Raw genomic sequence first — 226322 nt, 5'->3', positions numbered from 1 at the left:
CGTTGACCGGCTTGCCGCGGCCCATGGCCAGGGCCTTGTTCAGCTTGACGGCCTGCGGCAGGTTGAACGCCGGGACCATCTTCTTCACGTGCTTGACCACGGTGTTGACCAGCAGGCGCTTGAGCGGCGGCAGCAGGTCACCTACCTCGGTAACTATGACGTGCTTGACGCCGGTCTTCGGCAGCACCTCTTCCGCCAAGTGGGCCATGTTGGCCAGGCAGACCAGGGCCTTGGCGCCGGAGTCGTTGAACTGGTGTTCCATTTCCCGCGCGGTGTACAGCGGGTTGGTGTTGACCACGATCATGCCGGCACGCATGGCGCCGAATACCACCACGGGGTATTGCAGGACGTTGGGCAACTGCACGGCGATGCGATCGCCGGCCTTGAGGTCGGTGTGGTTCTGCAGATAGGCGGCGAAGACGCCGGAGAGTTCGTACAGCTCGCCGTAGGTCAGGGTCTTGCCCATGTTGCTGAAAGCAGGCTTATCGGCAAAGCGTTGGCAGGACTCTTTCAGTACGGCCTGGATGTTGGGGTACTGGTCGGCATCGATCTCGGCAGCGATTCCGACAGGGTATTTGTCCTTCCAGAAGTTATCGATCATGGAAGCCTACTCCTGAGCAACAGCTTGTCTACACCGCGCGCAATGGCGGTCATTTGTTGTGATGTGTTGACCTTGACGCGAGGTGGGGACTGGCGCAAAGCGTGCCGAGAGTAGCAGCTTTGCCAGGGAGCGCCTAGCACCAAAGGCAGCCCCAGCGGTCAGAAAAATGACCGATCATCACTGATCGGTCATTTCCTGATGGAGCGGGTGAAAAGCCCTGGGCAGCTGGGCTTCAGGCGATATCGCGCAGCTCGCGGCGAAGGATTTTGCCGACCGGAGTCATCGGCAGGGAGTCCCTCAGCACGATGTGCTTGGGCACCTTGTAGCCGGTGAAGTTTTCGCGGCAATAGGCCTTGATCTCGTCGATGGAGACGCCACCTTCGCGCGGCACCACGAACAGCTTGACCGCCTCGCCGGACTTCTCGTCCGGCACGCCGATCACGGCGCAGCTGGCCACCTTCGGGTGGGCCATGACCACGTCCTCGATCTCGTTCGGGTACACGTTGAAGCCGGAGACGATGATCATGTCCTTCTTGCGGTCGACCACGCGCACATGGCCGTCCGGGTCGATCACCGCGATGTCGCCGGTCTTGAACCAGCCTTCGGCATCCAGCACCTCGGCGGTGGCCTCCTCGCGCTGCCAGTAGCCCTTCATCACCTGCGGGCCCTTGATGCACAGCTCGCCGCGCTCGCCCAGCGGCTGCTCGACGCCGTCGTCGTCGATCACCTTGAGCGTGGTGCCGACCACCGGAATGCCCACCGAGCCCAGGCGCGCCAGCTTGCCATAGCAGTTGGTGGTAGCCACCGGGGAGGTCTCGGTCAGGCCGTAGCCCTCGACGATGCTGCAGCCGGTCATCTGCTGCCAGCGCTCGGCGGTGGCCTTGACCAGCGCGGTGCCGCCGGAGTTGGTGACCTTCAGGCGGGAGAAGTCGAGGTTCTTGAAGTCCGGGTGATCCATCAGCGCGACGAACAGGGTATTGAGGCCGAGCAGCGCGGAGAACTTCCACTTGCTCAGTTCCTTGACGAAGCCGGGGATGTCGCGCGGGTTGGTGATCAGCACGTTGTGGTTGCCGCTGACCATCATGCACATGCAGTTCGCGGTGAAGGCATAGATATGGTAGAGCGGCAGCGGCGCGATCATGATCTCGCCGCCCTCCTTCATCAGCGGCAGACCGTCGTCGCCGAGCTGCTGCAGGCAGTTGTAGACCTGCTGCATGTTGGCCACCAGGTTGCCGTGGGTGAGCATCGCGCCCTTGGCCACGCCGGTGGTGCCGCCGGTGTACTGCAGCACGGCGATATCGTCCAGGCTCAGCTTGGCCGGCTGGAAGGAGTGGCCCTTGCCGGCGCGCAGCACGTCCTTGAAGGCGATTGCCTGGGGCAGTTGGTAGTCCGGCACCATCTTCTTCAGGTGCTTGACCGCGGCGTTGACCAGCATGCCCTTGAGCGGCGGCAGCATGTCGCCCAGGCGAGCCTCGATCAGGTACTCGACCTGGGTGTCGGGCAGCACTTCCTGCACCGACTTGCCGAAGGTGTTGAGGTACACCAGGGCGCGCACGCCGGCGTCGTTGAACTGGTGGCGCATCTCGCGCACGGTGTACAGCGGGTTGGTGTTGACCACGATCAGGCCGGCGCGCATGGCACCGAACACGGCGATCGGGTACTGCAGGATATTGGGCATCTGCACGGCGATGCGGTCGCCGGGCTTGAGATCGGTGTTCTTCTGCAACCAGGAGGCGAAGGCTGCGGAATAGCGCTCCAGCTCGGCGTAGGTCAGCGTCCTGCCGAGGTTGGTGAATGCCGGGCGATCCGCGAATTTCTTGCAGGAGCGCTCGAAGACTTCGACCACTGAGCGGTAGAGATTGAAGTCGAGCTGGTTGGCCACGCCGGCCGGGCGTTTGTCGTCCCAGAAGTCAGGTTGCATTGTTGTTATTCCCCTAGACCTGAATGTGCAAACCGGACGCCTGAGATGCGACCGGACTGGTCCGGAACTTAGCAGCTCGGGGACAACAGGCAAATAGCCGAGGGTCTCCATAGACCCTGTGAATCTTTACCATGCTTTTCGGCGATTCATCCCTGGCTGGGCTATAGCTACTAATCAGCTCACGAATGCCGCCATCCATGCCGCGCAACCTCTACCTCGTCGTACTCGCCCTGCTCTGCCTGCCGCTGGCGGCCCAGCCGCGCCTGGGCACCCTGGAATACCCGCCCTACAGCAGCCAGCAGCTGGCGGACGGCGGCAGCATCGTCGAGCTGACCCGCCGCGCATTCGCCACCCAGGGCTACACCCCGCAGATCGACTTCCTGCCCTGGGCGCGGGTGCGCGCCGAGCTGCGTCAGGGCAGCTACCAGGGCGCGCTGGCGCTGTGGCCACAGGAGATCAAGGAAGAGAACCTCACCGCCTCGCGGCCGCTGTTCTACAGCCAGCTCGGCCTGTTCGTACGGCGTAGCGAGCCCCAGCCGTTCGGTGAGCTGGCCGACCTGCGCGGGCGCCGGGTCGGCATCGTGCGCGGCTATGGCTACCCGCCGCGCATCTTCGAGTCCGGCCTGGTCGCCGAGGAGGCAGTGGACGACATCAGCAACCTGCGCAAGCTGGCGGCCAAGCGCTTCGACCTGGTGCTGCTGGAGCGCATCGTCGGCGAGTATCTGGTGGACGGCGACGACGAGCTGCGCGGCCGCCTGGTGTGGCAGGAACCGGCGCTGGAACGCATCCCGCTGGTGGTCGGCTTCGCGGCCCCGCGCGCCGGCCAGCCGGACTGGGCCGCCATCTTCGAACGCGGCCTGCGCGAGCTGCACGCCAGCGGCGAGTACATGCGCATCCTCAAGCGCCACAACAGCTGGCGCTAGCGGCCCTTTGCCTGGCCGAACAAGCCATGCACAATGCCGCGATTCCCCTGGGCACAAGGACCGCCATGCACCAGCAAGCATTCTGGATCAGCGCCAGCGACGGCACCCCCCTGCACGTATTCCACTGGCACGCCGACACCCCGCCCAAGGCGGTGCTGATGATCGCCCATGGCATGGCCGAGCACTCCCTGCGCTACGCCCGCCTGGCCGAGCGCCTGGTGGCCGACGGTTATGAGGTGTACGCCCTCGACCAGCGCGGCCACGGCGTCACCGCCGAGAAAGGCGTGCTAGGCCTGTACGCCGAGCAGGACGGCTGGAGCAAGGTGGTCGGCGACCTCGCCAGCCTCAATCACCATATCCGCCAGCAGCATCCGCAGGCGCCGATCCTGCTGCTCGGCCACAGCATGGGCAGCTATATCGGCATGGCCTACCTGATGCAGCACAGCTGCAGCCTGCAGGGCGCCATCCTGTCCGGCTCCAACTACCAGCCGCTGCCGCTGTACAAGGCCGCCAGCCTGATCGCCCGCTTCGAGCGCTGGCGCCTCGGCCCCCAGGGCCGCAGCAAGCTGATCGACTTCCTATCCTTCGGCTCGTTCAACAAGGCCTTCAAGCCCAACCGCACCGGCTTCGACTGGCTCAGCCGCGACCCGGCGGAAGTCGACAAGTACGTGACCGATCCGCTGTGCGGCTTCGTCTGTACCACCCAGCTGTGGTGCGACCTGATGGACGGTTTCCAGCAGATCACCCCGGTACGCAACCTGGCGCAGATCGACAGCGACCTGCCGCTGCTGGTGATCGGCGGCGACCGCGACCCGGTCAGCGAAGGCAAGCGCCTCGGCGACCTGGCCGGCGCCCTGCGCACCGCCGGCCTCAGCAATGTGGAATTGAAGATCTACCCCGAGGCCCGCCACGAGCTGCTCAACGAGAGCAACCGCGACGAGGTCACCGACTACCTGCACGGCTGGCTGGAGCGGACCCTGGCCCGCAGCCGCCAGTGCCCTACTCCCAGCAAGGAACCCGTATGACTCAGGTCACCAACATCCCCTACGACGCCCTCGAAGTCGGCCAGCAGGCCAGCCTGGTGAAATCCGTTGAAGAGCGCGACGTGCAGCTGTTCGCCGCCGTCTCCGGCGACAACAACCCGGTGCACCTGGATGCCGCCTTCGCCGCCGAAACCATGTTCAAGGAGCGCATCGCCCACGGCATGTTCAGCGGCGCGCTGATCAGCGCGGCCATCGCCTGCCGGTTGCCCGGCCCGGGCACCATCTACCTCGGCCAGCAGCTCAAGTTCACCCGCCCGGTGAAACTCGGCGACACCCTGACCGTGCAGCTGGAAGTGCTGGAAAAACTGCCCAAGGGCCGCGTACGCCTGGCCACCCGCGTGTTCAACCAGAACCAGGAGCAGGTGGTGGACGGCGAGGCCGAAGTACTGGCCCCACGCGCCGAGCAGACGCTGACTATGCCGGAGATGCCGAAAGTCACGGTTGGCTAAGGCTCGACCTGAAAGCCAGCCGGGCACCCAGCCCGGCTGGCTTTTTTCATACGTGGAACTATAGAGATCGCTGGAAATGGAATTCTGGAAACCGAGTGTTCGTAAGCTGGCAACCACTGCGATTCTTGTCGTGGCGGCCGCTATTCACTCCTGCTCTTCGGGCATGCTCAACGAGTTCTTCAAGAGCAAACTGCTCGAGCCTTACGCACAACTCCTTGAGAAGCGCCAAGGGCTTAAACCCAAAGCACCAGAGCTGACTGAAGAAACACAGCAGGCAGTGCAGGAGCTGATCAAGAGTGCCGAGTACCAGCGACTGCTCAAGATGGGCTATCTCAACATGGCCATTCAGGGCTTTATTGGCATCTTCCTCGCCTACTTTGCCACCTGCCTGATCCATCGCAAAAAGAAGCAGGAACTCCTCGTCCCAGCTCCAGCCGGCAACGCGAAAGACGCTCCTACTCCTGCTCCATAACCCGTACGCTCGCCGTCATCCCCGCACTTAGTGGCAGCTCCTTCGGCACCGCCTCCAGCTCGATCCGCACAGGGATGCGCTGGGCCAGGCGCACCCAGTTGAAGGTCGGTTCGACATCGGCCAGCAGCTGCGCGTCCTGCGCGGCGTTGCGGTCGGTAATGCCGCGGCTGATGCTCTGCACCTTGCCCTGCAGCGGCTCGCCGCCGCTCATCAGGATCACCTCGGCCGCTGCGCCGACACGGATGCCGGGCAGCTTGGTCTCCTCGAAGTAGGCCTGCACGTAGAAGGAATCGTCCGCCACCAGCGCCATCACCGCCTGGCCGCTCTGCACGTAGTTGCCCTGGGCCAGGTGCAGGTTGGTGATCTGGCCGGAGCGCGGCGCACGCACCTCGCTGCGCGTGAGGTTCAGCTCGGCCAGCTTGACCTCGGCCTCAGCCTGCTGCAGTTCGGCGCTGGCGATCTCGGCGTTGATCTGGGCGTTCTCGCGCAACTCGGCGCTGATCGCCTGCGGCCCCAGATGGGCGCGCCGCGAAGCCTCGTGCTGGCGCAGGTTGAGTTGCTGGCGACGGGTCTCGGCCAGGGCGCGGGCCTTGTCCAGGGCCGCCTGGTAGCGCTCGCGGTCGATGCTCATCAGCAGGTCGCCGGCCTTGACCGCCTGGTTGTCGTGGACCTTCAGCTCGACCACCCAGCCGGACACGTCCGGCGCGATGGTGACCACGTCGGCGCGCACCCGCGCGTCGCGGGTCCAGGGCGAGATCATGTAGAAGTGCCACAGCCACCAGCCGGCCAGCAGGGCCAACAGGACCGTCACCAGGGTCACCGCCACACGGGGAAGTGCATTCATCACCAACTCCTTAGAACCTGCTTACCAGGTCGCCAGCACGGCCATCAGCCCCGCCAGCACGCAAACATAGAGGGCGCAGTCGAACAGCGCCTCGTGCCAGATCCAGCGCGCCAGGCCGGCGCGCTGCAGGCCCAGGCGCAGTGCGCCGGTCAGCAGCAGCGCCAGCAGCGCGTACAGCAGCATGGGGCTGAGCAGCACGCCGCCCAGGGTCAACTCACGCAACGCCATGGGGTTCTCCTTGCCGGTCGCACCACTGGCGCCAGCTGTGGGTCAGTTGCAGCAACGCGGCCTCGGCCAGGCGCAGTTCGATGGCCGGCGGCTGATCGTGCAGGGCTCGCGCCAGGGCATCCGCCGGCGCCTGCAGATCGTCACCGCGCGCCTGTGCCGGGCCACGCCGCAGCAGCGCCTGCACCTCGTCGAAGAAGCGCCGCTCGGCCTGGCGCGGCGCAGCGGGTGCCGCCGCCAGGCAGGCGCGCAGGTGCAGCAGTTCGTCGCCCAGGTCGAGGCTGTCGATGCCGTCGTCCCAGCGACTGCGGCCACCTTCCGGCAGCTGCGGATAGAAGCGCGCCAGCTGCAGCAGGCGATCCGCCATGCGCCCGCCGAACCAGTTCTCGGCGCCCTCCAGGGTGCGCGAACAGAGCCGCGCCAGGTCGTCGAGGGTTGCCTTGAGCAGGCGCCGGCCGTGCCATACCGGATTGCGCAGCACGATCAGGCGCAGCGCCAGCACCGCGCAGCCAACGCCGATCAGCATCGCCAGCGCCTCGTTGAGGAACAAGGCGACGTTGTAGGCCATGTCGTTGCGCGGTGCGCAGAGCACGATGAAGTGCAGGCAGAAGGACGTCGCGGCGCCGGCCAGCGCCGGGCGCGACATGGCCAGCAGGCCGAAGAACAGCGGCACGCCGAGGGCCAGGCAGAGCAGCGGAAAGCCGTTCCACTGCGGTAACAGGATCTGGCCGACGAAGAAGGCCACCGGCAACGCGTAGAAGATCCCGCGCAGGAAGGCCATGCCGATCAGGTCGGCGTTTTCGCGGCTGGCGAACAGACTGCACACCACCGCAGCCAGCAGCAGCGCACCGCTGGCGGCGGGCCAGCCGGTAGCCAACCAGAAGGCCGACAGTACCAATAGAGTCAGGCAGCTGCGCAGACCGTAGACGGCGGCCGTCTGCACATCACGGTGCCAGGACAAGGGCGGCGGCGCGCCCTGTGGAGCCTCGCCACGCACCACCGCCTCCAGCGTCGCCTGGGCCCGCGACAGCTGCCGCACCAGCACCGCCATGCGCCCCAGGCAGTACTGCCGCGCCAGGGGCATGGACGTTTCGCGGGACTGTTCCAGCAGGCGCTGGTAGAGCGCCTCCTGGCGCGCCATGTCCGGTTCGGCGAGCAGGGCCTGGACCTCGTTCAGCAGCGGCGTCAGCGCGTGCGCGTCGGCCTCGTCCAGCTGCTGCCACTGGCGCGCCACGCCGCGGGCCAGGCGCAACAGGCCGAGCAGCTCGCGAGTCAGGGCGCGCAGGCCGCGGGCCCGCTGGCGACCCAGCCGACCCTCGAACCAGGCATGCTCGCGCTGGGCATCCACCGCGACGATGCGCCCGAGCGTCTCCAGCAAGCCCTGGCGCCCCGCCGCCCGGCCCTGCAGCGCGGCGGCCGCCGCCTGCGCCCCGCCCTGCCAGGCCGCGCGCGCCTGTTGCACCACCACGCGCTCCACGCGCTGTGGCCAGAGCACAGCGCTGACCGCCATGGAGCAGAGGATGCCGAGGCAGATCTCGGTACAGCGCGCCACCGCCTCGTCGAACACCAGCAGCGGTTTGCCGGTGATCGGCAGGCAGATGATGGCCACCGTGTAGCCGGCCAGCACGAAGGCATAGGCCCAGGCACTGCGCAGCAGGGTCGAGGCCGCCGTGCACAGGCCCAGCCACAGGGCCATCACCAGCAGGAACAGCCAGGGCGCCTGGGCGAACAGCCCCATGAAGAACACCGACAGCGCCGTGCCGATCAGGGTGCCGAGCAGCCGCGCCAGGCCCTTCTGCACCACCATGCCGGCCAGTGGCTGGGCGACGATGAAGGCGGTCATCAGCGCCCACTGCGGCTGGTCGAGATCGAAGCGAAAGGCGCACCACAGCGCCAGACCGCCGCTCAGCAGCGTCTTGCAGGCGAACTGCAGGGCGGCAAGATCGGGAGCGAACAAAGCCGAAAGGGAATCGCGCACGAGGACTACCAGAGAAGGCATTTGAGAAGAAGGTAGATGGCTACGACGAAGCTGACGAAACAACCAGATCTAATTATTAGCCAGCTATCAGTGTTCGTCTACCGCTCCCCGATGGACGAACGGCGCTTGCAATTAATTAATCGCATATTTAATTATTGATGCCATGAGCAAACAGACCAAAACCCCACGCGCCCCCGGGCGCCCCGCCGCCGATGCCACGGTGCAGCGCGAGCTGCTACTGAACGTCGCCACCGACCTGTTCTCCCACCAGGGCATCCAGGCCACCAGCCTGCGCGCCATCGCCGAGCGCGCCGGGGTGACCCCTGCCCTGCTCAACTACTACTTCGGCAACAAGGACAGGCTGGTCGACGCCATGGTCGAGGAGCGCTTCCTGCCGCTGGTGATGACCGCCGCCCAGGGCCTGCAGCAGGCCGGCGACGATCCGTTGGCACTGGTCGAGGCCTTCCTCCGCGACATGAGCCGCAACGTCGCCCAGCACCCGTGGATTTCCCAGCTGTGGGTGCGCGAGATCCTCTGCGAGGGCGGCGTATTGCGCGAACGCCTGATGGACCGCGTGGCCCCGCTGGTGCCGCTGCTGCTGGCGCAGAAATTTGCCGCCGCCCAGGCCCGCGGCGCACTCAACCCCGAGCTCGATCCGCGCCTGCTGGTGGTCTCGCTGATCGGCCTCACCCTTCTCCCCTACGCGGCCGCGCCGATCTGGCGTGGCGTGTTCGCCAACCCGCAGATCGGCGACGACGCGCTGATCGCCCACACGCTCGCCCTGCTCAAGGGCGGCATGGAGCCCTGAGATGTACCGTCTGCCGCTACCTGGCCTGCTGCTGGCCAGCCTGCTCGTCACCAGCCTCACCGGCTGCGACTCCTCCGGCGAACAGTTGCTGGGCACCCTGGAATGGGACCGAGTGGGCGTTCCCGCCGAAGCCTCGGAAACCATCCTCGCCTGGAAGGTCGCCGAGGGTGATCGGGTCGAGGCCGGCCAGCTCCTGCTGGAACTGGACCCGCGCCGCCAAGACGCGCGCATCGCCCAGGCCCGCGGCGAAGTGGACCAGGCCACCGCGCGCCTGGCCGAACTGAGCAACGGCGCGCGCAGCGAGACCATCGACGCGGCCCGCGCCACCCTGGCGCGCAACCGTGCCGAACTGACCGACGCCGAGCGCAACTTCCAGCGCATCGCCGCGCTCTACCAGCGCAAGCAGGTGGCCATCGCCGAACTGGACCGCTCGCGCGCCGCCCGCGACCAGGCCAGCGCCGCCACCCGCAGCGCCGAGGCGCAGCTGCGCGAGCTGACCAACGGCACCCGACCGGAGCAGATCGAACAGGCCGCTGCCGCCCTGGATGCGGCCCGCGGCAACCTGGCCCAGCTGGAAGTCGGCCGCGAACACCTGAGCCTGCGCGCGCCCCGCGCCGGCGTGGTCGACGCCCTGCCGTTCAAGGTCGGCGACCAGCCGTCGGCCGGCGCCGAACTGGTCAGCCTGCTGGTCGGCGAGGCGCCCTATGCCCGCGTGTTCATCCCCGCCAGCATCCGCTCTCAGGTGCAGGTCGGCGATGCCATGCGCATCCATGTCGAAGGCATCGAGCAGACCTTCAATGCCAAAGTGCGCAGCATCCGCAGCGAGGCCAGCTTCACCCCCTACTACGCTCTCACCGGCGACGACGCCAGCCGCCTGATGTACCGCGCCGAGCTGGTGCTCGAAGACGAGGCCGCACGCCAGCTACCGGCCGGTCTGCCGCTGCAGGCGCAACGCATCTCGGGTGAGCGCGATGAACGGCAATGAGCTGGTGATCCGCGCCCGCGGTCTGAGCAAGCGCTTCGGCAAGCTCACCGCGGTCGACCACCTCGATCTCTCCGTGCCGCGCGCCGAGGTGTTCGGCTTCCTCGGCCCCAACGGCTGCGGCAAGTCCACCACCATCCGCATGCTCTGCGGCCTGCTGCAGCCCAGCGAGGGCGAGGTGGAAGTGCTCGGCTGCCAGATCCCCCGCGACGCCGAGGAACTGAAGCGGCGCATCGGCTACATGACCCAGAAGTTCTCGCTCTACGAAGACCTGACGGTGCAGGAGAACCTGGAATTCCTCGCTGCCGTGCAGGGTATCGGCCGCCGCGCAACCCGCCAGCGTATCGACGAACTGCTGGAACGCTACTGGCTCACCGACCGCCGCAAGCAGCTGGCCGGCACCATGAGCGGCGGGCAGAAGCAGCGCCTGGCCCTGGCCGGCGCGGTGCTGCACAAGCCCGACCTGCTGCTGCTCGACGAACCGACCAGCGCCGTCGACCCGCAATCGCGCCGGGAATTCTGGGACTCGCTGTTCGAGCTGGCCGAGGAAGGCACCACCCTGCTGGTGTCCACCCACTACATGGACGAGGCCGAGCGCTGCACCCGCCTGGGGATTCTCGACGCCGGCCGCCTGGTCGCCGACGGTAGCCCGCGCGAGCTGATGGACGCCCTGCCCGGTCACCCGCTGCTGATCGAATGCGCCCAACCGCGCGCGGCCCAGCGCGCCCTGCACGGCCATCGGGAAGTGCTGGCCAGCGCACAGATCGGCGCCACCCTGCGCGTGCTCTGCGCCAGCGAAAACGCCCGCGACGACATCGCCGCCACCCTGCGCCGCGCCGGCGTAGAGGCCGAGCTGCGCGACGGCGAGGCCAACCTGGAAGACGTGTTCGTCGCCGTCACCCGCAAGCCGCTGGAGGCCACGTCATGAACCTGCGTCGCATGGGCGCCGTCGTCCTCAAGGAGCTGCGCCAGCTGCGCCGCGACAAGCTGACCTTCGTCATGATCGCCGGCGTGCCGCTGCTGCAGCTGGTGCTGTTCGGCTACGCCATCAACATGGACGTGCGCGGCATCGAGGCCGCCGTGCTGGACCAGGCCAACACCGCGCAATCACGCGAGGCGGTGGCAGAGATCGCCTCCAGCCAGGTGATCGAGGTGAAGTACCGGCTGGACAACCCGCAGCAGATCGACCAACTGATGCGCCAGGGGCGGATCAGCGCCGCCCTGGTGGTACCCCGCGACTTCGACGCGCGCCTGCAGCGCCACGACCCCAGCCGCGCGCCCCTGCAACTGGTGGTGGACGGCTCCGACCAGAGCGTACAGGCCTCGGCCCGGCAGCTGGCGGCCTTTCCCCTCGCCGGCTGGAGCGGCGTACCGGGCGTGGAGGTAGTCAACTTCTACAACCCCGAACGCCTGGCGCCGCTGAACACCGTACCCGGCCTGCTCGGGGTGATCCTGACCATGACCATGGTGATGTTCACCGCCGTGGCCCTGGTCCGGGAGCGCGAGCATGGCAACCTGGAGCTGCTGATCGCCACGCCGGTGTCGCCCTGGGAGCTGACCATCGGCAAGGTCCTGCCCTTCGTCGGCATTGGCCTGATCCAGGTCTCGGTGATCCTGGTGGTCAGCCACTGGATGTTCGCCGTGCCGGTGCGCGGCTCGCTGCTCGACCTGTACGGCGCCTCGCTGCTGTTCATCATCGCCAGCCTGGCCCTCGGCGTGTGGCTATCCACTCTGGCCAGCACCCAGTTCCAGGCCATGCAGCTGGCCTTCTTCACCTTTCTGCCGCAGATCCTGCTGTCCGGCTTCATGTTCCCCTTCGCCGGCATGCCCAAGGTGGCGCAGTGGATCGCCGAGCTGATGCCGCTGACCCATTACCTGCGCCTGTCGCGCGGCATCATGCTGCGCGAGGCCGGGTTGCTTGAACTGTGGCTGGAGATGCTGATCCTAATAGTGTTCTGCGCGGCTCTGCTGGGCCTGGCGGTATCGCGCATCCACAAACGCCTGGACTGAGGCCCAAGTTTTTTAGCGGATGTGTCGTCGTCATGTTGCGGCCATCCGCACGCACTATGCTCGGCCCAGGCTAATCAAGACGAGGCCTGCCATGCGACGAAGACTCTCTGCCCTGCCCCTGCTCGTGCTGCTGGCCGGCATCACCCTGCTGACCGCCTGCAGCCGCCTCGACCTGGCCTACCGCAACCTCGACTGGTTGCTGACCTGGCGTATCGACAGCTATCTAGACCTCAACGCCGAACAGAAGGCCTGGCTCAAGCCGCGCCTGGACCAGCACCTGGCCTGGCACTGCAGCACCCAGCTGCCGCAGCTGGCCAGCTGGCTGGACCAGGACCGTGCCGACCTGGCCGCCGGCAAGCTGGACGCCGCCCACCTGATGGCCCGTTTCGGCGACCTGCGCGATTCCCTCGGCACGGTGTCCAGCGAGATCAGCCCGACCGCCGCCGGCCTGCTGCAACAGCTCAGCCCGCAGCAGGTGCAGCAGCTGCGCCAGTCGATGGCCAAGGAAAACGAGAAACTGCGCCGCGAGTTCGTCGAGCCGCCACTGGCCAAGCAGATCGCCAAGCGTCGCGAGACCACCGAGGAACGCCTGGAGCCCTGGCTCGGCGAGCTGAACCAGCAGCAAAAGGCCCTGGTGCAGAGCTGGGCCGAGCAACGCGGCGAGCAGAACCGTCTGTGGCTGGATAGCCGCGAGCGCTGGCAGGCAGCGCTGCTGCAGGAACTGGAAGGCCGCCGCAGCGCCGATTTTGCGCAGCGCATCGAGGCGCTGCTGCGTGACCGCCAGAGCTACTGGAGCGAGGACTACCGGCGCTCGTTCGCCGATAGCGAGCGCAGCCTGGCGCAGCTGCTCGACCAGTTGATCGCCAGCGCCAGCCCGGCCCAGCGCCAGCAACTCGGCGAGCGCCTGGGCGCCCTGCGCGAGGATATCGCCGGGCTGGAATGCGCTACGCCTGCAGGGGAGGCAGTCGCCAGTCGATCGGAGTGAGGCCGCACTGCTCCAGGTACTTGTTGGTGCGGCTGAAGTGGCCGTTGCCGAGGAAGCCGCGATAGGCCGACAGCGGTGACGGGTGCGCCGACTTCAGCACCAGGTGGCGAGTGCTGTCGATCAGCTTCTGCTTGCTCTGCGCGTGCGCGCCCCACAACAGGAACACCAGGTTGCCCGGCCGCGCATTGACCACCTCGATCACCTTGTCGGTGAACGGCTGCCAGCCCTTGTCGGCGTGCGAGCCGGCGCTGGCCTGCTGCACGGTCAGCGAGGTGTTGAGCAGCAGCACGCCCTGCTCGGCCCAGCTCTGCAGGTAGCCGTGCTCGGGGATGTCGATGTTCAGGTCACGCTTCAGTTCCTTGAAGATGTTCACCAGCGACGGCGGCGCCGGCACGCCCGGCTGCACCGAGAAGCACAGGCCGTGGGCCTGGCCCGGCCCGTGGTACGGATCCTGGCCGATGATCACCACCTTGACCTGGTCCAGCGGCGTGGAATTCAGTGCATTGAAGATCATCGGCCCCGGCGGGTAGATCACCTTGCCGGCGGCCTTCTCGGCGCGCAGGAACTCGCTCAGCTCGCGCATGTAGGGCTTGTCGAACTCCTCGCGCAGGGCTTCCTTCCAGCCCGGTTCGAGTTTGATGCGGTCGTCGGCGCTCATGCGGCTTTCCTGCTGAAAAACGAAAACGGCACGCTAGGGAAGGCACCGGGGCAAGTCAAGGCTGATGCCAGCTCATCACGCCGCTGGATGCGCGTGGCGGCGCCGCGAAAGCCGACCAAGACTGCAAGCTCCCATTGCCGAGGAGCACGGATCATGAACACCACCGAGACCGGAACCGAGACCGCAACAGGCATCAGCCGCGAACGCCTGGAGCAGGCGCTGCAGCACTCCACCTTCGCCCAGCTGCTGGGCGCCGAACTGCTCGACTTCGCGCCGGGCAAGGTCAGCCTGCAGGTGCCCAGCCGGCCGGACCTGTGCCAGCACCACGGCTACATGCACGGTGCGGTGGTCGGCTTCATGGTTGACAGCGGCTGTGCCTGGGCGGCGGCCTCGATGGTCGGCGACGTGGTCACAAGCGAGTACAAGCTCAACCTGCTGGCCCCGGCCATCGGCGAGCGTCTGGTGTGCCGCAGCGAAGTGCTGAAGGCCGGCCAGCGCCAGGCGGTGTGCCGCGCCGACGTATTCGCCGTGAAGAATGGGGCGGAGAAGCTGATCGCCACCGGCCTGGCGACTATCGCTAGGGTCTAGCTCAGGCCGCTTCCGGCGGTTGGTGCTCGCGGCAGATCAGCTCTATATCGGGCGTGGTCATCGTTTCCCCGGTCAGTCCGCAGAATGGCTGGCCGTCGCGCTGCTGGTGGAAGCGACAGGTGCGGCACAGGCCGAAACCCGGCACGTCCTGGTTGCGCTGGATCTGCCGTAGCAGATCGCCGAGCAATGCCTCCAGTTGCTCCGCGCGTTCGCCCATCTGCGCCAGCGCCGTCACCAGGAAATCCGGCGGCGTGATCGCCGCCACCAGCGCCTGGGCCGGCTCGGTCAGACGCAGGTGCACGCTGCGTCGGTCGCGCGGGTCCTGGCTCTTCTCGATCAGGCCCTTGGCCTCCAGCGCCTTGAGCGACTGCGACACCGTGCCCTTGGTCAGCCCCAGGTACTCGGTCACCGCCAGCGGCGTGTTCGAGTAGCGGTTGCAGCGCGACAGATAGATCAACGCACTGACCTGGATCGACTGCAGCTCCGCCAGCAGCGGGTGCTGGCGATTCCACATACGCATCAGGCTGGTCAGCCGCTCGAGCAGATCGAAGAGAGTTGTGCCGGTCATATATCACTCCTGTCGAAACATAGTATCGACTAAAAACCATATTGACAAAGAGCGGAACGGGAGTAGCCTTCGAATCAGTATCGAATCGATACAAATTCAATCTGAAGGAGACTCGACATGACCAACGCACGCTTCTATCACGCCGGCTGCCCCGTTTGCGTTTCGGCCGAACAGACCCTGCTCAACCTGCTCGACCCACAAGTGAAGGTCGAGGTCGTCCACCTCGGCGACCAGCAGCAGCGCGTCGCCGAGGCCGAACAGGCCGGCGTCAAATCGGTGCCCGCACTGGTGGTCGATGGCCAGGTGCTGCACCTGAACTTCGGCGCCTCCATCGACGACCTCAAATAAGGAGCCGACCATGAAAGCCCCCTTCGCTCTCGCGCTCACCGCGCTCCTCGCCAGCCAGGCGTGGGCCCATGGCCCGGGCGGCATCCACAGCGAGAAGACCGCCAAGGTCGACGCCGCCTTCGACCTGGTCCACACCCGCGTGCTCAAGGACGGCAGCGACCTGGTGTTCGAACAGCTGGTCGACGGCAAGGCCGGTAGCCGCGTGCCTGCCGCCAAGGGCAGCTTCGCCGCCGCCGAGGTGTACAGCTACGTCTGGCCGACCAGCCTGGACGCCGGCAGCGTCGGTTTCGAGCAGGGCTCGGGCATCCTCGCCCTGGCGCTGACCTCGCACCCGGACTTCGACGACACCCCGCAGCTGGATGAAAACCGTGACGGCAAGCAGGACAACGACGGCGGCCTGTGGCACTCCCACTGGGTGGTGCTGACCAAGGACGCCAGCTGCGGTCCTTCCGGCCTCAAGGTGCGCGACATCCCCGAGGGGGCCAAACCCAAACTGCCAGCCACCTGGCCCGGTGCGCCGATCTACATCGACTCGCCCGGCTATGACCTCAGCGTGCAGGACGATGCCGCGCGCATCCGCGTACCGCTGGCCGCCGTCGGCTTCCCGCAGAGCTTCAACTACGACGGCGTGACCGCCGCCCTGCAGGTCAACGCCGACCTGCACAACCCGCTGCTGTGCGTCTCCAGCGTATGGGACGTGGCTTCCGGCGACCTGTCGCTGCCGGCCACCTGGAAAGAGGAGAAATAAGATGAACGTGAAAGTGTTCGACACCCACGTGCGCACGGTGGACGGTGGCTACCTACACTTCGACGTGCTCATCGAAGGCAACGACCGGGCACTCGCCACCCGCTACGCCCGCGAATGGCTCGCCAGCCGCGGCGTGGAGGATGCGGACGTGTCGCAGAGCCGCTGCCAGTTCTGCCACAGCAAACCGGCCCACCCCGAGGTGGCCGCGGCCATCGTCCAGCAGGGCTACTTCATCATCCCGCTGCAGGGTTGCTGAGGGTCAGCACGAAAGTCGCCGAGCGAAGGTCAGGCAAGGCAAAAACAGGCGAAGAAGCGCAGTTTACAACTTGTAAATGAGCATTCTGAGCCTGTTTTTAACGCAGCATCACCGATGCACAGGCACTTTTCGTGCTGAGCCGAGGAGGAACGCCATGAACACGTATCAACCCCTGAACTGCGATCTGCACGACTTCTTGGAGATCGCTTGCATGCATGGCTACCGCCTGCAGGTCGAGCTGGTCGAGGGTCCGAGCTTCGTGGCCAGGGCGCTGGATACGCGCACGGCCCCGAGCAAGGAGGAATTCCTCGTGCTGCAGACCGAAGAAGGCAAGCAGGAAGTACGTCTCGACCAACTGCTGGCCATCACCCCGCTCGACCCCGGCGCCAGTTTCGGCCGGGTGGAACTGGCCGGGATGATCTGCTCGATCTGAACATGCGGCGGCGCCATTGGCGCCGCCGTTTCATGTGCGGAAAATCTCCTCTCCCATCATCACCGCCCTGCTGGTCTGCGCCATCTCGCGCAGGAAGTTCCAGGTCGCCTGCATCCGTGCGATGCCCTTGAGTTCGGTGGGCATCAGCATCCAGAAGGTGCGGATGAATTTCACCTCCTCGCCCAGCACCCGCTGCAGGCGCGAATCGGCGTCGGCGGCGAAGGACGGCAGGATGGCGATGCCGGCACCGGCGGCGGCTGCCTGCTGCTGGATCAGGATGCTGGTACTGCGCAGCGGCACATGGTTGGGCTTGCCGAGCTCGTCCAGGTAGAGCAGCTCCTTGCTGTACAGCAGATCGTCGATGTAGCTGACGAAGCCGTGCTCGCGCAGGTCTTCGCGACTGTGGATCGGCGCATGCCGCGCCAGGTAGTCCGGCGAGGCGTACAGGCGCAGGCAGTAGTCGGTCAGCTTGGTGATGATGAACGGGCCGCGCTCGGGTCGATCCAGGGTGATGACGATATCCGCCTCGCGGCGCGACAGCTGCAGCATGCGCGGCGCCGCCAGCAGGTCGATACCCAGGTTGGGATGGCGGCGGATAAGCTCGGCCAGCTGCGGCGCCAGCATCATCGCGCCATAACCCTCGGTGACACCGATGCGCACCAGGCCGGACAGGCCCTCCTTGGGTGTCTGCCGCGCCCGCTCGATGCCGCTGAAGGCGCTCTCCATGGTTTCCGCCTGGGGCAGCAGGTTGCGGCCGGCCTCGGTCAGGCTGTAGCCGGCGGCGCTGCGCAGGAACAGCTGGGTTTCCAGGCTCTTCTCCAGCGCCTGGATGCGCCGCGCCACCGTGGTGTGGTCGACGCCCAGGCGGCGGGCGGCGACGGTGAGCTTGCCGCCGCGGGACAGCTCGAGGAAATAACGCAGGTTGTCCCAGTCCAAGGTGATGCCCCACTGTGCAAAAACGCAGAATACACTTGCAAATAACCCCGTTGCCACTAGCAAAAATGCACTGCTAGCATCGACTGCAACAGGCTCGCCGAGCCCTTTCCGCACTTGGCAGGAACGCACGATGACAACCCAAGCAAGCGCAGTCCCCACGATCAAGCTGCTGATCGGCGGCGAATTCGTCGAATCCAAGACCAGCCAGTGGCGCGACGTGGTCAACCCGGCCACCCAGGAAGTCCTGGCCCGCGTGCCCTTCGCCACGCCCGAGGAGATGAACGCCGCAATCGCCGCGGCCAAGGGCGCCTTCAAAACCTGGCGCAAGACGCCGATCGGCGCCCGCGCACGGATCTTCCTTAAGTACCAGCAACTGATCCGCGACAACATCAAGGAGCTGGCCGCCATTCTCACCGCCGAGCAGGGCAAGACCCTGGCCGACGCCGAGGGAGATGTGTTCCGCGGCCTGGAGGTGGTCGAGCACGCCGCCAACATCGGCAACCTGCAGATGGGCGAGCTGGCCAACAACGTGGCCGCCGGCGTCGACACCTACACCCTGCAGCAGCCGCTGGGCGTGTGCGCCGGTATCACCCCGTTCAACTTCCCGGCGATGATCCCGCTGTGGATGTTCCCCATGGCCATCGCCTGCGGCAACACCTTCGTCCTCAAGCCGTCCGAGCAGGACCCGATGGTGACCATGCGCCTGGTCGAGCTGGCCATCGAGGCCGGCATTCCGGCCGGCGTGCTCAACGTGATCCACGGCGGCGCCGAGGCGGTGAACCTGCTCTGCGATCACCCGGATATCAAGGCCGTGTCCTTCGTCGGTTCGACCAAGGTCGGCACCCACGTCTACAACCGCGCCACCGCCAACGGCAAACGCGCCCAGTGCATGATGGGGGCGAAGAACCACGCCATCGTCATGCCCGACGCACCGCGCCAGCAGACCCTCAACAACCTGGTCGGCGCCGCCTTCGGTGCCGCCGGCCAGCGCTGCATGGCCCTGTCGGTGGTGATCCTGGTCGGCGAGGCGCAACAGTGGCTGCCCGAGCTGGTGGAAAAGGCCAAGACCCTGAAGATCGGCGCCGGCACCGAGCCGGGCACCGACGTCGGCCCGGTGGTGTCCTGCGCCGCCCTCGACCGCGTCGGCGGGCTGATCGCCAAGGGCGTCGGCGAAGGCGCCAAACTCGAACTGGACGGCCGCAACCCGCAGGTGCCGGGCTACGAGAATGGCAACTTCGTCGGCCCGACCATCTTCTCCGGAGTGACCGCAGCGATGAGCGTGTACCAGGAGGAAATCTTCGGCCCGGCGCTGTGCGTGATGCACGCCGCGACCCTGGACGAGGCTATCGAGATCATCAACGCCAACCCGAACGGCAACGGCACCGCCATCTTCACCCGCTCCGGCGCCGCCGCCCGGCACTTCCAGGAAGAGATCGACGTCGGCCAGGTCGGCATCAACGTGCCGATCCCGGTGCCGGTGCCGCTGTTCTCCTTCAGCGGCTCGCGCGGCTCCAAGCTCGGCGACCTGGGCCCCTACGGCAAGCAGGTGGTGCTGTTCTACACCCAGACCAAGACCGTCACCCAGCGCTGGCTGGACGAGGACGAAGTGGGCCAGGTCAACACCACCATCACCCTGAAGTGACGCGCGAACGGGGGAGCCAGTCTCCCCCGCATCGCTTGCACAACAGCGCGAGGAACCGCAGTGGATTTCGAACTCGACGACGAACAACGCCTGCTGGTCGACAGCGCCCGCGCCTTCGCGACCCGGGAGCTGGCACCGCACGCCGCCGACTGGGACCGCGAGCATCACTTCCCGGTGGAGGTGATCCGCCGCGCCGCCGAGCAGGGCTACCTGGCCCTGTATCTGAAGGAAGAAGACGGCGGCCTCGGCCTGTCGCGCCTAACCAGCTCGCTGATCTTCGAGCAGCTGGCCGCCGGCTGCGTGGCCACCACGGCCTATATCACCATCCACAACATGGCCACCTGGATGCTCGCCAGCTTCGCCGACCAGGCGCTGAAGGATGCCTGGCTGCCGGGGCTGACCGAGGGTCGCCTGCTGGCCTCCTATTGCCTGACCGAGCCGGACGCTGGCTCGGACGCCGCCCATCTGCGCAGCCGTGCCCGCCGCGATGGCGACGACTACGTGCTGGACGGCAGCAAGTGCTTTATCTCCGGCGCCGGCAGCACCGACGTGCTGATCGTCATGGCGCGCACCGGCGAGGACGGCGCCAAGGGCATCTCCTGCTTCCTGGTGCCGGCCAATGCCGAGGGCGTGAAGTACGGGCGCAACGAGGACAAGATGGGTTGGAAGGCCCAGCCGACCCGCACCATCACCTTCGAGGGCGTGCGCATCCCCGCCGGCAACCGTATCGGTCCCGAGGGCCAGGGCTTCGTCTACGCCATGAAGGGCCTGGACGGCGGCCGCCTGAACATCGCCAGCTGCTCGCTGGGCGCGGCCCAGGCGGCGCTGGAGCAGAGCCTGCGCTACGTGGAGGAACGCAAGCAGTTCGGCAAGGCGCTGGCCGAGTTCCAGGCCCTGCAGTTCAAGCTGGCCGATATGCTCACCGACCTGACCGCCAGCCGGCAGATGGTGCGCCTGGCCGCGCACAAGCTCGACCACGGCCACGGCGAGGCCGCGCTGTACTGCGCCATGGCCAAGCGCTTCGCCACCGACCACTGCTTCGCCCTGTGCAACGATGCCCTGCAACTACATGGGGGCTACGGTTATCTGAATGACTATCCGCTGGAGCGCTGGGTGCGCGACAGCCGGGTACACCAGATACTGGAAGGTACCAACGAGATCATGCGGGTGATCATCGCCCGCCGCCTGCTGGACCAGGGCGGCATGCTCGATCGCCTGCTGTAGCTTTTAGTCCCCTCTCCCGCCGGGAGAGGGTTAGGGTGAGGGGACCGAGCTGCCCCGCACACCCTCACCCCCGGCCCCTCTCCCGCGGGGAGAGGGGAGCAATCTGACGAGGACTGTTATGACCACTGCCATCGAACCCTACAACCCCGGCATGTTCGACCTGACCCACAAGCTGACGGTGGAGAAGCACGGCCACACCGCGCTGATCACCATCAACCATCCGCCGGCCAACACCTGGGACCGCGACTCGCTGATCGGCCTCAAGCAGGTGGTCGAGCACCTCAACCGCGACGACGATATCTACGCCCTGGTGGTGACCGGCCAGGGCAGCAAGTTCTTCAGCGCCGGCGCCGACCTCAACCTGTTCGCCGACGGCGACAAGGCCCGCGCCCGCGAGATGGCGCGGCGCTTCGGCGAGGCCTTCGAGACCCTGCGTGACTTCCGTGGCGTGTCCATCGCCGCTATCAACGGCTACGCCATGGGTGGCGGGCTGGAGTGCGCGCTGGCCTGCGATATCCGCATCGCCGAGCGCCAATCCCAGCTGGCCCTGCCGGAGGCCACCGTCGGCCTGCTGCCCTGCGCCGGCGGCACGCAGAACCTGCCCTGGCTGGTGGGCGAAGGCTGGGCCAAGCGCATGATCCTCTGCGGCGAGCGCATCGACGCCGAGACCGCCCTGCGCATCGGCCTGGTCGAGCAGGTGGTGGACAGCGGCGAGGCCCGTGGCACCGCCCTGCTGCTGGCGGCCAAGGTGGCGCGGCAGAGCCCGGTGGCGGTACGCACCATCAAGCCGCTGATCCAGGGTGCCCGCGAACGCGGCCCGAACAGTTGGCTGAGCGAGGAGCGCGAGCGCTTCGTCGACCTGTTCGATGCCGACGACACCCGCGAAGGCGTCAACGCCTTCCTGGAAAAACGCGACGCCCACTGGCGCAACAAATGACACGAAAATTCCGTAGGGCGGGTGCAACCCGCGTGATGGCCACAAGGTAAAAATCGCGGGTTTCACCCGCCCTACCCGAACGGACGAAACGATGAACGTGACCTTCGAAGAACGCCCCGCCCTGCACGGCTACCGCATCGGCATCGCCAGCCTGGACGCGGAGAAGAGCCTCAATGCCCTGACCCTGCCGATGATCGAGGCGCTGGATGCCAAGCTGAAGCAGTGGGCCGAGGATGATGGCATCGCCTGCGTGCTGCTGCGCGGCAACGGCCCCAAGGCCTTCTGCGCCGGTGGCGACGTGGTGCAGCTGGTGCAGCAGTGCCGCGAGCACCCCGGTGAGATTCCCCCGCTGGCCCGGCGCTTCTTCGCCGATGAATACCGCCTCGACCACCGCATCCACACCTACCCGAAGCCGCTGATCTGCTGGGCCCACGGCCATGTGCTGGGCGGCGGCATGGGCCTGATGCAGGGCGCGGCCATCCGCATCGTCACCCCGAGCAGCCGCCTGGGCATGCCGGAGATCAATATCGGCCTGTATCCGGATGTGGGCGGCAGCTGGTTCCTCGCCCGCCTGCCGGGCAAGCTCGGCCTGTTCCTCGGCCTCACTGCCGCCGCCATCAACGCTCGCGACGCCCTGGACCTGGACCTGGCCGACCGCTTCCTGCGTGACGACCAGCAGGACGTGCTGATCGAAGGCCTGGTGCAGATGAACTGGCGCGAGCAGGCTCCCGAGCAGCTCAACAGCCTGCTCCGTGCCCTGGAGCAGGAGTCCCGCTCGGAATTGCCGGAGGCCCAGTGGCTGCCACGCCGCGCACGCATCGACGCCCTGCTCGACCTGGCAGACCTGCCCGCCGCCTGGCACGCCATCACCGCCCTGCATGGCGACGACGACCTGCCGCTGGCCCGAGCCGCCAAGACCCTGGCCGCCGGCTGCCCGCTGACCGCGCACCTGGTCTGGGAGCAGATCCGCCGCGCCCGTCACCTGTCGCTGGCCGAGGTGTTCCGCATGGAATACGCCATGAGCCTGAACTGCTGCCGCCACCCGGAATTCCCGGAAGGCGTGCGCGCCCGCCTGATCGACAAGGACCAGACGCCGAAGTGGCATTGGCCCGACCCGGCCACCATCCCGCCGGCGGTGATCGCCGCGCACTTCGAGCCGGTCTGGGAAGGCGCGCATCCGCTGGCGGATCTGTAACAACGAGCTGTAGCCCGGATGAAATCCGGGAGAGATCCGAAACGCGCCGGATTGCATCCGGGCTACGCACTGTAACTCTCCCTTTCCCCCTGGGAGAGGGCCGGGGTGAGGGAGCGGACCGCAAGTGGCCCCTCAACCCCTCACCCCTCTCCCGCAGGGAGAGGGGAATCACCGGCTACCAAGGAGAACAACAACAATGACCCAGATCGCCTTTATCGGCCTCGGCCACATGGGCCTGCCCATGGCCCGCAACCTGCTGAAGAACGGCTTCGCCGTATGCGCTTTCGACCTGGTCCAGGAGTCGGTCGCCACGCTGGTGCAGGAAGGCGCGCAACCGGCGGCCAGCGCCGCCGACGCGGTCAAGGGCGCCGCCGTGGTGGTCAGCATGCTGCCCGCCAGCCGCCATGTCGAAGGCCTGTACCTGGGCGCCGATGGCCTGCTGGAAAAGATCGCCCCCGGCGCCCTGGTGCTGGAATGCTCGACCATCGCCCCGGACTCGGCGCGCAAGGTGCACGCCGCGGCAACGGCCAAGGGCATCGCCCTGCTCGACGCACCAGTCTCCGGCGGCACCGCCGGCGCCGCGGCCGGCACCCTGACCTTTATGGTCGGCGGTGAAGCCGAGCATCTGGAGAAGGCCCGGCCGATCCTCGCCGCCATGGGCAAGAACATCTTCCACGCCGGCCCCGATGGCGCCGGCCAGGTGGCCAAGGTGTGCAACAACCAGCTGCTCGCCGTGCACATGATCGGCACCGCCGAGGCCATGGCCCTGGGCGTGGCCAGCGGCCTGGACCCGGCGGTGCTGGCGGAGATCATGCGGCAGAGCTCGGGCGGCAACTGGAGCCTGGAGAAGTACAACCCCTGGCCGGGCGTGATGGAGAACGTGCCGGCGTCCAAGGGCTACAGCGGCGGCTTCATGGCCGAGCTGATGACCAAGGACCTGGGCCTGGCCCAGGAGGCGGCGCAGGCCACCGGCAGCAGCACGCCGATGGGCTCGCTGGCGCTACAACTGTACCGCCTGCTGCTCAAGCAGGGCGACGGCAAGCTGGACTTCTCGGCGGTGCAGAAGCTGTTCGTCGAGTAGATCCTGAGGGCGTTATGGAAACAGCGGCGGGCCCTGAGGCCCGCCGCTGTTTTTTCAGTTGGAAAGGCGCCAGCCGCTCGTCCCTTCGCCTCGCTGTGAGTGGCGATTGCGATCGCGGTCATGGTCACGCCCTCGATCACGATCATGGCGCCGGTCACGATCCTGGCCGCGGTCGCGCGGGTAGCCGTCATAGCGCTGCCCACCATGGCGCTGCCAGGACGACTGGTCGCGCCGATCATGATCGCGGTAGCGCTGGTCCCAGCCATTGCGCGGCGGCTGGTAGCCATGCACCCGCTGACGATCCCGGTCGCGGTGACCGTCATGCCGATCGTTGCGGCGACGGTCGTCATGCCACTGGTAACGGCCGTCGTATCCCGGCGCGTAGTGCGAGTGGCGGCGATCCTGGTAGCGGTCGCGATGCCAGCGGTAGTTGTTGCGGTCATCGTCGTAGTAATAGACGCGGTGGGACGGATAGCTTTCGTAGTACTGCACGCTGTAGCCGGGACGGTAATAATCGTCGCCGTACACGGCACAACCGCTGAGACTGATAGCGAGCACTGCAAGGACAAGGGCTAGACGTGACATGGCGGCCTCCTTCGACCGCTGGGAAGGGGCCGGCGATTGCCGGCACCCGGGACTGCTCCCACTGGCTTTGATCACGGCGCCTGAACGAAGTGCAGCGGCGGCTGCTCCCGAAAGTTGTATCCGCGCATTTCGCACCACGCCGAAACACGAGCGCACCAGCATGGCGCGCACAAACAACGACAGCGTCCGGTCAGCCTGCGATATTCATCACGAAACGCTCTAAATAGAGCGATCTGGCACGCCATTCGCTATTAATCTGGGTGCAGGATGTGCCGGCCCGCTTGGGTCGGCAGTTGGACAACGTAATGGCCGACTAGGGTTCCGACTCGCCAAAGGTGAGTGGCTGGTCCGAGAGTGGGCAACCTCGTTCGAGGTCACACGGAGGGATAAAAGCCCGGGAGAAACGCGCGACGCGGCCGCCGCCATCCTGTCTCCGTCCATTGTCCCGAGGTTGTCATGCTGACTCGCCTGCTGTCCTGTTCGCTGCTCGTCCTGCTGCTCCTGCAGCCCGCCCACGCCGCCCCCGAGAAACGCCCATTCAAGGTCTGCTGGTCGATCTACGCCGGCTGGATGCTGTGGGGCTACATGGCCGAGCAGGGCATCATCGACAAATGGGCGGACAAGTACGGCATCGAGATCCAGGTCCAGCAGGTGCCGGACTACGTCGCCTCCATCGAGCAATACACCGCCAACCAGTTCGACGCCTGCGCCATGACCAATATGGATGCCCTGACCATTCCCGCCGCGGCCGGGCTGGACAGCACCGCGCTGATCGTCGGCGACTTCTCCGCCGGCGCCGACGGCATCCTGTTGCGCGGCGGCAGCAAGGACCTGAAGGACCTCAAGGGCAAGACCATCCTGCTGGTGGAAAACTCGGTGTCCCACTACCTGCTCAGCCGCGCCTTGGAATGGGCGCACCTGACGCCAAGCGACGTGACCATCGAGAACGTCTCGGACACCGAGCTGGCCCAGGCCTGGCGCAGCGGCCGGGGCGACGCGGTGGTGACCTGGAACCCGATCCTCTCCGATTTGCGCCAGGACGGCGACAGCGTGCAGGTGTTCAGCTCGCGCCACGTGCCCGGCGAGATCCTCGACCTGCTGGTGATCAACAGCCAGACCCTGGCCCAACACCCGGAACTGGGCCGCGCCCTGACGGGTGCCTGGTTCGAGGGCATGCGCCTGATGGGCCTGCCAACCCCCGCCGGCGCGGCGGCACGCGCGCAGATGGCAGGCGCGGCAGACGCCACTCCGGCGGACTTCGACGAGCAGTTGAAGACCATTCGCTCCTTCTATGCACCGCGCTCGGCAGCCGCCTTCGCTCGCGGCGAGAAGATGCCCGACATGATGCAGCGCGTGGCCGATTTCGCCGACGCCCAGCAGCTGCTCGGCGAGGGCAAGGGCCTGCAACGCCTGGGCATCTCCTTCGGCGACGACCGCGTGCTGGGCAACAAGGCGCAAATCATGCTGCGCTTCAACTCGACCTATATGCAGCTGGCCGCCGACAACCAGCTCTAGAACCAGCCTCGAGTCTCTTGATCGTCGGCCATGCTGCGTTGAAATTGGGTCGGGACGCGCAGTCTCGGGCTGCTCATTTACACCTCGTAAAGTCGCCCGCGACTCCGGCCCTCACCCAATTTATTCGCTAGCGCTCACCCTTCGGGCCAGCCTGCGGCTGTTACTCCCACTGGTCGTTGCGCCTTACTTGGCTCTAGCTCAAAAGACTCGAAACAGGTTCTAAGCACCAACAGCGAACATCGCGCACCGCTTTCGTGCGCGATGTTCGCCGTCACCACACCGAAGCCAGCCGGCGCACCAGCAAATCCGCAACAGGGCGCAACTGGCACGATGTTCGCTTGAGCCCAGACATGCAGAAGCACTCCGCAAGGGGCGCGGCACTACAACTTGCAATGGCCGACTAGGGTTCCGGCCCGTCCACCACGACGGGTGACTGGTCCGAGAGTTGGCGACCTCGACAGGGGTTACACGGCGGGACAAAAGCCCGGGAGAACGCGCCACCTGATCCGTCAGGCCAGTGCCGCGCCGCTCCTGCCCGCATTCCCTAGAACTGGAGGTCTACCCATGCGCAAGTCCCTGCTGTCCTCGCTGATCGCCGCCGGCCTCGCTGCCACCCTGAGCATCCCCGCTCACGCCGAGAAGAAAGACCAATTCAACGTCTGCTGGACCATCTACGCCGGCTGGATGCCATGGGAATACGGCGCCGCGCAGGGCATCGTCGACAAGTGGGCGAAGAAGTACGACATCGCCATCGAAGTGACCCAGCTCAACGACTACGTCGAGTCGATCAACCAGTACACCGCCGGCCAGTTCGACGGCTGCACCATGACCAATATGGACGCCCTCACTATTCCGGCGGCCGGTGGCGTGGACAGCACCGCCCTGGTGATCGGCGACTTCTCCAACGGCAACGACGGCATCGTGCTCAAGGGCGAGAAGAAGACCCTGGGCGACCTCAAGGGCCTGGACGTCAACCTGGTCGAGCTCTCCGTCTCCCACTACTTGCTCGCCCGCGGCCTGGAAAAGGCCGACCTCAGCGAGAAAGACCTGAAAGTGGTGAACACCTCCGACGCCGACCTGGTCGCCGCCTTCGCCACCGACGACGTCAAGGCCGTGGCCACCTGGAACCCGCTGCTGGCCGAGATCGAAGCCACCCCGGCGGTGACCAAGGTATTCGACTCCAGCCAGATCCCCGGCGAGATCATCGACCTGATGGTGGTCAACAGCGAGACGCTGAAGGACAACCCGGCCCTGGGCAAGGCTCTGACCGGCGCCTGGTACGAAATTATGGCGACCATGAGCGCCGATTCGGCCGCCGGCAAGGCCGCCCGCGAGCATATGGCCAAGGCCTCCGGTACCGATCTCGCCGGCTACGAAGCCCAGCTTGCCGCGACCAAGATGTTCTACAGCGCCAAGGACGCCGTGGCCTTCGCCAACAGCCCGAAACTGCCGGCGACCATGACCAAGGTGGCCGAGTTTTCCTTCAGCCACGGCCTGCTCGGCGAGGGTGCGCAAAGCGCCGACGCCATCGGCATGAGCTTCGCCCGCGACGTGACCACCGGCGACAAGGGCAACGTCAAGCTGCGCTTCGACCCGTCGTTCATGCAGCTGGCGGCCGACGGCAAGCTGTAAGGCGCTCGATCGTTCCCACGTTGCGGCGCCGAACCGTCCGCGTGCGAATGCATTCCGTAGGGCGGGTAAAACCCGCGTTTAGAGAGCTCGCGGGTTGCACCCGCCCTACTCCGAATTCAAGGAGCGCCATGCGCCTGATCAACCGACACCCGGACCGCGGCGGCCGCCTGCTGCTGATCCTGCTGCCGTTCGCCCTGCTGCTGTTCGCCTATCTCACCGGCTCGGCGGCGCGGCTGACGGAGAACCCCAACGACAAGCTGTTGCCCAGCGCCGGCCAGATGGTCAGCGCGATCGACCGCCTGGCCTTCACCGAGGACAAGCGCAGCGGCAACTACCTGTTCTGGCAGGACAGCGCGGCCAGCCTCAAGCGCCTCGGCATGGGCATCGGCATCGCCGCCCTGCTCGGCCTGTGCCTGGGCATCGCGGCCGGCATTCTGCCGCTGTTCCGCGCACCGCTGTCGCCGCTGCTGACCGTGCTGTCGATGGTGCCGCCGCTGGCGATCCTGCCGATCCTGTTCATCGTCTTCGGCCTGGGCGAGTTATCCAAGGTGATGCTGATCGTGATCGGCATCACCCCGGTGCTGGCCCGCGATCTGGAGCAGCGCGCCCGCGAGATTCCCATCGAGATCCTGATCAAGGCGCAGACCCTCGGCGCCAGCACCTGGACTCTGATCCTGCGCGTGGTGCTGCCGCAACTGCTGCCGCGCCTGCTGATCGCCCTGCGCCTGGTGCTGGGTTCTGCCTGGCTGTTCCTGATCGCCGCCGAAGCCATCGCCAGCACCGACGGCCTCGGCTACCGGATATTTCTGGTGAGGCGCTATATGGCGATGGACGTGATCCTGCCGTACGTGGTGTGGATCACGCTGCTCGCCTGGCTGATGGACCTGGGCCTGCGCCAACTCACCCGCCTGTGCTTCCCCTGGTATGAAGGAGCCAAGGCATGAGCTTCATTCAGGTCAATAACGTATGGCAGCAGTACGGCGACCAGGTCGTGCTGGAACGCCTCAACCTGATCATCCGCGAGGGCGAGTTCTGCACGCTGGTCGGCGCCTCCGGCTGCGGCAAGTCGACTTTCCTGCGCCTGCTGCTGGGCCAGGAGCGACCGAGCAAGGGCGAGATCCTGCTGGCCGGCCAGCCGCTGGCCGCCGAGCCGGATAGCAGCCGTGGCGTGGTGTTCCAGCGCTACTCGGTGTTCCCGCACCTCTCCGTGCTGGACAACGTCGCCATCGGCCTGGAGCTGCCGCGTTCGCCGCTACTCGGCCGCCTGTTCGGCGCCGCCAAGCGCGACGCCCGCGCCCAGGCCGAGGTGATCCTCAAGAAGGTCGGCCTCGGCCACGCCCTGGACAAGTACCCGAGCCAGCTCTCCGGCGGCATGCAGCAGCGCCTGGCCATCGCCCAGGCGCTGATCATGAAGCCGCGCGTGCTGCTGCTCGACGAGCCTTTCGGGGCGCTGGACCCGGGCATTCGCAAGGACATGCACGCCCTGCTGCTGGAGCTGTGGCACGAGACCAAGCTGACCGTGTTTATGGTCACGCACGATCTGAGTGAGGGCTTCAGCCTCGGCACCCGCCTGCTGGTGTTCGACAAGACCCGCATCGACCCCCACGCGCCGAACGCCTTCGGCGCGCGCATCACCTACGACATTCCGCTGAACAGCGAACGCCGCGCGACTCTGCCGGCGCATCTCGCCGTGAGCCTGCAACCCGCTATCCAAGGAGCCTGAGCATGACTGCCTCTCTCGCCCTGCGCCCGACCCTGTACGAAGAGTTCGTACCCGGCGGCGGCCACACTTCCTTCGTCCTCAAGCGCGGCCAGGTGCTGCGCATCACCGATCTCGAAGGCGACGCCAACGTCAGCCTGCTGCTGCTCTCCGCCGCCGAGAAAAGCGAACGCCTGAACCTGCCGGACACCCTCAAGTGCCAGCACACCGCCAAGCTCACCGCCGGCCACTGCCTGTACTCGGATATGGGCCGCGTGCTCGCCGCCATCACCGCCGACACCTGCGGTTGGCATGACAGCTTCGGCGGCGTGCTGAACGCCGAAGAAGTCACCGAGAAGTACGGCACCGGGCGCTATCAGGAACTGCGCAACGGCTACTTCCGCAATGGCGTGGACAACCTGCTGGTGGAAATGGGCAAGTGGAACCTGAACCTGCAGGACCTGCTAATGGCGCTCAACCTGTTCAGCAAGGTAACGGTCGATGGCGACGGCCGCTTCCACTTCGAGCCGGGCAACTCCAAGGCCGGAGACTACATCGAGCTGTACGCGCCGATGGACACTCTGGTGGTACTCACCGCTCTGCAGCACCCCATGGACCCCAACCCGCAGTACGCGCCCAAGCCGGTGCAGCTGAGCTGGAGCAAGGTCGAGAGCGACGGCATCAGCGTGCTCTGCCGCACCTCGCGCCCGGAAAACGGCCGCGGCTTCCACAATACCGAACGCCTGTACATCTGAGGACGCCGACATGAGCCTTACCGCCAGCGACAAGCACGCCGCCACCGCCGCCTACCGTCACGAGATCCCGGCCGGTGAACCGTTCCTCTGCGAAGTCAAAGCCGGGCAGACCGTGCGCCTGCTCGACCTCGAAGGCAACCAGGCGGTCGACACGCTTTTCTTCAGTGCCAAGAACCCGCGCGAGCGCTACGACCCGCAACGCACCCTGCGCAAACAGAACAGCGTGTACCTGACCACCGGCACCGTCCTCTACTCCAACCTGGGCAACCCGCTGCTGACCATCAGCGCCGACACCTGCGGCCGCCACGACACCCTCGGCGGCGCCTGCGCCCAGGAGAGCAACACGGTCCGCTACGCGCTGGACAAGCGCTATATGCACAGCTGCCGCGACAACTTCCTGCGCGCCAGCCTGCACGACGGCCGCCTGGAGAAGCGCGACATCGGCGCCAACATCAACTTCTTTATGAACGTGCCCGTCACCCCAGAGGGCGGCCTGACCTTCGAGGACGGCATCTCCGCGCCGGGCAAGTACGTCGAGTTGGTCGCGCATATGGACGTGATCGTGCTGATCTCCAACTGCCCGCAACTGAACAACCCGTGCAACGGCTGGAACCCGACCCCGGCCGAGGTGCTGATATGGGACTGAAGCAGCTTCGCGAATGGCTGTTCCGCCTGTGCCAGAGCCGCTCGGGGCAGTGCCTGGACGCTTCCTCCCCTCTCCCTCCGGGAGAGGGGCCGGGGGTGAGGGATGCCCGAGCAAACGCTGAAAGCCCCTCACCCTAACCCTCTCCCAGAGGGAGAGGGGACTTAAGAGCAGCGCGGACTCCAACTCCGCAAATCACCCCGGACGACCGTGGTGCAGACCGAATAGCGGCGGGACGGCCCGCCAACCCTTTCGAGGGCAAGCAGATGTTCGACAAACTCCTGATCGCCAACCGCGGCGCCATTGCCTGCCGCATCCTGCGCACCCTGCGCCAGCTCGACGTCAAGGGCGTGGCTGTGTACTCCGAGGCCGACGCCGCCAGCCTGCATATCCAGCAGGCCGACGAGGCCTTCAGCCTCGGCGAAGGCCCGGCCTCCCAGACCTATCTGGTGGTGGAGAACATTCTAGGGATCGCCAAGCGCAGCGGCGCCCGAGCCATTCACCCCGGCTACGGCTTCCTCTCCGAGAACGCCGCCTTTGCCGAAGCCTGCGAAGCCGCCGGCATCGCCTTTGTCGGCCCGACGCCCGAACAGCTGCGCGTCTTCGGCCTCAAGCACACCGCCAGGGCTCTCGCGAAACAGCACGGAGTACCGATGCTGGAAGGCACCGAGCTGCTGGAAAACCTCGAGGCCGCGCTGGTAGCAGGCGAGGCAGTCGGCTACCCGGTGATGCTGAAAAGCACCGCCGGCGGCGGCGGCATCGGCATGCGCGTGTGCAACAGCGCCGCCGAGCTCGCCGACGCCTTCGACGCGGTCAAACGTCTAGGACAGAACAACTTCAGCGACAGCGGCGTATTTATCGAGAAGTACATCCAGCGCGCCCGCCATCTGGAAGTGCAGGTGTTTGGTGATGGCGCCGGCGAAGTCCTTGCTCTCGGCGTGCGCGACTGCTCGGTGCAGCGGCGTAACCAGAAAGTGCTGGAAGAAACCCCGGCACCCAACCTGCCGGCCGGCATGGCCGACGAACTGTGCGCGGCAGCTATCAAGCTGGCCAAGGCGGTCAGCTACCGCAGCGCCGGCACAGTCGAGTTCGTCTACGACAGCGAGGCCGAGCGTTTCTACTTCCTCGAAGTGAACACCCGCCTGCAGGTCGAACACGGCGTCACCGAACAGGTGTGGGGCGTCGACCTGGTGCGCTGGATGATCGAGCTGGCGGCCGGTGATCTAGCACCGCTGAGTGAACTGGCGAAGCACCTGAAGCCCAGCGGCCACGCCATCCAGGCGCGCCTGTACGCCGAAGACCCGGGCCGCGACTTCCAGCCCAGCCCCGGTCTGCTTACCGCCGTCAGCTTCCCAGAAGCCGATGGCAAAGCCCTGCGCATCGATACCTGGGTCGAAGCCGGCTGCGAGATTCCGCCCTACTTCGACCCGATGATCGCCAAGGTCATCACCTGGCAGCCGACTCGCGAGCAGGCCAGCGCCGCGCTGAACCAGGCCCTGGCCGATACCCTGCTGTACGGCGTGGAAACCAACAGCCAGTACCTGCGGCAGATCCTGGTCGATGCGCCGTTCGCCAGCGGCTCGCCCTGGACCCGCTGCCTGGAAGGCCTGACCTACCAGGCACATACCTTCGAGGTGCTCTCCGCCGGCACCCAGACCACCGTGCAGGACTTCCCCGGCCGCCTCGGCTACTGGGCGGTCGGCGTGCCACCGTCGGGGCCGATGGACGACCGCGCGCTGCGCCTGGGCAACCGCCTGCTGGGTAACGCCGAAGGCGCCGCCGGCCTGGAAATCACCATGAGTGGCCCGCTGCTGCGCTTCAACACCGATGCGGTGGTGGCGGTGACCGGCGCGGCGATTCCGCTGAGTGTGGATGGCAGCGAACAGCCGATGAACACCGCACTGCTGATCAAGGCCGGCAGCACCCTGAGCCTCGGCACCATCGCCGGTAGCGGCGCACGGTCTTATCTGACTCTGCGCGGCGGCCTGCAGGTGCCGGAATACCTGGGCTCGAAAAGCACTTTCACCCTCGGTCAGTTCGGCGGCCACGGCGGCCGCGCCCTGCGCGCCGGCGATGTGCTGCATATCCCAGCCTTGAGCGATGCGGACAACGGCGCTCAACTACCCGCCGCCCTGTGCACCACCCTGCCGGCCGTGCGCGAGCTGCGGGTGATCTACGGCCCGCACGGCGCGCCGGAATATTTCACCCCGGCCTATATCGACACCTTCCTCGCCACCGACTGGGAAGTGCACTTCAACTCCAGCCGCACCGGCGTGCGCCTGATCGGCCCGAAACCCGAGTGGGTACGCGACAGCGGCGGTGAAGCCGGCCTGCACCCGTCGAATATCCACGACAACCCGTATGCGATTGGAGCCGTCGACTTTACCGGCGATATGCCGGTGATCCTCGGCCCGGATGGCCCGAGCCTGGGCGGCTTCGTCTGCCCGGTGACCATTATCGAGGCCGACCTGTGGCAGCTCGGCCAGCTCAAGGCCGGCGACAAGCTGCGCTTCGTGCCGGTCAACATCGACACCGCGCGCCAGCTGGCCAAGGCGCGTAAGGCCGAAGTCGCCGGACTGGAAGCCGTTGCCGTCAACTGGCAGCCGATCCCGCTGGAGCCGCCGGTGATCCTCGACATCGGCAGCCAGGACAAGCGCCTGGTCGCCCGCCTCTCCGGCGACACCCGCCTGTTGCTGGAAATCGGCCAGGCCGAGCTGGACCTGGTGCTGCGCTTCCGCGGCCATGCGCTGATGCAGGCGCTGGAAGCCAAGAACCTCAACGGCGTGATCGACCTGACGCCGGGCATCCGTTCGCTGCAGGTGCACTACCAGCCGGAAACCCTGTCGCTGGCCAATCTGCTGGCAGTGGTGATCGGCGAGTGGGACGCGGTGTGTAACGCCCAGGACCTCAAGGTGCCGTCGCGCATCGTGCATCTGCCGTTGTCCTGGGACGATCCGGCCTGCCAGCTGGCCATCGACAAGTACATGACCACGGTGCGAAAAGACGCGCCCTGGTGCCCGAGCAACCTGGAATTTATCCGCCGCATCAACGACCTGCCCAACCTGGACGAGGTCTACAAAACCGTCTTCGACGCCAGCTACCTGGTGATGGGCCTGGGCGACGTCTACCTCGGCGCACCGGTGGCCACGCCGCTGGACCCGCGGCATCGTCTGGTGACCACCAAGTACAACCCGGCGCGCACCTGGACCGCCGAGAACTCGGTAGGCATCGGCGGCGCCTACATGTGCGTGTACGGCATGGAAGGCCCCGGCGGCTACCAGTTCGTCGGCCGCACCCTGCAGATGTGGAACCGCTACCGCGAGGTCGCCGCCTTCCACGGCAAGCCCTGGCTGCTGCGCTTCTTCGACCAGATCCGCTTCTACCCGGTGGGTGCCGAGGAACTGCTGCAGATCCGCCGCGACTTCCCGCTCGGCCGCTATGAGCTAAGCATCGAGGACAGCGAACTGGCCCTGGCCGACTACCAGGACTTCCTCGCCGAAGAAGCCGAGGGCATCGACGCCTTCCGCAGCCAGCAACGTGCCGCCTTCGACGCCGAACGCCAGCGCTGGATCGCCTCCGGCCAGGCGCATTTCGAGGTGGACGAAACGGTGGTCGAACTGGGCGACGACGCGCCGCTGGCGGCCGGCCAGCACAGCATCGACAGCCACATCGCCGGCAACCTCTGGCAGGTGCAGGTCGAGGCAGGCCACTCGGTGAAGGCCGGCGATGTGCTGGTGATCCTCGAGTCGATGAAGATGGAAATCCCCCTCACCGCCCCGCGCGACGGCGTGGTGCGCGAAGTGCGCGTGCAACCCGGCTCGCCGGTGCGCGCCGGGCAACGGGTGGTGGTGCTGGAGGAGGCATAAGGGATACAGTCGCGGGCAGCGCATTCACAGGGAAGAACCATGCCGCTGACCCGCGACCAGGCCCAGCAACGGGCCGACGATATCCAGGCGTTCCGCCGCGAGACCCAGCGCCTGCGCGCCGAGGACGCCCTGGCCCTGGGCGACGAACCGCTCGCCCGCATCGCCAGTCACCACGATCAGCTGCTGGCGCAGTACCGGGCCAGCTTCGATATCGACCACGACCAGCAGACCAAGCGCTTGTCCCTGAGCATGCGCGTAGTCTCGCTGCTCGGCGCCCTGGCCCTGGCGGCCAGCCTGCTGTTCTTCTTCTACCAGTTCTGGGGCCTGTTCGGCGAAACGCTGCAGGTCGGCATCCTGGTCGGCTTCTCGCTCGGCAGCCTGCTGCTGACCTTCGCCCTGCAGAAGCGCGACGCTTCCGGCTACTTCGCCAAGCTATCGGCCGTGCTGGCGCTGGCCTGCTTCATGCTGAACATCCACATGCTCGGGCAGATATTCAACATCACGCCCACCGACAAGGCCCTGCTGCCCTGGGCCGCCTATGCCCTGCTGCTGGCCTACACCTGCAACGCACGCCTGCTGCTGGCCGCCGGCCTGATCTGCCTGCTGGCCTACAGCGGCACGCGCATCAGCGAATGGTGCGGCTGGCTGTGGCTGGAAGCGGCCGAACGGCCGGAGCATTTCCTGCCGGGCGGTCTGCTGGTGTTCGTGCTGCCGGCACTGCTGTCCCAGGCGCGCCTCAGCGGCTTCGCCGCCACCTACCGCATCGTCGGAATGCTGGCCCTGCTGGTGCCGATGCTGGTCCTGGCCAACTGGGGCCGCGGCAGCTACCTGCCGTTCGAGTACGCCAGCATCGAGAAGCTCTACCAGCTGCTCGGTTTCGCCGCCTCGGCCCTGTTCATCTGGCTCGGCATCCGCCGCGACTGGTCGGAAGTCACACTAATCGGCCAGTTGTCGTTCCTGCTGTTCCTGTTCATCAAGATGGTCGACTGGTGGTGGGACGTGCTGCCCAAGTACCTGTTCTTCCTGATCCTCGGCCTGACCGCGATCCTCGCCCTGCTGGTGCTCGGTCGCCTGCGTCGCGACCACAAGGGAGGTGAGCGCGCATGATCACTCTCAAGCCCCGCCACGGCCTGCTGGCCGGTCTGGCGCTGATACTGCTGAGCAACGCCGTGGCACTTGCTGGCGCGTGGTACAACCGTCAGGGCGAGCCGGAGAGTCGTCTGTTGTTGTCCGAGCGCGAACTGCACCGCGACTGGGACGGCCCGAGTCAGGAGAACAGCGGCCTGGTCATGCGCCTGGACTGGCGCATGCCGCGCCACGATGCACCCGATGCAGACACCTGCTACAGCGGCCACGGTCTCAGCGATGCCCAACTGCGCGCGCTCGGCCTGCCCAGTAGCGGCCCGGCGCCGCGCCGCGACACCCGTCTGGCCTGGGCCATGCTGGAGCTGGATGGCCCCGCTTATCAGCAGTCGCTGCAACTGGCCGAGCGCCACCTGCAGAAGACCAGCGAGCGCTTGCAACAGCTACCAGACGACAAGGAGCTGCAAGCCCAGGAAAAGGCCGCACGTGACGCCCTGAACAACGAGCGCAGCAAGGAGAGTCGTCTGTTCCTGGTCGATGTCGGCCTGGATCCCGAGACGCTGCGCCAGCGCTACCCGGACCGCAGCCGTTATGCGCTGCTACGCGGCACCGTGCAGGTCTGGCAAAGCTGCTACAGCGAGAGCGCTAGCACTCTCAGCGGCGCCTTCGACCCCAGCAATGATCGCATCAACGTACCTCACGCCTGGCGCCAGCTGCTGACCGAACGACTGCCAGAGTACTACGGCAACACCGACCAGCCATTCACCGCCGAAATCAGCATCGGTCAGCGCTTCGAGCCCTGGCTCAGCGCCGTGCAGATCACGCAAACCAGCAAGCGCGATGACGAAAACGGCGCACCGCGCTAGCATTGGCGCCACTTCTTCAAGGCTCAGCCCCATGCCGCTCAGCACGTCCCGCAAGGCCCAGGTTTCTCTTCTGCTACTCCTGACCACTCTGCTGCTGGGTGGCTTCCTCGCCACCAGCCTGGTCAGCTACTACAGCTCGCGCGACAGCATCCGCCACAACATCGTCAACACCGAGCTGCCGCTGACCTCCGACAACATCTATTCGGAGATCCAGAAGGACCTGATCCGCCCGACCCAGATCGCCTCGATGATGTCGCGCGACACCTTCCTGCGCGACTGGGTGATCGCCGGCGAGCGCGACGCCCTGCCGATGACCCGCTACCTGCGCGAAGTGCAGGAGCACTACGGCACCTTCACCAGCTTCTTTATCTCCGAGAAGAGCCGCGTCTACTACCAGGCCAAGGGCGTGCTGAAGAAGATCGACCAGAACGAGCCGCGCGACATCTGGTACTTTCGCGTACGCAACATGGCCGAGCCCTACGAGATCAGCGTCGACCCGGACATGGCCAACAGCGACCGGCTGACCTTCTTCATCAACTTCAAGGTGTTCGACTACCAGAACAACTTCATCGGCGTGGCCGGCGTGGGCCTGACCGTGGACGCCGTGGTCAAGCTGGTGGACGACTACCAGCAGCGCTACGACCGCAGCATCTACTTCACCGACCGCAACGGCCACCTGGTACTCACCGGTGCCGATGGCGGCCCCCTGGGTGCCAAGCGCGGCCAGGCGCTGAGCCAGATTCCGGGCATGGAGCCGCTGCTGGCCAAGCTGCCGCAGCCCAAGAGCGGCAACTTCAGCTATCAGGAACAGGGCCGCGGCCACTTCCTCAACGTGCGCTACATCCCCGAGCTGGACTGGTACCTGTTCGTCGACAAGCACGAGGAAGGCGCCCTCGCCGGTGTGCGCCACACGCTGTACCTCAACCTGCTGATCTGCGTGCTGATCAGCGCCGTGGTGCTGTTCCTGGTCTACCTGGCCACCCGCCGCTACCAGCAGCGCATCGCCGCCCTGGCCACCACCGACGTGCTCACCGCCCTGCCCAACCGCCGTGGCTTCGACCTGCTGGCCGCCCAGGCGCTGCAGGAGGCCATTCGCGACAAGAGCCCGTTGAGCGCCATGCTGCTCGACCTGGACCACTTCAAGCAGCTCAACGACACCCACGGCCACCTGGCCGGCGACCATGTGCTGCGTGGCTTCGCCCAGAGCCTGCAGAGCAACCTGCGCCAGTCCGACATCATCTGCCGCTGGGGCGGCGAGGAGTTCATCCTGCTGCTCAAGGACACCGGCAGCAGCACGGCGCGCCAACTGGGCGAGAAGATCCGCCAGCAGACCGAGGAGCAGATGTTCCCCTTCAATGGCGTCAACCTGCGCATCACCACCAGCATCGGCATCACCGAGCTGCACGGCGACGACAGCCTGGACCGCCTGATCGCCCGCGCCGACCGCGCCCTGTACCGGGCCAAGCAGTCCGGGCGCAACCGCGTGTGCGAAGACGTCAGCGGCCTGCAGCAGTGAACGACGCCGAGCGCTGCCCACGCTGCGGCCAACCCAACCGCTGCGCCCAGGCCGGGCAGACGCAGGCGGTGGAGGACTGCTGGTGTTTCCACACACCCATCGATCGCAGCCTGATCGACGAGCTGCCCGCCGAACACCTCGACAAGACCTGCCTCTGCCCCAACTGCGCCCGCGCCCTGAGTGGCGAACCCAGCGCCGAATAGCCATGCGCCTGGACCGTTTCCTCAGCAACCTGCCGCGCTTCAATCGCGCCGACGCCCGCCTGCTGCTGGCCGCCGGGCGCCTGCGCGTGGATGGAGCAGTCGTGCGCGACGCTCGCTTCGAGGTCCGCGAGTTCAGCCGCATCGAGCTGGACGACGAGCTGCTGCAGGCCGGCAAGCCGGCGCGCTATTTCATGCTCAACAAGCCGGTCGGCGTGGTCAGCGCCACCGAACATGCCGAACACCGCACCGTGCTCGACCTGCTCGACGAACCGGACAAGCACGAACTGCACATCGGCGGGCGCCTGGACCTGACCACCACCGGCCTGCTGATCGTCACCAACGACGGCCTCTGGTCGCGCCTCCTCACCGAGCCACGCAGCCGCCTGGGCAAGGTCTACCGGGTGCGCACCGAACAGCCGATCACCGCCGAATACATCGAGGTGTTCGCCCAGGGCCTGTACTTCGCCTACGAGAACCTCACCACCCTGCCCGCCGAGCTGCAGATACTCGGCAGCCACGAAGCCCTGCTGACCCTGCACGAGGGCCGCTACCACCAGGTCAAGCGCATGTTCGGCCACTTCCAGAACAAGGTCATCGGCCTGCACCGCGAACGCATGGGGCCGCTGCAACTGGACCCGCAGCTGGCACCGGGGCAGTACCGCGCGCTGAGCCCCGCCGAGATCGCCCTGGTGTGAGCGACCGTCGGGCAGAAGCTGCGACCCAGGTCACTCAAGTGACTTGCACCTGCAACACAAGCCTGCTTGAATCAGAACCGTGGTCCGAACGTGACCAATTAGTCGCAACAACACTCTAAGAAAATTCTTCCGGTCGAGTGCCTCAGGCACCACCAACGGGTCTGCCCTCGTCGCGCCGCAAGGCCGATGCCCGTTCCGGAAAGTACCCGCCACTAACAACAATCGTCGGCCAGCCTTTCGAGCCGATCAGGCCCCGTTTCCCAGGCACATGCCTACCTGTCCTGAAGCTCGCGCAGCCGGTTGTCGCTGCGCGTCCGTAGCACCGTGCGTCAGGGGCATGACCATGAAAGCAGAAACCGCTGTGCTGGATATCCAGGGGCAATATCGGGTTTACACGGAGTTCTACCGCGCCGACGGCGCCGAGCAGACCATCATCCTGGTCAACGGCTCGCTGTCGACCACCGCCTCCTTCGCGCAGACGGTCCGTTACCTCCACCCCCACTTCAACGTGGTGCTGTTCGACCTGCCCTACGCCGGGCACTCACGCGAATACAACAGCCACGACCAGTTCCTCACCCGCGAGGACGAGGCCGACATCCTGCTGGCGCTGGTCGAACATTTCGCCTGCGACACCGTGCTGTCCTTCTCCTGGGGCGGCATCGCCACCCTCCAGGCCCTGGCCCGCAAACCGCCGAGGATAGAGCGCGCGGTGATCAACTCGTTCTCGCCGGTGGTCAACAGCGCCATGCTCGGCTACCTGCGCGCCGGCCTGGCGGTGATGCGCGACTGCGACCGCGAGAGCATCGGCATGGTGCTCAACGGCACCATCGGCAAGCACCTGCCGTCGCTGTTCAAGCGCTACAACCATCGCCACGTCACCAGCCTGGAACGCTACGAATACGAGCAGATGAGCTTCCACGTGGAAACCGTGCTGAACAACGGCGGCCGCTCCTGCGTCAGCTTCGCCGGTCAGATCGACATACCGCTGCTGTTCGTCAACGGCGAGTGGGACGAATACACCACCCCGGAAGACGCGCGCCTGTTCACCCAGTACGTGCGCCATGGCGAATTCCGCACCATCCCCCAGGCCGGGCATTTCCTCGACATGGAACACAAGGCCGCCTGGATGCAGACCCGCGACGCGCTGCTGGCCTTCCTGCTACCGCCAACCACCAGCCGCGCCCGCAGCCAGACGGCGGATAACCATGCCCTGGCCGTTTGAGAGCGATTGTGAGCAAAACGGGCGCCGCCCCTGCGCCCAAGCTTCACCTGGGCAGGCGATTCTGGTACAAAGTCAGCCGCCCGAGCGGGCGTCGTATAATGGCATTACCTGAGCTTCCCAAGCTCATGACGAGGGTTCGATTCCCTTCGCCCGCTCCAGAATCTCTACGTTGAAGCCCTGCTCTGCAGGGCTTTTTCGTTTCTACCTTGATAGGTCAGAGTTCACTGGAGAAAGCTGTATGAGCACGCGAGTAGTTACTAGCTACTACGATTCCGGCGAAAAGGCATCCGAACACGAAGAAGCCAACGGCATTCTGTCTGGGCATGTACGGCGCTGGCATCAGAATGGACAACTGTTTGTAGAAGCAGAGTACAAAGACGGTCTGGCTCACGGAGTTTCGCAACAGTGGACGGAGTCTGGCATTCAGACTCTATTTTGCATTCGCAAGAAAGGTAACTTGCATGGCAAATATCAGTCTTGGTGGGACGATGGAGTACCAAAGGAAGAAGGTATTTTTCTTGATGGTGTCCGACAGCCTGGCTACCGCTGGTACAAAACAGACGGCACGCTTTGGAAAGAGCTTCAAACTGAAAGCTGATTGACGAACCAATGCCGTAGATTAGGGGCCACAGCTACCGAAGGGCCAGCGACAGAAGTCATCCGGCCACTTTTCTCGATATAGGCTCCCGCGTGACCACTTCACCCAGAGAGCTATAGGTAAGCCGTGTGTCTAGTTCTCCGTCGTCATCGGAGTCGATATCCGCCGACACCAGTTTCCCTAGCCGGAAATGCTCCACCCGCTGTGGCAACCCTGTCGTGGGCTTTACGTATTCCAAGCGTATGTCCACGCTTCATCGAGATGGCCATCTCGATCATGGTCGACACCGTCCACCGTTCCAGGGGCCTTATATATCGCATACAAGCCCCCAACTCCGACAACCAAGCCAAGCAGAAAACCTGCAAAACCGCTGTACTTGGGAGACTCTTTCCGAGCGGCAGAAGCCGGGGTCACCTCGGTGGCCTCCCACCGCTCGATTATGGCTCTAGCATTTGAGAAGTCCTTATCCTCGACCACCAAACGGACTAGACCAATAGCCGGAAGACCACCGACCGCTCCCTGAAGGTATTCGCCCTGAATGTGACTTGAAATGCCTTGCTGCCTGAGCAGCTCGAGCAACATGTGCGCTTCAGCAGAGTTTGATGCTTCGTAGAGTGTCTTCATGACTAGTCCTTTGGTCATTGCCGGGACATGGCTGTCGCATTCGCCCGCGCCGCATGCAGCTTCTTGTAGCTCTCCACCAACCGCAGATGCTTGTCGAGGCCCTCCAGCTGCATGCTGGTCGGCGTCAGGCCATGGAAGCGCACGCTGCCGTCCACCGAGCCCAGCGCTGCGTCCATGCGCTCGTTACCGAACATGCGGCGGAAGTTGGCCTCGTAGTCGGCCATGTCCAGATCGTCGTCCAGCTGCACTTCCAGCACCACGTTGAGCGCCTGGTAGAACAGGCCGCGCTCGACGGTGTTGTCGTTGTACTGCAGGAAGGCCTCGACCAGCCCCTTGGCCTGCTCGAACTTCTTCAGCGCCACGTAGATCAGCAGCTTCAGCTCGAGGATGGTCAGCTGGCCCCACACGGTGTTGTCGTCGAACTCGATGCCGATCAGCGTGGTGATGTCGGTGTAGTCGTCGACCTCGCAGTTCTCCAGGCTCTTGAGCAGGGACTTGAGGCGCAGGTCGCTGAGGCTGTGCAGGTTGAGGATGTCGGAGCGGAAGATCAGCGCCTTGTTGGTGTTGTCCCAGATCAGGTCTTCCACCGGGTAGATTTCCGAATAGCCCGGCACCAGGATGCGGCAGGCGTTGGCGCCAAGGTCGTCGTACACGGCCATGTACACCTCCTTGCCCAGGTCTTCGAGGATGCCGAACAGGGTCGCGGCCTCCTGAGCATTGGAGTCCTCGCCTTCACCGGAGAAGTCCCACTCGACGAACTCGTAGTCGGCCTTGGCGCTGAAGAAGCGCCAGGACACCACGCCGCTGGAATCGATGAAGTGCTCGACGAAGTTGTTCGGCTCGGTGAGCGCCTGGCTCTCGAAGGTCGGCTGCGGCAGATCGTTGAGGCCCTCGAAGCTGCGGCCCTGGAGCAGTTCGGTGAGGCTGCGCTCCAGCGCCACCTCGAAGCTCGGGTGGGCGCCGAACGAGGCGAACACACCGCCGGTGCGCGGGTTCATCAGGGTCACGCACATCACCGGGAATTCACCACCCAGGGAGGCGTCCTTGACCAGCACGGGGAAGCCCTGCTCCTCCAGGCCCTTGATGCCGGCGACGATGCCCGGGTACTTGGCTAGCACTTCCTGCGGCACGTCGGGCAGGGCCAGTTCTTCTTCGAGGATTTCGCGCTTGACCGCACGCTCGAAGATTTCCGACAGGCACTGCACCTGCGCCTCGGCCAGGGTGTTGCCGGCGCTCATGCCGTTGGAGAGATACAGGTTCTCGATCAGGTTGGACGGGAAGTACACCACCTCGCCGTCCGACTGGCGCACGAAGGGCAGCGAGCAGATGCCACGGGCCTTGTTGCCGGAGTTGGTGTCGTACAGGTGCGAGCCGCGCAGCTCGCCGTCCGGGTTGTAGATCTCCAGGCAGTACTCGTCGAGGATCTCCTCCGGCAGCGCGTCTTTCGGCCCCGGTTTGAACCACTGCTCGTTCGGGTAATGCACGAAGGGTGCATTGGCGATCTCCTCGCTCCAGAACTGGTCGTTGTAGAAGAAGTTGCAGTTCAGGCGCTCGATGAACTCGCCCAGCGCCGAGGCCAGCGCACTTTCCTTGGTCGCGCCCTTGCCGTTGGTGAAGCACAGCGGCGACTGCGCATCACGAATATGCAGCGACCAGACGTTGGGCACGATGTTGCGCCAGGAGGCGATCTCGATCTTCATGCCCAGGCCGGCGAGGATGGCCGACATGTTGGCGATGGTCTGCTCCAGTGGCAGGTCCTTGCCGAGGATGCGCGTGCCCTCGCCCTCGGTCAGTGCCGGGATCAGCAGGGCCTGGGCGTCGGCGTCGAGGTTGTCGACTTCCTCGATGATGAAGTCGGGGCCGGTCTGCACCACCTTCTTCACGGTGCAGCGGTCGATGGAGCGCAGGATGCCGACACGGTCCTTCGCGGAGATGTCCGCCGGCAGCTCGACCTGGATCTTGAAGATCTGCTTGTAGCGATCTTCCGGGTCGACGATGTTGTTCTGCGACAGGCGAATGTTTTCCGTGGGGATGTTGCGCGTCTGGCAGTACAGCTTGACGAAGTAGGCCGCGCACAGCGCCGAGGACGCCAGGAAGTAGTCGAACGGCCCCGGCGCCGAGCCGTCGCCCTTGTAGCGAATGGGCTGGTCGGCGATCACCGTGAAGTCATCGAATTTGGCTTCGAGACGAAGGTTGTCGAGAAAGTTGACCTTGATTTCCATGCGGGATTACCAGACTAGCGAGCCAAACGATGTGTGGCCGGCATTATCCGTTATTCCGCCCTCTCCGGGTGCGCAGGCATTGAGCCATCACGAAATGTGATGCATGGCACATTTTTAATCAGCCTGAAATGTCGACAACGTCACAAAGCTTGGTAGGCTCTCGGCGAACCCCACACAGGAGTTTTCCGATGAAGGAACAACGGAAGTACCTCGCGTTGCGTGCTCATATCGAAAGCCTGCTCCAGGACGGAGCGCAGATCGTCAGCCGTGTACCTTTCACCCTGCGCATCAGCGGACACCTGTTCCGCGTGCAGCACGGCATGTTGATCGGTAACTCGGCAGCAGCCTGACGGCGAGTCAGGAGTGCACGCACCAGCTCACCGACTCGGCCGGCATGCCTAGGCAATCCACCGAGTGGATCAGGCCTGAGGCGAAGGCATCCTGCGCATTGATGATGCGCGGTGCCGCCGTCAGGCAATCGAGCACATCCAGCGGCACCTGGGCACCACGGGTACGCTCCTCGACGATGCTGACGTACAGCTGCAGGTCATAGTCCAGACTCATGGCATATTCCGACATGCGCGCATGGTCGACCGCGCCATTCAGCGTCCAGTGAAAGGGATGAAAGAGAAACTTGCTGTGGTGGCAGGCCGTGCGCTGCTCGCCAGCCAGGAAGATGATGTTGCCCATGGACTCGACCGTGCCGAGGTTGTGGGTCTTCACCGGCACTGGCAGGGAAATGAGGAAGTTGTAGAGGGAGAAGCCGTAGCTGCATTCGCCGCCCATGGTGGCGATCTTGATGACCAGCTCGTCGGCGCCCTGCTGGATGGCCTGTGAGCACTTGTCGATCAGTTGGCCGCAGGTGGTCGAGTTGATCGGTGCGGTGAAATGAATCACATGGCTGCGCATGCCCGCTCTCCAGGACAAACGATGAGCGGAAGCCGAAGCTTCCGCTCGTTTGCATCAGCGGTCGCGACCGCCTCCGCCGCTGTTTTGGCCGCCTTTGCGGCCGGCTTCGGACGCCTTCTGGCGATCGTTGGCGAAGTTGCCTCCGCCACTCTGACCACCTTGGCGGCCACTTTCCTGGCGGGACTGCTGGTTGTTGCCAGAGCCCGATTTGCTCTTGTCTCCGGTCATGATGACCTCCATCTCTTCAGTCGTTGGATGTGAGACACACATCTTTCATACGGTTTCGATGGCGCCTCAGAGTGACTGAGTGGGCAGGCCGCCGTGCGGTTTCATGTTTTTTCCGCCGCTGCGGACGAATGGCCGCGTGCCCCGCTGCGCTTCAGCTGCCGGCGATGCCGGTGATGGTGATGCCGTAGTGACGCAGCAGCAGCACCGCCGGTTCGCTGCTGCGCTTGTCCTGGCCATCGCCGAAATCGCCCTGCTCCAGGTTCTCTCTGGCCCAGGCCAACAGATGCTCCACGGCCTCCTCCATTTCCGGCCTGTGACCGGCCTGCATATCCAGCGTGCTGGTGTTGTTGTCCTTGCTGTAAGTGATGGTCCATTGCGCCATGCTGATCTCCTGCGTAGTGCGTGCCTGACCACCGGGCCAGACGCGTGCGTACAGAATTCGAGTGGTCAGCGGGAACAAGGGTTCAGCCAATAAGCCAAGCGGCAGTGCAGACGGTCGGGCCGGGGTTGCATGAACAGACCGCGTCGCGCACCCTTACCTGTATATAAAGCCAGTACAGCACCATGCTCGCGCCGCTCGACTTCCCCCTCTACTACCTCAGCAACTTCCGCACGGCGCTGGCCTGGATCGAGCAGCGCTATGCCGACCTGCTGGACGCGGACGAGCAAGCCTTTGTGGCGCATTTCCGCACGCTGCCGGAAGCCTCCCAGGCGCTGCTGGTGCGCCTGGTCATGCGCAAGGGCCCGCATTTCCGCGCGGGCAAGCTGGCCTATGCGGAGATCGGCGATATCGCTGCGGCGGCCGCCCCGCTGCTGAGCCTGGGCTGGCTGATCGAGGATGCCGAGCTGGAGCTGGACACGCTGTTCGCCCTGCTGCGCAAGGACGAGCTGCTCGCCACCTTCGCCGAGGCCCGGGCGCTGCGCAGCCTGAAGAAGAGCGCGCTGCTGGAGGCGCTGCGCGAATCGCACCCGACGGCGCGCACCTTCGCCCAGTGGAGCGCAGGGCTGGACCTGCTCTACAGCCTGACCGTCGGCCCGCTGTGCGATCGCCTGCGCCTGCTGTTCTTCGGCAACCTGGCGCAGGACTGGTCCGAGTTCGTGCTGGCCGAGCTGGGCATCTACCGCTACGAGAGCGTGGCCATCGGCAACGACTCGCGCGGCTTCCGCAGCCGACTCGATGTCGACCGTTACCTGCACCTGCAGCACTGCCGCGAGCTGTTCGAGGCGGGCCTGCCGGTTGCCGAGGTGCTGCTCGAACTGGGCGACTTTGCCAGCGACAACCCCCACCTGGTGCGGCGCCACGCCAAGCTGCTGTTCCACCTCGGCCAGCAGCTGGAGCGCGAGGGCGAGCTGGCCGAGGCCGCCGCCCTGTACACCATCAGCAGCCATGGCGAGGCACGCCAGCGCCGGGTGCGCGTGCTGGAAAAGCTCGGCGAGTTCCGGCAGGCCCACGACCTGGCGACTGCTGCCCTGCTCTCCCCGCACAACGATGCCGAAACCCAGGCGCTGGAGCGCGCCCTGCCGCGCCTGCAGCGCCAGCTCGGCCTGCCCAAGCAGCCACGCAGGCCCCCGGCCGAGGCCGGGCTGCTCGAACTGGAGCTGCCGCAGCCGCTGGAACTGAGCGTGGAATGGGCGGTGCAGCAGCACCTGCACGACGAGCAGGCGCCGGCCTTCTACGTGGAAAACACCCTGGTCTGCAGCCTGTTCGGCCTGCTGTGCTGGGAGGCGATCTTCGCCCCGCTGCCCGGTGCATTCTTCCACCCCTTCCACGCCGGGCCGGTGGACCTGCACGACGGCGACTTCCGCAGCCGCCGCCATGGGCTGTTCGAACGCTGCCTGGCGCTGCTCGATGACGGCAGCCACGCCGAGGCGATTCGTGCCACCTACGCGGCCAAGCACGGCATCGTCTCGCCCTTCGTGCACTGGGCGGTGCTCACCCCCGAGCTGCTGGAGACCGCCCTGCACTGCCTGCCACCGGCGCACCTGCGCGCCTGGTTCGAACGCCTGCTCGGCGACATCCGCGCCAACCGTGCCGGCATGCCGGACCTGATCCAATTCTGGCCGGCCGAACGGCGCTACCGGATGATCGAGGTGAAGGGCCCCGGCGACCGCCTGCAGGACAACCAGAAGCGCTGGCTGGCCTTCTGCGCCCAGCACGGCATGCCGGTGGACGTCTGCTACGTGCGCTGGAGCGCGCCCGCGTGAGCTATGCCGTGGCCGTGCGCGCGCTGTGCGAGTTCACCGCCAAGCAGGGCGACCTCGACCTGCGCTTCACTCCCGCACCCACCGCCGCCGAGGGCATGGCCGGGCACAGCACGGTGGTCGATCGGCGCGGCGCCGGCTACCTCGCCGAACTGCCGCTGGCCGGCGAGTATCCGGGCCTGCGGGTCAGCGGTCGCGCCGACGGCTACGACCCGGCGCAGAACCTGCTGGAGGAGATCAAGACCCACCGCGGCGACGTGGCGCGCATACCGGACAACCACCGGGTGCTGCACTGGGCCCAGGTCAAGGTCTACGGCTGGCTGCTGTGCGACGCGCTGGAGCTGCCGCACATCGACCTGGCGGTGGTGTATTTCAACGTGCTGTCGCAGAAGGAGACGGTGTTTCGCGAGCGTTTCGACGCCGCCGAGCTGAAGACTTTCTTCGAGCTGCAGTGCGCACGCTTCGTCGCCTGGGCCGAGCAGGAGACCGCACACCGCGAGGCGCGCAACGCCAGCCTGGAGACGCTGCGCTTCCCCTACCCGAGTTTCCGCCGCGGCCAGCGCCAGCTCGCCGAATCCGTGTACCGCGCCGCCCGCGATGGCGACTTCCTGCTGGCCCAGGCCACGACCGGCATCGGCAAGACCCTGGCCACCCTGTTCCCGCAGCTCAAGGCGTTTCCCGGCCAGGATCTGGACCGCCTGTTCTTCCTCACCGCCAAGACCCCGGGCCGGCGCCTGGCGCTGGACGCCCTGGCCAGCCTGCGCGCGCAAGAGGAAAACATGCCGCTGCGGGTGCTGGAGCACGTGGCCCGTGACAAGGCCTGCGAACACCTGGACAAGGCCTGTCACGGCGACTCCTGCCCGCTGGCCAAGGGCTTCTACGACCGCCTGCCGGCCGCCCGCGCCGCCGCCCTCGAACGCCGCTGGCTGACCCAGGAGGCCGTGCGCGAGATCGCCCTGGCGCACCAGGTCTGCCCCTACTACCTGTCCCAGGAGCTATGCCGCTGGAGCGATGTGGTGGTCGGCGACTACAACTACTACTTCGACATGACCGCCCTGCTCCACGGCCTGACCGTGCTCAATGGCTGGAAGGTCACCCTGCTGGTGGACGAGGCGCACAACCTGATCGACCGCGCCCGCGGCATGTACAGCGCCGAGCTGGACCAGGCCGAGTTCAACGCCCTGCGCAAGGTCGCCCCGGCCGGCCTCAAGGGCGTGCTGGAGCGCGTCGGCCGGCACTGGAACCAGCTGCACCGCGATCAGGAAGTGCCGTACCAGATCTATCCGGCCATCTCCGACCTGTTCATCGTCGCCCTGCACAAGGCGGTGAGCGCCATTACCGACCACCTCACCGACCAGCCCGAGGGCAACCAGGCCGCGTTGCTGCGCTTCTACCTCGACGCCATGCTGTTCTGCCGCCTGGCCGAGGCCTTCGGCCCGCACTCGCTGTTCGACATCACCCGCCACGACTCCCGCAGCAGCCGCAGCCTGTCGACCCTGTGCCTGCGCAACATCGTGCCGGCGCGCTTCCTCGCCGAGCGCTTCGCCAACGCCCACAGCGCCACGCTGTTCTCCGCCACCCTCAGCCCCGGCCACTATCACGCCGACCTGCTCGGCCTGCCGCGCGACTGGCAGTGGCTGGAGGTGCAGTCGCCGTTCAGCGCCGAGCAGCTCAGGGTCCAGGCGCTGGCCAACCTGTCGACCCGCTACCAGCATCGCGAGACCAGCCTGGCGCCCATCACCGACCTGGTGGCCCGCCAGTTCCGCGAACAGCCGGGCAACTACCTGGCCTTCTTCAGCAGCTACGCCTACCTGGAGCAGGCCCTGGACAACTTCCGCCGCGCTCACCCGGACATCCCGGTGTGGGCACAGTCGCGCAGCATGAACGAGGCCGAGCGCCAGGCCTTTCTCGAACGCTTCAGTGAGGGCTCCCGGGGCATCGGCTTCGCCGTGCTCGGCGGCGCCTTCGGCGAGGGTATCGACCTGCCCGGCAAGCGTCTGATCGGCGCCTTTATCGCCACCCTCGGCCTGCCGCAGGTCAACCCGGTCAACGAGGAAGTGAAGGCGCGCATGCAGCAGATGTTTGGCAACGGCTACGACTACGCCTATCTCTACCCGGGCCTGCAGAAGGTGGTGCAGGCCGCCGGTCGGGTGATCCGCACCACCGAGGACCAGGGCGTGGTCTACCTGCTGGACGACCGTTTCACCCGTGGCGAAGTGCGCCAGCTGCTGCCCAGCTGGTGGCAGGTCGAGCGCAGCCGCTACCAGGCGAGCCTGGAACCGGTCGATCCCTAGGGGCCGTACACACTTTGCAAACACCCGCTGCTTGAGGCTCGGCGGAATTTCCTTATCCTCCGCAGCCGTGACACCGGGCCCCTCTGACGGCTAGCCGCCGCCATGTCGGAGTCATAGTTGGTACAACTACGACTTAAAGGAGGGGCTCATGACTGCCCTAGATTCGTTTCTCTTCGCCGACCTGCTCGGCACCGCCACCTGGCTGTGGCTGACCTTCTTCGCCCTGGTAGCCGCCCTGCTGGCCTTCGACCTCGGCATCCTGCACCGCGACAACCGCGACATCGGCGTCAAGGAGAGCCTGCTGCTGTCCGCCGGCTACATCTCCATGGGCCTGCTGTTCGCCGTCTGGGTGTTCTTCCAGAAGGGCGGCGATGCCAGCATGGACTACCTCACCGGCTTCCTCATCGAGAAGTCGCTGTCGATGGACAACGTGTTCGTCATGGCGCTGATCTTCAGCTTCCTGGCCATCCCGCGGCAGTACCAGCACAAGGTGCTGTTCTGGGGAATCATGGGCGTGATCGTGCTGCGCGCCATCATGATCGGCCTGGGCGCCGCGCTGATCAGCGAGTTCGACTGGATCCTCTACGTGTTCGGCGCCTTCCTGCTGCTGACCGGCGTGAAGATGCTGTTCTCCAAGGTCGACGACGAGCCGGACCTGTCGAAGAACCGCTTCGTCAACTGGCTGCGTAACCACCTGCCGGTGACCGACCGCCTGCACGAGCAGAAATTCTTCGTGCGCCAGGAAGACGCCAGCGGCAAGCTCAAGCTGTGGATCACCCCGCTGTTCCTGGCCCTGATCCTGATCGAGCTGGCCGACCTGGTGTTCGCCGTGGACAGCGTGCCGGCGATCTTCGCCATCACCCAGGATCCGTTCATCGTCTACACCTCGAACATCTTCGCCATCCTCGGCCTGCGCGCCCTGTACTTCGCCCTGGCCGCGATGATCCACCGCTTCGCCTACCTGAAGTACGCCCTGGCCCTGGTGCTGGTGTTCATCGGCGGCAAGATCTTCCTGCACGGCATCATCGGTAAGGTACCGGCCGTGATCTCGCTCAGCGTGACCGTGGGCCTGCTGGCCGGTGGCGTGCTGCTGTCGCTGTGGAAGACCCGCAACCAGCCCGCCCACAAGCTCGAATCCTGATTGCAGAGGAGTTTCATCATGTCCCCCATCAAACCACTGCTGCTCGGCCTGGGCCTGTTCGCCCTGGCCGGCTGCGACACCGCCGAACAGGCTGCCGAGAGCTTCGCCGAGAAAGTCGAACAGGCCGCCGTCGATCAGGTGAAAGAGAGCCTGGGCGAAACCCTCAAGGGGCTCGATGAACAGGTCGAGCAGCTCAACGACAAGGTCGATCAGGCCCAGGAAGGCACCCGCGAATGGCTGGACCAGGCGCAGCCGAAAGCCGAGCAGGACACACCTGAGCAAGAGGCCGAACAACAGCCGCAACAGGACATGATCGAGACCTGATCAGTCGGTGAAGGCCGCCTGCAGCAGCTGCGGCAGCACCACCCCGGCGGCGCCCGGCAGGCTGTATTCGCGCGGCCCGCCAGGCGCCACCGGCTGTGGGTTGATGTGCACCACGCAGGCGCCATGGCGCGCGGCGATCTGCGGCACCTGAGCCGCCGGATAGACCAGCCCCGAGGTGCCGATCGACAACAGCAGGTCGCACTCGGCGGCCGCCGCGAAGGCCTGCTGCAGAGCGGCCTCAGGCATCGATTCGCCGAACCACACCACGCCCGGGCGCACCGGCCCGCCACAACGCTCGCAGCGTGGCGGCGGCAGGCGCCTGCCCTCCTCCGGCTCGTCCAGCTCGCGGGCAAGGCCGCTGTAGGGCGCGGCGCAATCGAAACAGCGCGGCGCCTGCAGGCTGCCGTGCAGATGGATCACCTCCGCGCTGCCGGCACGCTCGTGCAGGTCGTCGACGTTCTGTGTCACCAGGGTCAGGCGCGGCACCCGGCCCGCCAGCTCGGCGATGGCCCGGTGCGCCGGGTTGGGCATGGCGCGCAGCACCCGCTGGCGACGCCATTCGTACCAGCCCCAGACCAGGTCCGGGTCGGCCGCGAACGCCTCGGGCGTGGCCAGCCGCGCGGGATCGAAGCGTGCCCACAGACCGGTCAGCGCATCGCGAAAGGTGGGAATGCCGCTCTCCGCCGACACCCCGGCGCCGGTGAACACCAGCAGGTGGCGACTGTCGCGCAGGGCCTGAACTATCGCAGCAAGCATGTCGGGCACTCCCAGACCAAGAGCCGCCATTCTGGCCAAGCCCGGACACCTGCGCCACTCATCACGGCGATGGAACGGGCCGGAGCACGGCCGGTCGCACACTAACCCATCAGGAGAAACGCCATGCACAACGTCCAAGGTTACGAACGCGCACTGTCCATCGGTTTCGGTCTGGCCGGCCTCGCCTGCGGTCTGCATCGCGGCGGCATAGGTGGCATCGGCCTGGCCACCGCGGGCGGTCTCGGCCTGCTACGCGGCCTGACCGGCCACTGCGTGATGAAAGGCTATCTGCAGGATCCGCATCACGAGATCCACTACCTCAAGGGTGAACTGCTGCGCCTGCGCGAGGCCTTGGCCCGGCTGGGCCCGCAGGACCCGGCGATCGAACCGCCCCTGGGCGCGGACACCATGGTCTCCGGCTTCGATCGTTCGCTGCTCAACAGCCGCTGACCTAGGCCGAGCAGAGATTGCGGATGGCCCGCGAGGCACTGCTGGACGAAGCCCGGCGCAGCTTGAGGTAGGCCTCACGGGCATTGGCGGCGCAGCGACTCAGGTATTCGCACTCGGCCTGCTGCTCTGCGGTGTAGGGCAGCGCCGTCTCGTTCATGAATTGGATCAGCGCCTGGTGCGCCTCGGCGGACAGCCGGGCCAGCCGGCTCTCTTCCCGGGTGATTCGGGCCTGGTCCATAGAGTTCTTCTCCTGGCGTGAACATTGGTCTCGGCTTTTTGACGCCAGAAAGCCCCAATGTTCCGCAAGAATCGACAACCGGTAACCGATCAGCCGCCGCGCTGGCTGGGCTGGGCGCTGCGCTCCGCATGCTCGGCAGTGCCGACGGCGCGCTCGGCTCCCCGGTGCTCACGTTCGGGCGGGCGCCGCTGGTCGTTGCCCGGGGCGGGCTGGTGCTCGGGGTTCAGGTCCACCTGTCCCGGGCTGAGCGGGTCGGGCTTCCCCGGCAGGGGCGAATGAGGATTCTGATCCTCGGTGGGGTGGTACGGATCGATGGACATGCTCGTCTCCTCGGCCAGGCAGGGGCTGGCCCATGCCGATTGGAGCCGAGCAGGGCTTGAGGGTTCGAGCTATTTAAATGCAGCGGGCTCAGCCGGCCAGCGCCACCGAGCCGGTCTGCGCACGGGCCGGCAGCAGGCGGTACAGGCCCTGTTCGTCACGTTCCACCAGGCCACAGGCGCAGAGGCGGCTGAGCACCTGGCGCACGCTGAGTACGGAAATCTGCTCGTCGGCCAGCAGCAGGAAGCCATGCAGCTCCCGCGAGCGCAGGCCCTTGTCGTTGCGTTGCAACACTTCGAGGATTTTCAGCCGAACCAGGCTGACCTTGAGTCCGGCTCCCTGCAGCATCGCCTTCAATTGCTGACGTTCATCGTTGGCGGTCATGGCACTCTCCCTGTGCGTGTGTGATCCACGTCTTGTTAGTCTGGGGGAAAAACTGTCGAGATGAACAGCTCCTAATCATTAAGACGTACGAGAAGTGAAAAACCTGCAGCGAAACTGCAACTTTTTTGTCTCGCCTGCGACCCTTTCTTTGTGCTATTTCTCGACCCGCTCCGGCTTCGCTGCCAGACAGGGCGCAAGCAGCAACTCGACACCAAGAGCTGCGTCGCCGCCGGGGCCATTGCAAGGGTGGCGGCTGTGCCGCCAGATACAGACAAGCCCGCTGGGGAAAGAAATGAGAAGGCTTGTACTGCTGCTTGTCACGCTGGCGCTGGTCGCCGGCTGCTCCGCAACCGCCAAGACATATGAAAAGAAGGGCCGCAAAGGCCTCAACATCAATTGCTCCGGGCTCACTTCCAGCTGGGAGCAATGCGAACAGAAAGCCACCCGCGCCTGCGGCCCCAAGGGTTACAAGGTGGTGGCCAAGGCCGGCGCCGACCAGGGTAGCGAAGACGATCCGGCCGACTTCGTGTTCGGCATCAATCCCGCCGGCTTCTCCAGCCGCAGCATGATCGTGATCTGCAAATAGACGGGACGTTCGCTTGCCGCCCCGACAAAGGCCCGCCATCGCGGGCCTTTTCCATGGCCTGAAAAAATGCGCGGCGGCCCCGCCTCTCCGCCCACCTACACCTGGCCGGGTATAGTGGCGCCCGTCGCCACCACGAGACGCTACGCATGTACCACGGGGAAAGATTCAACGCCTGGACCCACCTGATCGGCGCGGTGCTGGCCTGCATCGGCGCGATCTGGCTGCTGGTCCTGGCCAGCCTCACGGGCGAGCCGCTGAAGATCGTCGGCGTGGCCGTCTATGGCGTCGCCCTGGTCATGCTGTACAGCATCTCCACGCTCTATCACAGCCTGCGCGGGCGGGCGAAGCTGATCATGCGCAAGCTCGATCACCTGTCGATCTACCTGCTGATCGCCGGCAGCTACACGCCGTTCTGCCTGGTCACGCTCGAGGGCGCCTGGGGCTGGACGCTGTTCGGCATCGTCTGGACCCTGGGCATCATCGGCATGCTGCAGGAGATCAAGCCGCGTTCGGAAGCCCGCGTGCTGTCGCTGGTCATCTACGCGGTGATGGGCTGGATCGTGCTGGTCGCCATCGAGCCGCTGCTCGCCGCCCTGGGTCGCGCCGGCTTCACCTGGCTGGCCGCCGGCGGCGTGCTGTACACGGTGGGCATCCTGTTCTTCGCCTACGACAGCCGCTTCCGCCACTGGCATGGCATCTGGCACCTGTTCGTCATGGCCGGCAGCCTGCTGCACTTCATCGCCATCCTGCGCTACGTGATCTGAGCGCCACTCATCGTCGCAACTGAACACCACCGCGTACCCCCAGTCGGTTACTGAACACTGTCCCTGGAGAAACGCCATGGTTGCATTCGATCCCCAGTCGCGCCACGCGGCTCAGCACGCCTATCAGCGGCACAACATTTCCCACCGGGAGCGGGCATTGTCCACCGCCGCCGGCATCGTCCTCACCGGCGCAGGCCTGCATCGCGGCGGCATCCTGGGCCTGGCCGGGCTCACCCTCGGCGGCCTGCTGCTGGCTCGCGGCGGCACCGGGCACTGCAACCTCAAGGGCCTGCTGGAAGACCCGCAAGCCGAGATCCGCCACCTGCGCGCACGCATACGCCAGCTCAGCGCGACCCTCGCCCACGCCTCCGCCGAGCACAGCGGAACCGACGTGCGCAGCACCGAGGCCTTCGATACCGAGCAGATTCCCGGCGGCAGCTACGCCGTCGATCCCGCATCGGCCAATCGCCTGAGCGGCCACTTCTGACCCTGGCTGCAGCCCTCCCTGGCCATCCAGGCCATGGAGGGCGCGGCGCTTCAGCGCGCCCTGCGCAGCGGCACATTCCACCCTAACCTTTTATCCTGCCCATCGGTCTTAACCGACAACGCGACTCGCGCCCGCAGCAGGACTATCGACACTCATGGACCTGGTCATCGCCCGCCCCGAGGGGCTCTACTGTCCGCCCGGCGACTTCTATATCGACCCCTGGCGCCCGGTCGAGCGCGCCGTGATCACCCACGGCCACGGCGACCATGCCCGCGGCGGCAGTCGCCACTACCTGGCCGCCGCACCCGGCGCCGGCATCCTGCGCACGCGCCTGGGCGCCGATATCAACCTGCAGACCCTGGACTACGGCGAGCGCCTCGATCACCACGGCGTGACGCTGAGCCTGCACCCCGCCGGTCATGTGCTCGGCTCGGCGCAGGTGCGCCTGGAACATCGCGGCGAGGTGTGGGTCGCGTCCGGCGACTACAAGGTCGAACCAGACGGCACCTGCACGCCGTTCGAGCCGGTGCGCTGCCACACCTTCATCACCGAATCGACCTTCGGCCTGCCGATCTACCGCTGGCAGCCGCAGGCGCAGATCTTCGCCGGCATCGACACCTGGTGGCGGCAGAACCAGGCCGCCGGCCGCGCCAGCGTGCTGTTCTGCTACGCCTTCGGCAAGGCGCAACGCATCCTCCACGGCATCGACGCAAGCATCGGGCCAATCCTCGGCCACGGCTCGATGGAGCCGCTCAACCAGGTCTACCGCGACGCCGGCGTGCACCTACCGCCCACCCTGTACGCCGGCGACTTCAAGAAGAGCGACCCGCTGCTGCGCCAGGCGCTGATCCTCGCCCCGCCCTCGGCCGGCGGCAGCACCTGGATGCGCCGCTTCGGCGAGTACAGCGACGCCTTCGCCAGCGGCTGGATGATGCTGCGCGGCACGCGCCGGCGCCGTGGTGTGGACCGCGGTTTCGTGCTCTCCGACCATGCCGACTGGCCGGGCCTGCTGTGGGCCATCGAGCAGACCGGTGCCGAGCGGGTGTTCGTCACCCACGGCTCGGTCAGCGTGCTGGTGCGCTACCTGCGCGAACAGGGCCTGGACGCCCAGGGCTTCGATACCGAATACGGCGACGAGGACGAAGCGGCGCCCGCCGCGGCAGCGGAGCCGAGCCCATGAAGGCCTTCGCCGATCTCTACGGGCGCCTCGACGCCACCACTTCGAGCAACGCCAAGCTCGCCGCCCTGCAGGATTACTTCCGCACGGCCAGCGCCGAGGACGCCGCCTGGGCCGTGTACTTCCTCGCCGGCGGCCGTCCGCGCCAGCTGGTGCCGGCCAAGCAGCTGCGCGAACTGGCGATGCAGGCCGCCAACCTGCCGGAATGGCTGTTCGAGGAAAGCTATTCGGCGGTCGGCGACCTGGCCGAGACCATCGCCCTCCTGCTGCCCGAATCCAGCCACGAATCCGGCGATGGCCTGGCCCTGTGGGTCGAGGACAAACTCCTGCCCCTGCGCGGCCTGCCACCGGAAGAACTGGCCGCGCGCCTGCCGCTGTTCTGGGCGCAGCTCGACCGCCAGGCGCTGATGGTGTGCATCAAGCTGATCACCGGTGCCTTCCGCGTCGGCGTATCCAAGCTGCTGGTGACCCGCGCCCTGGCCAGCCTCGCCAACCTCGATGCCAAGCGCGTGGCCCAGCGCCTGGTCGGCTACACCGACCTGTCGCACCGGCCCAGCGCCGAGAGCTACCGCCGGCTGATCGCCGCCGAATCGGACGACGAGCACGCCCAGCGCGGCGGCCAGTCCTACCCGTTCTTTCTCGCCCACGCCCTGCAACTGCCGGTGGAGAAGTTCGAGGAAAGCCTCGGCCCGGTGGAGGCCTGGCAAGTGGAGTGGAAGTGGGACGGCATCCGCGCCCAGCTGGTCAAGCGCGACGGCCGCCTGTGGCTGTGGTCGCGCGGCGAGGAGCTGATCAGCGAACGCTTTCCCGAGCTGGACGAACTGGCTGCGCGCCTGCCCGACGGCACGGTGATCGACGGCGAGCTGGTGGTCTGGCGTCACCCGCCGGCCAACGCCGAACAGGCCAGCCTGATGGAGGTCGACAGCGCCGCGCTGGAAGCGGACGTGGAGGACACGGTCGAGCGCTACGGCATCCAGCCCTTTGCATTGCTGCAGCAGCGCATCGGCCGCAAGACCCTGGGCAAGAAGATCCTCGAAGAAGTGCCGGTGGCCGTGCTCGGCTACGACCTGCTGGAGTGGCAGGGCCACGACTGGCGCAGCCGCCCACAGCACCAGCGACGCGCGCAGCTGGAGCAGGTGATCGCCGCCTGCGCCAGCCCCAGGCTGATGCCCTCGCCGCTGCTGCACGGCGACAGCTGGCAGGCGCTGGCCGAGCAGCGCGAAGCGTCGCGCCGCCTCGGCGTCGAGGGCATGATGCTCAAGGCCCGCGACGCCCTGTATGGCGTGGGCCGGACCAAGGACATGGGCGTGTGGTGGAAGTGGAAGGTCGACCCGTTCAGCGTCGACGCCGTGCTGATCTACGCCCAGCGTGGCCACGGCCGCCGCGCCAGTCTCTACAGCGACTACACCTTTGCCGTGTGGGACGGCCCGCCGGGCGCCAGCGAGCGCAGCCTGGTGCCGTTCGCCAAGGCCTATTCCGGGCTGACCGACGAGGAGATGCGCAAGGTCGACGCCATCGTGCGCAAGACCACCGTGGAGAAGTTCGGCCCGGTGCGCAGCGTCACCCCGACCCTGGTCTTCGAGCTGGGCTTCGAGGGTATCGCCCTGTCCAAGCGCCACAAGAGCGGCATCGCCGTGCGCTTCCCGCGCATGCTGCGCTGGCGCCAGGACAAGACTGTTGAGGAAGCCGACACCCTGGCCATCCTCCAGGATCTGTTGCAATGAGCCTGGCCGGCACCTGGTTCGCCCAGCGCGGGTGGAAGGCCTTCGCCTTCCAGAAGGAGGTCTGGCAGGCCGTGGCCAAGGGCGAGTCCGGCGTGCTACACGCCACCACCGGCTCGGGCAAGACCTATGCGGTGTGGCTGGCCGCGCTCGAGCGCTTTGCCAAGGCCACGCCGGCCACCACCGCCAGCGGCCAGCCGCGCAAACGCCAGCCCGCCGCCGCGCCGCTCGGCGTGCTGTGGATCACCCCGATGCGCGCCTTGGCGGCCGACACCCAGCGCGCCCTGCAGGCGCCGCTGGACGACCTGAACATCGCCTGGAGCGTCGGCCTGCGCACCGGCGACACCGGCAGCAGCGAACGCGCGCGCCAGGGGCGCAAGCTGCCCAGCGCGCTGATCACCACCCCGGAGAGCCTGACCCTGCTGCTGACCCGCAGCGATGCCGAGGCGCAGTTCGCCGGCCTGCGCATGCTGGTGGTGGACGAGTGGCACGAGCTGCTCGGCAACAAGCGCGGCGTGCAGCTGCAACTGGCGCTGGCACGGCTGCGCCGGTGGAATCCGGGGCTGATCGTCTGGGGCCTGTCGGCGACCCTGGGCAACCAGCAGCACGCGCTGCAGGTGTTGCTCGGCGACACCCTGGGGCGCCTGGTGCAGGGCAAGCAGGACAAGAGCCTGCGCATCGACACCCTGCTGCCGCCGGGCATCGAGCGTTTTCCCTGGGCCGGCCACCTGGGCCTGCGCATGCTGCCGCAGGTGGTCGAGGAGGTCGAAGCCAGCAGCACCAGCCTGCTGTTCACCAACACCCGCTCGCAGGCGGAGATCTGGTACCAGGCGCTGCTCGACGCCCGGCCGGACTGGGCCGGGCTGATCGCCCTGCACCACGGTTCGCTGTCGCGCGAGGTGCGCGACTGGGTCGAACTGGGCCTCAAGGACGGCCGGCTGAAGGCTGTGGTGTGCACGTCCAGCCTGGATCTGGGCGTGGACTTCCTGCCGGTGGAGCGGGTGCTGCAGATCGGTTCGGCCAAGGGCGTGGCGCGCCTGCTGCAACGGGCCGGGCGCTCCGGCCACGCACCGGGGCGCGCCTCGCGCATCAGCCTGGTGCCGACCCACGCGCTGGAACTGATCGAAGCCGCCGCCGTGCAGGACGCCGCCGCCGCCGGGCGCATCGAGGCCCGGCAATCACCGCAGAAACCCCTCGACGTGCTGGTCCAGCACCTGGTCAGCATGGCCCTCGGCGGCGGCTTTCGTCCCGACGAGCTGCGCGAGGAAGTGCGCAGCGCCTGGGCCTACCTCGAGCTGAGCGACGAGGAGTGGCAATGGGCGCTGGCCTTCGTCCGCCACGGCGGCAACTCGCTCACCGCCTACCCCGACTACCAGCGCGTGGAGCCCGACGAGCACGGCATCTGGCGCGTACCCAATGCGGCCCTGGCCAGGCGCCACCGCATGAGCGTGGGCACCATCGTCAGCGACGCCAGCATCGCCGTGAAGTTCTGGGCCAAGGGCGGCAGCGGCCGCTCGCTGGGCAGCGTCGAGGAAGGCTTCATCGCCCGTCTGCGCCCCGGAGACTGTTTCCTCTTCGCCGGGCGCCTGCTGGAACTGGTGCGGGTGGAAAACATGACCGCCTACGTCAACCGCGCCACGTCGCGCAAGGCCGCGGTGCCGCGCTGGAATGGCGGGCGCATGCCGCTCTCCAGCGAGCTGGCCGACGCCGTGGTGGCGCGCTTCGGCGAAGCGGCGCAGGGCCAGTTTCGCGGCCCGGAGATGCAGCTGCTGCGCCCGCTGCTGGATGTGCAGCAGGCCTGGTCGGCGCTGCCCACCTCCGACTCGCTGCTGGCGGAAACCCTGCACTCGCGCGAGGGCTGGCACCTGTTCCTCTACCCCTTCGCCGGGCGCAGCGTGCACCTGGGGCTGGCCAGCCTGCTGGCCTGGCGCCTCGGCCAGTTGCAGCCGGCGACCTTCTCCATCGCCGTCAACGACTACGGCCTGGAGCTGCTCTGCGCCAGCCCGGTGGATTGGCCGCGCTGGCTGAACAACGCACTGCTGCGCAGCGACGATCTGCTGCACGACGTGCTCGCCAGCCTGAATGCCGGCGAGCTGGCCCGGCGGCGCTTTCGCGAGATCGCGCGCATCGCCGGGCTGGTGTTCGGCGGCTATCCCGGGGCGGCAAAAAGCGCGCGCCAGTTGCAGGCGTCCAGCGGGCTGTTCTTCGACGTGTTCCAGCAATACGACCCAGGCAACCTGCTGCTGACCCAGGCCCAGGAGGAGGTGCTGCGCCAGGAGCTGGACGTGCAGCACCTGCAGCACACCTTGCAACGCCTGCGCGGGTTGCGCCTGGACCTGCGCGAGGTACAGCGCCCGCCACCGCTGGCCTTTCCCTTGCTGGTGGAACGCTTTCGCGAGAGCCTCAGCTCGGAGAAGCTCGCCGACCGCATCGCCCGCCTGCTCGCCGACCTGGAGAAGGCCGCAGGCCCCGGCGCCTACCAGGCCGAGAGCGCGCCCGAAGTGGAGCGCGAACGACCGCGGGCGCGCACACCGCGGCAGAGCAAGAACGGGCTGCCGCGGGTGAAGAAGCGTACCGGCTAAGCGAAAACGAGGAGCATCGCTATCGACCCGACCCACGCGCCCACGCCTACCCTGCCGGTGCAGCTTGCCGGCGAGGAAGTCTGGCTGCTGGCCGACAAGGCGCTGTACTGGCCGGCCGGCGAGGCCCTGCTGATCGCCGATATCCACTTCGGCAAGGCCGCGGCCTATCGCGCCCTCGGCCAGCCAGTGCCGCAGGGCACCACGACGAACAACCTGCAGCGCCTGGATGCGCTGCTGGCGCAGTACCCGTGCCGCCAGCTGATCTTCCTCGGCGACTTCCTGCACGCGCGCGGATCCCACGCACCGGCCATCCTGGCGGCGCTGCATGCCTGGCGTGAGCGCAACAGTGAACTGGCGATCCTGCTGATCCGCGGCAACCACGATCGCAGCGCCGGCGACCCGCCGGCGACGCTGAATATCCGGGTGGTCGCCGAGCCCTATCTGCTCGGCCCGTTCGCCCTGCAGCACGAGCCCGATCCGCACCCCAGCCACCAGGTGCTGGCCGGCCATGTGCATCCGGTGTGCGTGCTGCGCGGGCGCGGTCGGCAGCGCCTGCGCCTGCCCTGCTTCAGCCTGGATGACGGGGTGTGCCTGCTGCCGGCCTTCGGCGCCTTCACCGGCGGCATGCTGGTCGACCCGCAGCCGGGGCGGCGGCTGTATGCGGTCGGTGATGGCGGGGTATGGCCGCTGGCTAGCGGCGACGGTCCAGCAGGTTGACCGCCAGCCGATCGAGCCAGCCCCACAGACGTTGCTGGATGCGCTTGAGCAGCGGGCGGCGATGCCAGTCTTCCAGGGTGATTTCGCGGCTCTGCCCGAAGTCGACGAGGAAGCTGCCCTCGGCGGCCGCGGTCAGCTGCGGGTCGAGGGCCTCCAGATTGGCCTCCAGGTTGAAGCGCAGGTTCCAGTGGTCGAAGTTGCACGAGCCGACGCTGACCCAGTCGTCCACCAGCACCAGCTTCAGGTGCAGGAAGCGCGGCTGGTACTCGAAGATGCGCACCCCGGCCTTGAGCAGCCGCGGGTAGTAGCGCTGGCCGGCGAAGCGCACCGGCGGATGATCGGTGTTGCGGCTGGTCAGCAGCAGGCGCACGTCCACCCCACGGTCGGCGGCGCGGATCAGGAAGCGGCGTACCTTGCGACTGGGCAGGAAGTACGGCGTGGCCAGCCATACCCGGCGCTTGGCGTGGCCGATGCTGCGCAACAGCGACTGGACGATGTCCAGGTGCTGGCTGGAGTCGGCGTAGGCCACCCGGCCCATGCCGCGCCCGGCTGGTGGGCAGGGCGGCAGATGCGCCAGCCCCGGCGCCTGCCCTGGGCGCCAGGGACTGCGACCCTCGCAGGCCAGCCACTGGTACTCGAACAGCGACCGCCAGTGCGCCACCAGTGGCCCCTCGATGCGCACCATGGCCTCGTGCCAGTAGTCGTCCTGGGCCTGGGTGCTCCAGAACTCGTCGGTGGCGCCGGTGCCGCCGACGTAGACGCAGCGCTCGTCCACCACCAGCATCTTGCGGTGGTCGCGGTACAGATTGCGCAGGCCACGGCGCCAGCGCAGCGGGTTGTACTGGCGCAGCTGGATGCCGGCACTGGTGAGGCGCTCCCGCGAGGCCTGGCCGAAGCCCAGGCAGCCGAAGCCGTCGAACAGGCAGTACACCCGCACGCCACGCCCGGCGGCGGCGCACAGCGCCTCCACCAGCGCCGCGCTGCAATGGCCGTCTTCCACCAGATAGAGTTCCAGCAGCACCAGCTCCCGGGCCGAGGCGATGTCGGCGAGCATGGCCGGCATGAAGGCCGGGCCGTCGATCATCAGCTCGAAGCGGTTGGCGGATTTCCAGGGGAAGATGGCGCCTGTCATCGCGAGGTGAAAATCATCACCGCGCCGACCGGTACCGACAGGCTGATATTGGACAACCGGGCCACCTTGGCCAGGGCCTCGACGCCCCCCTCCAGGCCGAAGTGCTCGGCGTGCAACACCAGCGGCGCCAGGGTCACCACCTGGAAGCGCTGGTCGTCCAGGCGGGTGGCCAGCAGCTCGGCCATGTAGGCGTGCTTGCGCCCGCGAATCTCCACCTGCACCGGCAGGCTCAGCTCCAGCTGGGCGCCGGAGGCCAAGTCGGTGATCGGCGCCAGGTTGAGCTGGGCCATGATGTGCGCATCGGGGAATTCCTCGGTGGCGAACAGCAGGCTGCGCAGGCGCTCGTCGCGGACCGGGATGCCGGTGCTCACCGAATCCATCTCGACGCGCAGACGGGCCGCGCCCTTGTTGTCGATCTTGCCGTGCAGGGTGAGGAAGCGATGCACCTCGGAGAGGTTGCCGGCCTTGGTGGAGATGAAGGACAGGCGCGAGGACTCGTTGTCCAGGTACCAGGCGGCCTGCGCCGGCAGGGCCAGGCAAGTGGCGAGAACAGCGCCGGTCAGAATGCGAAGGGGCTTGGCCATGGGCTCACTTGTGTTGCGGTTTGAGCGCAACGATAGCGGCCCGGGGCGGCCTTGCCAAACGCCGGGCCGTTGCAAGCTGTGGCAGAGCGCCGAGCAGCCGGCAGCGGCCGGCGTGCTCAGAGCGGATCGGCCTCGACCTGCAGCTGGCAGCCCTGGCGCTGGTCCAGCCAGGCGGCGGTCTGCGTGCTGCCCAGGCCGCGGGCAGTCACCCGCTTGCGCTCGGCGTCGTCGCGCAGCTGGCTCAGGGGCATATACAGCTTGACGTAGCTGACGCAGTAGTCGGCCGGGTTGCCGCTGACGTAGCGGCAGGAGCAGTACTCCTTGGCCGAGTAGGCGCCGACTATGCCGGGGAAGGACGCCAGGTGCACGCGGTTGACCCAGGCCAGCAGGCCCAGGCCGACCAGCAGCAGGAGGAATACGGAGAGGAAGGGGCGACGGCGGATCATGGCTGTTCTCCGAAGGCGGCCTGCACCCGCTTGAGCAGTTCGTTATGGCTGTAGCTGCCGTCGCGGTCGTCGGCGTAGCGCACTACCACCAGCTTCTGCGCCGGCAGCACGTAGAGCCCCTGGCCCCAGTGGCCGAGGGCGGCGAAGGTGGCTTCCGGCACGTCCGGCCAGGGCTTGGCCTTGCCCTCCAGCGCCACGTTCAGCCACCACTGGCCACCGGGCACCGCGTCGTGCGGCTTCTCCGGGTTGGGCTGGTAGTTGGCGAAGGGCGTGCGGTTGAACGCCACCCAGCTCTGCGGCAGCAGCTGGCGCTCGCCCCAGCGGCCGTCGCGCTGCATCAGCAGGCCGACGCGGGCCAGGTCGCGGGCGGTCATGTAGGCATAGGACGAGGCGACGAAGGTGCCGCTGGCATCGCGCTCCCACACGGCCGAGCGGATGCCCAGCGGCTCGAACAGCGCGGTCCAGGGATAGTCGGCGTAGGCCTGCTCGCCGACCATCGACTTGAGGCTGGCACCGAGCACGTTGCTGTCGCCGCTGGAGTAGCGGAAGCGCGTGCCCGGCACGGCGCCCAGGCCGTGCGCGGCGGTGAACGCGGCCATGTCGCCGCGGCCACGGGTGTAGAGCATGGCCACCACCGAGGACTTCAGCGGCGCGTACTCGTAGTCCTCCTGCCAGGCCAGGCCGGAGGCCCAGTTGAGCAGGTGGCCCATCTTCACATCGGGGTGCGCGGTGAACGGCGGGTAGTGCTTGGCCACCGCATCGTCGAGCTTGAAGCGCCCCTCGCCGTAGGCGGTGCCGAGCACGCTGGCGAACAAGCTCTTGCTGATCGACCAGGTCAGGTGCGGGGTCTGCTGGGTGGTCGGCGCGGCGTAGCGCTCGTAGACGATCACGCCGTCCCTGATCACCAGCAGCGCATCGCTGCGCACACCCGTGCGGGCGGCTTCATCACGACTGGGAAAGGCATAGTCGTTGAGGGCCTGGATGGCCGGAGTGACGGCAGCCGGCTGGCTGCTCCAGTCCTCGGCCGGCCAGGTTTCCGCGGCCAGGGGACCGGCGGCCAGCAGGCAGCCGGCCAGGGCGGTGCGACGCAACAGGGCAAGGGGCATCGGGCTCGCTCGCAAATTGGGGAGGAGCCGACGCTAGCACGGCGAAGGTGAAGGAAAACAGCGCCAATCGCACCAGAGCACGGGACGGATCAGTCCGGCAGGCGATAGTCCTGCTGGGTCATCAGGTCGAGGCCGCACTCCAGCTGCTCGATCCAGTCGAGGAAGGCGCCGATCATCTGCGCGCCGACGAAGGGCCGGCCGTGCTGCGGCACGATCATCGCCACGTCCATCTCGCGCACCATCTGCGCCCAGAAGCGGCAGGCCTTGTTGCTGGCCATGTAGCGGCGGTGGAAGCCGGCCATGTGGGGGATGTGCGCGGCGAAGTCGCGCACCGGGCTGGCGTCGTCGACCATGGAGGCGCCCATGTCGCCGGAGAAGAGAATCTTGCTCACCGGGTCGTACAGCTGGAAGTTGCCCACCGAATGCAGGAAGTGCGCGGGCATTGCCTTGAGGTTGCACTGGCCCAGCGGAATCGCCTGGCCGCGGTCCGGCAAGGCGATGATGCGGTCGTAAGTGCAGATGCCGTGGCTCAGGGCCAGGTAGCTGGCGGTCAGGTGCGGCAGGAAGCGCGCCCACAGCTTGGAGCAGATCACCCGCGCGCGGGTGTGCAGCAGCCACTTGTCCAGGGAGGCGATGATGTCCGGGTCCTGGTGCGAGGCGAAGATGTAGGTCAGCGCCTGCACCGGGATGTGCTTGGACAGCTCCAGCGACAGCGGGGTGTAGGTCAGGTCGCCGCCCGGATCGAGCAGCAGGTACTGCTCGTGGTCGGTGATCAGGAACTGGTTGGACTGCACACCCTCGCCGCTGACCAGGTCATCGAACATCAGGCATTGATGGGTGCCGTTATCGAACAGCACGATTGGCTCGCGGCGCATGGAGACCTCGTAGAAAGAACGCGGCCGCGATTCTAGAGAGCCTGCGCCCACACACTACTGACCTGGATCAAGTCGAGGCGGCTGCCGATCGCCCCTATTCCATATCGGCATGGCCCGCATCGTACTGTTGTATTAGTTCCGCCCGAATGGCCGCGGATAGCATCGGCGCACTTGTCCTGCCGATGAGAACAATAAGGTGAACCTAGGAAAGATCATCAGCCGCAGCGCGTTGTACTGGCCCGAACACGAGGCCCTGGTCGACGCCCGGCAACGCATTACCTTCGCTCAACTCGAGCGGCGCACCAACCGCCTGGCCTCCGGCCTGCAGGCCCTTGGTCTGGCAACGGGCGCCCACGTAGCGATCCTCGCCCTCAACCGCGTCGAACTGGTGGAAGCGGAGATCGCCTTCTACAAGTCCGCCATGGTCAAGGTGCCGATCAACGCGCGGCTGTCCCTGGACGAGATCATCCAGGTGCTGGGCGACTCGCACAGCCAGGCGGTGATCGCCGATGGCCGCTTCGCCGCCGCGCTGGCCGCAAGGCGCGGCGAGGTGCCGCGCCTGCGCCATATCATCTCTCTCGACGACGAGGCCGGCGACAGCCATTACTCCGCCGTGCTGGCGCAGGGCAGCGAAGCGCCGGTGCATTGCGATCCGCAGGACGACGACCTGGCGGTGCTGCACTACACCTCCGGCAGCTCCGGCGTGCTCAAGGCGGCCATGCTCAGCTTCGGCAACCGCAAGGCGCTGGTGCGCAAGAGCATCGCCAGCCCGACCCGCCGCTCCGCCCCCGGTGACGTGATGGCGCATGTCGGCCCGATCACCCATGCCAGCGGCATGCAGATCATGCCGCTGCTGGCCGTCGGCGCCTGCAACCTGCTGCTGGAGCGCTACGACGATCGCCTGCTGCTGGAAACCATCGAGCGCGAGCGCGTCACCCGCCTGTTCCTGGTCCCGGCGATGATCAACCGTCTGGTGAACTTCCCCGAGGTGGAGCGCTTCGACCTCTCCAGCCTGCGCGTGGTGATGTACGGCGCCGCACCGATGGCGCCGGCGCTGGTCAAGCGCGCCATCGACCTGTTCGGGCCGATCCTGGTGCAAGGCTACGGCGCCGGCGAGACCTGCTCGCTGGTCACCGTGCTGACCGAAGAGGATCACCTGGTCGAGGGCGATGACGCTCGCCGCCTGGCCTCCTGCGGTCGCTGCTATTTCGAGACCGACCTGCGCGTGGTCAACGAACAGTTCGTGGACGTGCAGCCCGGCGAGATCGGCGAGATCGTGGTCAAGGGGCCGGACATCATGAAGGGCTACTGGCAGGCGCCGGAGCTCACCGCCGAGGTGATGCGCGACGGCTACTACCTGACCGGCGATCTGGCCACGGTCGACGAGCATGGCTACGTGTTCATCGTCGACCGCAAGAAGGAAATGATCATCTCCGGCGGCTTCAACGTCTACCCGACCGAGGTCGAGCAGGTGCTCTACAGCCTGCCGCAGGTGTTCGAGGCGGCGGTGGTCGGCGTGCCCGACGAGCAATGGGGCGAGGCGATCCGCGCGGTAGTGGTACTGAAGCCGGGCCAGAGCCTGAGCGCCGAGGAAATCATCGAGCACTGCGGTCGCTCCCTGGCCGGCTTCAAGAAGCCGCGTGCGGTGGACTTCGTCCAGGAGCTGCCGAAGAACCCCAATGGCAAGGTCGTGCGCCGCCTGATCCGCGAAGCGTATTGGCAGAACAGCGAACGCCGGATCTGAGCGGAGGCAACAGATGATCAAGCCAAGTGAAAAAGCCGCCCACCTGATCGAAGGCATCAACGCCTTCGCCCGCGACGAACTCGCCCCGCTGGTGGAGCGCGAAGGCATCCGCTGGGGCGAGCCGGTCGCCAAGCCGCTGCTGCGCGATATCTGGCGCCGCTCCTGCGAGCTGGGCTTCTACAACGCCATGCTGCCCGAAGCCCTGGGCGGCGCCGGGCTGAGCGTCACCGAGCTGTGCGCGCTGAAGGAGGCTGCGGTGCTCACCGGCTCGCCGCTGGCCCCGCACATCCTCGGCGAGCTGTCCGGCCCGCCGCGCGTCGGGCACCTGTTCAAGGTCGCCAACGAGCACCAGATCGAAACCATCCTGCGACCGATCTGCCGCGCCGAGAAGGCCGTGTGCTTCGCCCTCACCGAGGCCGAGGCCGGCTCCGACGCCACCGCGCTAGGCACCGAGGCGCGCCTGGAGGGTGACCACTACGTGCTGCGCGGCGCCAAACGCTACATCTCCGGCGCGCCCTATGCCGACATCGCCGTGCTGCTCGCGGTGACCACGCCGGGGCGCGGTCCGCAGGGCATCTCGGCGTTCTTCGTCGACCTGCATGCCGAAGGCGTGAGCGTCGACAGCGACTACTCGGTGATGTCCGGCGGCGGTGCCCACGGCAATATCCTCCTCGAGGACGTGCGCGTGCCGGTGGCCAACCGCATCGGCGAGGAAGGCCAGGGCTTCAAGCTGGCGATGGGGCGCATCACCCTCAACCGCCTGCTGCACTGCCCGACCATGCTCGGCATGGCCGGCCTGGCGCTGAACCTGTCGCTGGACTACGCCCGTACCCGCAAGCAGTTCGGCCAGCCGATCGCCATGTTCCAATCGATCAACCATATGCTCGCCGACATGGCCACCGAGCTGTATGCCGCGCGCAGCATGATGTACGCCACCGCGGCCAACAACGACGCCGGCGGCGATATCAAGGTGCAGGCATCGATGTGCAAGCTGTATGCCTCGGAAACCGCCTTCCGTATCGCCGACAAGGCAGTGCAGATCCACGGCGGCGCCGGTCTGATCAAGGGTCATCCGGTCGAATGGTTCTTCCGTGCGACGCGGATGATGCGCATCCTGACCGGTACCAGCGAGATCCAGCGCAACACCATCGCCAAGGGCATTCTGCTGCCGAGCTGAGTGCCACCCGCAGCTCCGTGACCAGGCGGGTGCTGCCGCACCGCTAGCAGGGCCGCCGCCAGGGAAGTCGGCCGGCCCCACAACAACAAAAGAGAATTCCCATGTCCGTACAAGACTCTGCCTTCCGTCCGCGCCAGGCCTGGACGATCGCCTTCCTGCTGGCCTTCATGATGCTGGTCAACTTCCTCGACAAGGTGGTGATCGGCCTGGTCGGCGTGCCGATGACTCAGGAACTGAACCTCAGCCCGACCGAGTTCGGCCTGATCGGCGGCGCCCTGCACTGGCTGTTCGCGATATCGGCGGTGGTCGGCGGCTTCCTCGCCAACCGTCGGCCGACCCGCAGCCTGCTGCTCGGCATGGGCCTGTTCTGGGCGCTGATTCAGCTGCCGATGCTGTTCGCCAACTCGCTGTGGATGATCGTCGCCTGCCGCGTGCTGCTCGGCATCGGTGAGGGTCCGGCCTCGCCGGTCGCCACCCACGCCCTGTACAAGTGGTTCCCCGATGACCGCCGCAGCCTGCCGGTGGCCCTGCTGCATTCCGGCAGCGCCATGGGTCTGCTGGTGGCTGGCGCGATGATCCCGTGGATCAGTCTGAACTACGGCTGGCGCACCAACTTCGCCGTGCTCGCGGTGATCGGCCTGGTCTGGTGCGGGCTGTGGCTGTTGCTCGGCCGCGAAGGCACCCTCGATACCCTGCGCCGCGGCCAACCCAACGCCGCGCAGAACGAGCCGCGCGTGCCCTACCGCCGCCTGCTGAGCGACAGCAGCGTGCTCGGCAACTACGCCTGCCACTTCGCCGCCAACTGGTCGCTGGCACTGACCCTGACCTGGGTGCCCAGCTATCTGGAGATCGGCCTCGGCATCGACCCGCTGAAGACCGGGCACATGTTCGTCATGTTCGTCGTCGTCACCACGCCGCTGAGCCTGCTGATGGCTTGGCTGTCGCAGCGCTTGATGCGCCGTGGCGTGTCGTCGCGCCTGGCGCGCGGCGCCTTCGTCTCGCTGTGCCTGATCGCCGGCGGGCTGTTCTCCTCGGCGCTGATGCTCACCGACCTATCGGTGACTACGCGGATCATCGCCCTGACCCTGAGCGGCGGCCTGGCCCTGGTGATGTATTCGGTGGGGCCGGCTATGCTCGCCGAATTCACCCCGAGCAGCCAGCGCGGCGGCATCCTCGCCATCGGCAACGCCGTGGCCTCGCTGGCCGGACTGTCGGCGCCGGTGGTCACCGGCCTGCTGGTGCACGGCGCGGGGGCCGGGCACCCGCAAGGCTATGCCCAGGGCTTCTTCGTCTGCGGTGGTGTGATGATCGTGGCAGGCCTGATCGGCCTGGTGACGATGAACCCGCAGCGCTCGCGCGAGCGCCTGGCTCAGGAAGAGATGTCGGGCGCCTGCTCGCGGGCCTGAGCCTGATCATCGGCGCTGCGCTCGATCAGACTGCCGCGCCAGCGGCCGTCGCGCACCGCCTCCACCAGCAGGCCGCGCACCAGGTCACGCATGCATGAGGCGGCGAACGACAGCGGCTTGTGCACCGAGTAGGCGATGGACACGGTGCGAGTGATGCGCGGCTCGACGATCTGCCGCGCCTCGGTCGGCTCGAACAGGTCGGCCAGCGGCGGCCAGTTGCTGATGGTCGCCGCCAGGCCACTGCGCACCAGACTGGCGATGCCCGGCGCGGACTGCTGTTCATAGGCGACGTTGAGCACCACCCCCGCCTCCATCGCCGCCTGCTCGATGCGCCGGCGCAGGTGCAGCGCCCGCGGCGCCATCACCAACCTTGTGGCACCAGCCTCGGCCAGGGTGATCGGGTCGCCGTGCAGACCCTGGCTGCCCATCCCGACCCAATACAGGTCCTCGATGAAGATCGGCTCGGCAGCGACATGCTCGAGCTCCTCGGCATTCGGCACCACACCGAAATCGACCTTGCCCAGCTCGATGGCCTGGCCACCCTCGCGGGTCAGGCCGTCGCAGATGGTCAGGGTGATGCTGGGAAACTTCTCCGCAGCTCGCGCGATGATCGCCGGCAGCAGCAGCGCCGAGGCGGTAGCTGGGATCGAGATGGCCACCTGGCCCTTGGGATCGCCACGGGTCGAGGCCAGCTCATCCTTCACCGAATCGAGCTTCTGCACCACCGACCGCGCCACCTCGTACAGGCGCCGGCCGGCGTCGGTGAGAGCCACACCGTCGTGCTGGCGCTCCAGCAACTGCATCTCCAGTTCGCTCTCCAGCAGGCCGATCTGCCGGCTCAATGCCGGCTGGGCGATATAGGCCCGCCGCGCGGCGGCGGAGAAGCTGCCGGCCTCGGCGATGGCGATCAGATAACGGAGCTGCTTGAGGGTCATGCGGTTCTCTCTATGGCCATGCCAAAGCGTTATGGCATCTATCCGAAGACACTATTTGTGGGGCTTTTCGAGGCTCCCTAGTATCCCCGAAACACTAAAGCGAAGGGAGTATCCGCCACTCGACGTTACAGTGCAGAACAATAAGTAGCGCCAATAAAAGCCCGCTCCGCAAGAACTGCCATTCTGCCGAAGAATATAGTCTCGCCCCAGGCGGGACGCGGCTTTCATTGCCTGTGTGTTTCGCAACTTGTTGTTCTCTGCGCGTGAATTCCAATTCTCACTCGACAACAAAGAGGACAATGAGTGATGCGATTCAAACTGCACGGCTTATTTAAACCGCCCTATCTTCTGCTGCCCCTGAGTTGCATGATCGGCAGCGTCCAGGCGGTCGATTTCCAGCTCGGTGAGATCGAGGGACAACTGGATTCGGCGCTGTCCATCGGCACCAGCATCTCTACCGCCAATCCCGACCCGAAGCAGCTGAACAGCGCCACGGGTGACGACGGCCGGCGCAACTTCCGCTCCGGTGACGCCTTCTCCGGCCTCTTCAAGGGCAACCATGACCTGGAGCTGCGCCATGGCGACATGGGCCTGTTCCTGCGCGGCAGCTACTGGTACGACTACGTGCTGCGCGACCAGGACCAGCGCTTCAAGAACGTCGAGGACAACAACCGCAAGCGCTCGGCAAAGTCTGCCGGCACCGAGTTGCTCGACGCCTTCGTCTACTACAACTACGCCCTCGCCGAACAACCGGGCTCGGCACGCCTCGGCAAGCAGGTGGTGAACTGGGGCGAGAGCACCTTCATCCAAGGTGGCCTCAACGTGGTCAATCCGTTCAACCTGTCGGCGCTGCGCCGGCCGGGCTCGGAGGTGAAGGAAGGCCTGGTGCCGGTGAACATGTTCTACGTCTCGCAGAACCTCACCGAAGCCCTCTCCACCGACTTCTTCTACCAGCTCGACTGGGAGCAGACCCAGCTCGACAACTGCGGCACCTTCTTCTCCAGCAACGACTTCCTCGCCGATGGCTGTGATGGCCTGGACGTGGGCAGCGTGCTGACCGGCGTGCCGGCAGCAGTGGCGGCGCTGACGCCCTATGGCGTCAACCTCACCGACGAGGGCATCCGCATTCCCCGGGCCAAGGACCAGGACGCCCGCAACAGCGGCCAGTGGGGCCTGTCGCTGCGCTGGTTCGCCGCCGACCTGGACACCGAGTTCGGCGCCTATGTGGCCAATTACCACAGCCGCCTGCCCTACATGGGCACCATCAGCAGCCCGTACTACAACAGCACGGTATTCGGTAACGCCCTCAATAATGCCCTGCGCCTGGGCACCTCGCGGTACGTCGCGCAGTACCCCGAAGACATTCGCCTGTACGGCCTGTCGTTCTCCACCAACCTGGACACCGGCACTGCGCTGCAGGGCGAGATCAGCTATCGGCCGAACATGCCGATCCAGCTCAACGGCACCGACGTCATCCAGTCGCTGCTCAATGATCCGAACCGTTCGCCATTGGTCGCCGAAGGCATCCGCTCGCCGGCGGCGAACACCCTGTTCAACGGCTACCTGCGCAAGGAAGTCACCCAGGCCCAGGTCACCGCGACCCACTCGTTCGCCCAGGTACTCGGCGCCGATCAGTTGATGCTCGTGGGCGAGGCCGCGGGCACCTGGGTCGGCGGCCTGGAAGGCACCTATGGCGCGCGTTATGGACGCAACGGCACCTATGGCAACGGCGTGCTGACGGGCGGCAACTGCGCGGCGATATCGCGCACGCCGGAGTACTGCAACGACGATGGCTTCCTCACCCGCTTCTCCTGGGGCTACCGCCTGCGCGCCAGCCTGAGCTACCCGAACGCCGTGGCCGGCATCGACCTGCGCCCCAACCTGTCCTGGCAGCACGACGTGGACGGCAACGGTCCGGGCGAGGGCTCGGCCTTCAGCGAGGGTTCCAAGGCCATCAGCGTCGGCCTCGATGCCTCGCTGAACAACACCTACAACGCCAGCCTGGCGTTCACCGACTTCATCGACGGCGACTACGGCACCCGCGGCGACCGCGACTACGTGTCGATCAGCCTCGGCGTCAACTTCTAAGCGGAGCCCACCCATGAATCAGACTCATCGCCTCATACGCGGCGGCGCACTGTGCTGCGCCCTTCTGCTGGCCGGCAACGCCGTGGCGGCCGTAGCGGCCGAGGAAGCCGCACAGCTGCAGACCAGCCTGACCCCGGTCGGCGCCGAACGCGGCGCCAGTGCCGACGGCAAGATCCCCGCCTGGGACGGCGGCCTGAAGACCCAGCTGCAGTTCGCCGCCAACGGCACGCCGCTCGACCCGTTCAAGGATGAACAGCCGCTGTTCAGCATCGATGCGAGCAACTTCGAGCAGTACCGCGACCAGCTGAGCCCGGGGCAGATCGCCCTGCTGCAGCGCTTCCCGGACAGCCTGCGCCTGCCGGTGTATCCGAGCCACCGCACGGTCGTGGTGACGGACGCGGTGGCCGAGTCGGCCGCGCGCAACGCCACAGGCACTCGTCTGATCAACGACGGCAATGGCCTGGAGGGTTTCGCCGGCGTGGTCGCCTTCCCCATTCCCAAGAATGGTCTGGAAGTGCTGTGGAACCACCTGACACGCAACCGCAACGCCAGCTCCAGCCTGACCAACGACAGCGCCGCGCCGCAGAAGGACGGCAGCTACAGCATCATGACCACCCAGCAGTACTTCACTCGCCGCGACGCGGTGCAAGGACTGGCGGCGGACGAGGCGCGCAACATCCTCTACTTCTACAGCCACAAGATCACCGCGCCATCACGCATGGTGGGTGAAGTGGTGCTGGTGCACGAGACCCTCGACCAGGTGGCCGAGCCGCGCCTGTCCTGGCTGTATAGCGCCGGCCAACGCCGCGTACGGCGCGCGCCGAGCATCGCCTACGACACTGCCGGCCCGACCACTGCCGGCCTGCGCACCGCCGACAGCCGCGACATGTTCAACGGCGCGCCGGACCGCTACGACTGGCAGCTGGTGGGCAAGAAGACCCTCTACGTGCCGTACAACAGTTACCGCCTGGCCTCGCCCGAGCTGAGCTACGAGACGCTGATCCAGCCCGGCCATGTCCGCCCCGACGCCACCCGCTACGAACTGCACCGGGTCTGGGAAGTGGTCGCCACGCTGAAGCCGGGCATGCGCCACATCTACAGCAAGCGCCACTACTTCATCGACGAGGACACCTGGGCCATCGTCGAGGCCGATCACTACGACAGCCGTGGTGAACTGTGGCGAGTCGGCGAGGCTCACAGCTTCTACCACCCCACCGGCAACGCCGCGGTCAACGCCATGGAAATCACCTACGACCTCAACAACGGCCGCTACATCGCCTCCGGGCTGACCAACGAACAGCGCCAGCCGTTCGATTTCAGCTACCGCGCCAGCGTCTCCGACTACTCGCCCGGCGCCTTGCGCAGCAAGGGCCTGCGCTGAACCCAACCACCGACGGTCAGTCATGAGCACTCCCGCAACCCCGCCGCCACGCAAGCCACTCTCGCAGTCCCTGCTGGGCGGCGAGGAGCCGGACCCGCGCTTCACCCTGGCCAACGAGCGCACCTTCCTGGCCTGGGTGCGCACGGCCCTGGCCCTGCTCGGCGGCGGCATCGCCGTCGAGACATTCGCAGGCGAGGCATTCGGGCCGCAGCTGCGCCTGATCATCACCCTCAGCCTGCTGTCACTGAGCATCCTGGTCAGCGTCGGCGCCTGCCTGCGCTGGCTGGCGGTGGAACGTGCGCTGCGCCACCGCCGCGCCCTGCCCCTGCCGGTGCTGGTGCCGCTGCTGGCACTAGGCTGCTGCCTTGCCGCGCTGGTGCTGGCCGGCCTGTTCTGGCCGCGCTGGCATGGCTGACAGGCCGGTCGACGCCGGGCTGCAGGCCGAGCGTACCGAACTGGCCTGGCGCCGCACGCAGATCTCGCTGCTGGTGATCGCCTGCCTGGCGCTGCGCGGGCAGGACCCGCCGCTGGTGCTGATCGCCCTCGCCACGGCCGGCATCCTCTGGCTGCGCCAGGGCAGGCGCTACCAGCGCAGCCTGGCGATGCTGCGCGACGAATGCGGCCGCGCGCGCCTGCGCACCGTGCTCGGTACCAGCCTGGCGCTGCTGGCAATGGCCCTGCTGGCGATGCTCAAGGCCGTCTCCACCCTTCACTTCTGACCTTGCCTGCCGGACCAGAGCACCCGGCACACGGAGAACCCAAGCATGATCACGCCATTGGAGCGGCACGCCCGCGCCTTGCCTTTTCCCCACCCGACGGGAGCGCACAGCCATGCACATCGGTAAGAAAAGCCGCCGGGCCCTGGGCCTCGCCGGCATAGTGCTGCTGGGCGGCGGCCTGGCCACCTACAGCGTGCTGCAGCAGGCGCGGGAGACCGCCCAGGCCTACCTGTTCGGCTACCCGCTGGTACTGATGGAGCTGACCAAGCAGCACCAGCAGCTGCTCGGCACCACGGCCATCAACGGCTTCCGCCACAGCCGGCGCTTCCCCGACGCCAGTTTCAACAGCGTGGTGTCGCCGAACGTCGACACCCTCTACAGCATCGTCCACTTCGACCTGCGCCGTGAGCCGGTGGTGATGAGCATCCCCGACACCAGCGGGCACTACTACATGATGCCGATCATGGATGCCTGGACCAACGTGGTGAGCAGCCCTGGCACCCGCACCATCGGCACCGGCGCAAAGGACTTCCTGGTTGTCGGCCCGACCTGGCAGGGCGAGGTACCGGCCGGCATGCAGCCGATCCGCATACCCACGCAGATGGCCTGGATGATCGGCCGCATCAAGAGTGCCGGGCCGCGGGACTACGCCGAGGTGCATGCGCTGCAGCAGCGCTTCAAGCTGATGCCGCTGAGCGCCTGGCAGGGACAGGCGGCTGCCGTAGCCCCGGCGACGATGGTCGAGCTGCCACCGCTGGAGCGCAGCAAGGGCCCCGACCGCCAGCTGGCCGGGTGGGACCGCGAGACCTTCTTCCGCACCTTCTGCCAGCTGCTGGCCGACAACCCACCGCGCGCCGAGGATGCGCCGATGCTCGAGCGCATCCGCGCCACCGGCCTGCTCACCGACGACTGCCAGCCGCAACAGTCGCCGCTGCAGCGACTAGGCAGCGCGCTCGGCTACCGCAAGGTGGTCGCCCAGCTCGACGACAGCCAGCAACTGCTCGACAAGCGCCCCACCTTCAACGGCTGGCGCATCGGCTATGAACTCGGTGAATACGGCACCCGTTACCAGCAGCGCGCGCTGGTGGCCAAGCTCGGCCTCGGCGCCAACAGCCCCGAGGATGCCATCTACCCGAACCTGCACAGCGACGCGCAGGGCCGCCCGCTGAGCGGCGAGAACCGCTACGTGCTGCACTTCGCCAAGGATCAGCTTCCGCCGGTGCGGGCGTTCTGGTCGCTGACGCTGTACAACGCCGCGCAATTCCTCTCGGCCAACCCGCTGAACCGCTATGCCCTGGGTGACCGTGACGACCTGCACTACAACGCCGACGGCTCGCTGGACCTGTACATCCAGAAGGATCAGCCGGCCGCTGCCGACCAGCGCCGCAACTGGCTGCCGGCCCCCGAGGGCCGCTTCAACCTGTTCCTGCGCCTGTATTGGCCGCAGCCCGAGGTGCTCGAACGGCGCTGGTTGCCGCCGGCCATTCAGCTCGCACAATGAACAACGCCCCGCACGACGACTGTCGTGCGGGGCGTTTTTTCCCAGCAGGTCTCAGGGGGTGACGAGGTTGAACTGCGGGTTGGCTTCGTCGAGGCCGCCGAGCAGCTTGAGCAGCTTGAGGCGACCGCTCTCGAACTCGATACCACCGATGGTGGCTTCCTTCAGGAAGCCGGTTTCCTTCAGGGCGATGCGGTCGAGCAGCGCCTTGGTCATGCTCAGGTCGACGTCCGCCTGGGCGTGGCGCGCGCCCTTGCGCTGGGTCAGCACGCCGTTGCGCAGGGTCAGTGCGTAATCCTCGTCGAGGTCGCTGAAGCGCCAGTTGATCAACAGATCCTCGTCGGCCGCCTTCATCGCGTCGATGCGCACCGCCAGGTAGTCGAAGAACATGCTCGGCGTCAGGGCCCGGATCATGTCCGGCGCGCCGTTGCGTGCACGCGCCTCGGCCACGCCCTGGCGCAGCTCCAGGGCACCGCTCAGGTAGACGTTGCGCCAGGTGGCGTTCTCACTCTGGTAGCCGAGCTGCTCCAGGGTGTCGGCCTGCAGCTCGCGCGCCGCCGCGTTGTCCGGCTCGGCGAACACCAGGTGATTGAGCAGCTGCGCTGCCCAGCGGTAGTCGCCGGCGCCGAAGGCCTGGCGCGCGTTCTGCAGTACTGCGTCGGCGCCGCCCATGGCCGCCACATAACGCTGGCCGGCGTCCTCCGGCGGCAGCGGGTCGAGATTGGCCGGGTTGCCGTCGTAGAAACCCATGTAGCGCTGGTACACCGCGCGCACGTTGTGGCTCAGCGAGCCGTAGTAGTCGCGGCTGTACCACTTGCTGGCCAGGCGCGGCGGCAGCGACTGCAGCCGGGCGGCGATCTCGGTCGGGGTCAGGCCCTGGTTGATCAGGCGCAGCGTCTGGCTGTCGAGGAAGGCGTACATGTCGCGCTGGTCGGCCAGGTAGTCGCGGATCTCGTTGCCACCCCAGGTCGGCCAGTGGTGCTGGGCGAACAGCACCTCGGCCTTGTCGCCGTAGCGCACCAGGGCGTCGTCCAGGTAGTGCGCCCAGACCTTGGAGTCGCGTACCAGGGCGCCGCGCAGGGTCAGCACGTTGTGCTGGGTGTGGGTGGCGTTCTCGGCCATGCACAGGGTCTTGAACTGCGGGAAGTACATGTTCATCTCGGCCGGCGCCTCGGTGCCGGGGGTGAGCTGGAACTCGATCTCAACGCCATCGATGTTGCGCGTCTCCAGCGCTTCGGCGATCAGCACGTTCGGCGCGATCAGGGTCACCGTGGCATTGCTCGGCGTGCCCTTGCCGAGGCCGGCGTCGACCTGGCCGCGCTCGTCGCGCGGCAGCAGCGAGCCGTACATGTATTGGGCGCGGCGCATCATCGCCGGGCCGGCCAGCACGTTCTCGCTGACCGCGTGTTCGTAGAAGCCCCCGGGAGCGATGACCTGGACCTTGCCGGCCTTGACGTCGGCCTCGTCGATCACCCCACGCACACCGCCGAAGTGGTCGACATGCGAATGGCTGTAGATCACCGCCAGCACCGGCTTGCGTGGACGATGCTTGTAGTACAGCTCGAGGCCGGCCCGGGCGGTCTCGGTGCTGATCAGCGGGTCGATCAGGATCAGACCGCTGTCGCCCTCGATGATGGTCATGTTCGACAGGTCCATGCCGCGCACCTGGTACACCCGCTCGCGCACCTCGAACAGGCCGGAGATGTTGTTCAGCTGGGCGATACGCCACAGGCTCGGGTTGACGCTGGCCGGGGCGTCGTTGCCGTCGAGGAAGTTGTAGGCCATGCGGTTCCACACCGGCTGGCCCTCGGCGTTCTCGACCACGCCGCCGAACGGCTCGATCAGCCCGCGGCGGGCATTGTCGAAGTCGGCGCGGTCACTGAACGGCAGACGCTGCAGCCAGGCCTGGTTGCGCTCGCGGGTGATCTCGCTGGCAGGTTTGGCCGGCGTGGCCTGTTCGGCATAGGCCGGCGAAAGGATGAGCGCCAGGGCAAGGGCGCTGAGGCGGAAGCTGGGCATGAAAGGACTCGTTCTGCTCTTGTAGGTATGGACGGACGCGTCGAAGCCGCTCGACTCTAAAGAGCACGCTTCCGCGCCGCCAATATCAGAGGTGCATGCCCGCCATAACGCCAGGGAATGCCCTAGACGAACACCGCCCAGGCCTTCTCCAGGCGTTTTTCGCGGGCCGTGCGCGCCACTTCCAGCAGATTGCAGTCACGCGCCCACAGCGCCGCCCATTCCTGGGGGCCGGCAGCGATGGCGGCGTCCAGCTCTGGACGCAGGGTCTTGAACTGGGCGAACAGCCCGGCCAGCAGAACATGGGTGAGCGGATCGCTGGGGTTGTGCCGCGCCACTTCGGCGCAGCCGCTGAGCAGCGCCAGCAGACGCAGGGACAGCTCCTGCGGCCAGGCGCTGTCGCGACCGACGCCGTACAGCCAGGCGCTCAGCGCGGCCAGCACGTGCAGGTCCTCGATGCTGCGGAAGGGTTTCACGTAACTGTCCCAGCCATCGCCGGGCAGCAGTTCGCACAGGCTGTTGTCCAGGTGCAGGCGGGCGTGGCCGATATCCGGCATCAGCGGCAGCGCCGGCAGCGGCTCGATCCGTGCCCCCGGCGCGCCGCTGCGCACCACGCCCACGGCCAGGCGCGGCGCGCCCTCCTCCTCCACCCGCGCCGCCACCAGCAACCAGTCGGCGGCATCGGCGGCGGTGACGAAGTCCTTGCGCCCCGAGAGGTGCAGGCCGCTCAGACGAGTCTGCAGGTCCGCCGGGCGGGTGCTTCTGTTCTCGGTCACGCACAGCGCGCCCAGGCTCAGCGGCGCCGCCGGCCACAGCGCACGCAGCGCGCCCTGGTAGCCGGCGAGAAAGGCCAGGCCGGGCGTGGCCGCCAGGCGCCCGCCGAGCACGGCCAGGGCGAAGGGAGAGGTGTCGCCGGCGCGCTCCAGCAGCGCGGCGTACCAGTCGTCCAGGTTGCTCGCGCTCAGGCGGTCACGGGTTTCCAGCAGGGGTTGCCAGGGCATCACATAAATCCTCGTCGTCTGTCACACAAGCATCACCGAATCTTCATGGAGGTGACACCGGGTCTTCCTAGCCTGAGCTTGCCCAACAACATCGACCGGCCGCAACCCATCGCAGGCTGGCTCACGGAGGCTAATCGATGACCCAGATCGCCCGAACTGCCGAACGCCGCCTGCACGCCGAACGTCTGATCGGCCCGGATGCGCTGCGCGAAGCCCAGACCCTGCGCTACGCCGTGTTCAGCCGCGAGTTCGATGCCAAGCTGAAAGGCGCCGAGCTGGGCCTCGACATGGATGACTACGACCCGCACTGCCAGCATATCGGCGTGCGCGATCTGAACAGCGGCCGCCTGGTCGCCACCACCCGCCTGCTCGACCATCGCGCCGCCGCCAGCCTGGGGCGCTTCTACAGCGAGGAAGAGTTCAGCCTGCACGGCCTGGCCCACCTCGAAGGCCCGGTGCTGGAGATCGGCCGCACCTGCGTCGACCCGGCCTACCGCAACGGCGGCACCATCGCCGTGCTGTGGAGCGAGCTGGCCGAAGTGCTCAACGAGGGCGGCTACCGCTACCTGATGGGCTGCGCCAGCATCCCCATGCAGGATGGCGGCATCCAGGCACAGGCGATCATGCAGCGCCTGCGCGAACGCCACCTGTGCACCGAGCACCTGCGCGCCGAACCGCGCAACCCGCTGCCGGCCATGGACCTGCCGGGCAACGTCATCGCCGAGATGCCGCCACTGCTCAAGGCCTACATGCGCCTGGGTGCCAAGGTCTGTGGCGAGCCGTGCTGGGACCAGGATTTCCAGGTCGCCGACGTGTTCATCCTGCTCAAGCGCGACGAGCTGTGCCCGCGCTATGCCCGCCACTTCAAAGCTGCCGTCTAGCCGCCGAGCGTGGGGGCGACCCCACCGCTCTCCCGCTGCCCGAGTGTCACGATGATCAAACTTCGCCTTTACCTGCGTCTCATCCGTCTGGCCGCCGTGCTGCTGCTCGGCATGCTGCTGGCCAGCGGCGTCGCCCTGGCCGAGCGGGTGCGCCGCGGCGACCTGATGGGCCTGCGCCAGCGCCTCACCGCCTGGTTCATGCGCCGCCTGAGCGCCGCGCTGCCGTTCGAGGTCGAGGTACGGGGCGAGCTACCGCAAGGCCCGCACCTGTGGTTGAGCAACCATGTGTCGTGGACCGACATTCCGCTGCTCGGCCAGTTGCTGCCGCTGTCCTTTCTGTCCAAGGCCGAGGTGCGTACCTGGCCGCTGGCCGGCTGGCTGGCGCACAAGGCCGGCACCCTGTTTATCCGTCGTGGTTCCGGGGACAGCGCCCTGCTCGCCCGCCAGCTGCACCGTCACCTGAGCGCCGGACGCCAGTTGCTGATCTTCCCCGAAGGCACCACCACCGACGGCCAGCAGATACGCACCTTCCACGGTCGCCTGTTGACCAGTGCCATCGACACCGGCACGCCGCTGCAACCGGTGGCGATCCGTTACCTGCGCGATGGCGAGACCGACCTGGTCGCGCCCTTTATCGGCGACGACGACCTGCCCTCGCACCTGCTGCGCCTGTTCGCCGCGGATCGCGCCAAGGTGCAGATCCAGCTGCTCACGCCCATCGCCAGTGCCGGCCAGGAACGCAACGTGCTGGCGCGCCAGGCGCAACGGGCGGTGCAAGTAGCATTGTTCGGTGAAGACGCGCAGCAGGCTCAGCGCGCCGCCTGACAGGCGAAGCGCTGCAGCTCGGGATAGAACTCACGGAAGTCCGCGCTCAGCGGCTCGTACAGCCGCTCCAGCTCGCCCATGGCGCCGGCCAGCATCTGCGGCCGTGACAGCCGTCGGCTCATGCCCAATAGCACCTGCTCCAGCACGGCAAAATCCCTGTAGCTGCCCAGCCAGTCCTGCGCCGCCATGCGCGGGGCGATATAGGCCAGGCGCTCGGGCAACTCGGGCTGGGCGGCCAGCACCCGATAGACACGGCCGGTGAACTGCGCCAGCGGCTCGTCGGCGAACTCGGCCCAGTCGCGGGCCAGGCAATGGTCGAAGAACAGGTCGAGGAGAATCCCCGAAGTACGCCGCCGCTCGGCGGGGAAGCGCGAGCGCGCCTGCTCGATCAGCGGGTGGCGATCGGTGAAGGCGTCGATGCGCCGGTGCAGCTGGATGGCCGCCTCGATCTCGGCCGGAAAGCGCCCCGCCAGCGGCCCCTTGACGAAGTCGCCGTACAGGCTGCCGAGCAGCTGCTGCGGCGCGTCACCGCCCAGGTGCAGGTGAGCCAGGTAGTTCACGCCGCCCCCTTGCGCCAGGCATTGGGCGTCATGCCCAGCCAGCGGCGGAAGGTGCGGCTGAAGTTGCTGGTGTCGCGATAACCCAGGCGCTCGGCCACCGCCTCCACGCTCAGCGGCGTGCTCTGCAGCAGCCAGCAGGCCAGCTCCTGGCGCACCTCGTCGAGCAGTTGCTGGTAGTGCACGCCCTCGTCGCGCAGGCGGCGGATCAGGGTGCGTTCGGACAGGTGGAATTCGTCCGCCAGCTGCTCCAGCGTCGGGTAGCTGCCCTCGCAGGCCACCAGGCGCAGCTGCACCCGGCTGGTCCAGTCGCCGCCGGGGCTGGCGCCCTGCAGCTGGTGCTCGCAATCACGCAGGGCGATGCGCGCGGCCTGGGGGTCGGCGCTCAGGCTGGGGCGATCCAGCCACTCCAGCGGTAGGCTGACGCTGAAGCGCTCGGCACCGAAGCTGACGCCGGGCCCGAGCAGCTCGCGATAGCGCGCCGACCAGGGCGGCTCGGCGAAGGGGAAGGCGAACGCCAGGCAGTCGTCCGGCAGCACGCCGCACACCGCCTCCAGCAGGCGCAGGCAGACACCGGCCAGGCTGGTGAAGATGTGCTCGCGCACGTTGCCCAGGTCGAACAGCTCCTCGACGCAGATGCGGTAGCGCTCGTCTTCGATCTCGCCACCGAGGCGCAGGCTGGACAGGCGCAGCACGCTGAAGCGCTCGAGCACCGCCAGCACGCCGCGCAGGTCCGGGCACAGGGCGGCGGCGTAGCCCACCGGGCCGTGGGCCGATACCGGCATAGCGCAGCCGACTTCCAGGCCCAGCCAGGGGCAGTCGGTGAGCTGGATGCCGCGACGGATCAGGCGCTGCACCTGGGCGAAGTTGAGCGGGCGGTTGTCGCGGTGCAGGTGCGCCCAGTCCAGCCCGGTGCCGTGCAGGATCTCGGCCTCGCCGAAGCCGCGCTGGCGCAACGCCGCGCACAACAGGCGGGCGTAGATGGGGTGCAGGCAGGGTTGCAGCGGGGCGAGATTCGGGTCCATGGCGGCGGTCCACGCGCGGAGCGAGCTGTCACCATATGACGATTTTCTGCCCAGCTCAACGGTTATGCCACTGGCCGCGCCAGCGCATGCTGGACCCAGGTCGAAGAACCGTGGAGAGAACAACAATGCCCGCCACCCTGCCCTACCGTGATCGCAAACGCCCACTGTGGCTGCTGTCGCTGCTCGTGCCCTGTCTGGGACTGATCGGCCCCGCCCTGTACCTGCTGGTATCGCCGCACGACGCCTGGCTCTGGCTGCCGCCGGTGTTCTTCTACTTCGGCGTGCCGCTGCTCGATGCGCTGATCGGCGAGGACCCGAGCAACCCGCCCGAGTCCGAGGTGCCGGCGCTGGAGGCCGACCCCTACTACCGCTGGATCACCTACCTGCTGGTGCCAGTACTGTGGGCGGCCTTCATCGCCACCACCGCCTTCGTCGCCACCCAGCCGCTGGCCTGGCATGGCGTGCTGGCGATGATCATCAGCACCGGCGGTGGCCTCGGCTTCGCCATCAACCTCGGCCACGAGATGGGCCACAAGAAAAGCACGCTGGAGCGCTGGCTGGGCAAGCTCGCGTTGGCCGTGGCCTGCTACGGGCACTTCTACATCGAGCACAACCGCGGTCACCACCGCGACGTGGCCACGCCGGTAGACCCGGCCTCGTCGCGCATGGGCGAGTCGATCTACCGCTTCGTCCTGCGCGAGATGCCCGGCGGCTTCCACCGCGCCTGGCAGCTGGAAAAGGAACGCCTGGCGCGCTGTGGCAAGCGCACCTGGAGCCTGGACAACGAGGTGCTGCAGCCGGCGCTGGCCAGCCTGGCGCTGTATGGCGGGCTGACCCTGGCGTTCGGCATCGCCATCCTGCCGTACCTGCTGCTGACCGCCCTGTGGGGCGCCTTCCAGCTGACCTCGGCCAACTACCTGGAACACTACGGCCTGCTGCGCCGCAAGCTGGACAGCGGCCGTTATGAGATATGCCAGCCGCACCACTCGTGGAACAGCAACCACCTGTTCTCCAACTGGGCGCTGTTCCACCTGCAACGACATTCCGATCACCACGCCCACCCGACGCGGCGCTACCAGTCGCTGCGCAACTTCCCCGACCTGCCGCGCCTGCCCAGCGGCTACTTCGGCATGTACCTGGTGGCCTACGTGCCGCCGCTGTGGTTCCAGGTGATGAATCCACGGCTGATCACCGCCGTGCACGGCGACGCGGCGCGGATCAACTTCCAGCCCGGCCACCGCGAGCGCCTGATGCGCCGCTACGGCCTCGGCGAGCACAGCGCATGAGCCGCCATCGCTGCCCGGAATGCGGCTATTGCTACGACGAGGCCATGGGCGAGCCGCACCATGGCTACCCACCGGGCACACCCTGGGAGGAACTGCCGGACGACTTCGCCTGCCCGGACTGCGCCATCCGGGTGAAGGACGAGTTCGAAGCGCTGGCGGAATAATCCCCTCGTAGGAGCGAGCTCTGCTCGCGAACCACTGCGCGCTGAACACTTCGCGAGCAGAGCTCGCCTACCGACTGCCCACCCCATCAGCTGCACTGATAGTCAGTATCGGCACAAACGATCCCCATATCGGTCCAACCCGATATAGAGTTCGCCTCAACCCGATATGCGACAGCACCAGCATGAGCAGCCCGATCGACATCGACGAAATCATCAAGGCCCTGGCCCATCCGGTCCGCCGCGAGATCCTGCAATGGCTCAAGGAGCCGGAGAAGCATTTCGCCGACCAGGACCACCCGCTGGAGCTCGGCGTCTGCGCCGGCAAGTTCGAGCGTTGCGGCCTGTCCCAGTCGAGCGTGTCGGTGCATCTGGCAACCCTGCAGCGTGCCGGTCTGGTGACCTGTCGCAAGGTCGGCCAATGGAGTTTCTTCAAGCGTAACGAGGAGGTCATCCAGGCCTTCCTCAAGGACCTTGACGCCCAGCTCTGAGTGGATGCCTGCCCGCAGCAGGCCACCTCTTCCAACCGAATTTCCAGGAGCCGGCCCCATGCCGTTACCGCTTCTCGTCCTCGCTCTGTCCGCGTTTGCCATCGGCACCACGGAATTCGTCATCATGGGCCTGCTGCCCGAGGTGGCCACCGACCTCGGCGTGTCCATCCCCGGCGCCGGCTGGCTGGTCACCGGCTATGCCCTCGGCGTGGCGCTCGGCGCACCGTTCATGGCCCTGGTCACCGCCAACTGGCCACGCAAGCTGGCCCTGCTGGCGCTGATGGGCATCTTCGCGCTGGGCAACCTGCTGTGCGCCACCGCCGCCGACTACGAGCTGCTGATGGTGGCGCGGGTGGTCACCGCGCTGTGCCACGGCGCCTTCTTCGGCATCGGCTCGGTGGTCGCCGCCAGCCTGGTGCCGGAGAACCGCAAAGCCTCGGCCGTGGCCCTGATGTTCACCGGCCTGACCCTGGCCAACGTGCTCGGCGTACCGCTGGGTACCGCGCTCGGCCAATACGCCGGCTGGCGCTCGACCTTCTGGGCCGTGACCGCCATCGGCATCGTCGCCTTTATCGGTCTGTGGCGCGTGCTGCCGAGTAGTCGCGAACAGGAGCCGACCGACCTGCGTGGCGAACTCAAAGCCATGCGCGGTGCCGGGCTGTGGCTGGCGCTGTCCACCACCGTGCTGTTCTCCGCCGCCGTGTTCGCCCTGTTCACCTATATCGCGCCGCTGCTCGGCGAGGTCACCGGAGTGTCGCCACGTGGCATCACCTGGACCCTGCTGCTGATCGGCGTGGGCCTGACCCTCGGCAACCTGATCGGTGGGCGACTCGCCGACTGGAACCTGGCCAAGGCCCTGGCCGCCATCCTGCTGACCCTGGCGCTGTTCTCCACCCTGGTGCGCTGGACCAGCCCGCTGCTGGTGCCGTTGGAGATCAACCTGCTGCTCTGGGCCATGGCCGCCTTCGCCGCCGTGCCGGCCCTGCAGGTCAACGTGATGAACTTCGGCCAGGCCGCACCGAATCTGGTGGCCACCCTCAACATCGGCGCGTTCAACCTGGGCAACGCCCTGGGTGCCTGGGTCGGCGGCCTGGTCATCAGCCAGGGCCTGGGGCTGACCAGCGTGCCGCTGGCCGCCGCCGTGCTGGCCGCGCTGGCGCTGGTCGCCGCCCTGCTCACTTTCTCCTTCGGCAGTAGCGCAAGCCCTGCCGAAGCCCTGCTCGACTGACCCACTGGAGGCTGCACCATGACTACCCTGTTCGACCCCATCAAGCTCGGCAGCCTGGAGCTGCCCAACCGCATCATCATGGCCCCGCTGACCCGCTGCCGCGCCGACGAAGGCCGCGTGCCCAACGCGCTGATGGCCGAGTACTACGTGCAGCGCGCCTCGGCCGGCCTGATCCTCAGCGAGGCCACCTCGGTCACTCCGATGGGCGTCGGCTACCCGGACACCCCCGGCATCTGGTCGGAAGACCAGGTACGCGGCTGGCACAATGTCACCCGCGCCGTGCATGCCAACGGCGGGCGCATCTTCCTGCAGCTGTGGCACGTCGGCCGCATCTCCGACCCGATCTACCTGAACGGCGAGCTGCCGGTCGCCCCCAGCGCCATCGCGCCGGCCGGCCACGTCAGCCTGGTCCGTCCGATGAAGGGCTTCGAGACCCCGCGCGCCCTGGAGACCGAGGAGATCGCCGACATCGTCGAGGCCTACCGCCACGGCGCGGAAAACGCCAAGGCCGCCGGCTTCGACGGCGTGGAGATCCACGGCGCCAACGGCTACCTGCTCGACCAGTTCCTGCAGAGCAGCACCAACCAGCGCGGCGACCAATACGGTGGCTCCATCGAGAACCGCGCGCGCCTGCTGCTGGAAGTCACCGACGCGGCGATCTCGGTGTGGGGTGCCGATCGCGTCGGCGTGCACCTGTCGCCACGCCGCGACCTCCACGACATGGGCGATGCCGACCCGCGCGAAACCTTCGGCTATGTGGCCCGCGAGCTGGGTAAGCGTGGCGTGGCCTTTATCTGCACCCGCGAGAGGGAGGCCGACGACAGCCTGACTCCCTTTATCAAGGAGCAGTTCGGCGGCCTGGTCATCGCCAACGAGCGCTTCACCAAGGATCAGGCCAACGCCTGGCTGGCGGACGGCAAGGCCGACGCCGTCGCCTTCGGCGTACCCTTCATCGCCAACCCGGACCTGGTCGAGCGCCTGTCCAAGGACGCCCCGCTCAACGAGGCGCGCCCGGAGCTGTTCTACGCCCAGGGCCCGGTCGGCTATATCGACTATCCGCGCCTGTAACCGCATCGCCCCGGATGCACCAAGCCCCGCTCAGGCGGGGCTTTTTCATGGACGTATGAAATTCGCGCGGTGGCGCGGGCCACCTGAACACCGGTCGCAGTGGCCGACGGGAGGTCGGCACGCCCGCTGGGCAAGCACGAAGCGGGCTGGCTATGATCGACACCCATGTCATCCCCACCCCAGCTCCGCCAACCCTGCCCACCCGGTGCCTGCGACTGCGAGCGCGAGCGGCTGCTGGACAGCTCCGGCAGCGACATGCGCATCCTGCTGCTGACCCGCAACGAGGAGCAGCGCCTGCTGGAGCGCCTGGAGAATCTGAAGAGCCTGGACGACCTGCGGCACATGCAGCAGCGCATGTACGAACAGCTCGGCATCCGCGTGGAAGTGGCGCCAGGCTTGAACGAGGTGCGCAGCATGCGCGGCATCGCCATCACCATCGCCCCATTGCCGGGCCTGTGCCGCAAGACCCGCCAGGCGATCCCCGCCGCCATCCGCCGCGGCCTGGAGCGCCAGCCGGAAATCGCCTACCGCCTGCTGGACTCCCACGACCTCCTGGGCGGCTAGTCCTTCGCACCCAGGCCACCCACAGCAATCGCTCCGGCGCGCCACGTGCCGAACATGAGCGGGGGTGAAAGGCGGCGAGTGGACCGGTGAGAACGAAAAAGCCCCGCATCGCGGGGCTTTTTCATGGCCAGACAGAACTCAGATCGAGTCGAGATAACGCTCCACATCCAGCGCCGCCATGCAGCCGGCGCCAGCCGAGGTGATGGCCTGGCGGTACACCGAGTCGGCCACGTCGCCGGCGGCGAACACACCGGGGATGCTGGTCGCGGTGGCATTGCCGTCGCGCCCGCCGTTGACCACCAGATAGCCATCCTTCAGCACCAGTTGGCCGTCGAACAGCGAGGTGTTGGGCGTGTGGCCGATGGCGACGAACAGGCCGTCGACGCGCAGCTCGCTGCTGGCCCCGTCGTTGTGCCTCAGGCGCACGCCGGTTACCCCGCTGGCGTCGCCCAGCACCTCGTCCACCGCGGCGTTCAGGCGCAGCTCGATCTTGCCTTCGGCGATGCGCGCACGCAGCTTGTCCTGCAGGATCTTCTCGGCGCGGAAGGTCTCGCGGCGATGCACCAGGGTCACCTTGCTGGCGATATTGGCCAGGTACAGCGCCTCCTCCACGGCGGTGTTGCCGCCGCCAACCACCGCCACCTCGCGGTTGCGGTAGAAGAAGCCATCGCAGGTGGCGCAGGCGGACACGCCGCGGCCCATGAACGCCTCCTCCGAGGGCAGGCCCAGGTAACGGGCGCTGGCGCCGGTGGCGATGATCAGCGCGTCGGCGGTGTAGGTGGCGCTGTCGCCGACCAGGGTGAAGGGCTTGCCGGCCAGGTCCACGGCGTTGATATGGTCGAAGACGATCTCGGTCTCGAAGCGCTCGGCGTGCTCCTGCATGCGCTGCATCAGCGCCGGGCCGGTGAGGCCATGGGGATCGCCGGGCCAGTTGTCGACCTCGGTGGTGGTGGTCAGCTGGCCACCGGCCTGGATGCCGGTGATCAGCAGCGGCTTGAGGTTGGCGCGCGCCGCGTACACGGCGGCGCTGTAGCCGGCGGGGCCGGAGCCGAGAATGATCACGCGGGCGTGGCGGGTAGCGGACATGGCCAACTCCTGAAGAAAAAGGGACCGGCCCGCAGCACTTGGGGAAGGCTTGAGATGGGCACGGCCCCGACAAGGGCAATTGCCGGCAAGGCTACCCAGGCGGCGCAATCGGGGAAAATGCCCATTCTCAATACGGCCAATAGGCCGAGGCTATGCGCCAGGGGCCGGCGGCCCCCTTGGCTATACTCGGTTCACCCCCACCCAGGCTGCCCGGCATGACTCTGCGCAAACGTCTGTTCTGGCTGTTCGCCCCGCTGCTGCTACTCGCGCTGGGCTTCGCCTACCTGCTGTCGCAGAGCCTGATCCTCAGCCGCTTCGACCGCCAGGACGCGGCCCTGCTGAACGCCGAGGCCAAGCGCCTGCAGGCGCTGCTCGACAACAATCTCAAGCGCAACCTCGACCTGGTGCTCAGCTACGCCAAGTGGGACGACAGCTACGAATTCATGCTCGGCCAGCGTCCGGACTTCATGCGCCGCAACATGGACCCGGAAGCGCTGCGGCAGATGAACTTCGACTTCATGCTGCTGCTCGACCTGCAGGACGAAGTGCATGCCGAGCAATGGCTGCCGCCGGACCTGCCGGACATGCTCACCCTGGGCACGGAGCGGCCACGCAGCTATGCGGGGCTGCGCGACGCCATCCTCGAACAGATCAGACACCTGCGCCAACCGGACAAACGCGAGGACCTGCGCGGCCAGATCGTGGTGATCCAGGGCGTGCCGCTGGTGCTGGCCATGGGCGGCATCAGCAACAACCAGGACAGCCTGCCGAGCCTGGGCACCCTGGTGGCCGGGCACTTCATCGACGGTGAGCGCGCCGAGCTGCTGCAGACCCAGGTCAACGGCTCCCTGCGCCTGTTGCCGCCCATGGGGCAGAACGATGGCTGGCGCGCGCTGCCCATGCTCGGCAATACCAACCTCAACCAGATCGAGATCAGCCCGCGCCGGGTGCTGGACGAGGAGCGCCAGCAGCTCGACCTGCTGTTCCGCAACAGCCTGGGCGAGCCGCAGCTGCGCATGGAGCTGACCCGCGAGCGCCGTCTGTACCAGGAGGGGCACAAGGCCATCGCCATCTTCCTGGCCGAGGCCACCGCCGTCGGCCTGGTGGCCTGGGTGCTGATCTACCTGGGCCTGGATTTCGGCATCCTGCGCCGGGTGCTGCGCATGAACCGGGAGATCGCCGCCATCGGCCCGGACTCGGCCCATCAGCGCATCGGCGACCGCGGCAACGACGAGCTGGGCCAGCTGGCCCAGGAGGTCAACCGCATGCTCGAACGCCTGGAGCAGAGCGAAGCCCGCGACCGCGAGATTCTCGATGCCATCCACGACGGCTACTTCGAGCTGACCCCGGAGGGCCGGATAGTCGCCGTCAACCGCGCCCTGTGCAGCATGCTCGGCTACCCCAGCGAGGCGCTGCTGGAGAAATCCTTCGAGGAGGTACTGGAAGAGGCGGACATCGAGCGCGCCCGCCAGCTGTTCGGGCGTGCCCGCGAGAGTGGCGAGAACACCCGTTTCGCCGCGCCGCTGCGCCGCCTCGACGGTAGCCAGGGCTACTACGAGACACGCTTCTCGCTGATCAGCGACAGCCAGGGCGGCTTCGCCGGCTACCGCGGCATCCTGCGCGACATCAGCGACCAGGTGGCCTACCAGAACCAGCTGCTGGACATGGCCTACCGCGACCCGCTGACCGGCCTGGGCAACCGCAAGGCCTTCACCGAACACCTCAAGCAGGCCATCGATCAGGCCCAGCGCAGCGACAACCACCTGGCCCTGCTGTATCTGGACCTGGACCGTTTCAAGGAGGTCAACGACCGCTTCGGCCATGACGTCGGCGATGCCCTGCTGGTGAGCATCGCCGAGCGCATACGCGGCACCATGCGCCAGCCGGACCGGGTCTACCGCCTGGGCGGCGACGAGTTCACCCTGCTGATGCCCGGCGGCAACGTCGAGGCCGCCTACAAGCTGGCTGGGCGCATCCTCGGCGTCCTGCAGAATCCGGCCCGCCTCGACGGGCACATCATCGACTTTGTTACGCCGAGTATCGGCATCGCCCTCTATCCGGACCACGCTGGCGACCCGGAAAGTCTGGTCAAGGCCGCCGACAGCGCGATGTACGAGGCCAAGCGCGAGCGCAACCGCGCCTGCCTGTATCACCCGCGGCTGCTTTCCTCCTCCAGGCAAAGTGGTTAAGGTCGGCGCGATTCCATTCTCGCGGAGCTCGTCATGCTCAATCCCGCCCTCTCCGGCCCGCAATACCTGAGCGAAGGTCTGAAGCTGGTCCTCAGCCCCGGCCTGCGCCTGTTCGTGCTGCTGCCGCTGGCCGTCAACACCCTGCTGTTCCTCGGCCTGATCGTGCTGGCCATGCAGCAGTTCGGCATCTGGATGGACAGCCTGATGCCCAACCTGCCGGACTGGCTGAGCTTCCTCACCTACGTGCTCACCCCGCTGTTCTTCCTGCTGGTGCTGGTGATCATGTTCTTCACCTTCACCCTGCTGGCCAACATTATCGCCGCGCCCTTCAACGGCTTCCTCGCCGAGAAGGTGGAAGTGGTGCTGCGCGGCCGCGACGACTTCCCACCCTTCAGCTGGGCCGAGCTGATGGCCATGATGCCGCGCACCATCGGCCGCGAGATGCGCAAGCTGGCGTATTTCCTGCCGCGCGCCATCCCGCTGCTGATCCTCACCTTCGTGCCGGTGCTCAACCTGGTGGCCGCACCGCTGTGGATACTGTTCGGCATCTGGATGATGGCGGTGCAGTACATCGACTACCCGGCGGACAACAACAAGCTGGGCTGGAACGAGATGCTCGCCTGGCTGCGCGAGAAGCGCTGGCAGAGCCTGGGCTTCGGCGGCACGGTGTACCTGGCGCTGCTGATCCCCTTCGTCAACATCCTGGTGATGCCCGCCGCCGTGGCCGGTGCCACGCTGTTCTGGGTGCGTGAACGCAGCGAGGCGGTGCCGGCGCCACAGTGAACGCAGGGCTGGCAAGTTTTCTGGCCAGCCGCTCGCACCCCGGAGCTGCTCCCCGTCCCTTGCGGGACGGGCTTCGTGCGCCAGCCAATGGCCACTCGCCAGTACATAAAACTGTGCCGGACCGCTCTATCTCGATATTTTTACCGATGAAAGGGGCAGCGTTGCAGATACCCAACTGCTATGGTCAGGCTTCTACACCACGCTGCACCAACGCCAGGGGGGCCAAGAGATGGGACAGTCGCTGACCAATGTGGAGCTCTGCAGGAACGTCGAGAGTGCCTTCCTCCCGCTTCGCTGTGTGTGCAGCATTCCCGATGGCCGCTTTATGACGATCCAGATCCTGGCCGAAGGTTCCGACAATGTGGAGCTCACCGTGGTCGGCATCGATATCGGCAACCTGGGCGATGACGACCAGATCAGCCAGCTGGTGAGCGATATCTGCTTCGATTACGAGCTGGCGGGAGACGGCGGCGACTCCAGCCCGACCCGCTACCGCCCCGACCTGCTGCACCGCTGATCCCCCGAGCCGGGCGCACTCGCCGCCCGGTCATTCCGAACCAGAGTGTTACCGGCCGGTGCGGCCCTGCTGCACCGGCCTTTTCATTTGTGCAGCACGCCGCCGCCAGCGCCCTCCGCCCGCCCTCTCACTACAAAGAGTGAATCGGAAGATCACTCCTTCATCCGTTACCCGCCCCGCGCCGATTGATTAGCTTGGCCGCCGATCAACCACCACACAGGGGTAGCGCATGACTACAACAACAAGGCGCGCGAACTTCCGGCCGCATGCACTGGCAGCCGCAATCGCAATAGGGCTGCCGGTCGGCGCCCAGGCCGTGAGTTTCAACATCGGCGAGATCGAAGGCCAGGTCGACTCTTCCCTCTCGGTAGGCGCCAGCTGGTCCATGCGCGGCGCCGATCCGGATCTGGTAGGCGTGCGCAACGGCGGCGAAGCCTCCTCGCAAACCACCGACGACGGCCGCCTGAACTTCAAGAAGGGCGAGACCTTCTCGAAGATCTTCAAGGGCATCCACGACCTCGAGCTGAAATACGGCGACACCGGCGTCTTCGTGCGCGGTAAGTACTGGTACGACTTCGAGCTGAAGGACGAGAGCCGCCTGCTCTACGACATCGACGACTCCAACCGCAAGCAGGCCGCGCAGTCTTCCGGCGCGCAGATCCTCGACGCCTTCGTCTACCACAACTACAGCATCGCCGAGCAGCCGGGCTCCGTGCGCCTGGGCAAGCAAGTGGTGAGCTGGGGCGAAAGCACCTTCATCTTCAACTCGATCAACGCCATCAACCCAGTCGACGCCGCCGCGTTCCGTCGTCCCGGAGCCGAGATCAAGGAGGGCCTGATCCCGGTCAACATGTTCTACGTCTCGCAGAGCCTGACCGACAACCTCGCGGTCGAGGCGTTCTACCAGATCGAGTGGGACCAGACCGTCGCCGACAACTGCGGCACCTTCTTCGCCGTGGACGTCGTGCAGGACGGCTGCAGCAACCGCCTCGCCGCCCAGGGCAGCGATTTCGACACGCGCGGTGCCGCCGGCTATCGCTACCTCGGCCGCCTGGGCGACCAGGACGCCAGGGACAGCGGCCAGTGGGGCGTGGCCCTGCGTTGGATGGCGCCGGAGCTGAACGACACCGAGTTCGGCTTCTACAGCATGAACTACCACAGCCGCAGCCCGATCCTCTCCTACGTCGCCGGTGATCCCGGCCTGTACGACGTGGAGGATCCGGTCACCGGGGAGCTGAGCGGCAAGTACTTCCTCGACTACCCGGAAGACATCCGCCTGCACGGCGTGAGCTTCGCCACCAACGTCGGCTCGACCGCCGTGGCCGGTGAGCTGAGCTACCGCCCGAACATGCCGATGCAGCTCAACACCACCGACCTGACCGTGGCCGCAGTGGCCCAGGCCGGCCCGCTGATCTGGAACAACAGCCCCATCTATACCAGCGGCCACGCCGCCCGTGGCGCCGGAGAGACCATCGACGGCTACGTGCGCAAGCCGATGACCCAGGCCCAGATGACCGTCACCCAGTTCTTCGATCAGGTCATGGGGGCCGAGCGTCTGACTCTGGTTGGCGAGGTGGGCTACACCCACGTCAGCGACCTCAACCAGAACGAGCTGCGCTATGGCCGCGGCCCGGAGTTCGGCAACGGCGAGATCCCGACCAACTCCCTGTGCGAGGGCCTACTCAACTCGGCCAACCCGCAGAACTGCGACAACAAGGGATTCTTCACCAACACCTCATGGGGATACCGCGCCCGCGCCATCCTCGACTACAGCGATGTGTTCGCCGGCATCAACCTCAAGCCGAACCTGTCCTGGTCGCATGACGTGGATGGCTACAGTCCAACCTTCACCGAAGGCAACAAGGCCATCAGCATCGGTCTGGATGCCGATTACCAGAACACCTACACCGCCAGCATCGCCTACACCGACTTCTTCGGCGGCGAATACAACACCAGCATCGACCGGGATTTCCTGGCCGTCAGCGTCGGCATGAGCTTCTGAGCCAGCCATAGAACAAGAAAGGTGAAGACATGATGAAACGTACCCTTCTGCACACCGGTGCCCTGGCGCTATCCCTGCTGGCCACCAGCGTGATGGCCAAAGTCAGCCCGGACGAAGCCGCAAAACTGGGCACCAGCCTGACGCCGATCGGCGCCGAGAAAGCCGGCAATGCCGATGGCAGCATCCCTGAGTGGACTGGCGGCCTGCCGACCAATGCCGGCGCGGTGGACGCCAAGGGCTTCCTCGCCGACCCGTTCGCCAGCGAGCAGCCGCTGCTGACCATCACCGCCGCCAATGCCGAGCAGTACAAGGACAAGCTGTCCGCCGGCCAGCTGGCGATGTTCAAGCGCTACCCAGAGACCTACAAGATCCCGGTGTACCCCAGCCACCGCAGCGCCGCCGTGCCGGACAGCATCTACGCCGCCGCCAAGACCAGCGCGCTGAACACCGAGGGCATCGACGGCGGCAACGGCCTGGCCGGCTTCAGCGACAGCCGCTATTACGCCTTCCCGCTGCCCAAGAGCGGCGTCGAGGTGGTGTGGAACCACAGCACCCGCTACCGCGGCGGCAACGTCAAGCGCTACATGACCCGCGTGCAACCGCAGGCCAATGGCGCGTTCAGCATGGTCCAGTTCACCGACGAGGTGTCCTACCCCAGCAACCTACCGGACCTGGACAAGAGCAAGGCCGACAACATCCTGTTCTACTTCATCCAAAACGTGACCGCCCCGGCGCGCCTGGCCGGCAACGTGCTGCTGGTCCACGAGACCATCGACCAAGTCAAGGAACCGCGCATGGCCTGGCTCTACAACGCCGGCCAGCGCCGCGTGCGCCGCGCCCCGCAGGTGGCCTACGACGGCCCGGCCACCGCCGCCGACGGCCTGGCCACCTCGGACAACTACGACATGTTCAACGGCGCCCCGGATCGCTACACCTGGGAGCTGGTCGGCAAGAAGGAGATGTACATCCCCTACAACAGCTACAAGCTGGATTCGCCGAGCCTGAAGTACAAGGACATCCTCAAGGCCGGCCACATCAACCAGGACCTGACCCGCTACGAGCTGCACCGCGTGTGGGAAGTGGTGGCCAAGGTCAAGCCGGGCGAGCGCCACATCTACGCTACCCGCCACATGTACTTCGACGAGGACAGCTGGCAGCTGGCGCTGGTCGATCACTACGACGGTCGCGGCCAGCTGTGGCGCGTGGGCGAAGGCCACATCCAGCAGTACTACCACAAGCAGGTACCCGGCTATACCGCCGAGACCCTGTATGACCTGATCTCCGGCCGTTACTCGGTGCTCGGCCTGAAGAACGAGGAGAAACAGGGCATCGAGTTCGGCGCCAAGGCCAGCGCTTCCAGCTACACCCCGGCGGCCCTGCGCCAGGCCGGCGTGCGCTGACCCCGGCAACACCAGGCAACTCCGTGATTTGGCGGCCCTTTCGGGCCGCTTTTTTTATGGCCGCGCATTTGCGCACTCCCGCCAGGCTCTGCAAGGATGAATCACGCCAACCCGTATTCGAGTGAGTCCATGGCCACGTTGTCTCAGGCCGACCTGCCCCGGCTGCCGCCCAGCCACCTGCCCCGCCCGCGCCTGCGCGACGCACTGCTGCAGGCCGACTGCCGCCTGCGCCTGCTCTGCGCCCCGGCCGGCAGCGGCAAGAGCGTGCTGCTCGGCGAATGCGTGCGGCAGCGGCCGAGCGGCACCAAGTTCGTCCATCTCGACCTGCGCGGCCGTCCCCTCGGCGCCAGCGAGCTGTTGCGCCGCCTGAGCGCCGCACTCGGCCTGAGCGAAGCCCGCCTGGAGGCCATCGAAGAACACCTGCAACAACTGCAGCAACCCCTGTGGCTGTTGCTCGACGACTACCCGCGCAGCCCCGATGCAGCGCTGGACCAGACCCTCAACAGCCTGCTGCTCGCCACCCCGGCCCAGGTATGCTGGTGGATCGCCAGCCGGCGCCGACCACAGCTGCAGCTGGCCCGTCTGCTGCTGGACGGCGACCTGTTCGAGCTGGGCAGCCGCGAGCTGGCCTTCTCCGAAAGCGAGCTGGGCGAACTGCTGCAACGCGCCGGCCACCAGTGGCTGCGCCCCAGCGTGCTGGAGCTGCTGGAACAGACCCAGGGCTGGTGCGCCGGCCTGCGCCTGCGTCTGCTCGGCAGCAAGCCCGGCCAGGCGCTGCCGGCCGACGGCGGCGGGCTGCTGCTGGACTACCTCAAGCGCGAGGTGCTGGACGAGCTGCCCGGCGACTGGCAGCTGGCCCTCTACACCCTGGCCCAGTTCCCCTCCTTCGACAGTGAGCTGTGCGAGCAACTGCTCGGCGTCGGCGAAGGCGCGCAGCTGCTGCAGCAACTGCGCGAGTGCGGCCTGTTCATCGAGACGGTGGACCAGGACGGCCGCCTGCTGCGCATACAACCGGCCCTGGCGCCGACCCTGGCCGGCCAGCTGCCGAGCAGCATGGCCAAGGCCCTGTTCCGCAAGGCCTGCCAGTGGTACGTGAGCCGCGAGCAGATCCGCCCGGCGCTGGAATACGCGCTCAAGGCCGACCAGCAGGAAGTGGCCGCCAGCCTGATGCAGCACTTCACCGAGGATCGCCTGCTGCAGGGCCGCGACCTGGCTCTGTTGCTGGAATGGTGCCGCGAACTGCCGATGACGCTGCGCACCAGCACGCCACGCCTGGCCCTGCTCAACGCCTGGGCCCTGCTGCTCAGCGGCCACCTCGACGAGGGCGAGCAGTACCTGACGGCGCTGGAGCGCTTCCTGCCGCAGACCAATGCGCTGCGCCAACGGGAGCTGATCGCCCAGTGGAAGGCCCTGGCCGGCAAGCTGGCGTTCCACCGCGGCGACGCCGAGCGGGCGCGGCAGATGGTGGCCGAGGCCATCGACGAGCTGCCCGAGCGGGCCTGGAGCCAGCGCCTGCTGTGCCGCCTGCTGCAGATCGAACAGGCGCTGACCGAGGGCGAATTCGAACGCGCCCAGGAGCTCAACCGGGTGGCCATCCGCCAGGCCCGCGAGTACGGCAGCCTGGCCTTCGAGAGCCTGCTGGCCCTGGAGCACGCCAAGCTCCTGGAAATCCGTGGCGAGCTGCTGCGCGCCGAGAGCCTGCTCAGCCGCCTGCACACCGAGCTGGGCAGTGCCTGGGGCAACGAGCCCAGTCCTATGCGCGGGCGCGGACAACTGCTGCGCGCCAGCCTGCTGCTGCAGCGCGGCAGCTACCAGGAGGCCGAGGCCGTGTTCAACGCCGGCGTGCAGGAATGCCAGGCCTGCGCCGACCCCGCCGCGGCCTGGGGTCTGCTGGGGCTGGCCGAGATCGACGCCCTGCACGGCGATATCGCCGGCGCCTTCGCGCGCATCGCCGACATCGAGCGTCTGATGCAGTACGGCCATATCAGCGCCCAGCTGTATCAGGGCCTGCTGCTGGCGAGCAAGGCGCGCCTGTGGCTGGCCCAGGGCCGCCACAGCCAGGCCGAGAAGGCACTGCGCGGGATACTGGCGGGGCCACCGCAGCTGCCGCCGTTCGGCACCCCGGACCTCAACATGCGCCTGCAGCTGCTGCTGGCCCAGGCGCAACTGGCCGGGGAAGAAGTGCAAGTGAGCGAAGCGCTGGACAGCCTGACGCGCATGCATGCCCAGGCCCTGGCGGAAGGCCGCCGGCCACTGGCCTGCGAGATCGGCTTCAGCCTTGCCGAAGGCCTGTATGCCAGCAACCGCCAGGCGCAGGCCAAGCAGACCCTGCTGGATGCCATGGCCATGGCCCGGCAGATCGGCCTGGCCAGCGTCGAGCGCGCCTTCGCCCAGCGCAACCCGGCACTCATGCGCTGGACCGGCAAGGCCGGCGGCAGCGGCGAAAGCAGCGAGCCCGCCGCCCTGCTCAGCCGCCGCGAACTGGACGTGCTGCGCCTGATCGTCCAGGGCCTGTCCAACCAGCAGATCGCCGAGAGCCTGTTCATCTCCCTGCACACGGTGAAGACCCACGCTCAGCGCATCAACTTCAAGCTCGGCGTGGAGCGGCGCACCCAGGCGGTGGCGCGGGCCAAGGAACTGGGCCTGGCCGGCTAGCCGCGACGCTGCTCCAGCAACAGGCGGCGGCGCTCGCCCGGGGTCGAGGCGAACCAGCGCCGGCAGGCGCGGTTGAACACGCTCTGCTCGCTGTAGCCGAGCATGCCGGCGATCTGCGACATGGGAATGTCGCGCTCGGCCAGATAGAGATCGGCGCGGTCGCGGCGAATGCTCTCCAGCAGCTCATCGAAACGCCGACCCTGCTCGGCCAGCTGACGTTGCAGGGCGCGCTCGTGCAGGCCGAGCTGCTCGGCGATCAGCGGCAGGCGGCATTGCTGGGTCGGCAGCAGGCGCAGCACCAGGCGTCGCACCTGGTCGACCAGGTCCGAGGCGCTCTGCCCATGCACCTGGCTGAGGTACTGGCCGAGCATGCGGTGCAGGTTGGCGTCCTGCTGCTCGATGCGCTGGCTCAGTTGCTGCTGGGTCAGCACCAGCGCGTTGCAGGCCTGGCCGCCATACACCTCGGTGTGGAAATAGCGCCGGTAGCGCGCCAGCGGCAGCGGACTGACCCCGCACAGCAGGATGCTCTGCGCGCTGAAGCCGGCCCCGCACAGCAGCTTCATGGTGTTGTGCCCCACGCCCATGGCCAGCTCCACCATCTGCCGCTGCGGCACCGGGCCGGGCAACAGCAGGTCGATCACCAGGCGCGGCGCCTGCGGCTCGCTGCGGTCCAGGTCGAGGCGCACGCCGGAGCTGTGGTAGCCGATGAAGCGCACGATCTCCGCCAGCGCGTGGCCGACGCTGGTCGAGCTGCGCGCCATCACCGCGATCGGGCCGAGCACGTGCAGGTTCTGGTACTCGGCCATGCGCAGGCCGAAGTCGGCGCAGTCCAGCTCCTGGGCGGCGCATTCCAGCAGGCCGACCAGCGAGCGCAGCGGTACCCGGGCGTCCTCGTCGTCGAGCAGTTCCGGCTTGATCCGAAAGCGCTGCAGCAGCGGCCAGGGATCGCCGCCGAGCTTGGCGACCAGCTCGCGGAAACCGGCGAATGAGGTGGTTCTGATGAAGGGTTCCATGTCGGCAAAGATCAAATATTCGTCGGCAAAGATCAATCTTTAGCCGCCGACTCCACGAAGAATTCCTGCGTCCCCTCCCGCTCCCGGAGCTGCCATGGAATTCGACTACATCATCATTGGTGCCGGCTCGGCCGGTTGCGTGCTGGCCAACCGTCTCAGTGCCGATCCGGCGGTTTCCGTGTGCCTGCTCGAGGCCGGCCCGCACGACTGGTCGCCACTGGTGCACGCTCCTGCCGGCATCGCCGCCATCCTGCCGACCCGCCACGTCAACTGGGCCTTCGATACCGTGCCGCAACCCGGCCTGGGCGGGCGCGTCGGCTACCAGCCGCGCGGCAAGGTGCTCGGCGGCAGCAGCTCGATCAACGGCATGATCTACATCCGCGGCCACCACAGCGACTTCGACGACTGGGCCGCCCTGGGCAACCCCGGCTGGTCGTTCGCCGAGGTGCTGCCGTACTTCCGCCAGAGCGAGATGAACCACCGCGGCGCCTGCGAGCTGCACGGCGAGCAGGGCGAGCTGTACGTCGGCCAGATCGAGGCGCACGCCGCCACCCACGCCTTCATCGAGGCCGGGCAGAAGGCCGGGCACCGTTACAACGCCGACTTCAACGGCATGGACCAGGAAGGCGTCGGCCAGTACGACGTGACCATCCGCGATGGCCGCCGCTGGAGTACCGCCACCGCCTTCCTCAAGCCGATTCGCGAGGCGCGGCGCAACCTCACCGTGCTCACCGGCGCCCACGCCGAGCGCATCCTCCTGCAGGGCCAGCAGGCCACCGGCGTGCAGGTGCGCATCAAGGGCCGCTCCACTACGCTCAAGGCACGCAAGGAAGTACTGCTCAGCGCCGGCGCCTTCGGCAGCCCGCAGCTGCTGATGCTCTCCGGCATCGGCGCGGAGGCCGAGCTCAAGCCCCATGGCATCGCCGTGCAGCACGAGCTGCCCGGGGTCGGCCAGAACCTGCAGGACCACCCCGACGTGGTGCAGTGCTACAAGAGCCACGACAACTCGCTGCTCGGCTACTCGCTCGGTGGCAGCCTGAAGATGGGTTCGGCGCTGGCCCGCTACCTGGCGCGCAAGCGCGGCCCGCTGGCCAGCAACTTCGCCGAGGGCGGTGCCTTCCTCAAGACCGACGCGGCCCTGGCCCGTCCGGACGTGCAGTTGCACTCGGTGGTCAGCATGCTCGACGACCATAACCGCAAGATGCACTGGGGCCATGGCTTCAGCTGCCACGTCTGCGTGCTGCGGCCGAAGAGCATCGGCAGCGTCGGCCTGCAGTCGGCCGACCCCAGCGCGCCGCCACGCATCGACCCCAACTTCCTCGGCCATGACGACGACGTGCAGACCCTGCTCAAGGGCTACCGCATGACTCAGGAGATCGTTGCGCAGGCGCCCATGGCGCGCTTCGGCCTGCAGGACATCCACAACGCCGGCCAGCTCGGCGACGAGCAACTGATCGAGCTGCTGCGCCGCCGTACCGACTCCATCTATCACCCGGTCGGCACCTGCCGCATGGGCAACGACGAGGGCGCGGTGGTCGACAGCCAGCTGCGCGTGCACGGCATCCAGGGCCTGCGCGTGGTGGATGCCTCGATCATGCCGACCCTGGTCGGCGGTAACACCAACGCGGCGTCGATCATGATCGGCGAGCGTGCCGCGCAATGGATCGCCCAGGCCTGATGGCCACGGGTCATCACCATCTACCAATAACAATGAGGACGCACAGCATGCACCACTCCCTGAAATGCCTGACTTCCGCCGGGCTGGCCTGCGCCCTGCTGGCCAGCGCCATCGCCCAGGCCGCCCCCGCCACCACCAAGCCGGCGACCGAGGCCACCAAAGTGGCCCAGCAGGCAGTACTGGCGGCACTGCCGTTCAACGACAAGCGCGAATTCGAGGATGCCCAGCGCGGCTTCATCGCCAAGCCGGACAGCCTGACCATCAAGGATGCCAACGGCAAAGTGGTGTGGGACCTGGAGAGCTACAAGCAGTACATCGGCCTCGACCAGCCGGCGCCGGATAGCGTCAACCCCAGCCTGTGGCGCAACGCCCAGCTGAACCTGCAGTACGGCCTGTTCAAGGTCACCGATGGCATCTATCAGGTACGCGGCTACGACGTCTCCAACATCACCTTCGTCGAGGGCAAGAGCGGCTGGATCGTCTTCGACCCGCTGATCAGCACGGAACCCGCCAGGGCCGCCTACGAGCTGGTGAGCCAGCACCTGGGCCAGAAACCCGTGGTCGCCGTGGTCTACAGCCACTCGCACATCGACCACTTCGGTGGCGTGCGCGGCATAGTCGACGAGGCCGACGTCAAGGCAGGCAAGGTGCGCATCATCGCGCCCGAGGGCTTCAGCGAGCATGCGGTCAGCGAGAACGTGATCGCCGGCAATGCCATGGCCCGCCGCGCGGTGTATCAGTTCGGTGCGTTGCTGCCGCGCAACGCCCAAGGCGGCGTAAGCGCCGGCCTGGGCATGACCACCTCGAGTGGCACGGTCACCCTGATCCAGCCCACCGAGTTCGTCAGCAAGACTGGCCAGGAACTGACCGTCGACGGCGTGCGCATGGTCTTCCAGATGACCCCCGGCACCGAGGCACCGGTGGAAATGAATACCTACTTCCCGGACACCAAGGCCATGTGGATGGCCGAGAACACCACTAGCAACATGCACAACGTGCTCACCCCGCGCGGCGCGCAGGTGCGCGATGCCCTGCAGTGGTCCAAATACATCGGCGAGACCCTCGCCCTGTTCGGCGACAAGACCGAAGTGCGCTTCCAGAGCCACCACTGGCCGCAGTGGGGCCAGGCGCAGATCGGCGATTACCTGAAGAAGCAGCGCGCCCTCTACAAATATACCCACGACCAGTCGGTGCGCATGCTCAACCTGGGCATGAACGCCGAGGAGATCGCCGAGGCCATCAAGCTGCCGCCTGAGCTGGAAGCCTTCTGGGCCGGGCGCGGCAACTACGGCACCCTCAAGCACAACGCCAAGGCCGTGTACCAGCGCTACCTGGGCTGGTACGACGCCAACCCGGCCAACCTCGACAAGCTGCCGCCGCAACCGGCGGCGAAGAAGTACGTCGAGTACATGGGTGGCGCGGCGGCCGTGCTGGAGAAGGCCAGGGGCGACTTCGCCAAGGGTGAGTACCGCTGGGTGGCCGAGGTCGCCAAACAGGTGGTGTTCGCCGAGCCGGACAATGTCGAGGCGAAGCACCTGCTGGCCGACACCTTCGAGCAGCTGGGCTACCAGGCCGAGTCCGGCCCGTGGCGCTCCATGTACCTGCAGGGCGCCTTCGAGCTGCGCAACGGCAAGCCGGCCGCCGGCGGCGCCGTCACCGCCAGCCCGGACGTGATCCGCGCCATGACCCCGGAAATGCTCTTCGACTACCTGGCCGTGCGCCTCAACGGCGAGCGCGCCGCCGGCAAGAAGCTGGTGCTCAACTACAACTTCACCGACCTGGACAAGAGCTACGCCCTGACCGTGGAGAACGGCGTGCTGACCTACGAGGACAAGGCCGCGGCCGACGCCGATGTGGGCCTGACCATGAGCAAGACCGCGCTGGAAGACATCCAGCTGGGCAAGGCGACCCTGGAGCAGAAAGTGGCTTCCGGCGAGCTGAAGTTCGATGGTCGTCCGCAGGCCTTCGGCGAGTTCATGGGCCTGCTCGACAAGTTCGACTTCTGGTTCGACATCGTCACCCCATGAGAGCCTCGTCGATAACGGCCATAGGGCTGGTGCTGCTGCTCGGCAGCGCCAGCCCGGCGAGCCACGCCTGCGGCTACGACGGCATGGCCGCGGACCTGGCCATCGCCCACCCGGCCTCGCTGCCGGTGGCGCTGGCCATCCACGACGCCTACCAGGCCAAGCTGCTGGCCAAGCCGGTGGCCCTGCCCGGCGGCTTCGGCATGCGCCGGGTGTTGATCATGCTGGAGAAGCTGCGCGTGGCCCTCGCCCCGCTTGCCCAGGGCGAGAGCTTCAGCCTGCTGCTGGTCGAGCCGGGCCTGTGGGCGCATTTCGACGGCACCGGCACGCAGCTGCAGGTGACCCTGCACGTCGCCGCCCCCGGCGCCGACGGCAACGCCATCGTCACCGGCGAAGGCGTGCTGCTGGCCCTGGAGCAAGGCAAGCTGAGCGCCGAACAGGCGCTGCAGGCCGGGCTGATCCAGGTGCAGGCGGCGCAGCCACAGCACCTCACCGCCAGCCTGCGCCAGGCGTTTCCCCTGTCCACATCGGTTGCGGCTCGCTAGAGCCGCACGCCATTCCACGCAGACGCCGGTCACGATTCGTTCACGCCGGCGTCACGAGCGCGACACGGCGCCCTTCCAGACTGGTGCCATGAATGTCACAAGCCTGCATATCGCCCTGGTCAGCGAGACCTATCCCCCCGAAGTCAATGGCGTGGCCAATACCCTCGGCCGTTTGTGCCAGGGCCTGCGTGAGCGCGGCCATCGCCTGCAGCTGGTGCGCCCGCGCCAGGCCGACGAGCCGAACCGCAGCGACGAGGAACTGCTGCTGACCCGCGGCTGGCCGCTGCCCGGCTACGCCGGCCTGCAGTGGGGCCACTCCTCGCTGCACAAGCTGCTGCGGCGCTGGAAGCGCAATCGCCCGGACGTGCTGTATATCGCCACCGAGGGCCCGCTCGGCCTGTCCGCCTTGCGGGCGGCGCGGCGCCTGGGCATCCCGGTGGTCAGCGGCTTCCACACCAACTTCCAGCAGTACAGCGACCTCTACGGCTTCGGCCTGCTCACCCGCCTACTGACCGGCTACCTGCGCTGGTTCCACAACCGCTCGCGGCTGACCCTGGTGCCCAGCCCCAGCCAGCGCCTGGAGCTGCAACGCCGCGGTTTCGAGCGCCTGGAGCTGCTGGCACGCGGCGTCGACGGCCAGCTGTTCCATCCGGCGCGCCGTTCGAGCGAGCTGCGCGCCGCCTGGGGCATGGCCGAGGACGAGATCGCGGTGGTCCACGTCGGCCGCCTGGCCGCGGAGAAGAACCTGCAGCTGCTGGTCCGCGCCTTCCGCGCATTGCAGCGCAGCCTGCCGCAACGACGCCTGCGCCTGGTGCTGGTAGGCGACGGCCCGCTGCGTGCGCAGCTGCAGGAGCAGCTGCCGGATGCACTGTTCTGCGGCGTGCAGCGCGGCGAGGCGCTGGCCGCGCACTATGCCAGCGGCGATTTGTTCCTCTTCCCCAGCCTGTCCGAGACCTTCGGCAATGTGGTGCTGGAGGCCCTGGCCTCGGGCCTGGCGGTGGTCGCCTTCGACCAGGCCGCGGCGGCCCAGCACATCCGCCACGGGCATAACGGCGCCCTCGCCATTCCGGGCGACGAACAGGCCTTCATCAAGGCCGCGCGCTGGTTGCTGGAGGACGGTGAGATATTCCGCCGGGTGCGTCTGAATGCTCGCCAGCACGCCGGCAAACAGGGCTGGCCGGCCATCGTCGAGCAGTTCGAGGAACACCTGCTGCAGGCCCGCCAGACATAAAAAAGCCCCGGTGTGCCGGGGCTTGGAGGGGCGCGTCAACGACGCGCCGGGGTAAAGCGAATGATCAGACCAGCTGCTTCAGGGCCTCGCGGCTGAACGGCAGGATGTCGCCTTCGCGGCCATCGCGGACCTTCACCGCCCAGTCCGGGTCGACCAGCAGGGCGCGGCCCACGGCCACCAGGTCGAACTCCTGCTTGTTCAGGCGTTCCAGCAGCTTCTCCAGGCTGGCCGGCTCGGCGACCTTGTCGGTGTTGACCATGAACTGCAGGAACTCGCCGTCCAGGCCGACGCTGCCCACGGTGATGGTCGGCTTGCCGGTCAGCTGGCGGGTCCAGCCGGCCAGGTTGAGGTCGGAGCCTTCGAACTCCGGCTCCCAGAAGCGGCGGGTCGAGCAGTGGAAGATGTCCACGCCGGCATCGGCCAGCGGCTTGAGGAAGGCACCCAGTTCCTCGGCGGTCTGTACCAGGCGCGCGGTGTAGTCCTGCTGCTTCCACTGGGAGAAGCGGAAGATGATCGGGAAGTCCGGGCCGACGGCGGCGCGCACGGCCTGGATCAGCTCGATGGCGAAGCGCGAACGCTGGGCCAGGTCGCCACCGTATTCGTCGGTGCGCTTGTTGCTGCCTTCCCAGAAGAACTGGTCGATCAGGTAGCCGTGGGCGCCGTGGATCTCCACGCCGTCCATGCCGATGGTCTTGGCGTCCAGGGCGGCCTGGGCGAAGGCGGCGATGACTTCGGCGATGTCCTGCTTGGTCATGCCGTGGACCACCACGTTGCCTTCCTTGACCTTCTCGCTCGGGCCGTAGCCCGGCACGCTGGCGTCCGGCTCGGTGCCGGCCTTGCGCACGTTGCCCACATGCCACAGTTGCGGGACGATCTTGCCGCCTTCGGCATGCACCGCGTCGACCACCTGCTTCCAGCCGGCCAGGGCGTCTTCACCGTAGAAGCGCGGCACGTGCGGGTAGCCGTTGGAGGCCTTGTGGCCGACGGTGGTGCCCTCGGTGACGATCAGGCCGACGCCGGCGGCGGCGCGGCGACGGTAGTACTCGACCACCTTGGCATTGGGCACGCCGCCCGGAGAGAAGGAACGGGTCATCGGCGCCATGACCACGCGGGTCGGCAGTTCCAGGTTGCCCAGGCGGAAGGGCTCGAACAGGGCTTTAGCGGTCATGGGGACTCCTTGGTGCCGGCCAGCTGACCGGTCGTCTCGTCAATGGGCAAAAAAACAGTCAGGGCCGCAGCAGCAGCTCCAGACGGTGAATGAAGGCTTCCAGCGGTTGCAGGCTGCGGCCGACCTTGAGGCGCGCCAGCACGCCCTGCCAGGCGTTGGCGATGAAGGTCGCCAGGTTCTCGCAATCCTCGTGCACGGCCAGCTCGCCGGCCGCCTTGGCCTGCTCCAGGCAGCCCTGCAGGATCTCCACCGAGGCCTGCTGGATGCGCTCGACCTCGGCGCCGATGGCCGGCAGCACTTCGCTCATCTCGAAGCTCAGGCTGCCGATGAAGCAGTGGTACTCGGGTTGCTCCTGGCGGCTGAAGTGCGCCAGCAGCTCGCTGTAATAGCCGATGATGCGTGCCCGCGGGCTCAGCGCCGGGTTGCTCAGCGCCTCGGTGTAGCGCGTCAGGCGTGGTCCGTAGACGAACTCCAGCGCCTGCAGGGCGAAGTCTTCCTTGCTGGCGAAGTAGTGATAGAAGCTGCCCTTTGGAATGCCGGCGGCCTGGACGATCTCCATCACGCCGGTGCCGTGGTAGCCACGGCGCGTCATCACCTCCGAGCCCTTGGCCAGGATCAGGTCGCGCTTGTCGAGTCGGACTGTGTTGTTCATGGCGGCGAGCATATGACCGGTCGTCTCGCCCCGCCCAGCACTATTGATCTCGGTGATTAAGGGCCAGAAACCGGACGGCTACAGCCAGGTGACATGCTGCTCCAGGGGAAAGCGCAGGCGCGGGTTGTACACGCCCTTCTCGCCCTGGCGCCCGACGGCCAGGAGCATGATCGGGATGGCCTGGCGCGGGATGTCCAGCACCCGGCGCAGACGCACCTCGTCGAAGCCTTCCATCGGGCAGCTGGCGTAGCCGTGGCTCTGGAAGGCCAGCATCAGGTTCTCCGCCGCCAGCGCGGTGGATTTGACCGCCCAGATGCGCATATCGGCGCGGCTGTTGGGCTTGCGCATCAACGGCTTGCGCAGCGCGGCCAGGCGCACCAGCTGGCGCTTGACCAGGCCGAGCAGACCCAGCGGCCCCTGGTTGTACTGGAAAGGCGCGGTCTTGGCGTAGAAGCTGCGAACGCGCGGCGGCACCTCGGGCTCCGGCCAGTACTCCACCACATTGGCACAGGCCTGCTTCCAGGTATCCGGCCGGGCCAGCACGGCGATCAGCAGCGGCGCCTTGGCCGCGTTCTGGCTCATGCACACCGGGTGCAGGCGCGCCAGCAGCGCCGGATCGCGCACCACCTGAAAGCTCCAGGGCTGCAGGTTGCAGGAGTTGGGCGCGAGCACGGCCAGTTCCAGGCAGTCGCGAATCACCTCGTCCGGCACCGCTTCGGCAGTGAAACGGCGCACCGAGCGACGGCTCTCGATCAGCGCACGCAATGCCGCGGGCGAGGCCGTGGGGCTGAGATCGTCAGGGGAGAAACTGGTCATCGCGGGCCTCCTCGGCAGATGCCCCGATTAGGCAATCGGGGTGCCGAGAGGGCAAGACAGCCGGGAGAGATCGGCCGGATGAATGGCGCAATCAGCCTAGGGCTTTCTCGATGGCCTGGATCAGCGCCGGATCGTCCGGCGTAGTGCGTGGCGAGAAGCGCGCCAGCACGCGGCCGTCGCGGCCGACCAGGAACTTCTCGAAGTTCCAGGTGATGTCGCCGGGGAACTCGGCGCCCTCGCCCGCCAGCAGGCGGTACAGCGGGTGGCGGCCGGGGCCGTTGACCTCCAGCTTGCTGCCCAGCGGGAAGGTCACCCCATAGTTGAGGCTGCAGAACTCGCGGATCTCGTCTTCGCTGCCCGGCTCCTGGCCGGCGAACTGGTTGCACGGCAGGCCCAGCACGGTGAAGCCGCGCTCGTGGTATTGCTGGTGCAGCGCTTCGAGGCCGGCGTACTGCGGAGTCAGGCCGCACTTGGAGGCGACATTGACCACCAGCACCAGCTGGCCCTTGTACGGCGCCAGTGGCAGATCCTGGCCATCCAGCGCGCGCAGATTGAGATCGTGAAAGGCACTCATGGCTGACTCCTTGAGCATGCGCAGGGACAAAAAAGGCGCCCGTGGGCGCCTTTTCGGTTAACTCAGCTTAGCAGCCGGGGCCTGGCTGGGAACGACCATAAGTCGTATTGCTGGGCCCGATCACAGATCAGTGATGGTGGCCGCCTTCGCCATGGATGTGGCCATGGGCGACTTCTTCGGCGCTGGCTTCGCGCACGTTGATCACCTTGACCTGGAAGTTCAGGCGCTGGCCGGCCAGCGGGTGGTTGCCGTCGACGACCACGTCGTCGCCGTCGATGTCACGCACGGTGACGATCTGCATGCCGCCGTCCGGACCGGAGGCGTGGAACTGCATGCCCACTTCCAGCTCGTCGACACCCTCGAACATGCTGCGGTTCAGGGTGGCGACCAGTTCGGCGCTGTATTCGCCGTAGGCTTCGGCCGGCTCGATGGCCACGCTCAGCTCGTCGCCGACCTGCTTGCCCTCGAGGGCCTTTTCCAGGCCGACGATGATGTTGCCCGCACCCTGCAGATACACCAGCGGGGCGCCGCCGGCGGAGCTGTCGATCACCTCACCGGCATCGTTGGTCAGGGTATAGTCGATGGAGACAGCCTTGTTGGCGGCGATCAGCATGGAGGGGAAACCTTTTGCTAGAGATTGGAAAGGGAGCAAGTCTACCCGCCATACCGGCCGAAAGCGACCGCGCGCCTGACGGACGGGGCGCGCCGGCCATCCTGCTGCTGGGCTTTCATCAGGACGAGGACGGCCACTGGGTGGCCGACCTGTCCTGCGGCCATACGCAGCATCTGCGGCATCAGCCGCCGTGGCAGAATCGGGCCTGGGTCATCGACCCCGTGCAGCGCCAGCGTCATCTGGGTCAGCCCTTCGCCTGTGGCTGGTGCGCGCAATCGAATAGGGAATAGTCATGCCGGCACGCAATATTCTGGTCATCAACTGCGGCAGCTCGTCGATCAAGTTCGCTCTGGTCAACGAGGCCCACTCGCAATTCACCCTCAGCGGCCTGGCCGAGCGCCTGGGCAGCCCGGACGCGGTGCTGCACTGGCAGCGCGGCGGCGAGAAGGACAGCCTGATGCTGCCGGGCGGCGACCACCGCACCGCGCTGCACCAATTGCTGCCACTGGTGCAGGGCGCCGCCGGCGGCAAGCTGCACGGCATCGGCCACCGGGTGGTGCATGGTGGCGAGCAGTTCACCGCCGCCTGCCGCATCGATCCCCACAGCCTGCAGGCAATCCGCGCCACCGCGCCGCTGGCACCGCTGCACAACCCGGCCAATCTGCTGGGCATCGAGGCGGCGCTCAAGCTGTTCCCCAACCTCACCCAGGTCGCGGTGTTCGACACCGCCTTCCACCAGAGCCTGCCCGAGCACGCCTACCGCTACGCCGTGCCGGAGCACCTGTACCGTGAGCACGGCGTGCGTCGCTACGGCTTCCACGGCACCAGCCACCGCTTCGTCAGCCGCCGTGCGGCGGAGATGGCCGGGCTGTCCAGCGGTGACAGCAGCTGGCTGTCCGCCCACCTGGGCAACGGCTGTTCCACCTGCGCCATAGTCGATGGCAAGAGCCGCGACACCAGCATGGGCCTGACCCCGCTGGAAGGCTTGGTGATGGGCACCCGCAGCGGCGACATCGACCCCAACCTGCACGGCCACCTGTCCCGCACCCTGGGCTGGAGCCTGGAGCAGATCGACAACATGCTGAACAAGGACAGCGGGCTGCTCGGCCTGTCCGCCCTGTCCAACGACATGCGCACGCTCGAGCAGGCCCGCGAGCAGGGCCACCCCGGCGCCACCCTGGCCATCGAGGTGTTCTGCTACCGCCTGGCCAAGTCCCTGGCCGCCATGAGCTGCGCCCTGCCGCAGCTGGATGGATTGATTTTCACCGGCGGCATCGGCGAGAACTCGCCGTTGATCCGCAGCAAGACGGTGGCCCACCTGAAACTGTTGAATCTCGCCCTCGACAAGGAGGCCAACGCTCGCTGCATCCGCGGCGTCGCCGGCGCCATCCAGGCCCACGGCCACCCACGGGTGCTGGTGGTGCCGACCAACGAGGAACGGCAGATCGCCCTCGACACCCTGGCCCTGCTCACCGCCTGACGGTGAGCGGTACGCACCAAGGAACGCCCATGCATACCTTCTTCATCGCCCCCACCGGTTTCGGCGTCGGCCTCACCTCTATCAGCCTCGGCCTGGTTCGCGCCCTGCAGCGCGCCGGGCTGAAGGTCGGCTTCTTCAAGCCGATCGCCCAGCCACACCCCGGCGACGCCGGCCCGGAACGCTCCAGCGAACTGATCGCCCGCACCCACGGGTTGCTGCCGCCCAAGTCGCTGCCGCTGGCCCAGGTCGAGCGCATGCTCGGCGATGGCCACCTGGACGAGTTGCTGGAGGAGATCGTCAGCCTGCACCAGCAGGCCGCCCAGGGCATGGACGTGCTGATCGTCGAGGGGATGGTGCCGACCCGCCACGCCAGCTACGCGGCACGGGTCAACGTGCACCTGGCCAAGAGCCTGGACGCCGAGATCATCCTGGTCTCGGCGCCGGAGGGCGAGGAGCCGGAGAACCTCACCGAGCTGTCCGACCGCATCGAGATCCAGGCCCAGCTGTTCGGCGGACCGAAGGACCCGAAAGTGATCGGCGTGATCCTCAACAAGGTGCGCCACCCGCAAGGCGTGGAGGCCTTCACCGAGCAGCTCGGTCAGCTCTCGCCCCTGCTGCGCGGCGGCGACTTCCACCTGCTCGGCTGCATTCCCTGGCAGGACGAGCTGAACGCCCCGCGCACCCGCGACGTGGCCGAGCTGCTCGGCGCGCAGATTCTCAACGCCGGCGACTACGAACAGCGCCGCGTGCAGAAGATCGTGCTGTGCGCCCGCGCCGTGCCCAACACGGTGCAGCTGCTCAAGCCCGGCGTGCTGGTGGTCACCCCCGGCGACCGCGACGACATCATCCTCGCCGCCAGCCTGGCCTCGATGAACGGCGTGCCGCTGGCCGGCCTGATGCTGTGCAGCGATTTCCCGCCGGACCCGCGCATCCTCGAGCTGTGCCAGGGCGCCCTGCAGGGTGGCCTGCCGGTGATGAGCGTGAGCACCGGCTCCTACGACACGGCCACCAACCTCAACCGCATGAACAAGGAAATCCCGGTGGACGACCGCGAGCGTGCGGAGAAGGTCACCGAGTTCGTCGCCGGGCACATCGATCACGACTGGCTCAAGCAGCGCTGCGGCACCCCGCGCGAGCTGCGCCTGTCGCCACCGGCGTTCCGCTACCAGCTGGTGCGCCGCGCCCAGGCGGCGAACAAGCGCATCGTCCTGCCGGAGGGCAGCGAGCCGCGCACCGTGCAGGCCGCCGCCATCTGCCAGGCACGCGGCATCGCCCGCTGCGTGCTGCTGGCCAAGCCGGAAGACGTGCACAACGTGGCCAGGGCCCAGGGCATCGAGCTGCCCGAAGGCCTGGAAATCCTCGACCCGGAGCTGATCCGCGAGCGCTACGTGCAGCCCATGGTCGAGCTGCGCAAGGGCAAGGGCCTCAACGCGCCGATGGCCCTGGCCCAACTAGAGGACAGCGTGGTGCTGGGCACCATGATGCTGGCCCTGGACGAGGTAGACGGCCTGGTCTCCGGCGCCATCCACACCACCGCCAACACCATCCGCCCGGCCCTGCAGCTGATCAAGACGGCGCCCGGCTACAACCTGGTGTCCTCGGTGTTCTTCATGCTGCTGCCGGACCAGGTGCTGGTGTATGGCGACTGCGCGGTGAACCCCGACCCCAACGCCGCCGAGCTGGCCGAGATCGCCCTGCAGAGCGCCGCCTCCGCCGAGGCCTTTGGCGTGCCGGCGCGGGTGGCGATGATCAGCTATTCCACCGGCGACTCCGGCAGTGGCGCCGAGGTGGAGAAGGTGCGCGACGCCACCCGTCTGGCCCGTGAAAGCAATCCCGCCCTGCTGATCGATGGCCCCCTGCAATATGATGCCGCGGCCATCGCCAGCGTCGGCCGGCAGAAGGCGCCGGACAGCCCGGTGGCCGGCCGCGCCACGGTGTTCATGTTCCCCGACCTGAATACCGGCAATACCACCTACAAGGCCGTGCAGCGCAGCGCCGACTGCGTCAGCGTCGGCCCCATGTTGCAGGGCCTGCGCAAGCCGGTGAACGACCTGTCGCGCGGCGCCCTGGTGGACGACATCGTCTACACCATCGCCCTCACCGCGATCCAGGCGGTACGCGAGGGCTGAGGCACTGCGTGGGGCGGCTAGAACCGACACGGGCTCACCCGCCCCACGAGATGCTGCGCTAGAATCCGCTCGCCCGGCGCGGCTGGCCGACAACGTCGGGCTGACCACAAGGTCAGCCGCAGCACTTGCCGTTCAGTGTACAAGCGTTAACCTTGGCGCCGGACCGACTTGCCGCAAGGAGTGCTGCAGGTATCTCGACCGCATCGGGGCGCACAGAAAGCCCCCTGACAGGAGCCCTTCGAGCCCATGCTGCAATTCCTGCCCGCCCCTCTGCGCGGTGTCATCAGCGCGCTGCTGTTGGCCCTCAATACCCTGATCTGCTGCTGGCCGCTGTTCGCCGTGGCGCTGCTCAAGCTGCTGTTGCCGATCCCGCCGATCCAGCGCGGCCTGCGCTTCGTGATGCACGGCATCGCCGAGTTCTGGATCAGCGTCAACAAGTTCTGGATGAACCTGGTGCGCGACACCCGCTGGGATGTCGAGGGCATCCAGGGCATGGACATGCGCCACTCCTACCTGGTCACCAGCAACCACCAGAGCTGGGTGGACATCCTGGTGCTGCAGTACCTGCTCAACCGGCGCATGCCGCTGCTGAAGTTCTTCCTCAAGCAGGAGCTGATCTGGGTGCCGGTGATCGGCCTGTGCTGGTGGGCGCTCGAGTTCCCGTTCATGAAGCGCTACAGCAAGGAATACCTGGCCAAATACCCGGAGAAGCGCGGCCAGGACCTGGCCACCACCCGCAAGGCCTGCGCCCGCTACAAGAGCAATCCGGTGTCGGTGTTCAACTTCCTCGAAGGCACGCGCCTGACTCCGCAGAAGCACAGCCAGCAACAATCGCCCTTCAAGTACCTGCTCAAGCCCAAGGCCGGCGGCATCGCCTTCGTGCTGGATGCCATGGGCGAGCAGCTGGACGCCATCGTCAACGTCACCATCCACTACCCGTCCGGCAACCCGGGCTTCTGGGACCTGCTCTGCGGCCGCCTGGACCAGGTGGTGGTGCGCTTCGACAAGCTGGCCATTCCCGCCGAGTTCATCGGTCGCAACTACGACCAGGACGAGGAATACCGCCTGCAGTTCCAGCAGTGGGTCAACCAGCTGTGGCAGGCCAAGGATGCGCAGTTGGGTGAGCTGCACCAGCAGTTCCCCGGCCGCAACTGAACCTCAGCGCACCACCAGCGGCGGCTCGTCGGGCCGCCAGCTGCTCCAGTCCAGACGCGGCGGGAACGCGCCGGCGCGCTCCACCGGCAGTCCCGGCGCCACTAGGAAGCCCTGCATGGTGGTGCAGCGGTGAGCGATCAGCCAGTCGCGCTGTTCCAGGGTTTCCACCCCTTCGGCGACCACTTCCAGGCCCAGGTGGTGGCCCAGGTCGATGATGGTGCTGACGATCGCCGCGTCCTTGGGTGAGTCGAGCATGTTGGCGACGAACAGGCGGTCGATCTTCAGGGTGTCCAGTTCGAAGTGGCGCAGGTAGGCCAGCGACGAGTAGCCGGTGCCGAAGTCGTCGATGGCGATGCGCACACCCAGCTCGCGCAGCTGACGCAGCTGTTCGCGGGTGGTGTCGAGGTCCTGCATCAGCGCGCTCTCGGTGACCTCCACCTCCAGTTGTGACGGCTTGAGCTGGTGCACTTCCAGCATCCGCCGCAGATCGTCCACCAGTTGCGGCATGCCGAACTGCACGGGGCTGACGTTAAGGCTGAGCAGCAGCTTTTCTCCGAACCGAGCACGCCAGGCCCGGCACTGGCGGATGCCCTGGTTGAAGATCCAGTCGCCCAGGCGATTGATCAGGCGGGTCTCCTCCAGCAGCGGGATAAACACCCCAGGAGAGATGGTCCCAGCGACCCGGTGCTCCCAGCGCAGCAGCGCCTCGAAACCACGCAGGCAACCGCTGGCCAGGTCGATCTGCGGCTGGTAGACCAGCACGAAGTCGTCCTGCTCGATGGCCGTGCGCAGGCTCTCCTCCAGCATCAGCCGCGAGCGGGCGCGGCCGTTCATTTCCGGCGAGAAGAAGCGGTACTGCTGGCGGCCGGCGCGCTTGGCCTCGTACATGGCCATGTCGGCCGAGCGCAGCAGGCCGTCCACCGTCTGCCCGCATTCCGGGAAACAGGCGATGCCGATACTGGCGCCCAGGGTGAACTCCACGCCGTCCAGCTGGTGCCGCACCGAGATCAGCTCGATCAGTTTCTCCGCCACCCGCGCCGCGTCCTCGGGATGGTCGAGGGTATCGAGCAACGCGGTGAACTCGTCGCCACCCATGCGCGCCACGATGTCGTAGGGGCGCAGGCAGGTCTTCAGCTGCTCGGCGACCTTGCGCAGTATCTCGTCGCCGGCATCGTGACCAAGGGAGTCGTTGATGCGCTTGAAACCGTCCAGGTCCAGGTACAGCACGGCCATGCGCTTGCCGCTGCGATCGACGCGCGACAGCGCGCTATCCAGCGCCTGGTGGAAGCCACGGCGGTTGTACAGGCCGGTCAGCGCGTCGGTGACCGCCTGGGATTCGAGCTGGGCGTGCAGGTTGCGCACCACCGACATGTCCAGGGCGATCAGCACCATGGAGTTCTGGTACTGCGGCAATGGCGAGCAGGACAGCGCGGCCGGCAGATAGCCGCCGGTCAGGGTGCCGAGCACCGCGTCATGGATGCGGTAGGTCTGGCCGGAGCGCCAGTGCTGGTAGAACTCGCTGTCCTTCCATTCGCCGGGCATCTCCGGCGCCTTGAGGTAGGACAGCAGCGCACTGCCGTGCAGATCGGCCACCTCACCCTGGAGCATCTGCGCCATGGCCGGATTGGCGAAGCGGATGAAGCCATCCTTGTCGATCACCAGGATGCCTTCGGAGGCGTTGTCCAGCACCGAGGCGTTGAAGGCGCGCTCGCGGTCCAGCTGCTGGGTCAGCTGCAACAGCTCGTGGCGATGGCGCTCCTGCTCCAGCAGGGAGCCGATCTTGTGCTTGAGCACCTTGGGGTCGAAGGGCTTGAGGATGAAGTCCACCGCGCCGATGGCGTAGCCCTGCAGCACCGACTCTTCGGTATGGGCAATGGCGGAGAGGAAGATGATCGGCGTGTAGCGGGTATGCGGGCTGCCGCGCATCAGGCGGGCCACCTCGAAGCCATCCATCTTCGGCATCTGCACGTCGAGCAGGACCAGGCCGACATCCTCGTCCATCATGCAGCGCAACGCCGCCTCGCCGGAATCGACGGTGCGCACGTTCCAATCCTCATCGCCGAGCAGCGCCTCCATGGCCACCAGATTCTCCTCGCGGTCGTCGACCACCAGCAGAATCTGCTGCTCCGCTAACGCCTCAAGTTGCAACTGCGCCATGCAGCCCTCCTCTCTTCGGCATCCCTTTCATCCTCTCAGCCCCGCGCCTGGCGTCGCGGCTGCGCCGATGCCGCCAGCCAGCGATGGAGCATTTCCAGCAGTTCCTGACGCCCCACCGGCTTGGCCAGGTAGTCGTCGCAGCCCGCGGTGATGCACTTCTCGCGGTCGCCCTTCATGGCATGTGCCGTGAGGGCTATGACCGGGACGCCGCAGCCACGTTCATCTTTAAGGATGCGGGTGGCGGTGTAGCCGTCCATGTTGGGCATGGCCATGTCCATCAGCACCAGGTCGAAGGGCTCTCGATCGAACGCCACCAGGGCTTCTTCGCCATCCTTGGCCGGCACCACCGCCAGGCCCAGCTCGTCGAGCAGGGCGGTCATCGCGTAGATGTTGCGGATGTCGTCGTCCACCAGCAGCACGCGCTTGCCGGCCAGCTCCGAGCCATCGGCCGGTGGCTCGCGTACGGTGGAGAGGAAGCCCTGCAGCGCAGCACCGAGCGGGCGGAGGTCGTCACCGCTCTTGCGCACCACCACCGCCGAGTAGCGGCGCAGGCGCTGCAGGTCCTGGCGGGTGATGTCCACGCCGGTATTGATCACCACCTGGGTGTCCCGCAGGGCGCGTTCGCGCTGCAGCGTCTCGAGCAAGTCGAAGCCATCCTGATCGGGCAGGTCGAGGTCGATCACCAGGGCGTCGAACGACTGTGCCGCGTAGGCCTGGCGCGCCTGCTCGGCGCTGGCCACGGCGGTGACCCGGAAGCCCATCTGAACCAGGTGCTCGCGATAATGCTCGCGCTCCACCTCCACGTCTTCCACCAGCAGCAGGTCGCGGCTCGGCGCGCTGAGCACGACGATATCCTCGAACACCCGCTCCAGGTCCTGACGCGCCACCGGCTTGACCAGGTAGCGCGTGCCGTCGCTGTGCCAGTCCTGCGGCTGCGGTACACAGGAGACGATATGCACCGGCACGTCGCGGTACTGCATCAGCCCGCGCAGGCGCCGGTAGATCTGCCAGCCGCTGATGTCCGGCAGCAGGATGTCGAGGATCACCGCGACGAAACGCTCACTCTGCAACAGGCCGATGGCCTGCTTGCCGTTGCGACAATGCACGCTGGAAAAGCCGTGAGCCTGGGCCTCCTCGGCGATCACCGCGGCGAAGTTGGGGTCGTCCTCGACGATCAGCACCGCCGGCCCGCTGCCGCTGCGCTGCGGCGTGGCAGTGAGCGATTCGTCTTCCTTCTCCTGCGGATTCAGCGCCACCACCGGCAGCCGCACGATAAAGCGCGAGCCCTGCCCAGGCGTGCTTTCCAGACTGATCTGACCACCCAGCACCTCCACCAGTTGGCGGGTGATGGCCAGCCCCAGGCCGGTACCGCCGAAACGGCGACTGGTGGAGCCGTCGATCTGCTGGAAGGCCTGGAAGATGCGCTCGTGCTGCGCCGGGTCGATGCCGATGCCGCTGTCGCGCACGACGAACTGCAGGGTCTCGCGCTCGTCGTCGAGGGACACCGGCGAGAGGCCGATGCTCAGCTCCACCTCGCCGTGTTCGGTGAACTTGAGGGCATTGGACAGCAGGTTGCGCAGGATCTGCTGCAGGCGCCCACGGTCGCTGTGGATCATCCGCGCTACGCCCGGCTCCAGGTGAGTGAGCAGGCGCAGCCCCTTGATCTCGGCCATCGGCCGCAGGCTGGAATCCAGCTCCACCAGCAGGTCGTGGATGTTCAGCGGTTCGAGCTTGAGCTGCACGCGTCCGGCCTCGATCTTGGCCAGGTCGAGGACATCATTGATCAGCTGCAGCAGGTCGTTGCCGGCCTTGTAGACGATGTCCGCATGCTTGACCTGTTTCTCGGTCAGGTTGCCGGCCACGTTGTGACGCAGCTGCTCGCTGAGGATCAGGATACTGTTGAGCGGCGTGCGCAGCTCGTGGGACATGTTGGCGAGGAACTCCGACTTGTAGCGGTTGGCCAGGGCCAGCTGCTCGGCCTGCTCACGCAGGCGCTGCTCGGCGGCCTTGCGTTCGCTGATGTCGATGATCACCGCCTGCACCAGGCGCTCGCCGTCGGCGCGGATCGGCGACAGGCCGACTTCCAGGGGAATCAGGCGGCCATCGCGGTGCTGGCCGAACAACTCGCGGTTGCCACCCATGCGCCGCGGTGACGGGTCTTTGATAAAGCCGTCGCGCAGGCTCGGGTGCTGGGCACGGGTGGCTTCCGGCAGGAGCATCTCCACCGGCTGGCCGAGCATCTCGGCGCGCTCGTAGCCGAACATCTGTTCGGTCTGGCGGTTGACCATGCTCAGCCGGCCCTTGCCGTCGACCAGCACGATGGCGTTGGGCGAGGCCTCCACCACCAGGCGGAAGCGCTCTTCGGCAGACTTGCGCTCGCTGATGTCGATGATCACCGCCTGCACCAGCATCTCCTCGCCGACGCGGATCGGCGCCAGGCCGACCTCCAGGGGAATCAGGCGACCATCGCGGTGCTGGCCGAACAGCTCGCGGTTGCCGCCCATGCGCCGTTGTTCCGGGGCGTTCTGGTAGGCCTGGCGCATGGCCGGGTGGCCTTGGCGCAGTTGCTCCGGCAGCAGGCGCTCCACCGGCTGGCCCAGCAGTTCGTCACGCTCGTAGCCGAACATCAGCTCGACCTGGCGGTTGACCATGACCACCTTGCCGCTGCCGTCGACCAGCACGATGGCATTGGGCGAGGCCTCGACCACCAGGCGGAAGCGACCTTCGCTCTCGCGCAACTGCTGGCGCTGCCGCTCGCTGTCGCCCAGGGCACGGTCGCGCAGGAACAGGAAGCCGCCGACCAGCAGCGACAGCAACAGCGCAGCCAGCAGGCCGGTGCCCAGGCTGATCGGTAGGTCGCCGTCACCCAGAGCGGCCTCGTAGGCGGCAGTGCTACCCACGTTGAGTTGCCACTCCCGGCCATAGATGCTCAGTGTGCGCTGCGCACGGAAACGCGGGTTGTGGGATTGCATGCCGCTCCTGCTGAGCAGCGGCTGGGCGGGATCGGCCAGATCGAGCAGCTCTATCTCGAATTGGCTGCCGCCACTACCGAGAATGCCGTGCATCAGGTCGGCCAGACGGAAGGTGCCGGCAACCATGCCTTGCAGCGCTTCGCGACGCTCGTCGGTGGTGCTCAGCGGGGCATTGGGGCGGAACACCGGCAGGTACAGCAGCATGCCGGTCTGCGCGTCCTTCTCGGTTTCCTGACGCAGGCGCAACGGACCGGTGAGTACGGCCTCGCCGCTGTCGCGGGCCTGCTCTATGGCAGTACGGCGGGTAGCCTCGCTGTACATGTCGAAGCCCAGCGCGCGACGGTTGCGCCAGTCCAGGGGATTGATGAACTCGACCATCAGGTAAGCCTCTCGCTCACCCGATGGATAGGCCTGGAAGTCGCTGCGCCCTGCCATGCGGGCCTGCTCGACGAAGGCGCTCAGCTCGCCGGCACGCAGGTAACGGCTCCAGGACAGGGCCTGGATGCCCGGGTACTGCTCTTGCAGCTGCAGCTGATCGGTAGCGCGCTGCCACTCCTCGTTGGAGACCTGGTCGCTGCCGGCCATCAGTCCGGCCATGCCACGCAGCACCATCTCGTAGGCGCGCATGCGCTCGCGCACGCTGAGCTCGACGCCGTCCACCGCCAGGGCGAAACGCTGCTCCTGGGCCTGACGGTTGCTCTGTTCGAGGGTGCGCCATTGCCAGAACACCAGGGCGCCGAGGCCGATCAGCAGAACCAGGCTGATCAGCAGGGGGATCCAGGGTTTGCGGGAGTGGAAGATGGGAGCGGTGCCGTCCATGAAGTCTCCTGATCTTGCCCCGGCACGCCTCGCTCACCTGAGGCACACCAGCTCATACGCGGCTGAGCGCGTTGTCTGCTGAGAGTGTAGTCAGGAATTTACCTAGGTAGACGAGCGCGACGGACGGCATTTGGCCATCACTCAGAAACGCAAAAGGCCCCTCGCGGGGCCTTCTGTGCAGTGCTGTCAGTACTGGGCGCCGGGCAACGGACGCAGGGTGACTTCGACGCGGCGGTTCTGTGCGCGGCCATCGGCCGAGGCGTTGCTGGCGATCGGCTGATCCGGGCCGGCACCACGGGTGCTAAGACGCGAGGCGTCCACGCCCTGGGCCATCAGGTAGTTGGCCACACTCTGCGCGCGGCGCTGCGACAGGCTCATGTTGTAGGCATGGTTGCCGGTGCTGTCGGTGTGGCCGACGATCTCGATGCTGTTCTGGTTGTACTGGCGGAAGGACGTGGCCAGGTTGTTCAGCGGGCTGTAGAAGCTGCTGGCGATGTCCGCCGAGTCGGTGGCGAAGGTGATGTTGCCGGGCATGATCAGCTGGATGGTGTCGCCCTGGCGCTGCACCTCGACGCCGGTGCCTTCCATGCTGCGGCGCAGTTCTTCTTCCTGCTTGTCGGCGTAGTAGCCGTAGCCGGCACCGGCCGCGCCGGCCACCGCGGCGCCGATCAGCGCGCCTTTGCCACGGTTGTCGTGGTTGATCGCGGCACCAGCCACGGCGCCGGCCAGCGCGCCCAGGCCGCCGTATTTGGCGGTCTTGCTCATGCCCCCGGAGCTCTGCTGGGGCTGATTTTCATAGGGATTCTGCGAGGCACAGCCAGTCAGCAGCGCCAACAGCAGGGCGGCGAGAGTCAGGCGTGAGGGGGTAGACATGGGAGTACTCCTGGAACGGCGGTTGACGGTCGAAAGGGCCGACAACGGATTAGAGCGAAGCGGCAGACAAAGATTCCCGGTCAGGCGCGAATGAACGGATTCTCGCGCATCTCGTCACCCAGGCGGGTATCCGGACCATGGCCGGTGACCACGGTGGCGTCCTCATCCAGAGTGTAGAGGCGCTTGATCGAACGCTCGATGGTGGCGTAGTCGCCGCCCCACAGATCGGTGCGGCCGATGCCACGGCGGAACAGGGTATCGCCGGCGATCAGCAGCTTGGCTTCGGGGAACCAGAAGCTGGTGGAGCCCGGTGTGTGTCCCGGCGTGTGCAGGGCCACGCCGCAGCCGCAGGCCAGCTCCTCGTCGTCGGCCAGCCACTGGTCCGGCGCCGGCACCGGGGTATAGGGCACGCCGAACATCTGGCACTGCATCTCCAGGTTGTCCCAGAGGAACTGGTCTTCCTTGTGCAGGTGCAGGCTGGCGCCGGTCTTCTCCTTCATCTGCCCGGAGGCGAGGAAGTGATCTAGATGCGCATGGGTGTGGATGATGCTGACCACCTTGAGGCCATGGGCCTCCAGACGCGCCATGATCAGGTCCGGGTTGCCGCCCGGGTCGACCACGATGGCCTTTTTGCTCACCGGGTCGCCGATGATGGTGCAGTTGCACTGCAGCGGGCCGACCGGAAAGGTCTCGCGGATCAGGCTGGGTGGCGGGGCGGCGGTCATCTGGAGCTCTCCTCGGCTGGCACGGGCCGCGCACGATAATCCTTCGGCGCCCTCCCCGTCCATTTGCGGAAGGCCCGGCGGAAGTTGGACGGATCGTTGAAGCCCAGCAGCAGGGCGATCTCGAACAGCGGCAGGTGGGTGGTCTCCAGGTACTGCAGGGCCAGGCGCTTGCGCACCTCGTCGAGCACCTGCTGGTAGCTGGTGCCGGCGGCTGACAAGTGCCGGCGCAGGCTGCGCCCGCTGGTGTGCAGGGCACTGGCGGCGCTGTCGAGATTGGGAAAGTCGCCGGGACGGGCCAGCAGCAGACGGCGCAGGCGACTGAGCAGCCCCTCCTGCACGTCCAGGGTGGCCAGCAGGGCTTCGCACTGCTGCTCGCACATCTGCATGGTGGCCGGGTTAGCCAGGGCCATGGGGCGATCCAGGTAGTGGCGCGGCAGGCGGAACCAGTGCCAGGGCTGATCGAACTGGGCCGGCACGCCGAAGGCCTCGTCGTAGCGCGCGGCATGCTCGGGCGCGGGATAGGCGAAGCCGACCTCCACTCCCTGCGGGCGCTCGCCGAGGAGGAACTGGGCGATGCCGTACAGGCTGCCGAACAGGCCCTCGGCGGCGAAGCGACCGAGCACGCCCAGGGGAATCGATTCGCTGGCACGCAGCTCCAGCGAGTCCGGGTTGTCCACCAGCTCCAGCTCGAAGGTCAGGCCCAGCACCCGGTAGTACCTGAGCGCGAACTGCACGGCGCGCCCGAGGTTGGCGCTGGACAGCAGGGCGTAGCCGAGAATGCCGTGGGCCGAGGCGCTCAGGCGCAGGCCCAGCAGCAGGCCCAAGGCCGGCTCATCGCACAACAGCAAGGCGGCGCCGGCCAGCTGGTGGAAGTCGGACAGGGACAGCCGGCCCGTGGGGTTGAGCAGCAGCTCCGCACGCAAACCGGCGGCGCCGAGCAGGCGCTCCCGCGCGACACCGAACTCTCCGGCCAGCTGCAGCAGGGCCTCGACATAGGTGATCGGCACCAGTTCGGAATGCAGGTTCAGGGGTCTGCTCATCAGCGTTCGCCGTATTCGCCAGTGGCCGGATATGACCTGAATATTGGCTGAAGATAACCTTGTCCGCGAAAAGCCGGCAAGCCCATAGTCCGACCACGTCATAACAACAAGATGGGAGGCCGCATGCATAGCCCCACCCCGCACGACCTGCAGATCACGCCGCGTCAGCCCGAGTTCAACTTCCCTATGCCCTGGGCTCGCCACTGGCACGGCGGCGACGCGTTCAAGAGCCATTTCTTCGATGCCATGTCGCTGCTGTTCCCCGAGGGCGAGCGCTTCTTCATCGACTCGGTGCGCGCCTATCGCGACCAGGTGACCGATCCGCAGCAGCTGGCGCAGATCCGCGGCTTCATCGGGCAGGAGGCGCATCACAGTCGCGAACACCAGCACTACAGCGACGCCCTGCGCGCAACCGGCTATGACCTCGACTACCTGGAACGGCGCCTGAAACGACGCCTGGGCTTCGTGCGCAAGCACCTGCCGCCCAAGGTACACCTGGCAGCCACCACGGCAGTGGAACACCTGACCGCGATCATGGCCGACGCCATCCTGCAGAACCCCGACTGGCTGGACGGCGCCGACCCGGACATGGCCCGCCTGTGGCGCTGGCACGCGCTGGAGGAGAGCGAGCACAAGGCGGTGGCCTTCGACCTCTACCAGCAGGTCTGCGGCCAGCTGTGGATGCGTCGCCGCGCCATGCTGCAGAGCACCTTCTTCTTCACCCTGGACACAATCAAGGGGCTAGTGCACATGCTGCGCCGCGACGGCCTGCTGGCGAGCTGGCGAATCTGGCGCGACGGCCTGGTCTGGCTGTGGGGTAGCCGCGGCATCCTGCGCCCGCTGGTACGGGCCTACTTTGACTTCTACCGGGCCGACTTCCATCCCTGGCAGCACGACAATCTGCAGCTGATCTTGGAGAAACGCCGCGAATTCGACGCGGTGGCCGAAGTCAGCTGAGCAGGCCCAGGCCCTTGGCCCTGGCTACCGCCTGGGTACGCCGCTCGACGCCGAGCTTGCTGTTGATGTGGCGGGCGTGGGTCTTGACCGTGTGCAGGGAGATGAACAGGCGCTCGCTGATCTCCTGGTTGGAGCAACCCAGGGCGATCAGGCGCAGCACCGCCAACTCGCGAGTGCTGAGCGCTTCGGTCGCGCCGCTGGGCAACGGCTCGACCTCGACCTCCGCAGGCAGGCGCTGGCGCAGGGCCTCGCTCAGCGGGCTCGCTGGCGCTGTCTGCAACTGTGCCCGCAGCCAGGTCGGCTGGTGCGCGAGCAGCTCATAGAACGGCAGTAGCGTACCACCCCGAGCCGTCTCGAAACTGGTCAGCAACTGCTGCTGGGCATCGCGCTCGCGGCCACCGGCAAACAGCAGCAGACTCAACTGCACCTGGGCGAATACACCCAGCAACTGTCCGCCCTGGGCCTGGGCTCGCAGCACCAGTGCACGCAGACGCCGCTCGGCGGCCTCGGGCTGGCCCTGGCGGCGCTCCAGGGCCGCGCGCTGCAGCTCGATATGCAGCGGCAACTGTGGATGGAACTCCGGCGCGGCGGCCGCCTGCTCGCCGCCATAGGTCTCGGCCAGGCGCAGCAGCCAGGCGTTGGCCAGGTCGACCTGCCCCTGGCTGAGCCAAAGCTCGCACTTGGTCACGGTGATCATCGCCAGGTAATACACCGGCGGCACGTCCCAGATGTGCATCAGGCGCTCTGCCTCGGCCAGCTGGGCGAAGGCTTCGTTGAAGCGCCCCGCCCTGCCCTCCTGGCTGGCCAGGATGCAGTAGCCGATCAGCAGGCTGATGTCGCGGCAGCTGCGCGCCTCGGCGATGCCGGCCTGCAGGCGGCGGCTGGCCTCCTCCGGCTGCAGACGCAGGGCGAGCAGGAAACCTTCATAGAGAGTCAGACGCGCGCGCACCGCGTAGACCCGCTGCAGCGACAGACCACGCAGGCGTTCCAGCCCCGCACGCACCTCTTCCAGCGCCCGCAGTATCTCGCCGCGGGCCAGCAGGACCCGGCCACGATCGTAATGACAGAAGGCCTCGAACAACGGGTTGTCCTGCCGTTGCGCCAGCTCCAGAGCCTCGCGGTTGAGCCCACGCGCACGCCACAGATCGCCACGCACCACCGCCAGGTTGGCCAGGGTGGAGAGGCACAGCAGGCGCGAGCCGTAGTGTTGCGCCGGCATGCCGGCCAGGGCCTCGGCGCAATAGAGTTCGGCATTCTGGCTGTCGCCACGACCACGGGCGATCACTCCGCTGACGGCCAGCCACTGGGCCAGCAGCGACTGCTGCTCGGCCGCGGTGGGCGCGGGCAGGAAGCGCACCAGGTGATTGGCCAGATCCTCCGCCGCATCCAGCTGGCAGGCCAATGCCAGGGCCCAGCTGTACAGCAGGATCAGGCGCGGCGTGCTGGTCAGCAGGCTGTCCGGCAGGTCCATCTTCCAGCGCAGCAGCATGGCCACGTTCTGCTCGGCGAGCAGGTGTTCTTCGGAGAAGTTCTGCACCAGGCTGGCCGCCACATCCGGCTGCCCGGCGCGCAACGCCTGCTCGACCGCCTCGTCCAGCTGGCCCTGACTGCTGAACCAACGGCAGGCACGCAAGTGCAGGCGCGCCGGCGGTTGCGACAGCTGGCTGGCCGGATTGGCGCGCAGCAGGTCGGAGAATAGATGGTGATAGCGGAACCAGCGCCCCTGATCGTCCAGCGGCACCAGGAACACCTGGTGGGCCTGCAGGTGCTGGAGGATGGCGGTGCTGTCGTGACTGTCGCGCACCGCATCGCACAGCTCCGCGCAGAAGCGCTCGAGGCAGGCGGTGTCATAGAGAAAGGCCTGCAGCTCCGGAGGCTGACGCTCGATGACTTCCTCCAGCAGATAGTCGCGAATCATGCCCTGGGCGCCATGCAGATCGCGCTCGCCCTCGCTGGCGGCCAGCAGCCACAGGCGCAGGCCAGCAACCCAGCCCTCGCTGCGCTGCAGAAGACTGTCCAGCGCCTCACCGGGCAATTCGGCGCCCTGGGCGCAGAACAGCTCGCGGGTCTCGTCCAGGGTCAGGCGCAGGTCCTGTTCCTGCAGCTCCAGCAGTTGCCGCGACAGGCGCAGACGCGCCAGATGCCAGTCCGGGCGCTGGCGGCTGGTGACCAGCACCAGCATGCCGGCCGGCAGGTGGTTGAGGAAGAACTGCAGGCAGCGATCCAGCACCGCGCCCTGAGCCAGGTGATAGTCATCCAGCACCAGCAGCAAGGGGTTATGCGGATCGAGGTGCTCGCCCAGTTCGTCGAGCAGGCCGTCGAGCCATTCCTCGAAGGCGAAGGGTTGATGGCGCTGGCGCATCTTCAGCATGCCCAGGGCCTCGTCACCGATCCGCGGAAAATGCTGGCGCAGCCCTTCCAGCAGACGTTCGAGGAAGCGCCCGGGATCGCTGTCGCGACGATTCAGGCTCAGCCACAGGCTGTGCCACTGGGCAGGCAGACGCTCGCAGAACTCCACGGCCAATGAACTCTTGCCGAATCCGGCCGGTGCGCAAACCAGCAGCAGGCGCCCGTCCATGCCTTGTTCCAGACGCTCGCACAGGCGCGGCCGACGTACATGGCCGGCAGGTAGCGGAGGTCTGAAGAAGCGCGGCTCGCCGGTGGAAACCGGAACGCTGACGAGGCCGGGCGAGCTGGAAAGATCGGTCACAAGGGCGGTCTGGGCTGGACGTGAAATGCCCGCAGCCTATCCCCTTGCGCCGTGCATTTGAAGCCCAGCCGGTCCGTCAGAAAAGAAAAAGCCGGCGCAAGGCCGGCTTTTTCAGGGGTGGAGCGAGGATTAACGCACGCCGGCCTGACGCAGAGCTGCCGGGGTGTAATCGGTGGTAGCGGCCTTGTAGTTGAAGTCGTAGGACTGTTTCTCCTCGTTCTTCATGCCCAGGGCCAGGTAGCGACCGGAGATGATGTCGTGCAGGGTTTCCACGGTGTACCACGGCACTTGCTTGTCGTAGTAGTACTGGGAATGAGCCTCGGCGACACGCCACAGGGCGCCACGACCGTCGTAATGGTCGATGACCGCGGCCTGCCAGCTGTCCTCGTCGATGAACACATCACGCTTGGCGTAGATGTGACGCTCGCCGGCCTTCAGGGTACCGGTCACGTGCCAGACGCGGTGCAGCTCGTAGCGAGTGTGCTCCGGGTTCAGGTGGCCGGCCTTGATGATGTCGGCGTACTTCAGCTTCGGCGAGTCCAGCTTGTAGGAGTTGTACGGAATGTAGATCTCCTTCTTGCCGTTCAGCTTCCAGTCGTAACGGTCAGGAGCACCGTTGTACATGTCGAAGTTGTCGGAAGTACGCAGACCGTCGGCGGCGGTACCTGGACCGTCATAGGACACCTGCGGAGCGCGGCGCACGCGGCGCTGACCGGCATTGTACAGCCAGGCCAGACGCGGCTCCTTCACCTGGTTCAGGGTCTCGTGGACCAGCAGAACGTTACCGGCCAGACGAGCCGGAGCGGTTACGCGCTGCTTGAAGTAGAACAGGATGTTGCTCGGCTTGCTCGGATCGTAGTCGGTCAGGCTGGTCGGGAAGGTGAACTCATCCTGGAAGTAAACCAGGCTGTAGGAACCGTTGGCCTGCGGAGTAGCCTGGGTCACCAGACGACGCACGCTGCCACCGCGATAGCGGGTGATCTGGTTCCAGATCGCTTCCAGGCCGTTCTGCGGGATCGGGAAGGGATAAGCGGTCTTGAAGCCTTCCAGACCGTTACCGCCCTCGACCAGCTTGGTGGTGGTGGCGTTGGCCTTCACGTCGTCCAGCACGCTCTGCGGTGCAGTTGCGGAACGATGGGTCGGGTACACCGGGATCTTGAAGCTGTCCGGGTAGCGCTTGAACATGGCCTGCTGACCGGGGGTCAGCTTGTCCTTGTACTGATCGACATTCTGCGCAGTGATGGTGAACAGCGGCTGTTCACTGGCGAAGGGATCGGACAGGAAGCCGCGACCATCGGCACTGCCGGCGTTCTGCGGCAGACCACCGGTCCACTCGGGAATGGAACCATCGGCATTACCGGCCTTCTCGGCGCCCAGCGGAGTCAGGGTGGTGCCGAGCTTGGCAGCTTCATCGGCAGAAACAGCAGCCATTACGCTGGTGGCCAGCATGGAAAGAGCCAGGACACCGGATTGCAGCATGTACTTTGTTGTTTTCATTTGCATGTGTTTCCTCAAAGGATCCTGGTCGCTTAGAAGCTGGCGCCGACGCTAAAGGCTACGAAGTCGCGGTCAATCAAGGTGTTGTACTCGCCACCGAAGAAATCGGTGTAGGACAGGTTGGCCGTGTAGGTGTTCTGGTACTCGGCTTCGAGGCCCAAGCTCACAGCCTTAGCACCTTCGGTGAACAAGCCATTCGGACCATAACCGTTCACATCATGCGACCACGCAACACTCGGGCGCAGGTTCACGCCAGCAAACACATCCGGGTAATCCCAGATAGCACGAGCGCGATAGCCCCAGGCGGTAGTAGTTACAAAACCATCGTCTTCGCAATACTTGCTGGCATTTTCTGCATTCGGGTTACCACCCAGAGTGGAGACGTTCAAACCGGTACACGCGGCGAGTACACCTCCTGGAGCAGCTCCATTTGAGTCGTAGGTGCCAGGCAGCGGCCCCGGTCCGTAGATGGGATCACGTCCATAGCGAGCCTCGCTTGTACTTTCCAAACCACCTACATGCACGACACCAACTTCGCCTACTAATGTTAGGCGGCTGGCCCCCATCACCTGATCGAAGAAGTGGGTAAGCGTGGTCTGGAACTGCGTTATCTCTTTACGACGGTAGCCATGAAGATCTTGGCCGGGAGTACCATTAAGAACCGAAATATTACCGATACCTTGCGCTGCAAAAATAGGTGCAGCAAGTGGGTTGTAAGCAGCATTACCAAGTGGCTTCAGGCCTGCATACAGCACATCAGTTGTATTGAGCTGTACAGGTGCGTTAGGACGGTAGCTCAGCTCCCCAGCCCAAGCAGTGCCAGTGGGCAGAGTAGTGGAGAAACTCAGACCGTAAAGACGGATATCTTCCGGATATTCCATGAAATATTGCGAATTGCCAGCCACACGCAGCGGCGCAAAAGCAGCACTAGCCGGGAAACCAGGAATAGTAGCGGCGTTATAGAAGGCAGGCGCTGCACCGGTGGCACTAAAATTCGGCGTGCGGCTGTGATAGTTAATGAAATACGCACCGAATTCAGTATCCAGCGGCTCGAAGAAATAGCGCAGGTTGGCGCCCCACTGGCCGCCGTCACGTGCATCTCGATCCCCACCACGCGGGACTAATACGCCCTCTTGGTTTACATCAACTCCGAGCCCTTGCAGCAACGCTAACTGACCAGCAGTAAAACTCGAACGTTGACGAAGCACACGCAAGTTGTCGTCGCAACCATCGGCAACGATGTCGGGTTGCGCAAAGAAAGTGCCACAATTGTCAGCTACGGTCTGATCCCATTCCAGCTGATAGAAGGCTTCAGCAGAGAGATTGTCGGTCAAGCTCTGCGAGACATAGAACATGTTGACCGGAATCAGGCCTTCTTTAACCTCGGCGCCCGGACGACGGAACGCAGAGACATCCACGGGGTTGATCGAGTTGATGCTGTTCTGAATGAAGGTGCTTTCACCCCAGCTCACCACTTGTTTACCTAAGCGTACCGAGCCCGGCTGATCGGCAATCGCATAGTTGTGATAAACAAAGGCATCGAGGATCTCGGCGCCGGAAGCCTGAGCGCCCTGCTTGCGGTTCGAGTCATCGATATCCTTGAACAGGCGGCTCTCGTCCTTCAGCTCGAAGTCATACCAGTACTTGCCGCGGACAAATACGCCGGTATCGCCGTACTTCAATTCGAGATCGTGGATGCCCTTGAAGATCTTCGAGAAAGTTTCACCTTTCTTGAAATTCATATGACTGTCATCGGAGGTCTGGGAAAGTCCATCACCACCGTTGTTAAAACCGATCAGGTCTGGGTCTGCGCCCTCAACCGACCAGCTAGCACCGACAGACAGAGAAGAGTCGAGCTGACCTTCGATCTCACCGATATTGAACGTGACGCCGAATGCTGGGGCGGCGAGGGTGGAAGCGAGGCTCACTGCCAGAGGCAGCTTGGCCATACGCCAGAAAGGTTTATTGATTGTCATCGACGCTACTCCATGTGTTTTTTGTTATGGATGCCGCGGACTATAGCTACCACCCCCCTAGGCTTGATCCCCCTAAAGTGTGATTTCCAGCCCCCAACCCCTCTAGACCGGCGGGTCACAAACTCCCCACCACGCCGGCATCGCCCTGCAACAGCAATTTACAAGCCAAACGCTCGTTTTAAGTCAGCCCTTTTTGCCGACATCTCACTCAAAACGCCTCATAGCGTGGATAAAAAGGCACTTCCTGCTGCTTGCCACTGAGCGATATCAAGACGAATTCGCTTCTTATCCAGCTTACCCACACTGGTTTTGGGAATATCGGTAACAAGTGCGATCTGACTGGGTATCGCCCACTTATTGATGCAGCCCTGTTCCACGAACGGTTTAAGGTGTTCCTTGAGGCCCTTGGCATCCAGGCTCTGGCCCTCGCGCAGCACCAGTAGGGCGAAGGGGCGCTCGCCCCACTGCGGATCGGGAACGCCGACCACCGCGACTTCGCGCACAGCCGGATGACGGCTGATCAGATCCTCCAGCTCCAGGGACGACAGCCACTCGCCGCCGGTCTTGATCACGTCCTTGATACGGTCGCGGATATCGATGTAACCGAGATCATCCAAGGTGGCGACGTCACCGGTGTGCAGCCAGCCGTGCTCCCACAGCTCTGCGCTCTTCTGCGGCTCGTTGAAGTAGCCCATGGTCAGCCAGGGAGCGCGTAGCACCAGCTCGCCCTGAGTCTCGCCGTCCGCCGGAAGCAGCTGGCCGTCGGGCCCCATCAGCGCGGTCTCCACCAGCGGCACCGGCACGCCGGCCTTGATGCGGTAGGTGATCTGCTCGCTCTCGCTGCCGGCCTTGAGCTCTTCGTTGATGTGGGCGCAGGAGATCAGCGGGCAGGTCTCGGACATGCCATAAGCCGCGGTGAGCTGGATGCCACGCGCCTTGGCCGCCTCGTACAGGGCGCGGTTGAGTGCGCTGCCGCCGATGATGATCTTCCAGCCGCCAAAGTCCTGGCCCTGCCCCGCCTTGGCGTTGAGCACCATCTGCAGGATGGTCGGCACGCAGTGGGAGAAGGTGACCTTCTCCTTCCGCCACAGCTGCACCAGCAGCTCGGGATCGTAGCGCCCCGGATAGACCTGCTTGATGCCAAGCATGGTGGCCGCGTAGGGAATGCCCCAGGCGTGCACATGGAACATCGGCGTGATCGGCATGTACACGTCATTGGTACCCAGCAGGCGCACGCTATCCACGCTGCCTAGCACGCTGGCCTCGGCCAGGGTGTGCAGCACCAGCTGGCGATGGGTGAAGTACACGCCCTTGGGGTTACCGGTGGTGCCGGTGGTGTAGAAGGTGGTAGCCACCGAGTTCTCGTCGAAGTCCTGGAAGTCGTACTTCGGACTGGCAGCAGCCAGCAGATTCTCGTACTCGCCCACCAGGTTGGGCAGCTCGGCGGTCTTCTCGGCGCCATCGGTGAGCAGAATGGTCTTCTCCACCGTGGTCAGCTGGTTCTCGATGCCCTTGTACAGCGGCACGAACTCGCTGTTGACCAGCACGAACTTATCCTCGGCGTGGTTCATGGTGTAGAGGATCTGATCCGCCGACAGGCGAATGTTGATGGTGTGCAGCACCGCTCCGATCATCGGGATGGCGAACATGCACTCCAGGTAACGGTGGCTGTCCCAGTCCATCACCGCCACGGTATCACCGGCTTTCACCCCGGCATCGCTCAGCACATTGGCCAGGCGCGCCACGCGCTCGTTGAAGGTGGCGTAGCTGTAGCGCAGCTGGTCGCGGTAGACGATCTCGCGGGTCTTCTCGTAGCGGCTGCCGGACAGCAGCAGGCGCTTGATCAGCAGCGGGGCCAGGTTGGCGTTTTCTGTCGGGGGGATGACACGGGTCTGCAGCATGGCGGTAACCTGTCGTTCTGCGTTTTTTGTTGGTCGACAATCTAGAACCGCTCTGCCACTGGCTTAATCCACCCAAAGGATGATTTTGCCGGTGACTCTTTGGCCATCTTTGGTCACCCAGTAGAATTGGCTCGTACCTGCCGTTCCGGCTTCACTCTTCAGAGGTAATACCGATGTCCGATATCGTCATCGTCAGCGGCGCCCGCACCCCCATGGGTGGCTTCCAGGGCAGCCTGTCCAGCATCCCCGCCGTGGATCTGGGGGCCGCCGCCATTCGCGAGGCCGTGGCCCGTGCCGGTATCCAGCCCGCCGATGTGCAGGAAGTGATCATGGGCTGCGTACTGCCCGCCGGCCTCAAGCAGGGCCCGGCCCGCCAGGCCTCGCTGAACGCCGGCCTGCCGTCCGCCACCGGCTGCACCACCATCAACAAGCTGTGCGGCTCCGGCATGAAGGCCGTGATGCAGGCCTTCGACGCGCTCAAGGCCGGCAGCAACCAAGTGATGGTCGCCGGCGGCATGGAGAGCATGTCCAACGCCCCCTACATCATCGAGAAGGCCCGCAGCGGCCTGCGCATGGGCCATGGCGAGATCAAGGACCACATGTTCTTCGACGGCCTGGAGGACGCCCGCACCGGCCGCCTGATGGGCTCCTTCGCCCAGGAGACCGCCGACAAATACGGCATCACCCGCGAGGAGATGGACGCCTACGCCATCGAGTCGCTGAAACGCGCCCAGGCCGCCATCCAGAGCGGCGAGCTGGCCAACGAGATCGTCCCGTTCACCGTCACCAGCCGCAAGGGCGAGGTGGTGGTGAAGGACGACGAGCAGCCGCTGACCGCCAACCTGGACAAGATCCCCGGCCTCAAGCCGGCGTTCCGCAAGGACGGCACCATCACCGCCGCCAACGCCAGCTCGATCTCCGACGGCGCCAGCGCCCTGGTGCTCATGACCGCCGAGGAAGCGGCCAAGCGCGGCCTCAAGCCGCTGGCCAGGATCGTCGCCCACGCCACCCAGAGCCAGGACCCGAGCGAGTTCACCATCGCGCCGATCGGCGCCATGAGCAACCTGTTCAAGAAGACCGGCTGGAGCAAGGACAGCGTCGACCTGTACGAGATCAACGAAGCCTTCGCCATGGTCACCATGCTGGCCATGCGTGAGCACGGCCTGGACCACGCCAAGGTCAACGTCTACGGCGGCGCCTGCGCCCAGGGCCACCCGGTCGGCTCCACCGGCTCGCGCCTGATCGTTACCCTGATCAACGCCCTGCGCAACAAAGGCGGCAAGCGCGGCGTGGCCTCGCTGTGCATCGGCGGCGGCGAAGCCACTGCCGTGGCCATCGAGCTGCTGTAAGCGCTCCGCAACGAAAAAGCCCCGCCTAGGCGGGGCTTTTTTATGGGCGGCTAATTAACGCAGTTCGGTAAAGGCCAGCTTGATCCCCAACCCCACCAGCACCGCGCCCATCAGCCGGTCGAACCAGTGGCCCATGCGGGCGAAACCGGCGCGCACCCGGCGCTGGCTGAACAACAAGGCCACCAGGCAGAACCAGATCGCCGTGGCGAACGCCAGGTACACGCCGTAACCGGCCTGCACCGCCAGCGGCGTGTGCGGGTTGATCACCACGGTGAACAGCGAGAGGAAGAACAGCGTGGCCTTGGGGTTCAGGCCATTGGTGACGAAGCCGGTCATGAAGGCGCCGCGCGGCGAACGCTCGACATCCTCCGCAGCCACTTCCAGGCTACCCGGCGCAGCCGGCTTGGCGCGCAGGGCCTTGATACCGATGTAGAACAGATAGGCCGCCGCCAGCCACTTCAGCGCGTTGAACAGAACGATGGACTGCGACACGATTAGGCCGATGCCCAGCAGCGAATAGGCCACATGCACGAAGATGCCGGTGCCCACGCCCAGGGCCGTCCAGGTGCCGGCGCGACGGCCGTGGGCCACGCTCTCGCGCACGACGATGGCGAAATCCGGCCCCGGGCTGGCCACGGCCAGCAGGTGGATCAGCGCCACGGTCAAAAACTCCGCCCAGTACATGCGACCTCCGAATAGTGGGAATCAGGACAACGGGCTGGCAACCTTACGCCAGTCCTTCGTATTAGCAACAGGTACAGCCGATGACCAACAGCCCTCGCGCGGTCTTTCTCGACCATGCCTCCCTCGATCTCGGCGATCTCGACCTGGCGCCGCTGCGCCAGGTATTCGGCGAGCTGGTCCTGCACGACGCCTCCACCGGCGAACAGGCCGCCGAACGACTGCAGGGCGCCCAGGTCGCGATCAGCAACAAGGTGCGCCTGGATGCCAATACCCTGGCCGCCTGCCCCGAACTCAGGCTGATCCTGGTTTCCGCCACCGGCACCAACAACGTCGACCTTGGCGCCGCCCGCGCCCGTGGCATCACGGTCGCCAACTGCCAGGGCTACGGCACCGCCTCGGTGGCGCAGCACACCCTGATGCTGCTGCTCGCCCTGGCCACCCGCCTGCCGGATTACCAGGCCGCGATCCGTGACGGCGCCTGGCAGCTCGCCAGCCAGTTCTGCCTGCTCGACTTCCCGATCATCGAGCTGGAGGGCAAGACCCTCGGCATCCTCGGCCACGGCGAGCTGGGCGGTGCCTTCGCCCGTCTGGCCGAGGCCCTGGGCATGCACGTGCTGTACGGCGCCCTGCCCGGCCGGCCGGCCCGCGCCGACCGCCTGCCGCTCGATGAGTTGCTGCCACAGGTCGATGCCCTGAGCCTGCATTGCCCGCTGACCGAGCAGACCCGCCACCTGATCGGTGCCGCCGAGCTGGCGCTGATGAAGCCACAGGCACTGCTGCTCAATACCGCCCGCGGCGGCCTGGTCGACGAGCAGGCCCTGGCCGACGCCCTGCGCGCCGGCCACCTGGGTGGCGCTGCGTTCGATGTGCTCAGCGAGGAGCCGCCACGTACCGGCAACCCGCTGCTGGCGGCGGACATCCCGCGCCTGATCCTCACCCCGCACAATGCCTGGGGCAGCCGTGAGGCGCGCCAGCGCATCGTCGGTCAGCTGTCGGAGAACGCCAGCGCCTTCTTCGCCGGTACGCCCAAGCAGGTGGTCAGCGGGTAAACTACGCGCCCTTTTCTACCCGGAGATCGCCATGGACCCACGAAGCGAGGTGCTGTTGCGCCAGGCGGAACTGTTCCAGGGCGATCTGCTGCTGGCCGGCCTGCCGGCCGACGACCTGCTCGGCCAGCTGCCGCACGCCCATGGCTGGAGCTGGCATGCCGGCGAGCAAAACATCCTCAACGCACGCTTCGCCGGGCGCAGCCAGTTCGACACCGGCGTGCCCGAGCGCTCCTTCGAGGGCGCCGTGCTGTTCCTGCCGAAGTCCCGAGAGCTTGCCGACTACCTGCTGCAGGCCCTGGCCGCGCGCCTGGCCGGCTGCGAGCTGTATCTGGTCGGTGAGAAGCGCGGCGGCATCGAGCGCGCCGCCAAGCAATTGGCCGCGTATGGCAAGCCGCGCAAGCTGGACAGCGCGCGCCACTGCCAGCTGTGGCAGGTGACGGTGGACAACGCCCCGGCCGCGCCCGATCTGCAGGCCCTGGCCCAGCGCTTCGAGCTGCCCCTGGCGGACGGCCCGCTGCAGGTGCTGAGCCTGCCTGGCGTGTTCAGCCATGGTCGCCTGGATCGCGGCAGCGCGCTGCTGCTGGAGCAGTTAGACGACCTGCCCAGCGGCCATCTGCTCGACTTCGGCTGCGGCGCCGGCGTGCTCGGAGCCACGCTCAAGCGCCGCTACCCGCAGAGCCAAGTGAGCATGCTCGACGTGGATGCCTTCGCCATCGAAAGCAGCCGCCTGACCCTGGCCGCCAACGGCCTGGAGGCCGAGGTGATCGCCGGTGACGGCATCGACGCGGCGCCCGCCGGCCTTGCGGCCATCGTCAGCAACCCGCCCTTCCACACCGGTGTGCACACCGACTACCAGGCCAGCGAGCACCTGCTGCGCCAGGCTGCTCGGCACCTGGACAAGGGTGGCGAGCTGCGCCTGGTGGCCAACAGCTTTCTCAAATACCCGCCACTGATCGAACAGCACCTGGGCCTCTGCAAGACGCTGAGCGAGGCCGACGGCTTCCGCATCTACAGCGCCCGCCGCCACTGACACCTTTTCTCCCTCACTCGAGCGTCCGCCCCTGGCCGACGCTCCGGAGCTATTTTTCGTGACCGACAGCAGTACCCAGCAACCGCACCTGCAGCGCGTGCTCAAACCCCGCCACCTGAACATGATCGCCATCGGCGGCTCCATCGGCACCGGCCTGTTCGTCGCCTCCGGCGCCACGGTGGCCAGCGCCGGCCCGGGCGGCGCGCTGCTGGCCTATGCGCTGATCGGGGTGATGGTGTACTTCCTGATGACCAGCCTCGGCGAGATGGCCGCGCACATGCCGGTATCCGGCTCGTTCAGCACCTATGGCGGCCGCTTCGTCGACGAAGGCTTCGGTTTCGCCCAGGGCTGGAACTACTGGTACAACTGGGCGGTGACTATCGCCGCGGAGCTGGTCGCGGCGCAGCTGATCATGAGCTTCTGGCTGCCGGAGGTGCCGGGCATCTACTGGAGCGGCCTGTTCCTCGGCCTGATGTTCCTGCTCAACGTCGTCTCGGTGAAGGGCTTCGGCGAGAGCGAGTTCTGGTTCGCCCTGATCAAAGTGGTGGCCGTCGTGGTGTTCATCGGCATCGGTCTGGCCAGCATCCTCGGCATCATGGCCGGCATCGAATCCCCCGGCTTCAGCAACTTCACCAGCGGCGACGCGCCCTTCGTCGGCGGCCTGCAGGCCATGGTCGGGGTGGCGATGATCGCTGGCTTCTCGTTCCAGGGCACCGAGCTGATCGGCATCGCCGCCGGCGAGTCGGAGAACCCGCGCAAGAACATCCCCATCGCCATCCGCCAGGTGTTCTGGCGCATCTTGATGTTCTACATCCTGGCGATCTTCGTGATCGGCATGCTGATTCCCTACACCGACCCCAGCCTGCTGCAGAACGATGCCAGCGACATCAGCGTGTCGCCCTTCACCCTGCTGTTCGAGCGTGCCGGCTTCGCCGCCGCGGCCAGCGTGATGAACGCGGTGATCCTCACCGCCATTCTCTCGGCCGGTAACTCCGGCATGTACGCCTCGACCCGCATGCTCTACAACCTGGCCAGGCAGGGCAAGGCGCCGCGCCTGTTCGCCCGCCTGTCCAGCAGCGGCGTGCCGCGCAACGCGCTGTACGCCACCACCCTGGTCGGCGCGCTGTGCTTCTTCACCTCCATCGTCGGCGACAGCACCCTGTACACCTGGCTGCTGAATACCTCCGGGATGTGCGGCTTTATCGCCTGGCTGGGCATCGCCGTATCGCACTACCGCTTCCGCAAGGGCTACCTGGCCCAGGGCGGGCGCCTGGAAGACCTGCCCTACCGGGCCAAGCTGTTCCCCTTCGGCCCGCTATTCGCCTTCGCCCTGTGCCTGGTCATCACCCTGGGGCAGAACTACCAGGCCTTCATCGCCCATGAGATCGACTGGGCCGGCCTGGTCGCCACCTACATCAGCCTGCCGCTGTTCCTCGCCATCTGGTTCGGCTACCGCCTGAAACACGGCAGCCGGCTGGTGCGCTACAGCGAGATGAATGTACGCGGCGACGACGACTGAGCTTGCCCCGCGCGGGCGGCTTGGGCACAATGCGCGCCGTCCTAGGGGAGTAGTCTCCCGTGAGCGCCCTGCTCACCCGGCATGCGTCAACATACTTGCTCCACAGAGCATGGCGCATGCGACCCGCGGCCTGTACAGGCCTGGGTTTGACAAGACCTATGACACGCACACCTCACCCGGGGCGGGGAGGTAGTACGTGTCATAGAACAGTCGAACCCGCCCCTTAGGAATGCCTGATGTTGGAATCACTGCTCGTCCCCACCGGAATCGTTGCCCTCGCCGAAATCGGCGACAAGACGCAGCTGCTCGCCCTGTTGCTGGCCTGCCGCTTCCGTCGCCCCTGGCCGATCATCTGGGGCATCGTCCTCGCCACCCTGGCCAACCACTTCGCCGCAGGTGCCGTGGGCAACTGGGTCGCCGGTTTCTTCTCGCCGACCGCCCTGAGCTGGGTACTCGCCGCCTGCTTCGCCGCCGTGGCCCTGTGGACGCTGATTCCGGACAAGCTGGACGATGACGAGGAGTCCCACCTCAAGCGCTACGGCCCCTTCCTCACCACGCTGATCGCCTTCTTCCTCGCCGAGATGGGCGACAAGACCCAGATCGCCACCGTGATGCTGGCGGCGCAGTACCCGGACTTCCTCATGGTGGTGATCGGCACCACCCTGGGCATGCTGATCGCCAACGTGCCGGTAGTGCTTATGGGCAACTTCGCCGCCGATCGTCTGCCGCTGGCGCTCATTCGTCGCCTGGCGGCACTCGCCTTCGCCGCCCTGGCCATCTATGCAGCCTGTCAGGCACTAGGGTTCGTCGGCGGTCTGTGATCACCGGTCACGAGAACTGGCACACAAACGGGGCGTGTATGGCGTCGCAGTACTGGGTAATCTGAGCAACGAATTGCGCAGTCCGGTGCTGAAGGAGCAGTACATGTCCCTGGATGAAATGAAGAAACGCGTGCGCCAGCACATCGATCTGACCTGGAACCGCGGGCGCATGGCACTTGCCGAGCAGATGCACAGCCCGGACTTCCTCTACAAAAGCTCGTTCATCGGCCGCCCGCTGAGCAGCGCCGCCTTCGCCCAGATGGTGCAGGACATCCGTAGCGCCATGCCGGACATGGAAGTGGTGATCGAGGACTGCATCGCCGAAGGCAACAAGGTGGTGACCTGGAGCACGCTGATCGGCACCATCGAGAAGCCGGCCCTGGGCTACCCGCCCAGCGACAAGGTGCTGAGCATCTCGGCCATGGCCTTCTGGACCCTGGCGCCGAACGGCGATATCCGCGAGATCTGCACCATGTTCGACATGGAGAGCTTCCGCGCCCAGCTCGGCCTGGAAACCCGGTCCTTCGCCGAGAAGGCCCTGCCCTGATAGGAAAACGGCGCCCTCGGGCGCCGTTTTCGTTACTTCCTGGCCTGCTCGTAGAGCGGCATCACCTTGGGAATCGCCGCCTGCAGCGCGGCGATGCGGCTGCCCGACGACGGGTGGGTGCTCATGAACTCCGGCGGCGCCCCGCCGCCGGCCTTGCTCATCTTCTGCCACAGGCTGATCGCCGCGTTCGGGTCGTAGCCGGCGCGCGCCGACAGCTCCAGACCGATGATGTCCGCCTCGTTCTCGTTGGAGCGGCTGTTGGGCAGGGTCATCAGGTATTCCACGCCGGTATCGGCCACCTGCTTGCCGGCCTCGCCCAGGCCCAGCAGAGCCGCCCCGACCTGGGTCGCCATCTGCGTGCCATAGGCCTTGGACATGGCCTCACGGCTGTGCTCGCGCAGGGCGTGGGCGATCTCGTGGCCCATCACCGCCGCCAGCTCGGCATCGGTCAACTGCAGCTGCTCGATCAGGCCGCTGTAGACGATGATCTTGCCGCCCGGGCCGCAGTTGGCATTGAGCTCCTCACTGTCGATCAGGTTGACCTGCCAGTCCCACTGCGCGGCATCGGCGCGGAATACCGGGGCCTGGGCGATCAGGCGGCGGGCGATGCTCTGGACCCGCTGCGCATTCCTGCTGCTCTTGTCCAGCGCGCCCTGGCTGGAGGCCTCGCTGAGGGTCTGCTGGTAGGCCTGGGAATACATGCTGTCCACCTCCTGGGCGGACAACATGCTGAACATGTACTGCTTGCGCTCCACGCCCACGGCGCCGCCGCTGGTGGTATTCACGGCCTGGCAGGACGCCAGCAGGGAAAGGCTGGCCAGGGCAGTCAGGCGAAACAGGCTGTGCATATCGAATCTCCGGGTAATACAGGCGCCGTATGCTAGGCCGCCAGACGCAGTGGGACAATGCTCCCGCTTGCACTCTGACCGCTGGCGATCTTTGCTAGTTGCAGAGGCGGCTAATGCTTTTGTGCGGCGCGGCCGATAAGCCAGGGACAGGCACAACCCGATGATGTGGAGTCCCTATGCGCTTCAAGTCCATCCAGTTTTCCGTGGTCGTCCTGGCGGGCGCCAGCGTACTGGCCGTTGTCGTGGCACTGGTGCTGTACGCCCTGTTCGCCAGCTCACGCACCCAGACCCTGGTGCATGAACGCACCCAGGGGCTGCTGGAGCAGGTCATCGATCAACGCCTGGTCGCCCTGGCCGAAGCCCAGGTGGGCAAGCTGCAGCGCCAGTTCGAAGCGCCCATGACCCTCTCGAAGTCGCTCGCCACGCTGAACAGCCAGATGGCGCCAGGCGCGGACGGTGCCGCCAAGGTCAGCCTGAGCCGCGACGAGCTGTCGACGCTGGTAGGCGTCTACCTGAAAAAGAATCCGGAGCTGATCGACCTGTACATCGGCTGGGAGCCCAACGCCTTCGATCAGGACGATGACCTCTACGCCGGCCAGGAAGCCGCCGGCTACGACGCCACCGGGCGCTTCATGCCCTGGTGGTACCGCGATGGCGGACAATTCAAGGTCGCCCCGCTGACCGCCGTGCAGATGGAGAGCGAGAAGCTGCTGCCCACCGGCGTGCGCGAGGGCGAGTACTACCTGTGCCCCAAGGCCAGCAAGCAGCCCTGCGTGGTCGACCCGGCCTCATATGACTTCGGCGGCAAGCAGGTGCTGGTCTCCTCGTTCAACGCGCCGATTCTGGTCGACGGCCAGTTCAAGGGCGTGGTTGGCAACGACCTGGCCCTGGACTTCATCCAGGGACTGCTCACCAGCGCCAACGGCGAACTCTACGAAGGCGCCGGCGAGCTGGCGCTGATTGCCGCCAACGGCACCCTCATTGCCGCCACCAAGGACGCCTCGCTGGTCGGCCAGCCCGCTGCCAAGGCCCTCGACGCGGAGCTGCTGGAGCGCCTCAAGCAGAGCAGCGGTACCGAGCCGATTCTCAAGCTGGACGAGGAGCAACAGCTGTTCCAGCTGCTGCTGCCGTTCCAGGTGGCCGGCACTTCCACCCGCTGGACCCTGGCCATCACCCTGCCGACCTCGGCGGTGTTCGCCGATCTGCAGCAGCTGCAGGCCGGCCTGGCCGAACAGGCCAACGAGGACACCTTCGGCATGGCCCTGGTCGGCCTGCTGATCGCCGCCCTGGGTCTGCTGGTGATCTGGTTCGTCGGCTACGGCATCGCCCGTCCGCTGAAGGACATGGCGGCCATGCTCGACGATATCGCCAAGGGCGACGGCGACCTCACCGTGCGCCTACAGGTGGACCGCGCCGACGAGCTGGGGCAGATCGCCAGCGGCTTCAACACCTTCCTCAACAAGCTGCAGAACATGATCCGCGACGTGGTCACCTCGGTGCAGAAGGTCAGCGACTCCTCAGAGCACACCGCCGACATCGCCATCCGCACCAACCAGGGCGTGCAGCGGCAGATGGCCGAGATCGACCAGGTCGCCACCGCCGTGCACGAGATGACCGCCACCGCCCAGGACGTGGCGCGCAACGCCACCCAGGCGGCGGAAGCTGCCAGCCACGCCGACCGCTCGGCCAACGACGGCAAGCGCATCGTCGAGGGCACCGCCAAGGCGATTTCCGCCCTGGCCGGCGAGATCGGCCGCGCCGTGGGCGTGGTGCAGACCCTGGCCAAGGACAGCGAGAACATCAACGCCATCCTGGTGGCGATTCGCGGCATCGCCGAGCAGACCAACCTGCTGGCGCTCAACGCCGCCATCGAGGCGGCTCGGGCCGGCGAGCAGGGCCGCGGCTTCGCCGTGGTGGCCGACGAGGTGCGCAACCTGGCGCAGAAGACCCAGCAGGCCACCGAAGAGATCCAGAGCATGATCCAGCAGCTGCAGCACGGCACCCGCGAGGTGGTGACCGTGATGGAGCAGAGCCAGGCGCGCACCGACGACAGCGTGCAGCAGGCGCAGATCGCCGCCTCGGCGCTGGAGAACATCACCCAGGCGGTATCGGTGATCAACGACATGAACACCCAGATCGCCAGCGCCGCCGAGGAACAGAGCGCAGTGGCCGAGGACATCAACCGCAACGTCACCAACATCGGCCAGGTGGCCGCCGAAGTGGCGGGCGGCGCCGACGAGGCCAGCGGTGCCAGTGCCGAGCTGACCAAGCTGGCCGAGCAGCAGCGGCGGTTGATCAATCAGTTCCGGGTGTAAGACGGGAAATGGCGGGATTATTAACCCCGCCTTCCATTGCATCAGACGGTAGCCCGGACTTCAGTCCGGGACTGGCGACAGACCCCGGACTGAAGTCCGGGCTACACCGCTGTCAGACCTTGTGCGCCCAGCGCTGGCGCAGCCACTCCAAGTCTTCCGGTCGGGTGATCTTCAGATTGTCCGCCCGTCCCTCCACCAGCTTCGGCGCCTGCCCGGCCCACTCCAGGGCCGAGGCCTCGTCGGTGATGGCCACGCCGGCCACCAGCGCATCGGCCAGGGCCCGATGCAGGGCGGCAAAGCGGAACATCTGCGGCGTATAGGCTTGCCAGATCAGGCTGCGGTCCACCGTCTCGGCCACCCGGCCATCGGCACCCGCGCGCTTGAGCGTGTCGCGGGCCGGCACGGCCAGCAGGCCGCCGACCGGATCGTTCGCCAGCTCGCCCAGCAGACCGTCGAGGTCGCTGCGCGCCAAATTGGGCCGCGCGGCGTCGTGCACCAGCACCCAATCATCGGCTTCGGCGCCCAGTTCCAGCAGCTGCAGCAGGCCGGCCAGCACCGAGTCGGCGCGCTCGGTGCCGCCTGCAGCGCGACAGATGCGCGGATCATTGGCACAGGCCAGGGTCGGCCAGAAGGGATCGTCCGCCGCCAGGCTGAGCACCAGACCCTTGAGCCGCGGATGATCGAGGAAACAATTGAGGCTGTGCTCGAGGATGGTCCGCCCGGCCAGCTGCAGATACTGCTTGGGGCGGTCGGCACGCATGCGCGAGCCGATGCCGGCGGCGGGAATCACCACCCAGAAAGCGGGAAGTTCGGGGTTGTTCATTCGGCCAGCTGGTAGAGGGTCTCACCCTCTTTGACCATGCCCAGCTCATGGCGGGCGCGCTCTTCCACGGTCTCGGTGCCTTTCTTCAGCTCCAGCACTTCGGCCTCGAGGATGCGGTTGCGCTCGAGCAAGCGCTCGTTCTCGCCCTGCTGATCGGCGATCTGGCGCTTGAGCTCAGTGACCTGAGCCAGGCTGCCCTCACCCACCCACAGGCGATACTGCAGACCGGCCAGCACCAGCACGAGGGCGACGAACAGCCAGTAGGGAGCTTTCGACATCGGTACAGAAATATCCATATGAAAAGGGCAGCTTGCGCTGCCCCTTTTACCATTCCCGGCTTAGCCGCGGAACTCGGCGCGGCCTTTATAAGGCGCTTTCCCGCCGAGCTGCTCTTCGATACGCAGCAGCTGGTTGTACTTGGAGACGCGATCCGAACGGCACAGGGAGCCGGTCTTGATCTGGCCGGCGGCGGTGCCCACGGCCAGGTCGGCGATGGTGCTGTCCTCGGTCTCACCGGAGCGGTGCGAGATCACGGCGGTGAAGCCGGCGGCCTTGGCCATCTGGATGGCTTCCAGGGTCTCGGTCAGCGAGCCGATCTGGTTGAACTTGATCAGGATCGAGTTGCCGATCTTCTCGTCGATGCCGCGCTTGAGGATCTTGGTGTTGGTCACGAATAGATCGTCACCAACCAGCTGCACCTTGTCGCCGATCTTGTCGGTCAGGACTTTCCAGCCAGCCCAGTCGGACTCGTCCATGCCGTCTTCGATGGAGATGATCGGGTAGCGCTGGGTCAGGCCGGCCAGGTAGTCGGCGAAGCCTTCGGCGCTGAATACCTTGCCTTCGCCTTCGAGGTCGTACTGGCCGTCCTTGAAGAACTCGGACGACGCGCAGTCCAGGGCCAGGGTGATGTCCTCGCCCAGCTTATAGCCGGCATTGGCCACGGCCTCGGCAATGGCGGCCAGGGCGTCTTCGTTGGAGGCCAGGTTCGGCGCGAAGCCGCCCTCGTCACCCACGGCGGTGTTCAGGCCACGGGCCTTCAGCACGGCTTTGAGGTGATGGAAGATCTCGGCACCCATGCGCAGGGCGTCGGCGAAGTTCTTGGCGCCAACCGGCTGAACCATGAACTCCTGGATGTCGACGTTGTTATCGGCGTGCTCGCCGCCGTTGATGATGTTCATCATCGGTACCGGCATGGAGTAGACGCCCGGGGTGCCGTTGAGGTCGGCGATGTGCGCATACAGCGGCACGCCCTTGGCCTGAGCGGCGGCCTTGGCGGCAGCCAGGGACACGGCGAGGATGGCGTTGGCACCCAGCTTGCCTTTGTTCTCGGTACCGTCCAGTTCGATCATGGCCAGGTCGAGGGTCTTCTGCTCACGGGCGTCTTTGCCCAGCAGCAGGTCGCGGATCGGGCCGTTGATGTTGGCCACGGCCTTCAGCACGCCCTTGCCCAGGTAACGGCTCTTGTCGCCATCGCGCAGTTCCAGCGCTTCACGGGAACCGGTGGAGGCACCGGACGGCGCGCAGGCGCTGCCGATGATGCCGCCTTCGAGGATCACATCGGCTTCTACGGTGGGGTTGCCACGGGAGTCGAGAACCTCACGGCCCTTGATGTCGACGATCTTTGCCATTCTTGCTAGCTCCAACAGTTGAAAGATGCGTGAACGAGAGGCTTATGCCGTCTCGATCGGGGCAAAACTTTTGACCAGATCATCCAGCTGCTTGAGCTGGGTGAGGAAGGGTTCCAGCTTGTCCAGACGCAGGGCGCAAGGACCATCGCACTTGGCGTTGTTCGGGTCCGGGTGGGCCTCGAGGAACAGGCCGGCCAGGCCCTGGCTCATGCCGGCCTTGGCCAGGTCGGTGACCTGGGCGCGACGACCACCGGCCGAATCGGCGCGGCCGCCCGGCATCTGCAGGGCATGGGTGACGTCGAAGAACACCGGGTAGTTGAACTGCTTCATGATGCCGAAGCCGAGCATGTCCACCACCAGGTTGTTGTAACCGAAGGAGGAACCGCGCTCGCAGAGGATCAGTCGGTCGTTACCGGCCTCTTCGCACTTGGTCAGGATGTGCTTCATCTCCTGGGGCGCGAGGAACTGGGCCTTTTTGATGTTGATCACGGCGTTGGTCTTGGCCATGGCCACCACCAGGTCGGTCTGCCGCGAGAGGAAAGCCGGCAGCTGGATGATGTCGCACACCTCGGCCACCGGGGCAGCCTGGTAGGGCTCGTGCACGTCGGTGATCACCGGCACGCCGAAGGTCTTCTTCACTTCCTCGAAGATCTTCATGCCCTTTTCCAGGCCCGGGCCGCGGAAGGAGGTGACGGAGGAGCGGTTGGCCTTGTCGAAGCTGGCCTTGAACACGTAGGGGATGCCGAGCTTCTCGGTGACGCGCACGTATTCTTCGCAGGCCTGCATGGCCAGGTCGCGCGACTCGAGGACGTTGATGCCGCCGAACAGCACGAACGGCTTGTCGTTGGCGATCTCGATATCGCCGACCTTGATGATCTTCTGGGTCATGTCCTTTGCCTTATGCCTTGCCGGCCTGCTTCAGCGCGGCCTTGACGAAGCCGCTGAACAGCGGGTGGCCGTCACGCGGGGTGGAAGTGAATTCCGGGTGGAACTGGCAGGCGACGAACCACGGATGATCCGGAGCCTCGACCACTTCGACCAGCGCGCCGTCGGCGGAGCGACCGGTGATCTTCAGGCCGGCCTGCTCCAGTTGCGGCAGCAGGTTGTTGTTCACTTCGTAGCGGTGGCGATGGCGCTCGACGATCACGTCCTTGCCATAGCACTCGCGCACGTTGGAGCCGCCGATCAGCTGGCAGTCCTGGGCGCCCAGGCGCATGGTGCCGCCCAGGTCGGAGGCGTCGGTACGGGTCTCGGTAGCGCCGGTGGCGTCCTGCCACTCGGTGATCAGGCCGACCACCGGATGGCCGCTGTTCTGGTCGAACTCGGTGGAGTTGGCGTCCTTCCAGCCCAGCACATTGCGGGCGTACTCGATCACCGCCACCTGCATGCCGAGGCAGATGCCCAGGTAGGGAATCTTGTTCTCGCGGGCGTACTGCACAGTCTTGATCTTGCCTTCCACGCCACGCAGACCGAAGCCGCCCGGCACCAGGATGGCGTCGACGCCTTCCAGCTTGGCGGTGCCTTCGTTCTCGATCTCCTCGGAGTCGATGTAGCGCAGCTTGACCTTGGTGCGGTTCTCGATGCCGGCATGGCCCATCGCCTCGATCAGCGACTTGTAGGCATCCAGCAGCTCCATGTACTTGCCGACCATGGCGATGGTGACTTCCTTCTCCGGGTTCAGCTTGGCATCCACCACGCGGTCCCACTCGGAGAGGTCGGCCGGATTGCACTGCAGGCCGAAACGCTCGACGACGATGTCGTCCAGGCCCTGGGCATGCAGCACCGACGGAATCTTGTAGATGGTATCGACGTCTTCCAGAGCGATGACCGCACGCTCCTCGACGTTGGTGAACAGGGCGATCTTGCGACGCGAGGCCAGGTCGATCTCGTGGTCGGAGCGGCACACCAGCACGTCCGGCTGCACGCCGATGGAGCGCAGTTCCTTGACCGAATGCTGGGTCGGCTTGGTCTTGGTCTCGCCGGCGGTAGCGATGTATGGCACCAGGGTCAGGTGCATGAACATGGCGCGCTTGGCACCCAGCTCCACGCGCAGCTGGCGCGCGGCCTCGAGGAACGGCTGGGACTCGATGTCGCCCACGGTGCCGCCGATCTCGACCATGGCCACGTCGGCATCACCGGCGCCCTTGATCACGCGGCGCTTGATCTCGTCGGTGATATGCGGGATCACCTGGATGGTGGCGCCCAGGTAGTCACCACGGCGCTCCTTGCGCAGCACGTCTTCGTAGACGCGGCCGGTGGTGAAGTTGTTGTTCTTGGTCATCGTGGTGCGGATGAACCGCTCGTAGTGACCCAGGTCGAGGTCGGTCTCGGCGCCGTCGTGGGTGACGAACACCTCGCCGTGCTGGAACGGGCTCATGGTGCCCGGATCGACGTTGATGTACGGGTCCAGCTTGAGCATCGTGACCTTCAGGCCCCGCGCCTCCAGGATGGCCGCCAAAGAAGCCGAGGCGATGCCTTTCCCCAAAGAAGAAACAACACCGCCCGTGACGAAGATGTAGCGCGTCATGAAAAATCCTAGAAGTCAGCGTTCAAGCGGTCAGCGCCGCCGGGGTAAAAGCGCAGGCGGTCCTTGACCAACCTGAAATAAGCATGCCACTGCGGGTTCCGAGGGAGCCCACAGAAGCAGTAACAAGACGGGAGCGTAGTCTACCGGAAAGGCCCTTTCAGCTCAAACCTTGTGCGTTGGTCGGCGGCAACCAGTGCAGCCGCCACTCTCCCGATGGGGGACCATCCAGGCCCGGCAGGTTGGCCACGGCCAGCAGCTCGTCGCCGCGATACAGCAGCGGCAGGCGCCCGCGCACGAATGCCGGCACACCGCGCTCGTTGAGCAGACGCTTGAGATCGCGATGGCCACGCCCCGCCAGCGCCATGACCTCGCCGCCCTGCCGATAACGCACTTGCAGCGGGGCGGCAGGCCCCTCTCCTTCTATCCGCACCCGACCATTGTCGGGCAAGCGCAGCGGCTGCGCCGAATCGGCCCAGACCGCGGGCTGCGGCGGCTGTTGCAACCACTCGCCGGAGAGCCACCACAACCGCCCGTCGGAGCGTCTCAGCTCGCCGCCATCCAGACGCCAAAGCGCAGCGGCATCCGCCGCCGCATCGCGCAGATCGCGCCAACCGGCCCAATGCTCGCTATCCGGCATTTGGGTATGCGGTGCAAGCCAATGACGCAGCGCGTTGCGCTGACGCGCCTCGGACAACGCGATCAGGGGCTGCAGCTGCACGGACGGCAGGCCCAGCCAATCGAACGCACCTAAGCGATGTGCTGCGGCCAGATCCTGCTCGGCCAGTTCGGCGAGCAATTGCGCGGCCTCGCGCATATGTTCGGCGGTTCGCGCCAGGCTGGCGCCGGCCTGCGGCCAGTGACGCGCCAGCGCGGGCAACACCTCGCGACGCAGGAAGTTGCGCGCCAGCCCGGTATCGGCATTGGAGGGGTCTTCCACCCAGCGCAGGTCATGCTGGCGGGCATAGGCCTCGAGCTGTGCACGCGGCACCTGCAATAGCGGGCGTACCAGCCATCCCTCGCCGAGACGGCGAGCCGTCGGCATGCCGGCCAGGCCACGCACGCCGGCGCCACGCAGCAGGCGGAACAACAGGGTCTCGGCCTGATCGTCACGATGCTGGCCGGTCAACAGGATTTCGCCCTGCCCTAACTGGCGCTCAAAGGCGGCATAGCGCGCCTCGCGCGCCGCCCGCTCCAGACTGGCGCCACTATCCACCTGCACCCGCTCGATGCGCAGCGGCACGCCCAGCTCGTCACAGAACGACTGGCAATGGGCCGGCCAGGTATCGGCGATGGCCTGCAAACCATGGTGAACATGCACGGCGGACAGCGGCGGCAGCGCCTCGCACTCGCGCAGGCGTGCCAGCAGGTGCAGCAGCACGGTCGAATCCAGCCCGCCAGACAGCGCGACGCTCCAACCCGGCGCGCTACGCCAGGGAGCCAGTGAATTGAGCAGGGAAGTTTCGAGCGCGGTCATGCCGCCAGCTTAAACAACAACGGGCCCGAAGGCCCGTGGTTGATGCATGACGCCAATCAGGCGATGCCGTAGCTCATCAGACGTTCGTAGCGGCGCTCCAGCAGCTTGGCGCTGTCCAGCTTGCGCAGCATGTCGAGCTGCTCGGCCAGTTCCACGCGAATCGACTGGGCAGTGGTGGCCGGATCGCGATGGGCGCCGCCCAGCGGCTCGGCGATCACCTTGTCGACGATGCCCAGGCCCTTCAGGCGCTCGGCGGTGATGCCCATGGCCTCGGCCGCGTCCGGCGCCTTCTCGGCGGTCTTCCACAGGATGGAGGCGCAACCTTCCGGCGAGATCACCGAGTAGGTGGAGTACTGCAGCATGTTCAGCTGATCGCAGACGCCGATGGCCAGCGCGCCGCCGGAGCCGCCCTCGCCGATCACGGTAGCGATGATCGGGGTCTTCAGACGCGCCATCACGCGCAGGTTCCAGGCGATTGCCTCGCTCTGGTTGCGCTCCTCGGCGTCGATGCCCGGGTAGGCACCCGGCGTGTCGATGAAGGTCAGGATCGGCAGCTTGAAGCGCTCGGCCATCTCCATCAGGCGGCAGGCCTTTCGATAGCCCTCGGGGCGCGGCATGCCGAAGTTGCGGCGCACCTTCTCGCGCACTTCGCGACCCTTCTGGTGGCCGATGACCATCACCGGCTGGCCATCCAGGCGCGCGGTACCACCAACGATGGCGGCGTCATCGGAGAAGTGACGGTCACCGTGCAACTCGTCGAACTCGGTGAAGAGGTGCTCGATGTAGTCGAGGGTGTAGGGGCGGCGCGGATGGCGCGACAGCTGGGAAATCTGCCAGCTGCTGAGGTTGCCGAAGATGGTCTCGGTCAGCGCGCTGCTCTTGTCCTGCAGGCGGGAAATCTCGTCGCTGATGTTCAGCGCGTTGTCGTTGCCCACCAGGCGCAGCTCTTCGATCTTGGCTTGCAGGTCGGCAATCGGCTGTTCGAAGTCGAGGAAGTTCGGGTTCATAAGCGTCCGTCTAGCATCGGCGGCCCAGGGGCCGGGCGGTGTTCCATGTGGCGCCTACCTTAAGGGATAGTGCGCCCGTGGTCGAGGCCGAACGCGGCAGGCCCGAGGCCTGCCGTTCAGCGGTATTGGAGGAAGACGTTGTCTTTGCCGAACTGGTCACGCAGGGCCTGGATCAGGTTGTCTGCCGGGTCGATGCGCCATTGCTCGCCGAACTGCAGCACCGCCTTGGCCTCGCTGCCGCTGTAGTCCAGGGTCAGCGGGCAGGCGCCCTTGTGCTTGCCGAACAGCTCGCCCAGCCAGCGCAGACGATCGCCCTGCAGCGCCTCGCGCGGGGCGCGAATACGCAGGCTCTCGGCCAGGCCGGTGCGCGCCTCTTCCAGGCTCATCACCCGCTTGGCGCGCAGGCGCAGGCCACCGGAGAACTCGTCATTGCTCACCTCGCCCTCGACCACCACCAGGGCGTCGGTCTGCAGCAGCGCCTGGGCGCTGGCGAAGGCATCGGCGAACAGCGAGGCCTCGATCCGCCCGGAGCGGTCGTCGAGAGTGATGAAGCCCATCTTGTCGCCCTTCTTGTTCTTCATCACCCGCAGGGCCACGATCAGCCCGGCGATGGTCTGGGTATCGCGGGCGGCACGCAGCTCGACGATGCGCTGGCGCGCGAAGCGGCGCACCTCGCCCTCGTATTCGTCGATCGGGTGGCCGGTGAGGTACAGACCCAGGGTGTCCTTCTCGCCCTTCAGGCGCTCCTTGATCGACAGCTCGCGAGCATTGCGGTGATTGACGTAAAGGTCCGCCTCAGGCTCGGCGAACACGCCGCCGAACAGGTCCATATGGCCGCTGTCGTGACTGCGCGCGGTCTGTTCGGCGGCCTGTACCGCCTCCTCCATGGCCGCCAGCAGTACGGCGCGGTTGCGGTCGACGCTGGCCTGGTAGGCCTTGAGCTCATCCTGGTAGTACGGACCGAGGCGATCCAGCGCGCCGGAACGCACCAGCGCCTCCAGGGTGCGTTTGTTGATGCGTTTGAGGTCGACGCGGTTGCAGAAGTCGAACAGATCCTTGAACGGACCGCCCTCGGCACGGCACTCGACGATGGCCTCCACCGGCCCCTCGCCCACACCCTTGACCGCGCCCAGGCCGTAGACGATGCGCCCGTCCTCGTTGACGGTGAACTTGAACTCCGAGGTATTCACGTCCGGCGCATCGAGGCGCAGCTTCATGCTGCGGCACTCCTCGATGAGGATCACCACCTTGTCGGTGTTGTGCATATCCGCCGACAGCACTGCGGCCATGAAGGGCGCCGGGTAGTGAGCCTTGAGCCAGGCGGTCTGGTAGGAGACCAGGCCGTACGCGGCCGAGTGGGATTTGTTGAAGCCGTAGCCGGCGAACTTTTCCACCAGGTCGAAGATGTTGCCCGCCAGGTTGGCATCGATGCCGTTGCCCGCGCAGCCCTCGATGAAGCCGCCGCGCTGCTTGGCCATCTCCTCAGGCTTCTTCTTGCCCATGGCGCGGCGCAGCATGTCCGCGCCACCGAGGGTGTAGCCCGCCATCACCTGGGCGATCTGCATCACCTGTTCCTGGTACAGGATGATGCCGTAGGTGGGCTTGAGCACGGGCTCCAGGCCGGCGTACTGGTAGTCGGGGTGCGGGTAGGAGAGCTGCTCGCGACCGTGCTTGCGGTTGATGAAGTCGTCCACCATGCCCGACTGCAGCGGGCCGGGGCGGAACAGCGCCACCAGTGCGATCATGTCTTCCAGGCAGTCGGGCTTGAGCTTCTTGATCAGCTCCTTCATGCCGCGTGATTCGAGCTGGAACACGGCCGTGGTTTCGGCCTTCTGCAGCATCGCGTAGGTCGGCTTGTCGTCCAGCGGGATGAAGTCGATGTTGATCAGCTCTTCATCCGACGCGCCCTCGCGCTTCTGGATGCGATGGATGGTCTCCATCGCCCACTTGATGATGGTCAGGGTACGCAGGCCGAGGAAGTCGAACTTCACCAGGCCGGCCGCCTCCACGTCGTCCTTGTCGAACTGGGTGACCAGGCCGCCGCCCTCTTCATCGCAGGAAGTCGGCGCGAAGTCGGTCAGCTTGGTCGGCGCGATCACCACACCACCGGCGTGCTTGCCGGTGCCGCGCACCACACCCTCGAGCTTCAGGGCCATGTCCCAGATTTCCTGGGCTTCCTCGTCGGCCTTGAGGAAGTCGCGCAGCACCTCTTCCTGCTCGTAGGCCGCCTCCAGGGTCATGCCGACCTCGAAGGGGATCATCTTCGACAGGCGGTCGGCCAGGCCGTAGGACTTGCCCTGCACCCGCGCCACGTCGCGCACCACCGCCTTGGCCGCCATGGAACCGAAGGTGATGATCTGGCTCACCGCGTTACGGCCATACTTCTCGGCCACGTAATCGATCACCCGGTCGCGACCGTCCATGCAGAAGTCGACGTCGAAGTCGGGCATGGAAATACGTTCGGGGTTGAGGAAGCGCTCGAACAGCAGGTCATAGGCCAGCGGGTCGAGGTCGGTGATCTTCAGCACGTAGGCCACCAGCGAGCCGGCGCCCGAACCCCGGCCCGGACCGACCGGCACGCCGTTGTTCTTCGCCCACTTGATGAAGTCCATCACGATGAGGAAGTAACCGGGGAAGCCCATCTGGATGATGATGTCGAGCTCGAAGTTCAGGCGGTCGACGTAGACCTGGCGCTTCTCCTCGTAGTTGGGCGTGGTGTCCTTCGGCCACAGCACGGCCAGACGCTCCTCCAGGCCCTCGAAGGAGGCGTGGCGCAGGTAGTCGTCGATACCCATGCCGTTGGGCGTGGGGAAATCGGGGAGGAAGTACTTGCCCAGCTGCACGTCGATGTTGCAGCGCTTGGCGATCTCGACCGTGTTTTCCAGCGCCTCGGGCAGGTCGGCGAACAGCTCGGCCATCTCCTCCGGCGACTTGAGGTACTGCTCCTCGGAGTAGTTGCGCGGGCGGCGCGGGTCATCCAGGGTGCGGCCCTCGCCGATGCACACGCGGGTCTCGTGGGCCTCGAAGTCGCCCGGCTTGAGGAAGCGCACGTCGTTGGTCGCCACCAGCGGCACGCCAGTGCGAGCGGCCAGCGCTACCGCGGCATGCAGATGCTCTTCGTCGTTGACCCTATTGGTGCGTTGTACCTCCAGGTAGAAGCGCTCCGGGAACACCGCCAGCCACTCATCGAGCAGCGCCTCGGCGCGCCCCGGCTCGCCGGACAGCAGGGCCATGCCGACCTCGCCCTCACGAGCGCCGGACAGCGCAATCACGCCTTCGGCAGCCTCCTTGACCCAGTCGCGCTGGATGATCACCAGGCCATTGTCCTGCCCCTCGGCCCAGCCGCGGGAGATCAGTTCGGTGAGGTTGCGATAGCCCTGGGCGTTCATCGCCAGCAGGGTCAGACGCGACAGCGGCCCATCCTCGTCCGGGCTGGCCAGCCAGATATCGGCGCCGCAGATCGGCTTGATGCCGGCGCCCATGGCGGTCTTGTAGAACTTCACCAGCGAGCACATGTTGCTCATGTCGGTGACGGCCACCGCCGGCATGCCTGCCCCGGCGACGGCCTTGACCAGCGGTTTGACCCGTACCAGCCCGTCGACCAGGGAAAACTCGGTATGCAGGCGCAGATGGACGAAGGTAGCGGTCATGACAATCCCGTTGGTGACACAGAAACGATAAGGCCCGGATTGTACCGGGCCTCGACTTAAACAACAGCTTGCGAACCAGCCGTGCGGCGCTTATTCGATCCCTTCCAGCACATTGCGTACCGGGGCAAACGAGCGCCGATGAATGGGCGTGGCACCCAGGCGCTTGAGGGCTTCCAGATGGACGGGCGTCGGATAGCCCTTGTGCCCACCGATGCCGTAGCCCGGGTAGAGTTTCTCCATCTCGGCCATCTCGCGATCACGACTGACCTTGGCCAGGATCGACGCCGCCGCGATGGCCGGCACCTGGGCATCGCCACCCACCACCGGCGCGCTGGGCACCGCCAGTTTGGGGCAGCGGTTGCCATCGATCAGCGCCAGCTTCGGGGTAACGCTCAAGCCCTCCACCGCGCGCTGCATGGCCAGCATGGTGGCATGCAGGATGTTGAGCTGGTCGATCTCCTCCACCTCGGCGCGGGCGATGCACCAAGCCAGGGCCTTTTCGCGGATCTCGTCGAACAGCTTTTCGCGGCGTGCCTCGGTGAGCTTCTTCGAATCGTTGAGGCCGGCAATCGGCCGAGCCGGATCGAGGATCACCGCGGCGGTGACCACCGGCCCGCACAGCGGACCGCGGCCGACTTCGTCGACACCGGCGACCAGCTCCTCGACCAGGGCGAAATCCAGTCCGAGCTGCATCAGGCCTGCCCCACCAGCTTGAGCACGGCGTCGGCGGCCTGCTCCGAGGCATCCTGGCGCAGGGCGCGATGAATCACGTCGAAGCCCAGGGTCTGCACCGCGCCATCCTCCAGCAGCGGCGCCAGGGTCTGGGCCAGAGCGTCGGGAGTCGCGGCATCCTGGATCAGCTCGGGCACCAGCATGCGCTCGGCCAGCAGGTTCGGCAGCGAAATGTAGGGGCTCTTCACCAGACGCTTGAGGATGCGGTAGGTCAGCGGCGCCACCTTGTAGGCCACCACCATCGGCCGCTTGTGCAGCAGGGCTTCCAGGGTCGCGGTGCCGGAGGCGATCAGCACCGCGTCGCAGGCTGCCAGGGCTTCGTGGGAGCGACCATCGAGCAGGCGCAGCGGCAGGTTGCGCCCGGCGAGCATGGCTTCCAGCTGGGCGCGGCGCTCGGCGTTGGCGCAGGGCAGCACGAACTGCACACCCGGCCGCAAGGCGCGCAGCCGCTCGGCGGCATCGAGGAACAGCTCACCGAGACGCGCCACCTCGCCGCCACGGCTGCCCGGCAACAGCGCAACCACGCTGTCGTCCGGCGTCAGGCCCAAGGCTTCGCGCGCACCATCGCGATCGGCCTGCAGGGGAATGGTGTTGGCCAACGGATGGCCGACGAAACGCACCGGCACCTGGTGACCCAGGTAGAAGCGCGCCTCGAAGGGGAACAGCGTCAGCATCAGGTCGCAGGCTTCGCGGATCTTCAGCACGCGCTTCTGCCGCCAGGCCCAGACGGATGGGCTTACGTAGTGCACGGTCCTGATCCCGGCCTGGCGCAGCTTGAGCTCTAGGGTCAGGTTGAAATCCGGCGCATCGATGCCGATGAACACGTCCGGCTTGGCGGCGATCAGTTCCTTGATCAGGCGCTTGCGGCGGCCCAGCAGCTCACGCAGGCGACCGAGCACCTCGACCAGGCCCATGACCGCCAGACGCTCCATGGGGAAGCTCGACACCAGGCCTTCGGCCTCCATGCGCGGACCGCCGACGCCGATGAACTCGATCTGCGGATGTTTCTGCTTGAGCGCCTGCATCAGGCCGGCACCGAGGATGTCGCCGGAGGCCTCTCCGGCCACCAGCGCAACGAGAAGGGGGCGGCTCATGATCAGCGGGTGATGCCGCGGGTCGACGCCTGGACGGAATCGCGGAACACCGCCACCTCCGGGAACTGCGCCGCGGACTCGGCCAGTTCGGCCAGCGCCTGCTCGACGGTCAGGCCCTGGCGATACACCACCTTGTAGGCGCGGCGCAGGGCGGCAATGGCCTCGGCACTGAAGCCACGACGGCGCATGCCCTCGAAGTTCATGCTGCGCGCCTCGGCCGGGTTGCCGAACACGGTGACGTAGGCCGGCACGTCCTTGCCGATGGCGGTGCCCATGCCGGAGAAGCTGTGGGCGCCGATGCGGCAGAACTGATGGACCAGGGTGAAGCCGGAGAGGATCGCCCAGTCGTCCATGTGTACATGGCCGGCCAGCGCGGTGTTGTTGACCAGGATGCAGTGGTTGCCGATCACGCTGTCGTGGCCGATGTGGACGTAGGCCATCAGCAGGTTGTGGTCGCCGATGGTGGTCTCGGAGCGATCCTGCACGGTGCCACGGTGAATGGTCACGCCTTCGCGAATCACATTGTGATCGCCGATCACCAGCCGGGTCGGCTCGCCGTTGTACTTCAGGTCCGGAGTATCTTCACCGACCGAAGAGAACTGGTAGATCTTGTTGTGCTTGCCGATGACGGTCGGGCCCTTGAGGACCACATGCGGGCCGACCACCGTACCCTCGCCGATTTCCACATCCGGTCCGATGATCGACCAGGGGCCGACCTGAACGTCATCCGCCAGCTTGGCCGACGGATCGATGATGGCGCGAGGGTCGATCAAACTCATAGCTTGCGTTCCGCACAGATGATTTCGGCCGAGCAGACTTCCTTGCCATCGACGCTGGCCTGACAGGCAAACTTCCAGATGCTGCGCTTGACGCTGAGGAACTTGGCCTCAAGCACCAGCTGATCGCCCGGCAGGACCGGCTGGCGGAAGCGCAGCTTGTCGGAGCCGACGAAGTAATACAGGGTGCCATCGGCCGGCTTCACGTCGAGCATCTTGAAGCCGAGAATGCCGGCCGCCTGGGCCATGGCCTCGATGATGAGCACACCCGGCATGATCGGATGTTCGGGGAAATGACCGTTGAAGAATGGCTCGTTGATGCTGACATTCTTGTAGGCGCGAATGGTCTTGCCTTCGATATCCAGCTCGGCGACACGATCTACCAGCAGAAACGGGTAGCGGTGCGGCAGATATTCGCGAATCTCGTTGATGTCCATCATTTGCAGAAAGCCTGTACTAAAAAAAAGGGCGTGCCTGGGCAAGATCAGGCATCAGATGAGGCCTGGTCGTCCGGGGTCACGGCGGCGAGGCGCTTTTCCAGCTCGCGCAGGCGCCGCGCCATGTCGTCCAGTTGACGGATGCGGGCAGCGCTCTTCTTCCAGTCACCCGCAGTCTGCATGGCAGTACCGGAAGAATAGGCGCCCGGCTCGGTGATCGAGCGGGTGACCATGGTCATGCCGGTCACGAACACGTTGTCACACACTTCGATATGACCAACCATGCCGACGCCACCGGCGATCATGCAGTGCTTGCCGATCTTGGTGCTGCCGGAAATACCGACGCAGCCGGCCATGGCAGTGTGATCGCCGATCTGCACGTTATGCGCGATCATGATCTGGTTATCCAGCTTCACGCCGTTGCCGATCACCGTATCGGCCAGGGCGCCGCGATCAATGGTGGTATTGGCGCCGACTTCCACGTCGTCACCCAGCACCACGCCGCCAATCTGCGCGATCTTCAGCCATACGCCCTTTTCGTTGGCGAAGCCGAAGCCCTCGCCGCCGAGCACCGCGCCGGACTGAATGACCACGCGCTTGCCGATCCTCACATCGTGATAGAGGGTGACGCGCGGCGCCAGCCAGCCGCCCTCGCCCACCACGCTGCGCGCACCGATCACACAGTGCGCACCAATGGTGACGGCCGCGCCGATCTGCGCACCGCTCTCGATCACCGCATAGGCACCGATGCTGGCACTCGGATCGACCTGGGCATCGGCAGCGACCAGCGCAGTCGGGTGCACACCGGCAGCCGCGACGGGCTTGCTATCGAACAGATGGGAAAGCTGGGCGAAGGCCAGATAGGGGCTGGCCACCACCAGAGCGTCGCCGGCATAGCCTTCGGCATCGGCGACGGTCAGCAGCACCACGCCGGCACGAGTCTCGGCGAGGAACTTGCGGTACTGCGCATTGGCGAGAAAACTCAGCTGATCGGGGCCGGCGTCCTGCAGGGTCGCCAGACCGCGAATCGGCTTGTCCGCGGCGCCACGCAAGGTGGCGCCGAGACGCTCGGCCAGCTGACCGAGGGTGAAGACCACTGCGCTCATGCTCAGCGCTGCGAGTTCATGCGCTGGATGACCTGACGGGTGATCTCGTACTGCGGCTTGACGTCTACCACGGCACCACGCTCCAGGACCAGGTCATAGTTGCCCTGCTTGATCACTTCCTCGACGGCCTTGTCCAGCTTCGGCTTGAGTTGCTTGAGCATGTCACGGTCGGAGATCGCCTTGGCCTCGTTCAGCTCCTTGGACTGGAACTGGAAATCGCGAGCCTTCTGCTTGAATTCCAGCTCCAGGCGCTCACGCTCGGCCTGCTGCATCTTCTCGGCATCCTTGACCAGACGGTCCTGGATACGCTTGGCGTCGGCTTCCAGCTGCTTGAGCTTGTTCAGCTGCGGACCGAACTTCTTCTCGGCATCCACGGCATATTTCTTGGCGGCATCGGACTCGAGCAGGGCCATCTGATAGTTCATCACCGCGATTTTCATCTCGGCGAAGGCCGGGGTTGCCATCAGGGTGGCGGCAACCAGAACCAGTTGAGTCAACTTACGCACGATGCACTCCTGCAACAAAACACTGTTGTCTAGCAAATTAGAAAGTTTGGCCCAGGGAGAACTGGAATATCTGAGTATCCGCCTCTTCCGGCTTCTTGATCGGAGCCGCCAGGCTGAAACTCAGCGGCCCCATAGCGGTGACCCAGGTCACCCCGACACCCACGGAGCTCGCCAGGTCGCCGAAGTCGATGTTGTTGCAGCTCGGCGACGAGGAAGCACAGGAGGTGTCGTACACGTTACCCACATCCCAGAACAGGACGGTACGCAGGGAGCGCTGATCCTTGACGAACGGCAGGGGGAACAGCAGTTCCGCACCACCCTGGATCAACACGTTGCCACCGAAGGGCAGCGGGTCCTGATCCGGATCCGTATAGCGGCCGTACTTGTCTTGCGCGTTGTATACCAAGTTGCCACTGGCGTCGCGCACCGCGCTCGGGGTGCTGCGCGGACCTAGGCTGCTGTCCTCGAAGCCACGCACCGAGTTGAAGCCGCCCGCGAAGTAGTGCTCGTAGAACGGCAGCTCCGAGGTGGAACCATAGGCGTCACCGAAGCCCAGCTCGGTGTGGAAGCGCAGGGTGTACTTGTCGTTGATCGGCGTGAACAGCTGACCGCGGTAGTCGAGCTTGAAGAACGACAGGTCGCTGCCTGGCACGGTGCTTTCCAGCACCAGGCTCTGGGAATGGCCACGGTTGGCCAGCACGCCGCGGTTCAGGGTCGACTCGGACCAGCCGATGGAAGCCTTCAGGTTCAGGTAGTCGTCGCCTTCCTGCTCGATGAAGTCGATGATCTCGTCAACGGTGTAGTCGCCGGTATCGATGCTGTCCTGTTGGATGGTCAGGCCGTAGGTCAGGCGCGAGGTCTCGCTGATCGGGTAGCCGATGCTCATGCCGGCACCCAGGCTGTCTACCGAGTAGCTGGACACGTCGACGTCGAGGTCATCGTAGTCGGTGGTGCGGTAGAAGGCGTTGTAACCCAGGCTGACGCCGTCGACCGTCCAGTAGGGGTCGACGAAGCCAAAGTTGTAGCGGGTCTGGTATTCGGAGCGGGTCAGGCCGACGCTGACCTTGTTACCGCTACCCAGGAAGTTGTTCTGGCTGATCGAGCCACCGAGGATCAGACCGGCGTTCTGGGCGAAGCCGACGCTGGCGGTTATAGAGCCGGATGCCTGCTCTTCCACGCTGTAGTTGACGTCGACCTGGTCGTCGGTGCCCGGCACCTGCGGGGTTTCTACGTTGACTTCCTTGAAGTAGCCCAGGCGCTCCAGACGGGTCTTGGACTGGTCGATCAGGTAGGTCGAGGCCCAGCCGCCTTCCATCTGGCGCATCTCGCGGCGCAGCACCTCGTCTTCGGTCTTGGTGTTGCCACGGAAGTTGATGCGGTTGACGTAGGCGCGCTTGCCCGGGTCGACCACGAAGGTGATGGCGACGGTCTTGTCCGCATCGTTGGGCTGCGGCACGCCATTGACGTTGGCGAAGGTGTAGCCTTCGTTACCCAGGCGGCGGGTGATCAGCTCGGAGGTGGTGGTCATCACCTTGCGCGAGAAGACCTGTCCTTCCTTGACCAGCAGCAGCTTCTTCACTTCTTCTTCCGGCACCTTCAAGTCGCCGGAGAGTTTGACTTCGCTGACGCTGTACTTCTCGCCTTCTTCGACGTTGACGGTGATGTAGACGTGCTTCTTGTCCGGGGTGATGGATACCTGGGTGGAGGAGATATCCATATTGATGTAGCCGCGGTCCAGGTAGTAGGAGCGCAGGCGTTCCAGGTCACCGGACAGTTTCTCGCGGGCATACTTGTCGTCGTTCTTGAAGAAGGACAGCCAGTTGGTGGTCTTCAGCTCGAACAGGGCGGTCAGGTCTTCGTCCGGGAAGACGCTGTTGCCGACCACGTTGATGTGCTGGATGGCGGCGACCGAACCCTCGTTGATGGTGATCTTCAGCGCCACGCGGTTACGCGGCTGGGGAATCACCTCGGCCTCGATCTCGGCGGAGTAGCGGCCCTGGGCCACGTACTGGCGCAGGAGCTCGTTGCGCACGCCTTCCAGCGTGGCGCGCTGGAAGATCTCGCCCTCGGCCAGGCCGGACTGCTGCAGGCCCTTCATCAGGTCTTCGGTGGTGATCGCCTTGTTGCCTTCGATCTCGACGGTGGAGATCGACGGACGTTCGACCACACTGATCACCAGCACGTCGCCTTCGCGGCCGAGCTGGATGTCCTGGAAGAAACCGGTCTTGAACAGGGAGCGGGTAGCGTCCACCAGACGGCGGTCGTCGACCTGGTCACCGACATTGAGCGGGAGAGCGCCGAACAGGCTGCCGGCGGAGACCCGCTGCAGGCCATTGACGCGGATGTCTGTGATGGTGAAGGACTCGGCGTGAACTTCGGCGATCATCAGGGCGGCGAGGACCGCAGGTAGCAGCAGACGTTTCATGAAGTCCTTTCTTATTCCAACTGATAATAAAGAAACTGCCGCGATACGCGGCAGATTCGGAATTCAGCTATTCGTTACAGACGACTCAAGTCATTGACCAGGGCCAGCAACATCACCCCAAGCACCAGACTGATACCGATCTGAATGCCCCAACCCTGCACCCGCTCGGACAGCGGACGACCACGCGCCCACTCGACCAGGTAGAACAGCAAATGCCCCCCATCCAGAACGGGAATGGGCAGCAAATTGAGAACCCCCAAGCTAATGCTCAGATAGGCGAGGAAATTGAGGAAATCCGCCACGCCGGACTGAGCCGAAGCGCCCGCCACTTTAGCAATGGTTATCGGCCCACTCAAGTTTTTTACCGACAGCTCGCCGAACAGCATTTTCTTCAGCGAATCAAGGGTTAGCGCGGTCATGCTCCAGGTACGGCGCAGGCTCTCGCTGACTGCATCGAGCGGGCCAAAGCTGACCTCGCGCAACATATCCGCAGGCCAAGGCCCAGTTGAAATCACCGCACCAAGGTAGCCGGCTTTCTTAACAAGCTCTGGATCCGAAGGAATAGACAGCTCAACACGCTCTTCTACCCCCTCACGCACATAGATCAGGATCACTGACTTTCCAGACAGGCTTTTGGCTAACTTGACCACCTGATCTGGCGACGCCAGAGCATCTCCAGACAAGGAAATAAGCTGATCCTTTTCCCGCAGCCCTGCCTTTTCCGCCACGCTCCCAGGGAGAACGCTCTCGATTCTGGGCGGCCCATCGGGGATCCAACGCTTGATACCTAACCCCGACAGAGGCTCGGGATCATCGGCACCACGTAGCCAGCCGTCCAGCTTGACCACATGAGTAGTTTCCAGGCGCGAATCACGGTCACGGGCTTTCAGCTCGAGAGTTCCCGTCTCACCGAGACGCCGCACCAACTGCAGAGTCACGGCATGCCAGCCGGGCGTGCTCTCGCCATCCACCGCCACGATTTCCTGACCGGCACGCAGCCCCGCCGCCGACGCGAGACTTTCCGGCTCGACCTGACCGATCACGGGGCGCACCTGCTGCGAGCCCAGCATGGCGATGATCCAGAAGAACAGGATGGCGAGCAGGAAATTGGCGATCGGGCCAGCCGCGACTATGGCGATGCGCTGTTTGACCGACTTGCGATTGAAGGCCTGATCGAGTTGCTCGAGCGGCACATCCCCCTCGCGCTCGTCGAGCATCTTCACGTAACCGCCCAGAGGAATGGCCGCGACCATGAACTCGGTGCCATGACGGTCGTACCAACGCACCAGCGGCGTGCCGAAGCCCACTGAGAAGCGCAGCACCTTGACGCCGCAGCGCCGCGCCACCCAGAAATGGCCGAACTCGTGGAAGGTGACCAGCACCCCGAGCGCGATCAGGGTGCCGAAGATCATGTACAACCCGCTCATTCCGTCTTCCTCCGGGCCTCAGCGCCCGTGGCGATTCAACCAGTCGACTGCCAGGGTTCTGGCCCGGGCATCCGCCGCCAGCACCGCATCCAGGTCCGCGACCGCGGCCGATGCCTGACGACTCAGGGTGTCCTCGATGATACGCGCGATCTCCGGGAAGCGGATGCGCCGTTCGAGAAACGCCGCCACCGCCACCTCGTTCGCCGCATTGAGCATCGCCGGCGCACTGCCGCCGGCCTCCGCAGCCTGGCGCGCCAGGCGCAGACAGGGGAAACGCTGCTCGTCGGGATGCTGGAAATCCAGGCGGGCAACGGCAAACAGGTCCAGCGGCGCCACGCCGGAGTCGATCCGCTCCGGCCAGGCCAGGGCATTGGCGATGGGCGTACGCATATCCGGGTTGCCCAGTTGAGCCAGCACCGAACCATCCACGTAATCGACCAGGGAATGGATCACGCTTTGCGGGTGGATCACCACCTCGACCTGGGACGGGCGCGCATCGAACAGCCAGCAAGCCTCGATCAGCTCCAGCCCCTTGTTCATCATGCTCGCCGAGTCCACGGAGATCTTGCGTCCCATGGACCAGTTCGGGTGGGCACAGGCCTGCTCCGGCGAAACAAGCTCCAGTTCACTTAGCGGCGTTTCGCGGAACGGACCGCCGGAGGCAGTCAGCAGAATCCGCCGCACCCCGACCGCACCGAGGCCGCGGGCGTAATCGCCGGGCAGGCACTGGAAGATCGCGTTGTGTTCGCTGTCGATCGGCAGCAGCGTGGCGCCATGCTCGCGCACCGCCTGCATGAAGAGGTCGCCGGACATCACCAGCGCTTCCTTGTTGGCCAGCAGCACCCTCTTGCCCGCGCACACGGCAGCCAGGGTCGGCTTGAGGCCGGCGGCACCGACGATGGCGGCCATCACCGCATCCACTTCCGGATGGGCAGCCACCTCGCACAGACCGCCCTCCCCCACCAGCACCCGCGTCGACAGGCCCGCGGCCTGCAGGGAGTCCTGCAGCCTTCGCGCACTGCCCTCATCGGCGGTCACGGCAAACTGCGGGCGATGCTTGAGGCACAGCTGTTCGAGTTCGACCAGACGGGAGAAGCCACTGAGGGCAAAGGCCTGGTAGCGCTGCGGGTGGCGTGCGATCACATCCAGGGTGCTGAGGCCGATCGAACCGGTTGCCCCCAGTACGACGATGCGTTGCGGCTGACTCACTGCACGCCCCAGCCCGCTAGCCACAGCAGCACGGCAAACAGCGGAATGGCGGCGGTCAGGCTGTCGATGCGATCCAGCACACCGCCATGACCGGGCAAGAGATTGCTGCTGTCCTTGATCCCGGACTGACGCTTGAACATGCTCTCGGTCAGGTCACCGATCACCGACCCTGCCACCACCAGCGCGGCACCCGCCAGCGCCAGCAGCAGCCCGGGGGGCTGCCAGCCCTGCTGCAGACCTACCGCCAGGGTGATCAGCAAACTGGCAGCCAGGCCACCGAAGAAACCTTCCCAGCTCTTGCCGGGACTGACGCGCGGCGCCAGCTTGCGCTTGCCAAACGCCTTGCCGGCGAAATAGGCGCCGATATCGGCGCCCCACACCAGCACCATCACCGCGATGATCAGGCCGTTGGCCTGTGGCCACTGCTTGAGCTGCACCAGCCCCTGCCAGGCCGGCAGCAGGATCAGCAGGCCGATCAGCAGCTTGCCGGGCAAGCCGCCCCAGTAGCGACTGCTATCCGGGTAATTCAGCACCAGCAGGGTCGCCAGCAGCCACCAGAGCACCGCGGCACCCAGCAACCAGGGCGCCAGAGCCGGAACCAGGTATGCGCTGTAGAGTGATGCCGCCACGACCAGTGCATAGGCCACGCGCTGCGGCTGGGCTGCGAGACCCGCCAGGCGCGCCCACTCCCAGGCACCCAAGGTGACGACGGCACCGATGAACAGGGCGAACGCCCAGCCATCGAGCAGGAAGAAACCACCCAGGGCGATGGGCAACAGGATCAGGGCAGTAATGATGCGCTGCTTCAGCATTGGCGAGCCTCGGCTTCCACCTGCTCGCTGGTCTTGCCGAAGCGACGCTGGCGGGTAGCGAAATCGGCCAGCGCCTTGCGCATGGCCTCGTGCTTGAAATCCGGCCAGAACAGGTCGGAGAAGTACAGCTCGGAATAGGCCAGCTGCCAGAGCAGGAAGTTGCTGATGCGATGCTCGCCGCCAGTGCGGATGCACAGGTCCGGCAACGGCAGATCGCCGGTGGCCAGGCAGCTCTGCAACAGCTCGGGGGTGATGTCTTCGCTCTGCAGGTGACCGGCCTGGACTTCCCGCGCGAGACGCTGGGCAGCCTGAGCGATGTCCCACTGGCCGCCATAGTTGGCGGCGATCTGCAGGACGAAGCGGTTCTCGCCGGCGGTCTGCAACTCGGCGTCGCGCATGGCCGCCTGCAGCTCCGGATGGAAGCGCGAGCGATCACCGATGATGCGCAAGCTGATGGCATTGTCCTTGAGCTTACGCGCCTCGCGACGCAGGGCACCGAGGAACAGCTCCATCAGCGCGCCGACCTCTTCGGCCGGGCGCTGCCAGTTCTCGCTGGAGAAGGCGAACAGGGTCAGCACCTCGACGCCGGCCTCGGCACACACCTCGATGACCGCACGCACCGCATCGACGCCGGCCTTGTGCCCGGCCACGCCGGGCAACAGGCGTTTCTTCGCCCAGCGGTTGTTGCCATCCATGATGATGGCGACATGACGCGGTATCGCCGGCGGCGCTTCCTGCTTGGCCTTGCTCACATCACACCGCCATCAGGTCGGCTTCTTTGGCTTCCAGGGCCTTGTCGACCTCGGCAACGAACTTGTCGGTGAGCTTCTGCACTTCGTCGGCGGCGCGACGCTCTTCGTCTTCACTGATTTCCTTGTCCTTAGACAGCTTCTTCAGCTCGGCCAGGGCATCGCGGCGCACGTTGCGCACGGCCACCTTGGCATCTTCGGCAACGCCGCGCGCCTGCTTGGTGTAGCCCTTGCGGGTCTCCTCGGTCAGGGCGGGCATCGGCACACGAATGGTGGTGCCGGCGCTGCTCGGGTTCAGGCCGAGATCGGAGGTCATGATGGCCTTCTCGATTGCAGCGCTGAGGGTCTTGTCGTGAGCGACGATCTTCAGGGTACGGGCATCTTCCACGCTGATCGCAGCAACCTGGTTCAGTGGCATGTCGCTGCCGTAGGCCGGGACCTTGACGCTGTCCAGAATGCTGGGATGCGCGCGACCGGTACGAATGGAGGCCAGGTTGCGCCCCAGCGACTCCAGGGACTTGACCATGCGCTCTTGGGCGTCTTTCTTGATCTCGTTGATCATTGTGCATCCTCCTCGATCAGGGTTCCTTCGGCGCCACCCACCACGATGTTCAGCAGGGCGCCAGGCTTGTTCATATTGAAGACCCGCAGCGGCATCTTGTGATCGCGCACCAGGCAGATGGCCGTCAGGTCCATCACGCCGAGCTTGCGGTCGAGCACCTCGTCATAGGTCAGGCGCTCGAACTTCTCCGCATTGGGGTCCTTGAAAGGATCGGCAGTGTACACGCCATCGACCTTGGTGGCTTTCAGCACCAGGTCGGCATCGATCTCGATGGCGCGCAGGCAGGCCGCCGAGTCGGTGGTGAAGAACGGGTTGCCGGTGCCGGCGGCGAAGATCACCACTTCACCGGTGCCCAGGTGGCGCATGGCCTTACGGCGATCGTAGTGATCGGTCACGCCGACCATGGAGATGGCCGACATCACCAGCGCCGGGATATTCGAGCGCTCCAGGGCGTCGCGCATGGCCAGGGCGTTCATCACGGTGGCCAGCATGCCCATGTGGTCGCCAGTGACGCGATCCATGCCGGCGGCGGAGAGGGCCGCACCGCGGAACAGGTTGCCGCCGCCGATCACCAGACCGACCTGTACGCCGATACCGACCAGTTGGCCGACTTCCAGCGCCATGCGGTCCAGCACCTTGGGGTCGATACCGAACTCTTCCGAACCCACCAGGGCTTCGCCGCTTAGTTTGAGCAGAATGCGTTTATAGCGAGGTTGACGACCACTCACCTGCTGAGCCATTGCGAGTCTCTCCTGCGGCGTTGTTTGGCTACTTATCTTACCCGGCAGTCAGACTGCTGCCCGGTGAATTCGTGCGGGATGCCCCCGCGCTTTGCAAAAGAGGCTGCACGCGTGAGCGGGCAGCCTCTTCTGTTCAACAGTGCGAAACCGTCTTACTGCTTGGCAGCGGCTACCTGAGCAGCAACTTCGGCAGCGAAGTCAGCCTCGACCTTCTCGATGCCCTCGCCCACTTCGAAGCGGGTGAAGGAGACGATTTCGGCGCCGGCTTTCTTGACCAGGTCACCGACCTTGACTTCCGGATCCATGACGAAGGCTTGCTCGACCAGGCTGGCTTCGGCCAGGAACTTGGCGATACGGCCCTTGACCATGTTCTCGACGATGTTCTCCGGCTTGCCGGCGATCTTCTCGGCGTTCAGCTGCAGGAAGATTTCCTTTTCCTTGGCGATCAGCTCTTCGGAAACATCCGACGGGCTCAGAACGGCAGGGTTGGAAGCAGCGACGTGCATGGCAACGTGCTTGGCCAGTTCTTCGTTGCCGCCTTTCAGGACAACCAGAACACCGATGCGGTGGCCGTGCAGGTAGGAACCCACGACATCGCCCTCAACGGCAGCCAGACGACGGATGTTGACGTTCTCGCCGCACTTGGCAACCAGGGCCTCACGAGCGGATTCGCGGGAAGCGATCAGCGGAGCGGCGTCGGTCAGCTTCTGAGCGAAGGCTTCGTCCAGGCTTTCTTTGACGAAGGCCTTGAAGTCGTCCTGCAGGGCCAGGAAGTCGGTCTGCGAGTTGACTTCGATCAGCAGGCCACGACCACCTTCGACACGAGCAGCGATGGCGCCTTCGGCAGCGACGTTACCGGCCTTCTTGGCGGCCTTGATGGCACCGGAGGCGCGCATGTCGTCGATGGCCTTCTCGATGTCGCCTTCAGCGGCAACCAGAGCCTTCTTGCACTCCATCATGCCTTGGCCGGTACGCTCGCGCAGTTCTTTAACCAGGGCTGCAGTGATTTCTGCCATGTTCCTAATCCTCTTGAAGTGGTGTTTCAACCATTCAACCCGGCCACGCCGGGCACAAAATTCGTAAGTGGCAAAAAGGGGGCCTAGCCCCCTTCTCGCGCAACGGGATGCTTTATCCCGTTATCAGCCTTCGCTGGCCTCGGAGGCAGCTTCTTCGACGAACTCGTCGGTGCCGCCAGCGGAGTTGCCACGACCACGGATCACGGCGTCGGCCATGGCACCCATGTACAGCTGGATGGCGCGGATGGCGTCGTCGTTACCCGGGATGATGTAGTCAACGCCTTCCGGGCTGCTGTTGGTATCGACAATGCCGATGACCGGAATGCCCAGCTTGTTGGCTTCGGTGATGGCAATGCGCTCGTGGTCAACGTCGATCACGAACAGAGCGTCCGGCAGACCACCCATGTCCTTGATGCCGCCCAGGCTGCGATCCAGTTTTTCCAGGTCGCGGGAGCGCATCAGGGCTTCTTTCTTGGTCAGCTTGGCGAAGGTGCCGTCCTGGGACTGGGTTTCCAGCTCGCGCAGGCGCTTGATCGAAGCACGGATGGTCTTGAAGTTGGTCAGCATGCCGCCGAGCCAGCGGTGATCGACGTACGGGGAACCGCAACGTGCGGCTTCTTCAGCGACGATCTTGCCAGCGGAACGCTTGGTGCCGACGAACAGAATCTTGTTTTTACCCGAAGCCAGCTTCTCGACGAACGACAGGGCGTCGTTGAACATCGGCAGGGTCTTTTCGAGGTTGATGATGTGGATCTTGTTACGCGCGCCGAAAATGAACTTGCCCATTTTCGGGTTCCAGTAACGGGTCTGGTGGCCGAAGTGCACACCGGCCTTCAGCATATCGCGCATGTTGACTTGGGACATGATAGTTCCTTGATAAGTCGGGTTAGGCCTCCACGCATCCCAATCTCCAACCCTTGCGGGCACCCAGGAAATCGTGTCGATACGTGTGCGGGTTAGTGCTTCACGAGCCCACTGGCCGTAAAGCGGCGCGTTTTATACCACACAAAGCCCGGACAGGCTAGCCAAACCCCACTTTAGCGCCATGCCGCCGCCGGGCGGCTTTCTGCTAGAATCGCCGTCTTCCCCGATTTACCTAGCGCCGCCGGCGCCGAGAGAGACCGCATGACCGTCACCATCAAGACTCCTGCCGAAATCGAAAAGATGCGCGTGGCCGGCCGCCTGGCCGCCGAAGTGCTGGAGATGATCGGCGAACACGTCAAACCCGGCGTCACTACCGAGGAAATCGACCGCATCTGCCACGACTATATCGTCAACGTGCAGAAGGCCATTCCCGCCCCGCTCAACTACGGCGCCGCTCCGGGCCGCCCGGGCTTCCCCAAGTCGGTCTGCACCTCGATCAACCACGTGGTCTGCCACGGCATTCCCAACGACAAGCCGCTCAAGGATGGCGATGTGCTGAACATCGACGTCACCGTGATCAAGGACGGCTACCACGGCGACACCAGCAAGATGTTCATGGTCGGCAAGGTGCCGGAGTGGGCCCAGCGCCTGGCGCAGGTCACCCAGGAATGCATGTACAAGGGCATCCAGCTGGTCAAGCCGGGCGCACGCCTGGGCGACATCGGCGAAGTGATCCAGAAGCACGCCGAGAAGCAGGGCTTCTCCGTGGTGCGTGAGTACTGCGGTCATGGCATCGGCGCGGTGTTCCACGAGGAGCCGCAGGTCCTGCACTATGGCCGCGCCGGCACCGGCATGGAGCTCCGGGAAGGCATGACCTTCACCATCGAACCGATGATCAACCAGGGCCGCCCGGAAACCCGCCTGCTCGGCGACGGCTGGACCGCCATCACCAAGGATCGCAAGCTCTCCGCCCAGTGGGAACACACCGTGCTGGTCACCGCCGACGGCTACGAGATCCTCACCCTGCGCAGCGACGACACCCTGCCGCGCACCTCGGCCTGAGCCCATACATATAGATAGAAGGTAGGCACGCATGCCGCAGATGGACCCGGAGTTGTTTGACCGCGGCCAGTTCCAGGCGGAACTGGCGCTCAAGTCCAGTCCCATCGCGGCCTTCAAGAAGGCCATCAAGCAGGCTCGCGAGGTGCTCGACGGGCGCTTCCGCGAGGGCCGCGACATTCGCCGCCTGGTCGAGGACCGCGCCTGGTTCGTCGACCAGATCCTGCAGGAAGCCTGGAAGCGCTTCGCCTGGAGCGAAGACGCCGACATCGCCCTGCTGGCCGTCGGTGGCTACGGCCGCGGCGAGCTGCACCCCAACTCCGACATCGACCTGCTGATCCTGCTCGACAGCGCCGACCACGAGATCTTCCGCGACGCCATCGAGGGCTTCCTCACCCTGCTCTGGGACATCGGCCTGGAAGTCGGCCAGAGCGTGCGCAGCGTCGACGAATGCGCCGAGGAGGCCCGCGCCGACCTGACGGTGGTCACCAACCTGATGGAAAGCCGCACCATCGCCGGCCCCGAACGCCTGCGCCAGCGCATGCAGCAGGTCACCAGCACCGAGCAGATGTGGCCGAGCAAGCACTTCTTCCTGGCCAAGCGCAAGGAAGCCAAGGCGCGCCACGCCAAGTACAACGACACTGAATACAACCTCGAACCCAATGTGAAGGGCTCGCCCGGCGGCCTGCGCGATATCCAGACCATCCTCTGGGTCGCCCGCCGCCAGTTCGGCAGCCTGAATCTGCACTCCCTGGTGCAAGAGGGTTTCCTGGTCGACAGCGAGTACAGCATGCTGGCCTCGGCCCAGGAGTTCCTGTGGAAGGTGCGCTACGCCCTGCATATGCTGGCCGGCCGCGCCGAGGACCGCCTGCTGTTCGACCACCAGCGCAAGATCGCCGGCCTGCTCGGCTTCGAGGACGGCGATGGCAAGCTTGCCGTCGAGCGCTTCATGCAGAAGTACTACCGGGTGGTGATGGGCGTCGCCGAACTGTCCGAGCTGATCAACCAGCACTTCGAGGACGTGCTGCTGCGCGAGGGCGAGCGCGGTCAGGCGCAGCCGCTGAACAGCCGTTTCCAGGTGCGCGATGGCTATATCGAGGTGACCAGCCCCGGCGTGTTCAGGCGCACTCCGTTCGCCATCCTCGAAGTCTTCGTGCTGATGGCCCAGCACCCCGAGATCAAGGGCGTGCGCGCCGACACCATCCGCCTGCTGCGCGACAGCCGCGGCCTGATCGACGACGAATTCCGTCGCGACATCCGCAACACCAGCCTGTTCATCGAGCTGTTCAAGTCGCCCCAGGGCATCCACCGCAACCTGCGGCGGATGAACCGCTACGGCATCCTCGGCCGCTACCTGCCGGAGTTCGGCCACATAGTCGGGCAGATGCAGCACGACCTGTTCCACATCTATACCGTGGACGCCCACACGCTCAACCTGATCAAGCACCTGCGCAAGCTGAAGTGGCCGGAGCTGGCGGAGAAGTTCCCGCTGGCCAGCAAGGTTATCGACAAGCTGCCCAAGCCCGAGCTGATCTACCTCGCCGGCCTCTACCACGACATCGGCAAGGGCCGCGGCGGCGACCACTCCGAGCTCGGCGCGGTGGACGCCGAAGCCTTCTGCGCGCGCCATCAGCTGCCGCTGTGGGATAGCCGCCTGATTGTCTGGCTGGTGCAGAACCACCTGGTGATGTCGACCACCGCCCAGCGCAAGGACCTGTCCGACCCGCAGGTGATCTTCGACTTCGCCCAACTGGTCGGCGACCAGACCCGCCTGGACTACCTCTACGTGCTGACCGTGGCCGACATCAACGCCACCAACCCCAGCCTGTGGAACTCCTGGCGTGCCAGCCTGCTGCGTCAGCTCTATACCGAGACCAAGCGCGCCCTGCGCCGCGGCCTGGAGAACCCGCTGGATCGCGAAGAGCAGATTCGCCAGACCCAGACCTCGGCCATCGACATCCTGGTGCGCAACGGCACCGACCAGGACGACGCCGAGCAGCTATGGAGCCAGCTCGGCGACGACTATTTCCTGCGCCATGCCGCGGCCGACGTGGCCTGGCACACCGAGGCGATCCTCCAGCACCCGGCCGGCAAGAACCCCCTGGTGCTGATCAAGGAAACCGCCCAGCGCGAGTTCGAGGGCGCTACCCAGATCTTCATCTACGCCCCGGACCAGCACGACTTCTTCGCCGTGACCGTGGCCGCCATGGACCAGCTCAACCTGAACATCCATGACGCCCGGGTGATCACCTCCACCAGCCAGTTCACCCTCGACACCTACATCGTCCTGGACGCCGACGGAGGCCGTATCGGCGAAAACCCGGCGCGCATCAAGGAGATCCGCGACGGCCTGGTGGAAGCGCTGAAGAATCCGGACGACTACCCGAACATCATCCAGCGGCGGGTGCCGCGCCAGCTCAAGCACTTCGCCTTCGCCCCGCAGGTGACCATCCATAACGACGCCCAGCGCCCGGTCACCGTGCTGGAGATCACCGCGCCGGACCGCCCCGGCCTGCTGGCGCGGATCGGCAAGATCTTCCTCGACTTCGACCTGTCGCTGCAGAACGCCAAGATCGCCACCCTCGGCGAGCGCGTGGAGGACGTGTTCTTCATCACCGACGCGCACAACCAGCCGTTGTCCGACCCGGAGCTGTGCGCACGCCTGCAGGACGCCATCGTCCAGCAGCTGTCGCAGGCCAACGGCGAGACCGTCAACCTCGGCTCGATCAGTATCTGAACCGGGCCCCGGCACAGCCGGTGGCCCGCCCCGCAAGAAAGAGACGCTATGAACCACGCCCTGACCCAGCTGCAGCCCTACCCCTTCGAGAAGCTGCGCGCCCTGCTCGCCGGCGCCACCCCGCCGGCGGACAAGCGCCCGATCGCCCTGTCCATCGGCGAGCCCAAGCACAAGTCGCCGGACTTCGTGGCCAAGGCCCTGGCGGACAATCTCGATCAGCTGGCCGTGTACCCGACCACCCTGGGCATCCCGGCGCTGCGCGAAGCCATCGCCGCCTGGTGCGAGCGCCGCTTCGGCGTCCCAAACGGCTGGCTGGACGCCGCCCGCCACGTGCTGCCGGTCAACGGTACCCGCGAGGCACTGTTCGCCTTTACCCAGACCGTGGTGCAGCGCGCCGAGCCTTCACAAGAGCGCGGCCTGGTGGTCAGTCCCAACCCCTTCTATCAGATCTACGAAGGCGCAGCCCTGCTCGCCGGCGCCGAGCCGCACTACCTGCCATGCCTGGAAGACAACGGCTTCAACCCGGACTTCGACGCCGTGCCGGCCGAAGTCTGGCAGCGCTGCCAGATCCTCTTCCTCTGCTCACCGGGCAATCCCACCGGCGCCCTGGTGCCGATGGAGCAGCTGAAGAAACTGATCGCCCTGGCCGATGAGCACGACTTCGTGATCGCCGCCGACGAGTGCTACAGCGAGCTGTATTTCGACGAGGAAAACCCGCCGCCCGGCCTGCTGACCGCCTGCGCCGAGCTGGGCCGCAGCGACTTCAAGCGCTGCGTGGTGTTCCACAGCCTGTCCAAGCGCTCCAACCTGCCGGGCCTGCGTTCCGGCTTCGTGGCCGGCGACGCCGACATCCTCAAGGCCTTCCTGCTCTATCGCACCTACCATGGCTGCGCCATGCCGGTGCAGACACAGCTGGCCAGCGTCGCCGCCTGGCAGGACGAGGCCCACGTGCGTGCCAACCGCGACCAGTACCGCGCCAAGTACGACGCCGTGCTGGAGATCCTGCAGCCGGTGCTGGACGTACAGCGCCCGGATGGCAGCTTCTACCTGTGGGCCAGGACCCCGGGTGACGACACCACTTTCACCCGCGAGCTGTTCGCCCGCGAGCATGTCACCGTGGTGCCGGGCTCGTACCTGTCGCGTGAAGTGAATGGCGAGAATCCGGGGGCCGGGCGCGTGCGCCTGGCCCTGGTCGCGCCGCTGGCCGAGTGCATCGAAGCCGCCGAACGCATTCGCCGCTTCGTGCAAGGCTGATAGCCGGAAAAAAGAAGCCCGGCACGAGGGCCGGGCAGTAGGAGCGTCACGCTCACCCTGCCCGGCCACGCGTGAAAGGATCGTGAAATGATCTTCCGGCAGCATGCCGGGCTGTCGCTCGCCCGACATGGCATAATCGCCACCCCTGTTTTACGCAATGCAAGCGCAGTGGGCCGACCGCCCCCGCGAGGAACCCCGATGTCCTACACCCTCTACGGCATAAAAGCGTGCGACACCATGAAGAAGGCCCGCACCTGGCTCGACGAGCAGGGTGTGAGCTATGCCTTCCACGACTACAAGACTGCCGCCATCGACCGCGCCAACCTGCAGAAGTGGTGCGCCGAACATGGCTGGGAAACCGTGCTGAACCGTGCCGGCACCACCTTCCGCAAGCTGGACGACGCGCAGAAGGCCGACCTGAACCAGGACAAGGCCATCGAACTGATGCTGGCCCAGCCGTCGATGATCAAGCGTCCGGTACTGGACCTGGGCGGCAAGACCCTGGTCGGCTTCAAGCCGGATCTCTACGCCGCAGCATTCAAGTGAACGGGCGCGCCGCCTGATTTCCACCCTATTTCGAGTTACGAGGAACACACCATGTCGCAATCCCTGTTCAGCCTGGCCTTCGGCGTCGGCACCCAGAACCGCCAGGGCGCCTGGCTGGAAGTCTTCTACGCCCAGCCGCTGTTGAACCCGGCCGCCGAGCTGGTCGCAGCCGTTGCCGAGAAGCTGGGCTATGCCGGTGGCAACCAGGCCATCGCCATCACCACCAACCAGGCCGGCGAGCTGTCCAACGCCCTCAAGGCCATCGACGCCACCCAGGCCGCCCTGCTCACTCGCCTGGCCGAGAGCCAGCGTCCGCTGGTGGTCACCCTGCTGGCCGAAGACGCCGCGCTGACCTCCACCCCCGAGGCCTACCTCAAGCTGCACCTGCTGTCGCACCGCCTGGCCAAGCCCCACGGCCTGAACCTGACCGGTATCTTCCCGCTGCTGCCGAACGTGGCCTGGACCAGCCAGGGCGCCGTCGATCTGGGCGAGCTGGCCGAGCGCCAGCTGGAAGCGCGCCTGAAGGGCGAGCTGCTGGAAGTGTTCTCGGTGGACAAGTTCCCCAAGATGACCGACTACGTGGTGCCTGCCGGCGTGCGCATCGCCGACAGCGCCCGTGTGCGCCTGGGCGCCTACATCGGTGAAGGCACCACCGTGATGCACGAAGGCTTTGTCAACTTCAACGGCGGTACCGCCGGCCCCGGCATGATCGAAGGCCGCGTTTCCGCCGGCGTATTCGTCGGCAAGGGCTCGGACCTGGGCGGCGGCTGCTCGACCATGGGTACCCTGTCCGGCGGTGGCAACATCGTCATCAGCGTCGGCGAAGGCTGCCTGATCGGCGCCAACGCCGGTATCGGCATCCCGCTGGGCGACCGCAACACCGTGGAATCCGGCCTGTACATCACCGCCGGCACCAAGGTGGCCCTGCTCGACGAGCAGAACAACCTGGTCAAGGTACTCAAGGCCCGCGACCTGGCCGGCCAGCCGGACCTGCTGTTCCGCCGCAACTCGCAGACCGGTGCGGTGGAGTGCAAGACCAACAAGACTGCCATCGAGCTGAACGAGGCGCTGCACGCGCATAACTGAAAATCGGAGCTGAAGCGTCGCGAGCGACGGCCAGGCAAGGCGAAATCAGGCGAGGGCGCGCAGTTTACTGAGTGTAAATGAGCAGCCTGAGCCTGATTTCAACGCCGCATGGCCTAGCGCAGCAGCTTCAGACCGATTTTCGGCCGTGTGATGGTGAACAGGCCGGGCTAATGCCCGGCCTGTCTATTTATACTCAGCACATCTTTTCGCAGTGCCGAAGCCCATGTCCCTGACCTCTCCCTGGCGCGCCGACTTCCCCGGCATCCTGGCCCTCGACGCCGAAGGCCAGACCTACCTGGACAGCGCCGCCACCGCACAGAAGCCCCAGGCCATGCTGGACAGCCTGTTCGGCTACCTGGCCAGCGGCGCGGCCAACGTGCACCGCGCCCAACACCTGCCCGGCGAGCGCGCCACCCGCGCCTTCGAGGCGACCCGGGACAAGGCCGCGGCCTGGCTGAACGCCGCCAGCCGCGAGGAGATCGTCTTCACCCGTGGCACCAGCGAATCGCTGAACCTCTTGGCCTACGGCCTGGAACACCTGTTCCGGCCCGGAGAGCAGATAGTCGTCAGCGCCCTCGAACACCACGCCAACCTGCTGCCCTGGCAGCAGCTGGCACTGCGCCGCGGCCTGGAGCTGGTGGTCCTGCAGCTGGACGCCAGCGGCAGCGTCGACCTGCAGCAGGCAGCCACGCTGATCGGCCCGCGCACCCGCCTGCTGGCGGTGTCGCAGCTGTCCAACGTGCTCGGTCGCTGGCAGCCGGTGCATGAGCTGATCGCCCTGGCCCGCGCCCAAGGCGCGCTGACCGTGGTCGACGGCGCACAGGGCGCGGTGCACGGCCGCCACGATATCCAGGCGCTGGGCTGTGACTTCTACGTCTGCTCCAGTCACAAGCTGTACGGCCCCGATGGCGTCGGCCTGCTGCATGGCCGCCGCGAGGCCCTCGAACAGCTGCGCCACTGGCAGTTCGGCGGCGAGATGGTGCTGCAGGCCGACTACCGGGAATCGCGCTTCCGCCCCGCTCCGCTGGGCTTCGAGGCCGGCACGCCGCCGATCTCCGGCGTCATCGCCCTGGGCGCGACGCTGGACTACCTGAGCGGCCTGGACGCCGCTGCCGTGGCCGGCCACGAGGCCGCGCTGCACGCCAAGCTGCTCGCCGGCCTGGCCGTGCGCGACGGCGTGCGCCTGCTCGGCGAACCACAGCTGGCCCTGGCCAGCTTCACCGTGGACGGCATGCACAGCGCCGACCTGGCCCATCTGCTGACCGACCAGGGCATCGCCGTGCGCACCGGCCATCACTGCGCCATGCCGCTGATGAAACACCTAGGCCTGCCCGGCGCGATCCGCGTCTCCCTCGGCCTGTACAACGACGGTGCTGATCTGGAGCGCTTCTTCGCCGCCTTGGACAAAGCCCTGGAGCTGCTGCGATGAATGCCTACACCTGTGGGAGCGAGCTCTGCTCGCGAAGCTTTTTCCGTAGCCGCCATTCGCGAGTAGAACTCGCTCCTACAGAAATGGCACCGACATGATCCTCCCCCGCCCGGCCCAAGAGGCACTGGACGCCTTCTCCGCCTGCCCCGGCTGGGAACAGCGGGCGCGCCTGCTGATGCAGTGGGGCGAGCGCCTGCAGCCATTGAGCGAGGACGAACGCAGCGAGGCCAATCGGGTCAGCGGCTGCGAGAGCCAGGTCTGGCTGGTCGGCGCGCGCAACGGCGAGGCCTGGCAGTTCCGCGCCGCCAGCGACGCCCGCCTGATCCGCGGCCTGCTGGCCGTGCTGCTGGCGCGGGTCGACGGCCTGCAGGGCGCCGAACTGCAACAGCTGGATCTACCCGACTGGTTCAACCAGCTGGGCCTGGCCCGCCAGCTCTCCCCCTCGCGCAGCAACGGCCTCAACGCCGTGCTACAGCGCATGCGCGAACTGGCGGTGGGCTGATCAACGGCGCATCGCCTCGAACAGGGCGAACTCCCAGCGCCGCATCGCCAGCACCAGGGTGTATCCCTCGCGCTCGGTCTCGGCCAGCTTCTGGTCGGCCAGGTGCTGCTGGGCGAATTCCTGGGCCACCCGCTGCAGGCGCTCGACGAAGGAAGGCGCCAGCGCCCGGCTGATGCGCCCATGCACCAGCAGCAGGCCCTCGTCGCTGCCGGCGAAGTCACCGGCGTAGTAATCCTGCAGCGCCTGCTTGCGGAAGTAGCGCATCACCGGCCCGTCCGGCTGCCAGCGGAAGGTCTTGGCCAGTTTCAGGCGGTAGCGATTGAGCGGCTTCAGCTCGATCACCCCGAGCCGGTCCAGGCGGATCAGCGCACGCACCGCCTCGGCATCGCTCAGGCGGTAGGCCGCCACCATCTGCTCGAAGGTCCACTGGCTGAGCACGCAGATGGCCACCAGCAGCAGCTTCTCGTCGCCCACCACGGCCTGCTCCTGCTCCAGGCTCAGGGTCGCGAGCAGCGGCTGGGCGTCCGCCACCTGGCGGGCCAGATCGGCGAACTCCAGCTGCAGTACCCGGCAGATCGCATCTACCCGTGACAGTGGCATATCCGCCTTGGCCAGCATGCGCTTGACGTTGGATTCGGACATGCCCAGCTCGCGCGCCAGGTCGGCGTAGGTAAGCTGCTGCGCCTTCAGCTCGCGCTTGATGATGTCGATCAGATCCGTGGTCGCGCCCATGAGTATCGCCCTGATGAACCAGACAGGCAGTTATACGCTACCGAGCACACCAGGAAGAGACTTTTATCGTAAGCAAAACCAGACTGCCGCCACAGCAACGACCTGAAGGAGCAGGCCATGCACAGCACCTCGGCACTACCACCCAGTAACGGCAGCACTGCCATCCTCGGCCTGTTCGGCCTCTGTCTGGCGCTTATCGCCGCCTTCGGCCCGGCGGTGCAGCAGCCGGCCCTGTACCACGCCTTCGCCGACCAGCGCGCCCTGCTCGGCATCCCCCACGCCTTCGACGTGCTCAGCAACCTGCCATTCCTGCTGCTCGGCCTGTTCGGCCTGAGCCGCCTGCGGCATGTCGCCGACCCGCGCTGGAAAGGCCTGTATCTATTGCTATGTCTGGGGCTGCTGCTGACCTTCCTCGGCTCCAGCGTCTACCACCTGGCACCCGCGGACGCCGGCCTGCTCTATGACCGGCTCGGCATGCTGGTGCTGTTCGCCGCCATCCTCGGCCTGGCCGCGGCGGATCGCCTGGGCTTCGGCGCGGCTCGCATGACCGTGCTCGGCGTGGCACTGGGCGGCGCTGCGGCGCTCTGGGCCTGGCGCGCCGGCGACAACCTGCTGCCCTGGATAGTGCTGCAGGCCGGCGGCATGCTCCTGCTGGCCATGCTCGCCTGCTGCCGGTCGCGGCGCGATGCCCATGGTTTGCGGCTGGGCCTGTGCGTGGCCTGGTATGCCCTGGCCAAGCTGTGCGAGCTCAACGACGGTGGCCTGTTCCAGCTGAGTGGTGAATGGCTGTCCGGCCACAGCATCAAGCACCTGCTGTCCGGCCTAGCCGTGCTGCCGCTGCTGCTACCGCTGTTCGCCAGCCGTGTGGCGCGCTAGGGGCGCGGCCGCCAGCTGTCGGCATCGCCGGAGTACAACGCCTCCTGCAGGCGCTTGAGCTCGCCGCGCTCGGCGAAGCGCGCCAGCTCCTGGTTGAAGCTGCGCAGCAGCTCTTCGGCCTCCGGGTCGTCCTTGCGGAACAGCAGGCGCAGCGGCTCGGTGTTGAGATAGCGCGGGTGGTGGGTGATGCCCTGCTCCCCGGGGAACAGGCGGCGCAGCATGGAGTAGCCCACGGCGCGGTCCTGGGGATGCAGGTCGATGCGTTTGAGTTCGAGCAGGCGGAAGGCGGTGTCTTCCTTGCTGTTCTGCTCGATGCGCAGCAGGCTCTTCTGCAGGGCGGCGTCGAACTGCGGCCCGTAGGAATAGCCGAGGGTGGTGCCGATGCGGTAGTTCTTCAGGTCTTCGACGCGGGTCCAGTCGAACGCCAGGTCCTTGCGGTGGAACAGCACCACCTCGCCACGCACCAGCGGCTCGCTGCACACCCCGTAGTCCAGGCGCATGGGGCTGCAGCTGTAGGGCATGATCGCGTCCAGCACGCCCTGCTGCAGCATCAGCACGTTGCGATCCCAGGGATAGAAGACGAACTCCACCTGGTGGCCGGCGGCGGCGAACACGGCCTTGACCAGACGCGCCAGAGCTCCGGCATCCGCGCGGTGCTGGTCGACGTAGGGTACCCAGTCACCGGTGCCGATGCGTACCACGCGCTCGGCCTGGGCCAGTGGGGCGAGCGCTAGCAGCATGCCGAGCAGCAGCCATCGCAGCAGCGGCAAGCGTGACAACCTGTGGCAGGGGCAGACAGACGACTGAAACACTGGGCACCTCACGACACACGTCCCGCTGCAGGAGTGGCCAGGCCACCCCATACCCAGTAGAGCTTAGCCGAGCCGCACGGACGGGCGGCCCCACCCGTCAGCCGCGCAGGCGCTGGGTCAGGCCCCGCAGGAAGTTGCGCAACAGCTGGTCGCCACAGGCGCGGTAGTTCTTGTGCTCGGGGCTGCGAAACAGGGCGCTGAGCTCGGCCTTGGTCATCGGCAGGTCGGCGGAGCGCAGGATCTCGTGCATGTCGTCGTCACGCAGCTCGAAGGCCACCCGCAGCTTCTTCAGGATGATGTTGTTGGTCAGGCGCTTCTCCACCGGCAGCGGCGGGCGGCTCTCGTCGCGACCGCGCTTGTGCAGCACCAGGCCGGCGAGGAAATGCCCCAGCACCGCATCGGTGCAGGGCTGGAAGCCCTCTTCGTCGTCCTTCTTCAGCAGCGGCGCAACGGCCTCCGCCTCCAGCGGGTAATCGGCCAGGCGGCAGATATCGGCCAGCTGGGCGTCGCTGATATCCAGCAGGTAGCGCAGGCTGCGCAGCACGTCATTGTTGTTCATGGGAACTCTCAGGGGCGCCATGGGGCGCGGAAAAAGGCTAGTCGGGCTTGCCCGCACGCTCGGCCGGGCGCCGTGCACCGGCCACCAGCTTCTCGATGATGCGCGCCGCCGCGGCCATGCCGAAGCTGGCGGTGACCATCATCACCGCGCCGAAACCGCCGGCGCAGTCGAGCTTGACGCCCTCGCCGACGAAGCCCTTGGCCTGGCACACGGTGCCGTCCGGCTTGGGGTAGCGCAGCTGCTCGGTGGAGAACACGCAGGGCACGCTGTAGGTGCGTCCCGGCGTGCGGGAAAAGTTGTAGTCGCGGCGCAGGGTGCTGCGCACCTTGGCGGCGAGTGGGTCGTTGAAGGTCTTGTTGAGGTCGGCGACCTGGATCTGCGTTGGGTCGACCTGGCCGCCGGCGCCGCCGGTAGTGACGATCTGGATCTTGCGCCGCTTGCACCAGGCGATCAGCGCGGCCTTGGCCGCCACGCTGTCGATGCAGTCGATCACCGCATCGAGCTGCTCGGTGATGTACTCGGCCATGGTCTCGCGGGTGACGAAGTCGGCCACCGCGTGCACCTTGCAGGCCGGGTTGATGGCACGGATGCGCGCGGCCATCTCGTCGACCTTGGCCTTGCCCACGGCGCCGTCGATGGCATGAACCTGGCGGTTGGTGTTGGTGATGCACACGTCGTCCAGGTCGAACAGCGAGATCTCGCCGACCCCGGAGCGGGCCAGGGCCTCGGCCGCCCAGGAACCGACGCCGCCGATGCCGACCACCGCCACATGCGCCGCCGCCAGGCGTTCCAGCCCCTCGCGCCCGTAGAGCCGGGCTATGCCGCCGAAGCGCTGTTCATCTGCCATCTCGTCGCACCCTCGAAATTCGGCCGGCATTATAAGGCGGCGCCGGCCGCCGCGGGGCCTTGTCTATAGTGCAAGGATGCATGCGGAGAGCTCGCCATGCGCAACTTCAACTATTACAACCCGACGCGCATCCTGTTCGGCGCCGGGCAGATCGCCGGCCTGGCCCAGCAGATCCCCGCCGACAGCCGGGTGCTGGTCACCCACGGCGGCGGCAGCATCCTGCAGAACGGCGTGTGGCAGGAGGTCGAGCAGGCCCTGGCCGGCCATTGGGTCAGCCGTTTCGCCGGCATCGAAGCCAACCCGCAGTACGACACCCTGTTGCGCGCGGTGGAGCAGGCCCGCCACGAGCACTGCGACTTCATCCTGGCGGTCGGCGGCGGCTCGGTCATCGACGGCAGCAAGTTCATCGCCGCCGCCCTCGCCTACCCCGGCGAGCCGTTCGACCTGCTCAGCGGTACGCCGATCCGCCGCGCCCTGCCCCTGGGCTGCGTGCCAACCCTGGCTGCCACCGGCTCGGAGAGCAACCCCCACGGCGTGCTCTGCCACGCCGGCCTGCAGGCGCGCCTGCCGTTCTCCAGCCCCTGCCTGTACCCGCGCTTCGCCGTGCTCGACCCCTGCGCCACCTTCAGCCTGCCGCCCCGGCAGATCGGCAATGGCGTGGTCGCCACCTTCGTCCATACCCTACAGCAGTACCTCACCCTGCCCGGCGACACGCCGCTGCAGGACCGCCAGGCCGAGGGCCTGCTGCTGACCCTGCTGGAGGAAGGCCCCAAGGCCCTGGCCAACCCGCTGGACTACGCCAGCCGGGCCAACCTGATGTGGTGCGCCAGCCAGGCGCGCAGCGGCCTGCTCGGCTGCGGCGCGACGCAGGACGACGGCCTGGACGTGCTGGGCCGCCAGCTCAGCCTGCTCTACCACCTCGATCACGCGCAGAGCATGGCCCTGCTGCTGCCGGCGCTGCTCGGCGAGCGCGAGCCGGCGCACCTGGCCAAGCAGCTGCAGTACGCCGAACGGGTGTGGGGCCTGCAGGGCGGCTCGGAACAGCGCATCGCCGCCGCCATCGCCGCCACCGAGGGCTTCTTCCGCCGCATGGGCGTGGCCACCCGCCTGTCCGCCCACGGCCTGGATGCCGAGGCCGTGGAAGAAGTGCTGACCCAGCTGCAGCGCCGCGACGCCATTGGCGAGTCCCCGGCGATCGACCTGCCGGCCTGCGAGCGCATCCTTCTGCGCGCCCTGTGACTATGCGCGATGGAACTCCACGGCGGCTGCGCCTGCCCAAGCCGGACAGGTGCGCCTGTCGCAGGTCCGGCGGTGCTATACAGGCCAGTGGCTGCGGGGTAGCATGCGCGCCGACCGGCGTCCGCCGGCCCTTTCCCTGTTCCTTTCTGCGGAACCTCTAAGCAGCCATGCCAACGCGCAAACTCGGTATCAATCTGGTGGTCATCGTGGCGGTCGCCGCCCTGTTCACCGGCCTCTGGGCACTCTACAACCGTCCGGTCAGTGCCCCGGACTGGCCGGAGCAGATCTCCGGTTTCTCCTTCTCGCCGTTCCGTGTCGGGCAGAGCCCGCAGACCGGCGTCTACCCGAGCGACGCGCAGATCCGCTCCGACCTGGAGCTGCTGAGCAAGCAGACCGACAGCATCCGCACCTACTCGGTGGACGGCAAGCTGGCGGACATCCCGCGCCTGGCCGAGGAATTCGGCCTGCGCGTGACCCTCGGCGTGTGGATCGGCAACGACCTGGAGCGCAACGAGCGCGAGATCGCCAAGGCCATCGAACTGGCCAACGAGTCGCGCAGCGTGGTGCGCGTCACCGTGGGCAACGAGGCGCTGTTCCGCCAGGAGATCGAGGTCAAGGACCTGATCGCCTACATCGACCGGGTGCGCGCCGCGGTCAAGGTGCCGGTGAGTACCTCCGAGCAGTGGCACATCTGGCAGGAAAACCCCGAGCTGGCCAAGCACGTCGACCTGATCGCCGCCCACGTGCTGCCTTACTGGGAGTTCGTGCCGATGGAGGACTCCACCGAGTTCGTCCTCGAACGCGCCAAGGACATGAAGCGCCTGTTCCCGAAGAAGCCGCTGCTGCTCTCCGAAGTGGGCTGGCCGAGCAATGGCCGCACCCGTGGCGGCGCCGAGGCCGACCAGGCCGAGCAGGCGGTGTACCTGCGCACCCTGGTCAACGCACTGAACGCCAAGGGCTACAACTACTTCGTCATCGAGGCCTTCGACCAGCCGTGGAAGGCCAGCGAAGAGGGCTCGGTGGGCGCCTACTGGGGCGTGTACAACCTCGACCGCCAGGCCAAGTTCGCCTTCGAAGGCCCGGTGGTGGCCATCCCGCAATGGCGCATGCTGGCCGTAGCCTCGGTGGTGATGGGCCTGCTGGCCCTGGCCCTGATGTTGATCGACGGCTCGGCCCTGCGTCAGCGCGGCCGCACCTTCCTCACCTTCGTCGCCTTCGTCGGCGGCTCCGCCCTGGTGTGGATCGCCTACGACTACAGCCAGCAGTACAGCACCTGGTTCAGCCTGACCGTGGGCGGCCTGCTCGGCATCGGCGCACTGGGCGTGTTCATCGTCCTGCTCACCGAGGCCCACGAGCTGGCCGAGACCGCCTGGACCCGCACCCGCCGCCGGCCGTTCCTGCCGGTGCTGGCCGACACCGCCTACCGGCCCAAGGTGTCGATCCACGTGCCCTGCTACAACGAGCCGCCGGAGATGGTGAAGCAGACCCTGGACGCCCTGGCTGCCCTGGACTACCCGGACTACGAAGTCATCATCATCGACAACAACACCAAGGACCCGAAGGTCTGGGAGCCGGTCGAGGCCTACTGCCAGCAGTTGGGCCCGAGCTTCCGCTTCTTCCACGTGGCACCGATCGAAGGCTTCAAGGGCGGCGCGCTGAACTACATCCTGCCGCACACCGCGCCGGATGCCGAAGTGATCGCGGTGATCGACTCCGACTACTGCGTCAACAAGAACTGGCTCAAGCACATGGTGCCGCACTTCAGCGATCCGCAGATCGCCGTGGTGCAGTCGCCGCAGGACTACCGCGACGGTGACGAGAGCACCTTCAAGAAGCTCTGCTACGCCGAGTACAAGGGCTTCTTCCACATCGGTATGGTCACCCGCAACGACCGCGACGCGATCATCCAGCACGGCACCATGACCATGATCCGCCGTAGCGTGATGGACGAGCTGAAGTGGGCCGACTGGACCATCTGCGAAGATGCCGAGCTGGGCCTGCGCGTGTTCGAGAAGGGCTACTCGGCTGCCTACGCCCACGAGAGCTTCGGTCGCGGCCTGATGCCGGACACCTTCATCGACTACAAGAAGCAGCGCTTCCGCTGGGCCTACGGCGCCATCCAGATCATGAAGGGCCATGCGCGCAGCCTGTTCCGCGGCGAGGGCTCGGAGCTGACCCGCGGCCAGCGCTACCACTTCATCGCCGGCTGGCTGCCGTGGATCGCCGATGGCCTTAACATCTTCTTCACCGTCGGCGCCCTGCTCTGGTCGGCCGCGATGATCATCGTGCCGAATCGGGTCGACCCGCCGCTGATGATCTTCGCCATCCCGCCGCTGGCGCTGTTCTTCTTCAAGTTCGGCAAGATCATGTTCCTCTACCGCAAAGCGGTGGGCGTGGACCTGGCGCGCTCGTTCCAGGCCGCCATCGCCGGCCTGGCGCTGTCGCACACCATCGCCAAGGCCGTGCTGTACGGGACCTTCACCAAGACCATCCCGTTCTTCCGTACGCCGAAGATGGCCAGCAACCACGGCATCATGGTGGCCCTGGCCGAGGCCCGCGAAGAGGTGTTCGTCATGCTCCTGCTGTGGGGTGCGGCGATCGGCATCAGCTTCGCCCAGGACATCGGCAACGCCGACGTGAAGTTCTGGGTCGCCACCCTGCTGGTGCAGTCGCTGCCGTACCTGGCGGCGCTGCTGATGGCCCTGCTCTCCTCGCTGCCCAAGCCGGCGGCCGAGGACGCCGGCGAGCCGGCTGGCGCGGCCTGATAGGGCGACCTGTCTGTCGAAACGGCGGCCTTGAGGCCGCCGTTTTGCTTTAAGATGGCGGCCTTTCTGAATTCCGCTGTCCCGGAGCCGCAATGACCGCCCTCACCCCCACCCTGGAGCTCGCCTTCGACCTGATCCGCCGCCCCTCCGTGACCCCGGTCGACGAGGGCTGCCAGGAGCTGATGATGCGCCGCCTGGCCGCTGCCGGCTTCGCGGTGGAGCGCATGCGCATCGAGGAAGTGGAGAACTTCTGGGCCAAGCGTGGTGGTGAAGGCCCCGTGCTGTGCTTCGCCGGCCACACCGACGTGGTGCCGACCGGCCCGCTGGAGGCCTGGCAGTACCAGCCGTTCGACGTGCGCGTGGATGACGAAGGAATGCTCTGCGGCCGTGGCGCGGCGGACATGAAGGGCAGCCTGGCGTCGATGATCATCGCCGTGGAGCGCTTCGTCGCCGACCATCCGAACCACAAGGGCGCCATCGCCTTCCTCATCACCAGCGACGAGGAAGGCCCGGCCCACCACGGCACCAAGGCCGTAGTCGAGCGTCTGCGCGAGCGCGGCGAGCGCCTGGACTGGTGCATCGTCGGCGAACCCTCCAGCACCACCCTGCTCGGTGACGTGGTGAAGAACGGCCGCCGCGGCTCCCTCGGCGCCACCCTCACCGTGTACGGCAAGCAGGGCCACGTGGCCTATCCGCACCTGGCCAAGAACCCCATCCACCTGGCCGCCGGCGCCCTGGCCGAACTGGCCACCGAGCACTGGGACGACGGCAACGCCTACTTCCCGCCGACCAGCTTCCAGGTGTCCAACCTCAACTCCGGCACCGGCGCCACCAACGTGATCCCCGGCGAGTTGAAAGCGGTGTTCAACTTCCGCTTCTCCACCGAATCGACCGTGGAAGGCCTGCAGCAGCGAGTGAATGCCATCCTCGACAAGCACGGTCTGGACTACCACATCGACTGGGCCCTCTCCGGCCTGCCGTTCCTCACCCAGCCGGGCGAGTTGCTGGATGCCGTGGCCGCCAGCATCAAGTCCGTCACCGGTCGCGAGACCACGCCGTCGACCTCCGGCGGTACCTCGGACGGGCGCTTCATCGCCACCCTGGGTACGCAGGTGGTCGAGCTGGGCCCGGTCAACGCCACCATCCACCAGATCAACGAGCGCGTGCTGGCCAGCGACCTCGACCTGCTCACCGAGGTCTACTACCAGACCCTGGTGAAACTGTTGGCATGAGTCTGATCTGCCCGATCTGCCAGGCGCCGCTGAGCCCGGTCGACAACGGCCTGGCCTGCCCGGCCAACCATCGCTTCGACCGCGCCCGGCAGGGCTACTACAACCTGCTGCCGGTGCAACACAAGAACAGCCGCGACCCCGGCGACAACCAGGCCATGGTCGAGGCGCGCCGACGCTTCCTCGACGGCGGTCATTACGCGCCGCTGGCCAAGCGCCTGGCCGAGCTGGCCGCCGACCGCGGCCCGCGCACCTGGCTGGATATCGGTTGTGGCGAGGGCTATTACACCGCACAGCTCGCCGAGCTGCTGCCGGATGCCGACGGCTATGCCCTGGACATCTCCCGCGAGGCAGTGAAGCGTGCCTGCAAGCGCGCGCCGCAGCTGAGCTGGCTGGTGGCGAGCATGGCCCGCGTGCCCCTAGCCGATGCCAGCTGCGACCTGCTGGCCAGCGTGTTCAGCCCGCTGGACTGGCAGGAGGCCCTGCGCCTGCTCAGGCCCGGCGGCGGCCTGCTGCGCATGGGCCCGACCCGCGTACACCTGATGCAGCTGCGCCAGAAGCTGTACGACGAGGTGCGCGACTATGACGATCAGAAGCACCTGGAACTGATCCCCGCGGACATGCACCTGGCCCATAGCGAGACCATCAGTTTCCCGCTGCTACTGGCCGATGCCCAGGCCCGCGCCGACCTGCTGGCCATGACCCCGCACGGCTGGCGCGCCAGCGCCGAACGCCGCGCGGCGGTGATTGCCGAAGACTTCGAAGTGACCGTATCCATTCGCTACGATTGGATCGAGAAAATCTAGAGAGCCCGCCATGCGCCAACCCGATATCGAGATCTACCTCAAGGACGCCAGCCAGGACGCCATCACTGCCTGGCTGAGCGAGGTCTTCGGCTCCTGCAGCGAGTGGCAGCAGCGCGGCCAGACCTTCAAATGCCAGGCCGGTGCGATTCCGGTGGTGTTCCTGCCCAAGGCCGTGGGCAAGTGGCACAGCCTGATGCTGGAGAGCGACGCCACGCCCTGGGCCGACGACGTCGCCTGCGCCCATGCCGCCTTCGCCGCACTCGGCGTGGAGATCCGCTGCTCCACCGGCGGCTGGAGCGAGGAACAGGGCGAGGAAGACGCCGACCGCTGGATCAAGGTCAACGCCGAGGGCGAGCAGGAATTTATCTGGCGAACGGAGTGAATCCCCTCTCCCCCTGAGAGAGGAGCCGGGGCGGCCCGCGCAGGGGTGAGGGGCTTGTAGGCAGCCCGCAGCCCCTCCCTCACCCCAACCCTCTCCCGAAGGGAGAGGGAGCAAGAGCCAGCACCACATACCAAAAGCAAAAGGCCCGTCGATGACGGGCCTTTTGTTGTGCAGCGGGTCTTCTGTCAGACCTTGGATACGTCTTCCGCTTGCAGGCCTTTCTGGCCCTGGATCACGGAGAACTCGACCTGCTGGCCTTCAACCAGAGAACGGTGACCCTCGCCACGGATGGCGCGGTAGTGGACGAATACGTCCGGACCGCTTTCGCGTTGAATGAAGCCATACCCCTTGGAATCATTGAACCACTTGACGGTTCCGACCTCACGATCAGCCATTACCACTTCCCTCGATTCTCGATTTTGTTGTTGCCCTGATGGGCTTCGACGGTTCGGCGCAAACGTTCTTCTTCTTCTTTCCGACCCCGGCCAACACGAGCGTGGAGTGGTATTCCGAAAGGCGTCCTGATGCGACCGCCTCGCGAGTATAAAACAAGCGTTCGTCTTGCCAAGGGATTTTTTCGGCCGTCTGCAGGCCCCGTGAAACCTGGCCTGCAGCGCTTTTTCGATCAATCCGCGGCGAGCAGATCGGTCAGCTTTCTGGCCAGGCTCTGGTACTGGTAAGTCTCCAGCCGATAGGCCCAGTCGCTACGTCCGAACAGTTCCTCGGGCGCGAGGTCGCTACCCTTTTCCAGTAACAGCCAGTGTTGATCGGCCTTGCCGTACAGGCGGCCCTTGAGGGTCTTGCCGGCGAAGGTGGTGAGGCTGAATTGCAGCGTCGGCTTGCCCTCGAAGGTCAGCTGCGCCAGCGGCGCGGCATCGGCGAAACGCAGGTCGGCGAAGAACTGGCCCATGCCGTTGGCGGCACCCTCGAAGGCCAGACGCTTGCCCTTGGGCAGTTCGCGCGGCTGCAGACTGCCATCCTCGGGCTTGTCGCGAACCAGGCTCAGGCGCTCGCCAGAGGCATGTTGCAGATCCAGTTCACGCACCGCACTGAACGGCACTGCGGTGACGCGGCGATCCAGCCACTCCAGCTCGGTGGCCGGCAGCTCGATGCGCTGGCTGACCAGCCAGCTCTGCGCCTCGTCGGCGCGGCGCACCAGTTGCCCGGACTGCTGACCGGGCTTGCCGATCAGCAACGGCAGCGGCGGCTGGCCCGCCGCCTGCAGGGTGATGCGCACGCCCTGCTGCTCGGGGTCGCCCTTGTCGGCCAGACCGAGACGCCCGTACAGCTCGGGGTTGGCCGTGCGCGGCTCGACCTTGCGCGCCTCGGTCAGCGCCTTGAGGAAGGTACCGGCGGCTGCCTGATCGGCCGGGTAATCGGCCTTGTCCGGTAACACCCAGCCCGACTCGCGACGCTGCAGACGCACCAGCGGCTGGCCAACGCGCTGGATCTCGATGGCTTCGACCTGCGGTGCCTGCAGGCCCGGCAACCAGACCTCGGCCTGCACGGACGCACGGGGTTTCTGTACCTGGCTGGTGAAGTACCAGCCGGCTACCAGGGCGAGCGCCAGCACGCCCAGCACGAACAGGGTTTTGCGACTCATAGGCTGTTCTCCTCGATCAAGGAGTCGGTGAATGGGAAAGGGAGAGCGAAGGGGAAAGGGCCAGGCCCTCTCCCCTTCCACGGGTCACGCGGCCTTGCGCCGGCGCCACAGCCACAGGGCCAGCACGCCGAGGGTCAGCAGCAGCGGCACGGCGAGGATGTTGACCAGCTTGAGGGTGCGGCCGAGGTCCTCGATCTGCGCGTTCAGCTGGAAGCGCACCTCACGCAGTTCCTTGCGGATGCGCAGCTTCTCGGCGATGAACTGCTGCACCGTGGCCTGCTGCTCGGGGGTCAGTTCCAGAGGCTTGCTCGGGTCCTGCTGCTGCAGCGAGGCGAGCTTCTGGTCGGTCTCGGCCAGGCGCTTCTGCAGGTCCTCTTCCTTGACCCGGAACTGCGCCTCGGCGTCGCGCTGCAGGGCCTCGACCACCTCGAACGGACGGCTGAAGCGACCACGCGAACGCACGCTGATCAGCGCATCGCTGCCGGACAGGTTGTCCAAGGCGTTGATGGCGAAGCCGGCGTTATCGGCGAACGGCTGCGGCACGCGCTGACCGAAGAAGTCCTGCACCTGCACCCACATGCGGTCGGTGAGCAGGTCGGTGTCGGCCACGGCGATCACGTTGATGTTGTCGGCGGACTTCAGGCCGTCCTTCTGCCCCTCGATACCCTCAGGGAAGGCGGACTGCGCCGGGCCGCTGATACGTGCGGCGATGGCGTAGCGCTCACCGGTCGGCTCCAGGTCGCGGATCAGCTCCTCCGGGTTGGCCAGGGTGGCGAAGCGCGCGGCATCGAAGGGCATGGCGTACTCGGAGCTCTGCAGCAGCGGCACGAATTGGGTCTTGGCGCCTTCGACCGGCTCGATAATGCCGGCGGTGGCGATGTTCAAGCTCTCCAGGCTGGAGGTAGCCACGTCGTCCTGGTTCATCGCCCGCTTCGGCAGCGCCAGCCAGGCGGCATGGCGCGCCGGGCGCTGGCCCTGGCCCATGCTCACGGACAGCGCGTAGGAGCCGTCGCCGAGCACCTTGCCCGGCACCATGCGCAGGCCCCAGGCCTTGAACAGCGGCTCCAGGTCGGAGGCCTTGCCTTCGTCATCACCCGGCATCATCGGCGGCGCGTTGTCCGCCTCGCTGAGCGGGTCGACGAACACCAGCAGTTTGCCGCCGCGCAGGACGAACTGGTCGATGGCGTACAGGGTCGGCTGCGGCAGGTTCTTCGGGTGCACCAGCAGCAGCACCGAGACCTGGTCCGGGATCTTGTCGATGCCGGCCTTGAGGCTGTCGATCTTGAACAGCTGGCGCACTTCCTCCATCACCATCCAGGGCGCCATCGGCTGGCGCGCCATCATGTCGAAGCCACCGTTGAGCTGCAGCCCGGAAAGCAGGCCGACCACCGGCCGCTCCGGCTTGGCCAGGCCCTGCACCAGCTGGCTCAGCTGGTATTCGAGGAATTCCTCCTGATCCAGCGGGAAGAACGGGATGATCTGCTTGTCGTCCACCGCGTTGGTGCCGGCCAGGCCGAAGTAGATCTGCTCGCCGCTCTGGTTCGCCGGCACGGCCTGCAGACCGAAGCCGGCGGCCTTGTCCTCGTCCTCGGAGAACGGCTCGGGGTCGATGATGTGCAGCTTGATCTTGCCATTCGCCGCACGCTCGTAGGCCTTGAGCATCTCCTCCACGCGCACCGCATAGTTGCGCAGCACGGCCAGGTCGCGGGCGGACTTGTCGGAGTAGAAGAAGTACAGGTTGATCGGCTCGTCCAGCTCGCCAAGGATGCGCTCGGTGCCTTCGGAGATGGTGTAGAGCTTCTGCTCGGTCAGGTCCAGGCGCACATTGCCCAGGCCCAGGGCAGAGAGCATGTTGAAGGCCAGGAAGGCCACGGCGATCAGCAGCAGGCCGGCGCCGGAATACATCAGTTTCTTCATGGTCAGTCAGCCTTCTTCAGATCGACCACGATGGCGGTGGCAGCCAGCCAGGCGCCCATCAGGGTGATGAAATAGAGCAGGTCGCGCAGGTCGATCACGCCCTTGCTGATCGCGTCGAAGCGGGTCAGGAAGGACAGCGAGGCGACCGCGTCGACGGCCCACTGCGGCGACCAGGCCAGTGCATCGAGCACCATCGGGAAACCGCTGACGATGAACAGGAAGCAGGCGCTGACGGCGAGGATGAAGGCGATCACCTGATTCTTGGCCAGCGCCGACATGCACGAACCGATGGCCAGGTACGAGCCCGCCAGCAGCCAGCTGCCGAAGTAGCCGGTGAAGATCGCGCCGTTGTCCGGCTCGCCCAGGTAGTTGACCGTGATGATCATCGGGAAGGTCAGCAGCAAGGCGATGCCAGCGAACACCCAGGCGGCGAGGAACTTGCCCAGCACCGCCTCGGCGCGGGTGATCGGCAGGGTCATCAGCAGCTCGATGGAGCCGGACTTGCGCTCCTCGGCCCACAGGCGCATGGCAATGGCCGGCACCAGGAACAGGTACAGCCAGGGGTGGAAGTTGAAGAACGGCAACAGGTCCGCCTGGCCGCTCTCGTAGAAGCCGCCGAGGTAGAAGGTGAAGACCCCGGACAGCACCAGGAAGATCAGGATGAACACATAGGCGAGCGGCGTGGCGAAATAGCTGGCCAGCTCGCGCTTGAAGATCACGGGCAACTGCTTCATGCCGCCTCTCCCCGGGTCAGGCTGCGGAACACTTCATCGAGCCGGCCGCGTTCCACGTCCAGCTCCGTCACTTGCCAGCCGCGCTGGCGAATCAGTTCATTGATCTGCGGGAAGATCACCTGGCCAGGCGCGGCCACCAGGGTCAGGCTGCCCTCGGCGTTGTCTTCCACGGCGATCACCCCCGGCAGCGCGGCCAGGGCCTGGCGGTCCAGCTCGCCGGCGGCGACCAGGGTCACCGCCTGGTGGTAGCGCGAACGGCTCTCCAGTTCCAGCGGAGTGCCGTCGGCCACCACCTTGCCGGCGGCGATCACCACGGCGCGGGTGCACACCGCCGACACCTCTTCGAGGATGTGGGTGGAGATGATCACGATCTTGTCCTTGGCCAGGCTCTGGATCAGCTGGCGCACCTGGTGCTTCTGGTTGGGGTCGAGGCCGTCGGTCGGCTCGTCGAGGATCAGCACCTTGGGATCATGGAGGATCGCCTGGGCCAGGCCGACACGGCGCTTGAAGCCCTTGGACAGGGTCTCGATGCTCTGCTCTAGCACCTTGTCCAGCTCCACCTGGGCCACCGCGCGCAGCACCCGCTGCTTCTTCTCGGCGCCACGGAAGCCGCGGACCTCCGCGATGAATTCGAGGAAGCCACGCACCGTCATGTCGCCATAGCAGGGCGCACCTTCGGGCAGGTAGCCGATCTGCTGCTGGGCCTTGAGGGTGTCGCTCTGGATGTCGAAACCGAGAATGCTGGCCGTGCCGGAGGTCGGCGCCAGGAACCCGGTGAGCATCTTCATAGTGGTGGATTTACCGGCGCCGTTGGGGCCGAGAAAGCCCAGCACTTCCCCCTGCTGGACCTGAAAGCTGAGGCCATCGACGGCCGTATGTTGGGCAAAACGTTTGGTTAGATTTTTTATTTCGATCATGGCTCTTGTCCCTACGGGATAAGCCCCGGGCCATGCTGACCTCGGGGGCCTTTGCAAACGCTGGCGGACTATAAAAGTCGACCCGCGGCAAGGCAAGACAGCGGCCATTAGGAAAAGTTGCAGGGCGGCCTGTAGGCCAGGAAATCCGCGGCCCCGGTGAACACTTGTACCTGCAGGGCTTTTTGCCGCCGCCCACCGAATACGGCACACTAGCCGCCCCGAGCGCTTGCTCGTTTTCACAGTCGCCCTCGTATGACCCGCTCCCCGCTTCACCGCCTCGCCTTTGGTGCCCTGCGTCGCCTGCTGTACCTCTGGGTACGCTCGGAAACCATCAACCAGTCGTCCTTCAACCTGCGCCTGGATCGCAGCAAGCCGGTGTTCTACGTGCTGCAGCAGCCCTCGGCAGCAGACCTGGCGGTGGTGGATACGGAATGCAGCAAGGCCGGCCTGCCGCGCCCGGTATTGCCGGTGACGCTCGGCGACCAGCTGGAGCCGGCCGGATTCTTCTACCTGACCCGCTCGCCCAGCTGGTTCGGCGGCCACGACAAGCGCGGTACCCCGCCGACCCTTCAGCGCATCCTCGCCGGCCTCGACAGCAATGCCCTGGATGACGCGCAGATCGTTCCGGTCAGCGTGTTCTGGGGCCAGTCGCCGGACCGCGAGACCAGCCCGTGGAAGCTGCTGTTCGCCGACACTTGGGCCGTCACCGGGCGCCTGCGCAAGCTGGTCAGCATCCTGATCCTCGGCCGCAAGACCCGCGTGCAGTTCTCCGCCCCCATCCACCTGCGCGAATTGCTCGACCAGAACAAGGGCCGCGAACGCACCCAGCGCATGGTCCAGCGCATCCTGCGCGTGCACTTCCGCAACCTGAAGACCACGGTGATCGGCCCGGACGTATCGCATCGGCGCAACCTGGTGAAAGGCCTGATCCACGGCCCGCTGGTACGCCAGGCGATCCGCGAGGAGATGGAGCGCGAGAAGATCAGCCAGGAGAAGGCCGAGGCCCAGGCCCTGCGCTACGGCAACGAGATCGCCTCGGACTACACCTACACCGCCATCCGCTTCCTGGAGACGGTGCTCAGCTGGTTCTGGAACAAGCTGTACGAGGGCATCCAGGTCAACCACCTGGAGGCGGTGCGCGACATCGCCCACGGTCACGAGATCATCTACGTGCCCTGCCACCGCAGCCATATCGACTACCTGCTGCTGTCCTACCTGCTGTTCCGCAACGGCCTGACGCCGCCGCATATCGCCGCCGGCATCAACCTCAATATGCCGGTGGTGGGCGGCATCCTGCGCCGTGGCGGCGCCTTCTTCATGCGCCGCACCTTCAAGGGCAACCCGCTGTACACCGCGGTGTTCAACGAATACCTGCACACCCTGTTCAGCAAGGGCTTCCCGGTCGAGTACTTCGTCGAGGGCGGCCGTTCGCGTACCGGCCGCACCCTGCAACCGAAGACCGGCATGCTGGCCATCACCCTGCGCAGCTTCCTGCGCTCGTCGCGCCTGCCGATCGCCTTCGTGCCGGTCTATATCGGCTACGAGCGCGTGCTCGAAGGCCGTACCTACCTGGGCGAGCTGCGCGGCGCGGTGAAGAAGAAGGAATCGATCTTCGACATCTTCAAGGTCATCGGCGCCATTCGCCGCCAGCGCTTCGGCAGCGTGCGGGTCAACTTCGGCGAGCCGATCAAGCTGGCCGAATTCCTCGACCACGAGCAGCCGGACTGGCGCACCCAGGACTATGGCGACCAATACCGCCCCGAGTGGCTGAACCGCACCACCAATCGCCTCGGCGAGCGCGTGGCGCAGCACCTCAACGAGGCGGCGGCGATCAACCCGGTCAACCTGGTCGGCCTGGCCCTGCTCTCCACCAGCAAGCTGGCGCTGGACGAGAAGGCCCTGGCCCGCGTGCTCGACCTGTACCTGGCGCTGCTGCGCAAGGTGCCCTACTCGCCCCACGCCACCCTGCCCGAAGGCGATGGCCAGGACCTGATCCGCTACGTGCAGAGCATGGACCTGCTGGCCGAGCAGAAGGATGCCCTGGGCAAGATTCTCTATCTGGACGAGCAGAACGCCGTCCTGATGACCTACTACCGCAACAACGTGCTGCACGTGTTCGCCCTGCCCGCCCTGCTGGCCAGCTTCTTCCTCAGCAGCTCGCGCATGAGCCGCGAGCAGATCCTGCGCTACTGCACCGCGCTGTATCCGTACCTGCAGTCGGAGCTGTTCATCCGGTGGTCCGTGGACGAGCTGGAAGGCGTGGTCGACCAGTGGCTGGAGGCCTTCGTCGAACAGGGCCTGCTGCGCCGCGAGGACGACATGTTCATCCGTCCGGCACCCAGCTCGCGCCAGTTCGTCCTGCTCACCCTGCTGGCCCGCGCCATCGTGCAGACCCTGCAGCGCTTCTACATGGCCACTGCCCTGCTGCTCAACGCCGGCCAGTACGCCCTGAGCGCCGAGGAGCTGGAGAACCTCTGCGTGGTCATGGCCCAGCGCCTGTCGATCCTGCATGGCCTCAACGCCCCGGAGTTCTTCGACAAGAGCCTGTTCCGCCACTTCATCCAGACCCTGCTCGACCAGGGCGTGCTGCGTCAGAACGGCGAAGGCAAGCTCAGCCACCATCCGCAGCTGGCGGAACTGGTGGAAGGTGCGGCCAAGCGCGTGCTGCCGGCGGAGATCCGCCTGTCCATCCGCCAGGTGGCGCTGGAGCGCGGCGAGGAAACGCAGGAGCCGGTCTGAGGCTGACAGCACCAATGAAGGGGCCGCTTATGCGGCCCTTTTGCTTTCCGTGGCACGTCATTTCTCATGGCCACAAGCGCATGCCACCGAGCGGATCGGCAGCACCTTCAGTCCGAGGCAGGCACCCCAAGGGAATTCTTCGGCGGCCGGCGTAGTCAGCTGTTTAACCCACTCGTCACTCACGTGCCGGCAGAAGCCAGAATCAGGCAAGCCGTCCGGGGACAGGTCTACATTTGCAGGGTCACGCCTGGATGCGAGCACAGGGAGAACAATCGATGAGGCGGAACACGCCCGGCTGGCACCGGACACTCGGCATTCTCCTGCTGAGCCTCTGGTCCCTCTGTACCTCGGCCTATGCCGCCGAGGAGATCGTCCTGTTCAGCTACCAGCAGAAGCCGCCCTACATCATCGACAGCAAGCGCCGCGAGGGCCTGTACTTCGATCTGGCCGAACGGCTGAACGCCGAGCTGCCGCAATACCATTTCGTCATCCGCCAGATTCCACGCAAGCGTCTGGACTACCTGCTGGCCAAGGATCGACTGGACGGCATCGTGCTGGGCACCAATCCCGCCTGGTTTACCGACGCGCAGCGCCATCTGTGGAGCGAGGCGTTCATCGATGACGCCAACCTGCTGGTCTCGCGCAACGAGGGCCAGGTGAGCAAGCTCTCCGCGGAGAACCTGGACGGTCGTCGCCTGGGCGTGATCAGCGGCCATCGCTACCCGGAGCTGGCCGAGCTGTTCGAGCGCAAGCGGATTCAGCGGGAGGACGGCGTCAGCGAGAGCGTCAACCTGCTCAGGCTGCAACGCAACTGGATAGATGCCGCGGTGATCGGCAGGCGCACCCTGGAGTTTTATCTGCATGAGCAGCAAGGTCTGCGCCGCCAGCTGTACATCGACCAGCGGCCGCTGCGCAGCTACCAGCGCTACCTCCTGGTTCCGGCGAGCCATGCCAGGCTGCTGCCGGAGCTGAACCGGATTATCGGCCAGCTGCAGCAGGCGCCGGACTGGCAAGCCAGGCTGGCGCATTACCGCTAGCGCCCTCTTGCGGCCCGCTAGAGCCGCGCGAAGCGCTGGCGATATTCGGCTGGCGTCAGCCCGGTCAGCTCTTTGAACATGCGCCGCATGTTGGAATCGCTGCTGAAGCCCAGCTCCGCGCTGATGGTGCTGGCGGACGCCGCCGTCAGCATGAGGCGCTCGCTGACCTGGTTCAGCTTAATCCGCCGGGCGTAGCTCGCCACCGCCTCACCGGTCTCGACCAGCACCTTGCGCGCCAGCGTGCGCTCCGACATGCCCAGCCTGCTCGCCAGCACCGCCACGGTGATCTGCTCGGCCGGCAGCTGTTCGACCAGGGCATGCAGCTGGCGCAGCAGCTTGCCGGCCTGCTCCATCAGGCTCATGCCCTGAAAAGCAGGATGCGGCACCACCGGGCGCGGCAGCACCATGAGCCTGGTGAGATCGCGGACGACCTCGGCGCTCACGCTGCGCTCGATCAGCGCCTGGGCAATCGGCAGATGGCCATTCACTCCCGACGCGGTGGCGGTATTCGCGTTGAACACGCAGTTCTGCTCGCTCTGCCATTGCACCTTGGAGAAACGCTGGCGCAGCGTCTCCGCCAGCCACCAGGTCACCGTTGCCGGCTGGCCATCCAGACGGCCGCTGGCTGCCAGCAGGCCGACGCCCGTGCAATAGCTCCACAGCTGCAGGCGCCGGCTGCCCATGGACAGCGCGCGCACCAGCGGCGCATGCCCGGCCAGCACCTCGTCCACCTGCTGCGCCGATTCCGCCCAGAAGCCGGGGATCAGCACGGCATCGAGCTCCCGCTCGGCCAGGGACGCGGTCGCCTGCAGGGTGACGCCATGGGCACACTCGACCGGCCCCGCCTGCAACGCCACATAGCTGGCCTCGAACAACTCGCGCCCGGTCCGCCGGTTGGCCGCATGCAGAAGATCGGCAAAGGCGAACAGCCCGGCGGGCATGCAGCGGGGAAACAGCAGGAGGCCGATGCGCATGGTTGGTTCCGGAGAAGAGGAAATGGCTTGAAAGGAACTAAATATGTCTGTTCCTGCCATTATGGCGATGCGCCCCGCTCGGCACCATAGAGCCCACCATCCAGAGGGGCACATGATGAATATCCAGCAGATCCGCAACGCCACCATCATTCTTCAACTCGGCCCGCACCGCGTCCTCGTCGACCCCATGCTGGCCGCCAAGGACGCGCTGCCGCCGCTGCGCCTGTTCGGTGCCCGGCAACGCAACCCGCTGGTCGAGTTGCCGGCCGGCACCAGCGACGCGCTCGACTCGGTCACTCACTGCCTGATCACCCACTGCCAGCGCGGCCACTTCGACCACCTGGATCGCGCCGGCACGCGCTGGCTGCGCGAGCGGCAGATTCCGGTGATCTGCACGCCGCACGACGCGCCGCATCTCGCGCGACGGGGCCTGAATGTCCAGCCGCTGCCGCCGCAGCACGCCCAGCCGAGCCCCTTCCTCGGTGGCAGCATCCGCACGGTCGCCTGCACCCACGGCCTGGGACTGGTGGGCAAGCTCATGGAGCACGGCGTCGGCTACCTAATCGAGCTGCTCGACGAGCCCAGCCTCTACCTGGCCGGCGACACCATCCTGACGCCGAGCGTACGTGAGTTCGTCCTGCGCCATCAGCCCCAGATCAGCGTGGTTCCCGCGGGCGGCGCGCGCTTCGATCTCGGGGGCGACATCATCATGGGGCTGGAGGAGGTCATCGAGTTCGCCCGGCTGGCCGAGGGCACGGTGGTAGCCAACCATCTGGAAGCCATCAGCCACTGCCCGGTCAGCAGAACGGCTCTGGCCGGCGCGGCGCGCAGTGCGGGGGTGGACGACAGACTGCTGATTCCCGAGGACGGCCAGACCCTGGCGTTCGACCCGGTGCAGCCCATGCCGCTTCGCGCCTGAGCCCCGGACATGACCGCCCCGCCGATTGCCTGAACCGCGCGCCGCACGGCGTCATCGAAACCCTACAGGCCATCCCGGCCTGGGAGGTGAATCATGACCCAGATCCACTACGCCAACCCCATGGGCGCCGACGACCCACAGGACCCTGTGCCACCCATCGAGCCGGGGATCTACCCCGACGAAGGCGCGGAGCAATCACCGGACGAGCGGCGCCCCGAAGATTGGCGAGACCCGAACGACCCTGGCATCGAGCAACCCAGCCAGCCCGATGAAGGCGACCCGCTCAACGCGCCCAACTGAGCCCGCTGCCCTCTTCCACGGAGAAGTGGCAGCGCTGTCGCCTCGGGATGGCTAGTGCAGGGGCAAGCCCGAGCGCGCAGAAGCTGCCAGCTCGCCGATCTTCTCCAAACGAGCACGCACGATATTGCGACTGATCCCGAGCAGGCGGCCGGTCTGCAACTGGTTGCCTTGGCAGAAATGGTAGGCGCTGCGGAAGATCGCCTCCTCGATGTGTTCGTAAAGGTCCGGCAGGTTCTTCTCGTATAGCGCGTACAGCGCGGCTTCCAGGCTCGCCTCGGCCACCGCACCGGAAGCAGCCGGCAATTCGTGGCGCTCGATAGAGGGACGCAGCTCGACCAGTTGCAGATCGTTCGGCTGCACCTGCTGATTCCGGCATACCAGCAACGCGTGATGAATCGCGTTCTCCAGCTCGCGGATGTTGCCCGGCCAGCTGTGCAGCAGCAGCTTGCGCTCGGCCTCAGGGCTCAGCGAGGCGCGCTGGTAGCCCAGACGCTGGCAATGCTCGTTCACGAAGAACTCGGCCAGCGGCAGGATATCGCCCGGCCGCTCGCGCAGCGGCGGCAGGCGGATGGTCGCCACGTGCAGACGGTAGAACAGGTCCTCGCGAAAGTGCCCGGCCACCACGGCATCCGCCAGATTGACGTTGGTCGCCGCGACCAGACGCACGTTGATCGGGATCGGGGTACGCGAGCCCAGCCGCACCACCTCGCGTTCCTGCAGGACACGCAGCAGCTTGACCTGCATGTTCAACGGCAGATCGCCGATCTCGTCGAGAAACAGGGTGCCGCCGTTGGCGGCCTCGAACCAGCCGGCCTTGCTGGTCGCAGCGCCGGTGAACGCACCCTTCTCGTGGCCGAACAGCTCGCTTTCCACCAGGGTCTCCGGAAAGGCCCCGCAATTCACCGCCACGAATGGTGCCTTGCCGCGCCGACTCAGGTGATGAATGTGGCGTGCCACCAGCTCCTTGCCAGTCCCCGTCTCGCCGATGATCAGTGCGTTGGCCTCGCTAGGTGCCAGGCGCTCGATACGGTTGAGCAACTCCTGCGAACGAGGGTCCTTGAACACCAGCACGGTGGCGCGAACCGACTTGGTCAGTTCGCGAGCCTGGGGGTGAGTGAGCAGCGACATGGCGGCGAATCCGTTGATGGCCAGAGCGCCGATAGTGCAGGAATTCATTTATGCACAAATAATCATAAATATTCATTTGATTATTCTTTTATCGAATATATGAAGAATTGCTGCTGGGGCAGCAACCCAGCAGCAGCGGTTGCTGGCCAGGCAGTAGGAAAAAACCGCTGCTTTGCCACCGGCACATTCAAATAAATTCTTATTAATTAACAAATTAAGATCAAAAAACATATCTCGGTACGGTTGTTGCGATAGGGGCAATGCGGCCTGCACAAGCCGCCGGATGCCTAGCCACCACCGCAAAAGAGCATGGGCACCGCCAACACCTGATCGCCCGGCATCGCCATCGCGATGCCGGAAACAAGCCAGTCACTGGGGGCAACATGTTCAAGCGCACCACTCTTTCCACTGCCATCGCCTGGGCCTTGGGGGGCTTGGCCGGCCTTCATCTGGTCGCGGCCCATGCTGCCGAGACCACGCAGCAGCCACAAGCGCCTGCCGAGCAGCAGGCCGACAGCGCCCCGACGCTGGCCAAGGTCACCGTCACCGCGCAGAAGCGCGAAGAGACCGTGCAGGAGGTGCCCTCCTCCATCTCCGTGCTCAACGGCGACAAGGTGCGCGACACCTCGTTGCAGTCGGCCAACGAAGTCACCCGTTTCATTCCCAACGCCTCGGCGGGCACCACCGAAGGCCACGGTCGTCCGCGCTGGTGGATTCGCGGCCTGGGTACTGGCGACCAGGGAGCCAATACCGTCAGCCCGGTGGGCATCTACGTCGACGACGTGTACATCGCCAACATCAGCGCCAGCGGCTTCCCGCTGTTTGACCAGGAGCGGGTGGAGGTGCTGCGCGGCCCGCAAGGCACGCTGTGGGGCAAGAACACCACGGCCGGCGCTATCAACTTCATCTCGCGCAAGCCCACCTTCGATCCGTCCGGCTACTTCAAGGTCGGCGTCGGCGATTACGCCGATCGCGTGGTGGAAGGCGCGGTCAGCGACGCGCTGGTCGATGACCGCCTGGCCGCCCGCCTGTCGCTGCGCCATCAGGGCCGCGACGGCTACAACGAGAATCTCGCCAACGACGACGATCAGGGCGGCCTGGAAGACGATGCCGCACGCCTGCAGTTCCTCGCGCGCATCAACGACGACCTGGAAGCCAACCTGAATCTGCACGCGCGCAGCTACCACGATACCGGCGGCTACAGCACTGTCAGCTACGGCACCCGCGCCAACGGCACCAACCAGTTCGGCTATTCGATCGACCCGAAGAAGGGCGAGGTCAACTACAACGCCGACTACAAGGTTAACATCGACCAGGCCGGCGCCAACCTCAACCTGGTCTGGCAGCTGGGCAGCCTCGAGCTCACCTCCATCACCGCCTTCGAGCATTTCGAGCGCGAAGGCCTGAGCGACAGCGACAACACGCCGCTGGAACTGCAGCGCGGATACAGCTATGCCGACAGCAAGCAGTGGTCGCAGGAATTCCGCCTCGCCTCGCCGCGCGAGGACCGCCTGAACTGGGTCCTGGGCTTCCACTACTTCGACGAGGATCTGGACTCGGAAAGCGCCAACGCCTCGCTGAGCAATCGCTACATCCCGCGCTTCTACAACAACACCGCCTTCAACCAGGGCACCGAGAGCTACGCCCTGTTCGGCAGCACCACCTACAACTTCACCGAGGACTTCAACCTCACCGCGGGCCTGCGCTGGACTCGCGAGACCAAGGACATCGACCTGCAGCGCCTGCAGAACCAGGGCCAGGCCGGCTTCAAAAACGAAGACTGGTGGCACGTCGGCAGCGTCAGCACGCCGCTGGTGGTCAACGCCGTGCAGGACGAGAGCAACACCTGGAGCGACTGGACCTACGACCTGACCCCGGAATATCGCCTGTCCGACAACGCCCGGGTGTACTTCCGCTACGCCTATGGCTTCCGCTCCGGCGGCTACAACGCCGGGGTCACCAACCAGGCCACCGTCGCCACGGTCGACCCGGAATACCTGACCTCCTACGAGCTGGGCCTGAAGTCCGAGTGGTTCGACGGCCGCCTCAACGCCAACGCCGCGCTGTTCTACTACGACTACGAGGACATCCAGCTCAACATCGTGACCGCGGTGAACAACCAGACCGTCTCGCGCCTGGCCAACGGCGCCCAGGGCGAGGCCTACGGTGCTGAGTTCGAGCTGGAAGCGATTCCGGTCGAGAACCTGCACATCAACTTCGCCCTCGGCCTGCTGCACACCGAGTTCACCGACTACACCTCGGGCAACGACGACTTCTCCGGCAACAAGTTCGTCCGTGCACCCAACGTGTCGGCCGTGCTCGGCGCCGACTACCGCATCCCGCTGAATGCCGGCGGCGCGATCATCCTCGGCACCGACTGGAACACCCGCAGCCGCCAGTACTTCTTCTCCAACGACCAGAGCGCCAACATGCGCGCCGACGGCTACACCCTGGGCAATGCCCGGGTGACCTACGAGCTGCCGGGCGAGACCACCCGCGTCACCGCCTACGTCAACAACCTCACCGACAAGGAGTACCGCAACCACACCTTGCCGGGCGGCTTCCAGACCGCCGCGGTGATGTTCGGCGACCCGCGCACCGTTGGTGTCTCGGTGACCAGCGACTTCTGACCCACCCCGCCCGCGGCCTGACCGGCCGCGGGCCTTCGCGAGGATTTCGCCATGCAAGCATTCACCCTCACCCGCCTGTTGCGCCGCCTGGCCCTGCTGCCGGCTGCCCTGCTGGCCAGCCAGGCCATCGCGGCGGAGCCGCCGCAGAGCGTGCGCATCGCCACCGTGGCCTACGCCAACGCCGGCAAGGTCACCTTCAACGGCCCGGCCTACGTGATGGATCGCGACCAGTGGCTGCAGCAGGAACTGGCCAAGCGCAACATCAAGCTGGAATGGGTCCCGGCGGCCACCGCCTCGGTGGGCACCTTCGTCAACGAGGAGTTCGCCAACAAACGTATCGACTTCGCCTTCTATGGCGACCTGCCATCGATCATCGCCAATGCCTCCGGCGTCTCCACCAAGCTGATCGCCCCCGGCGGCAGCGGCAACAATGTCTATCTGGTGGTGCCCAGCGGTTCCAGCGCCACCTCGATCAAGGATCTCAAGGGCAAGCGCGTCGCCCTGCACCGCGGCCGCCCCTGGGAGCTGTCGTTCGCCAAGCTGCTGGAGGCCAACGGCCTCGGCTTCGCCGACTTCCGCATCTTCAACCTCAACCCCCAGGCCGGCGCCGCTGCGCTGAGCGCCGGGCGGGTGGATGCGTTCTTCACCCTCAGCGACGCCTTCCTGCTGGAAGACAAGCAGGTCGGCAAGATCGTCTGGTCCAGCAAACAGGCACCACGCGACTGGAAGATGCGCGCCGAGCTGTGGGGCGCCAGTGAATTCGTGACCGAGCAGCCGGAGCTGACCCAACTGGTGGTCACCGCCTACCTGAAGGCCGCCCACTGGACCGCCCAGGACGCCAACCGCGCGACCTACCAGGGCTATCTGTCGCAGTCCGGCCAGCCACTCAGCGTGCTGCAGCGCGAAGTTGAGGGCGAGTCCTGGGTCGGCCAGTTCACCCCGCTGTATGACCAGGCCCTGCGCCAGCACTACGCCGACGCCATCGCCTACAGCCAGAAGGCCAAGCTGATTCGCGGCGAGGTCGACGTCAACACGCTGCTCGAACCCAAGTTCGTCGCCCAGGGGCTGAAGGAACTGCAGCTGGAGAACTACTGGCAGGAAGACCAGGCCGACCTGGCCAGTCGCCCCTGAGGAGAGCCCCATGAGCATCGAATTCATCTGGGAGTTGCCCAACTGGCGCGACTCGCGCTATGCCGACGCCCTCTCCCATCTGCGCGGCGAGCGCGAGGACCAGGCCGCGTTCGGCCCCGGTGTCAGCGACCCGCGCGGCGAACGTTTCAACTACCTCGACTACCTGCAGCAGATCGCCCGCGCCGCCGACCTGACCGGCTTCGATGGCATCCGCATCGGCAACCATCCCGAGGGTGACGAGCCCTGGATCATCGCCGGCTACGTCGCCCGCAGCACGCGCCACCTGCGCCTGCTCACCGAGTTCGACGCGGCGCGCGGCTCGGCGGTGTATGCGGCGAAGAACGCGGTCAGCTACCAGCGTTTCACGGGCGGGCGCTTCGCCTGGCAGCTCAGTACCCCGGTCGATGCCGCCGCTCGTAGGCGCCAGGGCGACTTCGTCGCGGATGCCGACCTGCTGCCACGCATCGAGGAATTCATCGGCGTGGCGCGTGGCGTCATCACCCAGGCGCCGTTCAGCTTCAAGGGGCGCTTCTTCGAGGTGCTCGATGGTGGTTTCCAGGGCCCGCTGTCGGGCCAGCGCGTGCCGCCCATCTACCTCGCCGGCGACGCTGCCGAGGCGCTGCAACTGTCCGCCTGCCAGGCCGATGTCCATGTGTTTTCCGCACGACCGCCCAGCGAACTGGCGCCCCTGCTCGACGAACTGGCCCGCATCGCCCGCGGCCATGGTCGCGCCCTGCAGGCAGGTCTGCGCCTCGACCTGCTGGCCCGCGAGGACACCGCCGAGGCCCTGGCCGATGCCCAGCGCCTGGCCGCGCAGACCGGCCTGCAGGCACCTGGCGGCAGCGGCTTGTGGCAACCCGGCGAAGGCGCCATCGCCACCCTGGTCGGCAGCTACGCCGAGGTCGTCGAGCAACTGGCCGAATACGCCGCTGCCGGCATCGGCAGCTTCCTGATTGGCGCCGCGCCGCATCTGGAGGAAGCCTACCGGGTCGGCGAGAACGTCCTGCCTGCCCTGCGCGCCCGCCTTGCCGGCGCCACCGCCCACACCGCCTGACGAGAACCCACAGCATGGCCATCGATGTCTTCTGGCGCCTGCCCACCCATGGCGAGCCCAGCACCCACCGCAACCGCGAGCCGTTTCGCGGCGACTGGTTCTTCGGCAACGGCAGCCCCAGCAGTAGCGGGCTGAGCACCCGCGACGACGGTTTCACCTATATCGACTACCTCGCCGAGATCGCCCGCGCCGCCGAGATCTCCGGCTTCCAGGGCGGGCTGATCCCGTCCTTCCCGATGACCGACGAGCCCTGGGCCATCTCCGCCTTCCTGGCCCGCGAGACGCGCACCTTCCGCTTTATGATCGCCTTCCAGCCGGGCTTCCTGAACCCGCTGACCGCCGCGCGCATGACCGCCAGCCTGCAACGCGCCACCGGCGGCCGCGCGCTGTTCAACGTGATCACCGGCGGCGGCGGCCCGGCCCAGCTGTGGTGGGGCGACAGCGCCGGCCACGATGCCCGCTACGACCGCACCAGCGAGTTCCTCGACGTGCTGCGCGGGGTGTGGAACGGCGGCCCGTTCAGCTACCAGGGCCGCTACTACCAGGTCGAGGATGGTGGGCTGGCCCTGCCGCTGGCGCAGCAGGAATTTCCCGAGATCTACTTCTCCGGTTCTTCGGACGCGGCACTCGCTACTGCATCGAAACACGCCGAGTACTACCTGACCTGGCTCGAACCCTTCGCCCAGCTGCGCGAGAAGTTCGCCCGCGTGCGCGAGCGCACCGAGGCTCTGGGCCGCAAGATCAAGTGTGCGGTGCGCGTCGACATCATCGCCCGCGCCACCGAGGAAGAAGCCTGGCGCGAAGTGCGCAAGGGCTTCGAGCGGCTATCGCCGGCGGAACTGGCGCGCGCCGCCCAGCGTCCCGGCGGCGACTCGGTGGGTGCCAGCCGGCAGGCCGGCAATCGCCCCGAGACCGTCAGCCGTTTCGACGACCTGATCCTCGAGCCGAACGTCTGGTCCGGCTTCAACCTGCTGCGCGGCGGGCAGACCAACGGCATTGTCGGCAGCTACCAGCAGGTCGCCGAACGCCTGGACGAACTGGTCCAGCTCGGCGCCGACGCCTTCATTCTGGCCAGCACACCGCACCTGGAAGAAGCCTACCGGGTCGGCGAAGAAGTCCTGCCGCTGCTGCGCGGCCACCGCTAATCCCACCGCGGCCGCCGGGCCCCGGCGCGCCGCCCAGCTTCTGGAGCCGCCCATGCCACAGTCTTCGCCTCGCCCAACGCCCAGCCTCGACAGGCTCTGGTTCACCCGCTGCCCGGTGCCGACCGCCACCGGCCTGGCGTACAGACTCGGCTGGCTGCAGCAGGCCTTCGCCGACGACGGTATCGCCATCGAGACCCTGCAGGACAACCCCGACCTCGGCCAGCACCACTACGACCATCAGCTGCCGGAGCTGATTCGCGAAGGCGGCAACATCCTCGCCTTCGCCGCCCGCGCCCAAGGCGCGCCGACCCGTCTGATCGGCCTGACCTGGATCGACGAGTGGCAGGTGATCCTGGTGCGCCCGGAGTCCGGCATCCGCAGCGCCGCCGACCTCGCCGGCAAGCGCCTGGCGCTGCCGCAGTGGATCGACCATCCGCTGCCCAGCCACGCCCGCGGCTCCAGTATCGCCCGCGGCATGTCGCTGCAGGGCTATCGCGGCGCGCTGGCCAGCGCCGGGCTCGGCCTGCACGACGTGACCCTGGTCGAGGTGCCCTCCGGCCACGGCCAGCGCGGGCAGAACGGGCCGCGCCAGCTGTGGGCCGGCATCGAGCAGCTGGCCGCCGGCCGGGTCGATGCGGTCTATGTCAAAGGCGCTGCGGCGGTGGATGCGGCGCGTGCCGCCGGGGTGGTGGTCGGCATCGATCTGGATGCCCTGCCCTCTGCCCATCTGCGCACCAACAACGGCACGCCGCGACCGATCACCGTGCACCAGAGCCTGATCGACCAGCACTACGACCTGCTGGTGCGCTTCCTCGCCGAGACCCTGCGCGCCGCCGACTGGGCCGCCGACAACCCCGACGCCGTGCGCGCCGTTCTGCAGGGCGAGACCGTCGGCAGCGCCGCGGGAGTAGCCACCGCCTATCGCAACGACTTCCACCGCAGCCTGCACCCGGACCTCTCCGCCGAGCGCCTGGCACTGTTCGCCGAGCAGAAGCAGGCGCTCTGGCTATACGGCTTCCTCGAACGCGACTTCGACCTGCACGACTGGGTCGACCGCCGTCCCCTGGAGGCCGCCCTGGCCCTGCGCGAACGCCAGCGGCAGGCCGGCCTGTAGATATCCACCCGTACGAGACAACGATATGAGCACATCCCGCCAGACCGAATACGCCATCCATCTGCAGTTCCTCGAACGCTGGTCGCCACGCGCCTTCACCGGCGAGGCGATCGCCGAGCAGGAGCTGTTCGCCCTCTTCGAGGCCGCGCGCTGGGCGCCCTCGGCCAACAACGCCCAACCCTGGCGCTTCGTCTATGCGCTCAACGGTTCGCCCAGCTGGGCGAGCCTGTTCGGCCTGCTCGGCGAGAACAACCGGCGCTGGGCGGCCAAGGCGGCCGCGCTGGTGATCCTGATCTCGCGCACCCACCACCGCCGCCCCGGCGCCAGCGAGGACAGCCTGCTGCTCAGCCATTCCCTGGACAGCGGCGCGGCCTGGGCCAGCCTGGCCCTGCAGGCCCAGCACAGCGGCTGGAGCAGCCATGCCATCGGCGGTTTCGACCGCGAGCGGGCGCGCAGCGAACTGGGCGTGCCGGACGGCTACCAGGTCGAGCTGGCCATCGCCATCGGCCGCCGCGGCGATGCCGCCGAGCTGCCCGACGACCTGCGCGCCCGCGAACAACCGACCCAGCGCCAGCCGCTGGCAAGCCTGGTGGCCGAGGGCCGCTTCAGCTTCGCCAGCGCCTGAAACGATCGAGCCCGAATGCGCCACGCATTCGGGCTCGTCACTTGCGCAGACCGCCGTGGCGGCCTGCCATCTCGGCTCAGGCCACCGCTTCGAGCAGCTTCTGTCCCTGGGCCCACAGGCCGGTCATCTTCCACTGCTGCTCCAGCACACCGGGGCCGAACTCCTTGGAGCCGCCGAACAGTTCGGCGAGGCCCTGGAAGTAGGCGCCCTCTTCGATCAGCAGGATCAGCTTGGACGCCTGCAGCACGCTCTCACCCCAGAAGGTGGCGCCACCATTGGCCTCGAGAATCGCCGGGGTATGCGGGTTCTCCTCGATCTTCTCGACGATGAAGGCGTGTTCCGGCTGACGGCGGTCGATGTAGATCGGCAGCTCGCGGGCCAGGGTCACTCGCTGGGAGGCCGCATAGCGGATCGGCAGCACCCGGTGGGCACTGGCCCAACCGCCTAGGTACGGCGTGTGCACGTGGATCACCACATTGACCTCGGGGCGCTTCTGGAACACCCCGGCATAGCGCTGGCCGTTGCCGCCGGCCTTGCTGCCGCTGAGCGGCGAGCTGCCTGCGGCGGTCTCGTCCAGCACCACCTGGCCGCTGTAGCTGGCAACCACGGCGCGGATCTCCTGGTCATCGGCCCAGGGGCCTGGAGCGTGCAGGGCGATCACCAGATCGCTGTCGGGCACTCGCACATAGGCCTGGTAGGTGTTGGTGGCGGTCAGCGTGCGGGTCTCCTTGAGCACGCGGAAGGCCTTGGCGAAATCACGCTTGGCCTGTTCGAGCTGGCTGAGTTGGGTGGCGGTGAGGCTGGCGGTCATGGCTGAAGCTCCTGGGGGTCGATGATGGCGACCGCGCGTTCTCGGCACGGCACTGACCTCTCCTCAGCAGGACTTGTGCCACCATAAAAATCCATTGATTTTCAATGAGTTAATCATCACACCAAGCACTTTCCAGCCCTTCTCCAGCGGAATCTGCTGCACCCCCAGCAGCCAGTGCTGGGCAAGTGTTGCTGCACCAGCAATCACCTCCAGCAAGACCCACCAAAAATCGCTGCAGGCCCTGCCACCACTGGATTTCAGCCTTTCGGCACAGGCCTTGCTCAAGCCCCTGCAACCCCGGTCGCAGCATGCGGCGGGCTTCCTCGACGCAGCCAATGGAACACTGCCATGAGCACCGAATTTTTCTGGCGTTTACCGCTGGGTAGCGATGGTCCCTACCTGGCCACCGACAAGAACAACCGCGGCGCCGCCGTGCACCGCCCGGGCAACATCGCCCCGGGGCGCCTGCCCAACGGCGAGCCGGACGGCTTCACTTACATCGACTATGTCGCCCAGGTGGCCAAGGCCGCCGAACTCGCCGGCTTCGAGGGCGCCTTGCTGCCGACCGGCCCCGAGCCGTGGATCGCCGCCGCCGCCCTCGCTCGTGAGACCCGCAGGATCAAGTTCCTGATCGCCTTCCAGGCCACCTGGACCCTGCCGGCCTATGCCGCGCAGCAGGCAGCGATCCTGCAGAACCTCAGCCGTGGCCGCCTGGAGTGGAACATCATCACCGGCGGCAACCCGGCCAGCCAGCGCGCCAACGGCGACTTCCTCGAGCACGACAAGCGCTACCAGCGCACCGGCGAATTCCTCGACATCATCGATGGCCTGTGGAGCAACGAGCAGTTCAGCTACCAGGGCGACATCTACCAGCTGGAGAACGGCGCGCTGCCGCTCGGCCTGAAGCATGAGCGCAAGCCCGGCGTGTACTTCTCCGGCTTCTCCGATGCCGCCCTGGACGTAGCGGCGAAGCATGCCGACGTCTACCTGAACTGGGCCGAGCCGATCGACAAGCTCAAGCCGCACCTCGAACGCGTGCGCGAGCTGGCCGACAAGCAGGGCCGCAGCGTGCGCTTCGGCATCCGCATCGACCTGTTCGCCCGCGAAACCGAAGAGGCCGCCTGGAGCGAACTGCGCCGCCAGTACGAACGCATCGACGCGCGCACCAGCGCCGCCATAAAGCACTTCGCCACCGGCTCCGACTCGGTGGGTGCGGCGCGGCAGAACGCCTACCACCAGAACAGCGACCGCTTCGAAGACCTGGTCCTCGGCCCGAACCTCTGGGCCGGTTTCGGCAAGGCCAAGCCGGGACCGACCGTGGGCCTGGTCGGCAGCCACGAGAACATCGCCGAGCGCCTCGCCGAATACCGCGATGCCGGCTTCTCGACCTTCATCCTGGCCGGCAATCCGCACCTCGAAGAAGCCCTGCGCATCGGCCAGGAAGTCCTGCCGCTGGTGCACGCCAAACCGGCACAGAGCCAAGCCCCCACCGCCGCGCTGCAAGCCAGCGCCTGACTGCAAGGAACCGCACCATGAGTCAACCACTCGATACCCTCTGGTACACCCGCTGCCCGGTACCGACCGGCCTCGGCATTGCCGTGCAGAAAGGCTGGCTGGAAGAAACCCTGGGCGCCCAGGGCACCGCCATCAAGTCGCTGCGCGAGTCGGCCAACCAGGCGGTGCGTGAATCGCACTTCGACCATACCCTGCAGAACTCGGTACGCCACGGCGGCAACATCCCGGCCATCTGGGCCCGTGCCAGTGGCCGCGACACCCGGGTGATCGGCCTGTCCTGGGCCGACGAGGTACAGCTGATCCTCAGCCTGCCGGACAGTGGTATCAAATCCGCCAAGGATCTCAAGGGGCGCAAGTTCGGCTTGCCGAACTGGGCCAACGCGCAGATCGACTTCACCCGCGCCCAGGCCATCCGTGGCCTGGAAAACGCCCTCAAGCTGGACGGTCTGGAGGTCAAGGACGTCGAGTTGGTCGACTACACCCACGGCGGCACCTTCAGTGACGAAGCGGCAGAGACGGTCAGCGGCACCTCCACCTTCGGCGGCCGCCGCCGTGGCGGGCAGAACGCCGAGCTGGTCGGCCTGCTGCGCGGCGAAGTCGACGCGATCTTCCTCAAGGGCGCCCATGCCGCACAGCTGGCACAGCAGTTCGGCCTGCACACGGTGATCGATACCGGCTCGCATCCGGAACCGCTGATCCGCGCCAACAACGGCACGCCGCGCACCCTGAGCGTCGACTCCAACCTGCTGGAGCAGCACTACGATGCCGCGGTCGGCATTCTCGGCTCGGTGCTGCGCGCCGAGGAATGGGCCTGGACCCACCCAGACGACACCCGCCGCTACCTGGCCCGCGAGACCAACAGCAGCGAATACTGGGTAACCCAGGCCTACGGCGAGGACGCTCACCAGCGCCTGCGTACCAACCTCGACGAGCGCTCGATCGTGGCCCTGCAGGACTTCACCGACTTCCTCCAGCGCTGGGCCTTCATCCCGCAGAGCTTCTCGGTCCAGGACTGGATCGACCCACGCCCTCTGGAAACCCTGCGCAGCACAGTGGCACAGCGCGCCGGCTGAGTCGTGGTTCCGCACGGGCGAACACTGCGCCCGTGCGGAGCACATCCGAACAAGCGTTTCGTGGACATTTCATGAGCACACCCCTCGATACCCTCTGGTACACCCATAGTCCGGTACCCACAGGGCTCGGCATCGCCGTTGAATCCGGTCGTCTGGCCCAGGCCTTCCGACCGCTGGGCACCCGCATTCAGGCACTGCGCGAGTCCTCGGACCGCGAAGTGCGCGAGGCACACTTCGACCAGCACCTGCACAACTCGGTCCGCCATGGCGGCAACATTCCGGCCATCTGGGCCCGCGCCCGTGGCAGCGAGACCCGGGTAATCGGCCTGTCCTGGGCCGACGAGGTGCAGCTGATCGTCACCACCCACGACAGCCAGATCCGCGACATCCGCGACCTGCGCAACCGCCGCTTCGGCGTGCCCAAGTGGGCCAACGTGCAGATCGACTTCACCCGCTCCCAGGCCATTCGCGGTCTGGAAAACGCCCTCAAGCTGGAAGGCCTGCGGGTCGCCGACGTGGAGCTGGTCGACTACCCCTATGGCGGCACCTACAGCGATGAGCCGGTGCACCATGTGCATGGCGCCCAGGTCACCCTCGGCCGCAACCGCCCGCAGCGCAACAACGAGCTGATCGGCCTGCTGCGCGGCGACATCGATGCGATCTTCGTCAAGGGCGCCCATGGCCTGCAGCTGGCCAACGAGTTCGGTTTGCGCGTGGTGGTGGATGTCGGCTCGCACCCGGACCCGCTGATCCGCGCCAATATCGGCACGCCACGCACCCTGACCGTCGACCAGCACCTGTTCGATGAACACTTCGAGGCGGCCGTGCTGATCCTCGATACCGTGCTGCGCGCCGAGCAGTGGGCCTGGGCCCATCCCGAGGAGACCCGCCGTTTCCTCGCCCGCGAGCTCAACACCAGCGAGTACTGGGTAGCCCGCGCCTATGGCGAGGATGCCCATCTGCGCCTGCAGACCAACCTGGCCGAACGCTCCGTCGGCGCGCTGCAGGACCTCACCGATTTCCTCCAGCGCTGGGACTTCATCCCGCACGGTTTCGACGTGCGCCAATGGATAGCCGCCGAGCCGCTGGAACAACTGCTGGAGAAGGTCAATGTCGCGATCTGAAGCCAGCGGGCGCCCCGGCGCCTTCCTGGCCAACTTCATGCTGCTGGCCGCCTTCAGTGGCGCCACCATCGGCATGGCCAAGATCATCACCACCCTGTACGCCATCGAGATAGGCGCCAATTCCCTGCAACTCGGCATCATCTCGGCCATGGAATCGCTGGGCATGGTGCTGCTGACCCTGCCGGCCGGCTTCGTCATCGCCCGCTTCGGCGCGCGCCGGGTGTACTTCCTCGCCAGCCTGGGGCCCATGCTGCTGAACCTGGCCATCCCGCTGTTCGGCGGCTGGATCTACCTGGCCGCGGCGCGCCTGCTGATCGGCCTGTGCATCCCCTTCCGCATCGTCGCCATGAACAGCGCGTTTCTGCGCCAGCTCAAGCGCATCGGCAACGACAAGGCCGGCTGGTACCGCGGCTCGCTGACCCTGGGCATGGGCCTGCTCGGCCCGCTGCTGGGCAACTGGCTCAGCGGCAGCACCGGCTTCACCCTCGGTTTCGTGGTGATCGGCCTGTGCTTCGGCCTCATGGCGGTCTACAGCCTGGGCTTCTGGGAAGCCGAACAGGTGGAGCCGAGTAGCCTCGATGTCGGTGCCGAAAGCGGCAGCATGTTCAGCCAGGTACTGGCCATGCTGCAGAACCTGGAAATAGCCGAGAGCTGCCTGATCGAGATGCTCTCTGGCGCCACCGGCGCGCTGTTCGGCACCTTCATCATTCTGCTGGCGATGGACGTTGCCGGGCTCTCGCAGAGCCAGGCGGTCAGCCTGGTGATGGTGCAAGGCCTGGCCGCCGTGCTTGGCCTGTTCGGCCTCGGCTATCTGGTAGAGCGTATCGGCCGCCGCTTCGCCTATGTCGCCGGGCTGAGCGCCGCGGTGCTCGGCCTGCTGCTGCTCGGCCGCGCACATGGCTACGCGTTGCTGGCCATCGGCGGCGTGCTGTTGAGCACCGCAGCCTCGCTGGTGCACCTGGTCAACATGGCCCAGCTCGGTGAGCACGCCGCCGACAAGAGCAAGATTTCCGGCCTGTTCAACCTGGCCGGCATGCTCGGCAGCTTTTCCGGCGCGCTGCTCGGCGGCGTGATCAGCCAGCTGGTCGGCCTGAGCAACCTGTTCCTCGCCTGGATTCCACTGCTGTTGTTGGTGGCCGGCTTCTGCTGGCTGCGCAAGCTACGTCGCGTCCCCGCGGCTGGCATATTGGAGGGATGACATGCTGAGCGCCTCACTCAACCGCCTGAGCTGGTTCGCCTCGCCACTGGCCTTGCTGATCGCCTGGGCCCTGGTGGCACAGGCCGGCTGGTATCCGACCCAGCTGCTGGTGCCGCCGCTGCATGTTTACGAAGCCTTCGTCGAGCTGCTGGGCAGCGGCGAGCTGCGCGAACACCTGCAGAACAGCCTGTCACGCCTGGCCATAGGCTTTTCCCTAGGTGCGCTCGGCGGCCTGTTGTTCGGCACCGCCATGGCCCTGTCGAAGCAGGTGGAGGCTTACTGCGCCCCACTGTTCCACACCCTGCGGCAGATCCCCTCCATCGCCCTGATCCCGATGTTCATTCTGTTCTTTGGCGTCGAGGAGACCTTCAAGATCCTCATCGTGGTCAAGGCGGCGTTCTTCCCGGTAGCCCTGGCCACCAGCGAGGGCGTGAAGGGCATTCCGCGCAGCTACTTCGATGTGGCTGCGGTGTATCGCCTGCCGCTGTGGAGCCTGCTCAAGGACGTGGCCTTCCCCGCCGCGGCACCACCCATAGTCACCGGCCTGCGCATCAGCCTCAGCCGCTCCTGGATGGTCCTGGTCGCTGCCGAGTTGCTGGCCGCCGACAGCGGCCTCGGCCAGTTGATCGAGCTGAGCCGGCAGATGATGCGCATCGACATCGTAATGGTCGGCGTGGTGGTGACCGGGCTGGTCGGTTTCACCCTCGATTACGGCTTCCGCCTCCTGGAAAAACACCTCTTCCGCTGGAAACCACGCGCATGAAGATTCTGATCCGCTTTCTCGCGTCATTGCGCGGCCTGCTCCTGCCACTGCTGCTGATTGCCGCCTGGGAATACATGTCGCGCCAGGGCGCCAGCCAGGCTTACGCCTTCGTGCCGCTGAGCAAGATCGGCGCAGGTCTCGACGAGCTGCTGGCCAGTGGCGAGCTGTGGCTGAGCGTGGCGGCCAGCCTCGAACGTACCTGCCTCGGCCTGCTCTATGGCGTACTCGCCGGCTTCGCCGTGGGCGCGCTGATGGCCCACTCGCGTATCGCCGAACGCCTGCTCGCGCCGCTCTACCACACGCTGCGCCAGGTACCCATTCTCGGCCTGATCCCGCTGCTGGCCCTGTGGTTCGGTAGCGGCGAGTTCTCCAAGGTACTGATCGTTTCCCTGGCCGCCTTCTACCCCATGGTGCTGAACAGCTTCGAGGGCTTCAGCCATGTCGAGAAGAGCTATCAGGAGGTAGGCCGCATCTACACCCTGACGCCGCTGCAGCAGTTCACCCAGGTACAACTGCCGAGCGCCCTGCCCAGCCTGTCCAACGGTGTGCTGCATGCGCTGGCCTTCGCCTGGGTCAGCTCGGTGGGCTGCGAGCTCTTCCTCTCCACCGGCATGGGCCTCGGCAACCTGATGATGAACGCCGAGACCGGATCACGCATGGAGGTCGTGGTGATCGGCGTGCTGTGCATCGGCCTGCTTGGCTACACCATGAACCAACTGTTTACACACCTCAGCCGCCACCTGCTGCGCTGGCGCAACCTTCGCGATAGGTAACCTCATGACAGCCATTCTCGATCCACAACTGCTCGGCAACGACCTGCGCCAGCCCGGCGCGCTGGAGATCCGCGGCCTGAACAAGGCCTACCAGATCGACGGCAAGGCCCTGCCAGTGCTGCACAACATCGACCTGCAGGTACTGCCCGGAGAATTCGTCAGCATCGTCGGGGCCAGCGGTTGCGGTAAGTCATCGCTGCTGCGACTGATCGTTGGCCTGGAGAACGACTACCAGGGCCAGATCCGGCTGGATGGCGAGTCCGTGTCGGGCACCAGCCTAGACCGCGGCATCGTGTTCCAGGACCACCGCCTATTCCCCTGGAAGACCGTCGAACAGAACATCGCCCTGGCCCTCAGGAACCAACGCCTGAGCAAGCAGGAAAAGGCCGAGCGGGTGGCCGAGCACATCGCCTTGGTCGGCCTGAACGGTTTCGAGCAGGCCTACCCGCACCAGCTCTCCGGCGGCATGGCCCAGCGCGCCGCCATCGCCCGGGCGCTGATCACCCGGCCCAAGGTGCTGCTGCTCGACGAGCCCTTCGGCGCCCTCGATGCACTCACCCGCGTGCACCTGCAGCACGAACTGCAACGCATCTGGGTGCAACAACGCAGCACCATGATCATGGTCACCCATGACGTGGAAGAGGCGCTGTATCTGGGCGATCGCGTGATCGTCATGGATGCCCGCCCGGGACGCATCCGCCACGAGGTCAAGGTCGACCTGCCGCATCCACGCGAACGCAATTCGCCGGAGCTGCAAAGGCTGCGCGAGGGAATCCTCGCCGAGCTGACTGGCGACCACTGAGGGCTGGGTGATTCTGGATAGCGACGCACCACCACCCATGTCGCCGATAGCGCCCCACAGCTCGGCACCGGAGGCGTACATGTAATCCCTCTGAGCAGCGCGCCGGCCCTCCATTCGGCTCGGCCTGCTCTCCGAGCCCGTGTCGAAGTTCCTCATCTCGGCGCGATTGCAGCACCAACTAATCCAAAGCCTCATCCAGATGGAACGCAACAGGCCACTCTGCTTTCATAGTGGGTGACTGGGCTCACTCGAGTTCAGCCTCCTGCCTTGCTGAGCAAACACATGGAACTGCTCTTCTATATCGGCCCCGATCGAGGCCCCCTGGAACACTCCGACCAGCCGCTGGATAGCGGAAGCATCGGCGCCTTGCTGCAGAGCCACGACTGGTGCGAATCGCCCCTGGGACCACCCATCGGCTGGTCATCCAGCCTCAAGACCCTGATGGCCACCGTGCTGCCGGCCAAGGCGCAGATCGTGCTGTTCTGGGGGCCGCAGTTCGTCGCCCTGTACAACGACGCCTACGCGCCCAGCATCGGCGCCAAGCACCCGCGGGCGCTGGGTCGTCCGGCCGTGGAAAACTGGACCGAGCTTTGGGACGACCTCGAACCGCTGCTGCGCGGCGTGCGCGAGACGGGCGAGACCTTCTCGGCCAAGGACCGCCCCTTCTACATCGAGCGCCACGGCCAGGGCGAAACCGTCTACTTCGACGTGTCCTACTCGGCGGTGCGCGAGACCGATGGCACGGTCGGCGGCGTGCTGTGCATCGTCACCGAGACCACCGAGCGCGTGCAGTTCGAGCGCCGCCAGGCGTTCCTGCTGTCCCTCGGCCAGGCGTTGCCCGCCAGCCACGAACCGGAGCAGATCGAGGCCAGCGTCCTGCGCCGGCTCGGCGAGGCATTGGGCGCCGCACGCGTGTTCTACGGCGAGGACAATGGCGATGGCGTGAGCTTCGTCGTGCATCAGGATCACGTACAGGGTGTGCGCTCCGCCGCCGGGGTGCACCGCTACCGGGACTTCGGCACCGGCCTGCTGGCGGCGCTGCGCGCCGGGCAGACCGTAGCCCGCGCCAATATCGCCGGCGAGGCCGGGCTGAGTGTCGGCGAAGCGGCACTGTGCGCCGAGCTCGATCTGGCCGCCGCCCTCTACATACCGGTCATTCGCCTCGGCGCACTGGAGGCAACGCTGGTCATCCACTATCGCCAGCCCCACGTCTTCGCCGAGCACGAGCTGCGCCTGGCCCAGGAGGCCGCCCAACAGGCCTGGGCCTCGATCAGCCACGCGCGGGCAGAGGCGGCGCTGCGCGCCAGCTCGGCACAACTGTCGGCAATGTTCGACCAGGCCAGCGCCGGCATCGCCGTGTGCGACCGTCACTGGCAATTCACCCGAGTCAACGACCGCTACTGCGAGATCATCGGCCGGCCGCGCGAGGCTCTGCTCGGGTTGCGCATGCAGGACATCATCCACCCGGACGACCTCACCAGCCGCGAGCCCCAAGGCGATGACGGCGCGCCCTTCGAGGTCATCAGGCGCTACACGCGCCCGGACGGCACGCCGGTCTGGGTGCAGAACCAGATCACTCCACTGCTGGACGAACAGCACAACGCCAGCGGCGTGCTCTGCGTGTGCATGGACATCAGCGCCCGGGTACGCGCCGAGGCCGAGCTGCGTGAACTAAACGAGGGCCTGGAGGAACGCGTCGCGTCGATGGTCACGCAGCGCGAGACCGCGATTGCGCAGCTGCACGAAGCACGCAAGATGGAGACCATCGGCCAGCTCACCGGCGGCATCGCCCACGACTTCAACAATCTGCTGACACCGATCATGGGCACCCTGGAGCTGATCCGCCGGCGCCTGGACGACGAGCGCTCCCGGGACCTGGTCGACGGCGCGCTGCAGGCCGCGGATCGCGCGCGCATCCTGGTCGGACGCCTGCTGACCTTCGCCCGCCGGCAGACGCTCAAGCCCCAGGCGGTAGAGCTGAAGACCCTGGTCAACGGCATGCGCGAACTGATGGAGCGCTCGATCGGCCCGATGATCGCGGTGACCGTCGAGATTCCGGAGCGGCTGCCGGCGGTGGTGGTCGACCCGCATCAGCTGGAGCTGGCGATTCTCAACCTGGCGGTGAACGCCCGCGACGCCATGAGTGACGGTGGCCGGCTGGAGATCAGTGCGACCCTGGACCAGGTCGCGGCCGACCAGGTCAGCGGTCTGCCCGCCGGGCGCTACGTCTGCCTCAAAGTGGCCGACAGTGGCAGCGGCATGAACGAGGAAACCCTGCGGCGCTGCGCGGAGCCCTTCTTCTCCACCAAGGGCGTGGGCAAGGGCACCGGTCTCGGCCTGTCGATGGTGCAGGGCCTGGCCGCCCAGTCCGGCGGCGGTCTCGCCATCGCCTCGCAAGCGGGCCTGGGCACCCAGGTCAGCATCTGGCTGCCCATCACCGAAGGGGCGGCGACGGGCGAAGGCAGCGAGCCGACCGATGCCCCGCTGGCGCCGCGGCCGACTCGGGTACTGCTGGTGGAAGACGAGGAGATGGTTCGCCAGACCACCAGCCTGCAACTGCAAGATCTGGGCTACGAGATCATCGAAGCCGCCTCGGCAACGGCGGCCCTGCAGCTGATCGACGCGGGGCTGGCGCCCGACGTGCTGGTCACCGATCACATCATGCCGGACAAGACCGGCGCCCAGCTGGCCCAGGAACTGCGCCTGCGCCTCCCAGACCTGCCGGTGCTGATCATCACCGGCTACTCGAACCTGTCGCCGGCGCAGATGCATGGCTTCGAGGTGCTCGCCAAACCCTTCCGCCGCGCCGAACTGGCCGTGCGGCTCTCGCAACTGGCACACGGCAAGGGGTGAATCGGCCCGGGGCCGGATATTCTTGCCGCCCTGCCGGGCGGCATTGCCTGCTCGCCTGGCCAGATCGCGAACGGGCGCCCCAGGGTTTGGCTCCCCCGCTCCACTCCGCTAAGCTCGCCGGAACCTCATCGTAGTAAGGAAGCCTCCCATGCTCCGCCTCACCACTCTCGCCGCCGGCCTGCTGCTGTCCGCTGGCGCCTATGCCCTGTCCCTTTCCGACCTGAGCCAGAGCGACGCCAGCGGCGGCCTCAAGGATGCGCTGACCCAGGGTGCGCAAGTCGCGGTGAAACAGCTCGGCAAGCCCGGCGGCTTCAGCAATAACGACGAGGTGCGCATCGAGCTGCCCGGCAAGCTGGGCAAGGCCGCACAGACCATGAAGATGATGGGCATGGGCGAGCAGGTGGAAGAGCTGGAGGCGAGCATGAACAAGGCCGCCGAAGCCGCCGTGCCGCAGGCCCAGGCGATCCTGGTGGATGCGGTGAAGAAGATGACCGTGAGCGATGCCAAGGCCATCCTCGCCGGCGGCGAAGACTCCGCCACCCAGTACCTGAACAAGAGCAGCCGCGAACAGATCCGCGCCAAGTTCCTGCCCATCGTCAAGCAGGCCACCGACAAGGTCGGCGTGGCCCAGCAGTACAACAGCTTCGCCGGCCAGGCCGCGGCCCTCGGCGTGGTCGACGCGAAGAGCGCCAACGTCGAGAACTACGTGACCGAGCAGGCCCTCAACGGCCTGTTCAAGATGATCGCCGAGCAGGAGGCGAGCATCCGCCAGAACCCGGCCGGCGCGGCCACCAGCCTGGCCAAGAAAGTATTTGGCGCGCTGTAACCGCAGCAGCTGAAAAGCAAAAGCCCGGCAGATGCCGGGCTTTTTTGTGGCCGGGCTTGTGGCCCTACCGGGTGCCGGAACGAGTCCGGCTTCGGGGAGTAACGCGTCGTACCGGGCGGGTAGCCCCCACTAGGGTGTACGGCGCGTGGCGCGGGCGACGATCCGCCATTGCCGGGTCGGGCACCATAAGCACCCGCAATCAAAACTCTGGAGCAGCATGCCAGGGAAAGCTTTCAGCCGGCTTTCTCTGACGCGACCTGTTCGATCATCCAGCCCGCATGCATCGCTGCGCGCGGGCCTTGATCTCAGCCGATGGTCATCAGGCTGGCGTTGCCGCCGGCCGCCGCGGTGTTCACGCTCAGCGCGTGTTCGATCAGCAGACGCTCCAGCGGGATGTCGGTCTCGCCCTTATTCAGGCCATGCACGCTGACGATGGCGCCCTTGCGCTGGGCAGCCTGCTGGCTGACTTCACGCAGCTGGTCGGAATCGCCGTGGTGCAGGATGGCGTCGAACTCGGCTTCCAGGCTGGTCCAGTCGGCCACCGTGGCGATGCGCTTCTGCACCTCTTTGGGCAGCTTGCCGATCAGTTCGCGCTGGGCTTCCAGCAGCAGCGCGTGGCTACCGACCGCCAGGGTCGCGGCCAGCTGGGCCAGCAGGTCGCCGCGATCGTCGGCCAGGCACAGCACGCGCTCGCGTGGCAGCAGGGTGTAGGTGTTGCGCTCGCCGGTCGGGCCGTTCAGCACATGGCTGGTGTAGCTCTGCGACAGCTCGCCGTACTGCTCGAACAGCGCGGCCACGGCCGGCTCTTCCTTGGCCGCCCAGGTAGCAAAGGCGGCACGCGCCTTGGCCAGCTCGGCCGGCGCGCCGATGGCATGCACGTTGTCGCCCTTGAGCTGCTGAGCCACGGCGTCCTGCGGGCGGGTCGACAGCAGGCGGTACAGGTACAGCGGGCCGCCGGCCTTGGGACCGGTGCCGGACAGGCCTTCGCCACCGAACGGCTGCACGCCGACCACGGCGCCGACGATGTTGCGGTTGACGTAGAGGTTGCCGACCTTGGCGCTGTCGACCACCTGGGCGATGGTCTCGTCGATGCGGGTGTGCACGCCGAGGGTCAGGCCGTAGCCGCTGTCGTTGATCTGCTGCAGCAGATTGCCCAGCTCGGCGCGCGGGTAGCGCACCAGGTGCAGCACCGGGCCGAATATCTCGCGCTTCATCTCGTCGAAGCTGTCGAGCTCGATCAGGGTCGGCAGCACGAAGGTGCCGCGCTTGATCTCGTCGCCATCGGCGCGGGCCGCCTGGAACACCTTGCGGCCCTTCTCGCGCATGGCGGCGATGTGCGCCTCGATGCCGGCCTTGGCCTCGGCGTCGATCACCGGGCCGATGTCGGTGCACAGGCGCTCGGGCGAGCCGATGCGGTATTCGGCCATGGCGCCCTTGAGCATCTCGATCACGCGATCGGCCACGTCGTCCTGCACGCACAGTACGCGCAGGGCCGAGCAGCGCTGGCCGGCGCTGTCGAAGGCGGAGCTGACCACGTCGATCACCACCTGCTCGGCCAGGGCCGAGGAGTCGACGATCATGGCGTTGAGGCCGCCGGTCTCGGCGATCAGCGGTACGGTGCGGCCCTGGGCGTCCAGGCGACCGGCGATGTTGCGCTGGAGGATGCCAGCCACTTCGGTGGAACCGGTGAACATCACGCCACGCACGCGCTCGTCACCCACCAGGCGGGCGCCGACGGTCTCACCACGGCCCGGCAGCAGCTGCACGGCGCCAGGCGGTACACCGGCCTCCAGCAGGATGCGCACGGCTTGCGCGGCGATCAGCGGGGTCTGCTCGGCCGGCTTGGCCAGCACGGTGTTGCCGGCGGCCAGGGCGGCGGCGACCTGGCCGCTGAAGATCGCCAGCGGGAAGTTCCACGGGCTGATGCACACCACCGGGCCCAGCGGGCGGTGGCTGTCGTTGCCGAAGGCACGGGCCTGGGCGGCGTAGTAGCGGAGGAAGTCCACCGCCTCGCGCACTTCGGCAATGGCGTTGGCGAAGGTCTTGCCGGACTCGCGCACCAGCAGGCCCATCAGCTGCTGGATCTCGCTCTCCATCTGGTCGGCGGCGCGCTCCAGCACGGCGGCGCGCTCGGCAGCCTGGGTCGACTGCCAGATCTGCCCGCTGGCCTGGGCGCAGAGGATCGCGCTCTTCACGTCGGCTTCGCTGGCCTCGTGCACGTGGCCGACCAGGTCGCGGTGATCGGCCGGGTTGCGCACCGGCTCGGCCGGGCCCGGGTTCGGCGTGTCGCCGCCGAGCATCGGCGCGGCGACGTAGCTGGTGTTGGTCGACGACAGCAGTGCCGAGCTCAGCGAGCCCAGGCGGTGTTCGTTGGCCAGGTCGATGCCTTCGGAGTTCAGGCGTGCGTCGCCGTACAGGTCACGCGGCAGCGGAATGCGCGGGTGCGGCAGGCCGAGGGTGCCTTCCTGCGCAGCCATGCGCTCGACCTGCTCGACCGGGTCCAGCACCAGCTCCTTCAGCGAGATGCTCTGGTCGGCGATGCGGTTGACGAAGCTGGTGTTGGCGCCGTTTTCCAGCAGGCGACGCACCAGGTAGGCCAGCAGCGTTTCGTGGCTGCCGACCGGGGCGTAGATGCGGCACGGACGGTTGAACTTGCCGTCGGCGACCTTGCCGACCACCTGCTCGTACAGCGGCTCGCCCATGCCGTGCAGGCACTGGAACTCGTACTGGCCCGGGTAGTAGTTCTGCCCGGCGATCTGGTAGATGGCCGACAGCGAGTGGGCGTTGTGGGTAGCGAACTGCGGGTAGATGGCCTCCGGCACGGCCAGCAGCTTGCGTGCGCAGGCGATGTAGGAGATGTCGGTGTACGGCTTGCGGGTGTACACCGGGTAGCCTTCCAGGCCCTCGACCTGGGCGCGCTTGATCTCGCTGTCCCAGTAGGCGCCCTTGACCAGGCGGATCATCAGGCGGTGGCGGCTGCGCTTGGCCAGGTCGATGACGTAGTCGATCACGTACGGGCAGCGCTTCTGGTAGGCCTGGATGACGAAGCCGATGCCGTTCCAGCCGGCCAGCTCGGGGGCGAAGCACAGGCGCTCGAGCAGATCGAGGGAGATTTCCAGACGGTCGGCTTCCTCGGCGTCGATGTTGAGGCCGATGTCGTACTGCTTGGCCAGCTTGGTCAGGCCCAGCAGGATCGGGTACAGCTCGTCCATCACGCGGTCGTACTGGGCGCGGCTGTAGCGCGGGTGCAGCGCGGAGAGCTTGATCGAGATGCCCGGGCCTTCGTAGATGCCGCGGCCGTGGGAGGCCTTGCCGATGGCGTGGATGGCCTGCTCGTAGGAGGCCAGGTAACGCTTGGCGTCTTCCTCGGTCAGCGCGGCTTCGCCGAGCATGTCGTAGGAATAGCGGAAGCCCTTGCTCTCCATACTGGAGGCGTTGGCCAGGGCCTCGCCGATGGTCTCGCCGGTGACGAACTGCTCGCCCATCAGGCGCATGGCCATGTCCACGCCCTTTCGGATCACCGGCTCGCCGCTCTTGCCGATCAGGCGGTTGAGCGAGGACGACAAGCCGGCCTCGTTATGGGTAGCGACCAGCTTGCCGGTGATCAGCAGGCCCCAGGAAGCGGCGTTGACGAACATCGACGGGCTCTGGCCCAGGTGCTGGCTCCAGTTGCCGTTGGCGATCTTGTCGCGGATCAGGGCGTCGCGGGTGGCCTTGTCCGGGATGCGCAGCAGCGCCTCGGCCAGGCACATCAGCGCCACGCCTTCCTGGGACGACAGGGAGAACTCCTGCAGCAGGCCCTGCACCAGGCCCTGGCGGCCGCCGGCGTTCTTCTGGTTGCGCAGTTTCTCGGCGATGCCGAGGGCCATCTTCTGGGTGGCCTCGGCCTGCTCTTTCGGCAGACGGGCCTGCTCCAGCAGCATCGGCAGCGCCTCGGTCTCCGGACGACGATAGGCACCGGTGATGGCGGCACGCAGCACGGACTGCGGCAGGATGCTCTCGGCGAAATCGAGGAACACCTGCAGGCCCTGCTCGCTCAGCGCGTCGACCGACTCCTCACCCGCCGCGGCGGCCAGGCCGGAATGCTCGGCCGGGGTCAGACCACCTTCCACCTGTTCCAGGTAGTTGAAGATCGCCTGCTTGATCAGCCAGTGCGGCGTGCGGTCGAGCTGCTGGGCGGCTTGCTTGAGGCGTTCGCGGGTGGCGTCGTCGAGTTTCACGCCGAGGGTGGTGGTGGCCATCGGTAATCCTGTCTGAGTGGTGCGCGGTTGGCGCGCGTGGCCGAAGAGTAAACCTCCCGACAACAATGGTGCAACTAAGTGCAACCCATATCTCCGACGAGAGGCATAACTCAGTGCAACCAGGAAAAGGCACTGACTACAGACAACCTTAGACGCGCCAAACCAGGCTGCCGTGCAAACCGATGACCGAACGCCCATGAAAAAGCCCGGCAGTTGCCGGGCTTTTTCGCTGCGTAGCGCTTAGCGCTCGACTTCCTTGACCCTGAACCAAGCCGCGTAGAGCGCCGGCAGGAACAGCAGAGTCAGCGCGGTGGCGACGATCAGGCCACCCATGATGGCCACCGCCATCGGCCCGAAGAACACGCTGCGCGACATCGGGATCATCGCCAGCACCGCGGCCAGGGCGGTCAGCACGATGGGACGGAAGCGCCGCACCGTGGCCTCGATGATGGCGTGCCAGCGGTCCAGGCCGGCGGCGATGTCCTGCTCGATCTGGTCCACCAGGATCACCGAGTTGCGCATGATCATGCCGGACAGGGCGATGGTGCCGAGCATGGCGACGAAGCCGAACGGCTGCTGGAACACCAGCAGGAACAGGGTCACGCCGATCAGCCCCAGGGGCGCGGTGAGGAACACCATGGCCGCCCGCGACATGCTCTTGAGCTGCAGCATGAGCAGGGTCAGCACTACCAGGATGAACAGTGGGATGCCGGCGTTGACCGACTTCTGCCCGCGGGTCGAGTCCTCCACGGTGCCACCCACTTCCAGCAGGTAGCCGCTGGGCAGCTCGGCGCGGATCGGCTCCAGGGTCGGCAGGATCTGCTTGGTCAGGCTGGCCGGCTGCTCGCTGCCATAGATGTCGCCGAGGATGGTCACGGTCGGCAGGCGGTCGCGATGCCAGATCACGCCCTCCTCGAAGCCGTACTCCAGGGTGGCGATCTGCGACAGGGCCACGCTCTGGCCACTGCTGGTCGGCACCGCCAGGCTCGGCAGCAACTCCAGGGCCTGACGCTCACGCACGGTGCCACGCAGGAGGATCTCGATCAGCTCGTTGTCCTCGCGGAACAGGCTGACACTGGAGCCGGTCAGCGAACTCTGCAGGAACTGCGACAGGTCGGCGCTGCTCACGCCCAGGGCGCGGGCACGCTCCTGGTCGATGTTGAGGTAGACGACCTTGCTCGGCTCCTCCCAGTTCAGGTGCACGTTGGACACATGCGGGTTCTCGCGCACCTTGGCCGCTACCTGGCGGGCGATGGCACGCACTTCGTCGATGTGCTCGCCACTGACCCGCAGCTGGATCGGGAAGCCCACGGGCGGGCCGTTTTCCAGGCGCGAGACGCGGGTACGGGCGAACGGGAAGTCCTCGTTCATCACCTCGATCAGCCAGGTGCGCAGCTGCTCGCGATCCTCGATGCTCTTGGCCAGGATGACGAACTGGGCGAAGCGGGTCGCGGCCAGTTGCTGGTCCAGGGGCAGGTAGAAGCGCGGCGAGCCGTTGCCGACATAGGCCACGTAGTTGTCGATGCCCGGATGGTCCTTGAGCTTGGCTTCCAGGCGCTTGACCTGTTCCTCGGTGGCCTTCAGCGACGAGCCCTCGGTGAGCTTGATGTCGACCATCAGCTCCAGGCGCCCGGAGGCCGGGAAGAACTGCTGCGGCACGAAGCGGAACAGCACGATGGAGGCGACGAACAGGCCGAGGGTGACCAGGATCACCGTCTTGCGTCGGCGCACGCACCACTCCACCACTTCGCGCACGGTCTGGTAGAAGGTGGTCGAGTAGGGATCATGCCCCTCCGGGTTGCCGCCATGCTTCTTCGCATGCAGCTTGGCCAGGTCCGGCAGCAGGCGGTCACCCAGGTAGGGCACGAACACCACGGCGGCGACCCAGGACACCAGCAGGGCGATGCACACCACCTGGAAGATCGAGCGGGTGTATTCGCCGGTACCGGACTGGGCGGTGGCGATCGGCAGGAAGCCGGCGGCGGTGATCAGAGTGCCGGTGAGCATCGGGAAGGCCGTGCTGGTCCAGGCGAAGCTGGCCGCGCGGAAGCGGTCGTAGCCCTGCTCCATCTTGATCGCCATCATCTCCACCGCAATGATCGCGTCGTCCACCAGCAGGCCCAGCGCCAGCACCAGCGCGCCGAGGGAGATCTTGTGCAGGCCGATGCCGAAGTAGTGCATCAGGGCGAAAGTCATCGCCAGCACCAGCGGGATGGACAACGCCACCACCAGACCGGTGCGCAGGCCGAGGGAGAAGAAGCTGACCAGCAGCACGATGATCAGCGCCTCGACCAGTACCTGGACGAACTCGCCCACACCGGTCTTCACCGCCGCCGGCTGGTCGGACACCTTGTGCAGCTCCATGCCCACCGGCAGGGTCTGCTGCAGGCGGGCGAACTCGTGCTCCAGGGCCTCGCCCAGCACCAGGATGTCGCCGCCGGCCTTCATCGACACGGCGATGCCGATGGCATCCTGGCTCATGAAGCGCATGCGCGGCGCCTGCGGATCGTTGAAGCCACGATGCACCTCGGCCACGTCGCCGAGACGGAAGGTGCGGTCGCCAACGCGGATGGGGAAGTCACGAATCTCGTCGACCGAGGTGAAGCGCCCGGACACACGCATCTGCACGCGGTCGGTCGGCGTCTCGAAGAAGCCCGAATAGGCCACCGCGTTCTGCTCGTCCAGCGCCTGCTGCACGGCCGCCAGCGGCAGGCCGAGGGTGGCCAGCTTGACGTTGGACAGCTCGATCCAGATCTTCTCGTCCTGCAGGCCGAGCAGCTCGACCTTGCCCACGTCCTTGACCCGCTGCAGCTGCAGCTGCAGGCGGTCGGCGTAGTCCTTCATCACCGCGTAGTCGAAACCTTCGCCGGTGAGCGCGTAGATGTTGCCGAAGGTGGTGCCGAACTCGTCGTTGAAGAACGGCCCACGGATGCCCGGCGGCAGAGTGTGGCGGATGTCGCCGACCTTCTTGCGCACCTGGTACCAGAGCTCGGGGATGTTCTTCGAGATGATGTCGTCGCGGGCCATGAAGGTGACCACCGACTCACCCGGGCGCGAATAGGAGTTGATGAACTGGTAGTCACCGGTCTCCATCACCTTCTTCTCGATGCGCTCGGTGATCTGCCGCGAGACCTCCTCGGCAGTGGCGCCCGGCCAGTCGGTACGGATGACCATGGCCTTGAAGGTGAAGGGCGGGTCCTCGCTCTGGCCCAGCTTGGTGTAGGACAGCGCGCCGATCACCGCCAGCACCAGCATCAGGTAACGCACGACGCTGCGGTTGCGCAGCGCCCACTCGGACAGGTTGAAGGACATGGCTTACTCCTTGTGCGCCAGTGCAACCAGGCGGTTGTCGCGATCCACCGGACGCACCTTCTGCCCATCGAGCAACACGTGCACGCCGGCGGCGACAACCCAGTCGCCCTCCTTCAGGCCTTCCAGGATCGACACGCGCTCCTGGCCGTAGGCGCCGACGCGCACCGGAGTGCGCACGGCCTTGGATTCCTTGGGATCGATGACCCAGACGAAGGGCTTGCCCTTCTCCGCGCTGAGCGCGGACAGCGGCACCGACAGCGGCACCTCGCCATCGGCGGTGATCGACACGCGGGCGCTCTGCCCCACCTCGGCCTTGACCTTGGGATCGCTGAAGGTCACACGGGCAGCGAAGGTGCGCGACTGGGCGTCGGCGGCCGGCGATAGCTCGCGAATACGGCCGGGGAACTGCTTGTCCGGCTGCGACCACAGCTCGATGCTCACTTCCTGGCCGATGCGGAAGCGCTCCAGGGCATGCTCCGGCACGCTGATCAGCACTTCACGCTCGCCATCGACGGCCAGGGTGAACACGGTCTGGCCGGCGGCCACCACCTGGCCCACTTCGGCCAGGCGGCGTGCCACCAGGCCATCTTGGGAGGCACGCAGCACCGAGTAGCCGGCCTGGTTGCTGGCCACGTCGAATTCGGCCTTGATCTGCTTCACCCGCGCCTCGCCGGCGCGGTACTGGTTCTCGACCGTGTCGTACTGCGACTGGCTGATCAGCTGGCGGGCCAGCAGGGTCTTGTAGCGGTCGCGCTCGGAGCGCACCAGCTTGAGGTTGGCCTCGGCGGCGTTGACCTGGGCCCGGGCCGCCTCCAGCTGCAGTTTGACGTCCTGGGCATCCAGCTCGGCCAGCGGCTGGTCCTTGCGCACCCGGTCACCGGCGTCCACCAGGCGCTTGGTGATCTTGCCGCCGATGCGGAACGCCAGCTCCGGCTCGAAGCGCGCACGCACTTCGCCGGGGTAGGTATCCACCGCATCCGCCGCCGGCAGTGGGTGCACCACCATGGCCGGGCGCGCCGGAGCCTCGACGGTTTCACCGTTGCCACAGGCAACCAGCAGGGAGATCAGCGACAGAGGCACAGCGAGCGACAGAGCATGACGGAGCATGATGGACGACCTTTCGCAAAAAGATGCTTGGAATACTTATACTGCCCGGTATAGTAAAAATAGCGAACTCGCCAGTCCAGTATTAAAAAGCCAAATGTCCGACAAATCGTTTCAGTCCACCGGCGGCCCCGGACGGCCAAAGGATCCCGCCAAACGCCTGGCCATTCTGGAAGCCGCCAAGCGCTTGTTCATGCACAACGGCTACGACGGCAGCAGCATGGATGCCATCGCGGCCGAGGCCGGGGTGTCCAAGCTCACGGTGTACAGCCACTTCACCGACAAGGAGACGCTGTTCGCCTGCGCGGTGGAGTCCAAGTGCGCGGAACAGCTGCCGCCGCTGTTCTTCGAACTGCGCCCGGACAGCAGCATCGAGCAGGCTTTGCTGGCCATCGCCCGCGGCTTCAACGCACTGATCAACAGCGAGGAATCCCTGGCCATGCACCGCCTGATGGTGGCCCAGGGGGCACAGAATCCGCAGCTGTCCCAGCTGTTCTTCAGCGCCGGTCCACAGCGGGTGATCGACGCCATGCAGCATCTGCTGGAGCAGGCCAATAGCCGCGGCCAGCTGCAGGTCGACAACCCGCAGCACGCCGCCGAGCACTTCTTCTGCCTGATCAAGGGCGGCTGCCACTTCCGCCTGCTGATGGGCGTGGCCCAGCCGCTCGGCGCCCAGGAGGCCGAGGAGCACGTGCTGGAAGTGGTGCAGCTGTTCGTGCGCGCATACAGGCCATAGAGCCTGCTTACGATCTTTTGAGCTAGAGCCAGGCAAGGCGAAATTGGGAGAGGGTGCGGAGTTTACAAGTAGTAAATGAGCAGCCCGAACCCAATTTCAACGCAGCATGGCCGACGATCAAGAGGTCGTCGGCAGGCTCTTAGGGCTTGAGGGCCTTCTTCGGGTAGATATCGTAGCGGCTGGATTTGCCCTCCAGCGCATAGCTCGGCTTGGCGCCCTCGATAATCGGCGCCTTGCGCGGACGCTTGGC

General features: G+C 66.4%; 203 protein-coding genes, 1 tRNA gene, 2 pseudogenes and 3 riboswitches (2 of these 209 cut by a window edge). Of the genes and pseudogenes, 120 read left to right on the top strand and 86 right to left on the bottom strand.

Annotated features, from left to right (window positions below):
- Both fadD1 and fadD2 read right to left on the bottom strand, forming a co-directional pair.
- Nucleotides 1–601 carry the 5' end (the start) of a long-chain-fatty-acid--CoA ligase FadD1 gene (fadD1, locus tag FFS62_RS19310; RefSeq protein WP_137974469.1) on the bottom strand. Its footprint begins 1091 nt before the window's first position, so the window shows 601 of its 1692 coding nt (coding positions 1–601); it begins with the start codon at nucleotides 599–601; its stop codon lies beyond the left edge, outside the window.
- A gap of 232 nt (nucleotides 602–833) precedes the next feature.
- Nucleotides 834–2522 (bottom strand): long-chain-fatty-acid--CoA ligase FadD2, encoded by a 1689-nt coding sequence (gene fadD2, locus FFS62_RS19305; RefSeq protein ID WP_137974468.1) that lies wholly within the window; start codon nucleotides 2520–2522, stop codon nucleotides 834–836.
- Nucleotides 2523–2719: 197 nt separating this feature from the next.
- Between fadD2 and FFS62_RS19300 the strand changes: the two genes are divergently transcribed.
- From FFS62_RS19300 to FFS62_RS19285, 4 genes are all read left to right on the top strand, one after another.
- Nucleotides 2720–3445 (top strand): ABC transporter substrate-binding protein, encoded by a 726-nt coding sequence (locus FFS62_RS19300; RefSeq protein WP_137974467.1) that lies wholly within the window; start codon nucleotides 2720–2722, stop codon nucleotides 3443–3445.
- A 65-nt stretch (nucleotides 3446–3510) separates the two neighbouring features.
- Entirely contained in the window at nucleotides 3511–4470 is a 960-nt protein-coding gene (locus FFS62_RS19295) for an alpha/beta hydrolase (RefSeq protein WP_137974466.1), read from the top strand.
- A complete protein-coding gene (locus FFS62_RS19290) occupies nucleotides 4467–4937 on the top strand; it encodes a MaoC family dehydratase (protein ID WP_137974465.1) in 471 nt (156 codons plus the stop codon). The genes FFS62_RS19295 and FFS62_RS19290 overlap by 4 nt, the downstream gene beginning before the upstream one ends.
- 76 nt (nucleotides 4938–5013) lie before the next feature.
- Nucleotides 5014–5409, top strand: a complete 396-nt coding sequence (locus FFS62_RS19285) for a hypothetical protein (protein ID WP_137974464.1) — start codon at nucleotides 5014–5016, stop codon at nucleotides 5407–5409.
- Here the strand turns inward: FFS62_RS19285 and FFS62_RS19280 are convergent.
- From FFS62_RS19280 to FFS62_RS19270, 3 genes are read right to left on the bottom strand one after another with little or no spacing between them, the layout of a single operon-like run.
- On the bottom strand, nucleotides 5393–6253 hold the full coding sequence (locus tag FFS62_RS19280; RefSeq protein ID WP_137974463.1) for an HlyD family secretion protein: 861 nt from the start codon (nucleotides 6251–6253) through the stop codon (nucleotides 5393–5395). The genes FFS62_RS19285 and FFS62_RS19280 overlap by 17 nt on opposite strands.
- Before the next feature lie 21 nt (nucleotides 6254–6274).
- On the bottom strand, nucleotides 6275–6481 hold the full coding sequence (locus tag FFS62_RS19275; protein ID WP_137974462.1) for a DUF1656 domain-containing protein: 207 nt from the start codon (nucleotides 6479–6481) through the stop codon (nucleotides 6275–6277).
- Nucleotides 6468–8477, bottom strand: a complete 2010-nt coding sequence (locus FFS62_RS19270; protein ID WP_371920158.1) for an FUSC family protein — start codon at nucleotides 8475–8477, stop codon at nucleotides 6468–6470. Before FFS62_RS19270 ends, FFS62_RS19275 begins: the two co-directional genes overlap by 14 nt.
- 142 nt (nucleotides 8478–8619) lie before the next feature.
- On the opposite strand from FFS62_RS19270, the gene FFS62_RS19265 reads away from it, so the two are divergent.
- The 5 genes from FFS62_RS19265 to FFS62_RS19245 all read left to right on the top strand — a co-directional run bounded on the left by FFS62_RS19265 (nucleotide 8620) and on the right by FFS62_RS19245 (nucleotide 13241).
- The gene (locus tag FFS62_RS19265; RefSeq protein WP_137974460.1) at nucleotides 8620–9264 is read left to right on the top strand and encodes a TetR/AcrR family transcriptional regulator; all 645 of its coding nucleotides are present in this window, start codon (nucleotides 8620–8622) and stop codon (nucleotides 9262–9264) included.
- 1 nt (nucleotide 9265) lies between these two features.
- Entirely contained in the window at nucleotides 9266–10249 is a 984-nt protein-coding gene (locus FFS62_RS19260) for an HlyD family secretion protein (RefSeq protein ID WP_137974459.1), read from the top strand.
- Complete coding sequence (locus FFS62_RS19255) at nucleotides 10236–11174, top strand: ABC transporter ATP-binding protein (RefSeq protein WP_171016372.1); 939 nt, start codon at nucleotides 10236–10238, stop codon at nucleotides 11172–11174. Before FFS62_RS19260 ends, FFS62_RS19255 begins: the two co-directional genes overlap by 14 nt.
- On the top strand, nucleotides 11171–12256 hold the full coding sequence (locus FFS62_RS19250; protein ID WP_137974458.1) for an ABC transporter permease: 1086 nt from the start codon (nucleotides 11171–11173) through the stop codon (nucleotides 12254–12256). The genes FFS62_RS19255 and FFS62_RS19250 overlap by 4 nt, the downstream gene beginning before the upstream one ends.
- A gap of 91 nt (nucleotides 12257–12347) precedes the next feature.
- A complete protein-coding gene (locus FFS62_RS19245; RefSeq protein ID WP_137974457.1) occupies nucleotides 12348–13241 on the top strand; it encodes a DUF6279 family lipoprotein in 894 nt (297 codons plus the stop codon).
- Here FFS62_RS19245 and ung read toward each other — a convergent pair.
- Nucleotides 13201–13899 (bottom strand): uracil-DNA glycosylase, encoded by a 699-nt coding sequence (gene ung, locus FFS62_RS19240; RefSeq protein WP_137974456.1) that lies wholly within the window; start codon nucleotides 13897–13899, stop codon nucleotides 13201–13203. The two genes, FFS62_RS19245 and ung, sit on opposite strands and share 41 nt — an antisense overlap.
- Nucleotides 13900–14052: 153 nt before the next feature.
- On the opposite strand from ung, the gene FFS62_RS19235 reads away from it, so the two are divergent.
- A complete protein-coding gene (locus FFS62_RS19235) occupies nucleotides 14053–14487 on the top strand; it encodes a PaaI family thioesterase (protein ID WP_137974455.1) in 435 nt (144 codons plus the stop codon).
- 1 nt (nucleotide 14488) lies between these two features.
- Here the strand turns inward: FFS62_RS19235 and FFS62_RS19230 are convergent, their stop codons facing one another.
- Nucleotides 14489–15055, bottom strand: coding sequence for a MarR family winged helix-turn-helix transcriptional regulator (locus FFS62_RS19230; protein ID WP_137974454.1), 567 nt, complete (start codon nucleotides 15053–15055; stop codon nucleotides 14489–14491).
- Nucleotides 15056–15172: 117 nt separating this feature from the next.
- Between FFS62_RS19230 and FFS62_RS19225 the strand changes: the two genes are divergently transcribed.
- The 4 genes from FFS62_RS19225 to FFS62_RS19210 all read left to right on the top strand — a co-directional run bounded on the left by FFS62_RS19225 (nucleotide 15173) and on the right by FFS62_RS19210 (nucleotide 16840).
- A complete protein-coding gene (locus tag FFS62_RS19225; RefSeq protein WP_137974453.1) occupies nucleotides 15173–15403 on the top strand; it encodes a thioredoxin family protein in 231 nt (76 codons plus the stop codon).
- 10 nt (nucleotides 15404–15413) lie between these two features.
- Nucleotides 15414–16151 carry a hypothetical protein gene (locus FFS62_RS19220; protein WP_137974452.1) on the top strand — a complete coding sequence of 246 codons (738 nt, stop codon included), beginning with the start codon at nucleotides 15414–15416 and terminating at the stop codon, nucleotides 16149–16151.
- Nucleotide 16152: 1 nt separating this feature from the next.
- Entirely contained in the window at nucleotides 16153–16407 is a 255-nt protein-coding gene (locus tag FFS62_RS19215; RefSeq protein WP_137974451.1) for a DUF2024 family protein, read from the top strand.
- Between the two features lie 154 nt (nucleotides 16408–16561).
- Nucleotides 16562–16840 (top strand): Rho-binding antiterminator, encoded by a 279-nt coding sequence (locus FFS62_RS19210; RefSeq protein ID WP_137974450.1) that lies wholly within the window; start codon nucleotides 16562–16564, stop codon nucleotides 16838–16840.
- A 30-nt stretch (nucleotides 16841–16870) separates the two neighbouring features.
- Here the strand turns inward: FFS62_RS19210 and FFS62_RS19205 are convergent, their stop codons facing one another.
- Nucleotides 16871–17776 (bottom strand): LysR family transcriptional regulator, encoded by a 906-nt coding sequence (locus tag FFS62_RS19205; RefSeq protein ID WP_137974449.1) that lies wholly within the window; start codon nucleotides 17774–17776, stop codon nucleotides 16871–16873.
- A 130-nt stretch (nucleotides 17777–17906) separates the two neighbouring features.
- Between FFS62_RS19205 and FFS62_RS19200 the strand changes: the two genes are divergently transcribed.
- From FFS62_RS19200 to mmsB, 5 genes are all read left to right on the top strand, one after another.
- Nucleotides 17907–19418 carry a CoA-acylating methylmalonate-semialdehyde dehydrogenase gene (locus FFS62_RS19200; protein ID WP_137974448.1) on the top strand — a complete coding sequence of 504 codons (1512 nt, stop codon included), beginning with the start codon at nucleotides 17907–17909 and terminating at the stop codon, nucleotides 19416–19418.
- Nucleotides 19419–19478: 60 nt separating this feature from the next.
- Nucleotides 19479–20642, top strand: a complete 1164-nt coding sequence (locus tag FFS62_RS19195; RefSeq protein ID WP_137974447.1) for an isobutyryl-CoA dehydrogenase — start codon at nucleotides 19479–19481, stop codon at nucleotides 20640–20642.
- A 118-nt stretch (nucleotides 20643–20760) separates the two neighbouring features.
- The gene (locus FFS62_RS19190; protein WP_137974446.1) at nucleotides 20761–21579 is read left to right on the top strand and encodes an enoyl-CoA hydratase; all 819 of its coding nucleotides are present in this window, start codon (nucleotides 20761–20763) and stop codon (nucleotides 21577–21579) included.
- 91 nt (nucleotides 21580–21670) lie between these two features.
- Nucleotides 21671–22774: an enoyl-CoA hydratase/isomerase family protein gene (locus FFS62_RS19185; protein WP_137974445.1), complete on the top strand. Its 1104-nt coding sequence runs from the start codon at nucleotides 21671–21673 to the stop codon at nucleotides 22772–22774.
- A 196-nt stretch (nucleotides 22775–22970) separates the two neighbouring features.
- Nucleotides 22971–23855 carry a 3-hydroxyisobutyrate dehydrogenase gene (mmsB, locus tag FFS62_RS19180; protein ID WP_137974444.1) on the top strand — a complete coding sequence of 295 codons (885 nt, stop codon included), beginning with the start codon at nucleotides 22971–22973 and terminating at the stop codon, nucleotides 23853–23855.
- Nucleotides 23856–23909: 54 nt separating this feature from the next.
- On the opposite strand, the gene FFS62_RS19175 is transcribed toward mmsB, so the two are convergent.
- Nucleotides 23910–24413: a hypothetical protein gene (locus tag FFS62_RS19175; RefSeq protein ID WP_137974443.1), complete on the bottom strand. Its 504-nt coding sequence runs from the start codon at nucleotides 24411–24413 to the stop codon at nucleotides 23910–23912.
- Between the two features lie 329 nt (nucleotides 24414–24742).
- Nucleotides 24743–24843: riboswitch (guanidine-I (ykkC/yxkD leader) on the top strand.
- A gap of 53 nt (nucleotides 24844–24896) precedes the next feature.
- Between FFS62_RS19175 and FFS62_RS19170 the strand changes: the two genes are divergently transcribed.
- The 15 genes from FFS62_RS19170 (at nucleotide 24897) to FFS62_RS19100 (ending at nucleotide 40733) form a co-directional block, all read left to right on the top strand.
- Nucleotides 24897–25955: a putative urea ABC transporter substrate-binding protein gene (locus FFS62_RS19170; protein WP_137974442.1), complete on the top strand. Its 1059-nt coding sequence runs from the start codon at nucleotides 24897–24899 to the stop codon at nucleotides 25953–25955.
- Between the two features lie 389 nt (nucleotides 25956–26344).
- Nucleotides 26345–26448, top strand: a riboswitch (guanidine-I (ykkC/yxkD leader).
- A gap of 71 nt (nucleotides 26449–26519) precedes the next feature.
- The gene (locus FFS62_RS19165) at nucleotides 26520–27587 is read left to right on the top strand and encodes a putative urea ABC transporter substrate-binding protein (RefSeq protein ID WP_137974441.1); all 1068 of its coding nucleotides are present in this window, start codon (nucleotides 26520–26522) and stop codon (nucleotides 27585–27587) included.
- Nucleotides 27588–27715: 128 nt separating this feature from the next.
- Nucleotides 27716–28531 (top strand): ABC transporter permease, encoded by an 816-nt coding sequence (locus FFS62_RS19160; protein WP_137974440.1) that lies wholly within the window; start codon nucleotides 27716–27718, stop codon nucleotides 28529–28531.
- Complete coding sequence (locus FFS62_RS19155; RefSeq protein ID WP_137974439.1) at nucleotides 28528–29310, top strand: ABC transporter ATP-binding protein; 783 nt, start codon at nucleotides 28528–28530, stop codon at nucleotides 29308–29310. The genes FFS62_RS19160 and FFS62_RS19155 overlap by 4 nt, the downstream gene beginning before the upstream one ends.
- Nucleotides 29311–29312: 2 nt before the next feature.
- Nucleotides 29313–30041, top strand: a complete 729-nt coding sequence (locus FFS62_RS19150) for an urea amidolyase associated protein UAAP1 (protein WP_137974438.1) — start codon at nucleotides 29313–29315, stop codon at nucleotides 30039–30041.
- A gap of 10 nt (nucleotides 30042–30051) precedes the next feature.
- Nucleotides 30052–30687, top strand: a complete 636-nt coding sequence (locus tag FFS62_RS19145; RefSeq protein ID WP_137974437.1) for an urea amidolyase associated protein UAAP2 — start codon at nucleotides 30052–30054, stop codon at nucleotides 30685–30687.
- A gap of 263 nt (nucleotides 30688–30950) precedes the next feature.
- Nucleotides 30951–34550 (top strand): urea carboxylase, encoded by a 3600-nt coding sequence (gene uca / locus FFS62_RS19140; RefSeq protein ID WP_137974436.1) that lies wholly within the window; start codon nucleotides 30951–30953, stop codon nucleotides 34548–34550.
- 39 nt (nucleotides 34551–34589) lie between these two features.
- Nucleotides 34590–35657 carry a DUF2157 domain-containing protein gene (locus tag FFS62_RS19135; protein WP_137974435.1) on the top strand — a complete coding sequence of 356 codons (1068 nt, stop codon included), beginning with the start codon at nucleotides 34590–34592 and terminating at the stop codon, nucleotides 35655–35657.
- A complete protein-coding gene (locus FFS62_RS19130) occupies nucleotides 35654–36499 on the top strand; it encodes a DUF4824 family protein (protein ID WP_137974434.1) in 846 nt (281 codons plus the stop codon). Before FFS62_RS19135 ends, FFS62_RS19130 begins: the two co-directional genes overlap by 4 nt.
- Nucleotides 36500–36530: 31 nt before the next feature.
- Nucleotides 36531–38015 carry a sensor domain-containing diguanylate cyclase gene (locus FFS62_RS19125; RefSeq protein ID WP_137974433.1) on the top strand — a complete coding sequence of 495 codons (1485 nt, stop codon included), beginning with the start codon at nucleotides 36531–36533 and terminating at the stop codon, nucleotides 38013–38015.
- On the top strand, nucleotides 38012–38218 hold the full coding sequence (locus tag FFS62_RS19120) for a cysteine-rich CWC family protein (RefSeq protein ID WP_137974432.1): 207 nt from the start codon (nucleotides 38012–38014) through the stop codon (nucleotides 38216–38218). Before FFS62_RS19125 ends, FFS62_RS19120 begins: the two co-directional genes overlap by 4 nt.
- Before the next feature lie 2 nt (nucleotides 38219–38220).
- A complete protein-coding gene (locus FFS62_RS19115; protein ID WP_137974431.1) occupies nucleotides 38221–38913 on the top strand; it encodes a pseudouridine synthase in 693 nt (230 codons plus the stop codon).
- A 343-nt stretch (nucleotides 38914–39256) separates the two neighbouring features.
- A complete protein-coding gene (locus tag FFS62_RS19110; RefSeq protein WP_137974430.1) occupies nucleotides 39257–40135 on the top strand; it encodes an alpha/beta fold hydrolase in 879 nt (292 codons plus the stop codon).
- Nucleotides 40136–40219: 84 nt separating this feature from the next.
- Nucleotides 40220–40293, top strand: a tRNA-Gly gene (locus FFS62_RS19105).
- 80 nt (nucleotides 40294–40373) lie between these two features.
- Nucleotides 40374–40733: a toxin-antitoxin system YwqK family antitoxin gene (locus FFS62_RS19100; RefSeq protein ID WP_137974429.1), complete on the top strand. Its 360-nt coding sequence runs from the start codon at nucleotides 40374–40376 to the stop codon at nucleotides 40731–40733.
- 225 nt (nucleotides 40734–40958) lie between these two features.
- Here FFS62_RS19100 and FFS62_RS19095 read toward each other — a convergent pair whose 3' ends face one another.
- Nucleotides 40959–41357, bottom strand: a complete 399-nt coding sequence (locus tag FFS62_RS19095) for a DUF2007 domain-containing protein (RefSeq protein WP_171016371.1) — start codon at nucleotides 41355–41357, stop codon at nucleotides 40959–40961.
- A gap of 14 nt (nucleotides 41358–41371) precedes the next feature.
- Nucleotides 41372–43579 (bottom strand): OsmC domain/YcaO domain-containing protein, encoded by a 2208-nt coding sequence (locus FFS62_RS19090; protein WP_137974427.1) that lies wholly within the window; start codon nucleotides 43577–43579, stop codon nucleotides 41372–41374.
- 188 nt (nucleotides 43580–43767) lie between these two features.
- Between FFS62_RS19090 and FFS62_RS23210 the strand changes: the two genes are divergently transcribed.
- Complete coding sequence (locus FFS62_RS23210) at nucleotides 43768–43929, top strand: hypothetical protein (RefSeq protein WP_171016370.1); 162 nt, start codon at nucleotides 43768–43770, stop codon at nucleotides 43927–43929.
- A gap of 7 nt (nucleotides 43930–43936) precedes the next feature.
- Here FFS62_RS23210 and FFS62_RS19085 read toward each other — a convergent pair whose 3' ends face one another.
- The 3 genes and pseudogenes from FFS62_RS19085 to FFS62_RS19075 all read right to left on the bottom strand — a co-directional run bounded on the left by FFS62_RS19085 (nucleotide 43937) and on the right by FFS62_RS19075 (nucleotide 45098).
- A complete protein-coding gene (locus FFS62_RS19085; protein ID WP_137974426.1) occupies nucleotides 43937–44488 on the bottom strand; it encodes an ATP-dependent Clp protease proteolytic subunit in 552 nt (183 codons plus the stop codon).
- 54 nt (nucleotides 44489–44542) lie between these two features.
- Nucleotides 44543–44662, bottom strand: a pseudogene (locus FFS62_RS19080) (KGG domain-containing protein); the annotation flags it as partial.
- Nucleotides 44663–44867: 205 nt separating this feature from the next.
- On the bottom strand, nucleotides 44868–45098 hold the full coding sequence (locus tag FFS62_RS19075) for a hypothetical protein (protein WP_137974424.1): 231 nt from the start codon (nucleotides 45096–45098) through the stop codon (nucleotides 44868–44870).
- A 182-nt stretch (nucleotides 45099–45280) separates the two neighbouring features.
- Between FFS62_RS19075 and FFS62_RS19070 the strand changes: the two genes are divergently transcribed.
- From FFS62_RS19070 to FFS62_RS19055, 4 genes are all read left to right on the top strand, one after another.
- Nucleotides 45281–46921 carry a VRR-NUC domain-containing protein gene (locus tag FFS62_RS19070; RefSeq protein WP_137974423.1) on the top strand — a complete coding sequence of 547 codons (1641 nt, stop codon included), beginning with the start codon at nucleotides 45281–45283 and terminating at the stop codon, nucleotides 46919–46921.
- Nucleotides 46918–49212 (top strand): ATP-dependent DNA helicase, encoded by a 2295-nt coding sequence (locus tag FFS62_RS19065; protein ID WP_137974422.1) that lies wholly within the window; start codon nucleotides 46918–46920, stop codon nucleotides 49210–49212. The genes FFS62_RS19070 and FFS62_RS19065 overlap by 4 nt, the downstream gene beginning before the upstream one ends.
- A 148-nt stretch (nucleotides 49213–49360) precedes the next feature.
- Nucleotides 49361–50353 carry a TerC family protein gene (locus tag FFS62_RS19060; RefSeq protein WP_137974421.1) on the top strand — a complete coding sequence of 331 codons (993 nt, stop codon included), beginning with the start codon at nucleotides 49361–49363 and terminating at the stop codon, nucleotides 50351–50353.
- An 18-nt stretch (nucleotides 50354–50371) separates the two neighbouring features.
- On the top strand, nucleotides 50372–50677 hold the full coding sequence (locus FFS62_RS19055; RefSeq protein ID WP_137974420.1) for a hypothetical protein: 306 nt from the start codon (nucleotides 50372–50374) through the stop codon (nucleotides 50675–50677).
- Here the strand turns inward: FFS62_RS19055 and FFS62_RS19050 are convergent, their stop codons facing one another.
- The gene (locus FFS62_RS19050) at nucleotides 50678–51433 is read right to left on the bottom strand and encodes an NAD-dependent deacylase (protein ID WP_137974419.1); all 756 of its coding nucleotides are present in this window, start codon (nucleotides 51431–51433) and stop codon (nucleotides 50678–50680) included.
- Between the two features lie 123 nt (nucleotides 51434–51556).
- Between FFS62_RS19050 and FFS62_RS19045 the strand changes: the two genes are divergently transcribed.
- Nucleotides 51557–51883 (top strand): YgaP-like transmembrane domain, encoded by a 327-nt coding sequence (locus tag FFS62_RS19045; RefSeq protein ID WP_137974418.1) that lies wholly within the window; start codon nucleotides 51557–51559, stop codon nucleotides 51881–51883.
- Between the two features lies 1 nt (nucleotide 51884).
- Here the strand turns inward: FFS62_RS19045 and FFS62_RS19040 are convergent, their stop codons facing one another.
- From FFS62_RS19040 to FFS62_RS19030, 3 genes are all read right to left on the bottom strand, one after another.
- Nucleotides 51885–52121, bottom strand: a complete 237-nt coding sequence (locus FFS62_RS19040; protein WP_137974417.1) for a hypothetical protein — start codon at nucleotides 52119–52121, stop codon at nucleotides 51885–51887.
- Between the two features lie 89 nt (nucleotides 52122–52210).
- Nucleotides 52211–52441 (bottom strand): hypothetical protein, encoded by a 231-nt coding sequence (locus FFS62_RS19035; protein ID WP_137974416.1) that lies wholly within the window; start codon nucleotides 52439–52441, stop codon nucleotides 52211–52213.
- An 88-nt stretch (nucleotides 52442–52529) separates the two neighbouring features.
- On the bottom strand, nucleotides 52530–52823 hold the full coding sequence (locus FFS62_RS19030) for a transcriptional repressor (protein ID WP_137974415.1): 294 nt from the start codon (nucleotides 52821–52823) through the stop codon (nucleotides 52530–52532).
- 292 nt (nucleotides 52824–53115) lie between these two features.
- On the opposite strand from FFS62_RS19030, the gene FFS62_RS19025 reads away from it, so the two are divergent.
- The 7 genes from FFS62_RS19025 (at nucleotide 53116) to pdeM (ending at nucleotide 60857) form a co-directional block, all read left to right on the top strand.
- Nucleotides 53116–53409: a lipoprotein gene (locus FFS62_RS19025; RefSeq protein ID WP_137974495.1), complete on the top strand. Its 294-nt coding sequence runs from the start codon at nucleotides 53116–53118 to the stop codon at nucleotides 53407–53409.
- A gap of 146 nt (nucleotides 53410–53555) precedes the next feature.
- Nucleotides 53556–54173, top strand: coding sequence for a hemolysin III family protein (locus FFS62_RS19020; protein WP_137974414.1), 618 nt, complete (start codon nucleotides 53556–53558; stop codon nucleotides 54171–54173).
- A gap of 76 nt (nucleotides 54174–54249) precedes the next feature.
- Entirely contained in the window at nucleotides 54250–54660 is a 411-nt protein-coding gene (locus tag FFS62_RS19015; protein WP_137974413.1) for a YgaP-like transmembrane domain, read from the top strand.
- A gap of 154 nt (nucleotides 54661–54814) precedes the next feature.
- Nucleotides 54815–55840, top strand: a complete 1026-nt coding sequence (locus tag FFS62_RS19010; RefSeq protein WP_137974412.1) for a ligase-associated DNA damage response exonuclease — start codon at nucleotides 54815–54817, stop codon at nucleotides 55838–55840.
- Complete coding sequence (locus FFS62_RS19005) at nucleotides 55837–57561, top strand: ATP-dependent DNA ligase (RefSeq protein WP_137974411.1); 1725 nt, start codon at nucleotides 55837–55839, stop codon at nucleotides 57559–57561. The genes FFS62_RS19010 and FFS62_RS19005 overlap by 4 nt, the downstream gene beginning before the upstream one ends.
- Complete coding sequence (locus tag FFS62_RS19000) at nucleotides 57558–60140, top strand: ligase-associated DNA damage response DEXH box helicase (protein WP_137974410.1); 2583 nt, start codon at nucleotides 57558–57560, stop codon at nucleotides 60138–60140. The genes FFS62_RS19005 and FFS62_RS19000 overlap by 4 nt, the downstream gene beginning before the upstream one ends.
- A 51-nt stretch (nucleotides 60141–60191) precedes the next feature.
- A complete protein-coding gene (gene pdeM / locus FFS62_RS18995; RefSeq protein ID WP_137974409.1) occupies nucleotides 60192–60857 on the top strand; it encodes a ligase-associated DNA damage response endonuclease PdeM in 666 nt (221 codons plus the stop codon).
- Here the strand turns inward: pdeM and FFS62_RS18990 are convergent.
- The 5 genes from FFS62_RS18990 to FFS62_RS18970 all read right to left on the bottom strand — a co-directional run bounded on the left by FFS62_RS18990 (nucleotide 60832) and on the right by FFS62_RS18970 (nucleotide 65000).
- Nucleotides 60832–61989 (bottom strand): phosphatidylserine/phosphatidylglycerophosphate/cardiolipin synthase family protein, encoded by a 1158-nt coding sequence (locus tag FFS62_RS18990; RefSeq protein WP_137974408.1) that lies wholly within the window; start codon nucleotides 61987–61989, stop codon nucleotides 60832–60834. The genes pdeM and FFS62_RS18990 overlap by 26 nt on opposite strands.
- Complete coding sequence (locus FFS62_RS18985) at nucleotides 61986–62573, bottom strand: YceI family protein (protein ID WP_137974407.1); 588 nt, start codon at nucleotides 62571–62573, stop codon at nucleotides 61986–61988. Before FFS62_RS18985 ends, FFS62_RS18990 begins: the two co-directional genes overlap by 4 nt.
- A gap of 116 nt (nucleotides 62574–62689) precedes the next feature.
- A complete protein-coding gene (locus FFS62_RS18980) occupies nucleotides 62690–63019 on the bottom strand; it encodes an amidase (protein WP_137974406.1) in 330 nt (109 codons plus the stop codon).
- A complete protein-coding gene (locus FFS62_RS18975; protein WP_137974405.1) occupies nucleotides 63016–64125 on the bottom strand; it encodes a serine hydrolase in 1110 nt (369 codons plus the stop codon). The genes FFS62_RS18980 and FFS62_RS18975 overlap by 4 nt, the downstream gene beginning before the upstream one ends.
- An 89-nt stretch (nucleotides 64126–64214) precedes the next feature.
- On the bottom strand, nucleotides 64215–65000 hold the full coding sequence (locus FFS62_RS18970) for an MBL fold metallo-hydrolase (RefSeq protein ID WP_137974404.1): 786 nt from the start codon (nucleotides 64998–65000) through the stop codon (nucleotides 64215–64217).
- Between the two features lie 196 nt (nucleotides 65001–65196).
- On the opposite strand from FFS62_RS18970, the gene FFS62_RS18965 reads away from it, so the two are divergent.
- The 3 genes from FFS62_RS18965 (at nucleotide 65197) to FFS62_RS18955 (ending at nucleotide 69327) form a co-directional block, all read left to right on the top strand.
- A complete protein-coding gene (locus FFS62_RS18965) occupies nucleotides 65197–66744 on the top strand; it encodes an AMP-binding protein (RefSeq protein ID WP_137974403.1) in 1548 nt (515 codons plus the stop codon).
- Between the two features lie 13 nt (nucleotides 66745–66757).
- Nucleotides 66758–67921 (top strand): acyl-CoA dehydrogenase family protein, encoded by a 1164-nt coding sequence (locus FFS62_RS18960; RefSeq protein ID WP_137974402.1) that lies wholly within the window; start codon nucleotides 66758–66760, stop codon nucleotides 67919–67921.
- Between the two features lie 101 nt (nucleotides 67922–68022).
- Nucleotides 68023–69327: an MFS transporter gene (locus tag FFS62_RS18955; RefSeq protein WP_137974401.1), complete on the top strand. Its 1305-nt coding sequence runs from the start codon at nucleotides 68023–68025 to the stop codon at nucleotides 69325–69327.
- Here the strand turns inward: FFS62_RS18955 and FFS62_RS18950 are convergent.
- The gene (locus FFS62_RS18950) at nucleotides 69291–70262 is read right to left on the bottom strand and encodes a LysR family transcriptional regulator (RefSeq protein WP_137974400.1); all 972 of its coding nucleotides are present in this window, start codon (nucleotides 70260–70262) and stop codon (nucleotides 69291–69293) included. The two genes, FFS62_RS18955 and FFS62_RS18950, sit on opposite strands and share 37 nt — an antisense overlap.
- Before the next feature lie 366 nt (nucleotides 70263–70628).
- Here FFS62_RS18950 and FFS62_RS18945 point away from each other — a divergent pair, with 366 nt between their 5' ends.
- The 5 genes from FFS62_RS18945 to FFS62_RS18925 all read left to right on the top strand — a co-directional run bounded on the left by FFS62_RS18945 (nucleotide 70629) and on the right by FFS62_RS18925 (nucleotide 75951).
- Nucleotides 70629–72350 carry a DUF1302 domain-containing protein gene (locus FFS62_RS18945; protein WP_137974399.1) on the top strand — a complete coding sequence of 574 codons (1722 nt, stop codon included), beginning with the start codon at nucleotides 70629–70631 and terminating at the stop codon, nucleotides 72348–72350.
- Nucleotides 72351–72363: 13 nt separating this feature from the next.
- Nucleotides 72364–73731 (top strand): DUF1329 domain-containing protein, encoded by a 1368-nt coding sequence (locus FFS62_RS18940; protein WP_137974398.1) that lies wholly within the window; start codon nucleotides 72364–72366, stop codon nucleotides 73729–73731.
- 22 nt (nucleotides 73732–73753) lie between these two features.
- On the top strand, nucleotides 73754–74146 hold the full coding sequence (locus tag FFS62_RS18935) for a YidH family protein (RefSeq protein WP_137974397.1): 393 nt from the start codon (nucleotides 73754–73756) through the stop codon (nucleotides 74144–74146).
- Nucleotides 74139–74450: a DUF202 domain-containing protein gene (locus FFS62_RS18930; RefSeq protein WP_137974396.1), complete on the top strand. Its 312-nt coding sequence runs from the start codon at nucleotides 74139–74141 to the stop codon at nucleotides 74448–74450. The genes FFS62_RS18935 and FFS62_RS18930 overlap by 8 nt, the downstream gene beginning before the upstream one ends.
- 112 nt (nucleotides 74451–74562) lie before the next feature.
- Nucleotides 74563–75951, top strand: a complete 1389-nt coding sequence (locus FFS62_RS18925; RefSeq protein ID WP_137974395.1) for a DUF1254 domain-containing protein — start codon at nucleotides 74563–74565, stop codon at nucleotides 75949–75951.
- Between the two features lie 51 nt (nucleotides 75952–76002).
- Here FFS62_RS18925 and FFS62_RS18920 read toward each other — a convergent pair whose 3' ends face one another.
- Both FFS62_RS18920 and FFS62_RS18915 read right to left on the bottom strand, forming a co-directional pair.
- The gene (locus tag FFS62_RS18920; RefSeq protein WP_171016369.1) at nucleotides 76003–77967 is read right to left on the bottom strand and encodes an alkyl/aryl-sulfatase; all 1965 of its coding nucleotides are present in this window, start codon (nucleotides 77965–77967) and stop codon (nucleotides 76003–76005) included.
- Between the two features lie 122 nt (nucleotides 77968–78089).
- Nucleotides 78090–78965 (bottom strand): acyl-CoA dehydrogenase, encoded by an 876-nt coding sequence (locus FFS62_RS18915; RefSeq protein WP_137974394.1) that lies wholly within the window; start codon nucleotides 78963–78965, stop codon nucleotides 78090–78092.
- Between the two features lie 137 nt (nucleotides 78966–79102).
- Here FFS62_RS18915 and olsB point away from each other — a divergent pair, with 137 nt between their 5' ends.
- Both olsB and FFS62_RS18905 read left to right on the top strand, forming a co-directional pair.
- Nucleotides 79103–79846 carry an L-ornithine N(alpha)-acyltransferase gene (olsB, locus tag FFS62_RS18910; RefSeq protein WP_137974393.1) on the top strand — a complete coding sequence of 248 codons (744 nt, stop codon included), beginning with the start codon at nucleotides 79103–79105 and terminating at the stop codon, nucleotides 79844–79846.
- A gap of 51 nt (nucleotides 79847–79897) precedes the next feature.
- Nucleotides 79898–80671 carry a 1-acyl-sn-glycerol-3-phosphate acyltransferase gene (locus tag FFS62_RS18905; protein WP_137974392.1) on the top strand — a complete coding sequence of 258 codons (774 nt, stop codon included), beginning with the start codon at nucleotides 79898–79900 and terminating at the stop codon, nucleotides 80669–80671.
- Here FFS62_RS18905 and FFS62_RS18900 read toward each other — a convergent pair.
- A complete protein-coding gene (locus tag FFS62_RS18900; RefSeq protein ID WP_137974391.1) occupies nucleotides 80656–81231 on the bottom strand; it encodes an ACP phosphodiesterase in 576 nt (191 codons plus the stop codon). The genes FFS62_RS18905 and FFS62_RS18900 overlap by 16 nt on opposite strands.
- A complete protein-coding gene (locus FFS62_RS18895) occupies nucleotides 81228–82253 on the bottom strand; it encodes an AraC family transcriptional regulator (protein ID WP_137974390.1) in 1026 nt (341 codons plus the stop codon). The genes FFS62_RS18900 and FFS62_RS18895 overlap by 4 nt, the downstream gene beginning before the upstream one ends.
- A gap of 125 nt (nucleotides 82254–82378) precedes the next feature.
- On the opposite strand from FFS62_RS18895, the gene FFS62_RS18890 reads away from it, so the two are divergent.
- The 6 genes from FFS62_RS18890 to FFS62_RS18865 all read left to right on the top strand — a co-directional run bounded on the left by FFS62_RS18890 (nucleotide 82379) and on the right by FFS62_RS18865 (nucleotide 87051).
- On the top strand, nucleotides 82379–83539 hold the full coding sequence (locus FFS62_RS18890) for an alkane 1-monooxygenase (protein WP_218569300.1): 1161 nt from the start codon (nucleotides 82379–82381) through the stop codon (nucleotides 83537–83539).
- Nucleotides 83536–83703, top strand: a complete 168-nt coding sequence (locus FFS62_RS18885; RefSeq protein ID WP_137974388.1) for a rubredoxin — start codon at nucleotides 83536–83538, stop codon at nucleotides 83701–83703. Before FFS62_RS18890 ends, FFS62_RS18885 begins: the two co-directional genes overlap by 4 nt.
- A 182-nt stretch (nucleotides 83704–83885) precedes the next feature.
- A complete protein-coding gene (locus tag FFS62_RS18880; protein WP_137974387.1) occupies nucleotides 83886–84191 on the top strand; it encodes a helix-turn-helix transcriptional regulator in 306 nt (101 codons plus the stop codon).
- Nucleotides 84192–84249: 58 nt separating this feature from the next.
- Nucleotides 84250–85419, top strand: a complete 1170-nt coding sequence (locus tag FFS62_RS18875; RefSeq protein ID WP_137974386.1) for an MFS transporter — start codon at nucleotides 84250–84252, stop codon at nucleotides 85417–85419.
- Nucleotides 85420–85437: 18 nt separating this feature from the next.
- Nucleotides 85438–86487 carry an alkene reductase gene (locus FFS62_RS18870; RefSeq protein ID WP_137974385.1) on the top strand — a complete coding sequence of 350 codons (1050 nt, stop codon included), beginning with the start codon at nucleotides 85438–85440 and terminating at the stop codon, nucleotides 86485–86487.
- Between the two features lie 165 nt (nucleotides 86488–86652).
- Nucleotides 86653–87051, top strand: coding sequence for a hypothetical protein (locus FFS62_RS18865; protein ID WP_137974384.1), 399 nt, complete (start codon nucleotides 86653–86655; stop codon nucleotides 87049–87051).
- Nucleotides 87052–87189: 138 nt separating this feature from the next.
- Here the strand turns inward: FFS62_RS18865 and trxB are convergent, their stop codons facing one another.
- Entirely contained in the window at nucleotides 87190–88137 is a 948-nt protein-coding gene (gene trxB / locus FFS62_RS18860; RefSeq protein ID WP_137974383.1) for a thioredoxin-disulfide reductase, read from the bottom strand.
- 215 nt (nucleotides 88138–88352) lie between these two features.
- Between trxB and FFS62_RS18855 the strand changes: the two genes are divergently transcribed.
- From FFS62_RS18855 to FFS62_RS18830, 6 genes are all read left to right on the top strand, one after another.
- The gene (locus FFS62_RS18855) at nucleotides 88353–90326 is read left to right on the top strand and encodes a diguanylate cyclase domain-containing protein (RefSeq protein ID WP_137974382.1); all 1974 of its coding nucleotides are present in this window, start codon (nucleotides 88353–88355) and stop codon (nucleotides 90324–90326) included.
- Nucleotides 90327–90359: 33 nt separating this feature from the next.
- Nucleotides 90360–91109, top strand: coding sequence for a sulfate transporter CysZ (cysZ, locus tag FFS62_RS18850; RefSeq protein WP_137974381.1), 750 nt, complete (start codon nucleotides 90360–90362; stop codon nucleotides 91107–91109).
- Between the two features lie 229 nt (nucleotides 91110–91338).
- Entirely contained in the window at nucleotides 91339–91626 is a 288-nt protein-coding gene (locus tag FFS62_RS18845; protein WP_137974380.1) for a DUF1652 domain-containing protein, read from the top strand.
- Nucleotides 91627–91855: 229 nt separating this feature from the next.
- The gene (locus FFS62_RS18840) at nucleotides 91856–93628 is read left to right on the top strand and encodes a DUF1302 domain-containing protein (RefSeq protein WP_137974379.1); all 1773 of its coding nucleotides are present in this window, start codon (nucleotides 91856–91858) and stop codon (nucleotides 93626–93628) included.
- Nucleotides 93629–93660: 32 nt separating this feature from the next.
- On the top strand, nucleotides 93661–95028 hold the full coding sequence (locus tag FFS62_RS18835) for a DUF1329 domain-containing protein (RefSeq protein WP_137974378.1): 1368 nt from the start codon (nucleotides 93661–93663) through the stop codon (nucleotides 95026–95028).
- 129 nt (nucleotides 95029–95157) lie between these two features.
- Complete coding sequence (locus tag FFS62_RS18830) at nucleotides 95158–97683, top strand: LuxR C-terminal-related transcriptional regulator (RefSeq protein WP_137974377.1); 2526 nt, start codon at nucleotides 95158–95160, stop codon at nucleotides 97681–97683.
- Here the strand turns inward: FFS62_RS18830 and FFS62_RS18825 are convergent.
- Entirely contained in the window at nucleotides 97680–98696 is a 1017-nt protein-coding gene (locus FFS62_RS18825) for an AraC family transcriptional regulator (protein ID WP_137974376.1), read from the bottom strand. The genes FFS62_RS18830 and FFS62_RS18825 overlap by 4 nt on opposite strands.
- Nucleotides 98697–98790: 94 nt before the next feature.
- Between FFS62_RS18825 and FFS62_RS18820 the strand changes: the two genes are divergently transcribed.
- The 4 genes from FFS62_RS18820 to FFS62_RS18805 all read left to right on the top strand — a co-directional run bounded on the left by FFS62_RS18820 (nucleotide 98791) and on the right by FFS62_RS18805 (nucleotide 104174).
- The gene (locus FFS62_RS18820) at nucleotides 98791–100374 is read left to right on the top strand and encodes a GMC family oxidoreductase (RefSeq protein ID WP_137974375.1); all 1584 of its coding nucleotides are present in this window, start codon (nucleotides 98791–98793) and stop codon (nucleotides 100372–100374) included.
- Nucleotides 100375–100421: 47 nt separating this feature from the next.
- Nucleotides 100422–102401, top strand: a complete 1980-nt coding sequence (locus FFS62_RS18815; protein WP_137974374.1) for an alkyl/aryl-sulfatase — start codon at nucleotides 100422–100424, stop codon at nucleotides 102399–102401.
- Nucleotides 102398–102943 carry a hypothetical protein gene (locus FFS62_RS18810; protein ID WP_137974373.1) on the top strand — a complete coding sequence of 182 codons (546 nt, stop codon included), beginning with the start codon at nucleotides 102398–102400 and terminating at the stop codon, nucleotides 102941–102943. Before FFS62_RS18815 ends, FFS62_RS18810 begins: the two co-directional genes overlap by 4 nt.
- Before the next feature lie 88 nt (nucleotides 102944–103031).
- Nucleotides 103032–104174, top strand: coding sequence for a glycosyltransferase family 1 protein (locus FFS62_RS18805; protein ID WP_137974372.1), 1143 nt, complete (start codon nucleotides 103032–103034; stop codon nucleotides 104172–104174).
- Between the two features lie 64 nt (nucleotides 104175–104238).
- Here FFS62_RS18805 and FFS62_RS18800 read toward each other — a convergent pair whose 3' ends face one another.
- From FFS62_RS18800 to FFS62_RS18780, 5 genes are all read right to left on the bottom strand, one after another.
- Nucleotides 104239–105342, bottom strand: coding sequence for an NADH:flavin oxidoreductase (locus FFS62_RS18800; protein ID WP_137974371.1), 1104 nt, complete (start codon nucleotides 105340–105342; stop codon nucleotides 104239–104241).
- A gap of 58 nt (nucleotides 105343–105400) precedes the next feature.
- The gene (locus FFS62_RS18795; protein ID WP_137974370.1) at nucleotides 105401–106006 is read right to left on the bottom strand and encodes a TetR/AcrR family transcriptional regulator; all 606 of its coding nucleotides are present in this window, start codon (nucleotides 106004–106006) and stop codon (nucleotides 105401–105403) included.
- A 66-nt stretch (nucleotides 106007–106072) separates the two neighbouring features.
- A complete protein-coding gene (locus FFS62_RS18790) occupies nucleotides 106073–106810 on the bottom strand; it encodes a nitroreductase family protein (RefSeq protein ID WP_137974369.1) in 738 nt (245 codons plus the stop codon).
- A 91-nt stretch (nucleotides 106811–106901) separates the two neighbouring features.
- Nucleotides 106902–107384 (bottom strand): glutathione peroxidase, encoded by a 483-nt coding sequence (locus FFS62_RS18785; RefSeq protein ID WP_137974368.1) that lies wholly within the window; start codon nucleotides 107382–107384, stop codon nucleotides 106902–106904.
- 127 nt (nucleotides 107385–107511) lie between these two features.
- A complete protein-coding gene (locus FFS62_RS18780) occupies nucleotides 107512–107997 on the bottom strand; it encodes a peptidylprolyl isomerase (protein WP_137974367.1) in 486 nt (161 codons plus the stop codon).
- Nucleotides 107998–108047: 50 nt separating this feature from the next.
- Between FFS62_RS18780 and FFS62_RS18775 the strand changes: the two genes are divergently transcribed.
- The 4 genes from FFS62_RS18775 (at nucleotide 108048) to FFS62_RS18760 (ending at nucleotide 112761) form a co-directional block, all read left to right on the top strand.
- A complete protein-coding gene (locus FFS62_RS18775) occupies nucleotides 108048–108287 on the top strand; it encodes a DUF3565 domain-containing protein (protein WP_256662308.1) in 240 nt (79 codons plus the stop codon).
- Between the two features lie 2 nt (nucleotides 108288–108289).
- A complete protein-coding gene (locus tag FFS62_RS18770) occupies nucleotides 108290–109477 on the top strand; it encodes an acetate kinase (RefSeq protein WP_137974365.1) in 1188 nt (395 codons plus the stop codon).
- Between the two features lie 29 nt (nucleotides 109478–109506).
- A complete protein-coding gene (gene pta / locus FFS62_RS18765; protein ID WP_137974364.1) occupies nucleotides 109507–111606 on the top strand; it encodes a phosphate acetyltransferase in 2100 nt (699 codons plus the stop codon).
- Nucleotides 111607–111852: 246 nt separating this feature from the next.
- The gene (locus FFS62_RS18760; protein WP_137974363.1) at nucleotides 111853–112761 is read left to right on the top strand and encodes an acyltransferase; all 909 of its coding nucleotides are present in this window, start codon (nucleotides 111853–111855) and stop codon (nucleotides 112759–112761) included.
- A 3-nt stretch (nucleotides 112762–112764) separates the two neighbouring features.
- Here the strand turns inward: FFS62_RS18760 and FFS62_RS18755 are convergent, their stop codons facing one another.
- The 5 genes from FFS62_RS18755 to FFS62_RS18735 form a co-directional block, all read right to left on the bottom strand.
- A complete protein-coding gene (locus FFS62_RS18755; protein WP_137974362.1) occupies nucleotides 112765–114918 on the bottom strand; it encodes a bifunctional diguanylate cyclase/phosphodiesterase in 2154 nt (717 codons plus the stop codon).
- Between the two features lie 35 nt (nucleotides 114919–114953).
- Complete coding sequence (locus FFS62_RS18750; RefSeq protein ID WP_137974361.1) at nucleotides 114954–118709, bottom strand: CHASE domain-containing protein; 3756 nt, start codon at nucleotides 118707–118709, stop codon at nucleotides 114954–114956.
- A gap of 186 nt (nucleotides 118710–118895) precedes the next feature.
- On the bottom strand, nucleotides 118896–119582 hold the full coding sequence (locus tag FFS62_RS18745; RefSeq protein WP_137974360.1) for an OmpA family protein: 687 nt from the start codon (nucleotides 119580–119582) through the stop codon (nucleotides 118896–118898).
- An 80-nt stretch (nucleotides 119583–119662) separates the two neighbouring features.
- On the bottom strand, nucleotides 119663–120307 hold the full coding sequence (locus tag FFS62_RS18740; RefSeq protein ID WP_137974359.1) for an MBL fold metallo-hydrolase: 645 nt from the start codon (nucleotides 120305–120307) through the stop codon (nucleotides 119663–119665).
- Nucleotides 120304–121347 (bottom strand): AraC family transcriptional regulator, encoded by a 1044-nt coding sequence (locus FFS62_RS18735; RefSeq protein ID WP_137974358.1) that lies wholly within the window; start codon nucleotides 121345–121347, stop codon nucleotides 120304–120306. The genes FFS62_RS18740 and FFS62_RS18735 overlap by 4 nt, the downstream gene beginning before the upstream one ends.
- A 123-nt stretch (nucleotides 121348–121470) precedes the next feature.
- Here FFS62_RS18735 and FFS62_RS18730 point away from each other — a divergent pair, with 123 nt between their 5' ends.
- The gene (locus FFS62_RS18730; protein ID WP_137974357.1) at nucleotides 121471–122304 is read left to right on the top strand and encodes a metal-dependent hydrolase; all 834 of its coding nucleotides are present in this window, start codon (nucleotides 121471–121473) and stop codon (nucleotides 122302–122304) included.
- Here the strand turns inward: FFS62_RS18730 and FFS62_RS18725 are convergent.
- From FFS62_RS18725 to FFS62_RS18710, 4 genes are all read right to left on the bottom strand, one after another.
- Nucleotides 122297–125014, bottom strand: a complete 2718-nt coding sequence (locus FFS62_RS18725; RefSeq protein ID WP_137974356.1) for a LuxR C-terminal-related transcriptional regulator — start codon at nucleotides 125012–125014, stop codon at nucleotides 122297–122299. The two genes, FFS62_RS18730 and FFS62_RS18725, sit on opposite strands and share 8 nt — an antisense overlap.
- Before the next feature lie 129 nt (nucleotides 125015–125143).
- On the bottom strand, nucleotides 125144–126511 hold the full coding sequence (locus FFS62_RS18720; RefSeq protein ID WP_137974355.1) for a DUF1329 domain-containing protein: 1368 nt from the start codon (nucleotides 126509–126511) through the stop codon (nucleotides 125144–125146).
- Between the two features lie 32 nt (nucleotides 126512–126543).
- The gene (locus tag FFS62_RS18715; RefSeq protein WP_137974354.1) at nucleotides 126544–128487 is read right to left on the bottom strand and encodes a DUF1302 domain-containing protein; all 1944 of its coding nucleotides are present in this window, start codon (nucleotides 128485–128487) and stop codon (nucleotides 126544–126546) included.
- Between the two features lie 218 nt (nucleotides 128488–128705).
- Nucleotides 128706–130388 (bottom strand): fatty acid--CoA ligase, encoded by a 1683-nt coding sequence (locus tag FFS62_RS18710; protein WP_137974353.1) that lies wholly within the window; start codon nucleotides 130386–130388, stop codon nucleotides 128706–128708.
- A 173-nt stretch (nucleotides 130389–130561) separates the two neighbouring features.
- Between FFS62_RS18710 and FFS62_RS18705 the strand changes: the two genes are divergently transcribed.
- Complete coding sequence (locus tag FFS62_RS18705; protein WP_137974352.1) at nucleotides 130562–131737, top strand: acetyl-CoA C-acyltransferase; 1176 nt, start codon at nucleotides 130562–130564, stop codon at nucleotides 131735–131737.
- A gap of 54 nt (nucleotides 131738–131791) precedes the next feature.
- Here FFS62_RS18705 and FFS62_RS18700 read toward each other — a convergent pair whose 3' ends face one another.
- Nucleotides 131792–132421: a LysE family transporter gene (locus FFS62_RS18700; RefSeq protein ID WP_137974351.1), complete on the bottom strand. Its 630-nt coding sequence runs from the start codon at nucleotides 132419–132421 to the stop codon at nucleotides 131792–131794.
- 80 nt (nucleotides 132422–132501) lie between these two features.
- Between FFS62_RS18700 and FFS62_RS18695 the strand changes: the two genes are divergently transcribed.
- From FFS62_RS18695 to FFS62_RS18675, 5 genes are all read left to right on the top strand, one after another.
- On the top strand, nucleotides 132502–133470 hold the full coding sequence (locus tag FFS62_RS18695) for a 2-hydroxyacid dehydrogenase (RefSeq protein ID WP_137974350.1): 969 nt from the start codon (nucleotides 132502–132504) through the stop codon (nucleotides 133468–133470).
- Nucleotides 133471–133501: 31 nt separating this feature from the next.
- Nucleotides 133502–134500, top strand: coding sequence for a class I SAM-dependent methyltransferase (locus tag FFS62_RS18690; protein WP_137974349.1), 999 nt, complete (start codon nucleotides 133502–133504; stop codon nucleotides 134498–134500).
- 58 nt (nucleotides 134501–134558) lie between these two features.
- Entirely contained in the window at nucleotides 134559–136019 is a 1461-nt protein-coding gene (locus FFS62_RS18685) for an amino acid permease (protein ID WP_137974348.1), read from the top strand.
- Between the two features lie 32 nt (nucleotides 136020–136051).
- Nucleotides 136052–136166, top strand: a riboswitch (yybP-ykoY riboswitch).
- 92 nt (nucleotides 136167–136258) lie between these two features.
- Nucleotides 136259–136840: a TMEM165/GDT1 family protein gene (locus FFS62_RS18680; protein WP_137974493.1), complete on the top strand. Its 582-nt coding sequence runs from the start codon at nucleotides 136259–136261 to the stop codon at nucleotides 136838–136840.
- A gap of 103 nt (nucleotides 136841–136943) precedes the next feature.
- Complete coding sequence (locus tag FFS62_RS18675; protein WP_137974347.1) at nucleotides 136944–137387, top strand: ester cyclase; 444 nt, start codon at nucleotides 136944–136946, stop codon at nucleotides 137385–137387.
- A gap of 32 nt (nucleotides 137388–137419) precedes the next feature.
- On the opposite strand, the gene FFS62_RS18670 is transcribed toward FFS62_RS18675, so the two are convergent.
- On the bottom strand, nucleotides 137420–138235 hold the full coding sequence (locus FFS62_RS18670; RefSeq protein WP_137974346.1) for a M48 family metallopeptidase: 816 nt from the start codon (nucleotides 138233–138235) through the stop codon (nucleotides 137420–137422).
- A 176-nt stretch (nucleotides 138236–138411) separates the two neighbouring features.
- On the opposite strand from FFS62_RS18670, the pseudogene FFS62_RS23735 reads away from it, so the two are divergent.
- Nucleotides 138412–139692, top strand: a pseudogene (locus tag FFS62_RS23735) (HAMP domain-containing protein); the annotation flags it as partial.
- Between the two features lie 15 nt (nucleotides 139693–139707).
- Entirely contained in the window at nucleotides 139708–140550 is an 843-nt protein-coding gene (locus FFS62_RS23730) for a methyl-accepting chemotaxis protein (protein WP_371920161.1), read from the top strand.
- Between the two features lie 112 nt (nucleotides 140551–140662).
- Here the strand turns inward: FFS62_RS23730 and ispD are convergent, their stop codons facing one another.
- From ispD to rpsB, 23 genes are all read right to left on the bottom strand, one after another.
- The gene (gene ispD, locus FFS62_RS18660) at nucleotides 140663–141373 is read right to left on the bottom strand and encodes a 2-C-methyl-D-erythritol 4-phosphate cytidylyltransferase (protein ID WP_137974344.1); all 711 of its coding nucleotides are present in this window, start codon (nucleotides 141371–141373) and stop codon (nucleotides 140663–140665) included.
- Nucleotides 141370–141651 carry a cell division protein FtsB gene (gene ftsB, locus FFS62_RS18655; RefSeq protein ID WP_137974343.1) on the bottom strand — a complete coding sequence of 94 codons (282 nt, stop codon included), beginning with the start codon at nucleotides 141649–141651 and terminating at the stop codon, nucleotides 141370–141372. Before ftsB ends, ispD begins: the two co-directional genes overlap by 4 nt.
- Before the next feature lie 60 nt (nucleotides 141652–141711).
- Entirely contained in the window at nucleotides 141712–143001 is a 1290-nt protein-coding gene (gene eno, locus FFS62_RS18650; RefSeq protein ID WP_137974342.1) for a phosphopyruvate hydratase, read from the bottom strand.
- Nucleotides 143002–143043: 42 nt separating this feature from the next.
- The gene (gene kdsA / locus FFS62_RS18645; protein ID WP_137974341.1) at nucleotides 143044–143889 is read right to left on the bottom strand and encodes a 3-deoxy-8-phosphooctulonate synthase; all 846 of its coding nucleotides are present in this window, start codon (nucleotides 143887–143889) and stop codon (nucleotides 143044–143046) included.
- A 10-nt stretch (nucleotides 143890–143899) separates the two neighbouring features.
- A complete protein-coding gene (locus FFS62_RS18640) occupies nucleotides 143900–145528 on the bottom strand; it encodes a CTP synthase (protein WP_137974340.1) in 1629 nt (542 codons plus the stop codon).
- 157 nt (nucleotides 145529–145685) lie between these two features.
- A complete protein-coding gene (gene tilS, locus FFS62_RS18635; protein WP_137974339.1) occupies nucleotides 145686–147002 on the bottom strand; it encodes a tRNA lysidine(34) synthetase TilS in 1317 nt (438 codons plus the stop codon).
- Between the two features lie 56 nt (nucleotides 147003–147058).
- On the bottom strand, nucleotides 147059–148009 hold the full coding sequence (locus FFS62_RS18630) for an acetyl-CoA carboxylase carboxyltransferase subunit alpha (RefSeq protein ID WP_137974338.1): 951 nt from the start codon (nucleotides 148007–148009) through the stop codon (nucleotides 147059–147061).
- A gap of 116 nt (nucleotides 148010–148125) precedes the next feature.
- The gene (gene dnaE, locus FFS62_RS18625) at nucleotides 148126–151659 is read right to left on the bottom strand and encodes a DNA polymerase III subunit alpha (RefSeq protein WP_137974337.1); all 3534 of its coding nucleotides are present in this window, start codon (nucleotides 151657–151659) and stop codon (nucleotides 148126–148128) included.
- 90 nt (nucleotides 151660–151749) lie between these two features.
- Nucleotides 151750–152352, bottom strand: a complete 603-nt coding sequence (gene rnhB, locus FFS62_RS18620; RefSeq protein WP_137974336.1) for a ribonuclease HII — start codon at nucleotides 152350–152352, stop codon at nucleotides 151750–151752.
- Nucleotides 152352–153485: a lipid-A-disaccharide synthase gene (gene lpxB, locus FFS62_RS18615; RefSeq protein ID WP_137974335.1), complete on the bottom strand. Its 1134-nt coding sequence runs from the start codon at nucleotides 153483–153485 to the stop codon at nucleotides 152352–152354. The genes rnhB and lpxB overlap by 1 nt, the downstream gene beginning before the upstream one ends.
- A 2-nt stretch (nucleotides 153486–153487) precedes the next feature.
- Complete coding sequence (gene lpxA, locus FFS62_RS18610; protein ID WP_137974334.1) at nucleotides 153488–154264, bottom strand: acyl-ACP--UDP-N-acetylglucosamine O-acyltransferase; 777 nt, start codon at nucleotides 154262–154264, stop codon at nucleotides 153488–153490.
- On the bottom strand, nucleotides 154261–154701 hold the full coding sequence (fabZ, locus tag FFS62_RS18605; RefSeq protein ID WP_137974333.1) for a 3-hydroxyacyl-ACP dehydratase FabZ: 441 nt from the start codon (nucleotides 154699–154701) through the stop codon (nucleotides 154261–154263). Before fabZ ends, lpxA begins: the two co-directional genes overlap by 4 nt.
- A gap of 44 nt (nucleotides 154702–154745) precedes the next feature.
- On the bottom strand, nucleotides 154746–155804 hold the full coding sequence (gene lpxD, locus FFS62_RS18600) for a UDP-3-O-(3-hydroxymyristoyl)glucosamine N-acyltransferase (RefSeq protein ID WP_137974332.1): 1059 nt from the start codon (nucleotides 155802–155804) through the stop codon (nucleotides 154746–154748).
- 2 nt (nucleotides 155805–155806) lie between these two features.
- On the bottom strand, nucleotides 155807–156310 hold the full coding sequence (locus FFS62_RS18595) for an OmpH family outer membrane protein (protein ID WP_137974331.1): 504 nt from the start codon (nucleotides 156308–156310) through the stop codon (nucleotides 155807–155809).
- A gap of 37 nt (nucleotides 156311–156347) precedes the next feature.
- Nucleotides 156348–158735 carry an outer membrane protein assembly factor BamA gene (gene bamA, locus FFS62_RS18590; protein ID WP_137974330.1) on the bottom strand — a complete coding sequence of 796 codons (2388 nt, stop codon included), beginning with the start codon at nucleotides 158733–158735 and terminating at the stop codon, nucleotides 156348–156350.
- A gap of 74 nt (nucleotides 158736–158809) precedes the next feature.
- A complete protein-coding gene (gene rseP / locus FFS62_RS18585; RefSeq protein ID WP_137974329.1) occupies nucleotides 158810–160162 on the bottom strand; it encodes an RIP metalloprotease RseP in 1353 nt (450 codons plus the stop codon).
- A gap of 18 nt (nucleotides 160163–160180) precedes the next feature.
- Complete coding sequence (gene ispC / locus FFS62_RS18580) at nucleotides 160181–161371, bottom strand: 1-deoxy-D-xylulose-5-phosphate reductoisomerase (protein WP_137974328.1); 1191 nt, start codon at nucleotides 161369–161371, stop codon at nucleotides 160181–160183.
- Entirely contained in the window at nucleotides 161368–162183 is an 816-nt protein-coding gene (locus FFS62_RS18575; protein ID WP_137974327.1) for a phosphatidate cytidylyltransferase, read from the bottom strand. The genes ispC and FFS62_RS18575 overlap by 4 nt, the downstream gene beginning before the upstream one ends.
- Nucleotides 162177–162935, bottom strand: coding sequence for a polyprenyl diphosphate synthase (gene uppS, locus FFS62_RS18570; protein WP_137974326.1), 759 nt, complete (start codon nucleotides 162933–162935; stop codon nucleotides 162177–162179). The genes FFS62_RS18575 and uppS overlap by 7 nt, the downstream gene beginning before the upstream one ends.
- A 1-nt stretch (nucleotide 162936) precedes the next feature.
- A complete protein-coding gene (gene frr / locus FFS62_RS18565; protein ID WP_137974325.1) occupies nucleotides 162937–163494 on the bottom strand; it encodes a ribosome recycling factor in 558 nt (185 codons plus the stop codon).
- Nucleotides 163491–164234 (bottom strand): UMP kinase, encoded by a 744-nt coding sequence (gene pyrH / locus FFS62_RS18560; RefSeq protein ID WP_137974324.1) that lies wholly within the window; start codon nucleotides 164232–164234, stop codon nucleotides 163491–163493. The genes frr and pyrH overlap by 4 nt, the downstream gene beginning before the upstream one ends.
- Nucleotides 164235–164386: 152 nt before the next feature.
- Nucleotides 164387–165250, bottom strand: coding sequence for a translation elongation factor Ts (tsf, locus tag FFS62_RS18555; protein WP_137974323.1), 864 nt, complete (start codon nucleotides 165248–165250; stop codon nucleotides 164387–164389).
- Nucleotides 165251–165373: 123 nt separating this feature from the next.
- Nucleotides 165374–166114 carry a 30S ribosomal protein S2 gene (gene rpsB / locus FFS62_RS18550; protein ID WP_043306949.1) on the bottom strand — a complete coding sequence of 247 codons (741 nt, stop codon included), beginning with the start codon at nucleotides 166112–166114 and terminating at the stop codon, nucleotides 165374–165376.
- Between the two features lie 261 nt (nucleotides 166115–166375).
- Here rpsB and map point away from each other — a divergent pair, with 261 nt between their 5' ends.
- The 7 genes from map (at nucleotide 166376) to FFS62_RS18515 (ending at nucleotide 174727) form a co-directional block, all read left to right on the top strand.
- Nucleotides 166376–167176 (top strand): type I methionyl aminopeptidase, encoded by an 801-nt coding sequence (gene map / locus FFS62_RS18545; protein WP_137974322.1) that lies wholly within the window; start codon nucleotides 166376–166378, stop codon nucleotides 167174–167176.
- A gap of 31 nt (nucleotides 167177–167207) precedes the next feature.
- On the top strand, nucleotides 167208–169910 hold the full coding sequence (locus FFS62_RS18540; protein ID WP_137974321.1) for a [protein-PII] uridylyltransferase: 2703 nt from the start codon (nucleotides 167208–167210) through the stop codon (nucleotides 169908–169910).
- 48 nt (nucleotides 169911–169958) lie between these two features.
- A complete protein-coding gene (dapC, locus tag FFS62_RS18535; RefSeq protein WP_137974320.1) occupies nucleotides 169959–171164 on the top strand; it encodes a succinyldiaminopimelate transaminase in 1206 nt (401 codons plus the stop codon).
- Nucleotides 171165–171362: 198 nt separating this feature from the next.
- Nucleotides 171363–171710, top strand: a complete 348-nt coding sequence (locus FFS62_RS18530) for an ArsC family reductase (RefSeq protein ID WP_137974319.1) — start codon at nucleotides 171363–171365, stop codon at nucleotides 171708–171710.
- Between the two features lie 51 nt (nucleotides 171711–171761).
- Nucleotides 171762–172796 carry a 2,3,4,5-tetrahydropyridine-2,6-dicarboxylate N-succinyltransferase gene (gene dapD, locus FFS62_RS18525; protein ID WP_137974318.1) on the top strand — a complete coding sequence of 345 codons (1035 nt, stop codon included), beginning with the start codon at nucleotides 171762–171764 and terminating at the stop codon, nucleotides 172794–172796.
- A gap of 223 nt (nucleotides 172797–173019) precedes the next feature.
- Nucleotides 173020–174225, top strand: coding sequence for an aminotransferase class V-fold PLP-dependent enzyme (locus FFS62_RS18520; RefSeq protein WP_137974317.1), 1206 nt, complete (start codon nucleotides 173020–173022; stop codon nucleotides 174223–174225).
- A gap of 94 nt (nucleotides 174226–174319) precedes the next feature.
- Entirely contained in the window at nucleotides 174320–174727 is a 408-nt protein-coding gene (locus tag FFS62_RS18515) for a SufE family protein (protein ID WP_137974316.1), read from the top strand.
- Here the strand turns inward: FFS62_RS18515 and FFS62_RS18510 are convergent, their stop codons facing one another.
- Nucleotides 174728–175459 carry a helix-turn-helix transcriptional regulator gene (locus tag FFS62_RS18510; protein ID WP_137974315.1) on the bottom strand — a complete coding sequence of 244 codons (732 nt, stop codon included), beginning with the start codon at nucleotides 175457–175459 and terminating at the stop codon, nucleotides 174728–174730.
- Between the two features lie 117 nt (nucleotides 175460–175576).
- Between FFS62_RS18510 and FFS62_RS18505 the strand changes: the two genes are divergently transcribed.
- The gene (locus FFS62_RS18505) at nucleotides 175577–176335 is read left to right on the top strand and encodes a hypothetical protein (protein WP_137974314.1); all 759 of its coding nucleotides are present in this window, start codon (nucleotides 175577–175579) and stop codon (nucleotides 176333–176335) included.
- On the opposite strand, the gene FFS62_RS18500 is transcribed toward FFS62_RS18505, so the two are convergent.
- The 3 genes from FFS62_RS18500 to tcdA all read right to left on the bottom strand — a co-directional run bounded on the left by FFS62_RS18500 (nucleotide 176332) and on the right by tcdA (nucleotide 178553).
- Entirely contained in the window at nucleotides 176332–177105 is a 774-nt protein-coding gene (locus tag FFS62_RS18500; RefSeq protein WP_256662301.1) for an ABC transporter substrate-binding protein, read from the bottom strand. The genes FFS62_RS18505 and FFS62_RS18500 overlap by 4 nt on opposite strands.
- A 139-nt stretch (nucleotides 177106–177244) precedes the next feature.
- Nucleotides 177245–177706 carry a DUF1456 family protein gene (locus FFS62_RS18495; RefSeq protein ID WP_137974313.1) on the bottom strand — a complete coding sequence of 154 codons (462 nt, stop codon included), beginning with the start codon at nucleotides 177704–177706 and terminating at the stop codon, nucleotides 177245–177247.
- Nucleotides 177707–177743: 37 nt separating this feature from the next.
- The gene (tcdA, locus tag FFS62_RS18490) at nucleotides 177744–178553 is read right to left on the bottom strand and encodes a tRNA cyclic N6-threonylcarbamoyladenosine(37) synthase TcdA (RefSeq protein ID WP_137974312.1); all 810 of its coding nucleotides are present in this window, start codon (nucleotides 178551–178553) and stop codon (nucleotides 177744–177746) included.
- A gap of 96 nt (nucleotides 178554–178649) precedes the next feature.
- Between tcdA and FFS62_RS18485 the strand changes: the two genes are divergently transcribed.
- From FFS62_RS18485 to FFS62_RS18465, 5 genes are all read left to right on the top strand, one after another.
- Nucleotides 178650–179792 carry an iron-containing alcohol dehydrogenase gene (locus FFS62_RS18485; RefSeq protein ID WP_137974311.1) on the top strand — a complete coding sequence of 381 codons (1143 nt, stop codon included), beginning with the start codon at nucleotides 178650–178652 and terminating at the stop codon, nucleotides 179790–179792.
- Between the two features lie 167 nt (nucleotides 179793–179959).
- Entirely contained in the window at nucleotides 179960–182557 is a 2598-nt protein-coding gene (locus FFS62_RS18480) for a glycosyltransferase (protein WP_137974310.1), read from the top strand.
- A gap of 92 nt (nucleotides 182558–182649) precedes the next feature.
- Entirely contained in the window at nucleotides 182650–183789 is a 1140-nt protein-coding gene (gene dapE, locus FFS62_RS18475) for a succinyl-diaminopimelate desuccinylase (RefSeq protein ID WP_137974309.1), read from the top strand.
- Nucleotides 183786–184592, top strand: a complete 807-nt coding sequence (locus FFS62_RS18470) for a putative RNA methyltransferase (protein ID WP_137974308.1) — start codon at nucleotides 183786–183788, stop codon at nucleotides 184590–184592. Before dapE ends, FFS62_RS18470 begins: the two co-directional genes overlap by 4 nt.
- Before the next feature lie 10 nt (nucleotides 184593–184602).
- Nucleotides 184603–184974 carry a hypothetical protein gene (locus FFS62_RS18465; protein ID WP_137974307.1) on the top strand — a complete coding sequence of 124 codons (372 nt, stop codon included), beginning with the start codon at nucleotides 184603–184605 and terminating at the stop codon, nucleotides 184972–184974.
- Between the two features lie 185 nt (nucleotides 184975–185159).
- Here FFS62_RS18465 and FFS62_RS18460 read toward each other — a convergent pair whose 3' ends face one another.
- From FFS62_RS18460 to FFS62_RS18440, 5 genes are all read right to left on the bottom strand, one after another.
- On the bottom strand, nucleotides 185160–185369 hold the full coding sequence (locus FFS62_RS18460) for a cold-shock protein (RefSeq protein WP_137974306.1): 210 nt from the start codon (nucleotides 185367–185369) through the stop codon (nucleotides 185160–185162).
- Between the two features lie 230 nt (nucleotides 185370–185599).
- Nucleotides 185600–186577, bottom strand: a complete 978-nt coding sequence (locus FFS62_RS18455) for a DUF4340 domain-containing protein (RefSeq protein WP_137974305.1) — start codon at nucleotides 186575–186577, stop codon at nucleotides 185600–185602.
- Nucleotides 186578–186661: 84 nt separating this feature from the next.
- Nucleotides 186662–188494 carry a Gldg family protein gene (locus FFS62_RS18450; protein WP_137974304.1) on the bottom strand — a complete coding sequence of 611 codons (1833 nt, stop codon included), beginning with the start codon at nucleotides 188492–188494 and terminating at the stop codon, nucleotides 186662–186664.
- Nucleotides 188495–188496: 2 nt separating this feature from the next.
- Nucleotides 188497–189228, bottom strand: a complete 732-nt coding sequence (locus FFS62_RS18445) for an ABC transporter permease subunit (protein WP_137974303.1) — start codon at nucleotides 189226–189228, stop codon at nucleotides 188497–188499.
- Nucleotides 189225–190145: an ABC transporter ATP-binding protein gene (locus FFS62_RS18440; RefSeq protein WP_137974302.1), complete on the bottom strand. Its 921-nt coding sequence runs from the start codon at nucleotides 190143–190145 to the stop codon at nucleotides 189225–189227. The genes FFS62_RS18445 and FFS62_RS18440 overlap by 4 nt, the downstream gene beginning before the upstream one ends.
- 252 nt (nucleotides 190146–190397) lie before the next feature.
- Here FFS62_RS18440 and plsB point away from each other — a divergent pair, with 252 nt between their 5' ends.
- Nucleotides 190398–192884, top strand: a complete 2487-nt coding sequence (plsB, locus tag FFS62_RS18435; RefSeq protein ID WP_137974301.1) for a glycerol-3-phosphate 1-O-acyltransferase PlsB — start codon at nucleotides 190398–190400, stop codon at nucleotides 192882–192884.
- 275 nt (nucleotides 192885–193159) lie between these two features.
- Nucleotides 193160–193921 (top strand): ABC transporter substrate-binding protein, encoded by a 762-nt coding sequence (locus FFS62_RS18430; RefSeq protein ID WP_171016368.1) that lies wholly within the window; start codon nucleotides 193160–193162, stop codon nucleotides 193919–193921.
- A 17-nt stretch (nucleotides 193922–193938) separates the two neighbouring features.
- On the opposite strand, the gene FFS62_RS18425 is transcribed toward FFS62_RS18430, so the two are convergent.
- On the bottom strand, nucleotides 193939–194895 hold the full coding sequence (locus FFS62_RS18425) for a GlxA family transcriptional regulator (RefSeq protein WP_256662300.1): 957 nt from the start codon (nucleotides 194893–194895) through the stop codon (nucleotides 193939–193941).
- Nucleotides 194896–195010: 115 nt separating this feature from the next.
- Between FFS62_RS18425 and FFS62_RS18420 the strand changes: the two genes are divergently transcribed.
- Together FFS62_RS18420 and FFS62_RS18415 are read left to right on the top strand one after the other, a co-directional pair.
- Nucleotides 195011–195814 carry an MBL fold metallo-hydrolase gene (locus tag FFS62_RS18420; protein WP_137974490.1) on the top strand — a complete coding sequence of 268 codons (804 nt, stop codon included), beginning with the start codon at nucleotides 195011–195013 and terminating at the stop codon, nucleotides 195812–195814.
- Between the two features lie 93 nt (nucleotides 195815–195907).
- Complete coding sequence (locus FFS62_RS18415) at nucleotides 195908–196114, top strand: hypothetical protein (protein WP_137974299.1); 207 nt, start codon at nucleotides 195908–195910, stop codon at nucleotides 196112–196114.
- Nucleotides 196115–196165: 51 nt separating this feature from the next.
- Here the strand turns inward: FFS62_RS18415 and FFS62_RS18410 are convergent, their stop codons facing one another.
- The gene (locus FFS62_RS18410) at nucleotides 196166–197242 is read right to left on the bottom strand and encodes a sigma-54-dependent Fis family transcriptional regulator (protein ID WP_137974298.1); all 1077 of its coding nucleotides are present in this window, start codon (nucleotides 197240–197242) and stop codon (nucleotides 196166–196168) included.
- Between FFS62_RS18410 and FFS62_RS18405 the strand changes: the two genes are divergently transcribed.
- The 7 genes from FFS62_RS18405 (at nucleotide 197225) to FFS62_RS18375 (ending at nucleotide 204941) form a co-directional block, all read left to right on the top strand.
- Nucleotides 197225–197437, top strand: coding sequence for a hypothetical protein (locus tag FFS62_RS18405; protein WP_137974297.1), 213 nt, complete (start codon nucleotides 197225–197227; stop codon nucleotides 197435–197437). The two genes, FFS62_RS18410 and FFS62_RS18405, sit on opposite strands and share 18 nt — an antisense overlap.
- Nucleotides 197438–197625: 188 nt before the next feature.
- Nucleotides 197626–199872: a TonB-dependent receptor gene (locus tag FFS62_RS18400; RefSeq protein ID WP_137974296.1), complete on the top strand. Its 2247-nt coding sequence runs from the start codon at nucleotides 197626–197628 to the stop codon at nucleotides 199870–199872.
- 51 nt (nucleotides 199873–199923) lie between these two features.
- The gene (locus FFS62_RS18395) at nucleotides 199924–201003 is read left to right on the top strand and encodes an ABC transporter substrate-binding protein (protein WP_137974295.1); all 1080 of its coding nucleotides are present in this window, start codon (nucleotides 199924–199926) and stop codon (nucleotides 201001–201003) included.
- A 10-nt stretch (nucleotides 201004–201013) separates the two neighbouring features.
- Nucleotides 201014–202057 (top strand): LLM class flavin-dependent oxidoreductase, encoded by a 1044-nt coding sequence (locus tag FFS62_RS18390; RefSeq protein ID WP_137974294.1) that lies wholly within the window; start codon nucleotides 201014–201016, stop codon nucleotides 202055–202057.
- Nucleotides 202058–202071: 14 nt separating this feature from the next.
- Nucleotides 202072–203202 carry an LLM class flavin-dependent oxidoreductase gene (locus FFS62_RS18385; protein ID WP_137974293.1) on the top strand — a complete coding sequence of 377 codons (1131 nt, stop codon included), beginning with the start codon at nucleotides 202072–202074 and terminating at the stop codon, nucleotides 203200–203202.
- 52 nt (nucleotides 203203–203254) lie between these two features.
- On the top strand, nucleotides 203255–204316 hold the full coding sequence (locus FFS62_RS18380; protein ID WP_137974292.1) for an ABC transporter substrate-binding protein: 1062 nt from the start codon (nucleotides 203255–203257) through the stop codon (nucleotides 204314–204316).
- Between the two features lie 25 nt (nucleotides 204317–204341).
- Nucleotides 204342–204941: a nitroreductase family protein gene (locus FFS62_RS18375; RefSeq protein WP_137974291.1), complete on the top strand. Its 600-nt coding sequence runs from the start codon at nucleotides 204342–204344 to the stop codon at nucleotides 204939–204941.
- Between the two features lie 76 nt (nucleotides 204942–205017).
- Here FFS62_RS18375 and FFS62_RS18370 read toward each other — a convergent pair whose 3' ends face one another.
- Both FFS62_RS18370 and FFS62_RS18365 read right to left on the bottom strand, forming a co-directional pair.
- Nucleotides 205018–205752 carry a class II aldolase/adducin family protein gene (locus FFS62_RS18370; RefSeq protein ID WP_137974290.1) on the bottom strand — a complete coding sequence of 245 codons (735 nt, stop codon included), beginning with the start codon at nucleotides 205750–205752 and terminating at the stop codon, nucleotides 205018–205020.
- 63 nt (nucleotides 205753–205815) lie between these two features.
- Nucleotides 205816–206037 carry a hypothetical protein gene (locus FFS62_RS18365; RefSeq protein WP_137974289.1) on the bottom strand — a complete coding sequence of 74 codons (222 nt, stop codon included), beginning with the start codon at nucleotides 206035–206037 and terminating at the stop codon, nucleotides 205816–205818.
- Nucleotides 206038–206100: 63 nt separating this feature from the next.
- Between FFS62_RS18365 and FFS62_RS18360 the strand changes: the two genes are divergently transcribed.
- The 9 genes from FFS62_RS18360 to FFS62_RS18320 all read left to right on the top strand — a co-directional run bounded on the left by FFS62_RS18360 (nucleotide 206101) and on the right by FFS62_RS18320 (nucleotide 216679).
- Entirely contained in the window at nucleotides 206101–207267 is a 1167-nt protein-coding gene (locus FFS62_RS18360) for an LLM class flavin-dependent oxidoreductase (protein ID WP_137974288.1), read from the top strand.
- A 17-nt stretch (nucleotides 207268–207284) separates the two neighbouring features.
- Entirely contained in the window at nucleotides 207285–208340 is a 1056-nt protein-coding gene (locus FFS62_RS18355; RefSeq protein ID WP_137974287.1) for an ABC transporter substrate-binding protein, read from the top strand.
- Between the two features lie 71 nt (nucleotides 208341–208411).
- Nucleotides 208412–209464: an ABC transporter substrate-binding protein gene (locus FFS62_RS18350; protein WP_137974286.1), complete on the top strand. Its 1053-nt coding sequence runs from the start codon at nucleotides 208412–208414 to the stop codon at nucleotides 209462–209464.
- Nucleotides 209451–210662, top strand: coding sequence for an MFS transporter (locus FFS62_RS18345; protein WP_137974285.1), 1212 nt, complete (start codon nucleotides 209451–209453; stop codon nucleotides 210660–210662). The genes FFS62_RS18350 and FFS62_RS18345 overlap by 14 nt, the downstream gene beginning before the upstream one ends.
- A gap of 1 nt (nucleotide 210663) precedes the next feature.
- Entirely contained in the window at nucleotides 210664–211425 is a 762-nt protein-coding gene (locus FFS62_RS18340) for an ABC transporter permease (RefSeq protein ID WP_137974284.1), read from the top strand.
- Nucleotides 211422–212198 (top strand): ABC transporter permease, encoded by a 777-nt coding sequence (locus FFS62_RS18335; protein ID WP_371920154.1) that lies wholly within the window; start codon nucleotides 211422–211424, stop codon nucleotides 212196–212198. Before FFS62_RS18340 ends, FFS62_RS18335 begins: the two co-directional genes overlap by 4 nt.
- 4 nt (nucleotides 212199–212202) lie before the next feature.
- On the top strand, nucleotides 212203–213000 hold the full coding sequence (locus FFS62_RS18330; RefSeq protein ID WP_137974283.1) for an ABC transporter ATP-binding protein: 798 nt from the start codon (nucleotides 212203–212205) through the stop codon (nucleotides 212998–213000).
- Between the two features lie 282 nt (nucleotides 213001–213282).
- Entirely contained in the window at nucleotides 213283–215853 is a 2571-nt protein-coding gene (locus FFS62_RS18325; protein ID WP_137974282.1) for a PAS domain-containing protein, read from the top strand.
- Between the two features lie 148 nt (nucleotides 215854–216001).
- Nucleotides 216002–216679 carry a DUF4197 domain-containing protein gene (locus FFS62_RS18320; RefSeq protein WP_137974281.1) on the top strand — a complete coding sequence of 226 codons (678 nt, stop codon included), beginning with the start codon at nucleotides 216002–216004 and terminating at the stop codon, nucleotides 216677–216679.
- A 305-nt stretch (nucleotides 216680–216984) separates the two neighbouring features.
- Here FFS62_RS18320 and putA read toward each other — a convergent pair whose 3' ends face one another.
- The 3 genes from putA to FFS62_RS18305 form a co-directional block, all read right to left on the bottom strand.
- Nucleotides 216985–220920: a trifunctional transcriptional regulator/proline dehydrogenase/L-glutamate gamma-semialdehyde dehydrogenase gene (putA, locus tag FFS62_RS18315; protein WP_137974280.1), complete on the bottom strand. Its 3936-nt coding sequence runs from the start codon at nucleotides 220918–220920 to the stop codon at nucleotides 216985–216987.
- A 240-nt stretch (nucleotides 220921–221160) separates the two neighbouring features.
- Nucleotides 221161–224232 (bottom strand): efflux RND transporter permease subunit, encoded by a 3072-nt coding sequence (locus FFS62_RS18310; protein WP_137974279.1) that lies wholly within the window; start codon nucleotides 224230–224232, stop codon nucleotides 221161–221163.
- 3 nt (nucleotides 224233–224235) lie between these two features.
- A complete protein-coding gene (locus tag FFS62_RS18305; protein ID WP_137974278.1) occupies nucleotides 224236–225339 on the bottom strand; it encodes an efflux RND transporter periplasmic adaptor subunit in 1104 nt (367 codons plus the stop codon).
- 94 nt (nucleotides 225340–225433) lie between these two features.
- Here FFS62_RS18305 and FFS62_RS18300 point away from each other — a divergent pair, with 94 nt between their 5' ends.
- On the top strand, nucleotides 225434–226072 hold the full coding sequence (locus FFS62_RS18300) for a TetR/AcrR family transcriptional regulator (RefSeq protein WP_137974277.1): 639 nt from the start codon (nucleotides 225434–225436) through the stop codon (nucleotides 226070–226072).
- A gap of 139 nt (nucleotides 226073–226211) precedes the next feature.
- On the opposite strand, the gene FFS62_RS18295 is transcribed toward FFS62_RS18300, so the two are convergent.
- Nucleotides 226212–226322, bottom strand: partial view of a class I SAM-dependent methyltransferase gene (locus FFS62_RS18295; RefSeq protein ID WP_137974276.1) — the 3' portion only. 669 nt of this gene lie beyond the right edge of the window; only the last 111 of its 780 coding nucleotides appear in the window; its start codon lies off the right edge, out of view — the gene reads right to left on this strand; it ends in the stop codon at nucleotides 226212–226214.

This window comes from Pseudomonas sp. F(2018) (assembly GCF_005508865.1).
In the GTDB taxonomy this organism is placed as follows: domain Bacteria; phylum Pseudomonadota; class Gammaproteobacteria; order Pseudomonadales; family Pseudomonadaceae; genus Aquipseudomonas.
The sequence above is the reverse complement of the archived record's forward strand: the minus strand, read 5'-3'. Positions and strand labels throughout refer to the sequence as shown.

Excerpts from the sequence above, each read along its gene's own strand:
- fadD2 (WP_137974468.1), bottom strand. The coding sequence starts at position 2,522 with ATGCAACCTGACTTCTGGGACGACAAACGCCCGGCCGGCGTGGCCAAC.
- FFS62_RS19300 (WP_137974467.1), top strand. The coding sequence starts at position 2,720 with ATGCCGCGCAACCTCTACCTCGTCGTACTCGCCCTGCTCTGCCTGCCG.
- FFS62_RS19295 (WP_137974466.1), top strand. The coding sequence starts at position 3,511 with ATGCACCAGCAAGCATTCTGGATCAGCGCCAGCGACGGCACCCCCCTG.
- FFS62_RS19290 (WP_137974465.1), top strand. The coding sequence starts at position 4,467 with ATGACTCAGGTCACCAACATCCCCTACGACGCCCTCGAAGTCGGCCAG.
- FFS62_RS19285 (WP_137974464.1), top strand. The coding sequence starts at position 5,014 with ATGGAATTCTGGAAACCGAGTGTTCGTAAGCTGGCAACCACTGCGATT.
- FFS62_RS19280 (WP_137974463.1), bottom strand. The coding sequence starts at position 6,253 with ATGAATGCACTTCCCCGTGTGGCGGTGACCCTGGTGACGGTCCTGTTG.
- FFS62_RS19275 (WP_137974462.1), bottom strand. The coding sequence starts at position 6,481 with ATGGCGTTGCGTGAGTTGACCCTGGGCGGCGTGCTGCTCAGCCCCATG.
- FFS62_RS19270 (WP_371920158.1), bottom strand. The coding sequence starts at position 8,477 with ATGCCTTCTCTGGTAGTCCTCGTGCGCGATTCCCTTTCGGCTTTGTTC.
- FFS62_RS19265 (WP_137974460.1), top strand. The coding sequence starts at position 8,620 with ATGAGCAAACAGACCAAAACCCCACGCGCCCCCGGGCGCCCCGCCGCC.
- FFS62_RS19260 (WP_137974459.1), top strand. The coding sequence starts at position 9,266 with ATGTACCGTCTGCCGCTACCTGGCCTGCTGCTGGCCAGCCTGCTCGTC.
- FFS62_RS19255 (WP_171016372.1), top strand. The coding sequence starts at position 10,236 with ATGAACGGCAATGAGCTGGTGATCCGCGCCCGCGGTCTGAGCAAGCGC.
- FFS62_RS19250 (WP_137974458.1), top strand. The coding sequence starts at position 11,171 with ATGAACCTGCGTCGCATGGGCGCCGTCGTCCTCAAGGAGCTGCGCCAG.
- FFS62_RS19245 (WP_137974457.1), top strand. The coding sequence starts at position 12,348 with ATGCGACGAAGACTCTCTGCCCTGCCCCTGCTCGTGCTGCTGGCCGGC.
- ung (WP_137974456.1), bottom strand. The coding sequence starts at position 13,899 with ATGAGCGCCGACGACCGCATCAAACTCGAACCGGGCTGGAAGGAAGCC.
- FFS62_RS19235 (WP_137974455.1), top strand. The coding sequence starts at position 14,053 with ATGAACACCACCGAGACCGGAACCGAGACCGCAACAGGCATCAGCCGC.
- FFS62_RS19230 (WP_137974454.1), bottom strand. The coding sequence starts at position 15,055 with ATGACCGGCACAACTCTCTTCGATCTGCTCGAGCGGCTGACCAGCCTG.
- FFS62_RS19225 (WP_137974453.1), top strand. The coding sequence starts at position 15,173 with ATGACCAACGCACGCTTCTATCACGCCGGCTGCCCCGTTTGCGTTTCG.
- FFS62_RS19220 (WP_137974452.1), top strand. The coding sequence starts at position 15,414 with ATGAAAGCCCCCTTCGCTCTCGCGCTCACCGCGCTCCTCGCCAGCCAG.
- FFS62_RS19215 (WP_137974451.1), top strand. The coding sequence starts at position 16,153 with ATGAACGTGAAAGTGTTCGACACCCACGTGCGCACGGTGGACGGTGGC.
- FFS62_RS19210 (WP_137974450.1), top strand. The coding sequence starts at position 16,562 with ATGAACACGTATCAACCCCTGAACTGCGATCTGCACGACTTCTTGGAG.
- FFS62_RS19200 (WP_137974448.1), top strand. The coding sequence starts at position 17,907 with ATGACAACCCAAGCAAGCGCAGTCCCCACGATCAAGCTGCTGATCGGC.
- FFS62_RS19190 (WP_137974446.1), top strand. The coding sequence starts at position 20,761 with ATGACCACTGCCATCGAACCCTACAACCCCGGCATGTTCGACCTGACC.
- FFS62_RS19185 (WP_137974445.1), top strand. The coding sequence starts at position 21,671 with ATGAACGTGACCTTCGAAGAACGCCCCGCCCTGCACGGCTACCGCATC.
- mmsB (WP_137974444.1), top strand. The coding sequence starts at position 22,971 with ATGACCCAGATCGCCTTTATCGGCCTCGGCCACATGGGCCTGCCCATG.
- FFS62_RS19170 (WP_137974442.1), top strand. The coding sequence starts at position 24,897 with ATGCTGACTCGCCTGCTGTCCTGTTCGCTGCTCGTCCTGCTGCTCCTG.
- FFS62_RS19165 (WP_137974441.1), top strand. The coding sequence starts at position 26,520 with ATGCGCAAGTCCCTGCTGTCCTCGCTGATCGCCGCCGGCCTCGCTGCC.
- FFS62_RS19160 (WP_137974440.1), top strand. The coding sequence starts at position 27,716 with ATGCGCCTGATCAACCGACACCCGGACCGCGGCGGCCGCCTGCTGCTG.
- FFS62_RS19155 (WP_137974439.1), top strand. The coding sequence starts at position 28,528 with ATGAGCTTCATTCAGGTCAATAACGTATGGCAGCAGTACGGCGACCAG.
- FFS62_RS19150 (WP_137974438.1), top strand. The coding sequence starts at position 29,313 with ATGACTGCCTCTCTCGCCCTGCGCCCGACCCTGTACGAAGAGTTCGTA.
- FFS62_RS19145 (WP_137974437.1), top strand. The coding sequence starts at position 30,052 with ATGAGCCTTACCGCCAGCGACAAGCACGCCGCCACCGCCGCCTACCGT.
- uca (WP_137974436.1), top strand. The coding sequence starts at position 30,951 with ATGTTCGACAAACTCCTGATCGCCAACCGCGGCGCCATTGCCTGCCGC.
- FFS62_RS19135 (WP_137974435.1), top strand. The coding sequence starts at position 34,590 with ATGCCGCTGACCCGCGACCAGGCCCAGCAACGGGCCGACGATATCCAG.
- FFS62_RS19130 (WP_137974434.1), top strand. The coding sequence starts at position 35,654 with ATGATCACTCTCAAGCCCCGCCACGGCCTGCTGGCCGGTCTGGCGCTG.
- FFS62_RS19125 (WP_137974433.1), top strand. The coding sequence starts at position 36,531 with ATGCCGCTCAGCACGTCCCGCAAGGCCCAGGTTTCTCTTCTGCTACTC.
- FFS62_RS19115 (WP_137974431.1), top strand. The coding sequence starts at position 38,221 with ATGCGCCTGGACCGTTTCCTCAGCAACCTGCCGCGCTTCAATCGCGCC.
- FFS62_RS19110 (WP_137974430.1), top strand. The coding sequence starts at position 39,257 with ATGAAAGCAGAAACCGCTGTGCTGGATATCCAGGGGCAATATCGGGTT.
- FFS62_RS19100 (WP_137974429.1), top strand. The coding sequence starts at position 40,374 with ATGAGCACGCGAGTAGTTACTAGCTACTACGATTCCGGCGAAAAGGCA.
- FFS62_RS19095 (WP_171016371.1), bottom strand. The coding sequence starts at position 41,357 with ATGAAGACACTCTACGAAGCATCAAACTCTGCTGAAGCGCACATGTTG.
- FFS62_RS19090 (WP_137974427.1), bottom strand. The coding sequence starts at position 43,579 with ATGGAAATCAAGGTCAACTTTCTCGACAACCTTCGTCTCGAAGCCAAA.
- FFS62_RS23210 (WP_171016370.1), top strand. The coding sequence starts at position 43,768 with ATGAAGGAACAACGGAAGTACCTCGCGTTGCGTGCTCATATCGAAAGC.
- FFS62_RS19085 (WP_137974426.1), bottom strand. The coding sequence starts at position 44,488 with ATGCGCAGCCATGTGATTCATTTCACCGCACCGATCAACTCGACCACC.
- FFS62_RS19075 (WP_137974424.1), bottom strand. The coding sequence starts at position 45,098 with ATGGCGCAATGGACCATCACTTACAGCAAGGACAACAACACCAGCACG.
- FFS62_RS19070 (WP_137974423.1), top strand. The coding sequence starts at position 45,281 with ATGCTCGCGCCGCTCGACTTCCCCCTCTACTACCTCAGCAACTTCCGC.
- FFS62_RS19060 (WP_137974421.1), top strand. The coding sequence starts at position 49,361 with ATGACTGCCCTAGATTCGTTTCTCTTCGCCGACCTGCTCGGCACCGCC.
- FFS62_RS19055 (WP_137974420.1), top strand. The coding sequence starts at position 50,372 with ATGTCCCCCATCAAACCACTGCTGCTCGGCCTGGGCCTGTTCGCCCTG.
- FFS62_RS19050 (WP_137974419.1), bottom strand. The coding sequence starts at position 51,433 with ATGCTTGCTGCGATAGTTCAGGCCCTGCGCGACAGTCGCCACCTGCTG.
- FFS62_RS19045 (WP_137974418.1), top strand. The coding sequence starts at position 51,557 with ATGCACAACGTCCAAGGTTACGAACGCGCACTGTCCATCGGTTTCGGT.
- FFS62_RS19040 (WP_137974417.1), bottom strand. The coding sequence starts at position 52,121 with ATGGACCAGGCCCGAATCACCCGGGAAGAGAGCCGGCTGGCCCGGCTG.
- FFS62_RS19035 (WP_137974416.1), bottom strand. The coding sequence starts at position 52,441 with ATGTCCATCGATCCGTACCACCCCACCGAGGATCAGAATCCTCATTCG.
- FFS62_RS19030 (WP_137974415.1), bottom strand. The coding sequence starts at position 52,823 with ATGACCGCCAACGATGAACGTCAGCAATTGAAGGCGATGCTGCAGGGA.
- FFS62_RS19025 (WP_137974495.1), top strand. The coding sequence starts at position 53,116 with ATGAGAAGGCTTGTACTGCTGCTTGTCACGCTGGCGCTGGTCGCCGGC.
- FFS62_RS19020 (WP_137974414.1), top strand. The coding sequence starts at position 53,556 with ATGTACCACGGGGAAAGATTCAACGCCTGGACCCACCTGATCGGCGCG.
- FFS62_RS19015 (WP_137974413.1), top strand. The coding sequence starts at position 54,250 with ATGGTTGCATTCGATCCCCAGTCGCGCCACGCGGCTCAGCACGCCTAT.
- FFS62_RS19010 (WP_137974412.1), top strand. The coding sequence starts at position 54,815 with ATGGACCTGGTCATCGCCCGCCCCGAGGGGCTCTACTGTCCGCCCGGC.
- FFS62_RS19005 (WP_137974411.1), top strand. The coding sequence starts at position 55,837 with ATGAAGGCCTTCGCCGATCTCTACGGGCGCCTCGACGCCACCACTTCG.
- FFS62_RS19000 (WP_137974410.1), top strand. The coding sequence starts at position 57,558 with ATGAGCCTGGCCGGCACCTGGTTCGCCCAGCGCGGGTGGAAGGCCTTC.
- FFS62_RS18990 (WP_137974408.1), bottom strand. The coding sequence starts at position 61,989 with ATGACAGGCGCCATCTTCCCCTGGAAATCCGCCAACCGCTTCGAGCTG.
- FFS62_RS18985 (WP_137974407.1), bottom strand. The coding sequence starts at position 62,573 with ATGGCCAAGCCCCTTCGCATTCTGACCGGCGCTGTTCTCGCCACTTGC.
- FFS62_RS18980 (WP_137974406.1), bottom strand. The coding sequence starts at position 63,019 with ATGATCCGCCGTCGCCCCTTCCTCTCCGTATTCCTCCTGCTGCTGGTC.
- FFS62_RS18975 (WP_137974405.1), bottom strand. The coding sequence starts at position 64,125 with ATGCCCCTTGCCCTGTTGCGTCGCACCGCCCTGGCCGGCTGCCTGCTG.
- FFS62_RS18970 (WP_137974404.1), bottom strand. The coding sequence starts at position 65,000 with ATGCGCCGCGAGCCAATCGTGCTGTTCGATAACGGCACCCATCAATGC.
- FFS62_RS18960 (WP_137974402.1), top strand. The coding sequence starts at position 66,758 with ATGATCAAGCCAAGTGAAAAAGCCGCCCACCTGATCGAAGGCATCAAC.
- FFS62_RS18955 (WP_137974401.1), top strand. The coding sequence starts at position 68,023 with ATGTCCGTACAAGACTCTGCCTTCCGTCCGCGCCAGGCCTGGACGATC.
- FFS62_RS18950 (WP_137974400.1), bottom strand. The coding sequence starts at position 70,262 with ATGACCCTCAAGCAGCTCCGTTATCTGATCGCCATCGCCGAGGCCGGC.
- FFS62_RS18945 (WP_137974399.1), top strand. The coding sequence starts at position 70,629 with ATGATCGGCAGCGTCCAGGCGGTCGATTTCCAGCTCGGTGAGATCGAG.
- FFS62_RS18940 (WP_137974398.1), top strand. The coding sequence starts at position 72,364 with ATGAATCAGACTCATCGCCTCATACGCGGCGGCGCACTGTGCTGCGCC.
- FFS62_RS18935 (WP_137974397.1), top strand. The coding sequence starts at position 73,754 with ATGAGCACTCCCGCAACCCCGCCGCCACGCAAGCCACTCTCGCAGTCC.
- FFS62_RS18930 (WP_137974396.1), top strand. The coding sequence starts at position 74,139 with ATGGCTGACAGGCCGGTCGACGCCGGGCTGCAGGCCGAGCGTACCGAA.
- FFS62_RS18925 (WP_137974395.1), top strand. The coding sequence starts at position 74,563 with ATGCACATCGGTAAGAAAAGCCGCCGGGCCCTGGGCCTCGCCGGCATA.
- FFS62_RS18920 (WP_171016369.1), bottom strand. The coding sequence starts at position 77,967 with ATGCCCAGCTTCCGCCTCAGCGCCCTTGCCCTGGCGCTCATCCTTTCG.
- FFS62_RS18915 (WP_137974394.1), bottom strand. The coding sequence starts at position 78,965 with ATGCCCTGGCAACCCCTGCTGGAAACCCGTGACCGCCTGAGCGCGAGC.
- olsB (WP_137974393.1), top strand. The coding sequence starts at position 79,103 with ATGACCCAGATCGCCCGAACTGCCGAACGCCGCCTGCACGCCGAACGT.
- FFS62_RS18905 (WP_137974392.1), top strand. The coding sequence starts at position 79,898 with ATGATCAAACTTCGCCTTTACCTGCGTCTCATCCGTCTGGCCGCCGTG.
- FFS62_RS18895 (WP_137974390.1), bottom strand. The coding sequence starts at position 82,253 with ATGGACCCGAATCTCGCCCCGCTGCAACCCTGCCTGCACCCCATCTAC.
- FFS62_RS18890 (WP_218569300.1), top strand. The coding sequence starts at position 82,379 with ATGCCCGCCACCCTGCCCTACCGTGATCGCAAACGCCCACTGTGGCTG.
- FFS62_RS18885 (WP_137974388.1), top strand. The coding sequence starts at position 83,536 with ATGAGCCGCCATCGCTGCCCGGAATGCGGCTATTGCTACGACGAGGCC.
- FFS62_RS18880 (WP_137974387.1), top strand. The coding sequence starts at position 83,886 with ATGAGCAGCCCGATCGACATCGACGAAATCATCAAGGCCCTGGCCCAT.
- FFS62_RS18875 (WP_137974386.1), top strand. The coding sequence starts at position 84,250 with ATGCCGTTACCGCTTCTCGTCCTCGCTCTGTCCGCGTTTGCCATCGGC.
- FFS62_RS18870 (WP_137974385.1), top strand. The coding sequence starts at position 85,438 with ATGACTACCCTGTTCGACCCCATCAAGCTCGGCAGCCTGGAGCTGCCC.
- FFS62_RS18865 (WP_137974384.1), top strand. The coding sequence starts at position 86,653 with ATGTCATCCCCACCCCAGCTCCGCCAACCCTGCCCACCCGGTGCCTGC.
- trxB (WP_137974383.1), bottom strand. The coding sequence starts at position 88,137 with ATGTCCGCTACCCGCCACGCCCGCGTGATCATTCTCGGCTCCGGCCCC.
- FFS62_RS18855 (WP_137974382.1), top strand. The coding sequence starts at position 88,353 with ATGACTCTGCGCAAACGTCTGTTCTGGCTGTTCGCCCCGCTGCTGCTA.
- cysZ (WP_137974381.1), top strand. The coding sequence starts at position 90,360 with ATGCTCAATCCCGCCCTCTCCGGCCCGCAATACCTGAGCGAAGGTCTG.
- FFS62_RS18845 (WP_137974380.1), top strand. The coding sequence starts at position 91,339 with ATGGGACAGTCGCTGACCAATGTGGAGCTCTGCAGGAACGTCGAGAGT.
- FFS62_RS18840 (WP_137974379.1), top strand. The coding sequence starts at position 91,856 with ATGACTACAACAACAAGGCGCGCGAACTTCCGGCCGCATGCACTGGCA.
- FFS62_RS18835 (WP_137974378.1), top strand. The coding sequence starts at position 93,661 with ATGAAACGTACCCTTCTGCACACCGGTGCCCTGGCGCTATCCCTGCTG.
- FFS62_RS18830 (WP_137974377.1), top strand. The coding sequence starts at position 95,158 with ATGGCCACGTTGTCTCAGGCCGACCTGCCCCGGCTGCCGCCCAGCCAC.
- FFS62_RS18825 (WP_137974376.1), bottom strand. The coding sequence starts at position 98,696 with ATGGAACCCTTCATCAGAACCACCTCATTCGCCGGTTTCCGCGAGCTG.
- FFS62_RS18820 (WP_137974375.1), top strand. The coding sequence starts at position 98,791 with ATGGAATTCGACTACATCATCATTGGTGCCGGCTCGGCCGGTTGCGTG.
- FFS62_RS18815 (WP_137974374.1), top strand. The coding sequence starts at position 100,422 with ATGCACCACTCCCTGAAATGCCTGACTTCCGCCGGGCTGGCCTGCGCC.
- FFS62_RS18810 (WP_137974373.1), top strand. The coding sequence starts at position 102,398 with ATGAGAGCCTCGTCGATAACGGCCATAGGGCTGGTGCTGCTGCTCGGC.
- FFS62_RS18805 (WP_137974372.1), top strand. The coding sequence starts at position 103,032 with ATGAATGTCACAAGCCTGCATATCGCCCTGGTCAGCGAGACCTATCCC.
- FFS62_RS18800 (WP_137974371.1), bottom strand. The coding sequence starts at position 105,342 with ATGACCGCTAAAGCCCTGTTCGAGCCCTTCCGCCTGGGCAACCTGGAA.
- FFS62_RS18795 (WP_137974370.1), bottom strand. The coding sequence starts at position 106,006 with ATGCTCGCCGCCATGAACAACACAGTCCGACTCGACAAGCGCGACCTG.
- FFS62_RS18790 (WP_137974369.1), bottom strand. The coding sequence starts at position 106,810 with ATGACCAGTTTCTCCCCTGACGATCTCAGCCCCACGGCCTCGCCCGCG.
- FFS62_RS18785 (WP_137974368.1), bottom strand. The coding sequence starts at position 107,384 with ATGAGTGCCTTTCACGATCTCAATCTGCGCGCGCTGGATGGCCAGGAT.
- FFS62_RS18780 (WP_137974367.1), bottom strand. The coding sequence starts at position 107,997 with ATGCTGATCGCCGCCAACAAGGCTGTCTCCATCGACTATACCCTGACC.
- FFS62_RS18770 (WP_137974365.1), top strand. The coding sequence starts at position 108,290 with ATGCCGGCACGCAATATTCTGGTCATCAACTGCGGCAGCTCGTCGATC.
- pta (WP_137974364.1), top strand. The coding sequence starts at position 109,507 with ATGCATACCTTCTTCATCGCCCCCACCGGTTTCGGCGTCGGCCTCACC.
- FFS62_RS18760 (WP_137974363.1), top strand. The coding sequence starts at position 111,853 with ATGCTGCAATTCCTGCCCGCCCCTCTGCGCGGTGTCATCAGCGCGCTG.
- FFS62_RS18755 (WP_137974362.1), bottom strand. The coding sequence starts at position 114,918 with ATGGCGCAGTTGCAACTTGAGGCGTTAGCGGAGCAGCAGATTCTGCTG.
- FFS62_RS18750 (WP_137974361.1), bottom strand. The coding sequence starts at position 118,709 with ATGGACGGCACCGCTCCCATCTTCCACTCCCGCAAACCCTGGATCCCC.
- FFS62_RS18745 (WP_137974360.1), bottom strand. The coding sequence starts at position 119,582 with ATGTCTACCCCCTCACGCCTGACTCTCGCCGCCCTGCTGTTGGCGCTG.
- FFS62_RS18740 (WP_137974359.1), bottom strand. The coding sequence starts at position 120,307 with ATGACCGCCGCCCCGCCACCCAGCCTGATCCGCGAGACCTTTCCGGTC.
- FFS62_RS18735 (WP_137974358.1), bottom strand. The coding sequence starts at position 121,347 with ATGAGCAGACCCCTGAACCTGCATTCCGAACTGGTGCCGATCACCTAT.
- FFS62_RS18730 (WP_137974357.1), top strand. The coding sequence starts at position 121,471 with ATGCATAGCCCCACCCCGCACGACCTGCAGATCACGCCGCGTCAGCCC.
- FFS62_RS18720 (WP_137974355.1), bottom strand. The coding sequence starts at position 126,511 with ATGAAAACAACAAAGTACATGCTGCAATCCGGTGTCCTGGCTCTTTCC.
- FFS62_RS18715 (WP_137974354.1), bottom strand. The coding sequence starts at position 128,487 with ATGACAATCAATAAACCTTTCTGGCGTATGGCCAAGCTGCCTCTGGCA.
- FFS62_RS18710 (WP_137974353.1), bottom strand. The coding sequence starts at position 130,388 with ATGCTGCAGACCCGTGTCATCCCCCCGACAGAAAACGCCAACCTGGCC.
- FFS62_RS18705 (WP_137974352.1), top strand. The coding sequence starts at position 130,562 with ATGTCCGATATCGTCATCGTCAGCGGCGCCCGCACCCCCATGGGTGGC.
- FFS62_RS18700 (WP_137974351.1), bottom strand. The coding sequence starts at position 132,421 with ATGTACTGGGCGGAGTTTTTGACCGTGGCGCTGATCCACCTGCTGGCC.
- FFS62_RS18695 (WP_137974350.1), top strand. The coding sequence starts at position 132,502 with ATGACCAACAGCCCTCGCGCGGTCTTTCTCGACCATGCCTCCCTCGAT.
- FFS62_RS18690 (WP_137974349.1), top strand. The coding sequence starts at position 133,502 with ATGGACCCACGAAGCGAGGTGCTGTTGCGCCAGGCGGAACTGTTCCAG.
- FFS62_RS18675 (WP_137974347.1), top strand. The coding sequence starts at position 136,944 with ATGTCCCTGGATGAAATGAAGAAACGCGTGCGCCAGCACATCGATCTG.
- FFS62_RS18670 (WP_137974346.1), bottom strand. The coding sequence starts at position 138,235 with ATGCACAGCCTGTTTCGCCTGACTGCCCTGGCCAGCCTTTCCCTGCTG.
- FFS62_RS23730 (WP_371920161.1), top strand. The coding sequence starts at position 139,708 with ATGATCCGCGACGTGGTCACCTCGGTGCAGAAGGTCAGCGACTCCTCA.
- ispD (WP_137974344.1), bottom strand. The coding sequence starts at position 141,373 with ATGAACAACCCCGAACTTCCCGCTTTCTGGGTGGTGATTCCCGCCGCC.
- ftsB (WP_137974343.1), bottom strand. The coding sequence starts at position 141,651 with ATGTCGAAAGCTCCCTACTGGCTGTTCGTCGCCCTCGTGCTGGTGCTG.
- eno (WP_137974342.1), bottom strand. The coding sequence starts at position 143,001 with ATGGCAAAGATCGTCGACATCAAGGGCCGTGAGGTTCTCGACTCCCGT.
- kdsA (WP_137974341.1), bottom strand. The coding sequence starts at position 143,889 with ATGACCCAGAAGATCATCAAGGTCGGCGATATCGAGATCGCCAACGAC.
- FFS62_RS18640 (WP_137974340.1), bottom strand. The coding sequence starts at position 145,528 with ATGACGCGCTACATCTTCGTCACGGGCGGTGTTGTTTCTTCTTTGGGG.
- tilS (WP_137974339.1), bottom strand. The coding sequence starts at position 147,002 with ATGACCGCGCTCGAAACTTCCCTGCTCAATTCACTGGCTCCCTGGCGT.
- FFS62_RS18630 (WP_137974338.1), bottom strand. The coding sequence starts at position 148,009 with ATGAACCCGAACTTCCTCGACTTCGAACAGCCGATTGCCGACCTGCAA.
- dnaE (WP_137974337.1), bottom strand. The coding sequence starts at position 151,659 with ATGACCGCTACCTTCGTCCATCTGCGCCTGCATACCGAGTTTTCCCTG.
- rnhB (WP_137974336.1), bottom strand. The coding sequence starts at position 152,352 with ATGCAGCTCGGACTGGATTTCGCCCTGGTCGAGGAGCTGGTCGCCGGT.
- lpxB (WP_137974335.1), bottom strand. The coding sequence starts at position 153,485 with ATGAGCCGCCCCCTTCTCGTTGCGCTGGTGGCCGGAGAGGCCTCCGGC.
- lpxA (WP_137974334.1), bottom strand. The coding sequence starts at position 154,264 with ATGAGTTTGATCGACCCTCGCGCCATCATCGATCCGTCGGCCAAGCTG.
- fabZ (WP_137974333.1), bottom strand. The coding sequence starts at position 154,701 with ATGATGGACATCAACGAGATTCGCGAATATCTGCCGCACCGCTACCCG.
- lpxD (WP_137974332.1), bottom strand. The coding sequence starts at position 155,804 with ATGAGCGCAGTGGTCTTCACCCTCGGTCAGCTGGCCGAGCGTCTCGGC.
- bamA (WP_137974330.1), bottom strand. The coding sequence starts at position 158,735 with ATGAAACGTCTGCTGCTACCTGCGGTCCTCGCCGCCCTGATGATCGCC.
- rseP (WP_137974329.1), bottom strand. The coding sequence starts at position 160,162 with ATGAGCGGGTTGTACATGATCTTCGGCACCCTGATCGCGCTCGGGGTG.
- FFS62_RS18575 (WP_137974327.1), bottom strand. The coding sequence starts at position 162,183 with ATGCTGAAGCAGCGCATCATTACTGCCCTGATCCTGTTGCCCATCGCC.
- frr (WP_137974325.1), bottom strand. The coding sequence starts at position 163,494 with ATGATCAACGAGATCAAGAAAGACGCCCAAGAGCGCATGGTCAAGTCC.
- pyrH (WP_137974324.1), bottom strand. The coding sequence starts at position 164,234 with ATGGCTCAGCAGGTGAGTGGTCGTCAACCTCGCTATAAACGCATTCTG.
- tsf (WP_137974323.1), bottom strand. The coding sequence starts at position 165,250 with ATGGCAGAAATCACTGCAGCCCTGGTTAAAGAACTGCGCGAGCGTACC.
- rpsB (WP_043306949.1), bottom strand. The coding sequence starts at position 166,114 with ATGTCCCAAGTCAACATGCGCGATATGCTGAAGGCCGGTGTGCACTTC.
- map (WP_137974322.1), top strand. The coding sequence starts at position 166,376 with ATGACCGTCACCATCAAGACTCCTGCCGAAATCGAAAAGATGCGCGTG.
- FFS62_RS18540 (WP_137974321.1), top strand. The coding sequence starts at position 167,208 with ATGCCGCAGATGGACCCGGAGTTGTTTGACCGCGGCCAGTTCCAGGCG.
- dapC (WP_137974320.1), top strand. The coding sequence starts at position 169,959 with ATGAACCACGCCCTGACCCAGCTGCAGCCCTACCCCTTCGAGAAGCTG.
- FFS62_RS18530 (WP_137974319.1), top strand. The coding sequence starts at position 171,363 with ATGTCCTACACCCTCTACGGCATAAAAGCGTGCGACACCATGAAGAAG.
- dapD (WP_137974318.1), top strand. The coding sequence starts at position 171,762 with ATGTCGCAATCCCTGTTCAGCCTGGCCTTCGGCGTCGGCACCCAGAAC.
- FFS62_RS18520 (WP_137974317.1), top strand. The coding sequence starts at position 173,020 with ATGTCCCTGACCTCTCCCTGGCGCGCCGACTTCCCCGGCATCCTGGCC.
- FFS62_RS18515 (WP_137974316.1), top strand. The coding sequence starts at position 174,320 with ATGATCCTCCCCCGCCCGGCCCAAGAGGCACTGGACGCCTTCTCCGCC.
- FFS62_RS18510 (WP_137974315.1), bottom strand. The coding sequence starts at position 175,459 with ATGGGCGCGACCACGGATCTGATCGACATCATCAAGCGCGAGCTGAAG.
- FFS62_RS18505 (WP_137974314.1), top strand. The coding sequence starts at position 175,577 with ATGCACAGCACCTCGGCACTACCACCCAGTAACGGCAGCACTGCCATC.
- FFS62_RS18495 (WP_137974313.1), bottom strand. The coding sequence starts at position 177,706 with ATGAACAACAATGACGTGCTGCGCAGCCTGCGCTACCTGCTGGATATC.
- tcdA (WP_137974312.1), bottom strand. The coding sequence starts at position 178,553 with ATGGCAGATGAACAGCGCTTCGGCGGCATAGCCCGGCTCTACGGGCGC.
- FFS62_RS18485 (WP_137974311.1), top strand. The coding sequence starts at position 178,650 with ATGCGCAACTTCAACTATTACAACCCGACGCGCATCCTGTTCGGCGCC.
- FFS62_RS18480 (WP_137974310.1), top strand. The coding sequence starts at position 179,960 with ATGCCAACGCGCAAACTCGGTATCAATCTGGTGGTCATCGTGGCGGTC.
- dapE (WP_137974309.1), top strand. The coding sequence starts at position 182,650 with ATGACCGCCCTCACCCCCACCCTGGAGCTCGCCTTCGACCTGATCCGC.
- FFS62_RS18470 (WP_137974308.1), top strand. The coding sequence starts at position 183,786 with ATGAGTCTGATCTGCCCGATCTGCCAGGCGCCGCTGAGCCCGGTCGAC.
- FFS62_RS18465 (WP_137974307.1), top strand. The coding sequence starts at position 184,603 with ATGCGCCAACCCGATATCGAGATCTACCTCAAGGACGCCAGCCAGGAC.
- FFS62_RS18460 (WP_137974306.1), bottom strand. The coding sequence starts at position 185,369 with ATGGCTGATCGTGAGGTCGGAACCGTCAAGTGGTTCAATGATTCCAAG.
- FFS62_RS18455 (WP_137974305.1), bottom strand. The coding sequence starts at position 186,577 with ATGAGTCGCAAAACCCTGTTCGTGCTGGGCGTGCTGGCGCTCGCCCTG.
- FFS62_RS18450 (WP_137974304.1), bottom strand. The coding sequence starts at position 188,494 with ATGAAGAAACTGATGTATTCCGGCGCCGGCCTGCTGCTGATCGCCGTG.
- FFS62_RS18445 (WP_137974303.1), bottom strand. The coding sequence starts at position 189,228 with ATGAAGCAGTTGCCCGTGATCTTCAAGCGCGAGCTGGCCAGCTATTTC.
- FFS62_RS18440 (WP_137974302.1), bottom strand. The coding sequence starts at position 190,145 with ATGATCGAAATAAAAAATCTAACCAAACGTTTTGCCCAACATACGGCC.
- plsB (WP_137974301.1), top strand. The coding sequence starts at position 190,398 with ATGACCCGCTCCCCGCTTCACCGCCTCGCCTTTGGTGCCCTGCGTCGC.
- FFS62_RS18430 (WP_171016368.1), top strand. The coding sequence starts at position 193,160 with ATGAGGCGGAACACGCCCGGCTGGCACCGGACACTCGGCATTCTCCTG.
- FFS62_RS18425 (WP_256662300.1), bottom strand. The coding sequence starts at position 194,895 with ATGCGCATCGGCCTCCTGCTGTTTCCCCGCTGCATGCCCGCCGGGCTG.
- FFS62_RS18420 (WP_137974490.1), top strand. The coding sequence starts at position 195,011 with ATGAATATCCAGCAGATCCGCAACGCCACCATCATTCTTCAACTCGGC.
- FFS62_RS18415 (WP_137974299.1), top strand. The coding sequence starts at position 195,908 with ATGACCCAGATCCACTACGCCAACCCCATGGGCGCCGACGACCCACAG.
- FFS62_RS18410 (WP_137974298.1), bottom strand. The coding sequence starts at position 197,242 with ATGTCGCTGCTCACTCACCCCCAGGCTCGCGAACTGACCAAGTCGGTT.
- FFS62_RS18400 (WP_137974296.1), top strand. The coding sequence starts at position 197,626 with ATGTTCAAGCGCACCACTCTTTCCACTGCCATCGCCTGGGCCTTGGGG.
- FFS62_RS18395 (WP_137974295.1), top strand. The coding sequence starts at position 199,924 with ATGCAAGCATTCACCCTCACCCGCCTGTTGCGCCGCCTGGCCCTGCTG.
- FFS62_RS18390 (WP_137974294.1), top strand. The coding sequence starts at position 201,014 with ATGAGCATCGAATTCATCTGGGAGTTGCCCAACTGGCGCGACTCGCGC.
- FFS62_RS18385 (WP_137974293.1), top strand. The coding sequence starts at position 202,072 with ATGGCCATCGATGTCTTCTGGCGCCTGCCCACCCATGGCGAGCCCAGC.
- FFS62_RS18380 (WP_137974292.1), top strand. The coding sequence starts at position 203,255 with ATGCCACAGTCTTCGCCTCGCCCAACGCCCAGCCTCGACAGGCTCTGG.
- FFS62_RS18375 (WP_137974291.1), top strand. The coding sequence starts at position 204,342 with ATGAGCACATCCCGCCAGACCGAATACGCCATCCATCTGCAGTTCCTC.
- FFS62_RS18370 (WP_137974290.1), bottom strand. The coding sequence starts at position 205,752 with ATGACCGCCAGCCTCACCGCCACCCAACTCAGCCAGCTCGAACAGGCC.
- FFS62_RS18360 (WP_137974288.1), top strand. The coding sequence starts at position 206,101 with ATGAGCACCGAATTTTTCTGGCGTTTACCGCTGGGTAGCGATGGTCCC.
- FFS62_RS18355 (WP_137974287.1), top strand. The coding sequence starts at position 207,285 with ATGAGTCAACCACTCGATACCCTCTGGTACACCCGCTGCCCGGTACCG.
- FFS62_RS18350 (WP_137974286.1), top strand. The coding sequence starts at position 208,412 with ATGAGCACACCCCTCGATACCCTCTGGTACACCCATAGTCCGGTACCC.
- FFS62_RS18345 (WP_137974285.1), top strand. The coding sequence starts at position 209,451 with ATGTCGCGATCTGAAGCCAGCGGGCGCCCCGGCGCCTTCCTGGCCAAC.
- FFS62_RS18340 (WP_137974284.1), top strand. The coding sequence starts at position 210,664 with ATGCTGAGCGCCTCACTCAACCGCCTGAGCTGGTTCGCCTCGCCACTG.
- FFS62_RS18335 (WP_371920154.1), top strand. The coding sequence starts at position 211,422 with ATGAAGATTCTGATCCGCTTTCTCGCGTCATTGCGCGGCCTGCTCCTG.
- FFS62_RS18330 (WP_137974283.1), top strand. The coding sequence starts at position 212,203 with ATGACAGCCATTCTCGATCCACAACTGCTCGGCAACGACCTGCGCCAG.
- FFS62_RS18325 (WP_137974282.1), top strand. The coding sequence starts at position 213,283 with ATGGAACTGCTCTTCTATATCGGCCCCGATCGAGGCCCCCTGGAACAC.
- FFS62_RS18320 (WP_137974281.1), top strand. The coding sequence starts at position 216,002 with ATGCTCCGCCTCACCACTCTCGCCGCCGGCCTGCTGCTGTCCGCTGGC.
- putA (WP_137974280.1), bottom strand. The coding sequence starts at position 220,920 with ATGGCCACCACCACCCTCGGCGTGAAACTCGACGACGCCACCCGCGAA.
- FFS62_RS18310 (WP_137974279.1), bottom strand. The coding sequence starts at position 224,232 with ATGTCCTTCAACCTGTCCGAGTGGGCGCTGCGCAACCGCAGCGTCGTG.
- FFS62_RS18305 (WP_137974278.1), bottom strand. The coding sequence starts at position 225,339 with ATGCTCCGTCATGCTCTGTCGCTCGCTGTGCCTCTGTCGCTGATCTCC.
- FFS62_RS18300 (WP_137974277.1), top strand. The coding sequence starts at position 225,434 with ATGTCCGACAAATCGTTTCAGTCCACCGGCGGCCCCGGACGGCCAAAG.